General features: G+C 69.9%; 213 protein-coding genes, 1 tRNA gene and 1 riboswitch (2 of these 215 cut by a window edge). Of the genes, 108 read left to right on the top strand and 106 right to left on the bottom strand.

What is annotated here, in order from left to right; all coding sequences use genetic code 11:
• The 4 genes from glyA to FBY40_RS17660 all read left to right on the top strand — a co-directional run.
• Positions 1-1,105, top strand: partial view of a serine hydroxymethyltransferase gene (gene glyA, locus FBY40_RS06905; RefSeq protein ID WP_141937494.1) — the 3' portion only. The gene continues 170 nt to the left of window position 1, outside the view; 1,105 of the gene's 1,275 nt are visible here — the last part of the coding sequence; its start codon lies beyond the left edge, outside the window; its stop codon occupies positions 1,103-1,105.
• Between the two features lie 162 nt (positions 1,106-1,267).
• Positions 1,268-2,152 (top strand): bifunctional methylenetetrahydrofolate dehydrogenase/methenyltetrahydrofolate cyclohydrolase, encoded by an 885-nt coding sequence (locus FBY40_RS06910; RefSeq protein ID WP_141937496.1) that lies wholly within the window; start codon positions 1,268-1,270, stop codon positions 2,150-2,152.
• Positions 2,153-2,212: 60 nt separating this feature from the next.
• A complete protein-coding gene (locus tag FBY40_RS06915; RefSeq protein WP_141937498.1) occupies positions 2,213-2,515 on the top strand; it encodes a hypothetical protein in 303 nt (100 codons plus the stop codon).
• The gene (locus FBY40_RS17660) at positions 2,512-2,643 is read left to right on the top strand and encodes a hypothetical protein (RefSeq protein ID WP_268815533.1); all 132 of its coding nucleotides are present in this window, start codon (positions 2,512-2,514) and stop codon (positions 2,641-2,643) included. The genes FBY40_RS06915 and FBY40_RS17660 overlap by 4 nt, the downstream gene beginning before the upstream one ends.
• Positions 2,644-2,668: 25 nt before the next feature.
• On the opposite strand, the gene FBY40_RS06920 is transcribed toward FBY40_RS17660, so the two are convergent.
• From FBY40_RS06920 to FBY40_RS06940, 5 genes are all read right to left on the bottom strand, one after another.
• Positions 2,669-3,403, bottom strand: a complete 735-nt coding sequence (locus FBY40_RS06920; RefSeq protein WP_141937500.1) for an amino acid ABC transporter ATP-binding protein — start codon at positions 3,401-3,403, stop codon at positions 2,669-2,671.
• On the bottom strand, positions 3,400-4,251 hold the full coding sequence (locus FBY40_RS06925) for an amino acid ABC transporter permease (protein ID WP_235014655.1): 852 nt from the start codon (positions 4,249-4,251) through the stop codon (positions 3,400-3,402). Before FBY40_RS06925 ends, FBY40_RS06920 begins: the two co-directional genes overlap by 4 nt.
• 34 nt (positions 4,252-4,285) lie before the next feature.
• A complete protein-coding gene (locus FBY40_RS06930) occupies positions 4,286-5,158 on the bottom strand; it encodes an ABC transporter substrate-binding protein (RefSeq protein ID WP_141937502.1) in 873 nt (290 codons plus the stop codon).
• A 293-nt stretch (positions 5,159-5,451) separates the two neighbouring features.
• On the bottom strand, positions 5,452-6,003 hold the full coding sequence (locus FBY40_RS06935) for a hypothetical protein (RefSeq protein ID WP_141937504.1): 552 nt from the start codon (positions 6,001-6,003) through the stop codon (positions 5,452-5,454).
• A 39-nt stretch (positions 6,004-6,042) separates the two neighbouring features.
• On the bottom strand, positions 6,043-6,840 hold the full coding sequence (locus tag FBY40_RS06940) for a transglutaminase-like domain-containing protein (RefSeq protein WP_141937506.1): 798 nt from the start codon (positions 6,838-6,840) through the stop codon (positions 6,043-6,045).
• Between the two features lie 64 nt (positions 6,841-6,904).
• On the opposite strand from FBY40_RS06940, the gene FBY40_RS06945 reads away from it, so the two are divergent.
• Positions 6,905-7,666, top strand: coding sequence for an enoyl-CoA hydratase/isomerase family protein (locus FBY40_RS06945; RefSeq protein WP_141937508.1), 762 nt, complete (start codon positions 6,905-6,907; stop codon positions 7,664-7,666).
• Positions 7,667-7,696: 30 nt separating this feature from the next.
• Here FBY40_RS06945 and FBY40_RS06950 read toward each other — a convergent pair whose 3' ends face one another.
• Positions 7,697-8,404, bottom strand: coding sequence for an IclR family transcriptional regulator (locus FBY40_RS06950; RefSeq protein WP_141937510.1), 708 nt, complete (start codon positions 8,402-8,404; stop codon positions 7,697-7,699).
• Positions 8,405-8,565: 161 nt separating this feature from the next.
• On the opposite strand from FBY40_RS06950, the gene FBY40_RS06955 reads away from it, so the two are divergent.
• The 4 genes from FBY40_RS06955 (at position 8,566) to FBY40_RS06970 (ending at position 14,222) form a co-directional block, all read left to right on the top strand.
• On the top strand, positions 8,566-10,497 hold the full coding sequence (locus FBY40_RS06955) for an FAD-dependent monooxygenase (RefSeq protein WP_141937512.1): 1,932 nt from the start codon (positions 8,566-8,568) through the stop codon (positions 10,495-10,497).
• 117 nt (positions 10,498-10,614) lie between these two features.
• Entirely contained in the window at positions 10,615-12,087 is a 1,473-nt protein-coding gene (locus FBY40_RS06960) for an NAD-dependent succinate-semialdehyde dehydrogenase (protein WP_141937514.1), read from the top strand.
• A 69-nt stretch (positions 12,088-12,156) separates the two neighbouring features.
• Positions 12,157-13,083: a S1C family serine protease gene (locus FBY40_RS06965; protein ID WP_141937516.1), complete on the top strand. Its 927-nt coding sequence runs from the start codon at positions 12,157-12,159 to the stop codon at positions 13,081-13,083.
• A gap of 65 nt (positions 13,084-13,148) precedes the next feature.
• Positions 13,149-14,222, top strand: coding sequence for a winged helix DNA-binding domain-containing protein (locus FBY40_RS06970; protein ID WP_141937518.1), 1,074 nt, complete (start codon positions 13,149-13,151; stop codon positions 14,220-14,222).
• 12 nt (positions 14,223-14,234) lie between these two features.
• On the opposite strand, the gene FBY40_RS06975 is transcribed toward FBY40_RS06970, so the two are convergent.
• Positions 14,235-15,698 carry an XRE family transcriptional regulator gene (locus tag FBY40_RS06975; protein ID WP_141937520.1) on the bottom strand — a complete coding sequence of 488 codons (1,464 nt, stop codon included), beginning with the start codon at positions 15,696-15,698 and terminating at the stop codon, positions 14,235-14,237.
• Between the two features lie 116 nt (positions 15,699-15,814).
• On the opposite strand from FBY40_RS06975, the gene FBY40_RS06980 reads away from it, so the two are divergent.
• A complete protein-coding gene (locus FBY40_RS06980) occupies positions 15,815-17,692 on the top strand; it encodes a phosphoenolpyruvate carboxykinase (GTP) (protein WP_141937522.1) in 1,878 nt (625 codons plus the stop codon).
• A 7-nt stretch (positions 17,693-17,699) separates the two neighbouring features.
• Here FBY40_RS06980 and FBY40_RS06985 read toward each other — a convergent pair whose 3' ends face one another.
• Positions 17,700-19,646, bottom strand: a complete 1,947-nt coding sequence (locus tag FBY40_RS06985; protein WP_141937524.1) for an ABC transporter ATP-binding protein — start codon at positions 19,644-19,646, stop codon at positions 17,700-17,702.
• A gap of 372 nt (positions 19,647-20,018) precedes the next feature.
• Here FBY40_RS06985 and FBY40_RS06990 point away from each other — a divergent pair, with 372 nt between their 5' ends.
• Genes FBY40_RS06990 through FBY40_RS07000 form a run of 3 tightly spaced genes read left to right on the top strand, consistent with a single transcriptional unit; the run spans position 20,019 to position 22,659 of the window.
• Positions 20,019-20,960, top strand: coding sequence for an ABC transporter ATP-binding protein (locus tag FBY40_RS06990; RefSeq protein ID WP_141937526.1), 942 nt, complete (start codon positions 20,019-20,021; stop codon positions 20,958-20,960).
• Positions 20,957-21,835 carry an ABC transporter permease gene (locus FBY40_RS06995; RefSeq protein WP_235014658.1) on the top strand — a complete coding sequence of 293 codons (879 nt, stop codon included), beginning with the start codon at positions 20,957-20,959 and terminating at the stop codon, positions 21,833-21,835. The genes FBY40_RS06990 and FBY40_RS06995 overlap by 4 nt, the downstream gene beginning before the upstream one ends.
• Positions 21,832-22,659: an ABC transporter permease gene (locus tag FBY40_RS07000; RefSeq protein ID WP_141937528.1), complete on the top strand. Its 828-nt coding sequence runs from the start codon at positions 21,832-21,834 to the stop codon at positions 22,657-22,659. The genes FBY40_RS06995 and FBY40_RS07000 overlap by 4 nt, the downstream gene beginning before the upstream one ends.
• A 9-nt stretch (positions 22,660-22,668) precedes the next feature.
• Here the strand turns inward: FBY40_RS07000 and FBY40_RS07005 are convergent, their stop codons facing one another.
• The 7 genes from FBY40_RS07005 to FBY40_RS07035 form a co-directional block, all read right to left on the bottom strand.
• Entirely contained in the window at positions 22,669-24,156 is a 1,488-nt protein-coding gene (locus FBY40_RS07005) for an MFS transporter (protein WP_141937530.1), read from the bottom strand.
• A gap of 4 nt (positions 24,157-24,160) precedes the next feature.
• On the bottom strand, positions 24,161-24,511 hold the full coding sequence (locus tag FBY40_RS07010; protein ID WP_141937531.1) for a Fe-S protein: 351 nt from the start codon (positions 24,509-24,511) through the stop codon (positions 24,161-24,163).
• A gap of 104 nt (positions 24,512-24,615) precedes the next feature.
• Positions 24,616-25,092, bottom strand: a complete 477-nt coding sequence (gene ribH / locus FBY40_RS07015) for a 6,7-dimethyl-8-ribityllumazine synthase (RefSeq protein ID WP_141937533.1) — start codon at positions 25,090-25,092, stop codon at positions 24,616-24,618.
• On the bottom strand, positions 25,089-26,363 hold the full coding sequence (ribA, locus tag FBY40_RS07020; protein WP_141937535.1) for a GTP cyclohydrolase II: 1,275 nt from the start codon (positions 26,361-26,363) through the stop codon (positions 25,089-25,091). The genes ribH and ribA overlap by 4 nt, the downstream gene beginning before the upstream one ends.
• On the bottom strand, positions 26,360-27,004 hold the full coding sequence (locus tag FBY40_RS07025) for a riboflavin synthase (protein WP_141937537.1): 645 nt from the start codon (positions 27,002-27,004) through the stop codon (positions 26,360-26,362). The genes ribA and FBY40_RS07025 overlap by 4 nt, the downstream gene beginning before the upstream one ends.
• Complete coding sequence (ribD, locus tag FBY40_RS07030; RefSeq protein WP_141937539.1) at positions 27,004-28,050, bottom strand: bifunctional diaminohydroxyphosphoribosylaminopyrimidine deaminase/5-amino-6-(5-phosphoribosylamino)uracil reductase RibD; 1,047 nt, start codon at positions 28,048-28,050, stop codon at positions 27,004-27,006. The genes FBY40_RS07025 and ribD overlap by 1 nt, the downstream gene beginning before the upstream one ends.
• Before the next feature lie 69 nt (positions 28,051-28,119).
• Positions 28,120-28,279: riboswitch (FMN riboswitch) on the bottom strand.
• A 37-nt stretch (positions 28,280-28,316) separates the two neighbouring features.
• On the bottom strand, positions 28,317-29,336 hold the full coding sequence (locus FBY40_RS07035) for a sugar-binding transcriptional regulator (protein ID WP_141937541.1): 1,020 nt from the start codon (positions 29,334-29,336) through the stop codon (positions 28,317-28,319).
• Between the two features lie 115 nt (positions 29,337-29,451).
• On the opposite strand from FBY40_RS07035, the gene FBY40_RS07040 reads away from it, so the two are divergent.
• The 3 genes from FBY40_RS07040 (at position 29,452) to glpK (ending at position 33,643) form a co-directional block, all read left to right on the top strand.
• On the top strand, positions 29,452-31,185 hold the full coding sequence (locus FBY40_RS07040; RefSeq protein ID WP_141937543.1) for a glycerol-3-phosphate dehydrogenase/oxidase: 1,734 nt from the start codon (positions 29,452-29,454) through the stop codon (positions 31,183-31,185).
• Between the two features lie 112 nt (positions 31,186-31,297).
• The gene (locus FBY40_RS07045; RefSeq protein ID WP_160141370.1) at positions 31,298-32,056 is read left to right on the top strand and encodes an MIP/aquaporin family protein; all 759 of its coding nucleotides are present in this window, start codon (positions 31,298-31,300) and stop codon (positions 32,054-32,056) included.
• A gap of 72 nt (positions 32,057-32,128) precedes the next feature.
• Positions 32,129-33,643, top strand: a complete 1,515-nt coding sequence (gene glpK / locus FBY40_RS07050) for a glycerol kinase GlpK (protein WP_141937544.1) — start codon at positions 32,129-32,131, stop codon at positions 33,641-33,643.
• A 61-nt stretch (positions 33,644-33,704) separates the two neighbouring features.
• On the opposite strand, the gene FBY40_RS07055 is transcribed toward glpK, so the two are convergent.
• The 9 genes from FBY40_RS07055 to sdhC all read right to left on the bottom strand — a co-directional run bounded on the left by FBY40_RS07055 (position 33,705) and on the right by sdhC (position 42,415).
• Positions 33,705-34,595 (bottom strand): Fpg/Nei family DNA glycosylase, encoded by an 891-nt coding sequence (locus FBY40_RS07055; protein WP_141937546.1) that lies wholly within the window; start codon positions 34,593-34,595, stop codon positions 33,705-33,707.
• Positions 34,596-34,627: 32 nt separating this feature from the next.
• Positions 34,628-35,197 carry a GNAT family N-acetyltransferase gene (locus FBY40_RS07060; protein ID WP_141937547.1) on the bottom strand — a complete coding sequence of 190 codons (570 nt, stop codon included), beginning with the start codon at positions 35,195-35,197 and terminating at the stop codon, positions 34,628-34,630.
• Positions 35,198-35,609: 412 nt separating this feature from the next.
• A complete protein-coding gene (gene trpS, locus FBY40_RS07065) occupies positions 35,610-36,614 on the bottom strand; it encodes a tryptophan--tRNA ligase (protein WP_141937549.1) in 1,005 nt (334 codons plus the stop codon).
• Between the two features lie 67 nt (positions 36,615-36,681).
• Positions 36,682-37,539 carry an exodeoxyribonuclease III gene (locus FBY40_RS07070; RefSeq protein ID WP_235014660.1) on the bottom strand — a complete coding sequence of 286 codons (858 nt, stop codon included), beginning with the start codon at positions 37,537-37,539 and terminating at the stop codon, positions 36,682-36,684.
• Between the two features lie 50 nt (positions 37,540-37,589).
• Complete coding sequence (locus FBY40_RS07075; RefSeq protein WP_235014663.1) at positions 37,590-38,813, bottom strand: YihY/virulence factor BrkB family protein; 1,224 nt, start codon at positions 38,811-38,813, stop codon at positions 37,590-37,592.
• A gap of 57 nt (positions 38,814-38,870) precedes the next feature.
• A complete protein-coding gene (locus FBY40_RS07080) occupies positions 38,871-39,677 on the bottom strand; it encodes a succinate dehydrogenase iron-sulfur subunit (protein WP_235014665.1) in 807 nt (268 codons plus the stop codon).
• Positions 39,677-41,482 (bottom strand): succinate dehydrogenase flavoprotein subunit, encoded by a 1,806-nt coding sequence (sdhA, locus tag FBY40_RS07085; protein WP_141937550.1) that lies wholly within the window; start codon positions 41,480-41,482, stop codon positions 39,677-39,679. Before sdhA ends, FBY40_RS07080 begins: the two co-directional genes overlap by 1 nt.
• 49 nt (positions 41,483-41,531) lie before the next feature.
• Positions 41,532-41,984, bottom strand: a complete 453-nt coding sequence (locus FBY40_RS07090; protein WP_124292685.1) for a succinate dehydrogenase hydrophobic membrane anchor subunit — start codon at positions 41,982-41,984, stop codon at positions 41,532-41,534.
• Positions 41,984-42,415: a succinate dehydrogenase, cytochrome b556 subunit gene (gene sdhC / locus FBY40_RS07095; protein ID WP_141937552.1), complete on the bottom strand. Its 432-nt coding sequence runs from the start codon at positions 42,413-42,415 to the stop codon at positions 41,984-41,986. Before sdhC ends, FBY40_RS07090 begins: the two co-directional genes overlap by 1 nt.
• Before the next feature lie 239 nt (positions 42,416-42,654).
• Here sdhC and FBY40_RS07100 point away from each other — a divergent pair, with 239 nt between their 5' ends.
• From FBY40_RS07100 to FBY40_RS07135, 8 genes are all read left to right on the top strand, one after another.
• Positions 42,655-43,770: a mannose-1-phosphate guanylyltransferase gene (locus FBY40_RS07100; RefSeq protein ID WP_141937553.1), complete on the top strand. Its 1,116-nt coding sequence runs from the start codon at positions 42,655-42,657 to the stop codon at positions 43,768-43,770.
• A 180-nt stretch (positions 43,771-43,950) separates the two neighbouring features.
• The gene (locus FBY40_RS07105; protein WP_141937555.1) at positions 43,951-45,063 is read left to right on the top strand and encodes a BMP family lipoprotein; all 1,113 of its coding nucleotides are present in this window, start codon (positions 43,951-43,953) and stop codon (positions 45,061-45,063) included.
• Positions 45,064-45,143: 80 nt separating this feature from the next.
• A complete protein-coding gene (locus FBY40_RS07110) occupies positions 45,144-46,676 on the top strand; it encodes an ABC transporter ATP-binding protein (protein ID WP_141937556.1) in 1,533 nt (510 codons plus the stop codon).
• A complete protein-coding gene (locus FBY40_RS07115) occupies positions 46,673-48,037 on the top strand; it encodes an ABC transporter permease (RefSeq protein WP_141937558.1) in 1,365 nt (454 codons plus the stop codon). Before FBY40_RS07110 ends, FBY40_RS07115 begins: the two co-directional genes overlap by 4 nt.
• Positions 48,034-49,329, top strand: a complete 1,296-nt coding sequence (locus FBY40_RS07120; RefSeq protein ID WP_141937559.1) for an ABC transporter permease — start codon at positions 48,034-48,036, stop codon at positions 49,327-49,329. The genes FBY40_RS07115 and FBY40_RS07120 overlap by 4 nt, the downstream gene beginning before the upstream one ends.
• Positions 49,330-49,400: 71 nt before the next feature.
• Positions 49,401-49,814, top strand: coding sequence for a cytidine deaminase (locus tag FBY40_RS07125; RefSeq protein WP_235015067.1), 414 nt, complete (start codon positions 49,401-49,403; stop codon positions 49,812-49,814).
• Complete coding sequence (locus FBY40_RS07130) at positions 49,811-51,121, top strand: thymidine phosphorylase (RefSeq protein WP_141937562.1); 1,311 nt, start codon at positions 49,811-49,813, stop codon at positions 51,119-51,121. The genes FBY40_RS07125 and FBY40_RS07130 overlap by 4 nt, the downstream gene beginning before the upstream one ends.
• Before the next feature lie 33 nt (positions 51,122-51,154).
• On the top strand, positions 51,155-52,270 hold the full coding sequence (locus FBY40_RS07135; protein WP_141937563.1) for an adenosine deaminase: 1,116 nt from the start codon (positions 51,155-51,157) through the stop codon (positions 52,268-52,270).
• Here FBY40_RS07135 and FBY40_RS07140 read toward each other — a convergent pair.
• The 8 genes from FBY40_RS07140 to FBY40_RS07170 all read right to left on the bottom strand — a co-directional run bounded on the left by FBY40_RS07140 (position 52,156) and on the right by FBY40_RS07170 (position 60,020).
• Complete coding sequence (locus tag FBY40_RS07140) at positions 52,156-53,214, bottom strand: type IV toxin-antitoxin system AbiEi family antitoxin domain-containing protein (protein ID WP_160141371.1); 1,059 nt, start codon at positions 53,212-53,214, stop codon at positions 52,156-52,158. The two genes, FBY40_RS07135 and FBY40_RS07140, sit on opposite strands and share 115 nt — an antisense overlap.
• Positions 53,215-53,434: 220 nt before the next feature.
• Entirely contained in the window at positions 53,435-54,229 is a 795-nt protein-coding gene (locus FBY40_RS07145) for an alpha/beta hydrolase (protein WP_141937565.1), read from the bottom strand.
• 141 nt (positions 54,230-54,370) lie between these two features.
• Complete coding sequence (locus FBY40_RS07150) at positions 54,371-55,525, bottom strand: mannitol-1-phosphate 5-dehydrogenase (protein ID WP_141937566.1); 1,155 nt, start codon at positions 55,523-55,525, stop codon at positions 54,371-54,373.
• Positions 55,522-55,959 (bottom strand): PTS sugar transporter subunit IIA, encoded by a 438-nt coding sequence (locus FBY40_RS17540; protein WP_235014667.1) that lies wholly within the window; start codon positions 55,957-55,959, stop codon positions 55,522-55,524. The genes FBY40_RS07150 and FBY40_RS17540 overlap by 4 nt, the downstream gene beginning before the upstream one ends.
• A gap of 111 nt (positions 55,960-56,070) precedes the next feature.
• Positions 56,071-57,627 carry a PTS mannitol transporter subunit IICB gene (locus tag FBY40_RS07155; RefSeq protein WP_235014668.1) on the bottom strand — a complete coding sequence of 519 codons (1,557 nt, stop codon included), beginning with the start codon at positions 57,625-57,627 and terminating at the stop codon, positions 56,071-56,073.
• Entirely contained in the window at positions 57,624-59,336 is a 1,713-nt protein-coding gene (gene ptsP / locus FBY40_RS07160) for a phosphoenolpyruvate--protein phosphotransferase (protein ID WP_141940073.1), read from the bottom strand. Before ptsP ends, FBY40_RS07155 begins: the two co-directional genes overlap by 4 nt.
• Before the next feature lie 5 nt (positions 59,337-59,341).
• Positions 59,342-59,617: an HPr family phosphocarrier protein gene (locus FBY40_RS07165; protein ID WP_141937567.1), complete on the bottom strand. Its 276-nt coding sequence runs from the start codon at positions 59,615-59,617 to the stop codon at positions 59,342-59,344.
• A gap of 46 nt (positions 59,618-59,663) precedes the next feature.
• Positions 59,664-60,020, bottom strand: coding sequence for a PTS sugar transporter subunit IIB (locus FBY40_RS07170; protein WP_141937569.1), 357 nt, complete (start codon positions 60,018-60,020; stop codon positions 59,664-59,666).
• 170 nt (positions 60,021-60,190) lie between these two features.
• On the opposite strand from FBY40_RS07170, the gene FBY40_RS07175 reads away from it, so the two are divergent.
• Positions 60,191-62,122: a BglG family transcription antiterminator gene (locus tag FBY40_RS07175; protein ID WP_200829944.1), complete on the top strand. Its 1,932-nt coding sequence runs from the start codon at positions 60,191-60,193 to the stop codon at positions 62,120-62,122.
• A gap of 132 nt (positions 62,123-62,254) precedes the next feature.
• Here the strand turns inward: FBY40_RS07175 and FBY40_RS07180 are convergent, their stop codons facing one another.
• From FBY40_RS07180 to FBY40_RS07195, 4 genes are read right to left on the bottom strand one after another with little or no spacing between them, the layout of a single operon-like run.
• Positions 62,255-62,839 carry a GNAT family N-acetyltransferase gene (locus tag FBY40_RS07180; protein ID WP_141937570.1) on the bottom strand — a complete coding sequence of 195 codons (585 nt, stop codon included), beginning with the start codon at positions 62,837-62,839 and terminating at the stop codon, positions 62,255-62,257.
• 10 nt (positions 62,840-62,849) lie between these two features.
• Complete coding sequence (locus FBY40_RS07185) at positions 62,850-64,250, bottom strand: MFS transporter (RefSeq protein ID WP_141937572.1); 1,401 nt, start codon at positions 64,248-64,250, stop codon at positions 62,850-62,852.
• On the bottom strand, positions 64,247-65,983 hold the full coding sequence (locus FBY40_RS07190) for a phospho-sugar mutase (protein WP_235014671.1): 1,737 nt from the start codon (positions 65,981-65,983) through the stop codon (positions 64,247-64,249). Before FBY40_RS07190 ends, FBY40_RS07185 begins: the two co-directional genes overlap by 4 nt.
• Positions 65,980-66,813, bottom strand: coding sequence for a purine-nucleoside phosphorylase (locus tag FBY40_RS07195; protein WP_141937574.1), 834 nt, complete (start codon positions 66,811-66,813; stop codon positions 65,980-65,982). Before FBY40_RS07195 ends, FBY40_RS07190 begins: the two co-directional genes overlap by 4 nt.
• 81 nt (positions 66,814-66,894) lie before the next feature.
• On the opposite strand from FBY40_RS07195, the gene FBY40_RS07200 reads away from it, so the two are divergent.
• Positions 66,895-68,349, top strand: coding sequence for an NAD(P)H-quinone dehydrogenase (locus FBY40_RS07200; protein ID WP_141937576.1), 1,455 nt, complete (start codon positions 66,895-66,897; stop codon positions 68,347-68,349).
• Positions 68,350-68,437: 88 nt separating this feature from the next.
• On the top strand, positions 68,438-69,559 hold the full coding sequence (locus tag FBY40_RS07205; protein WP_200829945.1) for an alpha/beta hydrolase: 1,122 nt from the start codon (positions 68,438-68,440) through the stop codon (positions 69,557-69,559).
• A gap of 713 nt (positions 69,560-70,272) precedes the next feature.
• On the opposite strand, the gene FBY40_RS07210 is transcribed toward FBY40_RS07205, so the two are convergent.
• Positions 70,273-72,042, bottom strand: a complete 1,770-nt coding sequence (locus tag FBY40_RS07210) for an ATP-binding protein (RefSeq protein ID WP_141937578.1) — start codon at positions 72,040-72,042, stop codon at positions 70,273-70,275.
• A 93-nt stretch (positions 72,043-72,135) separates the two neighbouring features.
• Positions 72,136-72,786 (bottom strand): Maf family protein, encoded by a 651-nt coding sequence (locus tag FBY40_RS07215; RefSeq protein WP_141937580.1) that lies wholly within the window; start codon positions 72,784-72,786, stop codon positions 72,136-72,138.
• A gap of 51 nt (positions 72,787-72,837) precedes the next feature.
• On the opposite strand from FBY40_RS07215, the gene FBY40_RS07220 reads away from it, so the two are divergent.
• The 4 genes from FBY40_RS07220 to FBY40_RS07235 are packed head-to-tail and all read left to right on the top strand — an operon-like array spanning position 72,838 to position 77,121.
• Entirely contained in the window at positions 72,838-74,145 is a 1,308-nt protein-coding gene (locus tag FBY40_RS07220; protein ID WP_141937582.1) for a class I SAM-dependent RNA methyltransferase, read from the top strand.
• A gap of 9 nt (positions 74,146-74,154) precedes the next feature.
• The gene (locus tag FBY40_RS07225; protein ID WP_141937584.1) at positions 74,155-74,835 is read left to right on the top strand and encodes a response regulator transcription factor; all 681 of its coding nucleotides are present in this window, start codon (positions 74,155-74,157) and stop codon (positions 74,833-74,835) included.
• The gene (locus tag FBY40_RS07230) at positions 74,819-76,072 is read left to right on the top strand and encodes a sensor histidine kinase (protein WP_141937586.1); all 1,254 of its coding nucleotides are present in this window, start codon (positions 74,819-74,821) and stop codon (positions 76,070-76,072) included. Before FBY40_RS07225 ends, FBY40_RS07230 begins: the two co-directional genes overlap by 17 nt.
• Positions 76,069-77,121, top strand: coding sequence for a hypothetical protein (locus FBY40_RS07235; protein ID WP_141937588.1), 1,053 nt, complete (start codon positions 76,069-76,071; stop codon positions 77,119-77,121). The genes FBY40_RS07230 and FBY40_RS07235 overlap by 4 nt, the downstream gene beginning before the upstream one ends.
• Positions 77,122-77,382: 261 nt before the next feature.
• Here the strand turns inward: FBY40_RS07235 and FBY40_RS07240 are convergent, their stop codons facing one another.
• The 4 genes from FBY40_RS07240 to FBY40_RS17310 all read right to left on the bottom strand — a co-directional run bounded on the left by FBY40_RS07240 (position 77,383) and on the right by FBY40_RS17310 (position 80,292).
• A complete protein-coding gene (locus tag FBY40_RS07240; protein WP_235014673.1) occupies positions 77,383-77,643 on the bottom strand; it encodes an acyl-CoA carboxylase subunit epsilon in 261 nt (86 codons plus the stop codon).
• Positions 77,640-79,238: an acyl-CoA carboxylase subunit beta gene (locus tag FBY40_RS07245; RefSeq protein ID WP_141937590.1), complete on the bottom strand. Its 1,599-nt coding sequence runs from the start codon at positions 79,236-79,238 to the stop codon at positions 77,640-77,642. Before FBY40_RS07245 ends, FBY40_RS07240 begins: the two co-directional genes overlap by 4 nt.
• 212 nt (positions 79,239-79,450) lie before the next feature.
• The gene (locus FBY40_RS17305) at positions 79,451-79,660 is read right to left on the bottom strand and encodes a DUF559 domain-containing protein (protein ID WP_235014674.1); all 210 of its coding nucleotides are present in this window, start codon (positions 79,658-79,660) and stop codon (positions 79,451-79,453) included.
• 41 nt (positions 79,661-79,701) lie between these two features.
• The gene (locus FBY40_RS17310) at positions 79,702-80,292 is read right to left on the bottom strand and encodes a hypothetical protein (protein WP_160141373.1); all 591 of its coding nucleotides are present in this window, start codon (positions 80,290-80,292) and stop codon (positions 79,702-79,704) included.
• 314 nt (positions 80,293-80,606) lie between these two features.
• Here FBY40_RS17310 and FBY40_RS07255 point away from each other — a divergent pair, with 314 nt between their 5' ends.
• The 6 genes from FBY40_RS07255 to FBY40_RS07280 all read left to right on the top strand — a co-directional run bounded on the left by FBY40_RS07255 (position 80,607) and on the right by FBY40_RS07280 (position 86,622).
• Complete coding sequence (locus FBY40_RS07255; RefSeq protein WP_141937594.1) at positions 80,607-81,404, top strand: biotin--[acetyl-CoA-carboxylase] ligase; 798 nt, start codon at positions 80,607-80,609, stop codon at positions 81,402-81,404.
• A 75-nt stretch (positions 81,405-81,479) separates the two neighbouring features.
• Positions 81,480-82,064: a PH domain-containing protein gene (locus FBY40_RS07260; protein WP_141937595.1), complete on the top strand. Its 585-nt coding sequence runs from the start codon at positions 81,480-81,482 to the stop codon at positions 82,062-82,064.
• A 151-nt stretch (positions 82,065-82,215) separates the two neighbouring features.
• Positions 82,216-83,349, top strand: coding sequence for a 5-(carboxyamino)imidazole ribonucleotide synthase (locus tag FBY40_RS07265; protein WP_141937597.1), 1,134 nt, complete (start codon positions 82,216-82,218; stop codon positions 83,347-83,349).
• Positions 83,350-83,573: 224 nt separating this feature from the next.
• Positions 83,574-84,041: a 5-(carboxyamino)imidazole ribonucleotide mutase gene (gene purE / locus FBY40_RS07270; RefSeq protein WP_141940077.1), complete on the top strand. Its 468-nt coding sequence runs from the start codon at positions 83,574-83,576 to the stop codon at positions 84,039-84,041.
• Complete coding sequence (locus FBY40_RS07275; protein WP_141937599.1) at positions 84,038-85,489, top strand: LCP family protein; 1,452 nt, start codon at positions 84,038-84,040, stop codon at positions 85,487-85,489. The genes purE and FBY40_RS07275 overlap by 4 nt, the downstream gene beginning before the upstream one ends.
• The gene (locus FBY40_RS07280; protein ID WP_141937601.1) at positions 85,489-86,622 is read left to right on the top strand and encodes a glycosyltransferase; all 1,134 of its coding nucleotides are present in this window, start codon (positions 85,489-85,491) and stop codon (positions 86,620-86,622) included. Before FBY40_RS07275 ends, FBY40_RS07280 begins: the two co-directional genes overlap by 1 nt.
• 25 nt (positions 86,623-86,647) lie before the next feature.
• On the opposite strand, the gene FBY40_RS07285 is transcribed toward FBY40_RS07280, so the two are convergent.
• From FBY40_RS07285 to FBY40_RS07305, 5 genes are all read right to left on the bottom strand, one after another.
• Positions 86,648-88,048, bottom strand: a complete 1,401-nt coding sequence (locus tag FBY40_RS07285; RefSeq protein ID WP_141937603.1) for a hypothetical protein — start codon at positions 88,046-88,048, stop codon at positions 86,648-86,650.
• 55 nt (positions 88,049-88,103) lie between these two features.
• A complete protein-coding gene (locus FBY40_RS07290) occupies positions 88,104-88,823 on the bottom strand; it encodes an ABC transporter ATP-binding protein (protein WP_200829946.1) in 720 nt (239 codons plus the stop codon).
• A 10-nt stretch (positions 88,824-88,833) separates the two neighbouring features.
• Positions 88,834-89,700, bottom strand: coding sequence for an ABC transporter permease (locus FBY40_RS07295; protein WP_141937607.1), 867 nt, complete (start codon positions 89,698-89,700; stop codon positions 88,834-88,836).
• A gap of 87 nt (positions 89,701-89,787) precedes the next feature.
• A complete protein-coding gene (locus FBY40_RS07300) occupies positions 89,788-90,696 on the bottom strand; it encodes a glycosyltransferase (protein WP_141937609.1) in 909 nt (302 codons plus the stop codon).
• A 34-nt stretch (positions 90,697-90,730) separates the two neighbouring features.
• Positions 90,731-91,612 carry a glycosyltransferase family 2 protein gene (locus FBY40_RS07305; protein ID WP_160141374.1) on the bottom strand — a complete coding sequence of 294 codons (882 nt, stop codon included), beginning with the start codon at positions 91,610-91,612 and terminating at the stop codon, positions 90,731-90,733.
• A gap of 213 nt (positions 91,613-91,825) precedes the next feature.
• Between FBY40_RS07305 and FBY40_RS07310 the strand changes: the two genes are divergently transcribed.
• The 4 genes from FBY40_RS07310 (at position 91,826) to FBY40_RS07325 (ending at position 96,960) form a co-directional block, all read left to right on the top strand.
• Positions 91,826-93,784 carry a DUF6541 family protein gene (locus FBY40_RS07310; RefSeq protein WP_141937612.1) on the top strand — a complete coding sequence of 653 codons (1,959 nt, stop codon included), beginning with the start codon at positions 91,826-91,828 and terminating at the stop codon, positions 93,782-93,784.
• Positions 93,781-94,671, top strand: coding sequence for a glycosyltransferase family 2 protein (locus FBY40_RS07315; RefSeq protein WP_141937614.1), 891 nt, complete (start codon positions 93,781-93,783; stop codon positions 94,669-94,671). The genes FBY40_RS07310 and FBY40_RS07315 overlap by 4 nt, the downstream gene beginning before the upstream one ends.
• A 61-nt stretch (positions 94,672-94,732) precedes the next feature.
• Positions 94,733-95,869, top strand: coding sequence for an NAD-dependent epimerase/dehydratase family protein (locus FBY40_RS07320; RefSeq protein WP_141937616.1), 1,137 nt, complete (start codon positions 94,733-94,735; stop codon positions 95,867-95,869).
• Complete coding sequence (locus FBY40_RS07325) at positions 95,866-96,960, top strand: acyltransferase family protein (RefSeq protein ID WP_160141375.1); 1,095 nt, start codon at positions 95,866-95,868, stop codon at positions 96,958-96,960. Before FBY40_RS07320 ends, FBY40_RS07325 begins: the two co-directional genes overlap by 4 nt.
• Before the next feature lie 63 nt (positions 96,961-97,023).
• Here the strand turns inward: FBY40_RS07325 and FBY40_RS07330 are convergent, their stop codons facing one another.
• Positions 97,024-97,755 carry a glycosyltransferase gene (locus FBY40_RS07330; RefSeq protein ID WP_235014676.1) on the bottom strand — a complete coding sequence of 244 codons (732 nt, stop codon included), beginning with the start codon at positions 97,753-97,755 and terminating at the stop codon, positions 97,024-97,026.
• Between the two features lie 69 nt (positions 97,756-97,824).
• Between FBY40_RS07330 and FBY40_RS07335 the strand changes: the two genes are divergently transcribed.
• On the top strand, positions 97,825-99,069 hold the full coding sequence (locus FBY40_RS07335; RefSeq protein WP_160141376.1) for a polysaccharide biosynthesis protein: 1,245 nt from the start codon (positions 97,825-97,827) through the stop codon (positions 99,067-99,069).
• Here the strand turns inward: FBY40_RS07335 and FBY40_RS07340 are convergent.
• Genes FBY40_RS07340 through FBY40_RS07355 form a run of 4 tightly spaced genes read right to left on the bottom strand, consistent with a single transcriptional unit; the run spans position 99,041 to position 103,620 of the window.
• The gene (locus FBY40_RS07340; protein WP_141937623.1) at positions 99,041-99,982 is read right to left on the bottom strand and encodes a glycosyltransferase; all 942 of its coding nucleotides are present in this window, start codon (positions 99,980-99,982) and stop codon (positions 99,041-99,043) included. The two genes, FBY40_RS07335 and FBY40_RS07340, sit on opposite strands and share 29 nt — an antisense overlap.
• Entirely contained in the window at positions 99,979-100,371 is a 393-nt protein-coding gene (locus tag FBY40_RS07345) for a DUF2304 domain-containing protein (RefSeq protein WP_141937625.1), read from the bottom strand. Before FBY40_RS07345 ends, FBY40_RS07340 begins: the two co-directional genes overlap by 4 nt.
• Entirely contained in the window at positions 100,368-101,135 is a 768-nt protein-coding gene (locus FBY40_RS07350; protein ID WP_141937627.1) for a glycosyltransferase family 2 protein, read from the bottom strand. Before FBY40_RS07350 ends, FBY40_RS07345 begins: the two co-directional genes overlap by 4 nt.
• Before the next feature lie 52 nt (positions 101,136-101,187).
• A complete protein-coding gene (locus FBY40_RS07355) occupies positions 101,188-103,620 on the bottom strand; it encodes a hypothetical protein (RefSeq protein WP_141937629.1) in 2,433 nt (810 codons plus the stop codon).
• Positions 103,621-103,755: 135 nt separating this feature from the next.
• Here FBY40_RS07355 and rfbA point away from each other — a divergent pair, with 135 nt between their 5' ends.
• The 8 genes from rfbA (at position 103,756) to FBY40_RS07395 (ending at position 114,205) form a co-directional block, all read left to right on the top strand.
• Positions 103,756-104,625, top strand: a complete 870-nt coding sequence (gene rfbA / locus FBY40_RS07360; RefSeq protein ID WP_141937631.1) for a glucose-1-phosphate thymidylyltransferase RfbA — start codon at positions 103,756-103,758, stop codon at positions 104,623-104,625.
• Entirely contained in the window at positions 104,625-105,623 is a 999-nt protein-coding gene (rfbB, locus tag FBY40_RS07365) for a dTDP-glucose 4,6-dehydratase (protein ID WP_141937633.1), read from the top strand. The genes rfbA and rfbB overlap by 1 nt, the downstream gene beginning before the upstream one ends.
• Positions 105,623-107,041: a sugar nucleotide-binding protein gene (locus FBY40_RS07370; RefSeq protein ID WP_141937635.1), complete on the top strand. Its 1,419-nt coding sequence runs from the start codon at positions 105,623-105,625 to the stop codon at positions 107,039-107,041. Before rfbB ends, FBY40_RS07370 begins: the two co-directional genes overlap by 1 nt.
• Before the next feature lie 133 nt (positions 107,042-107,174).
• Complete coding sequence (gene glf, locus FBY40_RS07375) at positions 107,175-108,311, top strand: UDP-galactopyranose mutase (protein WP_141937637.1); 1,137 nt, start codon at positions 107,175-107,177, stop codon at positions 108,309-108,311.
• 4 nt (positions 108,312-108,315) lie between these two features.
• Positions 108,316-110,349, top strand: coding sequence for an acyltransferase family protein (locus FBY40_RS07380; protein WP_141937639.1), 2,034 nt, complete (start codon positions 108,316-108,318; stop codon positions 110,347-110,349).
• 145 nt (positions 110,350-110,494) lie between these two features.
• A complete protein-coding gene (locus FBY40_RS07385; protein WP_235014678.1) occupies positions 110,495-112,615 on the top strand; it encodes an acyltransferase family protein in 2,121 nt (706 codons plus the stop codon).
• 43 nt (positions 112,616-112,658) lie between these two features.
• Positions 112,659-113,468 carry an ABC transporter permease gene (locus FBY40_RS07390; protein ID WP_141937644.1) on the top strand — a complete coding sequence of 270 codons (810 nt, stop codon included), beginning with the start codon at positions 112,659-112,661 and terminating at the stop codon, positions 113,466-113,468.
• Positions 113,468-114,205, top strand: coding sequence for an ABC transporter ATP-binding protein (locus FBY40_RS07395; protein ID WP_141937646.1), 738 nt, complete (start codon positions 113,468-113,470; stop codon positions 114,203-114,205). Before FBY40_RS07390 ends, FBY40_RS07395 begins: the two co-directional genes overlap by 1 nt.
• Positions 114,206-114,279: 74 nt before the next feature.
• Here the strand turns inward: FBY40_RS07395 and FBY40_RS07400 are convergent, their stop codons facing one another.
• From FBY40_RS07400 to FBY40_RS07410, 3 genes are read right to left on the bottom strand one after another with little or no spacing between them, the layout of a single operon-like run.
• Positions 114,280-115,284 (bottom strand): glycosyltransferase, encoded by a 1,005-nt coding sequence (locus FBY40_RS07400; protein WP_141937648.1) that lies wholly within the window; start codon positions 115,282-115,284, stop codon positions 114,280-114,282.
• A gap of 50 nt (positions 115,285-115,334) precedes the next feature.
• Positions 115,335-116,660, bottom strand: coding sequence for an O-antigen ligase family protein (locus FBY40_RS07405; protein WP_235014679.1), 1,326 nt, complete (start codon positions 116,658-116,660; stop codon positions 115,335-115,337).
• Positions 116,657-118,201: an O-antigen ligase family protein gene (locus tag FBY40_RS07410; protein ID WP_141937651.1), complete on the bottom strand. Its 1,545-nt coding sequence runs from the start codon at positions 118,199-118,201 to the stop codon at positions 116,657-116,659. The genes FBY40_RS07405 and FBY40_RS07410 overlap by 4 nt, the downstream gene beginning before the upstream one ends.
• A 43-nt stretch (positions 118,202-118,244) precedes the next feature.
• Here FBY40_RS07410 and manA point away from each other — a divergent pair, with 43 nt between their 5' ends.
• From manA to FBY40_RS07430, 4 genes are all read left to right on the top strand, one after another.
• The gene (gene manA / locus FBY40_RS07415) at positions 118,245-119,399 is read left to right on the top strand and encodes a mannose-6-phosphate isomerase, class I (RefSeq protein WP_141937653.1); all 1,155 of its coding nucleotides are present in this window, start codon (positions 118,245-118,247) and stop codon (positions 119,397-119,399) included.
• A 181-nt stretch (positions 119,400-119,580) separates the two neighbouring features.
• Positions 119,581-119,904, top strand: a complete 324-nt coding sequence (locus FBY40_RS07420; RefSeq protein ID WP_124294400.1) for a WhiB family transcriptional regulator — start codon at positions 119,581-119,583, stop codon at positions 119,902-119,904.
• Between the two features lie 95 nt (positions 119,905-119,999).
• Positions 120,000-122,876 (top strand): glycosyltransferase, encoded by a 2,877-nt coding sequence (locus FBY40_RS07425; RefSeq protein ID WP_141937655.1) that lies wholly within the window; start codon positions 120,000-120,002, stop codon positions 122,874-122,876.
• Positions 122,873-124,315, top strand: coding sequence for a DUF5719 family protein (locus FBY40_RS07430; protein WP_141937657.1), 1,443 nt, complete (start codon positions 122,873-122,875; stop codon positions 124,313-124,315). Before FBY40_RS07425 ends, FBY40_RS07430 begins: the two co-directional genes overlap by 4 nt.
• Before the next feature lie 18 nt (positions 124,316-124,333).
• Here the strand turns inward: FBY40_RS07430 and FBY40_RS07435 are convergent, their stop codons facing one another.
• A complete protein-coding gene (locus tag FBY40_RS07435) occupies positions 124,334-124,771 on the bottom strand; it encodes a metallopeptidase family protein (RefSeq protein ID WP_200829947.1) in 438 nt (145 codons plus the stop codon).
• A 61-nt stretch (positions 124,772-124,832) separates the two neighbouring features.
• Between FBY40_RS07435 and FBY40_RS07440 the strand changes: the two genes are divergently transcribed.
• The gene (locus FBY40_RS07440) at positions 124,833-125,039 is read left to right on the top strand and encodes a DUF3499 family protein (RefSeq protein ID WP_124292740.1); all 207 of its coding nucleotides are present in this window, start codon (positions 124,833-124,835) and stop codon (positions 125,037-125,039) included.
• Between the two features lie 68 nt (positions 125,040-125,107).
• On the top strand, positions 125,108-126,619 hold the full coding sequence (gene ahcY / locus FBY40_RS07445) for an adenosylhomocysteinase (protein ID WP_141937659.1): 1,512 nt from the start codon (positions 125,108-125,110) through the stop codon (positions 126,617-126,619).
• 24 nt (positions 126,620-126,643) lie between these two features.
• Here the strand turns inward: ahcY and FBY40_RS07450 are convergent, their stop codons facing one another.
• Complete coding sequence (locus tag FBY40_RS07450; RefSeq protein ID WP_141937661.1) at positions 126,644-127,549, bottom strand: RDD family protein; 906 nt, start codon at positions 127,547-127,549, stop codon at positions 126,644-126,646.
• Between the two features lie 16 nt (positions 127,550-127,565).
• Between FBY40_RS07450 and FBY40_RS07455 the strand changes: the two genes are divergently transcribed.
• From FBY40_RS07455 to katG, 3 genes are all read left to right on the top strand, one after another.
• Positions 127,566-128,561: a stage II sporulation protein M gene (locus tag FBY40_RS07455; protein ID WP_141937662.1), complete on the top strand. Its 996-nt coding sequence runs from the start codon at positions 127,566-127,568 to the stop codon at positions 128,559-128,561.
• A 422-nt stretch (positions 128,562-128,983) separates the two neighbouring features.
• On the top strand, positions 128,984-129,466 hold the full coding sequence (locus tag FBY40_RS07460; RefSeq protein WP_141937664.1) for a Fur family transcriptional regulator: 483 nt from the start codon (positions 128,984-128,986) through the stop codon (positions 129,464-129,466).
• Between the two features lie 85 nt (positions 129,467-129,551).
• Positions 129,552-131,849, top strand: a complete 2,298-nt coding sequence (katG, locus tag FBY40_RS07465) for a catalase/peroxidase HPI (protein ID WP_141937666.1) — start codon at positions 129,552-129,554, stop codon at positions 131,847-131,849.
• A gap of 108 nt (positions 131,850-131,957) precedes the next feature.
• Here katG and aqpZ read toward each other — a convergent pair whose 3' ends face one another.
• The 6 genes from aqpZ to FBY40_RS07495 all read right to left on the bottom strand — a co-directional run bounded on the left by aqpZ (position 131,958) and on the right by FBY40_RS07495 (position 138,381).
• The gene (gene aqpZ, locus FBY40_RS07470) at positions 131,958-132,776 is read right to left on the bottom strand and encodes an aquaporin Z (RefSeq protein WP_141937669.1); all 819 of its coding nucleotides are present in this window, start codon (positions 132,774-132,776) and stop codon (positions 131,958-131,960) included.
• A gap of 116 nt (positions 132,777-132,892) precedes the next feature.
• Complete coding sequence (locus tag FBY40_RS07475; RefSeq protein WP_141937671.1) at positions 132,893-134,194, bottom strand: DUF58 domain-containing protein; 1,302 nt, start codon at positions 134,192-134,194, stop codon at positions 132,893-132,895.
• Between the two features lie 2 nt (positions 134,195-134,196).
• The gene (locus tag FBY40_RS07480; protein WP_141937673.1) at positions 134,197-135,210 is read right to left on the bottom strand and encodes an AAA family ATPase; all 1,014 of its coding nucleotides are present in this window, start codon (positions 135,208-135,210) and stop codon (positions 134,197-134,199) included.
• Positions 135,207-136,406 (bottom strand): DUF4350 domain-containing protein, encoded by a 1,200-nt coding sequence (locus FBY40_RS07485; RefSeq protein ID WP_141937675.1) that lies wholly within the window; start codon positions 136,404-136,406, stop codon positions 135,207-135,209. The genes FBY40_RS07480 and FBY40_RS07485 overlap by 4 nt, the downstream gene beginning before the upstream one ends.
• Positions 136,403-137,074, bottom strand: a complete 672-nt coding sequence (locus FBY40_RS07490) for a DUF4129 domain-containing protein (RefSeq protein WP_141937678.1) — start codon at positions 137,072-137,074, stop codon at positions 136,403-136,405. The genes FBY40_RS07485 and FBY40_RS07490 overlap by 4 nt, the downstream gene beginning before the upstream one ends.
• Entirely contained in the window at positions 137,071-138,381 is a 1,311-nt protein-coding gene (locus FBY40_RS07495; protein ID WP_141937681.1) for a glycerophosphoryl diester phosphodiesterase membrane domain-containing protein, read from the bottom strand. Before FBY40_RS07495 ends, FBY40_RS07490 begins: the two co-directional genes overlap by 4 nt.
• A gap of 203 nt (positions 138,382-138,584) precedes the next feature.
• Here FBY40_RS07495 and mtrA point away from each other — a divergent pair, with 203 nt between their 5' ends.
• From mtrA to hpf, 5 genes are all read left to right on the top strand, one after another.
• The gene (gene mtrA / locus FBY40_RS07500; protein WP_141937683.1) at positions 138,585-139,265 is read left to right on the top strand and encodes an MtrAB system response regulator MtrA; all 681 of its coding nucleotides are present in this window, start codon (positions 138,585-138,587) and stop codon (positions 139,263-139,265) included.
• 20 nt (positions 139,266-139,285) lie between these two features.
• Positions 139,286-141,058, top strand: a complete 1,773-nt coding sequence (gene mtrB / locus FBY40_RS07505; RefSeq protein ID WP_141937685.1) for an MtrAB system histidine kinase MtrB — start codon at positions 139,286-139,288, stop codon at positions 141,056-141,058.
• Positions 141,055-142,755, top strand: coding sequence for an LpqB family beta-propeller domain-containing protein (locus FBY40_RS07510; protein WP_235014681.1), 1,701 nt, complete (start codon positions 141,055-141,057; stop codon positions 142,753-142,755). Before mtrB ends, FBY40_RS07510 begins: the two co-directional genes overlap by 4 nt.
• An 88-nt stretch (positions 142,756-142,843) precedes the next feature.
• Positions 142,844-143,512 (top strand): ComF family protein, encoded by a 669-nt coding sequence (locus tag FBY40_RS07515; RefSeq protein WP_141937687.1) that lies wholly within the window; start codon positions 142,844-142,846, stop codon positions 143,510-143,512.
• 130 nt (positions 143,513-143,642) lie between these two features.
• Positions 143,643-144,302 (top strand): ribosome hibernation-promoting factor, HPF/YfiA family, encoded by a 660-nt coding sequence (hpf, locus tag FBY40_RS07520; RefSeq protein WP_141937689.1) that lies wholly within the window; start codon positions 143,643-143,645, stop codon positions 144,300-144,302.
• 78 nt (positions 144,303-144,380) lie between these two features.
• Here hpf and FBY40_RS07525 read toward each other — a convergent pair whose 3' ends face one another.
• Positions 144,381-145,730 (bottom strand): hypothetical protein, encoded by a 1,350-nt coding sequence (locus FBY40_RS07525; protein WP_141937691.1) that lies wholly within the window; start codon positions 145,728-145,730, stop codon positions 144,381-144,383.
• Between the two features lie 101 nt (positions 145,731-145,831).
• Positions 145,832-146,410: a PadR family transcriptional regulator gene (locus FBY40_RS07530; protein ID WP_141937694.1), complete on the bottom strand. Its 579-nt coding sequence runs from the start codon at positions 146,408-146,410 to the stop codon at positions 145,832-145,834.
• A gap of 140 nt (positions 146,411-146,550) precedes the next feature.
• Between FBY40_RS07530 and secA the strand changes: the two genes are divergently transcribed.
• Positions 146,551-149,370: a preprotein translocase subunit SecA gene (secA, locus tag FBY40_RS07535; protein WP_141937696.1), complete on the top strand. Its 2,820-nt coding sequence runs from the start codon at positions 146,551-146,553 to the stop codon at positions 149,368-149,370.
• An 81-nt stretch (positions 149,371-149,451) separates the two neighbouring features.
• A complete protein-coding gene (locus tag FBY40_RS07540; RefSeq protein ID WP_141937698.1) occupies positions 149,452-150,678 on the top strand; it encodes a pyridoxal phosphate-dependent aminotransferase in 1,227 nt (408 codons plus the stop codon).
• 16 nt (positions 150,679-150,694) lie between these two features.
• Here FBY40_RS07540 and FBY40_RS07545 read toward each other — a convergent pair whose 3' ends face one another.
• Positions 150,695-151,135 (bottom strand): Rv3235 family protein, encoded by a 441-nt coding sequence (locus FBY40_RS07545; RefSeq protein WP_124292759.1) that lies wholly within the window; start codon positions 151,133-151,135, stop codon positions 150,695-150,697.
• 129 nt (positions 151,136-151,264) lie between these two features.
• On the opposite strand from FBY40_RS07545, the gene FBY40_RS07550 reads away from it, so the two are divergent.
• On the top strand, positions 151,265-151,870 hold the full coding sequence (locus tag FBY40_RS07550; protein ID WP_141937700.1) for a hypothetical protein: 606 nt from the start codon (positions 151,265-151,267) through the stop codon (positions 151,868-151,870).
• 15 nt (positions 151,871-151,885) lie between these two features.
• Here the strand turns inward: FBY40_RS07550 and FBY40_RS07555 are convergent, their stop codons facing one another.
• Entirely contained in the window at positions 151,886-152,167 is a 282-nt protein-coding gene (locus tag FBY40_RS07555) for a helix-turn-helix domain-containing protein (RefSeq protein WP_200829948.1), read from the bottom strand.
• 116 nt (positions 152,168-152,283) lie between these two features.
• Here FBY40_RS07555 and FBY40_RS07560 point away from each other — a divergent pair, with 116 nt between their 5' ends.
• The 3 genes from FBY40_RS07560 to FBY40_RS07570 are packed head-to-tail and all read left to right on the top strand — an operon-like array spanning position 152,284 to position 155,858.
• Positions 152,284-152,922 carry a flagella basal body P-ring formation protein FlgA gene (locus FBY40_RS07560; RefSeq protein WP_141937702.1) on the top strand — a complete coding sequence of 213 codons (639 nt, stop codon included), beginning with the start codon at positions 152,284-152,286 and terminating at the stop codon, positions 152,920-152,922.
• The gene (locus tag FBY40_RS07565; RefSeq protein ID WP_141937704.1) at positions 152,919-154,313 is read left to right on the top strand and encodes an AAA family ATPase; all 1,395 of its coding nucleotides are present in this window, start codon (positions 152,919-152,921) and stop codon (positions 154,311-154,313) included. Before FBY40_RS07560 ends, FBY40_RS07565 begins: the two co-directional genes overlap by 4 nt.
• A gap of 57 nt (positions 154,314-154,370) precedes the next feature.
• Positions 154,371-155,858 (top strand): sensor histidine kinase, encoded by a 1,488-nt coding sequence (locus tag FBY40_RS07570; RefSeq protein WP_141937707.1) that lies wholly within the window; start codon positions 154,371-154,373, stop codon positions 155,856-155,858.
• Between the two features lie 492 nt (positions 155,859-156,350).
• Here FBY40_RS07570 and FBY40_RS07575 read toward each other — a convergent pair whose 3' ends face one another.
• A complete protein-coding gene (locus FBY40_RS07575; RefSeq protein ID WP_124292764.1) occupies positions 156,351-156,599 on the bottom strand; it encodes a WhiB family transcriptional regulator in 249 nt (82 codons plus the stop codon).
• Between the two features lie 209 nt (positions 156,600-156,808).
• Here FBY40_RS07575 and FBY40_RS07580 point away from each other — a divergent pair, with 209 nt between their 5' ends.
• Positions 156,809-157,216: a histidine kinase gene (locus FBY40_RS07580; protein ID WP_141937708.1), complete on the top strand. Its 408-nt coding sequence runs from the start codon at positions 156,809-156,811 to the stop codon at positions 157,214-157,216.
• A gap of 13 nt (positions 157,217-157,229) precedes the next feature.
• Here the strand turns inward: FBY40_RS07580 and bcp are convergent, their stop codons facing one another.
• Genes bcp through aroA form a run of 3 tightly spaced genes read right to left on the bottom strand, consistent with a single transcriptional unit; the run spans position 157,230 to position 160,139 of the window.
• A complete protein-coding gene (bcp, locus tag FBY40_RS07585; protein WP_141937711.1) occupies positions 157,230-157,700 on the bottom strand; it encodes a thioredoxin-dependent thiol peroxidase in 471 nt (156 codons plus the stop codon).
• A complete protein-coding gene (gene rsgA, locus FBY40_RS07590) occupies positions 157,697-158,788 on the bottom strand; it encodes a ribosome small subunit-dependent GTPase A (RefSeq protein WP_141937713.1) in 1,092 nt (363 codons plus the stop codon). Before rsgA ends, bcp begins: the two co-directional genes overlap by 4 nt.
• A gap of 7 nt (positions 158,789-158,795) precedes the next feature.
• Positions 158,796-160,139 (bottom strand): 3-phosphoshikimate 1-carboxyvinyltransferase, encoded by a 1,344-nt coding sequence (gene aroA / locus FBY40_RS07595; protein WP_141937715.1) that lies wholly within the window; start codon positions 160,137-160,139, stop codon positions 158,796-158,798.
• Between the two features lie 37 nt (positions 160,140-160,176).
• On the opposite strand from aroA, the gene FBY40_RS07600 reads away from it, so the two are divergent.
• Entirely contained in the window at positions 160,177-160,845 is a 669-nt protein-coding gene (locus FBY40_RS07600; RefSeq protein ID WP_124292769.1) for a sigma-70 family RNA polymerase sigma factor, read from the top strand.
• Positions 160,842-161,084: a zf-HC2 domain-containing protein gene (locus FBY40_RS07605; RefSeq protein WP_124292770.1), complete on the top strand. Its 243-nt coding sequence runs from the start codon at positions 160,842-160,844 to the stop codon at positions 161,082-161,084. Before FBY40_RS07600 ends, FBY40_RS07605 begins: the two co-directional genes overlap by 4 nt.
• A gap of 51 nt (positions 161,085-161,135) precedes the next feature.
• On the opposite strand, the gene FBY40_RS07610 is transcribed toward FBY40_RS07605, so the two are convergent.
• Positions 161,136-164,879, bottom strand: a complete 3,744-nt coding sequence (locus FBY40_RS07610; protein WP_141937717.1) for a multifunctional oxoglutarate decarboxylase/oxoglutarate dehydrogenase thiamine pyrophosphate-binding subunit/dihydrolipoyllysine-residue succinyltransferase subunit — start codon at positions 164,877-164,879, stop codon at positions 161,136-161,138.
• Positions 164,880-165,057: 178 nt separating this feature from the next.
• Here FBY40_RS07610 and FBY40_RS07615 point away from each other — a divergent pair, with 178 nt between their 5' ends.
• Positions 165,058-166,515: a GuaB1 family IMP dehydrogenase-related protein gene (locus FBY40_RS07615; RefSeq protein ID WP_141937719.1), complete on the top strand. Its 1,458-nt coding sequence runs from the start codon at positions 165,058-165,060 to the stop codon at positions 166,513-166,515.
• A gap of 22 nt (positions 166,516-166,537) precedes the next feature.
• Here FBY40_RS07615 and FBY40_RS07620 read toward each other — a convergent pair whose 3' ends face one another.
• The gene (locus FBY40_RS07620; RefSeq protein ID WP_141937722.1) at positions 166,538-168,028 is read right to left on the bottom strand and encodes an aldehyde dehydrogenase family protein; all 1,491 of its coding nucleotides are present in this window, start codon (positions 168,026-168,028) and stop codon (positions 166,538-166,540) included.
• 239 nt (positions 168,029-168,267) lie between these two features.
• Here FBY40_RS07620 and FBY40_RS07625 point away from each other — a divergent pair, with 239 nt between their 5' ends.
• The 6 genes from FBY40_RS07625 to FBY40_RS07650 all read left to right on the top strand — a co-directional run bounded on the left by FBY40_RS07625 (position 168,268) and on the right by FBY40_RS07650 (position 174,008).
• Positions 168,268-169,593, top strand: a complete 1,326-nt coding sequence (locus FBY40_RS07625; RefSeq protein WP_141937724.1) for a hemolysin family protein — start codon at positions 168,268-168,270, stop codon at positions 169,591-169,593.
• Entirely contained in the window at positions 169,590-170,639 is a 1,050-nt protein-coding gene (locus tag FBY40_RS07630; RefSeq protein ID WP_141937726.1) for a hemolysin family protein, read from the top strand. The genes FBY40_RS07625 and FBY40_RS07630 overlap by 4 nt, the downstream gene beginning before the upstream one ends.
• A gap of 42 nt (positions 170,640-170,681) precedes the next feature.
• Entirely contained in the window at positions 170,682-171,587 is a 906-nt protein-coding gene (locus FBY40_RS07635; protein WP_141937728.1) for an ADP-dependent NAD(P)H-hydrate dehydratase, read from the top strand.
• 61 nt (positions 171,588-171,648) lie between these two features.
• Positions 171,649-172,869 carry a glycosyltransferase 87 family protein gene (locus FBY40_RS07640; protein ID WP_141937730.1) on the top strand — a complete coding sequence of 407 codons (1,221 nt, stop codon included), beginning with the start codon at positions 171,649-171,651 and terminating at the stop codon, positions 172,867-172,869.
• A 21-nt stretch (positions 172,870-172,890) separates the two neighbouring features.
• Positions 172,891-173,217: a thiamine-binding protein gene (locus FBY40_RS07645; RefSeq protein ID WP_141937732.1), complete on the top strand. Its 327-nt coding sequence runs from the start codon at positions 172,891-172,893 to the stop codon at positions 173,215-173,217.
• Positions 173,214-174,008, top strand: coding sequence for an NUDIX domain-containing protein (locus tag FBY40_RS07650; RefSeq protein ID WP_141937734.1), 795 nt, complete (start codon positions 173,214-173,216; stop codon positions 174,006-174,008). The genes FBY40_RS07645 and FBY40_RS07650 overlap by 4 nt, the downstream gene beginning before the upstream one ends.
• Here the strand turns inward: FBY40_RS07650 and metX are convergent.
• On the bottom strand, positions 174,005-175,210 hold the full coding sequence (metX, locus tag FBY40_RS07655) for a homoserine O-acetyltransferase MetX (RefSeq protein ID WP_141937735.1): 1,206 nt from the start codon (positions 175,208-175,210) through the stop codon (positions 174,005-174,007). The two genes, FBY40_RS07650 and metX, sit on opposite strands and share 4 nt — an antisense overlap.
• Positions 175,211-175,287: 77 nt before the next feature.
• On the opposite strand from metX, the gene FBY40_RS07660 reads away from it, so the two are divergent.
• Together FBY40_RS07660 and FBY40_RS07665 are read left to right on the top strand one after the other, a co-directional pair.
• Entirely contained in the window at positions 175,288-176,484 is a 1,197-nt protein-coding gene (locus tag FBY40_RS07660; protein ID WP_141937737.1) for a sensor histidine kinase, read from the top strand.
• 18 nt (positions 176,485-176,502) lie between these two features.
• The gene (locus FBY40_RS07665) at positions 176,503-177,201 is read left to right on the top strand and encodes an SDR family NAD(P)-dependent oxidoreductase (protein ID WP_141937738.1); all 699 of its coding nucleotides are present in this window, start codon (positions 176,503-176,505) and stop codon (positions 177,199-177,201) included.
• A 307-nt stretch (positions 177,202-177,508) separates the two neighbouring features.
• Here the strand turns inward: FBY40_RS07665 and FBY40_RS07670 are convergent, their stop codons facing one another.
• The gene (locus tag FBY40_RS07670) at positions 177,509-178,831 is read right to left on the bottom strand and encodes a bifunctional o-acetylhomoserine/o-acetylserine sulfhydrylase (protein ID WP_141937740.1); all 1,323 of its coding nucleotides are present in this window, start codon (positions 178,829-178,831) and stop codon (positions 177,509-177,511) included.
• Between the two features lie 159 nt (positions 178,832-178,990).
• Between FBY40_RS07670 and FBY40_RS07675 the strand changes: the two genes are divergently transcribed.
• From FBY40_RS07675 to FBY40_RS07685, 3 genes are read left to right on the top strand one after another with little or no spacing between them, the layout of a single operon-like run.
• The gene (locus tag FBY40_RS07675) at positions 178,991-179,812 is read left to right on the top strand and encodes an SDR family oxidoreductase (protein ID WP_200829949.1); all 822 of its coding nucleotides are present in this window, start codon (positions 178,991-178,993) and stop codon (positions 179,810-179,812) included.
• Entirely contained in the window at positions 179,812-180,510 is a 699-nt protein-coding gene (locus FBY40_RS07680; protein WP_141937741.1) for a uracil-DNA glycosylase, read from the top strand. The genes FBY40_RS07675 and FBY40_RS07680 overlap by 1 nt, the downstream gene beginning before the upstream one ends.
• A gap of 9 nt (positions 180,511-180,519) precedes the next feature.
• Positions 180,520-181,134, top strand: coding sequence for a GNAT family N-acetyltransferase (locus FBY40_RS07685; RefSeq protein WP_141937743.1), 615 nt, complete (start codon positions 180,520-180,522; stop codon positions 181,132-181,134).
• A gap of 14 nt (positions 181,135-181,148) precedes the next feature.
• On the opposite strand, the gene FBY40_RS07690 is transcribed toward FBY40_RS07685, so the two are convergent.
• The 8 genes from FBY40_RS07690 to FBY40_RS07725 form a co-directional block, all read right to left on the bottom strand.
• On the bottom strand, positions 181,149-181,472 hold the full coding sequence (locus FBY40_RS07690) for a protealysin inhibitor emfourin (protein ID WP_141937744.1): 324 nt from the start codon (positions 181,470-181,472) through the stop codon (positions 181,149-181,151).
• 34 nt (positions 181,473-181,506) lie between these two features.
• Positions 181,507-182,559 carry a M4 family metallopeptidase gene (locus FBY40_RS07695; protein ID WP_141937746.1) on the bottom strand — a complete coding sequence of 351 codons (1,053 nt, stop codon included), beginning with the start codon at positions 182,557-182,559 and terminating at the stop codon, positions 181,507-181,509.
• Between the two features lie 10 nt (positions 182,560-182,569).
• Positions 182,570-183,394: an ABC transporter ATP-binding protein gene (locus FBY40_RS07700; RefSeq protein ID WP_141937748.1), complete on the bottom strand. Its 825-nt coding sequence runs from the start codon at positions 183,392-183,394 to the stop codon at positions 182,570-182,572.
• The gene (locus FBY40_RS07705) at positions 183,391-184,182 is read right to left on the bottom strand and encodes an ATP-binding cassette domain-containing protein (protein WP_141937751.1); all 792 of its coding nucleotides are present in this window, start codon (positions 184,180-184,182) and stop codon (positions 183,391-183,393) included. The genes FBY40_RS07700 and FBY40_RS07705 overlap by 4 nt, the downstream gene beginning before the upstream one ends.
• Positions 184,179-185,057, bottom strand: coding sequence for an ABC transporter permease (locus FBY40_RS07710; protein ID WP_141937752.1), 879 nt, complete (start codon positions 185,055-185,057; stop codon positions 184,179-184,181). Before FBY40_RS07710 ends, FBY40_RS07705 begins: the two co-directional genes overlap by 4 nt.
• Positions 185,054-186,004 carry an ABC transporter permease gene (locus tag FBY40_RS07715; RefSeq protein WP_141937754.1) on the bottom strand — a complete coding sequence of 317 codons (951 nt, stop codon included), beginning with the start codon at positions 186,002-186,004 and terminating at the stop codon, positions 185,054-185,056. The genes FBY40_RS07710 and FBY40_RS07715 overlap by 4 nt, the downstream gene beginning before the upstream one ends.
• Complete coding sequence (locus FBY40_RS07720) at positions 186,001-187,509, bottom strand: ABC transporter substrate-binding protein (RefSeq protein ID WP_124292792.1); 1,509 nt, start codon at positions 187,507-187,509, stop codon at positions 186,001-186,003. Before FBY40_RS07720 ends, FBY40_RS07715 begins: the two co-directional genes overlap by 4 nt.
• 133 nt (positions 187,510-187,642) lie before the next feature.
• Positions 187,643-188,605, bottom strand: a complete 963-nt coding sequence (locus tag FBY40_RS07725; protein WP_141937756.1) for an alpha/beta fold hydrolase — start codon at positions 188,603-188,605, stop codon at positions 187,643-187,645.
• 51 nt (positions 188,606-188,656) lie between these two features.
• On the opposite strand from FBY40_RS07725, the gene FBY40_RS07730 reads away from it, so the two are divergent.
• Genes FBY40_RS07730 through FBY40_RS07740 form a run of 3 tightly spaced genes read left to right on the top strand, consistent with a single transcriptional unit; the run spans position 188,657 to position 190,416 of the window.
• On the top strand, positions 188,657-189,142 hold the full coding sequence (locus FBY40_RS07730) for a carboxymuconolactone decarboxylase family protein (protein ID WP_124292794.1): 486 nt from the start codon (positions 188,657-188,659) through the stop codon (positions 189,140-189,142).
• Entirely contained in the window at positions 189,139-189,906 is a 768-nt protein-coding gene (locus FBY40_RS07735) for a tyrosine-protein phosphatase (protein WP_141937758.1), read from the top strand. The genes FBY40_RS07730 and FBY40_RS07735 overlap by 4 nt, the downstream gene beginning before the upstream one ends.
• A 33-nt stretch (positions 189,907-189,939) precedes the next feature.
• Positions 189,940-190,416, top strand: coding sequence for an SIP domain-containing protein (locus FBY40_RS07740; protein ID WP_141937760.1), 477 nt, complete (start codon positions 189,940-189,942; stop codon positions 190,414-190,416).
• On the opposite strand, the gene FBY40_RS07745 is transcribed toward FBY40_RS07740, so the two are convergent.
• The 4 genes from FBY40_RS07745 to FBY40_RS07760 all read right to left on the bottom strand — a co-directional run bounded on the left by FBY40_RS07745 (position 190,400) and on the right by FBY40_RS07760 (position 194,547).
• Positions 190,400-190,825 carry a Fe-S oxidoreductase gene (locus FBY40_RS07745; protein ID WP_200829950.1) on the bottom strand — a complete coding sequence of 142 codons (426 nt, stop codon included), beginning with the start codon at positions 190,823-190,825 and terminating at the stop codon, positions 190,400-190,402. The genes FBY40_RS07740 and FBY40_RS07745 overlap by 17 nt on opposite strands.
• Complete coding sequence (locus FBY40_RS07750) at positions 190,822-191,634, bottom strand: arginase family protein (protein ID WP_200829951.1); 813 nt, start codon at positions 191,632-191,634, stop codon at positions 190,822-190,824. The genes FBY40_RS07745 and FBY40_RS07750 overlap by 4 nt, the downstream gene beginning before the upstream one ends.
• Before the next feature lie 65 nt (positions 191,635-191,699).
• The gene (locus FBY40_RS07755) at positions 191,700-192,452 is read right to left on the bottom strand and encodes a PspA/IM30 family protein (RefSeq protein ID WP_141937762.1); all 753 of its coding nucleotides are present in this window, start codon (positions 192,450-192,452) and stop codon (positions 191,700-191,702) included.
• 91 nt (positions 192,453-192,543) lie between these two features.
• On the bottom strand, positions 192,544-194,547 hold the full coding sequence (locus FBY40_RS07760) for a TPM domain-containing protein (protein ID WP_141937764.1): 2,004 nt from the start codon (positions 194,545-194,547) through the stop codon (positions 192,544-192,546).
• Positions 194,548-194,687: 140 nt separating this feature from the next.
• Between FBY40_RS07760 and FBY40_RS07765 the strand changes: the two genes are divergently transcribed.
• The 7 genes from FBY40_RS07765 to FBY40_RS07795 all read left to right on the top strand — a co-directional run bounded on the left by FBY40_RS07765 (position 194,688) and on the right by FBY40_RS07795 (position 200,021).
• The gene (locus FBY40_RS07765; protein WP_141937766.1) at positions 194,688-195,530 is read left to right on the top strand and encodes a DUF3097 family protein; all 843 of its coding nucleotides are present in this window, start codon (positions 194,688-194,690) and stop codon (positions 195,528-195,530) included.
• Positions 195,531-195,550: 20 nt separating this feature from the next.
• Positions 195,551-196,285, top strand: a complete 735-nt coding sequence (gene trmB, locus FBY40_RS07770; RefSeq protein ID WP_141937768.1) for a tRNA (guanosine(46)-N7)-methyltransferase TrmB — start codon at positions 195,551-195,553, stop codon at positions 196,283-196,285.
• The gene (locus FBY40_RS07775; protein WP_124292801.1) at positions 196,285-197,190 is read left to right on the top strand and encodes a CPBP family intramembrane glutamic endopeptidase; all 906 of its coding nucleotides are present in this window, start codon (positions 196,285-196,287) and stop codon (positions 197,188-197,190) included. The genes trmB and FBY40_RS07775 overlap by 1 nt, the downstream gene beginning before the upstream one ends.
• A gap of 121 nt (positions 197,191-197,311) precedes the next feature.
• Positions 197,312-197,737: a DUF7144 family membrane protein gene (locus FBY40_RS07780; protein WP_235014685.1), complete on the top strand. Its 426-nt coding sequence runs from the start codon at positions 197,312-197,314 to the stop codon at positions 197,735-197,737.
• 44 nt (positions 197,738-197,781) lie between these two features.
• Positions 197,782-199,128: an APC family permease gene (locus tag FBY40_RS07785; RefSeq protein ID WP_141937770.1), complete on the top strand. Its 1,347-nt coding sequence runs from the start codon at positions 197,782-197,784 to the stop codon at positions 199,126-199,128.
• A gap of 111 nt (positions 199,129-199,239) precedes the next feature.
• On the top strand, positions 199,240-199,656 hold the full coding sequence (locus FBY40_RS07790) for a DUF6325 family protein (RefSeq protein WP_141937772.1): 417 nt from the start codon (positions 199,240-199,242) through the stop codon (positions 199,654-199,656).
• A gap of 53 nt (positions 199,657-199,709) precedes the next feature.
• Entirely contained in the window at positions 199,710-200,021 is a 312-nt protein-coding gene (locus tag FBY40_RS07795; RefSeq protein ID WP_235014688.1) for an SHOCT domain-containing protein, read from the top strand.
• A 48-nt stretch (positions 200,022-200,069) separates the two neighbouring features.
• Here FBY40_RS07795 and FBY40_RS07800 read toward each other — a convergent pair whose 3' ends face one another.
• Genes FBY40_RS07800 through FBY40_RS07815 form a run of 4 tightly spaced genes read right to left on the bottom strand, consistent with a single transcriptional unit; the run spans position 200,070 to position 204,686 of the window.
• Positions 200,070-201,341, bottom strand: a complete 1,272-nt coding sequence (locus tag FBY40_RS07800; RefSeq protein ID WP_141937775.1) for an N-formylglutamate amidohydrolase — start codon at positions 201,339-201,341, stop codon at positions 200,070-200,072.
• Positions 201,342-201,348: 7 nt separating this feature from the next.
• On the bottom strand, positions 201,349-202,740 hold the full coding sequence (locus tag FBY40_RS07805) for a M20/M25/M40 family metallo-hydrolase (RefSeq protein WP_235014691.1): 1,392 nt from the start codon (positions 202,738-202,740) through the stop codon (positions 201,349-201,351).
• Positions 202,741-202,799: 59 nt separating this feature from the next.
• Positions 202,800-204,269, bottom strand: coding sequence for an anaerobic C4-dicarboxylate transporter family protein (locus FBY40_RS07810; RefSeq protein WP_141937777.1), 1,470 nt, complete (start codon positions 204,267-204,269; stop codon positions 202,800-202,802).
• A gap of 21 nt (positions 204,270-204,290) precedes the next feature.
• A complete protein-coding gene (locus tag FBY40_RS07815; RefSeq protein WP_141937778.1) occupies positions 204,291-204,686 on the bottom strand; it encodes a hypothetical protein in 396 nt (131 codons plus the stop codon).
• A gap of 465 nt (positions 204,687-205,151) precedes the next feature.
• Between FBY40_RS07815 and FBY40_RS07820 the strand changes: the two genes are divergently transcribed.
• Positions 205,152-205,943: a hypothetical protein gene (locus tag FBY40_RS07820; RefSeq protein WP_141937779.1), complete on the top strand. Its 792-nt coding sequence runs from the start codon at positions 205,152-205,154 to the stop codon at positions 205,941-205,943.
• A gap of 497 nt (positions 205,944-206,440) precedes the next feature.
• Positions 206,441-206,911, top strand: a complete 471-nt coding sequence (locus tag FBY40_RS07825) for a hypothetical protein (RefSeq protein ID WP_141937781.1) — start codon at positions 206,441-206,443, stop codon at positions 206,909-206,911.
• A 101-nt stretch (positions 206,912-207,012) separates the two neighbouring features.
• Here FBY40_RS07825 and FBY40_RS07830 read toward each other — a convergent pair whose 3' ends face one another.
• The 5 genes from FBY40_RS07830 to FBY40_RS17315 are packed head-to-tail and all read right to left on the bottom strand — an operon-like array spanning position 207,013 to position 212,233.
• Complete coding sequence (locus FBY40_RS07830; RefSeq protein ID WP_141937782.1) at positions 207,013-207,747, bottom strand: hypothetical protein; 735 nt, start codon at positions 207,745-207,747, stop codon at positions 207,013-207,015.
• A 46-nt stretch (positions 207,748-207,793) separates the two neighbouring features.
• Positions 207,794-210,685, bottom strand: coding sequence for a phage tail tape measure protein (locus tag FBY40_RS07835; RefSeq protein ID WP_141937784.1), 2,892 nt, complete (start codon positions 210,683-210,685; stop codon positions 207,794-207,796).
• Positions 210,685-211,023, bottom strand: a complete 339-nt coding sequence (locus FBY40_RS07840; protein WP_141937785.1) for a hypothetical protein — start codon at positions 211,021-211,023, stop codon at positions 210,685-210,687. Before FBY40_RS07840 ends, FBY40_RS07835 begins: the two co-directional genes overlap by 1 nt.
• Positions 211,020-212,003, bottom strand: a complete 984-nt coding sequence (locus tag FBY40_RS07845; RefSeq protein WP_141937787.1) for a hypothetical protein — start codon at positions 212,001-212,003, stop codon at positions 211,020-211,022. Before FBY40_RS07845 ends, FBY40_RS07840 begins: the two co-directional genes overlap by 4 nt.
• Positions 212,003-212,233: a helix-turn-helix transcriptional regulator gene (locus FBY40_RS17315; RefSeq protein WP_160141377.1), complete on the bottom strand. Its 231-nt coding sequence runs from the start codon at positions 212,231-212,233 to the stop codon at positions 212,003-212,005. Before FBY40_RS17315 ends, FBY40_RS07845 begins: the two co-directional genes overlap by 1 nt.
• 104 nt (positions 212,234-212,337) lie before the next feature.
• Here FBY40_RS17315 and FBY40_RS07855 point away from each other — a divergent pair, with 104 nt between their 5' ends.
• Positions 212,338-212,838 (top strand): helix-turn-helix domain-containing protein, encoded by a 501-nt coding sequence (locus FBY40_RS07855; protein ID WP_141937790.1) that lies wholly within the window; start codon positions 212,338-212,340, stop codon positions 212,836-212,838.
• A 398-nt stretch (positions 212,839-213,236) separates the two neighbouring features.
• Positions 213,237-213,767: a helix-turn-helix domain-containing protein gene (locus FBY40_RS07860; RefSeq protein WP_160141378.1), complete on the top strand. Its 531-nt coding sequence runs from the start codon at positions 213,237-213,239 to the stop codon at positions 213,765-213,767.
• A 6-nt stretch (positions 213,768-213,773) separates the two neighbouring features.
• On the opposite strand, the gene FBY40_RS07865 is transcribed toward FBY40_RS07860, so the two are convergent.
• From FBY40_RS07865 to FBY40_RS07875, 3 genes are all read right to left on the bottom strand, one after another.
• Complete coding sequence (locus FBY40_RS07865) at positions 213,774-214,685, bottom strand: AbiTii domain-containing protein (RefSeq protein ID WP_141937792.1); 912 nt, start codon at positions 214,683-214,685, stop codon at positions 213,774-213,776.
• Between the two features lie 74 nt (positions 214,686-214,759).
• Positions 214,760-215,116, bottom strand: a complete 357-nt coding sequence (locus FBY40_RS07870) for a hypothetical protein (protein ID WP_141937794.1) — start codon at positions 215,114-215,116, stop codon at positions 214,760-214,762.
• On the bottom strand, positions 215,116-215,376 hold the full coding sequence (locus tag FBY40_RS07875) for a WhiB family transcriptional regulator (protein ID WP_141937795.1): 261 nt from the start codon (positions 215,374-215,376) through the stop codon (positions 215,116-215,118). Before FBY40_RS07875 ends, FBY40_RS07870 begins: the two co-directional genes overlap by 1 nt.
• A 127-nt stretch (positions 215,377-215,503) precedes the next feature.
• Between FBY40_RS07875 and FBY40_RS07880 the strand changes: the two genes are divergently transcribed.
• Complete coding sequence (locus FBY40_RS07880; protein ID WP_141937797.1) at positions 215,504-215,986, top strand: hypothetical protein; 483 nt, start codon at positions 215,504-215,506, stop codon at positions 215,984-215,986.
• A gap of 158 nt (positions 215,987-216,144) precedes the next feature.
• On the opposite strand, the gene FBY40_RS07885 is transcribed toward FBY40_RS07880, so the two are convergent.
• The 5 genes from FBY40_RS07885 to FBY40_RS07905 form a co-directional block, all read right to left on the bottom strand.
• Positions 216,145-216,387 (bottom strand): hypothetical protein, encoded by a 243-nt coding sequence (locus FBY40_RS07885; RefSeq protein ID WP_141937799.1) that lies wholly within the window; start codon positions 216,385-216,387, stop codon positions 216,145-216,147.
• Positions 216,387-216,665, bottom strand: coding sequence for a hypothetical protein (locus tag FBY40_RS07890; RefSeq protein WP_141937801.1), 279 nt, complete (start codon positions 216,663-216,665; stop codon positions 216,387-216,389). The genes FBY40_RS07885 and FBY40_RS07890 overlap by 1 nt, the downstream gene beginning before the upstream one ends.
• Positions 216,662-217,189, bottom strand: a complete 528-nt coding sequence (locus tag FBY40_RS07895) for a hypothetical protein (RefSeq protein WP_141937803.1) — start codon at positions 217,187-217,189, stop codon at positions 216,662-216,664. Before FBY40_RS07895 ends, FBY40_RS07890 begins: the two co-directional genes overlap by 4 nt.
• A gap of 73 nt (positions 217,190-217,262) precedes the next feature.
• Complete coding sequence (locus tag FBY40_RS07900) at positions 217,263-217,589, bottom strand: hypothetical protein (RefSeq protein WP_141937805.1); 327 nt, start codon at positions 217,587-217,589, stop codon at positions 217,263-217,265.
• Positions 217,586-217,819 (bottom strand): helix-turn-helix transcriptional regulator, encoded by a 234-nt coding sequence (locus tag FBY40_RS07905; protein ID WP_141937807.1) that lies wholly within the window; start codon positions 217,817-217,819, stop codon positions 217,586-217,588. The genes FBY40_RS07900 and FBY40_RS07905 overlap by 4 nt, the downstream gene beginning before the upstream one ends.
• Positions 217,820-217,920: 101 nt before the next feature.
• On the opposite strand from FBY40_RS07905, the gene FBY40_RS07910 reads away from it, so the two are divergent.
• The gene (locus tag FBY40_RS07910; RefSeq protein WP_141937809.1) at positions 217,921-218,727 is read left to right on the top strand and encodes a helix-turn-helix domain-containing protein; all 807 of its coding nucleotides are present in this window, start codon (positions 217,921-217,923) and stop codon (positions 218,725-218,727) included.
• Positions 218,720-219,844, top strand: coding sequence for a tyrosine-type recombinase/integrase (locus tag FBY40_RS07915; protein ID WP_141937811.1), 1,125 nt, complete (start codon positions 218,720-218,722; stop codon positions 219,842-219,844). The genes FBY40_RS07910 and FBY40_RS07915 overlap by 8 nt, the downstream gene beginning before the upstream one ends.
• 25 nt (positions 219,845-219,869) lie before the next feature.
• On the opposite strand, the gene FBY40_RS07920 is transcribed toward FBY40_RS07915, so the two are convergent.
• Both FBY40_RS07920 and FBY40_RS07925 read right to left on the bottom strand, forming a co-directional pair.
• Positions 219,870-219,945: transfer RNA gene (locus tag FBY40_RS07920), tRNA-Arg, on the bottom strand.
• Between the two features lie 43 nt (positions 219,946-219,988).
• The gene (locus FBY40_RS07925) at positions 219,989-220,810 is read right to left on the bottom strand and encodes an SGNH/GDSL hydrolase family protein (RefSeq protein WP_200829952.1); all 822 of its coding nucleotides are present in this window, start codon (positions 220,808-220,810) and stop codon (positions 219,989-219,991) included.
• Positions 220,811-220,879: 69 nt separating this feature from the next.
• Here FBY40_RS07925 and FBY40_RS07930 point away from each other — a divergent pair, with 69 nt between their 5' ends.
• The 6 genes from FBY40_RS07930 to thrC form a co-directional block, all read left to right on the top strand.
• On the top strand, positions 220,880-221,701 hold the full coding sequence (locus FBY40_RS07930; protein ID WP_141937814.1) for a transglutaminase-like domain-containing protein: 822 nt from the start codon (positions 220,880-220,882) through the stop codon (positions 221,699-221,701).
• Between the two features lie 48 nt (positions 221,702-221,749).
• Positions 221,750-223,417, top strand: a complete 1,668-nt coding sequence (gene argS, locus FBY40_RS07935; RefSeq protein ID WP_141937816.1) for an arginine--tRNA ligase — start codon at positions 221,750-221,752, stop codon at positions 223,415-223,417.
• 4 nt (positions 223,418-223,421) lie between these two features.
• On the top strand, positions 223,422-224,249 hold the full coding sequence (locus FBY40_RS07940; protein ID WP_141937818.1) for an LmeA family phospholipid-binding protein: 828 nt from the start codon (positions 223,422-223,424) through the stop codon (positions 224,247-224,249).
• Positions 224,250-224,453: 204 nt separating this feature from the next.
• Positions 224,454-225,854, top strand: coding sequence for a diaminopimelate decarboxylase (gene lysA, locus FBY40_RS07945; RefSeq protein ID WP_235014694.1), 1,401 nt, complete (start codon positions 224,454-224,456; stop codon positions 225,852-225,854).
• Positions 225,847-227,187 carry a homoserine dehydrogenase gene (locus FBY40_RS07950; protein ID WP_141937821.1) on the top strand — a complete coding sequence of 447 codons (1,341 nt, stop codon included), beginning with the start codon at positions 225,847-225,849 and terminating at the stop codon, positions 227,185-227,187. The genes lysA and FBY40_RS07950 overlap by 8 nt, the downstream gene beginning before the upstream one ends.
• A 1-nt stretch (position 227,188) precedes the next feature.
• Positions 227,189-228,228 carry the 5' portion of a threonine synthase gene (gene thrC / locus FBY40_RS07955; protein ID WP_141937823.1) on the top strand. Its footprint extends 49 nt past the window's final position, so the window shows 1,040 of its 1,089 coding nt (coding positions 1-1,040); it begins with the start codon at positions 227,189-227,191; its stop codon lies beyond the right edge, outside the window.

Raw genomic sequence — 228,228 nt, forward strand, 5'->3', positions numbered from 1 at the left:
CGCCGAGGGATACCCCGGCCGCCGCTACTACGGCGGCTGCGAGGTCGTCGACGTCGCTGAGGAGCTCGCGATCGAGCGCGCGAAGGCGCTGTTCGGCGCCGGGTTCGCCAACGTCCAGCCGCACTCGGGTGCCACGGCGAATGCCGCCGTGCTGCACGCGATCGCCCGCCCCGGTGATACGCTGCTCGGTCTCGCTCTCGACCAGGGCGGTCACCTCACGCACGGGATGAAGATCAACTTCTCCGGTCGGCTGTTCGACATCGTCGCCTACGGCGTCGACCCCGAGACCTCTCTGATCGACATGGACGAGGTGCGGCGCCTCGCCGTGGAGCACAAGCCGAAGGTCATCATCGCGGGCTGGTCGGCCTACCCTCGTCAGCTCGACTTCGCCCGGTTCCGTGAGATCGCCGATGAGGTGGGCGCCTACCTGTGGGTCGACATGGCCCACTTCGCCGGCCTCGTGGCGGCCGGCGTGCACCCCTCGCCCTTTCCGCACGCCCACGTCGTGTCTTCCACCGTCCACAAGACCATCGGCGGTCCGCGGTCGGGCATCATCCTCACCGACGATCCCGACCTGGCCAAGAAGATCAACACCGCCGTCTTCCCGGGTCAGCAGGGCGGGCCGCTCATGCACGTCATCGCCGCGAAGGCGACCGCGTTCAAGCTGGCGGCGACACCGGAGTTCCGGGAGCGTCAGGAGCGGACGCTCCGCGGAGCGAAGATCCTCGCCGACCGGCTCATGCGGCCCGATGTCGCCGCCGCCGGCGTGGCGGTGCGCTCGGGGGGAACCGACGTGCACCTCGTGCTCGTCGACCTGCGCGAGGCCGCGATCGACGGCAAGCAGGCCGAGGACCTCCTCCACGACATCCGGATCACCGTCAACCGCAATGCCGTGCCGAACGACCCGCGTCCGCCGATGGTGACCTCGGGTCTGCGGATCGGCACCCCCGCGCTCGCCACGCGCGGGTTCGGTGACGCCGAGTTCACCGAGGTGGCCGACGTCATCGCCCTCGCGCTCCAGCCGGGTGCCGACGTCGAGTCGCTCCGCGCGCGGGTCGCCGCGCTCGCCGACGCCTTCCCGCTCTACCCCGGTCTCGCTCAGTAACCCGCGCCGCCGGCTCCGCGCAATCCCACTCACCGGGCACCCGCCCCCCGCCGCCCCGCGCCTTCCCGCGAGAATGCATCTGGACGCCGAGGATGCGGGTAGACCCCGCCCTCTCGGCGCGCAGATGCACTCTCGCCGCAGGGACGCAGAAGGAGAGACGACATGACGGCTCACAAGCTCGACGGAAAGGCCGCCGCCGCGGCGATCCGCGCGGAATTGACCGAACGGGTCGCGGCGCTCAAAGCGCGCGGCGTCACGCCGGGCATCGCGACGGTGCTCGTCGGGGCCGACCCCGCCTCGCAGCTCTACGTGGGCATGAAGCACAAGCAGTCGGTCGGCATCGGGATGAACTCGATCCAGCGCGAACTGCCGGCGGATGCCACGCAGGAGGACGTCGAGGCCCTCATCGACGAGCTGAACGCCGATCCCGAGTGCCACGGCTACATCGTGCAGCTGCCGCTGCCGAAGCACCTCGACACCGACCGGGTCCTCGAGCGGATCGACCCGGCGAAGGACGCCGACGGCCTCCACCCGACCAACCTCGGCCGACTGGTTCTCAACGTCAACGCGCCGATCACGACGCCCCTGCCCTGCACTCCCCGCGGTGTGATCGAGCTCCTGCTGCGAAACGGCTACGACCTGCAGGGCAAGCACGTCGTGGTCGTCGGCCGCGGCGTGACCATCGGGCGATCGATCGGGCTGCTGCTCACCCGCCGCGAGATCAACGCTACGGTCACCCTCACCCACACCGGCACCCCCGACATCCCGTCCTTCCTCCGCCAGGCCGACGTCATCGTCGCCGCCGCAGGGGTCAAGCACCTCGTGCGCGCGGAGGACGTCAAGCCCGGCGCCGCCGTCCTCGACGTCGGGGTGACACGCGAGGACGACCCCGAGACGGGCGCCCAGCGCGTGTACGGCGACGTCCACCCGGATGTCGCCGGCGTCGCCGGCTGGCTCTCGCCGAATCCCGGCGGGGTCGGACCGATGACCGTCGCGCTGCTCATGACGAACGTCGTCGAGGCGGCCGAGCGCTCGCTCGAGGCCTGAGCCGCGGCAGCCGTCCCTCCTCATCGTCCCCGGCCTGTGGAGCCGGATTAGCGTAGGGGGATGGATGACACCGCGCGCCGCGCGATCGACCGGGCGCTCATGCCCCTCGTCGTGTCGACGGCGGCGTGGGGAGTGGTCGATGCGCACTGGCTTCCCGGTCCGGAGGGCACGCCGGTGGTGTGGCTGCGGACGCGTACCGAGATCGAGCGCGTCGCCCTCGAGGCCCAGCCGTGGGTGGAGGCGCAGGTCCGGGTGATCCTCACGAGACTGAGCGTGGACTATCCGCTCGTCGCCCGCACGCGCTTCGAGATCACGTCGCTCGAGCGGCAGGGGAACCTCTTCGGCGACGGGCTGCCCGCGTGACCGCCGACCTTCCCCGCTGCCCGACCTGCGGCGACCCGCTGCGGTACGAGATCCTCGACGACGAGCGCTTCCTCGTGGCGTGGTCCTGTGTGAACTGCGGCGTCGTCCGCACCACGGAACCGGTCTGACACGCGCGCAGCGCGCCAGGGCTCATCAGGTCGTGAAGCGCGACAGGAACCGTCGCGTCCGCTCCTCGCGGGGCGCGACGAGGACCTCGTCCGGCGGCCCTTCCTCGACCACCCGTCCCTCGTCGAGGAACAGCACCCGGTGAGCGACATCGCGGGCGAACGCCATCTCGTGGGTCGCCATGAGGATGGTCGCCCCCTCCTCGGCCAGTGACTTGACCAGCTCGAGGACCTCTCCGACCAGCTCCGGGTCGAGCGCCGAGGTGATCTCGTCGAGGAAGAGCACCTCGGGGTCGGTCACGACGGCGCGCACGATCGCCGCGCGCTGCTGCTGACCGCCCGACAGCCGGTCGGGATGCTCGCGCGCCTTGTCGGCCAACCCGATGCGCTCGAGAAGGGCCATCGCCTTCGCTTCGGCGTCGCGCCGCGGCATCCGGTGCACTTTCCGCGCGGCGAGCGTGACGTTGTCGATCACCGACAGGTGGGGGAAGAGGTTGTAATGCTGGAAGACCGCGCCGAACCGCGCGCGCACACTGTTCCCGTCGACGCGGGGGTCGGAGATGTCGTCGCCGCCCAGCCGGATGACGCCGTCGTCGATCGTCTCGAGGAGGTTCAGGCAGCGCAGCAGCGTCGACTTGCCCGACCCGCTTGCTCCGATGACGGCGACGACCTCGTGCGCCGAGAGGTCGAGCGCCACGCCGCGCAGGACCGAGCGGTCTCCGAACGATTTCCAGATGCCGTCTGCGTGCAGGAGCGCCGTCACAGGATCGATCCCATCTGCTCGCGCCGCTGCAGCCGCGCCGTCCACCAGTCCGCGAGGCGGATGGTGGGGATCGCCAGCAACACGAACAGCACGGCCGCGACGATGTACGGGGTGAAGTTGTACGCCAGCGATGTCTCGATCTGCGCGGCCCGAACCGCATCGACGGCACCGATGACCGAGACGAGCCCCACGTCCTTCTGCATCGCGACGAAGTCGTTCATGAGCGGGGGCGTCATCTTGCGCAGCGCCTGCGGCATCACCACGAGGCGAAGCGACTGGGCATAGCCCAGGCCCATCGCCCGCGCGGCCAGCCGCTGCGAGGGGTGCACGGCCTCGATGCCCGCGCGGATCACCTCGCTCACGTACGCCGAGTAGGTGATGGTGATCGCCGCGGTCCCGAGGATGACCGGGGGGATGCGCTCGTTCACGAGCCCCGGGATGCCGAAGCCCACGAGGTAGAGCACGATGATCAGCGGGATGCCGCGGAAGACGTCGGTGTAGCCGGCCGCGAGCGCCCGGAGGGGGAAGAACACCGCGCCGCGCAGGGTGCGAAGGAGCGCGATGACGGTCGCGCCGATCGCGACGGTGATCACCGAGAGTCCCAGCACCTGAAGGTTGAGCAGGAACCCCTCCCACACGCGGGGGAGTGAGGCGATGGCGGTCTCGGGGTTGAAGAACGATCGCTGGACCGACTCCCACCCGGGGGTGTTGACCACGGTGAGCCAGACCGCCACCGCGAAGACGACGGTGGAGATGACGGCGATCAGCACCGATCGGGTCGACTGGCGCGCGCGATAGGCGCGACGCTCCAGCTCGAGCGCGCTCGGCTGATGGATGTCGGCGCTCACCCTTCGACGCTAGCCGACCGCTTCGGGCCGGGCTTCACTCCAGCAGCGTGACGCCGGCACCCTCGCCCAGCCACTCCTGGGTGATGGCTTCGAGCGTGCCGTTCTCGCGCAGTGCGTCGACGGCGGCGGTGACGCGCTCGGTCAGCGGCGAGTCCTTCGCCAGCACCAGGCCCCACTCGTCGGGGATGCCGGCGGTGGGGAGCTCGCCCACGATGAACGAGTTGTCGATGTAGACGCCAGTGGCGTAGTACGCCGTCGGCGTGTCGAGGACGAGCCCGTCGATCTGCCCGGCCTCGAGGGCGGCCTTAGCGTCTTCGTTGGTGTTGTAGAGCTGCGCGGGGGTGTCGGGCTGGACGACCTCTTCGATCGTCTGCGCACTGGTCGACCCGACCATGGCGCCCAGCAGCAGACCCTTGGTGTCGGCGAGCGAGGTGACGCCTTCGGCGGCCTCGTTGCCCTCGATCGCGACGATCGCCTGGCTTGCGGCGTAGTACGGCGAGGAGAAGTCGACGTTCTCGGCGCGTTCGGGGGTGATGGAGTACTGCTGGATATTGACGTCGAAGTCCTTCGGCCCCGGCGCGATCGCGGCTTCGAACGTGGTGCGGACCCACTCGACATCCTCGGGGGCGAAGCCCAGCTCCTCCGCGACGGCGTAGGCGACTGCCGCCTCGAAACCCTCGCCCGAGGCCGGATCGTCATCGATGACGTACGGGTAGTACGCCGGCTCGCCCGTGGCGATCGTGAGTTTGCCGGGGGTGATGTACCCCTCGTCGGCCGGAGCCGACGACGCGTCGGAGCCGGCGTCGGTGTCGGTGTCGCCCGAGCCGGTGGCGCAGCCGGTGAGGGCGAGGGCGGCGACGGCGATGCCGGCCAGGGCCAGGTGCAGGCGGGAACGGGTTCGGGACATGGCTGCCTCCAGGTACGGGAAGGCGCAGCCCGCGTGCTGTCGCGGAGGCGCGCCCCTCCATCATCCAGCGAAAGAGCGGATGCTGCGCCGCCGCGCGTCGCTTTGTTACACGCTCTTCACGCACGGCCCGGTCGTTCCGGGGTGCGCACCCGCACGGGGGCTGGGGCGTCCCGGATTCCGCGCTCGCGCGGAGATCCTTCGTCGCGCGGATGCTGCGGGGTGATCCGGTCCGCAGGAGTGCGGATCTCCGCGCGGGCGCGACAGCGCAGCGACCCGAGGCTAAAAAGGGCGGGTCAGAGCTCGTCGAGCATGCGGCGCTGTTCCTCGGTCAGGCCGTCGCGGAGCTCCTTCCGCCCCTGCGCGGTGGCGCGGGTGTCGCCCACCGCGGGGCGCGGGCCCGTGGCATCCGCTGCCGCCGCCCTCGTGCCGGTGGCGCGGTCGTAGAGGGCGCCGGCGTGCGCCTCGACGCGGTCGTCGATGACGTCGTAGATCGCCCAGCCGATCATGAGCAGCACGGGAGGGAGGATCCACCCCCAGAACCATCCCCCGATCGACACGCCGCTCAGGAGCACGGTGGCGATCCACACGAGGAAGGCGATCGCGAAGGCGACGAAGAACTCCGCGACCTTCTCGCCCACCCGGGTCCGCCGGTCGGCGGAGCGCGCCGCCATCCCGCCGAACCACCGGGAGAGCAGGGGCTTGATCCAGATCACGATCGCGGTGAGCACGATGCCTGCCCACAGGGCCGCCCACCCGACGCGCGCGGGGGTGAGGAAGCCGATCATCAGCAGCACCGCGATGTTGAACACCAGCAGTGAGACGAGCCGCACGACCCAGGTCTTCATGGCTCCAGCGTGCCACGCCCGGTGCGCGGGGGCCACGGGTCAGCGCAGCGGCACGAGCTCGGTCAGGTCGTCGTCGGGCAGCACGTCGGCCACGGCGGTCACCGTCATGGTGTCGAGCGCGACGGCTCCGGAGATCGTGGTGAGGAAGGCGGTGTCGGCGGCGTCTCGGCCCGTGGCGATGCGCACGAGCGTGCTGCGAGGCGCGAGGGTCGTCGCGTCGACGACGTACCAGGCGCCGTCGATGTGCGCCTCGGCGACGGCGTGGAAGTCCATCGGATGAAGCCCCGGGGCGTACACCGAGACGAGCCGGGCCGGAACGTTCCGGGCCCGCAGCAGAGCGACGGTGAGGTGGGCGAAGTCGCGGCAGACGCCTTGGCGGGCGAGGAGCGTGCGCATCGCGCCGTCGGTCGGCAGGCTCGATCCGCTGACGTAGGCCAGACGTGTGCCGACCCAGGACGACACCGATGCGAGCAGCTCGGCCGGGTCGCTGATCCCGGCGAACTCGGCGGCCGCGGTGGGGAAGAGGGCGTCCGACTCGGCGTAGCGGCTCGGCCGCCGATAGCGCACGAGCTCCGCCTCGCTCGCGGTGGCGGGCTCGGCCCGGCCGGCGATCGTCGCCGAGTAGTCGAGCAGGAGGGCACCGGGACGCGTGACGACCCGGTGCAGGCGCGTGCCGTGCTCGTCTTCGAGCTCCGCCGCCTCGACCGGCTCGCCGTCGACGGTGACGCTCAGCTGCTCGCGCTCGCACGGCACGCCGGCGGCGACGGCGACGGAGAACACCAGCTCCGACGGTTCGGTGACCTCGAGCTCCAGGTTCGCGCCCACATCCCGCTTCATGCGTCCACTCTCGCGGGCGCGGGCGGCGCCCACAACCGCGCGGACGGTGTGGTACGGATGAGGGGTGATCACCCTCACCCTCGACGACGGCGTTGCGGAGATCGTCCTCGACGCTCCCGAACGACGAAACGCGCTCACCCTCGACGATCTGGCGGACCTGGATGCCGCCTACCGACGCGCCGCGGAGGCGGGCGCCCGCGCGCTCGTGCTGCGGGGCGAAGGCCGCGTGTTCTGCGCCGGCCGCGACATCTCCGGAGTCGACCCCGAGACCGACGACGTCACCGGCTACCTCGGGGCCGTCGAACGGCTGATGCGCCGCATGGCGGGGCATCCCGCCCCCACGTTCGCTGCCGTGCACGGCGCCGCGCTCGGGGTCGGGCTCGGCCTCGCGATCGCCACCGACGTCGTGTACGTCGGCGAGACGGCCAAGATCGGCTCGCCGTTCGCCCAGCTCGGGGCTCTGCTGGACTCCGGCGGTCACGCGCTGCTGTTCGATCGGCTCGGCGCTCATCGCGCGCTCGACCTCATCTACACGGGCGACCTGCTCAGCGGTGCCGAGGCCGTCGCGGCGGGACTGTTCAGTCGCGCCGTTCCCGACGCCGACCTGCTGTCGTTCACACGTGAGAAGGCCCGGACCGCGGCATCCGGTCCGACCCAGGCGTTCCTCGCGTCCAGGCGCCTCATCGGGTCGCTTCGCGATGAGCGACTGTGGGCGGTGGTCGCCGCGGAGACGGCCGGTCAGGAGGCGCTGCGCGCCACCGCCGACTACCGCGAGGGCTTCGCTGCGTTCCAGCAGAAGCGGCGACCCACCTTCCGCGGCGCCTGACCTGCCCCCGCCCGCCCCCGGGCGAGAGCCTCAGCCGCCGAGCGCGTTGCGGATCGCCTCGGCGGAGCGGACCAGGCGCGCCGCGATGACCGAGGACTCCGTTCCGCCGGCGACGTGAACGACAGCGATCGTCGCGGGCGGTCGGGACCGCAGCGTCAGCGGCACCGCGACGGCATGCACGCTCGGCAGCACCTCGTCGTGGCTCGTGGCGAAGCCGCGCGCGGCCGCCTCCCGTACCTCGGCGGCCACCGCGGCGGAAACGTTCGGCCAGGCACGCTCGGGGAGTTGCGCGAGAATCGCCTTGCCCGGCGCGCCGACGACGACCGGATGCCGCGTGCCCGGCCGCTGCGCCACGGCGGCGACGGAGTGGCGGGGCTCGACGCTGACGAGCGTGACGCACTCCTCATGGTCGAGGACGGCGAGGAAGCACGTCATCCCGAGGTCATTGGCCACTCCCGTGAGCTCGGGCAGAGCCTCGGCCTGCAGGTCGTGGGCGACACCGGCGGCGAGGGCCGCCATCCGCGCGCCCAGCGTCAGTCGTCCGGTGCGCTCCCGCACGACGAGTCCGTGCTGCTCGAGCGTGCGCACGAGGCGGTAGGCGACCGATCGATGCACCTCGAGGCGTTCGGCGACCTCGTCGATGGTGAGGGGCTCTCGGGCATCGGCGAGCGTTTCGAGGACCCGGATGCCACGACTGAGCGTCTGCGAGGCGGGCACGCTCGATGCAGCATCCGTCACGACTGCTCTCCTTCCGGGGCCGGTCCTTGCCGCATCCTCGCGTCGTCGTATACGATCCGTTCAATAGTAGAACGGCGTGTTCGAATATAGAACGTAACGTCTTCTTTCATCAGCGCACCGCCGCGCCGCGCCGCCCCGGACATCGGCGTCAAGGAGAATCCATGCAGTTCCACCACCACGGCTACGTCTCGGGCGATCCCCGCGTGCAGCCCGCCGCCGGCACCGGGATCGACCGGCCTGACGATCTCCCCGATGTCGTCGACGTGCTCATCGTCGGCTCGGGCCCTGCGGGCATGCTCCTGGCCGCGCAGATGTCGCAGTTCCCGACCCTCACCACGCGGCTCATCGAGCGGCGCGGCGGGCGTCTCCCGCTCGGTCAGGCCGACGGCATCCAGCCGCGGAGCGTCGAGACCTTCCAGGCCTTCGGGTTCGCCGAGCGCATCATCGCCGAGGCCTACAACATCGGCTGGATGAACTTCTGGGGCCCCGACCCCGCCGATCCGTCGCGGATCACCCGGACCGCGCGCACCGAGGACTACGGCTACAAGATCAGCGAGTTCCCGCACCTCATCGTCAACCAGGCGCGGGTGCTCGACTACTTCGCCGAGGCCGCGGCGCTCGGCCCGGCCCGCATCGCGCCCGACTACGGCGTGGAGTTCCTCGGCCTCACCGTTCACGACCCCGGCGCCGATCCCGACCACCCCGTCGAGGTGCGTGTTCGTCATGTCGCCGGCTCCCGTGCGGGGGAGGAGCGCGCGATCCGCGCCCGGTACGTCGTCGGCTGCGACGGTGCGCGCAGCCGCGTCCGCGAGGCGATCGGACGCACCCACGTCGGCAGCACCGCTCAGCACGCCTGGGGGGTGATGGATGTACTCGTCGATACCGACTTCCCCGACTGGCGCATCAAATGCGCGATCTCGGCGGAGGCGGGCAACATCCTCCACATTCCGCGCGAGGGCGGCTACCTCAGTCGCATGTACATCGACCTCGGAGAGGTCGCCGCCGATGACAACCACCGCGTCCGCGAGACGCCGGTCGAGGAGATCATCCGCCGCGCAAACGCGATCCTCCACCCGTACACGATCGAGGTGAAGCAGGTCGCGTGGCACAGCGTCTACGAGGTCGGTCACCGGGTCACCGACGGATTCGACGACGTCGCGGCGGGCGAGGCCCGAGACCCGCGCGTCTTCCTCACCGGCGACGCCTGCCACACCCACAGCGCGAAGGCCGGCCAGGGGATGAACGTCTCCATGCAGGACGGGTTCAACCTGGGCTGGAAGCTCGGCCACGTGCTCACCGGCCTCGCCCCGGCATCCCTCCTCCGGACGTACGACGCCGAGCGCAAGCCGGTAGCCCAGCAGCTCATCGACTTCGACCGGGAGTGGTCGTCGCTCATGGCTCGCAAACCCGCCGAGATCTCCGACCCACAGGAGCTCGCGACCTACTATCTGGGCACCGCCGAGTTCCCCTCGGGGTTCATGACCCGCTACGCGCCGTCTGCGATCGTGGCGGACGGCGCGCACCAGCCGCTGGCGGAGGGCTTCCCCGTGGGCATGCGCTTCAAGAGCTCCGAGGTGGTCAAGGTGGTCGACGGCAACGCCGTCCACCTCGGTCACCACGCCACGGCCGACGGGCGCTGGCGCATCTACGCCTTCGCTGATCGCCCGGCCGCGGGCGAGCCCTCGGCACTCGCCGAGTGGGCGGAGCGGGTCGACGCTCCCGGCGGTCCCGTCCGCCGGCTGACGCCCGACGGCGCCGACCTCGACGCCGTCTTCGACGTGAAGGTGATCTACCAGCAGAAGTTCGAAGACGTCGAGCTCGCCGCGGTGCCCGGGATCTTCCGGCCGCGCTCCGGCCCTCTCGGCCTCGTCGACGGCGAGAAGGTGTTCGCCGCGGCACCGAGCGCCTGGACGCGCACCGACATCTTCGACGAGCGTGGCCTCTCGCGCGATGGCGTCGTCGTGGTGGTGCGTCCCGACCAGTACGTCGCCGCCGTCCTGCCCCTCCACGCCGCCGCTGAGCTCGACGCCTTCCTCTCGGGCGCCTTCCTCCCGCAGCGCGAGGTCGCCGCGGCAGGTGTCACGGCACGCTGAGGCTTCCGCCCACCCCCACGCACACCGCGGCTGCGCCGACTGTACGCCGTGTATATCGGAGTGCGCGCCGACGGGCGGGCACAATGACCACGACCGCCCCCGATCCCGAGGAGTCCCATGACCGCCGACCGTGAAGCCGCCCTGCTCGCCGAGGTCCCCGAGGGGCTGTTCATCGGAGGGACCTGGCGGGAAGCCTCGGAGGGTCGGACGCTGCGCGTCTTCGATCCCGCCACCGGCGAAGCGGTCAAGACCATCGCCGACGCCTCGGTCGACGACGGCAAGGCCGCACTGGATGCCGCTGTCGCGGCGTTCCCGGAGTGGTCGCGCACCCCGGCGCGCGAGCGCGCCGAGCTGCTGCGTCGCACCTTCGACCTCGTGCAGGAGCGCAAGGAGGACCTGGCGCTTCTGATGACGATCGAGATGGGCAAGCCCCTCGCCGAGGCGCGCGGAGAGGTCGTCTACGGCGGGGAGTTCATCCGCTGGTTCAGCGAGGAGGCCGCGCACGTGCAGGGTCGCTACGGCGCGAACCCCGAGGGTACCGGGCGCATGATCGTCTCGCAGCACCCGGTAGGCCCCTGCTACCTCATCACCCCGTGGAACTTCCCCCTCGCGATGGCCACCCGCAAGATCGCCCCGGCGCTCGCCGCCGGCTGCACCGTGGTCATCAAGCCCGCCGAGCTCACGCCGCTGACGACACTGTTCTTCGTCAAGCTGCTCGAGGAGGCGGGGCTTCCGGCGGGTGTCGTGAACGTCCTCACCACGTCGAGCTCGGGGAAGGTCTCCGAGCCGATCATCCGAGACCCGCGCCTGCGCAAGCTCTCCTTCACCGGGTCGACGCCGGTGGGGCAGCGGCTGCTCGAACAGGCCGCGGAGGGCGTGCTCCGCACCTCGATGGAGCTCGGCGGCAATGCGCCCTTCGTCGTCTTCGACGATGCCGACCTCGACAAGGCGGTCGACGGCGCGATGGCGGCGAAGTTCCGCAACATCGGCCAGGCGTGCACCGCGGCGAACCGGTTCATCGTCCACCGCTCCGTCGCCGACGAGTTCGCCCGTCGCGTCACCGCGCGCGTGCAGGGCTTCCGCATCGGTCGCGGCACGGAAGAGGGCGTCACCATCGGCCCGCTCATCGATGACCGCGCGGTGGCCAAGGCCACAGCCCTCGTCGACGACGCCGTGAGCCGCGGTGCAGAGCTGCGCACCGGCGGCAAGGCCGTCGACGGTCCCGGCACGTTCTACGAGCCGACGGTGGTCTCTGATGTGCGGCCGGGAAGCGACATCCTCCGCGAGGAGATCTTCGGTCCGGTGCTCGCCATCATCCCGTTCGACGACGAGGACGATGCCGTCCGCATCGCCAACGACACCGAGTACGGCCTGGTCTCGTACGTCTACACCGAGAACCTCGCCCGCGGGCAGCGCATGATCGAGCGGCTCGAGACCGGCATGATGGGCCTGAACATGGGGGTCGTCTCCAACGCCGCGGCCCCGTTCGGCGGGTGGAAGTTCTCCGGCCTCGGCCGCGAGGGCGGCGCGGAGGGCATCCACGAGTACCTGCAGACGAAGTACACCCTCACCCCGAACCCGTTCGCCTGAGCGAGGAGGCGCGGTCAGCCCTGGGCGAACGACCGCGCCGGGTCATCCGTGGCGGCGCACACTGATCGCATGTCAGACGATGCCGCCCTCGACGCGTACTCCAGCGCCGTCATCCGGGTCGCCGAGGCGACCCTCCCGTCGGTCGCGGCGGTGGAGGTCCGCTCGCGCCGCGGCGCCGGCGCGGGCAGCGCCTCGGTGATCTCCGACGAGGGACTGCTCCTGACCAGCGCGCACGTGGTCGACGGGGCCGCGTCGGTGTCGGCGACCTTCGCCGATGGCACCGCGGTCGCCGCGGACATCCTCGGCAGCGACCCGCTGTCGGATCTCGCCGTGCTCCGGGCCCGGGGTGAGACCCCGCCGGCGCTTCCCCTCGGCGACGCCGCCGGGCTGCGGGTCGGTCAGCTGGTGGTCGCGCTCGGCAATCCGCGCGGACTCGCCGGCAGCGTGTCGGCGGGTATCGTCTCGGCCCTCGGCCGGTCGCTGCCGACCCGGTCCGGGCGCGTCATCGACGAGGTGATCCAGACCGATGCAGCATTGAACCCCGGCTCCAGCGGGGGCGTCCTCGCCGACAGCGCGGGGCGCATCGTGGGTGTCAACACCGCCGTCGCGGGCGTCGGGTTGGGCCTTGCGGTGCCGATCAACGCCACGACGCGCGAGATCATCGACGCGCTGGCGCGCTCAGGCCGATTCCGTCGCGCCTGGCTGGGGATCGCGGGCGCCCAGGTGACCCTCCCCGCCGACGTGGCGGCGCGGGCCGGAGCGACATCGGGGATGCAGGTCGCCGACGTCGTGGCGGGGAGCCCCGCGGCCCGCGCCGGCGCGCGCCGCGGCGACATCGTCCTCTCCCTCGACGGCAGTGCCGTGCGAAGCTCCACCCAACTGCAGCGCGCGATGGTCGAGGCGGCCATCGGTCGTCGCATGGAGCTGACGCTGTGGCGGAGCGGCGCGCTCGTCGACATCGTGGTCGAGCCGGAGGAACTCACCCCCGCATCGTGATCTCGGCGGACTGGGCGCACCCCCGACGCGCGGCGGGCGTCGGCGATCGGGGAGAGGATGTCCCCATGAGACGACCGCATGCCGGATCGGGGAGCGTCCTCACTCGACGACTGCGCTCGCATCGGCTCAGCGCGCCCGCCCCGACGCTCGAGGGCGCGGCCGACCACATGCTCGCGGTGCAGGCGCAGGACTTCGTCGGCGGACGATGGGCGCTCGCCGCCCGCACGCGTGGTGCTCCGTCGCTCTCCGACGTCGATGCGCTCTTCGACGGCGGCCGGCTGGTGCGCTCGTGGACGATGCGGGGGACGCTGCACATCGTCCCCGCAGCGGACCTCCCCTGGATCCTGGAGGCGACCCGGGCGCGGCAGGAGCGCCGTGCCGCCCCTGTGCTCCGGCGCGAGGGGGTCGACGGCGCCGTGCTGGTGCACGCCGAGCGGGCCGCGCGCCGATCGCTCGCGGCCGGCGAGCGGATGACCCGCGCCGACCTCTTCGCCGCGTGGGATGCCGCCGGCATCCCGACCACGGGGCAGCGCGGCTATCACCTTCTCTCCGCGCTCGCCGTGGCGGGTGTGCTGTGCCTGGGGCCGGTGCAACAGCGGCCGAGCCGTGCGGTGCGCGAGCAGACCGTCATCCTCGTCGATGACCTGAGGACGGATGCCGCGGCACCGGCCGATCCTCTCGTCGAGCTGATCGTCGGCTACATCCGCGGCCACGGGCCGGCTTCCGCGCGCGATGCGGCGTGGTGGTCGGGGCTGCCGCTCACGGCCGTCCGCTCGGCGCTCGCCGATGCCGGCGATCGCATCACCGTCTGGCGCGAGGGCGTCGAGCCGCTCTACATCGACTCCGCCGCTGCGCCCCGTGCGACGGCGCATCGCGACGCGCTGGCGCTCCCGCCCTTCGACGAGTACTACCTATCGTACGACGACCGCTCGGCCGCGTGCGCGCCGGAGCATCTCGACCGGGTCGGACCGTCGAAGAACGGGATGGTCCGCGCCGTGCTGATCGCCGACGGTCGGGTGGCGGGCACCTGGACGCCGGCCAGAGGGGCCGCCGGCATCGACCTGTTCGACGACGACAGCCTCTCCGTCGCGGACGCGCGCGCGGCGGTCGCTCGATTCAGCGCGTTCCGCGCGGGGTGAGCCGAAGGCGGACTACTCCGCCGGGGAGTGCCGCTCGAGGAAGGCGTACACCTCGGTGTCGTCGACTCCCGGGAACGCGCCGCGGGGGAGAGGGGAGAACATGTGCTGGTGCACCCGCGCGCTCGGCCAGGCCTTGCCGCTCCAGCGCGAGGCGACGTCAGCGGGCGGACGACGGCAGCACGATTCGTCGGGGCAGGTGGATGTCGCCCGCGTGGCCGTCTCGCGACCGCGGAACCATTTGGCGTCGTCGAAGGGCACGCCGACCGTGATGGAGAACTCCCCGTCTCTGGTCACGCCCGTCTGTGTCGAACACCAGAAGGTGCCCGCCGGGGTATCGGTGTACTGGTAATGCTCCGTGGTGCGGTTCTGCTCTTCGAACGCCGAGCGCGCCGACCACTGCCGGCACACGATCTGCCCTTCGACCGACCCCGTGACATCCATCGGCACTGGAAGGTCGTCGTTCTCGTACACGCGGGAGATCCCGCCGTTGCCGTCGACCCGCAGGAAGTGCAGTGGGATGCCGAGATGGTGGGTGAGGAGATTCGTCAGGCGCATCGCCGCGGCTTCGTGGGTCACCCCGAACGCGTCGCGGAAGTCTTCGACGGCGAGGTTCCGGTCCTTCTTCGCCTGCTGGAGGAAGGACACCGCGGCGGTTTCGGGCATGAGGCAGCACGCGGCGTAGTAGTTGATCTCCAGACGCTGCTGGAGGAAGTCGGCGTAGTCGGTGGGCCGCTCGTGCCCCAGCAGGCGGTGCGCCATCGCCTGCAGGGCCATGGAGCGCAGGCCGTGCCCGCCGGGGATCGAAGCGGGAGGCAGGTAGATGCGGCCGTGCTCGAGGTCGGTGACCGAGCGCGCCGAGTGCGGCAGATCGTTGACGTAGATCAGCTCGAAGCCGAGCTGCTCGGCCATGATGCTCACGGTGCGGTGGGTGAGGGCGCCGGAGACGTGGCCGGCCGCCTTCAGCTGCTTCTCGGCGAGGCGTTCGATGTCGGGGAGGTAGTTGTGGGCGTCGCGCATCCGCACCCGCAGCTCGGTGTTGGCGCGGCGGGCTTCCTCCGGCGTCGCGATCGCCTCGCGCTCGCGACGTTGCAGCTCGCGATGCAGGGCCAGGATCGATTCGAGCGTCTCATCGGTCATCGACTTCGTGACCTTGATGGGGGCGACCCCCAGCTGGCGGAAGACGGGACTCGTCTGCGCCCGCGCGAGCTCGATCTCCAGCGCCGCGCGGCGATTGGGCGGCTCGGTGGAGAGGAGGTCGGTGACCTCGACCCCGGTGGCCCCGGCGATCGCCTGCAGCAGCGACAGCTTCGGCTCCCGCTTGCCGTTTTCGATGAGGCTGAGCTGGCTGCCGGCGACGCCGACCTGCTCTCCGAGCTCGTCGAGCGTGAAACCGCGGGAGAGCCGGTGGTGTCGGATCCGGTGACCCAGCGTCGTGAGGTGCAGCGGTGTCGTCGAGGCCGCGGTGGGAAGCGCCATGATTTGAGGATAGCGAAAGAATCATGTTTTTTGCGCGGGAGTCGGCCTTAAACACGGTGTCACAAGCCGGGATAGTAGGGGAACACCAGGTTTCATGCCGAGCTGAGGGAGCTTCCATGGCTATCGCCGACATCTTCTCGCGCACCGCGTCTGCGCCGATCGACGCCGGTGACTCCCGTGCATACGGCGCCCGCCCGACGATCATCGGCGACGGGATGGCGGAGCTGGAGGCGTGGGTGGAAGAGATCGCCACGCTGACCCAGCCCGACCGCATCCACTGGGTCGACGGCTCGCGCGGCGAGAACGATGCGCTGCTGCGTCAGATGGTCGACGAGGGGAAGCTGATCAAGCTCAACCCCGAGTGGCGTCCGGGTTCCTACCTCGCCCGCTCGCACCCGAGCGACGTCGCCCGCACCGAGGCGCGCACCTTCATCGCCTCCGAGGTCGAAGAAGACGCCGGGCCCACCAACAACTGGGCCCCTCCCGCCGAGATCCGTGCGACGATCACGCCCCTGTTCGAAGGATCGATGCGCGGTCGCACGATGTACGTCGTACCCTTCTCGATGGGGCCGGTCGGCGGTCCGCTGTCGCACATCGGCGTGCAGGTGACCGACAGCGCTTACGCCGTGGCATCCATCGGGATCATGACCCGCGTGGGCACGCAGGTGCTCCGGGAGATCGCCGCCGGGAAGCCCTGGGTGAAGACCGTGCACTCGGTCGGTGCTCCTCTGCGCCCCGGCGAGCCCGACGTGGCGTGGCCGTGCAACGACGAGAAGTACATCGTGCACTTCCCCGACACCCTCGAGGTCTGGTCGTTCGGCTCGGGGTACGGCGGCAACGCGATCCTGGCGAAGAAGTGCTTCGCGCTGCGGATCGCCTCGGTGATCGGCCGGGACGAGGGCTGGCTCGCCGAGCACATGCTGCTCATCCGCGTCATCGACCCGGCCGGTCGGGCCTACCACGTCGCCGCGGCGTTCCCCTCGGCCTGCGGCAAGACGAACCTGGCCATGCTGCGTCCCACCATCCCCGGATGGCGCGTGGAGACCCTCGGCGACGACATCGCCTGGCTCCGTCCGGGCGAGGACGGACGCCTCTGGGCGATCAACCCCGAGGCGGGATTCTTCGGGGTGGCGCCCGGCACCGGCGAATCGACCAATGTGACCGCGGTCGAGACCCTGTGGGGCAACACCATCTTCACCAATGTCGCGCTCCGCCCCGACGGCGACGTCTGGTGGGAGGGTCTGACCGACACCCCGCCCGCCGAGCTCACCGACTGGGAGGGCAACCCGTGGACGCCCGAGAGCGGCCGACCCGCCGCCCACCCGAACTCGCGCTTCACCGTCGGTGCGGCCCAGTGCCCCCAGATCGCCGAGGACTGGGACGCCCCGCAGGGAGTGCCGCTGGATGCGATCCTCTTCGGCGGCCGACGGGCGACGAACGTCCCGCTCGTCGTCGAGGCCACCGACTGGACCCATGGCGTGTTCATGGGCGCGACGATCTCGTCGGAGCGCACCGCCGCCGCCGAGGGCACCGTCGGCGAGCTCCGCCGCGACCCGTTCGCGATGCTGCCGTTCTGCGGGTACAACATGGCCGACTATTTCGGGCACTGGCTGAAGGTCGGTCAGAAGCTCCGCTTCGACCGGGCTCCCCGCATCTTCCAGGTCAACTGGTTCCGGAAGGGCCCCGACGGACGCTTCCTGTGGCCCGGCTTCGGCGACAACGCCCGCGTCATCGACTGGATCATCCGCCGTATCGAAGGCGAGGTCCCCGCCGTCGACAGCCCGGTCGGGCGTCTGCCGCGCACCGAAGACCTCGACGTCGACGGCATCGACGTCTCGGCCGACGACCTCGAGCGTCTCTTCGCCATCGACCCGCAGTCGTGGCTCCAGGAGGCCGACCTCACCGACGAGTTCTTCCGCACTTTCGAGGGACGTATTCCCGCGGCGCTGTACGCCGAGCTCGCGGCGCTGCGCTACCGGCTCCAGCGGGCCTGACGCCGCGTCACACCAGGAGCTGGTGGCGGGCGAGGTCGCGGTACAGCGGCGTCGTCTCCACCAGCTCCCCGTGTGTGCCCTGGCCGACCACGCGGCCGTGGTCGAGCACGACGATGAGGTCGCTGTCGACGACGGTCGACAGCCGGTGGGCGATGACGATCAGCGTGCGTCCGGCCGCCACGGCGTCGATCGCGTCGCGCATCCGCTGCTCGTTCAGGCCGTCGAGCGAGGAGGTCGATTCGTCCAGCAGCAGGATCGGCGGTGCGGCCAGCAGGGCGCGGGCGATCGCCAGCCTCTGACGCTCGCCTCCCGAGAGCATCACGCCGTTCTCGCCGACCGGGGCCTCCAGGCCCAGGGGGCTGCGCTCGAGCACGTCACCGAGGTTGACCGCGCGGAGGACCCGCTCGCATTCTGCGTCCGAGGCCTCCGGCGCAGCCAGCCGCAGGTTCTCGGCGATCGTGCCGGCGAGGGTCGGGGCATCCTGCTCGACGTAGCCGAGCTGTGAGCGCAGTGCCGCCCGGTCGATCGTGCGGACATCCGCGCCGTCGAGGAGGATCGCGCCGCCGGTGGGATCGTAGAACCGCTCGATGAGCGCGAGGGTCGTGCTCTTGCCGGCGCCCGACGGGCCCACGAGGGCCACGCGCGCCCCGCGCGGGACCCGGAACGAGACGCCGCGCAGCACCTCGCCGTCGGGCGTCGCCTCCTGCGAAGGCGGTGATGCCCCCGCATCCGACTCATCGTCGTGGCGCACCACGTCGATCGTCGTGGTGTCGACGTGGGCCGATTCGAGCAGCGCCTTGGCCTCCTTCTCGGCCGTGCGCCGCGCGGCGATGACGTTCTCGGGGTACGAGAACCGCACGTCGACGAACTCGATGGCGGCCGGTTCGGCCCCATCGACCGCCGGGGTGGCGGCCACGCCCGCGGCCGTGCGGGCGTCCTCGGCGTCCTCGGTCGGGAGATCGAGCACCTCCTGGATGCGACCGAGGGCACCGAGCGCCTGGTTCACCGACGTGATCGCGCCGAAGAACGTGCCGAGCGGCCCGATGAGGAGGAAGAGGAAAATGACGAAGGTCACCAGGCTCGCGATCTCGATCGCTCCGGATGCGACGCGGAAGCCCCCGAACCCGAGGACGACCAGCAGCGAGACCTGCAGGGCGATGCCGGCGACAGGGACGACGAGCGCCGACACCTTCGCGATGCGGACCCCGACGTGGTAGACGTCGGTGGCCATCGCGCTGATCGCCGCGGTCTCGCGCTCGGTCGCGCCGGCGGCGCGGACGGTGCGGATCGACCCGATGGCGCGCTCCACACCCGACGCGAGCTCGCCCACCTTCTCCTGCTGCACCTGGGTGGCCCTGCGGATCCTGCCGCTGAGAAGGACCACGCCCACCACCGACACACCCAGGACCAGCACGATCGCCCCGAGCAGCACCGGATCGATGATGGCCATGCCGATGATGGCGCCGACGAAGATGAGCGAGTTGCCCACGGCGTCGGCGAGGCCCTGGGTGAGGACGGCGTAGAGGAGGGTGGTGTCGGTGCCGACGCGCGAGACCAGATCGCCGGTGCGGCGGGAGTCGAACTCGCTGATCGGCAGGTGGAGGATGCGCGAGATGAGCTTCCGGCGGCTGGAGTACACCACCGCGGTTCCGGTGCGCTGCAGCAGGTAATGCTGGTATCCGCCGATCAGCGACGCGGCGACGACGAGGGCGACGATGCCCCACACCAGCAGGCCGAGGGTCTCGCCCGCCTGCACCCGCTCGATCACCTGGCCGACGAGCACGGGCTGGCCGAGCGTGGCGACGGCGCCGATGATGCTGAGGACCGCCACCACCACGAGAACGCCCTTGTGCTCGAGGAGGAACGGGATCAGCTGCTTCAGGCTGGCGCGGGGGCCGTCCTGGTCGGCGCCACGACGGCCGCGGCGACGGGACGGGCGGGTGGTGTCAGACATGGGGATGCTCCGGGGGCTCAGGCTCAGCTACGACCGTACTTCGTGTGAGCTGCCGGTTCGCTCACTTCCAGCCCTCCGGCGGTCGCGACGCCGTGTTCCCCCTCGCCCCTGCCCCCTCGCCCCCTGCCCCCTCGCCCCCTCCCCCCTACGCTCTGCTCCCGCCCCTCCGCCAGCCCTCCTCCCTCCGACCGCCCTTCTCCCCTTCGTTCGTCATAGATGTACGCCGGGGAGCGTCCGCGGCGTACATCTGCGACGGATGAACGGTGATGGGTGATGGAGGGTGCAGGGAGGAGATGAGAGGGAGGGACGGATGCCGCGGAGCGGCCGGTCGCCGGCGACCGCCGTGTCGGGGGGCGCGGGTAGGGTGGTGCGGTGCCTGAGCCCGTGATCCGCGCCGAGAACCTCGTGAAGACGTATGCGTCGAAGGGGAAGCCCGATTTCGTCGCCGTCGACGGGCTGTCGTTCGAGGTCGCCCCGGGGGAATCGTTCGGGCTGCTCGGCCCGAACGGGGCCGGCAAGTCGACGACGATGAAGATGGTCGGCGCGGTCTCGACCCGCACCCGCGGCGAGCTGAGCATCCTGGGGCTCGACCCCGATCGCTTCGGCCCCGAGATCCGCTCCCGCCTCGGTGTCGTCCCCCAGCAGGACAACCTCGACGGTGAGCTGAACGCCCGCGAGAACCTCTACATCTACGGTCGCTACTTCGGCCTGCCGGGCAAGGTCTGCCACGAGAAGGCCGATGAGCTGCTGGCCTTCGCCCAGCTCGAAGACAAGGCCAAGAGCAAGGTCGAGCAGCTCTCGGGCGGCATGAAGCGGCGCCTCACGATCGCGCGCGGGCTCATCAACGACCCCCGGATCCTCCTCCTGGACGAGCCGACCACGGGCCTGGACCCGCAGGCCCGTCACGTGCTGTGGGACCGGCTGTTCCGTCTCAAGGAGCGCGGTACGACGCTCGTCCTCACCACGCACTACATGGACGAGGCCGAGCAGCTGTGCGACCGGCTCATCGTGGTCGACAAGGGGCGCATCATGGCCGAGGGGACGCCGGCCTCGCTCATCCGCGAGCACTCCAGCCGCGAAGTCCTCGAGGTGCGCTTCGGGTCCGATCGCAACGAGCAGGTCGCCCCGCAGCTGCAGGGTCTCGGCGACAGCGTCGAGGTCCTGCCCGACCGCATCCTCATCTACACCGACAACGGTGAACGTGCGCTCGAACGCGTCACCCAGCTCGGGTTCGAGCCGATCACCTCGCTGGTGCGCCGCTCCAGCCTCGAAGACGTCTTCCTCCGCCTGACCGGAAGGTCGCTGATCGAATGAGCGCGGATCCGATGAGCGGTCCGGCGACCGCGAAGATCGAGCAGCCGAGCCTGGATGAGCTGCGCGACGAGGCGATGGCGTGGGGGCGCAAACCGCGCGCGTACGGGTCGTGGTACGTCACCGAGCACATGGTGCGCGCGATGCGCGCCTACGGCTGGACGATCGTCGTCGGCGCGCTCGGGCAGCCGGTCGTGTACCTGCTGGGCCTCGGTCTCGGGCTCGCAGCGCTGATAGACCAGGATGTCGTCGACGGTGGTGTGTCGGTCCCGTACGTCGTCTTCGTCGCCCCCGCTCTGCTCATGACCGCCACGATCGCCGTGGCGAGCGAGGAGTTCACCTATCCGGTGATGGCCGGCTTCAAGTGGCGACGCTACTTCTACGGGTTCAACGCCTCGGCGCTGTCGTCGCCGCAGATCGCGCACGGCGTCATCCTCGGCGCCACGGCTCGCATGATCGTGGTCGCCGCGGCCTACTATCTGTTCCTCGTCCTCTTCCAAGCGATTCCGAACCCCGAGACCGGGTGGATCTCGATCTTCATCTCGATTCTCGCGGGGCTGGCGTTCGGCGTCCCGATCATGGCCTACGCCGGACGCGTCGAAGAGGACAAAGGGCAGTTCGCCCTCGTGCAGCGGTTCATCTTCATGCCGATGTTCCTCTTCTCGGGCACCTTCTACCCGCTGTCGGAACTCGGGGCTCTGCAGGTGATCGGCTGGATCTCCCCGCTCTGGCACGCCACCGAGCTCGGGCGCCTGGTCACGTACGGCCGACCCGAGAGCCTGCTCATGATCAGCGTCCACGTCCTCTATCTCCTCGCGCTCACCGTCGGCGCCGCGTTCCTCGCGCGCCGGATCTTCGTGCGGAGGCTCGCGAAATGACCGCCACCGTCGTCGCCCCCCAGACCCGCGCCGGCGGAGTCCGCGCCCTCTGGGCCGGCAATCCGCAGGCGGTCGTGCAGCGCGGACTCATCGCGGCCCGCTCGTCGAATTGGATCGTCGTGCTGTCGGGCTTCTTCGAGCCGGTCTTCTATCTGCTGTCGATGGGCGTCGGCCTGGGCGCGCTCATCGGAGATGTCACGACCGCCTCCGGCCTCGAGGTCTCCTACGCCGCATTCATCGCCCCCGCGCTCCTGGCGGTCTCGGCCATGAACGGCGCGGTCTACGACTCCACCTGGAACGTCTTCTTCAAGCTCAACTACGGCAAGCTCTACGAGGGGATGCTGTCGACCTCGCTCGGTCCGCTCGATGTGGCGCTCGGCGAGATCCTGTATGCGCTGCTTCGGGGACTCGTCTACGCCACCGGATTCATGGTGATCATGCAGGTCGTCGGCTTGAACCTGTCCTGGACGGCGATCCTGGCCCTTCCGGCGGTGCTCCTCATCGCCTTCGGCTTCGCCAGCCTCGGGATGGCGATCACGAGCTACATGAAGGCGTTCCAGCACATGGACTGGATCAACTTCGTCATGCTGCCGATGTTCCTCTTCTCCGCGACGTTCTACCCGCTGAGCGTGTACGACGGACAGCCGTGGATCATCGCCATCATCCAGGCGCTCCCGCTCTGGCACGGTGTGGAGCTCATCCGCGGCCTCACCCTCGGCGACCTGAACGCGGGCATGCTCTGGCATGTGCTCTACTTCGCGGTGATGATCACCGTCGGGCTCATCTTCACCACGAAGCGGCTGCGCGCGCTCTTCCTCGACTGACGCCCCGTGTCAGAGCGACCCGGTCGCGCCGACTCCCAGGTCCTCGTCGTAGTCGACGTTCTTCGTCTCGGGCGCGAGCGCGAGGGCGATGAAGGTCAGCACACCCATCGCCGACAGGTAGACGCCGACGAGCCACGGGTTTCCGTCGCCGAGCTGCCACAGCGCCACCGCGATGATCGGAGCGACGGCGGCGCCGAGGATCGACGAGACGTTGTAGGCGATCGCCGACCCCGAGTAGCGCACGTTCGTCGGGAACAGCTCGGGAAGGACGGCCCCCATCGGCCCGAAACTCCACCCCATGAGCATGAACCCGAAGATCAGGAAGGCCTGGGTCAGCGCCCCGGTGAACTTCGGGTCCGCCGAGGGCAGCAGGAAGATCGAGAACGACAGTCCGAACACGATGATGAGCCCGGTGACCCACATGAGCAGCGTCCGCCGTCCGATCGCGTCGGCGATCGGACCTGACAGCAGCGTGAAGATGCCGAAGAAGACCACGCCGATGATCTGCATGATCACGAAGTCGGTGTAGCCGAAACCGAGCCCCGGGTAGAACTGCGCGGCGAACGCGGCCTCGTCGAAGACTCGGCCCGACGACTCCGCCGCGGCCCGGGCGGCGGCGCTCGCGGCCTCGAGGTCGGCGGGCTTCGTGCCGTACGACAGGGTGAACTGCGTCATGAGGTAGAACAGCACGTACGTCGCCAGCATGATGAACGTGCCGAGGATCGCCTGGCGCCAGTGCCGGCGCAGGACCGTGCCGACGGGGAAGCGGCGGATGACGCCCTTCTGCTCGGCCTTGACGAAGGTGCTCGATTCCACCAGCCGCAGGCGCACCCACAGGCCGATGATCACCATCACCGCCGAGAACAGGAACGGCACGCGCCATCCCCACGCCAGGAAGGCGTCCGAGCGCAGCGCGGGGTCCTCGGGGTGAGGGAGGAGGAAGTAGATCGTCAGGAATACCGAGTTGGCGATGATGAAGCCGAGCGGTGCTCCCAGCTGCGGGAACGTGCCGTACCAGGCGCGTTTGCCCGCAGGCGCGTTCTCGGTCGCCACCAGCGCCGCGCCCGACCACTCGCCGCCGAGGGCGAAGCCCTGCGCGAGACGGAGGATCAGCAGCAGCAGCGCCGCCCACAGGCCGATGTCGTTGAAGGTGGGCAGGCACCCGATGAGGAACGTCGCGATGCCCATCGTGAGCAGGGATGCCACGAGCGTGGCCTTGCGACCGAAGCGGTCGCCGAAGTGCCCGAAGATGACCGCGCCGAGCGGGCGGGCGACCATCGCCGCACCGAAGACGCCGAACGAGGCCAGGAGCGACGTGGTGTCGTTGCCGGTGGGGAAGAACAGCAGCGGGAAGACCAGCACCGAGGCGGTGGCGTAGACGTAGAAGTCGTAGAACTCGATCGTCGTGCCGACCAGGCTCGCCGTGATGACGCGGGAGCGCGGATTGGCGGGAGCGGCGGGCGACGATGCGGCGGCGGAGTCGGTCGCCTGTGTCATCGCCTCACCACAGCACGGCGATGGCGGCGTTGGCGAAGGTGAGCACGCCGATCGACCAGAAGAGGGCCGGCGGCGTGGCATCCGTCTTGCGCTGGCGCGCACGCGCGATGCCGAGCACGGCGCCGATGGCGAGGAGGATGACGAGCTTCACGCCGATCTTGGCGTAGTTCAGCTCGATGCCCGCCGGCCAGGGAGCCGCCAGGATCAGGCCTGCCACACCGGCGATGAGCAGCCCCCAGTTCATCAGGGAGGTCGCCTGGCGGCGGCGTGAGACGGCCTCGACGACCCAGGCGCCGAAGATCACGGCGAATCCGACGAGGTGGATGAGCACGACGAGGTGGCGCAGGAATTCCATAGCTCAGAGGGTAGGGTGCGCACCCGCGCCCCGCCAGGAAGGCGCGCCTCAGCCCCTCCCTCTCCCTCCGTCTCCTCTCGCGCCGAGACGGAGAGGGAAGGGGATCAGCCGCGCAGGGCGCGGAGGACGAGCGCGGTGCGCAGGGCAGCGTCGGCTGCCTCGGCTCCCTTGTCCTCCTTCGATCCCTCCAGGCCGGCACGGTCGAGGCCCTGCTGCTCGTCGTCGAGGGTGAGCACGCCGAATCCGACGGGCTTGCCCGTGTCCAGCGCCACCCGCGTGAGTCCGTCGGTCGCGGCGGCCGAGACGTACTCGAAGTGCGGGGTGCCACCGCGGATGATCACCCCGAGGGCGACCACGGCGTCTGCACCGGCCTCGAGCGCCGCTTTCGCGGCGACCGGCAGCTCGAACGAGCCCGGCACGCGCACCAGGCGGTAATCGGCGCCGGAGGCGTCGAGCACGCGCTCGGCGCCGGCGATCAAGCCGTCGCTGATGGCTGCGTGCCAGGTGCCGGCGACGACCACGATCTGCAGGCCGGTCCCGTCGATCTCGTCGACCGCGATCGGTGCTCCCTTGCCGCTCACGCGACCCCCTCCTTCATGTGGGCGATGGCATCGGCCAGATCGCCCTCGTCGATGATGTGTCCCATGCGGTCGCGCTTCGTCGCCAGGTACTGGTGGTTGTTGGGGCCGACGCCGACGAGGAGCGGCACCTGCTCGACGATGTCCAGGCCGAACCCGCGCAGCTGCGCGACCTTGTCGGTGTTGTTGGTCAGCAGCCGTACCTTCTCGATGCCGAGGTCGGCGAGGATGCCCGCGGCGGCGGCGTAGTCGCGGGCATCGGCCGGCAGGCCGAGGGCGAGGTTCGCGTCGACGGTGTCGAGGCCGCGCTCCTGCAGGCTGTACGCGCGGAGCTTGTTGATGAGCCCGATTCCGCGACCCTCGTGGCCGCGCATGTAGATGACCACGCCTCCGTCGCGTTCGATGGCGTCCAGCGCCGCATCCAGCTGCGGACCGCACTCGCACTTCAGCGACCCGAAGGCCTCGCCGGTGAGGCACTCCGAGTGCACCCGCACGAGCGGAGCGGCATCGGTGAGCTCGCCGGAGATGACCGCGAGGTGGTCGGTGCCGGTGACCCGGTCCTTGTAGGCGCGGAAGCGGAACTCGCCGTGCGAGGTCGGCACCTTCGCCTCGGCGCGCAGGCTCACCCGGCGCCGCTGGGCGGCGTGTGCGGACACGTCGACGGGGTCGACCTCGTCGAGATGGGCGATGAGCTGCTCGATGGTGATGAGCGGAATACCGTCGCGGGCGGCGAGATCGATGAGCCCCGGCATCCGCATCATGGATCCGTCCTCGGCGACGACCTCGGCGATCGCGCCGACCGGCGGGAGGCCGGCGAGCTTCATCAGCTCCACGGCGGCCTCGGTGTGCCCGGCGCGCTCGCGCACGCCCCCGTCGACCGCGCGCAGCGGCAGGATGTGCCCGGGGCGGATGACCGAGCTCGGCGTCGACTCGACGTCGGCGAGCACGTTCAGGGTGTGCGCCCGGTCGCTCGCGCTGATGCCGGTGGACACCCGGTCGGCCGCGTCGACGCTCACGGTGTACGCGGTGCCGCGGGCGTCCTCGTTCACCTCGACCATCGGCGGCAGGTCGAGCCGGTCGGCCCAGTCGGCGGGCATCGGCGCGCAGACGAAGCCGCTCGACCAGCGCACCGTCCAGGCGACCCATTCGGGAGTCGCCAGCTGCGCGGACAGGATGATGTCACCCTCGTTCTCGCGGTTCTCATCGTCGACGACGATGACGGGCTTGCCCGCGCGCAGGGCGTCGAGGGCGTCGGAGAGGGGGGAAAGGCTCATCGGGAGCCTCCTTCTTTCGGGACGGCGGGCGCCGTCGGAGGGAATGCGAGCAGGCGCTGCACGTGCCGCGCCAGGATGTCGGTCTCGAGGTTGACGGCGTCGCCGGCCTCACGGGTGCCGAGGGTGGTGGCTTCGAGCGTCTCGGGGATGAGCGACACCTCGAACCACGGCTCGGCCGCCTCGGGTGCGCTCACGGCGCTGACGGTGAGCGAGACCCCGTCCACCGCGATCGAGCCCTTGTCGACGATGAGGGGGGCGAGGTGTGCGGGGAGGGCGATGCGGACGACCCGCCATTCGGCGCCCGGGCGCACCTCGACGACGGTGCCGGTGCCGTCGATGTGACCCTGCACGATGTGGCCGCCGAGGCGTCCGTGAGCGGCGGTCGCGCGCTCGAGGTTCACGGCGCGCCCGGCGGCGACGCCGGCGAGGGTCGACATGTCGAGGGTCTGACGCATCACATCGGCGGTGAACCAGTCCTCTCCGCGGTCGACGACGGTCAGGCACACGCCGCTGACGGCGATCGAGTCGCCGTGGCCGGCGTCCGATACGGCTTTGGGGGCGCGCACCGTCAGTCGCAGCCCGTCGCCGGACGGGGCGACGGCGGTGACGGCGCCGATCTCTTCGATGATTCCGGTGAACATCAGCTGTCCTTCACATTCGCGGGGGAGGGGGCCGTCGCCGGGCGCGCGACAAGCAGGATGTCTTCGCCGAGACGCTCGACGGAAGAGAGGGTGAGGCGGAGGGCATCGCCGATCGTCTCGACGCCGATGTCGTCGAGCGCCAGACGCGGACCGCCGAGCAGGGCGGGTGCGATGTAGGCGAGCACCTCGTCCACCAGTCCCGCGCGTACGAACGCCGAGGCGAGAGTCGGACCGCCCTCGACGAACACGCGCTGCACGCCCTCGCGGCGGAGGTCATCCAGGACCCGGGTGAGGTCGCGGGAGGAGAAGAACAGCGGTTCCCGAGGATGCCGCCGGACGGCCGCGCCGGACGGGGTCTGCCGCGCGCCGATCACCACGGGGCGCGGCTGGTGGGCGAGAAGCGCGCCGTCGGCATCACGCGCCGTCAACGACGGATCGTCAGCGAGCACGGTGCCGGTCCCGACGACGATCGCGTCGGCCATCGCTCGGCGCCGGTGGACGTCCTCGCGCGCGGCCGGGCCGGTGATCCACTGGCTGGTGCCGTCGGATGCCGCGGCGCGGCCGTCGAGGGACTGCGCCCACTTGACCGTGACGTGCGGGCGGCCGAGACGCTGCACGGTCAGCCAGGCGGACAGGAGCGCGCGGCCCTCGTCGCCGAGCACACCGGCCTCGACCTCCACGCCTGCCGCCCGCAGCGTGTCGGCGCCGCCGGCGGAGACGACGCCGGGATCGTCGACCGCGTAGAGGACGCGCGAGATTCCGGCGGCCAGGAGCGCCTGACTGCACGGCCCGGTGCGTCCCGTGTGATTGCACGGCTCGAGGGTCACCACGGCCGTGGCGCCCTCCGCCTCGCCGGGGGCGAGGCGGGACAGCGCATCGACCTCCGCGTGGGGGGTGCCTGCTCCGCGATGCCATCCGTCGGCCAGGATGCGGCCGTCGGGCGCCAGGATGACCGCTCCCACCTGCGGGTTGAACCCCGCGGGGCCGTTCAGCGCCAGCGTGAGAGCGCGGCGCATCGCATCGCGCTCGACGTCTCGCACCGTCATCCGACTTCCCTCGTCATCCCATCGACCCTTACGGGCACCGGGGCACGGGAAGGACAGGCGCAGGCGCCTGACGTGCTTCTCCCATCCGGACTCGCGAGGACCTTGCCTCGCATCACCGTCGGTCCCGGAATTCCACCGGATCAGGTCGGGCGACATCCTTTCGGATGTGACGCCGTCGCTCGCGGACTGTCACCGCCGGTTCGGATTCTCACCGACCCCGGAGCACGTTGCTGCTCTCGAGTGTAGTCAACGCGCTCTCCTCGGATTCATTCCCGCGCATGCGGGCGGGAGGGTCCGGCGTCGGGCGGTGTCGCGGCGAGTTCGCGCGCCGTGGACTCGTCGAGGATGACGTCGGTGATGAGACCGGCGCGCAGAGCGCCGCGAAGGCTCGGCACCTTCGCGCGACCGGCGACGATCCCGACGCGCCGGGGCGCGCGGCGCAGAACCGAGAAGTCCGGTCCCGTCGCACGTTCGTTCAGGGGGATGCCGTCGCTCGATCCGTCTGCGCGGTAGAACACGGTCGCGACGTCGCCCACGACGTGCTCACGGCTGAGGGCCCGGTAGTCCTCGGCGTCGAGGTATCCGCCCTGGTAGACGTGGCTCGGCACCTCGGCGAAGGGGGAGCCGACGCCGAAGACCGCGAGGTCGAGGCTCGCCTGCATCTCCAGCACCCGCCGGATCGAGCGCTCGCGCCAGAACGCCCGCTTGGTCGCCGGGTCGTCGAAGAAGGCCGGCACGGGGAACTGGTGGACCTGCGCCCCGAAGGCGTCGCCGAATCGGCTCAGCAGCTCGCTGGCGTACATGATGCCCGTCGTGCGCATGTTGCCGGCGCCGTTGAGCTGCACCACCTCGGTGTTGTGGGTCACGCGCCGCGGCAGGTGGCGGCTGACCGCGCCGATCGTGGAGCCCCACGCGATTCCGACGCTCTGGTTCGAGTCGACCCAGCTCGCCAGGGTCCGCGCGGCGGACAGCGCGACGCGGTCGAGGCGCTCGACGTCGCTGGCGCGGTCGGGCACCGGCACGATGTGAGCCGTCACCCCGAACCGATCACGGATGTCGGCCGCGAGGCGGGAGGGGCCCTCGAGGGGGGAGTGGATGACGATCTCGACCAGGCCGGTCTCGCGCGCCTGACTGAGCAGCCGCGACACGGATGACCGCGAAGTGCGCAGCTCCCGGGCGATGGCATCCATCGTGAGGTCCTGCATGTAATACAGCTGCGCGGCACGCAGAGCGTCGCGGGTCCGCTCGGGGAGGACGGTCTCCGAGATGTCGGCCGACTTCGGCATCATCCTCTCCTTTGCACATATGTGCAAGATGATTGCACTGACGTTCGGGCGGGGTCAGGATGTATTCATCCAGATGATGCGGTGTCGCGCAAGGGGCACCGTGAGAGGAGTCCCGATGAGCAGCCAGCCCGCCACATCAGAGCCCGCGTCGCAGCGCGCTGACGTTCGAGCCATCGCCGCGGACCCGACGGCCGACGTCGTCATCGTCGGCGGCGGCATCAACGGCATCGCGACCTTCCGAGATCTGGCGCTGCAGGGTGTGAAGGTGATCCTTGTCGAGCGGGACGACTTCGTCTCAGGAGCCTCGAGCGCGTCGTCGCACATGATCCACGGCGGCATCCGCTACCTCGAGAACGGCGAGTTCCGCCTCGTGCGCGAGTCGGTCGTCGAGCGCAACGCCCTCATCAAGACCGCGCCGCACTACGTGCGCCCCCTGCCCACGACGGTGCCGATCTTCTCCACCTTCTCGGGTCTGTTCTCCGCCCCCTTGCGTTTCCTCACCCACAAGCAGGGCAAGCCCTCCGAGCGGGGTGCGCTGCTGATCAAGGTGGGGCTGACGATCTACGACTTCTTCTCGCGAGACGGCGGTGCGGTGCCTCGCCACCGGTTCTACGGCCGCAAGCGTTCGCTCTCCGAGCTTCCTTCGCTCAACACCGATGTGAAGTACACCGCCACCTACTTCGACGCCAGCATGCACGACCCCGAGCGTCTCGCGCTCGACGTCCTCTACGACGGCCTGGCCGCCGGTCCCCACGCGCGGGCGGCGAACTATCTGTCGGCGGTCGGGATGTCGGCATCCGGTCTGCGCGTACGCGACGAGGTGACCGGCGAGGAGTTCGACCTCACCTCCGACGTCGTCGTCAACGCCTCCGGACCTTGGACCGACCTCACCAACGAGTCGCTCGGCCGTGACACCGCGTACATGGGTGGCACGAAGGGCTCGCACATCGTGCTGGACAACCCTGCGCTGCGTGAGGCGACCGGTGGACGTGAGATCTTCTTCGAGCATGAAGACGGGCGTATCGTCCTCATCTACCCGCTCAAGGGTCGCGTGATGATCGGCACCACCGACATCGACCACGACATGCGGACCCCCGCGGTGTGCACCGAGGAAGAGATCGACTACTTCTTCGACCTCGTCTCGCATGTCTTCCCCGACATCCCCGTCGACCGCTCCGAGATCGTCTACCGCTTCGCGGGCGTGCGACCCCTCCCGCGCCACGACGACACCCAGCCCGGCTTCGTCTCGCGCGACTACCGCGTCGAGCAGGCCACGGCGTCGGGGCGCCCGCAGACCACGGTGCTGAGCCTCGTCGGCGGCAAGTGGACGACGTTCCGCGCGCTCGGCGAGCAGCTCTCCGACCGCGTGCTCGGGATTCTCGGACGCCGCCGGACGCGCAGCACCGCAGGCCTCATGATCGGCGGCGCCGAAGGCTACCCCCGTACGCAGCGTGCCCGCGCGACGTGGGTCGAGAGTCACCGGGGTCACCTCGACGCCGCACGCACCGATCAGCTCCTCGAGCGTTACGGCACCCGCGCCGCCGCGCTCATCGAGGCCCTGCCCGAAGACGACCGGCCGCTGCGCACCCTGCCCGACTACAGCACCGGTGAGATCGCGTATCTCACGCGTACGGAGTACGTCGTGCACCTCATCGACGTGCTGCTGCGACGCACGAGCGTGGCGTTCGTGGGATCGGTCACCATGCCGGTCCTGCAGGAGCTCGCCGAGGTCGTCGGCGACACGCTCGGCTGGGACGCCGAGCAGCGTGGCGAAGAAGTCGCCGCCAGCGCCCGACTCCTTGCGGAGCGGCATGGTGTCGATCTGACGCAGGACGCCGTACTCTCATGATCGTCATGACCGACGCTCCGGCGCCGGTCATGTCGCCCCGGTCGCCGGGGGCGCGCTTGTCGGCGACCATCCCTGACGCGGCATTGGGGCCGCACGACGAAAGAAGGTCAATGTGGACAATCTGGGTATCGTCTTCATCTCGGAGGTGATCGGCACGATGCTGCTGACCCTCCTGGGCTGTGGCGTCGTCGCCAACGTCGCCCTGACGAAGACCAAGGGCTTCGCCGGCGGCTTCCTGCTGGTGAACTTCGGCTGGGGTCTCGCGGTCTTCGCCGGTGTGACCGTCGCCTACGTCTCGGGGGCGCACCTGAACCCCGCGGTGACGCTGGGCCTCGTCGCCAACGGCGCGACGGAGTTCGGTCAGGGTGTGCCGGTCGGCCCCCTCTCGATCCTCGTGTACATCGGCGCGCAGATGATCGGTGCCTTCATCGGTGCCGTGCTGGCCTGGGCGGCCTACAAGAAGCACTTCGACGCCGAGGAGGACGCGGCGACCAAGCTCGGCGTCTTCTCGACCGGCCCCGCCATCCGCACCTACGGCTGGAACCTCGTCACCGAGATCATCGGCACCTTCGTGCTGGTCTTCGTCGTCATCGGCTTCGGCCGCAACGGCGATCCCTCGGGTCTGGCTGCCCTCGGCGCCCTGCCCGTCGCACTGCTCGTTGTCGGCATCGGCGCCTCGCTCGGTGGTCCCACGGGCTACGCGATCAACCCTGCGCGTGACCTCGGCCCCCGCATCGCCCACGCGATCCTGCCGATCAAGAACAAGGGCGGCAGCGACTGGAGCTACGCGTGGGTGCCGATCGTCGGACCGATCATCGGTGGTGTCCTGGCCGGTTTCGCCGCGATCCCGCTCATGCCGATCCTGGGCTGAGTCCCGGCATCCGCGGCTCCGCCGCCCCTCCGCACGACGAACCATCCGAAACGAGACAAAGGAGTATCACGCATGGCCGACTACATCCTCGCGATCGACCAGGGCACCACGTCCACCCGGGCGATCATCTTCGACAAGTCCGGAAGCATCATCCAGAGCGGTCAGCTCGAGCACGAGCAGATCTTCCCGAGGGCCGGGTGGGTCGAGCACGACCCCATGGAGATCTGGCGGAACACCCGTGAGGTGATCGGCCAGGCGCTGTCGAAGGCCGACCTCACGCGTCACGACATCGCGGCGATCGGCATCACCAACCAGCGCGAGACCGCCGTGGTCTGGGACAAGAACACCGGTGAGCCCGTCTACAACGCCATCGTCTGGCAGGACACGCGCACGCAGGGCATCGTCGACAAGCTCGCCGCCGACGGCGGCACCGAGCGGTTCAAGTCGGTCGTGGGCCTGCCGCTGGCGACCTACTTCTCGGGGACGAAGATCGTCTGGATCCTCGACAACGTCGAGGGTGCACGCGAGCGCGCCGAGCGTGGCGACCTCCTGTTCGGGACGACCGACACCTGGGTGCTGTGGAATCTCACCGGCGGCGTCGACGGCGGTGTGCACGCCACCGATGTGACGAACGCCTCCCGGACGATGTTCATGGACCTCGAGACCCTGACGTGGCGGGAGGACATCCTCGACACGTTCGGAGTGCCGCTGTCGATGATGCCCGAGATCCGCAGCTCGTCCGAGGTCTACGGCCACGCCGAGAGCTCGAGCCTGCTGCGCGAGACCCCGATCGCCGGCATCCTCGGCGACCAGCAGGCCGCGACCTTCGGTCAGGCGGCGTTCGAGCAGGGGGAGGCGAAGAACACCTACGGCACGGGCAACTTCATCATCTTCAACACCGACACCGAGATCGTCCACTCGCAGAACGGTCTGCTGACCACCCTCGGCTACAAGCTCGGCGACGAGCCGGCCCACTACGCCCTGGAGGGTTCGATCGCCGTCACCGGTTCGCTCGTGCAGTGGCTCCGTGACAACCTCGGCATCATCTCCTCCGCGCCGGAGGTGGAGACCCTCGCGGCGAGCGTCGAGGACAACGGCGGGGCGTACTTCGTCCCCGCGTTCTCGGGTCTGTTCGCGCCGTACTGGCGTCCCGACGCACGCGGTGCGCTGGTGGGTCTCACCCGGTACGTCAACAAGGGGCACATCGCCCGCGCGGCGCTGGAGGCCACGGCCTTCCAGACCCGCGAGGTGATCGATGCGGTCAACGCCGACTCGGGGGTGCCGCTGACGGAGCTGAAGGTCGACGGCGGCATGATCGCCAACGACCTGCTGATGCAGTTCCAGGCCGACATCCTCGGCGTGCCCGTCGTCCGCCCCGTGGTCGCCGAGACCACGGCCCTCGGTGCCGCCTACGCGGCGGGGTTGGCCGTCGGGTTCTGGTCGGGCCTGGACGACCTGTCCAAGAACTGGCAGGAGGACCGCCGCTGGGAGCCGAAGATGGATGACGCCGAGCGCGACCGTCTGCTGCGCAACTGGAAGAAGGCCGTCACCAAGACCTTCGACTGGGTCGACGAAGACGTGTCGTGATGCGTGTGTGAACAACGGGGAGGTCGCTGCGGCGGCCTCCCCGTCTTCTTTCACGCCGGCGTCATTTGAGAAGCCGTGAGAGCCGCCGGTCGGCGAGGATCTTCCCGCCCGTCTGGCACGTGGGGCAGTACTCCAACGAGTTGTCGGCGAAGAAGACGCTGCGCACCTCGTCGCCGCAGACGGGGCATGCCTGCCCGCGACGGCCGTGCACCCGCATCCCCCGCCGCTTGGCATCCTTCAGATCGGCGGGTGGTTTTCCGGATGCCGCGGCCAACGCCTCCGCGAGGGTGTCCGTCATCGCCTGGTACAGCCGGTCGATCTCGACGTCGTCCAGGCCGGCGGCGAGGGCGTACGGCGACATCTTCGCGGCGTGCAGGATCTCGTCGGAGTAGGCGTTGCCGACACCCGCGATGATCGACTGGTCGCGCAGCACCCCCTTGATCTGGGTGCGACGTCCGGCGAGGAGCGCTGCGAAGGCGTCGCGGTCGAAGGCGGGGTCGAGCGGATCGGGTCCGAGCCGCGCGACGCCGGGAACCTCCTCCGGGTCTCGGACGACCGAGACGGCGAGCGACTTCTTCGTCCCGGCCTCGGTGAGGTCGAAGCCCGAGCCGTCGTCAAAGCCGACACGGAGGGCGATGGGGGTCTTCCCGGGGCGGATCACCGTCGACGGGAGGGCGTCGTACCACCGCAGCCAGCCGGCTTTGGCGAGGTGGAAGACGAGGTGGGGTGCTGCGGCGGTGCCGCTGTCCTCCCCCGTGGCGGCGGTGGCGATGTCGATGAACTTGCCGTGGCGCGCGACGCCGGTCACGGTGGCGCCGACCAGCGCGGTGATGGGCGGGTCGTAGGTCTTCAGGGCGGCGATGTTCGCGACGGTGGCGCGGGTGACGGTGTGATCGATCAGGCGGCCGCCAAGGAACTCGACCAGTCCCTGCACCTCGGGCATCTCCGGCATCCCCTCATCCTGGCACGCGGGGACGGCCTGAGTCAGGGGTGCAGCACCGGCCAGGGGACGGGAGAGCGGTCGTCGGTGCGGAGGATGCCCGCGACCCAGCCGTCGTCGCGTCCGCCCGGCCCGACGAGCGCCTGGCGGAGCAGCCCCTCGTAGCGGAACCCGACCGCGCGGGCCGCGGACGCCGAACCGACGTTGCCGGCGACCGCTCGCCATTCCACCCGAACGAGGTCGAGCCCCTGCGGGGCGAAGGCGAAGTCGAGCACGGCCGTCGCAGCCTCGGCCAGCAGGCCCTTGCCGCGGAAGGGCGCGGCCATCCAGAACCCGATCTCACCGCATCCTTCGGTCGCGCCCAGCCGGTGCATGCCGATCATGCCCGCCAGGGCTCCGTCGTGACGGATTGCCCAGTTGGTCGAGACGCCCTCCGCCCACTGCTTGGGCACGAGGTCGATGAACTTCTCGGCGTGCTCGCGGACGTATGGCCGGGGCACGGTGGTGTAGCGCTGGATGTCGGGGTCCTGACACGCGTGGTACACCGCGTCGGTATCGGCCCGGGTCGGCAGCGACAGCACCAGTCGGCGGGTGCGGAGGATGGCGGGCTGCATGTCGCCACCCTATGACCTCGCGCGGCGGCCGTTGCGCGGCGCGTGGCGAGGCGGGGACGGCGGGGGCGAGTGCGGCGGGCGGCGCATGCCCGATCGGGGTGGCGGATGTGGTCGCCCGATGGCGCCCGGTGCGACCATCTTCGCCACTTCGATCCCGCACGCCCGATCCGGGTGGCGCATGTGGTCGCGCCGCGGCGTCTGAGGCGACCATCTTCGACACCTCGTCCCGCACGCCCGATCGGGGTGGCGGATGTGGTCGCGCCGCGGCGTCTGAGGCGACCATCTTCGACACCTCGATCCCGCTTGCCGGATCGGGGTGGCGGATGTGGTCGCCCGATGGCGCCCGGTGCGACCATCTTCGCCACCGCGATGGCGGAGACGGCAGCGACCGAGGAACGGCGCCGGCGGCGCGTCAGGCGCGGCGGAGCAGCCCCACGCTGTCGTAGACCTTCGCCAGCGTGTCGTCGGCGACCTCGGCCGCGCGCGCGGCGTTGATGGCCAGCACACGGTCGAGCTCGGCGGGGTCGCTGAGCAGCTCCATCGCGCGGGCGCGCACCGGCTCGAACTCGGCGACGACGACCTCGGCGAGGCCCTTCTTGAAATCGCCGTACCCGCGGCCGGCGTACTCGTCCTCGATCGAGGCGATCTGGCGCCCGGTGAGGGCTGCGTAGATCACCAGCAGGTTCGACACACCGGGCTTGTTCTCCCGGTCGTAGCGCACCGTACCCTCGCTGTCGGTGACGGCGCGCATGATCTTCTTCGCGCTGACCGACGGATCTTCCAGCAGCCACAGCACGCCGGCCTCCGACTCGGCGGACTTCGACATCTTCGCCAGCGGGTTCTGCAGGTCGTAGATTCGGGCCGTCTCCTGCTGGATGACCGGCACCGGCACGCGGAAGACCTCGCTGTAGCGGCCGTTGAAGCGCTCGGCGAGATCGCGGGTGAGCTCGACGTGCTGCTTCTGGTCGTCGCCGACCGGCACGATGTCGGTCTGGTACAGCAGGATGTCGGCGGCCATCAGCACCGGGTAGGTGAAGAGGCCGACGGATGTCGCATCCGACCCGTACCGCTGCGTCTTGTCCTTGAACTGGGTCATGCGCCCGGCCTCACCGAATCCGGTGATGGTCGACAGGATCCAGGCGAGCTCGGCGTGCGCGGGCACGTGGGACTGCACGTACAGGGTCGACTTCGACGGCTCGATGCCGGCGGCGATGTACTGCGCCGCGGTGCGGCGGGTCTTCTCCCGGAGTTCGGCCGGATCGTTCGGCTGCGTCAGCGCGTGCAGATCGACCACGGAGAAGTACGCGTCGTAGGCCTCCTGGAGGTCCCGCCACTGCATGAGCGCCCCGATGTAGTTGCCGATCTGGAGGGAATCGGCAGAGGGCTGCATGCCGGAGTAGAGACGCGCTTTCTTCACCCGTCAATCCTAGGCGCCATGTCTCACCCGCCGTCGGCGGAGCGTCGAGCCACCCGCCGGCGATCGGTCAGAGACCGAGTGTGTAGTCCACGACGACCGGCGAGTGATCGCTCCACCGCGTATCCCACGACGGCGCGCGCACCACGCGGTAGTCGCTCGCCCGCTCCGCGAGCGCGGGCGTCGCGAGGTGGTAGTCGATCCGCCACCCTGCGTCGTTGTCGAAGGCCCGTCCGCGCATCGACCACCAGGTGTAGGGGCCGTCGACCTCGCCGGCGGCGCGGCGCCCGACGTCGACCCACCCGAGCCCGGTGCCCACCGAGCCGTCGTTGGCCGTGATCTCCTCGTCCGCGGGCCCGGTGAACCGGTCGAAGTAGGCGCGCTCCCGCGGCAGGAAGCCGGCCTTCTTCACGTTGCCCTTCCAATTGCGGATGTCGAGGGTGCGGTGTCCGACATTGAGGTCACCCATGATGAGGCTGAGGGGAGACGATGCGGCGAGCTGCGGCATCCGCACCTCCATGGCATCGAGGAAGGCCCACTTCGCTTCCTGACGCGGGGTGTCGGCCTCACCGCTGTGCACATAGGCGCTGACGACGGTGAGGCGCTCGCCGTCGATGTCGAGGTCTGCTTCGATCCACCGTCCGGCCCATTCCGTGCGATCGTCGTCCTCGGGGCCGAGTCCGCGGCGCACCTCGAGGGCGGGCACCTTCGTGGCGATCGCAACTCCGGCGCGGCCCTTGGCCACCGCCTCCTCGTTCACGATCTCCCAGTCGGGGAGCGCGGCCCCCAGCTCGGCGGCCGTCGCCCGCACCTCCTGCAGGGCGAGGACGTCGACGTCGGCGTCGGCCAACCACTCGGTCATCCCCTTGCGGACGGCGGCGCGGATGCCGTTGACGTTGACGGTGGCGATGCGAACCCGGCGAGACACGCCCGCCAGCCTAACCGGCGGCTCCGACATCGGGTCGGTGCGCGGCGGAGTCACTCCAGCAGCAGCGAGCGTCTGACCGGCGGCGGAGGGGACGCCTCCAGCGCGGCGAGATCCTCCTCGGCGCGTCGGAGCGTACGGGCCGCGTTCCACCGTCGGAACCACGGCGCCGTCGCCAGATCCTCCTGGGCGTCGCGCACCCTGACGCGCGCGGCGACGACGAGGGCCTCGTGCTCGTGGAGACGGCGTTCCTCTTCGCTCAGCTCGGCGAGCGCGACGTTCCGATCGGCCGCCGCCACGGCGATCCATGCACCCGCGACGAGGATCACGATGCTGTTCAGGCGGAACCAGAGCAGGAACCCGATGAAGACCGTGAAGGTCGTCAGCAGCGGATTCGACGGGGTGTAGCGCAGCAGCAGACCCGCGCCGATCTGCAGCACCACGATCGCCGCGCCACCGAGCATCGCCCCCGGCCAGATGCGCCGCCAGCCGAGCGCGGCGCCGGTGAGGAAGCGGATGAGCGCGGCGAGGGCGGCGGCGTTGATCGCGAAGGAGACGCTGAGCGAGAGCAGCCGGGTGAGCAGATCCGTCACCATGCTCAGCGCCGCCAGACCGAGGAGGTCGAACACCCCCTCCAACGCCCAGACCGCGAAACTGCTGAGGGAGGCCCCCGCGAGGAGGGCGACGCCGAAGATGACGGCGGCGACGAAGTCGCGGGCCTTCAACAGCACGTACGGTCGACGGTCGAAGGGCAACCCGAAGATGTCGCGCACCGCGCGGCGCGTGAAGGTGATGAATCCGATCGCCGTCCAGATGACCACCACGAGCGCGATCGCACCCGTGATCCCGAGGGCGCTCGCCGACTGGTTGGCCACGTCCTCCACCTGCTCGGGTGTGACCAGGCCGTTCTCACTGATGAGGTTCGGGATGTACTCGTTGATGATCTCGATCGCCCGCTGGATCGCAGCGCTCGACGCCCCGAGCCACAGCCCCACGATCGCGAAGGCGAGGTAGATGACGCCGAAGATCGCGAAGAGGGACTGGTAGCTCACACCGGCGGCGAGGAGGAAGCCGTTGTGCTGCAGGAAGTGGCGCCAGACGCGCACGGGGAACCACGCCAGCGTCCGTCGGGTGAGCTCCGTGGCTCGCGTGAGGGGAACGTCGAAACGCTCACGCAGCCGGCCCTCGGTGTCGGACCACCGTTGCGCGGCCGTCAACGTCAGCGACGACTCGGCATCCGGATCGGCGCGCTCTGCGTCATCCGCTCCTCTGGTCACAGGCCCACTGTATCGAGGGGCGCGCGGCGGAGTCCTCGCCGCTGCCCCGCCGCACGGTCAGCGCCCGCGCAGGACCGCCTGCTTGACCTCTGCGATGGCCTTGGTGACCTCGATGCCGCGAGGGCAGGCCTCGGTGCAGTTGAAGGTGGTGCGGCAGCGCCACACGCCCTCCTTGTCGTTCAGGATGTCCAGCCGCACATCACCGGCGTCGTCGCGCGAGTCGAAGATGAACCGGTGGGCATTGACGATCGCCGCGGGGCCGAAGTACTGGCCGTCGGTCCAGAACACCGGGCACGACGACGTGCACGCGGCGCAGAGGATGCACTTGGTGGTGTCGTCGAAGATCTCGCGGTTGGCGATCGACTGGATTCGCTCCTTGCCGGGCTCGGGCGTGGAGTTCGCGATGAGGAACGGCTTGATCTCGCGGTAGGACGCGAAGAACGGCTCCATGTCGACCACGAGGTCCTTCTCCAGCGGCAGGCCCTTGATGGCCTCGACGTAGATCGGCTGCGAGATGTCGAGGTCTTTGATGAGAGTCTTGCAGGCCAGGCGGTTGCGGCCGTTGATGCGCATCGCGTCGGACCCGCAGATGCCGTGGGCGCACGACCGGCGGAAGGTCAGCGAGCCGTCGACCTCCCACTTGATCTTGTGCAGGGCGTCGAGCACGCGGTCGGTGGAGTACAGCTCCACGTCGTAATCGACCCAGCGCGGCTCGTCGTCGACCTCGGGATCGAAGCGGCGGATGTTGAAGGTGACCAGGAACGACTGGATGCCGGTGTCTTCCGGCGCCTGCTCGACGCGGTCTTCTCCGTCCGCGACGCGATCGCCTGCGGCATCCGTCCGAGTGTCGAGAACCGTCGACATCAGTACTTCCTCTCCATCGGCTGGTAGCGGGTGATGACCACGGGTTTCCACCCGAGCGTGATGTGATCGTCGGCGTGGGACGAGGTGGGGTCGCCCGTGAGGTAGGCCATCGTGTGCTGCATGTAGTTCTCGTCGTCGCGCGTGGGGAAGTCGTCGCGCATGTGGCCGCCGCGGCTCTCCTTGCGGTTGCGCGCCGTGACGACGACCACCTCGGCGATGTCGAGGAGGAAGCCGAGCTCGACCGCCTCGAGCAGATCGGTGTTGAACCGCTTGCCCTTGTCGTCGACGTGGATGTTCTTGTAGCGCTCGCGCAGGTCGGCGATGACGTCGAGGACGTGGGCGAGCGATTCCTCGGTGCGGAACACCTGGGCGCCCTTGTCCATCTCCTCCTGCAGCTTCTTGCGCAGCACCGAGATGCGCTCGGTGCCGGCGTTGTTGCGCAGGCCCTCGATCATCTCGCGCACGCCGCGGGCGGGGTCGTCGGGGAGGGGGACGAAGTCGGCGGTCTGGGCGTACTCGACGGCGTAGCGGCCGGCGCGCTTGCCGAAGACGTTGATGTCGAGCAGGGAGTTCGTGCCCAGCCGGTTCGACCCGTGCACCGACACGCAGGCGCACTCGCCTGCGGCGTACAGGCCCGGCACGACGGTCTCGTTGTCGGCCAGCACCTCGGCCTTGATGTTGGTGGGGATGCCGCCCATGGCGTAGTGCGCCGTCGGCATCACCGGCACCGGCTCGACGACCGGGTCGACACCGAGGTAGGTGCGGGCGAACTCGGTGATGTCGGGGAGCTTCGTCTCGAGCACCTCGGCGCCCAGGTGCGTGCAGTCCAGCAGCACGTAGTCGCGGTTGGGGCCGGCGCCGCGGCCCTCGGCGACCTCCTGCTGCATGCAGCGGCTGATGATGTCGCGCGGAGCGAGGTCTTTGATCGTGGGGGCGTAGCGCTCCATGAAACGCTCGCCGCTGACGTTGCGGAGGATCGCTCCCTCGCCGCGCGCTCCCTCGGTGAGGAGGATGCCGAGACCGGCGAGACCGGTCGGATGGAACTGGAAGAACTCCATGTCCTCCAGCGGAAGGCCCTTGCGCCAGACGATCCCGACACCGTCACCGGTGAGGGTGTGGGCGTTGGAGGTCGTCTTGTAGATCTTGCCGAAACCGCCGGTGGCGAACACCACGGCCTTGGAATGGAAGACATGCAGCTCGCCGGTCGCGAGGTCGTAGGCGACGACGCCGGCGGTCTGGGTCTTGCCGTCGGCGTCCTTCACGGTGAGCAGGTCGAGGACGTAGAACTCGTTGAAGAAGTTGATGCCGAGCTTCACGCAGTTCTGGAACAGCGTCTGCAGGATCATGTGCCCGGTGCGGTCGGCGGCGTAGCAGGCGCGGCGCACGGGGGTCTTGCCGTGATCGGCGGTGTGACCGCCGAATCGGCGCTGGTCGATCTTGCCGTCGGGCGTGCGGTTGAAGGGCAGGCCCATGTTCTCGAGGTCGATGACGGCGTCGATGGCCTCCTTGGCCAAGATCTCGGCCGCGTCCTGGTCGACGAGGTAGTCGCCGCCCTTGACGGTGTCGAAGGTGTGCCACTCCCACGAGTCCTCTTCGACGTTGGCGAGGGCCGCGGCCATTCCGCCCTGAGCCGCGCCGGTGTGCGAGCGGGTGGGGTAGAGCTTGGAGATGACGGCGGTCTTCGCGCCCGAGCCCGCCTCGATCGCGGCTCGCATGCCCGCGCCGCCGGCACCGACGATGACGATGTCGAACTGGTGGTAGTGGACGCCGTCGCGAACGACGCTGTCGGAGGTCTGCGTGCTCACTGGAGGGTGTCTTCCGTTCTGGTGAGGGGGCCCTGGACCGCGACGCCGATCAGGCGCACAGCTCCTGCAGCCAGTCGGCGCTGGTGCTGCTCAGGCCCAGGCACGGGTCGAAGGTGAACACCACGAGGGTGCCGAGGAGGATGAGGAACGCCGCAGACGCCCAGAGGCCGTAGACGAGGACCTTGCGGGTGGTCTCGTTCGCGACGTAGTCGTTCACGATCGTGCGCATGCCGTTCGTGCCGTGGATGAGCGCGAGCCAGAGCATCGCGACATCCCACCACTGCCAGAACGGCGTGGCGAACTTTCCGGCGACGAAGGCGAAGTCGATGCCGCGGATGCCCTCGCCGACCATCAGGTTGACGAAGAGGTGCCCGAAGATGAGGACGATCAGCAGCACGCCCGAGGCGCGCATGTAGATCCAGCCCCACTTCTCGAGGTTGCCGCGGCGGCGCTGGGTGGCCGAGCGGGGGCTCCGGGGTGCGGCGAGCAGGTCGGTGGTCATCAGTTCCCTCCGAGCTCGGCGAAGACGTTGATCAAGTGACGCGGCGTGAAGGCGAGCATCGTGACGACCCAGAGGCCCAGGACGCCCCACCACAGCTGCCGCTGGTGGCGGGTGGCCCAGCTCCAGAAGTCCACGAGGATGATCCGCAGCCCGTTGTAGGCGTGGTAGGCGATCGCTCCGACGAGGGCCACCTCGCCGACGCCCATGACCGGGTTCTTGTAGGTGCCGATGACCGCGTCGTACGCCTCGGGGGAGACCCGGATGAGCGCGGTGTCGAGGATGTGCACGAGCAGGAAGAAGAAGATGGCCACACCGGTGATGCGGTGCAGCACCCATGACCACATGCCCTCGCGGCCGCGGTAGAGCGTTCCGCGTGGCACGGTCGAGGTGGTCTCCGAAACCGTCGGCGTGACGCGTGCTGGTGCTGACACGGTCGTCCTCCCTGGGTCGAACACGTTGCGGGGCGGGCATTGCCCCTCGCGGGACACAGGGCCCTCACGGCGTCACACGGGCGCACGCCAATCCTATGGCGGGAGGTCTTCGGGCGGCGATGAGGCGAACCTAACTGTCTCGATATCGAGACAAGGGATGCCGCGTCCGCGGCCTCCGGGCCGGCTCGCCGCGGGGCTGCGGGACCGGATCGGAAAGACGGGCCGGATACCCTGTCGCCATGCCTGAACCCATCGCCGACTTCTACGCCGTGATCCCCGCCGGCGGCATCGGCAGCCGGCTGTGGCCGCTGTCGCGGGCCGACGCCCCGAAGTTCCTCCACGATCTCACCGGGTCGGGGCAGACGCTGCTGCGCGACACCTGGGATCGGCTCGAGCCCCTGAGCGGACCCGACCGCATCGCGGTGGTCACAGGGCGCGCGCACCGCGCCGCCGTCGAGCGGGAGCTTCCGGGCATTCCCGACAGGAACGTCTTCCTCGAGTCCGAGCCGCGTGACTCCACGGCCGCGATCGGCCTCGCCGCCGCCATCCTCGTCCGCCGCGAGCCCGACGTGATCATCGGCTCGTTCGCCGCCGACCACGTCATCCGTCCTGCCCACCTGTTCGATTGGGGAGTCCGGCAGGCAATCGCCGTCGCGCGCGAGGGATACATCTGCACCCTCGGCATCCAGCCGACGGAGCCGTCGATCGGATTCGGCTACATCAAGAAGAGCTCCGAGCTCATCGTCGACGGGGCGCCGGAGGCAGCGCTCGTCGAGCGCTTCGTGGAGAAGCCCGACCTCGACACCGCGCGCGAGTACTTCGCCGACCGCTCCTACCTGTGGAACGCCGGCATGTTCATCTCCCGGGCCGATGTGCTTCTCGCCGCGATCGAGGAGAACCGTCCGGAGCTTCACGCGGGCCTGGTCGAACTCGCCGAGGCGTGGGACGACCGGGAGCGCCGGGGGCCCGTCGTCGACCGGGTGTGGCCGACGCTGGAGAAGATCGCCATCGACTACAGCGTTGCCGAGCCCGCAGCCGCGGCGGGGCGCCTGGCCGTCATCCCCGGTCACTTCGACTGGGACGACGTCGGCGACTTCGCCAGCCTCACCAAGCTCAACTCGCACGGACGCGGCAACGACCTCGCCATCCTCGGTGAGAACGCCCGGATCCTCGCCGACACCTCCAGTGGCATCGTCGTCTCGCAGACCCAGCGGATCATCAGCGTCATCGGCGTCAAGGACATCGTCATCGTCGACACCGACGACGCGCTGCTGGTCACCACCAGCGAGAACGCGCAGCGCGTGAAGGGCGTCGTCGACGCCCTGAAGCTGACCGGACGCGGCGACGTCCTCTGATTCCGCCAGGCGTCGCGCGCAGGGCGCCGGGGCGCGGCATCCGCTCTTTTGGTCACGCGCAGATTGCGTCTTTGTAACCTTTGGGTACGCCCGGCTCAGCACGTCTACCCGTGCGCTGTCACAGTAGGTAACTTTGTGCAGTCCCCGTGAAGGACGCGGGGCATCGATGTGGAGGCTGAGTTGACCATCTCACGCACCAAGAAGCTCGCTGGCGCTGCCGCCGCCGCGGGCCTGCTCGTGGCCCTGGCGGGCTGCGGCGCCGCACCCGAAGCAGCGCCGTCCGGAGAAGCATCCGGTGGGGGCGAGGCGACGTCCGACTTCAAGGCCTGCATGGTCTCCGACGCGGGCGGGTTCGACGACAAGTCGTTCAACCAGCTGGGCCTCGAGGGCCTGACCGCCGCGTCCGAGGAGCTCGGCTTCGAGATCGCGACGACCGAGTCGCAGTCCGAGAGCGACTACGCCGCCAACCTCGACAACCTCGCCGCCGAAGGCTGCAACTTCATCGTCTCCGTCGGCTTCCTCCTCTCGGCTCCCACCGTCGAGGCGGCTCTGGCCAACCCCGACATCGAGTACGCCATCATCGACGACTACGCCGACAACGACTTCGACGGCGAGACCGACGCCCCGAACATCAAGCCGCTCGTCTTCGACACCGCGCAGGCCGCGTTCCTCGCCGGCTACGCCTCGGCGTCGTACAGCGAGTCCGGCATCGTCGGCACCTTCGGTGGCGCCAAGATCCCGCCGGTGACCATCTTCATGGACGGCTTCCAGATGGGCGTGGAGTACTGGAACGAGCAGAAGGGCGAGGACGTCCAGGTCGTCGGCTGGGACATGGAGACCCAGGAGGGCCAGTTCACCGAGGAGTTCCTCGCGAACGACACCGCCAAGCAGGTCGCGCAGGGTCTGATCGACCAGGGCGCCGACGTCCTGTTGCCGGTCGGTGGACCGATCTACCAGTCGGCCGCTGAGGCGATCCGCGACTCGGGCGGCAACATCGCGCTGCTCGGTGTCGACGCCGACGTGTACGAGACCGACCCCAGCGTCGCCGAACTCCTGCTCGTGTCGGTCCTCAAGGGCATGGACGTCGCCGTGAGCGAAGCCGCGACCGAGGCAGCGAACGACGCGTTCGACCCGACCCCGTTCATCGGCACGCTCGAGAACGACGGCGTCGGCATCTCCTCGTTCCACGACTTCGAGTCGCTCGTCGACCCGGCGCTCGCGGACGAGCTGGAGGAGATCCGCGCGGGCATCATCGACGGGTCGATCGACGCCCGTTCGCCTGCATCGCCGTAACACCTCTTCGAAACACACCGGCGGCCGGACAGATGCGTGCATCTGTCCGGCCGCCTCACGACTCGATTAGATTGGCGGCTATGACGCTCGAACTTCGGGGCATCACCAAGCGGTTCGGCGCCCTCGTGGCGAACGACCACATCGACCTGGTGGTCAAGCCCGGAGAGATCCATTGCCTGCTCGGCGAGAACGGCGCCGGCAAGTCGACTCTCATGAATGTCCTCTACGGCCTCTACACCGCCGATGAAGGTGAGATCCTCCTCGACGACGAGGTGCAGCACTTCACCGGACCCGGCGACGCGATGGCGGCAGGAATCGGCATGGTGCACCAGCACTTCATGCTCATCCCCGTCTTCACCGTCGCCGAGAACGTCATGCTCGGCCACGAGGACACCCGGTTCGCCGGTGCCCTCGACCTCGACAAGGCCCGCGCCCACGTCCGCGAAGTGGCGGCACGGTTCGGCTTCCAGATCGACCCCGACGCGCTCGTCGGCGACCTGCCGGTCGGCGCGCAGCAGCGCGTGGAGATCATCAAGGCGCTCTCGCGCGACGCCAAGGTGCTCGTCTTCGACGAGCCGACCGCGGTGCTGACGCCGCAGGAGACCGACGAGCTCATGGCGATCATGCGTCAGCTTCGCGATGACGGCACGGCGATCGTCTTCATCACCCACAAGCTCCGTGAGGTCCGCGAGGTCGCCGACCGCATCACGGTCATGCGTCTCGGGAAGATCGTGGGGGAGGCCGAGCCCACCGCCACCAACGCCGATCTCGCGAACCTCATGGTCGGTCGCGCCGTCGAGCTCACCGTTCAGAAGGAGCCGGCCCGGCCCGCCCCCGGGGGAATCGTCGTCGACAACCTCCGCGTGCTCGACGAGCACGACCAGATCGTCGTCGACGGGGTCAGCTTCGAGGTGCGGCCCGGCGAGATCCTCGCGATCGCCGGGGTGCAGGGAAACGGTCAGACCGAGCTCACCGAGGCGATCATCGGCCTCCAGCGCAAGGTCACGGGCTCCATCCGCCTGAACGACCGCGAGCTCACCGGCAAGTCGGTCAAGCACATCATCGACGAAGGCGTCGGATTCATCCCCGAAGACCGCAAGGTGGAGGGCCTGGTGGGCGAGTTCAGCGTCGCCGACAACCTCATCCTCAACCGTTCCAGCGGCGCGCCCTTCTTCTCCGCGGCGACCCTTCGTCGCGGCGTGCTCCGCGCCTTCGCCGAGGAGCGGATCGCGGAGTTCGACATCCGCACCCAGGGCCCCGACCTCGCCGCCGGGAGGCTCTCGGGTGGGAACCAGCAGAAGGTGGTGCTCGCCCGCGAACTCAGTCGCGACCTGAGCCTCTTCGTCGCCTCGCAGCCGACACGCGGCATCGACGTCGGGTCGATCGAGTTCGTCCACAAGCGCATCGTCGCCACCCGCGACTCGGGGGTGCCCGTGATCGTGGTCTCCACCGAGCTCGACGAGGTCTCAGCCCTCGCCGACCGCATCGCGGTGATGTACCGCGGGAAGATCGTCGGCATCGTGCCCGGCGACGCCCCGCGTGAGACCCTCGGCCTGATGATGGCGGGCGAGCTGCCCGCCGAGGCCGTTCCCGCGCAGGGGGTGTCGGCATGAGCGGCCTTCCCCCCGAGGGGACGAACCTCGGTCCCGGCGTCGATCCCGGCATCACCCGCACCGCGCAGGGCGAACCGAGCGTGCAGACGCCGGTCGCCGAGATCCCGCCGCCCCCGCGGCAGAACCAGATCATCCGTGAGATCCTCCGCAGCAACGCGGTGGCGACGGTCCTGGCGATCGTGCTGGCGATGCTCATCGGAGGGGTGCTGGTCGCCTTCACCAACCCCGAGGTCCAGCGGACGTCGGGCTACTTCTTCGCTCGCCCCCAGGACACCCTCGTCGCCATCTGGGACGCGGTCGCGGGTGCGTACGCCGCGCTGTTCCGCGGCGCGATCTGGAATTACGAGGCGGAGACGTTCGTCCGCGCGATCAAGCCGATCACCGACACCCTGAACTTCGCCACGCCGCTGATCGCGGCGGGCCTGGGCGTGGGTCTGGCGTTCCGCGTCGGGCTGTTCAACATCGGCGCCCGCGGTCAGATGCTCATCGGCGTGACGACCGCCGCCTTCGTGGCCACCGGCATCAGCGCCCCGCTGTTCATCCACCTGCCGCTGACGATCGCGGCCGGCATCGTGGGCGGCATGATCTGGGGCGGCCTCGTGGGTCTGCTCAAAGCGCGCACCGGAGCGAACGAAGTGATCCTCACGATCATGCTCAACTTCGTGGCGTTCTACTTCCTCTCCTGGCTTCTGAACACCCCGGGTCTGCTGCAGCGTCCCGGCGGGTCGCAGCCGATCTCGTCGCCCACCCCGGCCTCGGCGCAGTTCCCGAGCCTGTTCGGTGCGCCGCTCACGGTGAACTGGGGATTCATCGTCGCGATCGGCGCGACGATCTTCGTCTGGTGGCTCGTCGAGCGGTCGAGCCTCGGCTTCCGGATGCGGGCGGTGGGAGAGAACCCGTTCGCCGCGCGCGCGGCCGGTATCAACGTCGAGCGGATCATCATCTACGCGATGGCCTTCGCCGGGGGACTGGCGGGGCTCGCCGGGGTCAATCAGATCTCGGGGACGATCACCAGCGGCTTCGGCAACGGCATCGATGCGGGCATCGGCTTCGACGCGATCACCGTCGCGCTGCTCGGTCGCAGCAGGGCGTGGGGCGTCTTCGCCGCCGGCATCCTGTTCGGAGCCCTGAAGGCCGGCAGCTTCACGATGCAGGTGTCCGAGGGGATTCCCGTCGACATCGTCGTGGTCGTCCAGGCGCTCATCGTGCTCTTCATCGCCGCACCGCCCCTGGTGAGGACGATCTTCTTCCTCCCGAAGGACCCCGGCGAGCTCTCGGCCGGCCGGCGCGCGCGCCGTGCCGCGAAGGCCGCCGCGAAGAACCCGTCCGCACCCGCACGCAAGGAGGAGGTGAGCGCATGAGCACTGCGACCGTGAACCCCGCCCCCGCCGAGGCCGACGAGGTCATCACCCGTCAGACCGTGCGCCAGCGGCGTTGGAAGCTCGCGATCTCCCTCGCCGTCGCCACCGTCCTCATCGGCATCATGGCCTTCGCCTTCCCGCGCGACGGCATCAGCACCTATCGCCTCGGCGACCGCACGTCGACGGTCGACCTCGGCGACATCGGTCTTCCGACCTTCGCCACCGTCGCGGTGTGCTTCGTGCTGCTGGTGATCATGACCGCGTACGCGGTGTGGGCCGCCTACACCTACCGGCGCCCCGGACTGTGGCTCCCGATCGTCTTCGCATTCGTGGCCGTGTTCGCCTTCCTCACCTGGTCGGCCGCCGATGGGCTGGTCCCCGTCACAGGTCTGCTCTTCGGGGCGGTCTCCCTGTCGGTGCCGCTGGTGTTCGGCGCGCTCGGCGGCGTCATCGGCGAGCGCGCGGGCGTGGTCAACGTCGCGATCGAGGCGCAGTTCCTCTTCGCGGCGTTCTCGTCGGCGATCGTCGCCTCGATCACCGGCTCGTTCCTCCTCGGGCTCGTCGCGGCGATGCTGGCGGGAGCGCTCGTGGCCTCGGTGCTCGCGGCGTTCTCGATCAAGTACCTCGTCGATCAGGTCATCGTCGGTGTGGTGCTGAACGTCCTCATCACGGGCCTCACGAGCTTCCTGCACGGGGCGCTTCTGACCCCGAACTCCGAGGCGCTGAACTCCCCGCCGCGCTTCCCGCGGTGGGCGATCCCGTTCCTCTCCGACATCCCGGTCATCGGGCCGGTCGTGTTCAACCAGACCCTGATCGTCTACATCATGTACATCGCCGTGCCGCTCGTGGCGTGGGGCCTGTACAAGACGCGCTGGGGTCTGCGCCTCCGCGCGGTGGGCGAACATCCGCAGGCCGCCGACACCGTCGGCATCCGGGTGAACCCGACCCGCTTCTGGAACGTCCTCCTCGCCGGTGCCGTTGCCGGCATCGGCGGGGCGTACTTCACGCTCGGCTCGGTGGGGTCCTTCGACAAGGAGATGACCGGGGGCCTCGGCTTCATCGCGCTGGCCGCCGTGATCTTCGGTGGCTGGGATCCGGTGAAGGCCTCGCTGGCGGCGCTGCTGTTCGGGTTCGCCACGAACCTGCGGACGCTCCTGACCAACCTGGGATCGCCGATCCCGTCGGAATTCATGGCGATGCTGCCGTACGTCGTGACGGTCCTGGCGGTGGTCGGCTTCGCCGGCCAGGTGCGCGGACCCGCGGCGGCGGGCAAGCCGTACATCAAGGGGTGAGTGTGGCACGACGATCCGGACGCGGCTGGGACGCGTCATCCGACGACCATGACGATCAGGTCCCGGTCGACATCGACTGGGACCACCTGAGAAGCGTCGCCAACGAGGCGGCAGCGCGGGCCTACGCCCCGTACTCGCGCTATCGCGTGGGCGCGGCGGCGCTCGTCTCCGACGGGCGCGTGGTGGCGGGATGCAACGTCGAGAACGCCTCGTACGGCGTCACCCTCTGCGCCGAATGCGGGCTGGTGTCAGAGCTTCACATGTCCGGCGGCGGCCAGCTCGTCGCCTTCCTGTGCGTCAACGGCGAGGGCGAGACGATCATGCCGTGCGGTCGCTGCCGGCAGCTGCTGTTCGAGCATGCGATCCCCGGGATGCTGCTGGAGACCGTCTCGGGCATCCGCACCATCGACGAGGTGCTGCCCGATGCCTTCGGCCCGCGCGATCTCGAGGCGCGGCCGAACCGCGAGTCGGAGTCGGCGCGATGAGCCGCGCCGGTGCACCCGAGCCCTTCGACGCCGTCGATGTCATCCGCGCCAAGCGCGACGGGGGCGCCGTTCCCGAAGATGCGCTGCGGTGGATGATCGATGCCTACACTCGCGGCTACGTCATGGACGCGCAGATGTCGGCGTTCACGATGGCGGTGCTGCTCAACGGCATGTCGCGGGATGAGATCCGCGTGATGACCGACGCGATGATCGCCTCCGGCGAGCGGATGAGCTTCGACGGGCTCGGCAAGACCACGGTCGACAAGCACTCCACGGGTGGAGTCGGCGACAAGATCACCCTTCCCCTCGCACCGCTGGTCGCGGCCTTCGGCGTGGCTGTCCCGCAGCTCTCCGGCCGCGGGCTCGGGCACACCGGCGGAACCCTCGACAAGCTGGAGTCGATCCCCGGATGGCGCGCGGCGCTGTCGAACGAGGAACTCCACGCGCAGCTGCGCGACGTCGGAGCGGTCATCTGCGCCGCGGGCTCGGGGCTGGCGCCGGCGGACAAGCGCCTCTATGCGCTGCGTGATGTCACCGGCACCGTCGAGGCGATCCCGCTCATCGCGTCGAGCATCATGTCCAAGAAGATCGCGGAGGGGACGGCCGCGCTGGTGCTGGACGTGAAGTTCGGCTCGGGCGCGTTCATGCAGGACATCGACCGCGCCCGCGAGCTGGCGCGCACGATGGTCGGGCTCGGCACCGATTCGGGGGTCGCCACCACGGCACTCCTCACCGACATGAACACGCCGCTGGGTCTTGCGATCGGCAACGCCAACGAGGTGCGCGAATCCGTCGAGGTGCTCGCCGGAGGGGGTCCCGCCGACGTCGTGGAACTGACCGTCGCGCTGGCGCGCGAGATGCTCGCCCTCGCCGGTCAGCCCGACGCCGATGTGGAGGCCGCACTGCAGGACGGTCGGGCGATGGACGTCTGGCGGGCGATGATCCGGGCCCAGGACGGCGATCCCGACGCGGCACTTCCCACGGCCCGCGAGACGCACACCGTCACCGCGCCGCGCGGGGGCATCGTCACCCGCATGGAGGCGCTGCCCTTCGGCATCGCCGCCTGGCGCTTGGGGGCGGGCCGCGCACGAGCCGAGGACGCCGTCATCCACGCGGCCGGCATCGACCTGCACGTCAAGCCCGGCGACGAGGTCGCCCCGGGCGCACCCGTCTTCACCCTCTCGGCCGACGACCCGGCGCGTTTCGCCCGGGCACTGGACGCCATCGAGGGGGCGTGGGACATTGGCGAAGACGCGCCTGCCGCGTCATCCCTCGTTCGCGAACGCATCACCGCCGACTCGATCTGATTCGCCGCCCGCACCAACCCCCGGAGGAACACGATGGCCATCGATCAGCACGGTGACGCCCAGCTGGAGGGTGTGTCTCTGCGGAGCCTGCCCAAGATCTCCCTGCACGACCACCTCGACGGCGGCCTGCGCCCCGCCACGATCGTGGAGCTCGCCGACGACGCCGACGTCGACCTGCCCGAGGACGACGCCGAGGCGCTGGGGGAGTGGTTCGCCGAGAAGAGCGACTCGGGGTCGCTGGTGGAGTACCTCAAGACCTTCGACGTCACCCTGTCGGTGCTGCAGACCCGCGAAGGCCTCACGCGGGTGGCGCGTGAGTTCGTCGAGGACCTCGCCGCCGACGGCGTGATCTACGGCGAGGTGCGGTGGGCGCCCGAGCAGCACCTGGGCGGCGGCCTCACCCTCGACGAGGTCGTGGAGGCGGTGCAGGACGGCATCGAGGAGGGCGAGGATCTCGCCGCCGACGCGGGGCGCGACATCCGTGTCGGACAGCTCATCACCGCCATGCGCCACACCGACCGGTCGCACGAGATCGCTCGGCTCGCGGTGGAGTGGCGGGGGCGCGGCGCCGTCGGGTTCGACATCGCCGGCCCCGAGGACGGCTTCCTCCCGTCGCGACACCGCAAGGCGTTCGACTACCTCGCCGGCCAGTTCTTCCCCGTCACCGTGCACGCCGGCGAGGCGGCGGGGCTCGAGTCGATCCGGTCGGCCCTCCTCGACGGACGCGCCCTGCGTCTTGGGCACGGTGTGCGCATCGCCGAAGACCTCGACATCGTGCAGCGGTCGGGCGAAGAGGTGCTCGTGGAGTTCGGCGACCTCGCGCGGTGGGTGCGTGACCGCGAGATCCCGCTCGAGCTGTCGCCGTCGTCGAACCTGCAGACCGGCGCGATCCAGCGGTGGGGCACCGACCTCGAAGACCACCCGTTCGACCTGCTCTACCAGCTGGGTTTCGCGGTGACGGTCAACGTCGACAACCGGCTCATGAGCCGCACATCGCTGACCCGCGAGCTCGCGCTCCTCGCTGAGGCCTTCGACTACGGGCTGGACGACCTCGAGGCGTTCCAGATGAACGCGGCCGCAGGCGCGTTCCTCCCCGTGGAGCAGCGCGAGGAGCTGATCGACCTCATCTCCGACGGCTTCGACCGCTGACGCGTGGGCGCGGCGTCCCCAACTCCTGCAGAAACGTCGATTTTGGCCCCGGATCCCGGATTTTCGGGTCGCCGACGGCGATGTGCAGGAGTCAGGGACGCGTTCCGCGCCCGGCCCGTGAGAATGACGGCCCTGAGGGCCGTCGCCGTGGCGTCGTAGGCGTAGAGAACGTCTTCGGCCAGCGGGCGGATCGTGGTGTAGCCGAGCGCAGCGGCGGCGAGGTCGCGGCGCCGATCACGTCGCTGAGCGTCCCACCCCTCGTGATGGGCTTTGCTGTCGCATTCGATGATGAGCCACCCGTCGACGACGAAGTCCACCCGCCCGACGCCGGAGATGTGGACCTGGACGTCGACCTCACACCCCAGCCCGCGCAAGATCAGGCGGACGAGCGTCTCGGGCCCCGATTCCATGCGGCGATCGAGGAGTCGTCGGAGGGCCCGATAGCGACGCGGGAGGCGGCTGAACACTTCGGCGATCTGATCTTCATCGACGAGACCGAGGTGCCACGCGCTGTCGAGGGTCGCGATCGCGTCCCGCGGGGATTGACACTTCACCGCCTGGGTCAGCGCGCCGATGAGGTCGGTGGTGAGGTTGTCGAAGAGCTCGCCGCCGCTCCGCCAGTGAGCGGTGAACTCGGGTCGACGGACCGGGATGCGGCTGGCCGTGCGGTCGAACTGGATGTGCAGCCCTGGGCGCTCGCGCACGAAGACGCCGAGGGTTGCGAGAAGAGAGACGCAATCGAGGCGACCTCCCGCGCGGCCGGCGTCGAGGACGTGCGGGTGCGAGCGCGGATCAGCGTACCGGCCCCTGCGAAGCCGGATGAGGCGTCCCTCCGAAACCAGCCGTCGGATCATCCGCTTGTGGAGCCCGCGCTTCTCGAGTCCCCGCGTGCTGAGGAAGGTCGCGGAAAGAACCTGCGACGGGGTGAGGTGAGGGTCGACCACACGTCCATTTCACGGCCGCGGGACGATCATGCGTTCTCTCGGAGGAGACCCGTGGACAAGGTGCGCGGTGCGCCGCGCTGTGGAGGACAGATGCAGGCAACCCGGCTCGTGTCTCCAACTCCTGCAGAATCGACCGCGAACGCCGAGGGAAGGGCAATCCGGGGCGCGCTGGTGACGTTGTGCAGGAGTTCGGGACGACCCGCCCCGGCGCGCGGGCGGGTCAGCGGGGGAGTGCGTCGACGAAGGGGGCGAGGAGGCCCGCGAGCTCGGACCGCATCTCGGGCAGCGTGATCGAGCCCTCGTTGTCGCCCGCCTGAGGGCCGTAGGCGCCGAAGGCGGCGTGATTGGCGCCCTCGATCTCGCTCAGCACCGCGTCGTCCGGCAGCAGCGGCCGCGCCTCGGCGATCTTCTCCGGGGTCGACAGCCCGTCGTCGCTGCCGGCGATGCTGATCACCGGCAGATCCGACCCCGAGATGTCGCCGGCGCAATACGACGCGAAGAGCGCCAGCGCGTCGGCGTCGCCGGCGAGCTGGCAGGCCCGCACCCCGCCGAGCGAATGGCCACCGACGATCCACTCATCAACCCCGGGCACGAGGTCGGTGAAGGTCGACAGCGGCCGCAGGTCGAAGAAAGCGAGGTTCAGCCAGGGCTTCGTGATGACGACTGTCACGCCGTCCTCGGCGACGACCTCGGCCATCGTCGCTGCGTACGCCGCGGCCTCGACCTTCGCGCCAGGGATGTAGACCAGCCCCACCTCGCCCGGCCCGTCGGCGGGTTCGAGGATGATCGCGGTCGAGGTGTCGGTGAAGGAAACGTCGGGGTTGCTCTGCACCTCGGCGAGCGGAGCGGCCTCGGCCTGCATCACCCCGACCTGGCTCCAGATGACGAGCCCGCCCACGGCGAGCAGAAGGAGGACGGCGAGCGATCCGAGCGTCCAGGCCAGCACACGCCGCCATCGGCGCCGCGGCCGAGACGAGGGCTGCCCGGCAGACCCTTCCGATGAGCTGGATGACACAACCCGAGCGTACCGCCGCCGATCCGCCAGTCTTCCGCTCCTGCTGCCGAGCCGTGGGCAGGACCCCGTGCCCCGGGTCCGGCGCGGCGCCGCGGCGCCGGCCCGGCCCCCGGCCCCGCGGCGCCGGCCCGGCCCCGCAGGTCAGCCCGCGAGCGCCGCCTGCCGGGCAGCGACCGCGTCGCGCACGCGCGCGTACAGCGGGTGCGCGGGCTCGAGCCCGGTCACCGCGGCGGTCACCGCGTCGGCTTCCTGCTCCCGCAGCATCGCCTGCAGTTCCACCGCCTGCGGATCCTCGGGGTCATCGAACGCGAGCGCCGCCCCCATCGCGGCGACGAGCGCGTCGACGGGCAGTCCGCGTTCGGCGGCCTCCGCGGCCGGCGCGACGAACCGCTCGTTGCGCGACAGCTTGCGCAGCGGCTGCCGCGCCACCCGGCGCACATGGTCGGGAAGCGCGGGGTTGGCGAACCGGGCGAGGATCGTCGCGCGGTATTCCGCCAGCTCCTCGGGGGAGAACTCGTGCTTGGCGATGAGCACCGCCGAGGTCTCCTCCAGCGCCGCCGCCACCGCCGAGGCGATCGAGGGTTCTGCCAGCGCCTCGGCGATCCGCTCGACCCCCGCCTGAGCGCCGAAATACGCCGTCGCGGCATGCCCGGTGTTCACGGTGAACAGCTTCCGCTCGATGTACGGGGCGAGATCGTCGACGAAGTGCGCACCCGGGATCGCGGGCGGGTCGTCACCGAACGGATGCCGCTCGATGGCCCACTCGAAGAACGGCTCGACCGTGACATCCACCCCCGCGCCTGCGGGCTGCTCGGGAACGATCCGGTCGACCGCGGTGTTGGCGAACACCGCGCGCTGCTCCAGCGCTCCCCACGCCTCACCCGCGGCCTCCACCATCTCCTCGCGCAGCAGGTCGGTGGCGTTGATCGCGTTCTCGCACGCCATGATCTGCAGCGGCGGCGAGGAGGGGTCGCGTAGCGCCAGTCCCGCGACCAGGTGCGGGGCGACGAAGCGCAGGATCGTCGGGCCGACCGCGGTGGTCACCACGTTCGCTCCCGCGACCTCCTCGATGACCTCGTCGGGGTGCTCGGCGCTGTTGATCGCCCGGAAGCCCGTGACGACGTGATCGCGCCCGCCCTCGCCGACCTCGTGCACCGTGTACTCCGACACGGCGTTGATGGCGTCGACGAGCGGCGCGGCGACGTCGGAGAACACCACGTCGTAGCCGCCCTCGTGCAGCAGCAGCCCGACGAAGCCCCGCCCGATGTTGCCGGCGCCGAAGTGGACGGCCTTCATTCCACGCCCGCCGACACGGCGTCGTACAGCTCCTGGGCGGTCGAGGTCGACTTCAGGCGAACGACGTCGTCCTCCTCGGAGAACAGCAGGGCGATCCGCGAGAGGATCTCGAGGTGCTCGTCGCCCTTGCCGGCGATGCCGATGACGAACGTGACCTGTTCGCCGCCCCAGTCGACGCCGCCGTCGTAGCGCACGACCGACAGGCCGGACTCGAGGATGGTGTCCTTCGTCTCGTTGGTGCCGTGCGGGATGGCCAGCTCGTTGCCCATGTAGGTCGAGACGGTCTGCTCGCGCTGCTGCATCGCGTCGAAGTAGGCGCCGGTGACGGCACCGACCGACTCGAGGATCTCGGCGGCTTCGCGCATCGCCTCCTCGCGCGTCGCGCTGCCGGAGTGGATGCGGACCTGTCCGGGGGTGAGAACCTCACGTGCCATGATTTCGCCTTTCGGTCGTGTCGTCGTGCGTCGTCGACGTCGGTGATGAAGACGGATGCCGGGAGCCGCGCGTCCACGCGTCGGCCCCCGGCATCCCGGTTCGGCAGATGCTTACGCACCATCCTTGTGCTGATCGCGCACCAATTCCACGACCTCGTCGTACCGCGGCGAGTTCATGAAGTTGTCCACCGACACGTGGATCGCGTCCGGCGTCTGGCGCCGCGCGCGGTCGGTGAGCTGGTTCTGCGTGATCACGAGGTCGGCGGAGTCGTCGAGCGCGGCGATGGCCTTGTTGACCACGGTCACGTCTTCGATGCCGGCCTTCTTGATCTTGTTGCGCAGGACGCTCGCGCCCATCGCCGACGATCCCATGCCGGCGTCGCAGGCGAACACGATGCTCTTCACTTCGCGCTCGGTCATGACCGCCGGCTCCACGCCGCCGCCGGCCTGGGTGGCCGCCCCGCCGCGCAGATTCGACAGCGCGTCGGAGGACTTCCCCTTGGCCGCCTCGGTCTGGGTGATCGCCGCACCGAAGGCGTCGTCGGTCGCCGCGAGGGCCTCGAGGTCGCGCTTGCGCGAAGCCCGGAGGATGACCGCGGCGATGAGGAACGTCACGCCCGCCGACAGGATGACCGAGAGGATGACGGCGAAGTAGGCGCCGTTCGCGGTCTGCAGCATCACCGCGATGATGCTTCCGGGAGCAGCCGGCGCCCGAAGCGCACCACCGAGCAGCATGTTGGTGGTGACACCGGTCATGCCGCCCGCGATGAGGGCCAGGATCACGGCCGGCTTCATCAGCGCGTAGGGGAAGTAGACCTCGTGGATGCCGCCGAAGAACTGGATGATCGCGGCGCCCGGGGCCGACGCGCGGGCGGCGCCGAGTCCGAAGATCGCGAACGCCAGCAGCAGGCCGAGGCCCGGGCCGGGGTTGGCCTCGAGGAGGAACAGGATCGACGAGCCCTGCTCGTCGGCCTGCTGGATGCCGAGCGGTGTCAGCACGCCGTGGTTGATGGCGTTGTTGAGGAAGAGCACCTTCGCCGGCTCGATGATGATGCTCGTCAGTGGCAGGAGGTTCGCCTCGACGAGGAAGTCCACCGCGTTGCTGAGCGTGGTCATCAGGCCGTTGACCAGCCACGCGATCGGGTAGAACCCGACGACGGCCATGACGAAGCCCCAGATGCCGGCCGAGAACATGTTCACGAGCATCTCGAAGCCGGCGCGGATCTTTCCGTCCCACAGGCTGTCGAGCCACTTCATGGTGTACGCCGCCAGCGGCGCCATGATCATCGCGCCGATGAACATGTGCACCTGGCCGAGCTGGTTGTCGGCGGGGAGGGTCGCGTTGATGTCGGCGATCAGCTTGTCCGACCCGGCGATGGCGCCCATCACCGCGATCGAGGCGACCACGCCACCGCGCACACCGTAGACGATGGTGCCGCCGGTGTAGGCGATGATGATCGGCAGCAGGTAGTGGATGAACGGACCGACGATGGTCGCGAGGTCGGCGTTGGGCGTCCAGCCCACCTCGATGAAGAACGCCGTGAAGATGCCCCAGGCGATCAGCGCCGGAATGTTCGGCATGATCATGCCGGACAGGAACGTTCCGAAGCGTTGAACGCCGACCCGCACCCCTCCGGGCTTGCGCGCCGGTGCAGACGTCGTTGTCATTGCTGTGTCTCCTTCGTTGTGGTCGCGGCCCCGCGTTCGGTGGCGAGGAGGGCCGCATCTCGGGCTGCCGCGGCGTCATCCGCGGCGAGGGAAGCCTCGGCGATCGCGCGTGCGTCGTCGAGGGTGTACTGCAGGAGGGTGGCGCGCACGTCCGCGAGGGCGCTCGGCGCCATCGACAGGCTCGTCGCCCCGAGCCCGACCAGCACGACGGCGAGCAGCGGGTCGGCTGCGGCTTCGCCGCAGATCCCCACGGGTTTGCCGTGCGTGCGTCCGGCGTCGCCCACCTCACGGATGAGGCGGAGGACCGACGGATGCCACGGGTCCTGGAACCCCGCGACGGACCCGAGCAGGCGGTCGGCGGCGAGGGTGTACTGGGTGAGGTCGTTCGTGCCGATCGAGGCGAAGTCGGCATGGGCGAGGATGCGGTCGGCGAGGAGCGCCGAGGAGGGCACCTCCACCATCACCCCCGCGGTGCGGATGCCGTACTCCTTCGCCAGCGCCGTGAAGTACGCCGTCTCCTCGACGGTGGCGACCATCGGCGCCATGACCCACAGATCGGCGGGGCCCTCGGGGGAGCGCCGCGTCGCGGCATCCGCCTCCGCCAGCGCCGTGAGCTGCTCGCGCAGGATGTCCTCGCTCGCGCGGAGCGCGCGCAAGCCGCGGAGCCCGAGCGCGGGATTCTCCTCGTGCGCATCGTTGAGGAACGGCAGGGGCTTGTCGGCCCCGGCGTCGAGCACGCGCACGACGACCTTCTTGCCGGGGAACGCCCGCAGCAGCTGTTCGTAGCTCTCGCGCTGCTGCTCGACCGTCGGCGCGGAGGAGGCGCTGAGGAAGAGGAACTCGGTGCGGAAGAGCCCCACGCCTTCGGCGCCGAGTGCCACGGCTTCGGCGGCGCCCTCGGGCTTGCCGAGGTTCGCCAGGAGCGGCACGGGGGTCCCGTCGGCCAGGGCGCCGTTGGTGATCGGCGCGGCCGCCGCATTCGCGCGGGCGTCGGCGCGCACGCGCGCCCGCTGGAGTTCGTCGTCGCTGGGGTCGGCGGTCACCACGCCGGCCGCGGCGTCGACGATCACGCTCTGCCCCTCGGTCAGTGCGGCGGCGCCGGCGGCGCCGACGACGGCGACGATCCCCTTCTCGCGGGCGAGGATGGCGGTGTGCGAGGTCGGTCCGCCCTCGGTGGTCACGAGGGCGAGCACCTGGTCGAGATCGAGCAGGGCGGTGTCGGCGGGGGCGAGGTCTTTGGCGACGAGGACGAACGGATGACCCGGCTCGGGCACCCCGGGGGCCGCTACGCCCCGCAGCCGCGCGATGACGCGCTGCGCGACGTCGTCGAGGTCGGCGGCGCGCTCGCCGAGGTAGCCGCCGACGGCGGTGAGCTGGTCGCGGAACGCGGCGAACGCCTCGAAGACCGCGCGTTCGCCGGTCTTGCCGTCGGCCAGTCGCGTGCCGATCTCGTCGGACAGCGTCGGGTCCTCGGCCATCATGGCCTGCGCCTCGAGAACGTCCTGCGCGGCGCCGCCGGCCTGCTCGGCGCGCTCTTCGAGTTCGCGGGCGACCGCCGCCACCGCCTCGTCGACGCGCGCCCGTTCGGCGGTCTCGCCGATCATGCTGGGCTCGTCGGCGGGGGCGGGCAGCGGCTCGGCCATGCGCGCCACCGGGCCCTGCGCGACGCCCAGCCCGATCCCGACGCCGCGGATCTCGGAACGTGTCACGGTGCTCACGCCGCGTCGTGGTCGGTGGTGAGCAGTTCGCTCAGCGCGTCGAGCACGTTCTCGGCGTTGTCGCCGTCGGCGGTGAGCGTGACGTAGTCGCCCTGGTCGACGCCGAGCGAGATCACGCCGAGGATGCTCGCGGCGTTCACCGGCTCGCCCGAGCCCTTGGCCACCGTGATCGGGATGCCGGCTTCCTTCGCCGCCTGCGCGAAGAGCTTTGCGGGGCGGGCGTGCAGCCCGTGCGACGATCCGATGCGCACCGTGCGGGTCAGGGGGGCCATGGTGATTCCTCTCCTCGGTTCTCAGTGGGGGCTGACTCGCGGGGAGTCAGGTGTGCGCGGGGTTCTCGGCCCCGGCATCGGTCGTGGTCTCCGGTGCCGCGACGGCGACCGCGCGACGCACGAGCTCCAACGTGCGGGTGCCGTCGAGGTCGGCGAAGACGTCGTCGGGCAGCAGCACCACCGTCGCCATCCGCGGGCCCGCCGCCTGTTCGATGTGCGGGAGCGCATCGGCGAGGTGCGGACCGACGAGGATCACGTCGGCAGCATCGAGGTCGATCGGGAGCGACTGCTCGGTCCCGGCGACGGCGGTCCAGGGCAGTCCCGCATCCTGTGCGGCGCGACGCACACGCTGCGCCACGAAGGTGCTGGACGCACCCGCTCCACACACGACAAGGATCCGCATTGATCCGCCCTCCTCGTGAGCGATTCTTGTGAAGTCGCTGAGGGCCGACAAGTCACGCATTCTTCCGCCCGGGCGGAAACCCAGGCCTGCCCCCGGGCTCTGCGGGCCGCGGCGTGGTTGACTGGTGCTCGATCCGGACCGCGGCACGGCGGCCCGGCGGAGGGGTGCCCGTGACCAGAGCCAGGCAGGATCGCCTGCTGACGCTTCTGCTGCGGGACGGCACCTGGGCGACGGCAGCGACCCTGGCCGATGCGCTCGGGGTCACCCCCCGCAGCATCCGCTCGTACGTCACCTCGGTGAACGCTCGCGTCGCCCCCGGGGTCGCGATCGAGTCGGGTCCGCTGGGCTACCGGGCGGGCCCGGAGGGTGCCGTCGCTCTGCGGGCAGGCGGGGGAACGGATGCCGGGACACCACGTGACCGGCTGCACACCGTCATCCGCGGCCTCCTCGACACCGACACCGGGATCGACCTGTTCGACACCGCGATGGAACTGCACGTCAGTCCGGCCACGCTCGAGGCCGACCTCGCGCGCGTCCGCGGCCTTCTCAGCGGAACCGAGCTGACCCTGGAGCGCTCGGCGTCCACGGCGCGACTGCGCGGCGGGGAGATGGCCCGGCGGCGCCTCCTCAGCAGACTTGCGCACGACGAGATGGATGCCGGTGCGTTCGACCTCGCGGCGCTCCGGCGGAGCCTTGCCGGCACCGCCGTCGACGCCGACGCGTTCGGCGCGTTCAAGTCCGACCTCGTCGCCGAGCTCGGCGGCCTCGGCTATTACGTCAACGAGCTCGGCATCGCCGACGTCGTCATGCACATCGCCATCGCCGCCGACCGGGTCGCCCACCGGCATCCGCTCTCTCACGACCCCGCGTCAGGCAGCGACGCCGGGGCCGACGTCGCGGCCGTGATCGAACGGCTCGTGCAGCAGCACTTCGGCGTGCGGCTGGGGGAGGGCGACGTCCAGCACCTCGCCGCGCTCGTGCTCACCCGTGTGATCGCGCCCGGCGGCGAGGCCGTGCAGGCGCGGGCGCGACCGGCGCTCGACCCGCAGGTGGAGACGGCGGTGCGCACGGCCGTCGGGCGCGCGGCGCGGGAGTTCCTCGTCGACATCGACGATGAGGACTTCATCACCCGGCTGGCGCTTCACGTTCAGAATCTCCGGCATCGTGCGCAGGACCAGGCGTGGTCGCGGAACCCTCTCACCCGGTCGCTCAAGTCGACGTATCCGATGATCTTCGAGCTGGCGGTCTACATCGCCGGCGAGCTCGACGCCGAGCTGGGCTTCCCGCTTCCCGACGACGAGATCGCCTACATCGCGATGCACGTCGGGGGCCGGCTCGAGCGGAGCCGCCAGAACGCTCAGCTGCTGACGGCCACGATCGTGTGCCCGGGATACTACGAGCTCCACGAGCTGCTGCGATCCAGCGTGGACCGCTCGCTCGGCCAGGCGATCGAGGTCGTCGGCGTCGAGACGCGCGTCGACCCCGACTGGGAGAACCTCGGCACCGACCTGGTGCTCACGACGATCGACGCGCCGGTGACGGGGGAGCGGATCGTCCGGATCCAGCCGTTCCTCACCGACGCCGACGTCGAGCGCGTGCAGGCCGCGGCGGGCCGGGTGCGGCGCGGGCGGCGTCTGGCGCGGCTGCGCACCGAGCTCGAGCGGTACTTTCCCGCCGACGCCTTCGTGCGCGGGCTCGACGTCGACGACACCGGCGAGGAGGGGGTCATCCGCCGCCTCGGCGGCATGCTCGTCGCCCGGGGTGTCATCGACGACGATTACGTCGAGCGGTCGATCCAGCGCGAGCGGATGTCGTCGACGGCATTCACCGACGCGCTGGCCGTGCCCCACGCGATCGGGATGACCGCGACACGCACCGCCATCGCGGTGGGCGTCGCCGAGGGGTCGATTCCGTGGGGTGACTCGCGGGTGCAGGTCGTCGCGATGGTGGCGTTCTCCGAGGGCGACCGCGAGGCCTTCCAGACGGTCTTCGAGCAGCTGGTCGAGGTCTTCTCCGAGCGCGAGAGCGTGTCGCGGATCGTCCGGCGGGGCACCGACTTCCCCGCCTTCCTCGACGAGCTCGTCGCCGTCATCGACGGCTAGCGTCGCTCGCGCGTTCCCAACTCCTGCAGAATCGCCGGGCGCCCGGCCTCGACGGCGCATCCGGCGGCGTCGACCCCGTTCTGCAGGAGTTGCGGACAGCCGGCGGAGCGGCCCGGCGCCGGGAGCCCGCGGTCAGCCGCGGCGCAGCCGCGCCTGCAGGCCCAGCCGCGCGGCCGGCCACTCATGGGGGAGGAGCGAGTACACCGCGGTGTCGCGCAGCGACCCGTCGGGGCCCAGACGGTGGTTGCGCAGGATCCCGTCGAGCTTCGCGCCGAGGCGCTCAATCGCTGCGCGCGACTGCCGGTTGTGGAAGTGGGTGCGGAACTCCACCGCGATCGCGTCGCACACCTCGAAGGCGTGCCCGAGCAGGAGCAGCTTCGCGGCCGTGTTCACCGCCGTGCGCTGCGCTGCCACGCCCAGCCAGGTGTAACCGATCTCCACGTGCCGATGGGCCTGATCGATGTTGCAGAAGGTCGTCATGCCGACGGCCACGCCGGTGTCGGCGCGCACGACCGCCCACGGGTTCATCTCGCCGCGCTCCCCCCACGCCCGCCGCTGCGCGATCTCGGCATCGACGTCGGCGGGGGACGGCACGGAGGTGTACCAGGCGTGCTCGAGCCCCTCGGGGGCCCGACGCAGGTCGACGGCGTGGTCAGCCGTCAAGGGCTCGAGCCGGACGTGAGCGTTTTCGAGGATGACGGGGTCGGTCAGCAGCACGCCCGTCAGCCTACGCGCGCTCGCCCCCCTCGCCGGCCCGGTCACCGTCGCGGTCGTCGGCCCCCGCTGTCTCGCCCATCGCGGCCTGGACCACCACCGCCCCGGTCGCCGGATCCGGTGCGCGCGACGCCGCCCGCGCGGCAACGATCGCCCGGCGCCCGGCCGGCACGGTGACCGCCAGCCCGATGACGATGAAGGTCAGGACACCGGCGGCCACCAGCAGGGTCTCGATCGGCACCCTGTCGGCGAGCGGTCCGAAGAACACCATCCCGATCGGCATCGCCACGGCCATAACGATCCCGACGAAGCCGAACACGCGGCCCTGCCGTTCGGGTTCGACGGTCTCCTGCAGGAGCGTCATCGACGGCGTCGAGAAGAACGGCACCGCCAGTCCGACCAGGAACATGAAGCCGAAGAACACCCACACGTTCGGCGACAGTCCGAGACCCACCGAGAGACCGCCGAACACCAGCGACGACACCACGATGAGACCGATCCGGCTACGCCGCGCGAAGAAGGTCGCGACCACGACGCCGCCCAGCGTCATCCCGATGCTGAAGGCGACCTCCAGCACCGCGAGATTGACGACGTTCTGCTGCTCACCCGCGTCGAACGAGCGCACCAGCATCAGCGGGGTCAGGTTCGACGGGGCGACGGTGAGGAGGAAGATGATGGCGAACACGATCAGCAGCCACCGCACGAACGCGTGGTGCGCGATGTACCGCACCCCGTCGACGAGGTCGGCGAAGTACGCCGTCGGTGCGCCCTCGGCCCGGCGCACCGCCCGCACCGGGATGAGAGCCAGGAGGCCGATCCCGATGACGGCGGTGACGACGTCGATGAAGAAGATCGGAACGAGGGATGCCGCGGTGCCGCCTGTCGCGGCGGACGCCCAGGCGTAGATCGCGCCGGCCGCAGCCGGGGCCAGTAGAGCCATCGCCGACTGGATCGACCCGTTCAGGCCGTTGATCCGCATCAGGTGGCGCGTCGGGGTGATCTGCGGGATGAGCGCCGAGACCGCCGGCATCTGGATTCCCGCGCCCGCCGAGCGGATCGCCAGGGCCAGGAAGACCAGCCACAGGTCGTCGTATCCGGTCAGCATGATCAGCGCGAGACCCAGCGTGGTGGCCGCGATGGCGGCATCGGCCCCCATGATCAGGAACTTGCGGTTGTGCCGGTCGGCCCACACTCCGCCGAAGATCGACACGATCGCCTGCGGCAGGAATCCGAAGACGGCGGCCAGGGTCATGATCAGCCCCGACTCGTAGGTGATCGTGAGATACCAGAAGACGGCGTACTGCACGAGCATCGAGCCGAGAAGGCTCGCGGTCTGGCCGCTGAGGAAGAAGACGACGTTCCGTAGCCAGCCCGGGGCGTCTGCGGTGTCGACCGGGGCCGCGTCGGAGCTCATCTCCCCTCGATCTGCGCGAGGAGGGCGCGCGCACCCGCGGCGATGGCCGTGACCTGTGCGGCGGCGTCGGCGGCCGATGATCCGCGCACGTCCAGGTAGAGCTTCAGCTTCGGCTCCGTCCCGCTCGGGCGCACGATGACCCGGGCGCCCTGGGCGAGCCACAGTCTCAGCACATCGCCGGGCGGCAGGTCGCCGACGCCCCGGCTGAGGTCTTCGAACCGCTCGACGGCGACCGTGCCGATCCGGGGCGGAGGGTCGGCGCGGAGCGCCGCCATCACCCGGTCGATCGCCGAGAGGTCATCGACCCGCACCGAGATCTGGTCGCTGGCGAAGAACCCGAAGGTCTCATCGAACTCGCGCAGCACGTCGGCCAGTGTGCGCCCCTCGGCGCGCGCGTCGGCGACGATGCCGAGCAGGGCGATCGCGGCCGAGATCCCGTCCTTGTCGCGCACCGTCTCGGGGTTGACGAGGTATCCGAGGGCCTCCTCGAAGCCGTAGACGATGCCGGGCGCGCGCGAGATCCACTTGAAACCCGTGAGCGTCGCGTGGAAGTCGAGGCCGTAGTGGTGGGCGACGGCTTCGAGCCCGGGGGAGGAGACGAGAGAGCACGCGAGGGATGCCGCGGGCCCGCGCCCTGCGTCGGCCGCCGCCGCATCGGCCACCGCCGCACGGGCGGCACGCCAACCGAGCAGCAGTCCGACCTGGTTGCCGGTGAGCCGCCGCCAGCCGCCCTCGGCGGCCGGGTCGGGCACGGCGACTGCGAGCCGATCGGCGTCGGGGTCGTTCGCCACGACCAGTTCCGCACCTGAGACGCGCGCGGTCTCGAAGGCCAGGTCCATCGCCCCGGGCTCTTCGGGGTTGGGGAAGGCCACGGTGGGGAAGCGCCCGTCGGGGGTGGTCTGCTGCTCGACGAGGATCGGCTCCGGGTAGCCCGCCGCAGCGACGATCTTCGACAGCGTCTCCCAGCCCACGCCGTGCATCGCGGTGTAGACCCAGCGCAGTCCGGCCGCAGCGGGCCCGGCCGGCGCGACCCGCGCGGTCGCGGCGACGTAGGCGTCGACGACGGCCTCGTCGGCGAGCTCCCAGGCATCCGACCGTGGCAGCTCGTCGACCCGCTGGGTGTCGGCCACGCGCTGGATCTCGGCGGCGATGAGCGCGTCGGCGGGCGCGACGATCTGCGACCCGCCGTGCACCCCTCCGAGGTACACCTTGTAGCCGTTGTCGTTCGGCGGGTTGTGGCTCGCCGTGACCATGACGCCCGCGTGGGCGCCGAGGTGGCGTACGGCGAAGGCGAGCACAGGAGTCGGGAGAAGTCGGGGGAGGACGGCCACGCGCAGTCCCATGCCCGCCATGATCTCGGCGGAGTCGCGCGCGAAGACGTCGGAATTCCGACGCCCGTCGTAACCGATCACGACGAGCGGGGCGCCGTCTCCGGCTCCCGTTCCGATCTCGCCGGCCCGCGCCAGCACATACGCCCCGAGCCCGGCCGCCGCCTGCGAGACCAGCACCCGGTTCATCCGATTGCTGCCCGCTCCCAGTTCACCGCGCAGGCCCGCGGTGCCGAAGGCCAGGCGCGCGGTGAAGCGGTCGTTCAGTTCGGCGGCCGCGGCCTCGTCTCCGGCCTCCGCGCGCGTGATCAGGTCATCGAGCTCGGCGCGGGTCTCGTCATCGGGATCCTGGTCGCGCCAGGCGCGCGCCAGCGCGATCTCGTCCGATCCCACCGGTGCGGTCACAGCTTCTCCACCACCCGGGCGAGGAGGGAGGAGATCACCGGCTCGGCGTCGCGTCCGGCCTCGAGGACCTCTTCGTGGCTGAGCGGCGTGGTCTGGATGCCCGCCGCGAGATTGGTGATGAGCGAGAACCCGAGGATCTCCATCCCGGCCTGACGTGCCGCGATCGCCTCGAGGGCGGTGGACATGCCGACGATGTCAGCGCCGATGCGCTCGGCCATCCGGACTTCTGCGGGGGTCTCGTAATGCGGCCCCCGGAACTGGCAGTACACGCCCTCGTCGAGTGTCGGGTCGACCGACCGTGCGATCTCGCGCAGGCGCGCGGAGTACAGGTCGGTGAGGTCGATGAAGGTCGCGCCTTCGAGCGGCGAGGCGGCCGTGAGGTTGATGTGGTCGCTGATGAGCACCGGCTGCCCCGGATGCCAGCTGCGGCGGATGCCGCCGGCGCCGTTGGTGAGGACCATGATCCGGGCGCCGGTCGCGGCGGCGGTCCGCACGCTGTGGACGACCCGGCGCACCCCGTGGCCCTCGTAGAAGTGCGTGCGCGCGCCGATGACGAGCACCCGGCGGCCGGCCGGGGTGAGGATGCTGCGGATCGTGCCCACGTGACCCTCCAGCGCCGGACGGCTGAAACCGGTCACCTCGGTGGCGGGGAAGGTCGCGACGGTCTCGCCGATCAGATCGGCGGCCTTGCCCCACCCGCTTCCGAGGGTGAGGGCGATGTCGTGGTGATCCACTCCCGTGAGGCGGGCGATGTCGTCGGCCGCCTGGGCGGCGACGGCGAACGGATCGGCGTTCGGGTCGTCGAGCGGATGGTCGCTGGGTCGATGCATGAGATCACGATACGGACCAGATCCGACACCCTGCCACCGCAGCGCCCGCGGGCGAGGGCCCGCGGCTGTTTGAATGGAGGTATGTCGTTGAGCTTCGAGCGGACCCAGACCGTGGCGATCCTGGGCGGCGGTCCCGGCGGGTACGAGGCGGCCCTGGCAGCCGCTCAGCTGGGCGCCGAGGTGACCCTCGTCGAGCGCGCCGGCGTCGGCGGGTCGGCCGTGATCACCGATGTCGTGCCCTCCAAGACGCTCATCGCCACGGCCGACGCCGCCGTGGCGATCTCGGAGGCGAGCGATCTGGGCGTGCAGCTGTTCGCCCGAGGCGAGGCGGGCAAGCCCCTCAAGCCCGAGATCGCGATCAACCTGGCCGCGGTGAACAAGCGGGTGCTCTCGCTCGCGCGCCAGCAGTCCGACGACATGCGGGCGTCGCTGGTCGAAGCCGGGGTGCGCATCATCTCCGGCCACGGACGCCTCGAGGGACGCAACGAGGTCATCGTCTCCACCGACATCGGCGGCACCGATTTCGATCGGGTGGAGGCAGACACCCTCGTCGTGTCGGTCGGCGCCTCGCCCCGTCAGCTCCCCAGTGCCAAGCCCGACGGGCAGCGCATCCTGACATGGACGCAGCTCTACGGCATGAACACCCTCCCCGCCCACCTCATCGTCGTGGGATCGGGGGTGACGGGGGCCGAGTTCGCCTCGGCGTACATGAACCTCGGAGCCCAGGTAACCCTCATCTCCAGCCGCGACCAGGTGCTCCCGGGGGAGGACGCCGACGCCGCGAGCGTTCTGGAGAAGGTGTTCAAGCGCGGCGGCATGACCGTGCTGTCGCGGTGCCGCGCGGAAAGCGTGGAGAACACCGGCGACGGCGTCCGGGTCACCCTCGGCGACGGCCGGGTGGTCGAGGGGAGCCACTGCCTCATGGCCGTCGGCGCCATCCCGAACACGGCGGGCATCGGCCTGGAGGAGGCCGGGGTGCAGATGACCGACTCCGGTCACATCCAGGTCAATCGGGTCGCACGCACGAGCGTGCCGAACATCTACGCGGCGGGCGACTGCACCACCTTCGTGCCGCTGGCGTCGGTCGCCTCGATGCAGGGCCGCACCGCCGTCTTCCACGCCCTCGGCGATGTGGTGATCCCGCTCGAGCAGCGCCGCATCACCTCGAACATCTTCACCGCTCCCGAGATCGCCACCATCGGCTTCCAGGAGAAGGATGTCACCTCCGGCGCCATCGACGGACAGGTGCTGAAGCTCCCCCTGTCGGCCAATCCGCGGGCGAAGATGATGGGTGTGCGCGACGGGTTCGTCAAGCTCATCGCCCGTCGCGGCAGCGGCACCGTCATCGGCGGGGTCATCGTCGCCCCGCGGGCGTCGGAGCTGATCTACCCGATCGCGATCGCCGTGGAGCGCCGCCTCACCGTCGATCAGGTCTCGCGGGTGTTCGCGGTCTACCCCTCGCTGTCGGGGAGCATCACCGACGCCGCGCGGGCCATGCACATCGTCGACCGCCCGATGGATGCCGCCCAGGTCTGACCCGCACGGCGGGACGCGGTCCCGTCCGCCCGGTCGTCGAACGAGCGCAGCGAGACGAAACGCCCCCGCGCGCCTCTAGACTGCCCCCGTGCCGATCAATCCCGCGGCGCGCTCGGCGCCCGGCGCCGACGCCGCCCCCGCAGCATCCCGCCCGATCGATCCCGCGCTGCTGACGATCCCCGACGGCGCGGTGGATGTCACCGTCGTCCGCGAGATCGACGGACTCAGCTACATCGACCCGGATGACCCGGCCATGCCCTCCTACCGGGTGATCGCCAACAACCGCCAGCCGGTGGCGCTGCGCGACATGATGATCCTCCCGGTCCGAACGGGCTACATCGGTCAGGACCGGATCAAGCCCGATCCCGCGCTGGTGCCTCCGACCGGCGCCGAGGCGGTGCCCGACGTCGACGTCGACACCGTGTACCTGCCCGTCCGCGACGGGGTCGCCTCCGCCCTGGTCTACCGCCCCCAGGGTGTCGCCCCCGATGACGCGCTCGGCGTCATCCTGTATGTCCACGGCGGCGGGTTCACCGTCGGCTCGGCCGCCGACACCGACTACATCACGCGGCGGTTGGCGAAGGACAATGGGGTGATCGTGGTCTCGGCCAACTACCGGCTGGCGCCGGAGTACCCCTTCCCCACCCCGCTGGACGACGTCGCCGACCTCTACGCGTGGCTGCGCACGGATGCGCACCGGCTCGGCGGTGACCCGGCATGGGTGGCGGTGGCGGGCGACTCGGCGGGGTCGAACTTCGCTGCCGCGCTGCCCCTCCTCGCGCGCGAGCGCGGACTCGCCGTCCCCGACGCGGTGCTGATGTACGGCGCCTTCGTCGATTTCGCCCAGGAGCGGTGGCCCTCGTTCCAGGCGCAGGCGCCGCGGGGGATCGTCTACGACAGCGCGTTCTTCGGGTTCATCCGGGGGGCCTACCTGCCGACGACGCCCTGGACCGACCCCCTCGCGAGCCCCATCTACGGCGACCTCGCCGGTTACCCTCCCACCTTCCTCGCCACCGGGACCCACGACCCGATCGTGGATTCGGCCAAGGCGTTCGCCCAGGCGCTCGCCGCCGAAGGCGTCGCCGTCGACGGCTACTTCCCGGAGGGGATGCCGCACGGGTTCTACTTCTTCCCCGGCGTCCAGGTGCCCGAGGGCGACGTGGCGTTCGAGCGCACGGCCGCCTTCCTCGCCCGCCTTCGCGCGGGATAGCGCGGCGCCACCCGTCGAAAAGTGCGGTTCGGGATGCCGCAGTGCAGCGTTTTTCGACGGTTCGCGGAGCGGCGAACGCTGCCCATTCGACGGGGCGGAGCGGGCCCTTCGCGACCGGTCGAAAAGTGCGGTTCGGGATGCGGTCGTGCAGCGTTTTTCGACGGGTAGTGGCCCGGTCGCGACAGAAGCTGGCGGGTCGCGGCGCGGCCGCGACGCGGCTCGACGAACCCGGAATCCGTCCCTGCAAACTCGACGAGTGGAGCGCTTGTTTCGCGACCCGTCAATAAGTGCGGTTCGGGATGCCGCCGGGCAGCGTTTTTCGACGGGTCGCGGAGCGGCCGCGACACAGCTCGACGAACCCGGAATCGGTCGCTGCAAACTCGACGACGCGAAGCGCTTGTTTCGCGACCCGTCAATAAGTGCGGTTCGGGATGCCGTCGTGCAGCGTTTTTTGACGGGTCGTGGCCCGGGCGCGACAGAAGTCGACGGGTCGCGGAGCGGCCGCGACACAGCTCGACGAACCCGGAATCGGTCGCTGCAAACTCGACGACGCGAAGCGCTCGTTTCGCGACCCGTCAAAAAGCGCCGTTCGGGATGACGCCGGGCAGCGTTTTTTGACGGGTCGTGGCCCGGGCGCGACAGAAGTTGACGGGTCGCGGAGGGGCCGAGGCACGGCGCGGACGCGCGACGCGCGCGCGCCCCGCGCGAGCGGGCTACGCGATCGTCAGGAGCTGGTGACCGGCCGCGACGGTCGTGCCGGGATCGGCGTTGATGGCGCCGACGGTGCCGTCCTTATGGGCCTGGATGGGCTGCTCCATCTTCATGGCCTCGAGCACCACGACGAGGTCGCCCTTGACGACCTGCTGCCCCTCCGCCACGGCGACCTTCACGATCGTCGCCTGCATCGGCGCCTTCACCGCGTCGCCCGAAGCGCCCGCGACGGCCGAGGCGGTGTGAGAGCGCCGCGAGGGCGGCACGGCTGCCGGACGACCGGCCGTGTGCGAGGCGGTGGTGGCGACCCGGTCGGGGAGGCTGACCTCGAGACGCTTTCCGGCGACCTCGACAACGACGGTGTGGCGGCCCTCGCCGGCGGCGGGAGCGTCGAGCTCGCCGTCCCACGGCGGGATGTCATTGTCGAACTCGGTCTCGATCCACCTGGTGTACACGCCGAACACGCCGTCCTCGGCGGTGAAGGCGGGGTCGCGGACGACCTTGCGGTGGAACGGCAGGACGGTGGGGAGTCCCGCCACCTCGAACTCGTCCAGCGCCCGCCGCGCGCGCTCGAGCGCCTCCGCGCGGTCGCGGCCGGTGACGATGATCTTCGCAAGCAGCGAGTCGAACGCCCCCGACACGCTGTCACCGGCGGTGACACCGGAGTCCAGCCGCAGGCCGGGACCGCCGAATGTCTTGAAGACGTGGATGGGCCCCGGCTGGGGGAGGAAGCCGCGCCCCGGGTCTTCGCCGTTGATGCGGAACTCGATCGAGTGGCCCACCGGCGCCGGGTCGCCGTAGCCGAGCTCTTCGCCCTCGGCGAGACGGAACTGCTCGCGCACGAGGTCGAGCCCGGTCACCTCCTCGGAAACGGGGTGCTCCACCTGGAGCCGGGTGTTGACCTCGAGGAAGGAGATGGTGCCGTCGGCACCGATCAGGAACTCGCATGTTCCCGCGCCGAGATAGCCCACCTCACGGAGGATGGCCTTGGAGGCGTCGTAGAGGATACGGTTCTGCTCTTCGGTGAGGAACGGTGCCGGTGCCTCTTCGACGAGCTTCTGGTGGCGGCGCTGGAGCGAGCAGTCGCGTGTGGAGACGACCACGACGTTGCCCGCGCTGTCGGCGAGACACTGGGTCTCGACGTGCCGGGGCTTGTCGAGGTACTTCTCCACGAAGCACTCGCCGCGGCCGAAGGCCGCGATCGCCTCGCGGGTCGCCGACTCGAACATCTCCGGCACCTCGTCGAGGGTGCGCGCGACCTTCAGACCCCGCCCGCCCCCGCCGTAGGCGGCCTTGATCGCGATGGGAAGCCCGACCGCCTCGGCGAAGGCCACGACCTCGTCCGCGCCCGCGACCGGCCCCGGGGTGCCGGGAGCCAGGGGGGCGCCGACCTTCTCCGCGACGGCGCGCGCGGTGACCTTGTCGCCCAGCGCCTCGATCGCCTCGGGCGAGGGGCCGATCCACACCAGGCCCGCGGCGATGACGGCCCGGGCGAAGTCGGCGTTCTCGGCGAGGAAGCCGTAGCCGGGGTGCACCGCGTCGGCGCCGGAGCGGCGGGCGATCGAGAGGATCTTCTCGATCGACAGGTACGTCTCGGCGCTCGTGGAGCCCTCGAGGGCGTACGCCTCGTCGGCGAGACGGGCGTGGAGGGCGTCGCGATCCTGGTCGGCGTAGACGGCGACCGACGCCTTCCCGGCGTCGCGGGCGGCACGGATGACGCGGACGGCGATCTCGCCGCGGTTCGCGATGAGCACCTTGGCGATTCGAGGCATGGAGGCCAGCCTACCCACGCGGATGCTCGGTCATTTGACTGGTTCGTACAAGAACCGGGAAGAAACGTGGGCGTCCAACCACAACTCGCCGCGTCAGTCGGACGTCCCCCAGAGCGAGGTCCAGGCGACGCCGTGGCGCGTGATCAGGCGTCGAAGGGTCGACAGCGACATCCCGACCACGGTCGACGGGTCGCCCTCGACCCGCTCGATGAAGGGTCCGCCCAGGCTGTCGACGGTGAAGGCGCCCGCGACCTGCAGCGGTTCCCCGGTGGCCACGTACGCGTCGATCTCGTCGTCGGTGACGTCGGCGGAGAAGCTCACCGACGCCTCGGCGACGGCGTGCTCCTCGTGCGCAGGCGCACCGGGGGCGATCCGGAACACGCTGTGCCCCGAGTGCAGCACGCCGGTGCGGCCGCGCATCGCGCGCCAGCGCGCGATCGCCACGTCGGGTTCGTAGGGCTTCCCGAGGATCTCGCCGTCGAGCTCGAACATCGAGTCGCCGCCGATCACCACACCGTCGAAGGCCGGATCCTCCGCGACCACGCGAGCCGCGACATCCGCCGCCTTCCGCCGCGCGAGCAGCAGGACGTGCTCCTGCGGACTGAGGGTGCGCCCTTCACCCGCCTCGACGGCCGCGATGACCTCTTCCTCGTCGACGTCGGGGGCGAGGGTCTCGGGCTTGATCCCGGCGCTGCGCAGCAACATGAGACGGGCGGGCGACGTCGAGGCGAGGAGCACACGCATGACACCCACGCTAGCGAGGGAGCGGCGCCGGTCGGTCATTAGGGTTGAGGGATGGATGTCGGTGACCTGCTCGATCTCCGCATCGACGACGTCGCCCACGGTGGCGTCTTCGTCGCCCGCCACGGCGCGGGAGACGGGGAGCGGGGTCGGGTCGTCTTCGTGCCCGACACCCTGCCCGGCGAGACGGTCCGTGCGCGGCTCGTCGACACCTCGAAGAAGGCGTTCTGGCGGGCCGAGGTCGTCGAGGTCACCGAGGCCTCACCCGACCGACGCCCCCACATCTGGCCGCAGGCCGACCTGACCACGCCCCCGGCCAACCGCCCTGGCGGCGCCGACTTCGGCCACATCGCCCTCGACGCGCAGCGTGCGCTGAAGAAGCGGGTGGTCCACGACGCGCTCCGCCGGATCGGAGGCGCGGAGCGAGAGGTCACGATGGCGCCGGCGGGCACCGCGGGTGGCGGAACGGAGACCCCGGATGCCACGCGCTGGCGCACCCGCGTCAGCCTCCACGTCGACGCCCGCGGCGCCGTGGGGCCCTACGCGGTGCGCAGTCACCGGGTGGTGGAGGTCACCGAGCTGCCGCTGGCGACGGCCGGGATCGAAGAGGCGGCGTCGTCGCTCGGACGCCTGCGACCGGGGCGGGTGGACCTCGTCCACCCCGCCGACGGGCGGGTGCGCGTCATCCCCCGCCCGGAGCGCACGCGCCGCAGCCCGGCCGGCCACGCCGATCCGGCCGCCCACGAGGTGATCACCGAACACGTGGGCGGGCACGCGTTCCGCGTCGACGCCGGCGGCTTCTGGCAGGTTCATCGCCTGGCCGCCGAGACCCTCACCGATGTCGTCACGGGCGCACTGCGCCGGTCGGGCGCCTTCGATCCCGACGCCCTGCACCTCGACCTCTACGGGGGTGTCGGTCTCTTCGCGGCGGCTCTGGGTGACCTCGGCGGCCCGCGCGTCCGGGCGATCAGCGTCGAGTCCGACCCCCGCGCCACCGGGCACGCCGCGCAGAACCTCGCCGCGTGGCCGGCCATGAGCGCCGAGACCGGTCGCGTCGACCGCTGGCTTCCCCGCTTCGCCGACGGGCTCGCGCGCGCCGACGCCGCGGCGCTGGCCCGCGGCACGATCCTCCTCGACCCGCCGCGCGCCGGCGCCGGGCGCGAGGTCGTCGACGCGGTCGCCGCGCTGACGCCCACCGCCGTGGTCTACGTCGCCTGCGACCCGGTCGCGCTCGCGCGCGACCTCCGCACCTTCCGCGACCACGGCTACGACACCGCCCTCATCGAGGCGATCGACCTGTTCCCCCACTCCCACCACGTCGAAGCGGTGGCGGTGCTCACCGGCGACGGGCGGCGTGGATAGAGTGCTGACATGACCCGCGTGGCCCTCATCGACGATCACGAGTCGGTGCGCCTCGGGCTGGAGGCCGCCTGCGCCCGCGTTGGCGCTCAGACCGTGGTGTTCTCGGGCAGTTCGGTCGCCGCATATCTCGACTGGCGGGCCTTCAGCGCCTCCGCGCCCGCCGATGTCGTGGTGCTCGACCTCACGCTCGGTGACGGGACCACGGTTTCCGAGAACGTGCGCCGGCTCGTCCGCGACGGATCGAGCGTCATCATCCACAGCGTCGCCGATCGGCCCGAGGCCGTGCGCGAAGCGCTGCTGGCGGGAGCAGCGGGGATCGTCAGCAAGTCGTCTCGTATCGACGACGTCACCGCCGCGATCGACACGGTGTCTCGCGGCGAGCCGCTGAACAACGTCGAGTGGGCGAGCGCCATCGAAGGCGATCGCGCCTTCGCCGACGCGCAGCTGTCCGCGCGCGAGCGCGATGTTCTGCGCCTGTACGCGGCGGGCCTGCCGTTGCGTGCGGTCGCGGAACGGCTGGGAGTGGCCTACTCCACGGCCAAGGAGAACATCACGCGTGTTCGAGTGAAGTACGTCGAGGTCGGGCGGCCGGCGCCCACCAAGCTCGACCTCATGCGCCGCGCGATCGAGGACGGCATCCTGACCCCACCGGCCGCGGACGGATCGGTCGGCCATGAGCGTCGGCGCTGAAGCGCAGCGCGCGGCGCCCCCCGAGGCCGTCGGGCGCATTCCGCAGGGACCGGAGAGCGCGGCATCCCTCGGCTCCTTCACGCGGCGCCGGGTCGAGCGCGTCCTCACCATCGCGATCGCGATCGGATGCCTCATCCTCGGCGCTCAGGCTTTCGTCACCGCTCTCGGGCCGAGTGACGAGGCTCCCGGGTGGCACGTGCCGCTGATGGTCCTCACCTTCGGGCCGCTGGCGGCCATGCTCATCGCCTGCGCGGTGGGGCGCGCCGTGCGGGTCTTCGCCGCACTGTTCTGCGTCTGCTACGTCGTCGCGCTGGCCCTCTGGCCGGCAGCCACCGTCGGTCAGCCGTCGGACCCCGCCACGCAGCCCTGGATCTGGTACCTCGTGAACGTCGCCACGGTCGCCTCGGTGGTGGTCGTGCCCTTCATGTGGCAGGTGGCGTGGACGCTGATGGTGCCGATGTTCTTCGGCTCAGTGCGGATCCTCCAGACCGATGCGGCGCCGCAGCTGTGGATCCCGCTGGTGCTGGATGTCTCGTTCGCCCTCATCCTCGGGATGATGCTCATCACCCTCGGCCGGGTGTTCCGGCGGATCGCGGCCGACGTCGACGACGCCCGCACGAAGGCCGTCGCCAGCTACGCCAGGGCCGCCGCGGCCAACGCTGCGGAGGAGGAGAGGGTCGCAGTGGCCGCCCTCATGCACGACAGCGTGCTGGCCGCGCTCATCGCCAGCGAGCGCGCCGACACCGAGCGCGAGCGCACCCTCGCTGTGGCGATGGCCCGTGAGGCGCTGACCCGCTTCGCCAACACCGAGCAGGGTGTGGAGGAAGGAAGCGACGAGCCCACCGACGCCCACGCGCTCGCCGACGCCGTCGAACGCGCCGCCGCGAACCTGGGAGCCGACCCTGCGCGCAGTCGCGACATCGAACCCGACACGCCGCCGTTGCCGGGCCGCGTCGCGCGCGCTCTCACCCTCGCCGCGACCCAGGCCGTTGCCAACGCCGTCGAGCACGCGCACGGTGAGGGGCTCGCCGTCCATGTGTCAGGGCGGGCCGACCGGATCGCCGTCGTCGTCTCGGACACCGGCCACGGTTTCGACCTGCACGCGATCCCCGACGACAGGCTGGGGATCCGAGCGTCCATCGTCGCCCGCGTCGCGGCCGTCGGCGGCATCGCCGCCGTCGAGCCGACGCCGCAGGGGACCACGGTGACCCTGGAATGGCGGCCGGTGACCGCATGATCAGTGTCCGCGGCATCCTTCTCGGCCTCGCCTTCGCCTTCACCGCCTACCTCGCGGCGCGGGGACTGTGGTGGACGGAGGACGTCCAGAACCCTTCGCTGGTGATCGCCGCGCTGCTGCTGTACCTGCCCACGACCTGGCTCTGCATCTTCTGGGAGCCCCGGCTCACCACCGACGACCCCGTCGACTCGTCCGTGACCGCCGGCGTGCGTGGACCGACGCGCCTGCCGGTGTGGATCTCGCTGCTCGCCATCGCGAACGCCGTCGTCGTGCCCGCCGCCATCTCGATGGGGGTCGCCGCCGACATCCGCACCGAGCCTTTCGCCACGTGGTATCTCGGTGGCATCGGGGCGCTGATGACGATCGTGATGGCGCGACGGCGACCTCTCTTCGCCTGGATCGGCACCGCCATCCTCGCGGCGCTGTCGGCATGGTGGATGGGCGGACTGAATGCCCTCGCACTGGGGCTCGTCGGGTCGGTGGTGTGGGTCGTCGTCGCTCAGCTGCTCATCCGCGGGCTCGATCGTGCGGCCCGTGACACCGCGCAGCTCGCCGAACTGCAGCGGGTGTCGTCGGCCTGGCAGGCCTCTCAGCTCACCCGCCAGCGGGAGCGCCGCATCCAGGTGCAGCGCGCCCTCGCGATCGCCGGTCCGCTCCTGACCCGCACCGTGTCGACCGGCGGCCGGCTCACACCCGAGGAGCGTCTGCAGGCACGCCTTGCCGAAGGCCGGCTCCGCGACGACATGCGGGGGCCGCGTCTGCTGGACGACGACGTGCGCACCGAGGTCGAACGCCTGCGGCGCCGGGGCGCTTCGGTGACGATGCTCGACGAGGGCGGCCTCGACGGCATCGACGAACGTTCGCTCGCGGTGATCCGCGCAGAACTGGCAGAGACGCTGCGCTCGGCCACGTCCGACCGGCTCTACATCCGCACGTCACCGCACACGCGCGTGGCGGTCACCGTGGTGGGGCGCTCGGGCTCGGAGAACGGCCTGTCCGACGAGGATGCCGTCGACCTCTGGCGTGAGATCGACCACCCCGGTCGGTGACCTCTCGGTTCGCCGCGCGCGGGTCTTCCTCCTGCCTCACCTGGGGCGGGAGAGGAGGCGAGGGGCGGCGAAGCCGCCCGCCCCTCGCCTGAGCGAACGGTTACCCGAAAACCGTTCGCGCAGCCAAACCGCTTGGACCGTCGAAGAGACGACGGGCGGTCGGGCCGAACGCAGAGCGTTCCAGCTCCTCCAGTATGCAAGCTCTGAAACGGTCTGTCTGTAGGTAGTTTGGGGGACAAATCGTCGATTTCGACGGTTTTTTCAGCCCGCGTACCGACCCCATCCGACGTCGCGGCGAAGGGGCTGGCGCAGCCCCCGCTGCGAGAGCGACCAGGCGCTCCGGGCGGGGCGGTCATCGGCGACGGCCTCGGCCGATTCGGCGGCGTACTCCTCGCTGACCACGGCGATGAGGGCGGCGAGTTCCTCCTCGGTCGGCGCACCGCGACGCACGTCGATCGCGACGGGCGGCAGGGCCTCACCGGACTCGCCCGCTCCGCCGCGGGGATCGCTCGCCGTGCTCACAGCGGGATGTTCCCGTGCTTCTTCGGGGGCAGGCTCGCCCGCTTCCCGCGGAGGGAGCGCAGCGCCTTTGCGACCGCGACCCGGGTCTGAGCCGGCTCGATGATCCCGTCGAGTTCACCGCGCTCGGCGGCGAGGAAAGGAGACGCGACGTTGTAGGTGTATTCGTTGGCGAGGCGGGTGCGGACCGCCGCGACATCCTCTCCCGCTTCCTCAGCGCGCTTGATCTCGCCGCGGTAGAGGATGTTCACCGCCCCCTGGCCGCCCATCACCGCGATCTCGGCGGTCGGCCAGGCGAGGTTGACGTCGGCGCCGAGCTGCTTGGAGCCCATCACAATGTAGGCGCCGCCGTAGGCCTTGCGCAGGATGACCGTGACCAGGGGGACCGTGGCCTCGGCGTAGGCGTACAGCAGCTTCGCACCGCGGCGGATGACGCCGGTCCACTCCTGATCGGTGCCGGGGAGGTACCCGGGCACGTCGACGAGGGTGAGGATCGGTACGGAGAACGCGTCGCAGAAGCGGACGAACCGGCTCGCCTTCTCGCCCGCGTCGATGTTGAGGGTCCCCGCCATCTGCGAGGGCTGATTGGCGATCACGCCCACCGTGCGCCCCTCGACCCGGCCGAAGCCGATCACGATGTTCGGGGCGAAGAGGGGTTGCACCTCGAGGAAGTCGCCGTCGTCGACCAGGTGGCCGATGACGCCGTGGATGTCGTAGGGCTGGTTCGCCGAGTCGGGGATGACGGCGTTGAGGCTCCGATCGGCGTCGGTCGTCTCGAACTCGAACGCCGTCTCGTAGACCGGCAGCTCCGACATGTTGTTGTCGGGGAGGAACCCCAGGAGCGTGCGGGCGTAGTCGATTGCGTCGTCCTCGTCCTCGGCGAGATAGTGCGCCACGCCGGACCGGGTGTTGTGGGTGTGCGCGCCGCCGAGCTCCTCCATCCCCACGTCTTCGCCGGTGACGGTCTTGATCACGTCGGGCCCGGTGACGAACATCTGGCTGGTCTTGTCGACCATGATGACGAAGTCGGTCAGGGCAGGGGAGTACACCGCGCCGCCGGCGGCGGGTCCCATGATGAGGGAGATCTGGGGGATGACGCCCGAGGCGGCGGTGTTCAGGCGGAAGATCTCGCCGTACTTGCCCAGGGCCACCACGCCCTCCTGGATGCGGGCGCCGCCGGAGTCGAGGATCCCGATGATCGGGATGCCGCCGCGGAGGGCGAACTCCATGATCTTGATGATCTTGTCACCGGCGACCTCGCCGAGCGAACCGCCGAAGGTGGAGAAGTCCTGCGCGTAGACCGCGACCGTCCGGCCGTGGATCGTGCCGGTTCCCGTGACGACCGAGTCGCCGTAGGGGCGGGACCGGTCCATGCCGAATGCGGTGGTGCGGTGGCGGACGTACTCGTCGAACTCGACGAACGAGCCGGTGTCGACCAGCAGCTCGATCCGTTCGCGGGCGGTGAGCTTGTGCTTGGCGTGTTGCTTCTGCTGCGCCGTCGCCTCGGCGTCGAGAACGGCCTCCTGATAGCGCGCCCGAAGGTCTGCGATCTTGCCGGCGGTCGTGTAGAGGTCGGGCTGATCGGTCACGGGTTCCACCCTATCGGCGGGCGCTCGCGAGCCCTTGGAGGGTTCGCACAAGCGGTTCGGGGTTCCGCTGTGCCCGGCGCACGCCTGCGCACCTGCGCACCTGCGCACCTGCGCACCGCGCTGCGCCCGCTCGCATCCGTCCGTCCCCTTCGCCGCGCGCGTACGATCGGCCCGCGCGAGTACCTTCCGGACGTTTCTGTACTCCGCCCGACCGATCGTCCTCACGCCAGCGCCCCGCGGGGCGCGAGGTGAAGGCCCTGAGCGAGTGCCCGCAGCACCTCGGCCTGGACCCGCGGCCAATGGTGCACGACATCGACGTAGTCGAAGCGGAAGACCGTGTACCCGAGGGAGCGCAGCAGCCGGTCGTGGCGAATGTCCTTTCGTCGCTGCGCCGCATCGGAGTGGTGCGCGAAGCCATCGATCTGGATCACCAGGCGATCCCCGATGAGACCGTCCACGGGTTGGCCGCCGATCACCACCTGCTGCAGACGCTCACGCCCACCCGGCGCATCCCCGCCACGAACCGCGTCTCGAGGCCCGAATCCGAGAGGGCACCCGCGGTGTCGGCCAACTGGCGCGCAACCGTGGTCCGCCAGGCGACCGCGCGGAGATGCGCGGAGGTGATGACGCCGCGCTGGAGGGCCGATTCCCACACGACGAGGGCGTCGGCGAAGGGAAGGCAGGCCGCCACCGCGGCCAGCACGTTTTCGATCGCGTCGACGAGTTCGCGCGCCGGTGCGAGAGCGACCGGCTGCGCACGGTGAAGGCGCACCACAGAGGACCCGCTGCTCGAATGAGGCGGGAGGCGGACGTGCGGGCGGGTCGTGCCCTCGGAGCGCCACAGGCCGAACGCATCCGTGGCGCTCACACAGGTCACGACGCCGCCGAGGGTCGCAGCATGGCGCAGGCGCAGATCGAGATCGGGAGCCGCCACCCAGGTGCGTCGCAGCAGTTCGAGGCCCTGCTCGGCCATCGCTCGGCGGAGGGCGTCCGGGCGCCATCCGTTCTCGAGAAGGGTGGCGCGGTGCAGGTATCCCTGAGCGGGAAGGATGATGCGTCGCATCCGGTCAGCATCGCGGCGGCGCGATGCGGGCGAGCGAGCCGCGCGGCAAACTGGGGATGACCCGGCGTCGGCGCCTCGTGTGCAGGAACGGATGCCGCGAGGGTGCCCTCTGCGCCTGCCTCGCGCGCGTACGATCGGCCCAGACGCGGACACCGCGCGGGGAAAAGTACTCCGCCCGGCCGATCGTCCTCGCGCAGAGAGGCCGCGGGGGTGAGCGGAGAGGAGCGAGGGTCGCGGGTCGCGAGGGTGAGACGCCGCGCCGCGCCGTGCGCAAGCCCCCCGCGTGCCGGACCGACCGCGCATAGGGTGAGGTCATGCCGATCCCCACCGACGGGTATCCCCGCGCCGCCGCCGTCAGCCCCCGCGTCCAGATCACCGAGTCCACCGACTCCACCAACGCCGACGTCCTCGTCGCCGCCGGCGCCGACCCGGCCGGCTGGCCGCACCTCTCGGTGCTCCTCACCACCGACCAGCGCGCGGGGCGCGGCCGCCTCGACCGCAGCTGGACCACCCCGCCCGGGACCGCCCTGGCGATGTCGGTCGTCGTCCGGGTGCCCGCACTCCCCGTCGCAGCGCGCGGGTGGATCCCGCTCGTCGCCGGCGCCGCGATGGCCCGCGCCGTCGGCGCCCAGCTGCGCGGCACGCCCCACTCGGCCACGCTCAAGTGGCCGAACGACGTCCTCATCGACGGCGGCAAGGTCTGCGGCATCCTCGCCGAGGTCGTCCCGGGCGATCCCGACACCGTCGTCGTCGGTGCCGGGGTGAACACGCGGATGACGCGGGCAGACCTCCCGGTCGACACCGCCGTCTCCTTCGCCGCCCTCGGCCTCACCTGCGACGACGACCGCCTCGTCGCCGACTTCCTCTCGGCGCTCGACGAGCAGCTCAGCGCGCTGGTCGCCGGGCGAGGGGATGCCGCGGCATCCGGCGTCTCCGGAGAGGTGAGCGCCCTGTGCTCGACCCTCGGTGCCGACGCCGCCGTGCAGCTGCCCGACGGCACCCGGCTCACCGGCCGTGCCGCGCGGCTGGACGCCGACGGACGGCTGGTCGTGGAGGACGCCACCGGCCTCGAGACCGCGGTCTCGGCCGGAGACGTCGTGCACGTGCGCTGATCCGATTCCGAGCGGGAGCAGCGCTCGCCGGGTGTGGTGCGCCCGAATGTCGGGCCCTGCCCCGACAATGGGTGCATGACGCACCCGACCAGCTTCGCCGGGCGTCCTGCCACTCCCGCACCGGGGGTGCCGACGCCCGAGCTGCGGATCGCCCGGGTGCGCTCGCATGCCAGAAGGCTCTTCTGGTCGGCGCTCATCCTCATCGCCGTCGCCGGCGCGGCCGGATTCTTCTGGGGCAACCTGCCGTCACCGTTCGAGAATTGGATGCTGCTGACCGCGGCGGCCGTCGTCGTGTTCCTCCTCGTGCTCCTGCCGTTCGTGGCCTGGTGGAGTCGCGTCTACACGATCACGACGCGAAGGGTCATCGAGCGTTCCGGCATCTTCGCCACACGTCGCCGCGATCTGTCGCATGTGCGGGGCTACACGATCCAGGTGCGTCGAGGCATTCTGCAGCGGATGTGGGGAGCGGGAACCCTCACCCTCTCCAACGGTGCCGACGAGCCGCTCCGGATGAAGAACATCCCCGGCGTCGTCCTCGTGCACGAGGTGCTCGTCGACCAGGTCGAGGTCAACCAGATCCTCGCGCATCGGGATGCGCAGTCCTCGGTGTCGGGGCCGTACCCGCCCGGACCGCCGCCACCTCTGCCGCAGCTCGGCTGAGGCGGTTCGCGCCTGTCGGAGGGACGGCGACGGGGCGGGAACGGTCGCCTGCGCCGGCCCCGCGTCTGCGTGAACTCGCCGACTGCGCGAAGATGGCCACGGCGCGAAAAGGCCACGGCGCGAAAGAAGCAGTCGAGCGGAAGGATGTCCCATGGCGTTGCGAGTCGGAGTCGTCGGGGGAGGGCAGCTGGCGCGGATGATGATCGCGCCGGCCGTCGAGCTGGGGGTCGAACTGCGGGTCCTGGCTGAGGACGACGGGATGGCCGCGGCGCTCGCCGCTACCGCGGTCGGCGACTACCGCGACGCCGACACCGTGCTGCGGTTCGCCCGCGACGTCGATGTCGTCACCTTCGACCACGAGCATGTGCCCCAGGACGTCCTCGGCGCCCTCGTCGATGCAGGTGTGGCCGTGCGCCCCGGGCCCCACGCGCTGCAGTTCGCCCAGGACAAGCTGCACATGCGCCGGCGCCTCGCCGAACTCGGCATGCCTCAGCCCGACTGGGCAGCCGTCAGCGATGCCGCCGGGGTCGGGGCCTTTCTCGCCGACCACGGCGGCCGTGCCGTGGTAAAGACTCCGCGGGGTGGATATGACGGCAAGGGCGTGCGCGTGGTGTCGTCTGAGCACGACGCCGACGACTGGTTCACAGCCCTCGCCGAAGACGGTCGCGGCGGCGAGCTCCTCATCGAAGAGCTTGTTCCCTTCACGCGCGAACTCGCCCAGCAGGTCGCTCGCCGCCCGTCGGGCGAGGTACGGGCGTACCCCCTCGTCGAGACGGTCCAGCGCGACGGCGTCTGCGCCGAGGTGCTGGCCCCCGCCCAGCGCACCGGTGAACGCGAGCAGCAGGTCACCAGCGAGGTCGCCGTCGGTATCGCAGAGGGGCTGGATGTGTCGGGGATGCTGGCGGTCGAACTCTTCGAGACCACCGACCGTGTGCTCGTGAACGAGCTCGCGATGCGCCCCCACAACAGCGGCCACTGGACACAGGACGGCGCGGTGACGAGCCAGTTCGAGCAGCACCTGCGCGCCGTGCTCGACCTCCCGCTCGGCGACCCCACTCCGAAGGCACCGTGGACCGTCATGATCAACATCCTCGGGGGTCCCGCCGAGGGCGGCCTCACCGAGCGATTCGGCGACGCGATGGCCCGCCACCCCGAGGCGAAGGTGCACACGTACGGCAAGGCGCCGCGACCCGGCCGCAAGGTGGGGCACGTCAACGTCTCGGGCGACGACCTCGACGACGTCGCCTACGCCGCGCGGGCGGCCGCGGCGGTGTTCCTGGACTGAGCAGCAACGGCGCTTGCGCGCCGACGGCGCCCTCAGGAACGGCGCGTGCGCGCCGACGGCACCCTGAGCACCGGCGCTGCGCGCCGTTGCGGGCTTCTTCCAGTTCGGCGCCCTAGCCTTATCGGGTGACTGGGTCTTTCGCGAGCGCTGAATCCGACGCGCGCACCGCTCCGCATCACGACTCCCCGCTGCACGCGGCCTCCGAGCCGCTGGTCGGCGTGGTCATGGGGTCCGACTCCGACTGGCGGGTCATGAGCGACGCCTCCCAGGTGCTCACCGACTTCGGCATCCCGCACGAGGTCGAGGTCGTCTCGGCCCACCGCACGCCCGACAAGCTCATGGCGTACGGGCGCGGGGCGCGGGCCCGCGGCATCCGTGTGATCATCGCCGGCGCCGGCGGCGCCGCGCACCTGCCGGGCATGCTCGCCTCGGTCACCGCTTTGCCCGTGGTCGGCGTGCCGGTTCAGCTGGCGACCCTCGACGGGCTCGACTCGCTGCTGAGCATCGTCCAGATGCCCGCCGGCATCCCCGTCGCGACCGTGTCCATCAACGGGGCCAAGAACGCCGGGCTCCTCGCCATCCGCATCATCGGGGCGGGCGACCCCCGTGTCGCCGAGCAGGTCGAGGCGTACGCCCGTGACCTCGAGGCGGCGGTGGAGGAGAAGAACCGCCGCTTGAAGGAGTCGCTGTGAGCGTGGCGACCCCGCCGCGGACGACCACGCGCGGATCATCCGGTGCGCGCGGCCGCGTGCTCGAGGAGCGCCCGCTGCGCTTCCCTGACGCCGGCTCGACCGCGATGATGACCACGCGCGGCTGGTGGCTGGTGGGACTCAACTTTCTGCTCCCGGGCTCGGCGCAGATCGTCGCCGGCAATCGCCGCCTCGGCCGGGTCGGCATCGCCGCGACCCTGGTGTCGTGGCTCCTGGCCGTCGGCGCCGTCCTCACCTCAGCCTTCGCGCAGACCCTTTTCCTCACCCTCGCGACCAACTGGTTCGTGCTGCTGCTCGTCCAGGGGATCCTCATCGCGTATGCCGCCCTGTGGATCGTGCTGACGATCGACACGCTGCGGCTGGTCCGGCTGGTCCGCACCGGACGAGCCGCCCGCTTCGGAATCGCCGCGTTCGCCGTCGCCCTGCTCGTCGTCGCCAGCGGCACCGTCGGCTACGCCGCGCAGGTCACCGGTACGGCGCGCGACACCCTCGGCGCGATCTTCGGTGTGAGTGGCCCTTCCGTTCCCCCGTCCGACGGGTACTACAACATCCTGCTCCTGGGTGCCGACAGCGGTGAGGGTCGCGATTCGATGCGGTTCGACAGCATCTCGGTCGTCTCGGTGAACGCCGACTCCGGTGCGACGACCATCACCGGCATCCCGCGCGACATGCCCCACTTCCCCTTCGCGCCGGGGCCCATGCAAGACCGCTATCCCGATGGCCACCAGGGATTCGCCGACCCCAGCTGCGGGTGGGGGAGCGGGATCAACCAGCTCCGCACCGAGGTCGAGGTCTGCCAGGACGGCAACGCCATTTACCCCGACGCCGTTGCGAACGGCTCGGCTCCCGGCATCGAGGCGACGAAGGATGCCGCCGAAGGCATACTCGGGATCGAGATCCCGTACTACGTCTTCATCGACATGCACGGGTTCGCCTCGCTCGTGGACGCCCTCGGCGGCGTCGAGATCGAGGTCGCCGAGCGTCTGCCCAAGGGAGGCGGGCCGGCCTACGAGGGCCAGCCCGCCGAAGAATGGGCGATCGGGTGGATCGAACCCGGTCTACAGCGCATGGACGGCGACACCGCCCAGTGGTACGCCCGGTCGCGGTACACCACGAGCGACTTCGACCGGATGCAGCGCCAGCGCATCCTGCAGCAGGCGATCCTCAACCAGTTCACGCCGCAGACGGTGCTGACCCGGTTCCAAGACATCGCCGCCGCCGGCGCCGACATCGTCGAGACCGACCTGCCGCAGTCGCTGCTGCCCTACCTCGCCGATCTGGCGCTGAAGGCGCAGGAGCAGCCGGTCACCACGATCGAGCTGATCCCCGAGTTCGGCATCGACGAGTACGACCCCGACTACGCCTACGTGCAAGAGCTCGTGCGCACCGCGCTGCATCCGCCCACCCCGACACCGACGCCGGAGGGCTGATGACCGCCACGCTCCGAGTCATGCTCGACCAGGTCGCGGTGCCGACCGACAACGACCTCGCCGAGGCATCCCGCGAACTCGCCCGCGCGCTCGTCGCCGGGGCTCCCTCGGGAACCGACGTCGAAGCGATCGTGCCGGCCCAGACGGATGCCACGGCGCTGCGTGCCGCCGTGCCCGGCCTTGCGGGGGTGCATCCTGCGGCGCTGCCGCGCCGCGAGCTGTCGGTGGCCGTGCAGCTGGGCGCGCCCACGGGCATCGGCGCGGGCATGATCCATTCACCGACGCTGCTCGCGCCGCTCGTGCGCCACGACCGGGTGCACAACCACGATCAGACGGTCGTCACCGTCTGGGACAGCCGGGCCTGGGATGCGCCGGGCGAGCTGCCTCGCGGTGCGCTGTCGTTCCAGCGGGCGATGATCAAGCGCGCCGCGAAGCACGCCGACGCCGTCGTCGTGCCGACCCATGCGCTCGCACGAAGGATCGCGGGAGTCGTGAACCTGGGGGAGCGGATCCGCGTCATTCCCGGCGCGGCGCCGCTCGGCTTCGCCGTGCCGAACGACGAGGTCGGCCGGCGGCGCGAACTCGACCTGCCCGAAGGATTCGTGCTGCTCGCCGGCTCGGCGTCACGGAGCTCGGACGGGCTCGCCGTCGGGCTGGCCGCGGTCGCACGATCGGGCGTGGACCTCCCTGTCGTGGTGATCGACGCGCCGGAGGGGGAGGAGCCAGCGATCGCCGATCTCGCCGAGGCGGCAGGGCTCCCCGAACGACGCCTTCACGTGCGCGGAGCGCTGGAGGCCTGGAACCGCGCCGCAGTCTTCGGTGCAGCGCTGGCGTTCCTCGCGCCGTCGCGGCGCGAGGCGTTTCCCTGGCGCGTCGTGGACGCGCTGACCCTCGGCGTGCCGGTGCTCGCCGCGGCATCCGATTCGCACACGGAGGTGGTCTCCGACGGCGGTCGGCTCGTCGACGAAGCGGACGACGCCGTTCTCGGCGACGCCCTCGGCGCCACCCTGGCGGAGACGCTCGGGTCGGTGTCGGCCGCCGAGCGGCTGGGCGTGCTCGCGGCAGACCGCGGACGGGCGTTCTCCTGGGCGGAAGCGGCCGACAAGGTGTGGCACCTGCACGCCGACCTCTGAGTGGCGCGCGGTGAGGTGGCCTGCGTTATCGGGTCCGCAGGCTCTCCTCGCGAACTTCCGCGCGAATCGTGTCAACGATGCGCTGTGAAGCGCCGGGCTCGCCGAACAGTCTCTCGACGTTGGCGCGCTGCGTCGGGGCGAGTGGATCGTCCCGTCCATTCAGCGCCTCAGCGGCCGCCCGTGCGCCAGCCACGTCGGACACGCGGTGCACGCCAGTCACGATCACCTCGCCGATGGCATTGAACGGGACGTGATCGGCGCGTTCAAAAAAAATCGTCGGCACGGTCAGCACTTGCGATTCTGTAATCATGCTGGGACCGTCGGTGACAAGAAGATCCGCCGCTGCCAGCAACGGGGCATACGGCTCGAGAGTGTAGGCAGTGTTCGGGAGTGCCTCCCACGCTTCGAGCCACGCTTCGAACTCGGCATCTGTGATTGGGCTGCCGGGCTGGCGGATAGTGCCCCGAAGTTGCGGGTGATGGGTGAACACAAAGTCCGTCGCGGACTCCTCGGCCGCCCACGCGAGCATTTCGTCCCGCATCTGGGGGAACATGCCGAAGTCGTTCCAGCCTTTAAGGATCGAGTGGTGCGCCGACCACAGAATCCGGCGGTGCCGTGTCCGCTCGTTGTGCAATGGCCACGACGGCACCGCCCCGCGAACAGCGTCCGCCTTGGGGTGCCCGACAGCGCGGAATTGGCGGCCACCAGTGAGTGTGTCGTGGCGCGCGATATCGAGGGCATCGTCGTTTGTGCAGAAGACCAGCCACGCTGCACGGTGCAGTCGTTGATCCACGGCGCTGTTGACAGGCGGATAGTCCCACGGAACGTTGTGCGTGGGATTCATCGTCTCGTAGGGAATGAGCGCGAGCCGCGTCCACGTGAGTTGGTCAGCTGAAAACGCAGGATCAACGTCGGCGTCCCATTGGCTCTGTCGGAACACGACGTCTGGGTCGAGCGCGAGGAGCATTTCTTCCGCCGACTCGTCGTCGCGCAGGCGAAGATGTGGGACGCGACGTTCGTCGAGGAACCGATGGACGCGTCCTTCGCTGCCCGGTGTCGACGCGCCAGCGTAATGGTGCGGGATGCTCACGACGACGGGATCGAAGTCGGAGGCGGTACGCATGGTGCCGATCACTTCGCCGATCGAATCCCATGCATCCACGTTGTGAACCAGAAAGACGACGCGAATGTGGTCGCGTTGCAGTGTGCCACGGCGCGCTGCTCGGCCGGCGAGGCGCTGCACCCGTTCGATCTCGCTGAGCAGACGCGCGAACTCCCCGCGGGCGCGTTCAGTCTCGTGGTGCAGAGCCTCCGTCGCGGCACGCAATTGGGCGACCTCTTCGCGGATAGCGACCACACCGTCGCTCATGTTACGGATGCGGGCGACGAAGTTTCGGGCCTTCGACGCAGGATTCCAAGAACTCATCCCCCGACATTATCGACCGCGGGGAGGGCACCGGCGATCGCGGCCCGGTATGTAGTCAGCTGCGCATGAGCGCGACGGCTTCCTTGCTGGGACCGTCGAAAGCGACCTTGCCTCCCTGCAGCAGGATGCCGCGCTCGCACAGGTTCGATACCATGTCGAGGTCGTGGCTCACGACGACAAGGGTCTTGCCGTGCGCATGCAGCTCGCGGATGCGGGCGAGGCACTTCTTCTGAAAGGGCTCGTCGCCGACGGAGAGGATCTCATCGATCAGCAGGACGTCGACCTCCGTGTGGATCGCGACCGAGAACGCCAGACGAAGGAACATGCCCGAGGAGTAGTGCTTCACCTCGGTGTCGATGAACTGCTCGATCTCGCTGAAGGCGACAATGTCGTCGAACTGATCTTCGGTCTCTTTCTTCGTCATGCCAAGGATCGCCGCGTTGAGGTAGATGTTCTCGCGGCCGGAAAGATCGGGATGGAAGCCTGCGCCGACCTCGATCAGCCCGGCGACTCGGCCGCGGGTGAGCACTCGGCCCCGGTCGGGACGGAGCACACCTGAGATCATCTTGAGAGTCGTTGACTTGCCCGACCCGTTGAAGCCGAGCAGAGCGACGGACTCGCCTGGCTGCACCGTGAAGCTCACGCCGTCCAGGGCGTGGAAGTCCGTCGTCAGCTGCTTGCGCCGCACCGCCGCCAGCACCGTTTCCTTGATCGAGTGCGTGTGGCGCAGCTTGAAATCTTTGTGGACCTGGTCGAGGACGATGCTCGGGGTCACCGCGGTCTGATCAGAGATCCTGGGCAAAGCGACCCTCCAGGCGACGAAACACGGACTGGCCGATGACGAGGAAAGCCAGCGACACGGCCAGAGCGATCACCGTATACATCCCCAGCTCGGGAATGAGGATCGCGTCGCTTGGATCGAGAGGGAACCAGATCCCGTAGTGGAAAAGCTCGACCGCGATGGTGATCGGGTTGAGTCGGTAGGCGACGAAAAGCCAATCAGGTAGCGCCTCGGCGACCATCTGCCACTGGTACATCACTGGTGACGCCCAGACGGCGCACATCACGATGATTTCGACGAAGCTCTGCGCATCGCGGAACGTGACGTTGACCGCGCCGAACAGCAGGCCGAGTCCAGTCGCGAGAACCGCCACGATGATGAGTCCCAGCAGGATCGCCCCGATCTGCAGCGCAGTGGGCGCCCAGCCGAAAAACAACGCGATCACGATGACCACGAGGATCTGGGGAAGTGTGTTGACCGCGGCGATCATCATGCTCGCGACCGGGAACATCTCGCGAGGCAGGTAGATCTTCTTAATGAGCGCAGCGTTGTCGACCAGTGAGCGGGTGCCGTTCGAGAACGCCTCATTGAAGAAGGTCACGACCGTGATGCCAGCCAAGAGGTAGATCGGGAAGTAGTCGACTCGATCGTTCAGACCGAGGAAGACGCCGATCGCGATGTAGAAGACGAAGAACTGGACGAGGGGCTTGACGTAGGACCACAGCCAGCCGAGGACCGATCCGCGGTAGCGGATCTGAACTTCTTTCCGAACGATCAGCGAGAGCAGGTGGCGGCGGCCGAAGACGTCCAGTAGGCCGCGGCTGCTCCCTGGCTCTGTGAGCAGGTCGACGTCGCTCGTTTCGCGGCGCATAGGCTCCCTCTGGGCCGTCGGGTTCTGCCGGTCAGGGCAGAGTCATTCTATTCGTGCGAACCCCGCACGCCGGGGCGGACGCGAGGACTACGCCGTCGCAGCGGGGACAACCCGCTCGGGTTGGGGGTTGAAGCGGATCGCCGCAAGCAGCCGGCCGGTGATGCGGCGGCGCAGGCGCCATGGAACACGACCGCGGCGCATGAGGATCTGCACGCGCGCGAAGAAGCGCACGTACGACAGAAGCGACTCGTGGTGGAGGTGGTACGACGCCTCATTGCGAGCGCCGTACGCGAACTTCCAGACGGTCTGGTCGTCCACCTTCGAGAAATCGCCCGAGATATTGGAAGGAGTGTCGTGCATCACCTTGCTGTCGAGAACGCAGACACCGGGACCGATGCCGACACTGGCCATGCGCGCGTACGCGGCGTCGTCGAACCAGATGAAGTACTCCCGGAGCGGTAGGCCGATCCGCTCGACGGTCTCGCGCGTGTAGAGCGCGGAGACGAACGAACACGTTTGCACGAGGAACGCCCGCTGGCCCTGGACCCACAGTCGGGCCCACTTCCAATCGGGTGCCGCGATGTTCATCTCAGCGAGCTCGTTGTGATCGAAGTACACCAGCGAGCACGCGAACGGGACGCCGCCGGGCATTGCCGCCATGGCAGCGGTGTGGCCGTCGACGAGATGCTCGAGAGACTCGGGCTCGGGGTAGCAGTCGTCGTCCATCAGCCAGAAGTAGTCGGCACCCAGCTCGTACGCTCGCTTCATTCCGGTGGCGAAGCCGCCGGCACCGCCGGTGTTCTCCTCGAGGCGCGTGATGTCGAGCGCGGGATCGTCCTGCGCCGCGAGAAACTCCTTGGTCCCGTCGGTCGACGCGTTGTCGACGAGCACGATCCACTCGGGTGGCGTCGTCTGCGCTCGGAGCTTGGCGAGGACGGTCTTGAGCTTTTCGAGTCGGTTGTAGGTCACGACCACTGCGGCGACGCGCTGGGACAACGTGGGAGCCTCTCTTGAGAGTGGAACGGGCGCGTCAGCGCCGGCGAGGACGACGGATTCGCAGCTTGTCGCCGACGCGCGAGAGCGCACGTCGGACCGTCTGCTGAAGGGAGTAGTGCCGGACGGTCTCCTCGATGTACTTCGACAGGTAGAGCAGCCCGCCGATGCCGTTTCGCTCGATGTAGTCCTGGAGCGCACGGTCGCGCACCATACGGTCGAACTGCATGTGGTCGAGGCTCTCGCCGAACACGCTGTTTGAGTGGGCGCCCGTGGCGTGGGGGCGCTGGTGCCAGAACGCGATCGGCTCCTCGCCGACGAACAGCACGCGTCCGTGCCGCACAAGGCGCAGGTTGAACTCCCAGTCGCCGACGGCTTTCAGCGCTGGGTCGTACCAGCCGATCTCGTCGTACACACTCCGGCGCACGAGCAGAGCGATCGGCACGACGCGGTTCGTCTGTAGCAGGTCGTACATCGTGACGATCTCGCCCGGGGGGACGAAAGGGGTGCGGCCGAGCTCGGTCACGCGATCGCCGTCGAGCCGTTCGAAGACGATCTCGGTCCGCGCGGCTCCGGCGACCGCTTCGGGGTCGGCGTCGAGCGCGCCGACCATGATCTCAAGGAAGTCCGGCGCCCAGGTGTCGTCGTCGTCGTGGACGATGACGAACTCGCCCCGGGAGCGCTGTGCGCCGAGGTTCGCGGCCGCCTCCATCGAGCCCGTGCCGCCCTCGACGTGGAGGACCTCCAGTCGGCCGTCGAAGCGTTCCTCGCGCTCGGCGACCAGCGCGTCGACAGGGGCTGGCGCGCCGCCGTCGTTCACGATGACCACGTGCCAGTCGCTCGACGTTTGGGCGAGCACGTCGTCCAGCGTGCGACGGAGAAGCTGGGGGCGATCCTTGGTGCGGATGACAATGCTCACGCGATCGCGACGATCGGACACTTCGATGACACCTCTGGATGGGATTCGTCGCGCCCGCTGCCGCCGGGCACGACACATGACTCTATCTGCTGGACCTCCGGGAACCTGAATGGTAGCGGTGACCCGCGCGGTGGGCATTGTGCTGGCAGCGAGTACAATTTGCCCGTCGGCCGCCGGCTGGGCCACGATAACTGCAGGGAGACGACAAGCCCCATGACCTGGTTCGATCTCGCCGTCGCCTCCACTACCGCAGCCGCGATCATTCTCCTGCCCGGACTCGGTCTCGCCGCCGTCCTGGGCCTGCGCGGCCTATGGGCGTGGGGCATGGCCGGCCCCTTCGGCGTATCCGTCGTCGTGCTGGCCTCGCTGGCCGCGCCGCTCGTCGGAATCCCGTGGGGCTTCGCCCCGGTCATCGTGGTGTTCGCCATCATCGCGGTGGGGCTCGTGCTCGCGCGCCTCGCCACCGGCGGTCTGCGTCGGCCGGTCATAGACCGCGCTCCGTCCCGCGGCTGGTGGACGCTGCTCTCACTGGCAATCGCCGCCCTGATCCTGACCGCGCACGTCTGCCAGGTCGTACAGGCGCCCGGCAACATCTCGCAGACCTTCGACAACATCTTCCACCTGAACGGGATCCGGTACGCCCTCGACACCGCGAACGCGTCGCCCCTGCACCTGGGCAGCATGACCTCGACCAGCGGCGGGGTGTGGTTCTACCCATCGGCATGGCACGCGTGGGGCTCCGTCGTCATGCAGCTGACCGGCGTTGACATCGCGGTTGCTTCGAACGCCCTCGTGGTCGTGTGTGCCGCGATCCTGTGGCCTGCCGGCGCCGTCCTGCTTGCGCGCACCGTCTTCGGGACATCGAGGTCGCTCGTCATTTCGGCGGGCGTCTTCGCCGCCGCGCTGCCGTCGATGCCCCTCTTGCCGATGACCTACGGGGTGCTGTACCCGTACCAGCTCGGGCTTTCCGTGATGCCCGGGGCCCTCGCAGCCGCTCTCGTGCTGCTGCGGGTGTGCTCACCGCTCGCCGATCGCACCGCCTGGGTGTGGGCCGTTGCCGTTCTGGGGGCGCTTCCGGGTGTCGTGATAGCGCATCCCGGCGCGTTCATGGCGTGGCTGGTCCTCGTCTCGGTCGCGGTACTGATCGCATTCGTCGGCTACGTGCGCACCCGCCCCGGGCGGCGACGCCTCGCCGCGGTATCCGTCGGCTTCGCGGTCTACGTGAGCGTCGCGTTCATCGCCTGGCGCGTGCTCCGCCCGCCGCTGGACGCCCGAAGCTGGCCGCCCACCGTCACGCTCGGTCAAGCGATCGGAGAGTCGGCCACGTTGTCGTACTGGCGCGGCGCCATCCCGGTGGTCGCGGTGGCCGCGCTCGTCGTTGGCCTCGTGGTGTGCCTGCGGCGACGGAACCCGGTCGACATCTGGGCGGTGGGGACGTTCGCTGCGGCATCGCTGTTGTACGTCGCGGCCGTCGGATTTCCCTGGCCGGATTTCCGCGACCTACTCACCGCGTCCTGGTACAACAACGCGCCCCGTCTTGCGGCGATCGTCCCGGTCGTGATCGTGCCACTTGCAGCCCTCGGGACCGCGGCCGTGTGGCGGCGCTTCTCGGCTCGAGTGTTCCGCACAGCCGAGCCGGACGCAGCAACCGGATCCCGCGTGTCGATGTGGGCAGCCGCCTCGCTCGTCCTGCTCATCGTCGCGACGCAGCTTGGCGCCGTCCGGCAGGCGATCGTCGAGGCATCTGCGACTTACGCGCTCACTGCGGAAGCCGCACTGCTCTCAGCGGACGAGATGACACTGCTGCGGCGCCTCGCCGACGATGTCCCGGAGGATGCCGTCATCGCGGGAAGTCCCTGGACCGGGACGGGACTGGCGTACGCGATCAGCGGACGGCAGGTGCTCATGCCGCACACGCTGATGGACATCGACGACGCGACCGCGATCATCAACGACGGACTGAACGCCGCCGACCGGCGCGCCGCGGTGTGCGGAGCCGTCCGCGATAAGGGCGTCGAGTACGTCCTTGACTTCGGCGATCGCGAGGTGCACGGCGCCGAGAACGAGTTCCCCGGCTTCGAACGCCTCGCGTCGTCGTCGGCGGTCGAAAAGCTCGATTCGGTAGGCGGAGCGGTGCTCTATCGCGTCACCGGCTGCGAGGTCGGCGGATGAGTGACCTCGAGATCGTCGTGCCGTTCTGGGGCGAGCCGGAGCTGCTCTACCTGACCGTCGAGTCGGTCCGCGCCCAGCGGTCTCCGCACTGGCGCCTCACCGTGATCGACGACTGCTACCCGGACGATTCTGTGGAGGGTTACTTCGCGCAGATCGAAGACGAGCGCATCACGTACGTGCGCAACGAGCGGAACCTGGGCATTACGGAGAACTACCGCGAGGCCATCCGCCGCTCGACCGGCGACTACATCGCCATCCTCGGTTGCGACGATCTTCTGCACCCTGACTATGTGGACGTCATCCGCCGCACGATCGCGGCGGTGCCAGGCGCGGACGTCATTCAGCCCGGGGTCGACGTGATCGACGAGCACGGCAGGCCCGTGCGACCGCTCGTCGACCGCGTGAAGCAACGCCTTCTGGCGCCGCACGGCACAGGCATCGCCGTCCTGCGGGGTGAAAGCATGGCGACGAGCCTGATCCGGGGCGACTGGCTCTACTGGCCGTCTCTGACATTCCGCACCGAGACTCTGCGGCGTATCGACTTCCGCGACGGGCTCCCGATCATCCAAGATCTGGCGCTCCTCATGGACATCGCGTTCGCCGGAGGCGGCCTCGCCTACAACCCGACGGTGTGCTTCTCGTACCGGCGCCACGGAGGCAGCGCCTCGCAGAAGTCGCTGCTGGATGGCCGGCGCTTCCGCGATGAGCGCACCTACTACGCTCAGGCACGCGACCTGGCCGAATCGAAGGGATGGCGGCGGACCGCGCTCGTCGCGCGCATGCGCGTGATGTCGCGGCTCCACGCCGTCACCGAGCTGCCCGCCGTTCTCCGGCGGGGCACACGAGCGGGGATACAATCGACTCTCGCGCACATCTTCGTGGTTTGACCGGGCGGTTCCCGTCGACCGACGTTCGCATCCGCATCCATTCGAGCAGGAGAAAGCACCCATGCCGGACCATGTGCTCATCACCGGCGGAGCGGGGTTCATAGGCTCCCGCCTGGCCCGGAGGTTCTTCGACGCGGGCCACACCGTCGCCGTTCTCGACGCGCTGATCGATCAGGTACACGGCCCCGACCCTGAGACAACGTCCCCGCTGCTGCGATCGCTCGATGGGATTGCGACCGTCAAGCGCGGAACCGTGACCTCCACCGCCGACCTGCGCGACGCGCTCACCGGAGCGACGATCGTCGTGCACCTCGCGGCCGAGACGGGCACCGGGCAGTCGATGTACGAGATCGACCGGTACGTCGATGCCAACGTCGGCGGCACCGCGAAACTGCTGGACCTCCTCACCAACGAGCCGCACAGCGTGCGCCGTATGGTGATCGCCTCTTCCCGCTCGATCTATGGCGAGGGTGCCTACGCCACCGAGGACGGCCGCACCGTGTATCCCGACCATCGGCGTGACGAGGACATGGCGGCGGGCGACTTCGACGTGCACATGCCGGGCGAAGGGCCGATCTCGATGATCCCCACGGCTGAGGACGCGAAGCTTCACCCGTCGTCGGTGTATGGGATCACGAAGCAGATGCAAGAGTCCCTCATCATGATGGTCGGACCGGCGATCGGTGTGGAGCCCGTGTCGCTGCGGTACCAGAACGTCTACGGCCCGGGCCAGTCCCTGAAAAACCCGTACACCGGGATTCTGTCGATCTTCTCAACCCTCATCCGGCAGGGAAAGGAGATCAACATCTTCGAGGACGGCCTGGAGAGTCGCGACTTCGTCTACATCGACGACGTCGTGGAGGCGACGTTCCGCGCCGCCACCGTGCCGCAGGCGGCCGGCGGCACCTTCAACGTCGGATCGGGAGTCGCAACCACCGTGATGGACGTCGTGGCGGCCCTCTTCGCCGCCTTCGGCACCAAAGTGCCGACTCGGGTCTCCGGCAACTACCGGCTCGGCGATATCCGTCACAACGTCGCCGACACCACCGCGCTGCGCGAGGTGCTCGAGTTCGAGCCGTCTACGAGCTTTGGTGACGGCGTCTCTCAATTCGTCGAGTGGGTGCTCAGCGAACCCGTCGAGGGGGATACGTACGAGCGGTCGCTCAAGGAGATGGCGTCCCGGAACCTCCTCAAGTGAGTTCGCGCGCCTTCGCAGGAGCCCCGTTCCCGTACCGCGACAACAGCCTCAACCTGTTCCGGCTCATCCTGGCGGCGCTGGTGCTGTTCGCGCACGCGTTCTACATCGTGGGCCGTGGCGACAGCCCGGGCTTCAACGGTGAGAATCTCGGCGGATGGGCCGTCGCGGGCTTCTTCGTCGTCAGCGGCTTCCTCATCACTCGCAGCCGGTTCCGCACCGGCGCAGGCGAATATCTGCTGCACCGTGTTGCGCGCATCTTCCCCGCTTTCCTGGTCTGCCTCGTCGTGACGGCGTTCGTCTTCGCCCCGCTCGCGCTGTGGATCTCGACCGGCTCCCTCTCCGGTTTCCTCCGGACGCCCGTAACGCCGCTGCAGTACGTGTGGGGAAACATCACGCTGTACATCGAGCACTACTCGATCGGCGAGACGCTGAGCACCGTGCCCTATCCCGACGCGTGGAACGGGTCGCTGTGGACGCTCTATTACGAGTTCCTCTGCTACATCGCGGTGTGGGTGCTCGGCGGCTTCGCGTTGTACCGACGCTCGCTCCTCGGTGCCGGACTCATCTGGGCCGTGTCCGTCGGGGTCCACGCGCTGACGGCAGCCGGCATCACGGGCGGGCTCGACGGCGACTTCGAGCTGTTCGCGCGGCTGTTCCCCTTCTTCATCGGCGGGTCTCTCATCTATCTCGTCATCGAGCGCTGGGGGCTCGTGCCGCTCGTCGGGTGGCTGTCGATCCCCGTCGCCGCCATGTCCATGGTCTTCGTCCCGAATTTCGGCGGACAGTTGGCGGCGCCGGCACTGGCGTACGGCATCCTGTTCCTCTCCACGGTGGTGTCACAGCCGGCGTGGATCGCTCGCAATGACGTGTCGTACGGGTTCTACATCTACGCGTGGCCGGTTCAGCAGCTCACGGTGCTCGTCGGCGGGGCCACGTGGGCGCTGCCGGTGTACATCGCCGTGACAGTCGTGGTGACGTTCAGCCTCGCCTGGCTCAGCTGGGTCGCGATCGAGCGTCCCGCGATGCTGAGGGTGCGAAACCGGAGATCGGGCGCGCGTCAAACGCTGCCGGGTGATATCCGACGCGCTTGACCCGATTCCGCTGAAGAGCAGGTCGCCTGCGGGCTGTGGGTGGGCGCAAGCGGCGGGCTGCAGTCAGCGCGAGCGCCTCCCTGCCTCGACGTACGCGCGCACGAGCATTCCACGGGCTTGAAGCGCTTGTGTGATCGCACGAGGCCGGCTCGACGAGGCGTTGGACTCGTGGATGCGGCGGCGCACCGTCGGCCCTGCGACGTGGCGCATGATCCCGAGGCGGTTCGCGAGGGTGGCGATCCACAGATCGTGCGACTCGGTGAGGAAGGGGGGGAACGGCAGGATCTGCGGGAGGACGTCGCGGCGGACGGCCATCGCGCAGCCGAAGTAGGGGGTGACGCCGGCGAGGATGCGCAGCTCGTTGCGAAGCCGATGTCCTGACGTTGACGGCTCGAGCCGCCACGGCCGGCCGGTGATGGGGGAGCGCAGTGGCTCACCCGAGTCCAACATAACGAGGTTCGACGCGGCGACGCCCGACGCCGACGCTGCCTCCTGCAGCACGTCCCGACGCCCGGGGATCCATTCGTCGTCCTGGTCTGCGAGCATGACGACTTCACCTTTCGCCTGCGACAGTGCGGCCTCGAAGGTGCGAACGTACCCACGGTTCACGATCTGACGGATGACGCGGATCCGCTCATCACCGATGGCCTCGATGAGCGTGACGGTGTCGTCGGAGCTCGCGTCATCGACGATCACGACCTCGTCGTCAGGATGCAGCTCGGCGAGGATGCTGCGTAGCTGGTGCTCCACGTACGCCGCGCCGTTGTACGTCGCCATGCACACGGAAACCGGCACGCGGTCAGTCACGATGTGTCGGCAGCCTTTCGCCGGGGAGCGTCTCGACGCGCGCCTAGACTTGGTTCAATGCGGTCGATCATGCTCAGGTTCGCGGGGTTCACCGGAGCGCCGATCCTCTCGGCGCTCGCACCGTTCATCATACTTCCCGTGGTCTCGCGCATCGTCGGCGACGAGGGCTGGGCCAACTTCGCGACCGGGCAGTCGATCGGCGCCCTTGGCATGGTCGGCGTCTTGTTCGGCTGGGCAGTCGTCGGTCCCGTAAGGGTCGCGCGCGCGGAGTCCGACCAGCAGCGGGGCCTCATCCTCCACGAGAGCATCCGGTCGCGCCTCATCACGGCCGCGATCGCTGTGCCGATCGCGGGGCTCGCAACTTACCTCGTGTGCACGTCTGCCTTCCGACTGGAGTCCGTCGCGGTGGCCGTGGTGACGACGATCGGCGGCTTCACGCCCGCATGGTTCTGCATCGGTCAGGGGAATCCCCGCGCCCTGATGATCTTCGATGCGCTTCCCAAAGTCGCGGCATCTGTCATCTCGCTGCCCATCCTCGCGTTCACCGGGCAGGTGCTCTGGTATCCCGCGTTGCTCCTCGCGGCGACCGTTCCGGCCTTCGTCATGCATGCGCGCCTCACCGCCCACGGCGACCTGATCGGCCGCCTCGAGCGCCGCGGGGTGCGCACGGTGCTTCGCGCACTCGTGCCGACGGCCGCGATCGACGCCGCAGGTAATGCCTACGGAGCCACTGCGGTTCCCATCGCCACCGCGGGACTGGAGCCCGTGGAAGCGAGTTCGTTCGCGTCAGCCGACCGTGCCTACCGCATCGCCACGATGGTGGTGATTGCGCTTGGCAACACGTTTCAGGCGTGGGTGCTGGATCCGTCCGCGACACTGCGCCATCGCCGCCACCTCGTCGCCCTGGTCGCGCATGTGGCGGTGGGCCTGCTCGGCGGTGCGGCCATCGCGCTACTCGGTCCCTGGGCGACGGGGATCTTTTTCGGCGAGGCCGTCGCCGCCGACCCGCTTCCCAGTGCGCTGTTCGGCGTCGCGTTCTTCTTCCTCTCCAGCGCGACTCCGCTGATCCGTAACATCCTCATCCCCGCCCATCGCTACGGCACGGTGTTCGGGGCGACCATCGCGGCGGCGGTCGTCGGCCTGGCGACGATGCTCACGGGGTCCTTCCTCGGCTCAGGGAACCTGATCGCGGCCGGTGTGGCCGCGTCCGAGGCCACCGCGTTCGCCGTCCTGCTCATCCCGGCGGTCGCCGTGTTGCGGGGGGAGTGGATGGTCACTCCGCCAACGGCGCTGCCCAAGTGATCGTCGCCGCGATGTCCTGGACGTCCGTCGGCATGCGCCCCATCCGGCCGCGGCGCGCGTCGTGCATCGCCGCCCGGTAGACCTGCCACAGCGCGCGGCGCGGTCGGGCGAGCACCCAGACGTTGGCGTAATGGATCGCCTCCAGGAACGTGTCGCGCGCGACCCACCCGATGTGGCCGCGCCACAGCGTTCCGTTCACGACGAGCCGGTTCCGCACGCGGTAGTAGTAGCGGAACGGGGTGCTGAGAGTCACGACTGGGGGGATGCCGGGAAGGCGCACGGGGCGGCCGAACACGAGCCGCGCGTAGCGGCGCCCGAGGCTGTGCTCCAGCCGCAGCCCGCGCGCCGCAACGGTCATGAACCCCGCTGAAGTCGAGCGCATCTCGAACTCGGTATCGACCAAGTCGATGAATAGGTCTTCGCGCATGAGGCCGACATCGGCGAGGAAGGCGGCGGCGAGCAGCATCCCGGACTGGATCGCGTGGCGTGCCTCGAGCGTGCCGTCGGCATGCTCCCGGCGCACCTGGCGCACGTCGGCGAAAAACTCGGGAACGACGGGGCCAACTCGGTGCCCGTGCGTGCGTGCGCTATCCGCGGCGGATTGCAGCGCGACGATGAAGCCGGCCGACACGACGGAGTCCTGATCGAATGTGACGATCTCGTCGGCGCCGTGTCGCAGCGCATGCCGGATGCCGCTGTTCAGGGCCGCGCCGATCCCGCTGTTCTCGGCCAGCCGGATCACGTGGGCGCCAGCCGAGCGGACCTCGTCGAGAACCGCGCCGTACCGCTCCGGGCTGCCATCGTCTACGACCACTACAGCCCCGACCTGGGGCTGTAGGGCGCGGTACGCGGTCAGGAGGCGAGCATCCGGGTGGAAAGAGGTGATGACCGCCCACGCCGACGGAGCAGTCATGGGGCCTTGCCGGAGGATGCTTCGTCGAGCCGGCGCTCGAGCTCATTCAGGCGAGCCTCGAACCGATCCGCCTCGGCGCGTGAGATCGCCGCCTCCTCGGCGACTCGACGGATCTCTTCCTCCGCCTGCGACAGTTCCCACGACAGATGCAACGCGACGCCGAGCAGGAGCACGATCGCGAGGGCGAACAACAGATTCGCCGGCACCTGGACGCCCAGGACGCTGGTCAGCCCCAGGAGCAGCTGCGGAAACAGGCCGAGGATGAGGACTGTCAGCCCGATCATCAGCCACAGCACCGCGTACTTCTCGCGGAGGCGGCGGGTGAGCAGCATCCACATCACGAGGACGATGATGAGGAGGGCGAGGATGATGCCGGCGGCGACGATCATGAGAGGGCTCCGTTCGCGGCCGCGGGCTCGGTGATCGACACACGGCGCGGACCAGGCTTGGCCCGGCGCAGGAGGGCGAGGCCGAGCGCGAACACCGACTTGAGCAGGTACACCGTCGACCCGACGGGGCCTTGGCTCGGCGTCCCGTGCATGCGCGGCCGCATCGCGACCGGGACCTGCGTCACGGTGAGGCCGGCATGGCAGGCCGCGACGAGGGAGTCCAGCGTGTCGCCCAGATACTCGGCAGGGTAGTAGGTGACGTACTGGTCGATGGCACGCGGCCCGGCGGCGCGGAACCCGCTGGTGACGTCGGTGAGTCGCGTCTTTGCGACGCGCGACACGACTTTGGCGAGCACGATCATGGCCCACCGCCGCGGACCGTGCACCTCGTAGTCGCCGACCTCCGCGAAGCGGGCGCCGATCGAGATGTCTGCGTGCTCCAGGCCTTGGAGAACCCGCGCGATGTCCTGCGGGTTGTGCTGACCGTCCGCATCCACCTGGATGGCGCGCTGGAAGCCATGGCGCTGTGCATAGGTGAGGCCGGTTCGCATTGCACCGCCGACTCCGAGGTTGAATGGCAGTGGGAGAACGATCGCGCCCGCAGCGCGGGCGACCTCAGCCGTCCCGTCTTGGGAGCCGTCGTCGACCACCGCCACCACATAAGACGGATCCGCCGCACGGATTTCGGCGACCGTCGTGCCCACGTTCATCGCCTCATTCCACGCCGGCACGATGATGAGCACGCTGTCGGCACGGTCCGTCATAGTCCCGCAATCTTAGCCGCTGCCGGTCCGGCTCCCTGCGAGAACCCGGCGATCAGGGGAGGGGGGCGCCAATCCGGAATGCCGCCCGGTCCTCGACCGGGAGCTGCTGGATCGGCGGGATCCGTCCGCCGCCGAGCGAGACCAACGTGTTGACGCTGGTGACGTGTCGGAGGTCTCCGGAGACGTATCGGTGAACCTCCGCAGCGCCTGTGAACTGGACGAACGAGCCGTCCGAGATCGTTGGCACACCGGTAATCGCGCTTCCGGTGGGGTACTGGCCCCACAGCGCGCCGGAGAGTGTCTGGATGGCAGGCATGCGATCCCCGCCGAGGTAGATCAGTGCGGCGTAGTCGGCGACGTGTCGCAGCTCGCCGTCGGCGACCTTGAAGACCTCGGGGTGGTCCGAGAAGCTCACGAAGGCGCTTTCGGCGAGGGCGGGTCGATCGCTGATCGGGTCGCCGTACGGGTATGTGCTCTTGAACTGCGCGGGGAGCGTCGTGATGGGCGGGATCCGACCGCCGCCCAGGCGTGTCAGCGTGGGGAGGTCGGTGATGTGGTGCAGGCTTCCCTCCGACCAGCGATACACCTCGCCGGAGCCAGCGAACTGCACGAACTCGCCCTCGATGAGGACGGGCCCGCCGATGCCCTGCCATGCCATGGTGTCGGCGGACCAGCGCAGCACGGTCAGCGGGCGGGAGCCGTTGAGCGACGTGAGCATGGCGTAGTCGCGCACGTGGCGAAGTGTCCCGTTCACGACAGCGTGGACGTCGGGCCCGTTTTTCGCTTGGACGAAGAGGGGGGCGGCCACGGCGGACCCCCGCGTGAACGCAGCGCACTCGGCTTCCGTGAGGTTCGTGCGCGAGAGCCCCGTTGTGTCGCCGCTGACCGGACGCAGCCTTCCGTCAGCTGCGACGAGATCCGCATCGCCGCAGCGAACGATCGGCCCGAGCGAGTCCGCCACGCGCGTGCTCCGCGCCAAGAGCGCATCCGCCACGACGGTGTACTTCACCGCGCCGAACTCGGCGGCGAGCGCGAAGCTCGGCACATGCACCACAGTGCCCGTGGGAGTCGTCAGCAGCACGTCTCCAGACGAGGCGCCGCGCACGAGGGTGTTGGGCATAAAGTACGTCGGACCGAGGGGGATCTTCGCGGCGGCTGCGGCATCCATGGTCGCGACGTACGAGTTCTGGCCGCGCGCGGCGTAGGTGTAAGCCGCGGGGTCGGCGAGATGGCGGCGCTGATTGTTCTCGAGCACGTAGGTCTCGGTCGTGCCGGACGGTCGGAAGAACCTGCCTACTTCCGCCCCAGTGGGAAAAGCGTCCAGTACGCGCGCTCCGAGGTTTGCAAACGACTCGAAGACGTAGCCGAATTGAGCCACCTGCTCGACCGACGTGAGGCGGTGCTTCGATCCGTCGAGGTCGATGAGGTACAGCGTTCCGGTGCGAGAGTCGTGGACGTACCGGGACACAACCTGTCCCGTCGCCAGGCTGTCCAGGTAGGTGGCGGACACGTCGCGCAGGCGACCGAACTTCGCTGAGAATGCAGTGAGGTCGTCCGGCGCGGCGATCGGGTGCTTCCGGCCGTCGGCGACCAGGTACGCGTGGTCGCGAGCGGGGCCCGTGACGAGTGTGGCAGCCGCGGCCTGCGTGCTGCCGAACCAGTCCGTGAAGCGCTGATAGAAGTTGCGGTTGCCGTACGTCGAACACCCATCGCCCTGTCCATAACCCGCGCGTAGTGATGCGGCGTTGGGCTGATAGGGCGTGTAGTAGTAGAGATTCGCCGTGGCCTGATTCTCGATGAAGACTGGAGAAGACCCGCACGAGGCGTTCGGGCTGTAACGAACATTCCAGGTCTTTCCCGGCGCGTAATAGGTGAAGTAACGACCCTCTGTGTAGATCTGGAACTGTCGCGCCGCACCATAGACCTGGTTGAAAAACCCGTAGTACCGGGTGTCGCACGCCGCGGTGTCGGGGCACCCCTGGCCCATGGCGATGGTGTATCGCCAATCCGATGGCCACGTGTGCGTCACGAGACCCTGTTCCTTCTCTAGAGTGACGATCAGGACCTGGGGATTCAGTCCACACGCCTGCGCCACCTTGGCGATGATGCGAGCCGCTGTCTCCGATGTCTCGCCACGATACTCACCGCAGTATCGGTCGGCGGCTCTCGTCGTGGTGGTCTGGCGGAAGTCCTTCAGGCACACGTACCCGGACTGGCAGGACTTCACCCTTTGCCGAAGGAAGGCGTCGATCTGCGACTCCGTCATCGTGGAGGAGTCGAAGAAGCGGTCGTCCGAGATGATGTTGCCGGGCCGGAACTGACTCAGGTCGGCTGCCGGCACGATCCGCGTCCCGGCGGCGTGGCTCGCCTCTTGCGCGTCATCCATGGCCACCGCGGGGGATGCGAACAGCAAACCCATCGCAAGCGACGCGGCGGTGAGGATCGCAAGCGGTCGGCCGAGCTTCCAGCCGTTGAGTCGAGTCACGTTCCACATTGTTGCGGAAGTTGCTCTTCATTACCACTGTGGTTTTTGGGACTGATGTGACACGCGGTGCTTTTGCAAAAGTCTCAGCCGCTCTCCTGATCGGGCCCTGTTCAGCGGCTGTGACACGATGGACGTGTGAAGGGCATCATCCTCGCCGGCGGCTCCGGCACGCGTCTGCATCCGATCACCCTGGGTGTGTCGAAGCAGCTGATCCCGGTGTACGACAAGCCGATGGTCTATTACCCGTTGTCGACCCTGATGTTGGCGGGGATCCGGGACATCCTCATCATCACCACTCCGCACGACGCACCATTCTTCGAGCGGCTCCTGGGTGACGGGTCGCAGTTCGGCGTCTCGCTGACCTTCGCCCAGCAGCCCTCGCCCGACGGGCTGGCTCAGGCGTTCACCATCGGAGCGGACTTCATCGCCGGCGACAAAGTCGCCCTCGTCCTTGGGGACAACCTGCTGTACGGCCCCGGACTGGGCACGCAGCTCAAGCGCTACACGGACATCGACGGCGGCGCCGTCTTCGCCTACTGGGTCGCCGAGCCCCAGGCCTACGGGGTGGTCGAGTTCGACGAGGACGGACGCGCAGTCTCACTGGAGGAGAAGCCGGCCCAGCCCAAGAGCAACTATGCGGTACCCGGACTCTACTTCTACGACAACGAGGTGGTCGGGATCTCCCGCGATCTGAAACCGAGTGCGCGCGGCGAGTACGAGATCACCGACATCAACCGCGCCTATCTCGAACGTGGTGCGCTGCAGGTGCAGGTGTTGCCGCGCGGTACCGCGTGGCTCGACACCGGCACCTTCGATCAGATGACGGATGCCGCCGACTACGTCCGCACGATTGAGCGGCGCACCGGCATGCGGATCGGTGTTCCCGAAGAGGTCGCCTGGCGGCAGGGCTTCCTTTCGGACGAGGAGCTGCGCACGCGCGCCGAGGGGCTCGTGAAATCCGGATACGGCACGTACCTGCTCGAGCTCCTGGAGAGAGGACGCTGATGACTCACCTGCTCGTTACCGGCGGAGCCGGATTCATCGGCTCCAATTTCGTGCACCACGTGCTCGAGCACACCGATCACCGCGTGACCGTGCTCGACAAGCTCACCTACGCCGGCAACCGCGCCTCTCTGGCGGGCCTTCCCGAGAATCGGCTGACCTTCGTCCAGGGCGACATCGCCGACGCCGAGTTGGTCGACACGCTCGTGGTCGGCGTGGACGCGATCATCCACTACGCCGCCGAGTCCCATAACGACAACTCGCTGCACGACCCGCGTCCGTTCCTGGACACAAACATCGTCGGGACCTACACGCTGCTCGAAGCAGCGCGTCGTCACGGCACGCGTTTCCACCACATCTCCACTGACGAGGTGTACGGCGATCTGGAGCTCGACGACCCGGCCCGCTTCACAGAGTCGACCCCGTACAACCCCTCCTCCCCCTACTCATCGACCAAGGCCGGCAGCGACCTGCTGGTGCGGGCATGGGTGCGCTCGTTCGGCGTGCAGGCGACCATCTCGAACTGCTCGAACAACTACGGTCCCTACCAGCACGTCGAGAAATTCATCCCGCGGCAGATCACGAACGTTCTGCGCGGTATCCGCCCCAAGCTCTACGGCCGCGGCGAGAACGTGCGCGACTGGATCCACGCAGACGACCATTCCTCCGCGGTGCTCACCGTCCTCGAGCGCGGCAGGATCGGGGAGACCTACCTCATCGGGGCCGACGGCGAGAAGGACAACAAGACCGTCGTCGAGCTCATCCTCACCCTCATGGGACAGCCCGCCGACGCTTACGACCACGTCACCGACCGTGCCGGTCACGATCTGCGCTACGCCATCGACTCCACCAAGCTCCGCACCGAGCTCGGCTGGCAGCCGCGCTACCAGGACTTCGAGGCGGGCCTTCGCGCCACCATCGACTGGTACCACGCAAACGAGGACTGGTGGGCACCGGCCAAGGACGGCGTAGAGGCCTTCTACGCATCGAAGGGGCAGTAGTGACCGAGTTCGGCAAGCAGCTGACCGCGATCGAAACTCCCATCCCGGGACTGGTCGTCTACGAACTCCCCGTCCACGGCGACTCCCGCGGTTGGTTCAAGGAGAACTGGCAGCGCGAGAAGATGACGACGCTGGGACTGCCCGACTTCGGACCGGTGCAGAACAACATCTCCTTCAACGACGCCGCGGGCACCACACGCGGCATCCACGCCGAACCGTGGGACAAGTGGGTCTCCGTCGCGACTGGACGCATCTTCGGCGCCTGGGTCGACCTGCGCGAAGGACCCACCTTCGGAGCCGTCTTCACCACTGAGCTCGACCCCTCCCGCGCGATCTTCGTCCCCCGTGGGGTAGGGAATTCGTATCAGACGCTCGAACCCGACACCGCCTACACCTACCTCGTCAATGACCACTGGTCGCCGAACGCGCCGTACTCGTTCCTGAACCTCGCCGACGAGACGGTCGCCATCGACTGGCCCATCCCGCTGACGGACGTGGAGATCTCGGCAAAGGACATCGCCCATCCGCGCCTCGCCGACGTGACGCCGATCGCGCCGCGCAAGATCCTCGTCGTCGGAGCCTCCGGCCAGCTCGGAACGGCTCTGCGCGAGGAGTTCGCCGGCGCCGGCCACGTCGAGTTCACCACGCGCGCCGACCTCGACCTGACAGACCCCGGCATCTCAACTGCGCGTCACTGGCGTGACTACGGCGCGGTCGTCAACGCCGCTGCATACACCGCCGTCGACCTCGCCGAGACCCCCGACGGCCGCCGCGACGCGTGGGCTGCGAACGTCACCGGCGTCGCCACGCTGGCGCGGCTCGCGACCGAGAACGGCCTCACCCTTGTGCACATCTCCAGCGACTACGTCTTCGACGGAACGCTCGACCGCCCCTACCGGGAGGACGATCCGATCTGCCCGCTCGGCGTCTACGGCCAGACCAAGGCCGCGGGCGACGCAATCGTGTCCACCGTGCCCCGCCACTACATCGTCCGCACCTCGTGGGTCATCGGCGAGGGGAAGAACTTCGTCCGCACCATGGCCTCGCTCGCCGAGCGCGGGATCGACCCCGCGGTCGTCGACGACCAGATCGGGCGGCTCACCTTCGCCGCCGACATCGCCCGCGGCATCCGTCACCTCCTCGACACGAAGGCCCCGGCCGGTACCTACAACATCACCTCGTCAGGGGACGTCATGTCGTGGGCGGACGTCGCCCGTGCCGTGTTCTCGTTCACGGGAAACGATCCGACGAGGGTGACCGGAGTGAGCACCGAGGACTACTTCGGCACGGCGACCGGTCCCGTCGCGCCGCGCCCACGGAACAGCGTCCTCGATCTCGCCCGGATCACCGGGACGGGTTTCGCGCCATCGGACGGTCGTGCGTCCCTCCTGGAGTACCTGAAGGCGGCTCGCGACTAGTCAGCGGCGCGACGGCCGCACATACGGCGGGCTCCTCAGGCGGCTTGGGTAGACTGTCCGCTCGTGCCCGGTGCCCCCGCCCGGCAGTGCGTGCCCGAACGGGCCTCCCGTCCCCACGAAAGCGTCCCCACGTATGGATCTTCTCATCGTCGGCTCCGGATTCTTCGGCCTCACGATCGCAGAACGCGCCGCGGCGGCTGGTCGCAAGGTCACGGTCATCGACCGCCGTCATCACATCGGCGGCAACGCCTACAGCGAGGACGAGCCGCAGACCGGCATCGAGGTCCACCGCTACGGTGCCCATCTCTTCCACACCTCCAACCCGGGCGTGTGGGAGTACGTTAACCGCTTCACCACTTTCACCGACTACGCGCACCGCGTCTACACCAACCATCGCGGTGTGGTCTATCCGCTGCCGATCAACCTGGGCACCATCAATCAGTTCTTCAGTGCGGCGTACTCGCCCGACCAGGCGCGGGCGCTCATCCACGAGCTCGCGGGCGAATTCGATGTCAAAGAGGCACGCAACCTCGAGGAGAAGGCCATCGCCCTCATCGGCCGGCCGCTCTACGAGGCGTTCATCCGCGACTACACCGCCAAGCAGTGGCAGACCGACCCGACGGAGCTCCCGGCGGAGATCATCAGCCGACTTCCGGTGCGATACACCTACGACAACCGGTACTTCAACGACACGTGGGAGGGCCTGCCGACCGACGGGTACACCTCGTGGTTGGAGCGCATGGCCGACCACCCGAACATCGAGGTGCGTCTGGACACCGACTTCTTCGACGAGTCGCAGCCGCTGCACAAGAAGGCTGTCGTCGGCCAGCTGCCGGTGGTCTATACCGGCCCGGTGGACCGCTACTTCGACTACGCAGAGGGCGCCCTCTCCTGGCGCACGCTGGACTTCGAGGAGACGGTGCTGGACGTGGGCGATTTCCAAGGCACCTCAGTGATGAACTACGCCGATGCCGACGTCCCCTACACGCGCATCCATGAGTTCAAGCACTTCCACCCCGAGCGTGCAGATCGCTACCCGACCGACAAGACCGTCATCATGCGAGAGTTCTCCCGATTCGCTACGCGTGATGATGAGCCCTATTACCCGGTCAACACCCCCGAAGACCGCGCCGGCGTCCTGGCCTATCGGGAGTTGGCCAAGGGTGAGAAGGACGTACTGTTCGGCGGCCGCCTCGGCACCTACCAGTACCTCGATATGCACATGGCAATCGGGTCGGCGCTGTCGATGTGGAACAACCAGCTCGCGTGATTCGATGACCGTTCTCGAGCGCAGCCCGACAGTGCTCTTGGAAGCACGCGCGCCGAAGAGCCCCTACCGGGCGGACATCGATGGGCTCCGCGCGCTGGCGATCGCATTGGTCGTGGCCTACCACGTCTGGTTCGGGAGAGTCTCAGGTGGCGTCGACGTCTTCCTGATGATCTCGGCGTTCTTCATGACGGCCTCGTTTGCTCGCCGCGCAGAGACGCGATCGACCGAACCCGTCCTCGCTTACTGGCTTCGCCGCTTCGCCCGCCTTCTTCCTGCTGCGGTGGTGACCATCGGCGGAATCCTCATCACGGCTTCCGTCGTGTTCCCTCCTTCCTCCTGGCCGGAGATCTGGAGCCAGAGCTGGGCCTCCCTGTTCTACTTCCAGAACTGGGAGCTCGTCGCCTCCGCCGCGGACTACTACGACAGGGAGACGCTCAGCCCGCTCCAGCATTTCTGGTCACTCTCGATCCAGGGGCAGGTGTTCCTCCTCTGGCCTCTGCTCATGGTCTTCGCCGTGGCGCTCGGGCGTGCCGTGTCGATGTCCGTGACGCGCGCGCTGAGCGTCTTGTTTGTCTCGGTGTTCATCGGGTCGCTCACCTACTCGATCTCCTTCACTGCGGCTGATCAGCAGGCGGCCTACTTCGACACCTTTGCGCGTCTGTGGGAGTTCGCCCTCGGATCCCTTCTCGCGCTCGTGGTTGCACGGCTCCGTCTCCCTCGGTGGCCCGCCGTGTTCATCGGTTGGCTCGGCATCATCGGGCTGGTGTTGTGCGGCGCGCTGCTGGATGTGCAGGGCGGCTTTCCCGGCTACCTCGCGCTCTGGCCGACGTTGAGCGCGGCCGCTGTGATCGTCGCGGGCACCGCAAGCCCCGCAGGAGGGCCCACGCGTTTGCTCTCCTCCTGGCCTCTCCGGCGACTGAGCGCGATCTCCTACGCCCTGTACTTGGTGCACTGGCCGATTCTGGTGACGTGGATCCTGGTTACCCAAGACGTCACGCTGGATCTCCTATCGGGAACCGCGGTTGTCGGGCTTTCTCTGGCGGTCGCCGTCGTCGTCACCTACGGCGTCGAGTGGCCGCTGCGGAGGTTGAACGGCGACGGCCTGTTGCGCTCCTCGCTCACGATTCTCGTTAGCGTTCTCCTCGTAACCGTGCCGCTCGTGACGTGGCAATCGGCGGAGGAGCGGCGCGTGGCCGCGCTTCCCGTGGGCGATCATCCCGGCGCCCGCGTCCTGATGCCTGGCGGGGCAAATCTCGAGGTCGACGAAGAGAGCATTGTCCCGGCGGGGTCAGCGGTGTCGACGGATTGGGTGACCCTCGATGGCGAGTGCACGGGAGACCGTCGCCCCAGCGAAGAGATCCTGGTCGAGACATGTCGGGAGCAGACGGTCGAGTGGCGATCCACCGGTACGGTGTTCGTCATCGGTGACTCGCACGCGCAGCAGTGGGCGGGCTCGCTGGTGCCGCTTGCAGACGAGAGAGACTGGAACGTCGTCGCGCTTCTCAAAGGCGGCTGCTCCTTCGCAGCAGGCGAGCCGGTCCTCGGCGATCGCTCCGAGTGTGAGCTCTGGCGCGAGGCGGCGCTCGACTACGCACTTGCCCATGAGCCGGACCTCGTCTTCATGATGGGGACCAAGACCGAGCCCGAGACCGATGCCGAGCGAGTTCTTCGTGGACTCGACGACTACGTTCAGCCGATCGTCGACAACGGTTCCGAGGTGGTCCTGGTCCGCGATAATCCACGCTTCTCACAGGACATGTTCGCGTGCGTGGAGCTGAACGGTCCGGACGCGGACGAGTGCCGACGAGACGCCCGGAGTGTCCTGGCGGAAGAGAACCCTGCAGAACGCCTCCACTCAGGTGGCGTGACCGTTGTCGACCTCACGCCCTACCTGTGCCCAGAGGGAGTCTGTCTGCCGGTGATCGGTGGCGTGGCGGTCTACATCGACCATGGTCACATCGGACAGACCTATGCCGAAACGATCGCTCCAGCGCTAGAGGAGACGATCCGTCCGGTGCTGGAGCGCTCCGGCATCTGAGTCGGCGCGCCGCCCATAAACTCGTCTCCGTGAACACAGCCGCCGTCGGCGCCGCGCGCTTGTCCCGACCCGATCTGTACTCCCTCCGGCTGCCGTCGGCCCACGACCTGTGCGCCCGCAAACGCCGGCGACAATGGCTGAGCGCGTGACGGCCGAGACCACGACGTCCGGAACCGCGCGGACCGCCGCGCGCCCCGCGTCCGAGCGGCGCTTCCGCAGCGACGTGCAGGCGCTGCGCGCTCTGGCGATCGGCGCCGTTGTGCTGAACCACCTGTGGCCCGGGGCGATCGGCGGCGGTTACGTCGGCGTGGACGTCTTCTTCGTGATATCCGGCTTTCTGATCACCAGTCACCTGCTCCGCGAGGTGACCGCGACCCGGCGCATCCGACTCGGTGCGTTCTACGCCCGCCGGATCCGGCGGCTCCTCCCCGCCGCACTTCTCGTCCTCGTCGTGTCGGCAGTACTGGTAGCTGCCTTCCTGCCTTACCCTCAATGGGAGCGGAGCGCCTTCGAAGTGGCAGCGAGTGCGCTGTACGTTGAGAACTGGTACCTCACCGCGATGGCCACGGACTACTCCGCGCTCAACGACAGCGCCACCGTGGCGCAGCACTACTGGTCGCTGTCGGTGGAGGAGCAGTTCTACTTCGTCTGGCCCGTCCTCGTCGTGGCTGCGGCGGCATTCGGGGTGCGATTCGTGCGCGGCTCGCGGCACGGGGTCGGCATCATGCTGGTCAGCGTCGGCATCACCTCGCTGGCAGCGAGCATCATCGTCACCGAGGTGTGGCCGGCTCAGGCCTACTTCGTCACCTACGGCCGGATGTGGGAGTTCGTCGCCGGCGGTCTCGTGGCACTCCTCGCGGGGAGGTGGCGCATGCCTCGTGCGCTCGCGGGCGCGATCTCCGCCGCTGGACTCGCGATGATCCTGATCGCGATTCTCCTGTACGGACCCGACACTGCTTTCCCGGGGTGGGCCGCCCTCCTCCCCGTCGCGGGAACCGCGGCGGTCATCGCTGCCGGCACCGGTCATCCGCGGCTCTGGCATACACCCCTGACGGCGAGCCGCCCCGTGCAGTGGGTGGGCGAGATCTCGTACTCGCTGTACCTGTGGCACTGGCCGCTGATCGTCGTGGCGCCCTTCGTGATACTCGGGGAGCTCAACGCCCTGGTGCGCCTGGGCATCCTTGCGGTGGCGCTCGTGCTGGCCTGGATCACGAAGGTGCTGGTCGAAGACCCCGGTCAGCGCTGGCGCTGGTGGACGGGCTCGGTGCGTCGCTCCGTGCTCGCCATGGCCGGAGGCGTCGCAGTCGGGGTGATCGTCTCGGCCGGCCTGCTGCTCGGTTTCCAGGCGCGTGCAGCGGCTGATGATCCGACGGCTCCGTTGCCCTTCGGGTCATGCGTCGGCCCCGCGGCGCTGGCACCGGAAATCGAATGCGACGACCCGTTCGGACCGGCGACGACATCGGTCGTGATGACCCGAGCGAACGAGTACTTCTACACGCCCTCGGAGTGTGAAGAGACCACCCGGGGTCCACTCTCGACGACCCAATGTGACTTCTCCGGCGGCGATCCCACGGCGCGGGTCTGGCTGGTCGGCGATTCCCATGCGCAGCAGTGGCAGGGTGCGGTGTTCGATCTTGCCCGCGAGCGCCGCTGGGACGTCACAGTCAGTTACCGCGGCGGGTGTCCGCCCGCGGATGTCGCGTTTATCGGATTTCGCATCCCGTGGTCTACGGTCGACATCGACCAGTGCCGACAGTGGGCCCGCGACGTATCGGACGAGATCGCGGCTGCGACACCGGACGCGGTCTTCACATCCATGGCTGCGCGCCTGCACCTCGTGGACGACGGCTCGGGCCGACCTGTGACGGACCAATTCGCGGATGGCCTGCAGCGCGATTGGGAGCGGTGGATCGACGCGGGCGTGCACGTCGTCGCTCTGGCGGATCCGCCCTTCAACGGCGAGGTGCGCAGTCCGGATTGCGTCGTCCTGAATCGGGACGCGCCGATTGAGTGTGCACGCCTGCGCGTCGATGCGCAGCCCGCCGATCCGGTGGCAATCGCGGGTGAGCGGATGGACAGCCCATCGCTGGACCTCGTCGACCTGACTGACCGCTTCTGCGACGCGACGCTCTGTTATGGGGTGATCGGCGGTATCCCGGTCTACTTTGACGCAGATCATCTCAACCTGCAGTACGTGCGGATGCTTGCCCCCGAAATCGCCGCAGTCATCGACGACGCCCCGTGGGTCGGCGGCGAGGCTCCTTGAGGCGCGGCGGAATCCATCCCGGATGCGCCCATAGACTCATTCCGTGACCACAGCGACCGTCGGTGCCCCCGGGTCCCCGCGTCGCTACCTCCACTCGCTGTGGCTGCTCTCGGCGCGCGACCTCAGGGTCCGGTACGCGACCAGCGCTCTCGGATACCTGTGGTCGGTCCTCGACCCGCTGGTGATGAGCCTCATCTACTGGTTCGTGTTCACGCAGGTCTTCCAGCGAACGGTCGGGCATGAGCCGTACATCGTCTTCCTCATCACCGCGCTCCTGCCGTGGGTCTGGTTCAACGCGGCCGTGTCGGACTTCACCCGTGCGTTCAATAAAGACGCGCGGCTGGTCCGGTCGACAGCTATCCCGCGCTCGATCTGGGTCAACCGCATCGTGCTCAGCAAGGGCGTCGAGTTCCTCTGCTCACTGCCGGTGCTCGTCGGATTCGTGGTCGTCGCAGCGTTCACCAGCGCTACGCCGGTCGAGATGAACTGGGGCCTTCTCCTCTTCCCCGTCGCCATCCTGCTGCAGACGATGCTCCTCGTCGGACTGGGCCTCATCGTTGCTCCGCTGTGCGTTCTCTACTCCGACCTCGAGCGCACGACGAAGCTCATCCTCCGCGTGCTCTTCTACGCCTCGCCGATCATCTACTCCGTCTCCGACCTGCCGGGGATCTTCCCCCAGCTCGCCGCGTTCAACCCGCTGTCGGGCATCTTCACGCTCTACCGGGTCGGTTTCTTCCCCGAGGTGTGGGACACCCTCTCGGTCGTCGTCGGGGTGACGATGAGCGTCGGCTTCCTCGTCCTGGGGCTCTTCGTGTTCCGCAGCCTCGAGCGCCCCGTGTTGAAGGAGCTGTGATGACGCACGCGATCGAGGTGGACGATCTCGGGGTCCGGTTCCGTCGGAACCGCCGTGGGCGGCGCAGCTTCAAGGACTTGTTCGCAGATTCCCATCGGCGCTCGCGGCCCGGCGAATTCTGGGCGCTGCGGGACGTCAGCTTCACCGTCGCGCCCGGAGAGTCGATCGGTGTGGTGGGCCGAAACGGACAGGGCAAGTCCACGCTCCTCAAGCTCGTCGCAGGCGTCCTTCTTCCCGACGAGGGGTCGGTGCGGGTGAACGGGGGAGTCGCTCCGCTGATCGAGATCACGGGCGGTTTCGTCGGTGACCTGACGGTTCGCGAGAACGTGCGCCTGACCTCTGGACTGCACGGGATGCCGCGGGCCGAGGTCTCGCGCCGCTTCGACGGCATCATCGACTTCGCCGAGCTCGACGACTTCGTCGACACCCCCTACAAGCACCTGAGCAACGGGATGAAGGTGCGCTTGGCCTTCAGCGTGGTCTCGCAGCTGGAGGAACCGATCCTGCTCGTCGACGAGGTGCTCGCGGTCGGCGACAGGGCGTTCCGGGAGAAGTGCTACACGCGGATCGACGAGCTCCTGGCCGACGGTCGGACGCTGTTCTTCGTCTCGCACAGCGAACGCGATCTTCGGCGTTTCTGTGAGCGGGGGCTCTATCTCGACAAAGGGCGGCTGTCGATGGATGCGTCGATCCACGAGGTGCTCGACCGGTACAACGCCGACTACAACGGTGGGTGACGCGTTTCGACTCGCTGCGCTCGCTCAACGACCGGGGTGCTGCGCTCGCTCAACGACCGGCGCGCTGCGCTCGGTCAGCGACCGGGGGCGGCGGGTGCGGACAGCGGCGGCATCGGCGACCACGAGCGGTCGTTCGCGATCTTCCGACCGTCGCGGAGCCCGCGGAACAGGTGCGAGGTGCCGCGCACCGTCCGCTCCACGAAGAGCAGCCGGATCAGCTCCTTGCCGAACGTGAGCGCCGTGCCGAGCCCGAAGAGCGTCGGGTTGTACACGCCGAGGGAGCGGTAGTAGCGCTTGATGTGGGCCCGGTTGCGCATGATGTAGTACCGGTAGGCGTTGCTCGAGGCGTTCATGTGGCGGATGCCCATGTCCCACTGCTTGATCTCGCGCGTCCGCCGCAGGACGAACTCGTCGACGATCACCGAGGTGGTCTTCCGCGATGCCAGCCACCCGTAGACCTGGTCGTCCCAGTAGATGAAGAAGCGGGGGTCGGGAAGGCCGATCTCGGTGACGATGTCGCGGTGGATGAACATCCCCTCGAAGCATCCCGAGTTCATCTCCTTGAATCCGGAAGCGTCGAAGCTCGCGGGAGCGAAGGGGATCGGGATGCCGAGCGGCTCGGCGATCCGGTACTGCCAATAGAACTCGCTGCCGTCGTAGTCGTATCGGCGGCCCTGGATGCTCTTGAATCGCGGCGCCCATCTGCCCATCTTCGCCAGGCCGTCGGGGATGACCTCGACGTCGTCGTCCATCAGCCAGATCCAGGTCGAGCCGAGGTCGTAGGCGACCCGCATCCCCTCGCTGAAGCCGCCGGATCCGCCGGTGTTGGTGTCCATTCGGCGGTACACGAGCTGGGTGCCGAGGCGCTCGCGGAACGATTCGACGACGTCGCCGGTGTCATCGGTCGATGCGTTGTCGACGATCACGACGTGGCCGGGCTTCGGGTCCATCCGCTCGATGCTCCCGAGGAGCCGGGAGAGGAGCCCGGACCGGTTGAAGGTCACGATGGCGATCGTCGCCGTCGCCGGGGAGAACTCTTCGGTCACGGTCTGTTCCGGGCGTGCGTCGGCGAGTGTCATGGCGCGAGGATTCTAACAGCGGCGCATCCGAACACAGGGTGAACGCCCCGCTACCGCGGCACGTCGAAGATCGGCAGCGCCGGGCCGACGTCGTCGGGGGTGCCCAGACGTTCGCGCCACGAGCGGGAATGTCCGGCGCGCACGGCGCACAGGACGAGCATGAGCCATCCGATCCCGAAGAGGGTGAAGCTCTCGAACAGCGAGTCGATCAGCAGCGCCACGAGGATCAAGGGCGTCCACGCGTAGATCACCGACCGGCGCTCGCTGGCGTCGAGCCACGCGCGCACGAGGGCGGTGGTGCAGAACGCGAGGAACAGCAGAAGTCCGACCCACCCGATCTGCAGCAGCACGTCGAGGTAGGCGTTGAGCCCCGTGGCGTGGTTCGTGCGCGTCAGGGCGTTGAGCGCGTTGAAGGGCCACTCGTCGACATCCCACGGCCCGTACCAGCCCTGCCCCTGGACGGGACGGAAGCGCATCAGGTCGACCATCCGGTTCCACAGTTCGACCCGGATGGAGAAATCCGTACCGGCGCCGAGAAACGTGACGATCGGCTGCCGGGCGACGTACCCGACGCCGATGCCGATGACGACGAGGGCGCCGAGCGCCCCCTGCACCGCCCCGCGGCGGGCGGGGGCGGTGTGGCGCACGAGTGCGAGCGCGGCGGTGGCAAGCCCCACCCCGACGGCCAGGACGAGCACGGTGGGGGAGTCGCTGAGCGCCGCCAGGGACCCCGCAAGGATGACGGAGTACAGCGACGTGCCGGGCCTGACCGACTGCGTGCGGTACTCGATGAGGAAGGTGATGAGGGCGAGTACCGCGACGAATCCGAGTACGTTGCGGGTGCCGAAGATGCCCTGGATAGGCCCGAGCTGGGCGATGTTTCCCTGGACGCCGAGGAAGCGGAACGGGGTGTCCAGAAGGATGCCGCTGAGGATCTCCACTCCGAGTGACACCGTCAGCAGCACACGGAGCACGTCGCCGAGAGCCCGGGCGGTCTGCAGGGTGTCGCGGACATGGCCCAGCGTGACGGCGAGGAACGCGATGGCGACGAAGGACAGCCACCCCCAGAACGATCCCGCCGGGTCGGAGCTCCAGAAGATGCTGACGAAGGCCCAGCCCGCGAGGAGCACGAGGGTGGTCGGAACGAGCCGGAGGAGGGAGATCTCCCCGCGGCGGACGAAGAGCATCGCGCCGCCGAGGAGGCAGAGAACGGTGAGGATCGTGACGTACGTCACGCGCCCGGTCATCCGCTCGATCAGGAACCCCGAGAACACCGCGCCGAGGACACAGAGGGAATAGGCCCGGGCGAACGCCGCCGAGTCGAGGAGATGCGACGCCCACCCGCGGTGCGGCGCGCCCGCCTCCGCTGCGGTCACGGTGCCGGCTTCGCGTCGGTGCCCGGTGCGGCGGTGCCGGGTGCACGCCTGCTCGCCGCGGAGTCGGTCACCGCATCGGTGGCCGGCGCGCCGGCGGGCGCCGCGACCCGCCCGCGGGGGCGGGGGTTGTCGGTGCGGAGGGTGTCGAGCATCAACTCACCGCGTTCGATGGCGAGCGAACGCTCTGTCGGGCCCACCCCGACGTGCGGGGTCTGCTTGATCTTTCCGCCGAGCATCACCAGGAACATCCAGCCCCACATGAGCAGCGGTGTGGACTCGGCGACCCCCTGCACGAGGAGGATCGCCCCTACGAGGGTCGGAAGGAGCGTGAGGGGGGAGTAGGGCCGGTCTGCGCGCAGGTCCCAACGCGGGCGGTCGACGGCGAAGAACCACGCCCGCCAGATGAAGGCCAGCAGCGCCGCGGCGAAGATGACCACGCCGATGATGCCGAGCTGAAGGTACACGTCGAGCCACATGTTGTGCGCCTGCATCACGGTCTCGCCGTGATCGACGATCCACCGGTCGAACAGCGGCTCCGACGGCAGCCAGGGGGTGGCGAAACCCCACCCGACGAGGGGACGCTCGTTCGCCCTCTCGAGCACCGCCTGCCAGATTCCCTGGCGGCCGGTGAGGTCGCTCTCGCGTCCGACGGCGCGGAACAGCGCATCGCGGAAGACCCACAGCGACACCGCGCCGCCGATCGCGATGACGGCGTAGGCGATGTACCAGCGTGTGCGCTCGCCGGGCCGGCGGGTGCGACGCATGAGCAGCACCGTGATGAGCACGATGAGGGCCAGCGCACCGGCGAGGAACGCCGTGGCCGACGCGGCCCGCACGTAGAGGAACGCGGCCAGCGCGATCCAGCCGATGAGCAGCACCCGACGCGGGGCGCGGGCGGCGAAGCGGATCGCGAAGACGATGATGCCGAGGAGGGCCACGGGGCCGAGGAGGTTGGCGTTGCCCATGAGGCCCTGGAGGCGTCCGCCGTCGAAGAGGTTGTCGCGCGACCAGTAGACGATGGGGTCGTAGTCGACATTCGGGTCGGGGAGGACGAAGCCGGGAAGAAGGGGTCCCTGCACGAAGAGCGACACCGCGAGTTCGAACAGCAGCGACAGCCCGAGCACCCACTTCAGCGCCGAGGCCACGGCGCGGACGATCTCGCGCCAGGTCAGCATCGCCCCCACGAACAGGCCCTGCAGGGTGGTGAGCGCAAGCAGGAGCCAGGTGAGGACGGTCGCGCCGATCCACGCCGACCACGCCACCGACAGTGCCGCCCAGGCGACGTACGCCACGGCGAACCACGGCAGTCGCCGCCACTGGAACGGCGGGCGGATGGCGAGCCACGCCGTGAGGGACAGCACGCCGGCCGAGATCATCAGCACTCCGGCGCCGGCATCGCCGAGCACGTGGACCCAGCCGACACCGGCGAGCATCGAGGCGAGGACGAAGATGCACCATGCGCGCAGGAGCAGGTGCCCTGTCTTCTCGCGCACGGGCGGGCCGGGGCGTGCCGCGACCGGATGCTTCGTGTGGACGGCCATGGTGCATTCAGGCTACCGGCGGCGGGCCTCCTAGGCTGGACCCATGCTGGTGCCGATCGCGAACGATCCCCGTGACTACGCCTGGGGATCGACCACCCTCCTGGCCGAGCTCGAAGGACGCGAGCCCTCGGGCCGCCCCGAGGCGGAGGTGTGGTTCGGCGACCACCCGGGCTCTCCGGCACGGGTCGTCGGGGGGCGGTCGTTGGATGAGTGGCTGGCCGAGGAGGGCCGCGCGGCCGGAGCCCCGGCGAGGCTTCCGTACCTGCTGAAGCTCCTCGCTGCGGCATCCGCCCTCTCGATCCAGGCGCATCCGACGATCGCGCAGGCACAGGAGGGGTTCGCGCGTGAAGATGAGGCGGGCATCCCGGTGGATGCCGCGCACCGCACCTACCGCGACCTGAACCACAAACCCGAGCTCATCGTCGCCGTCTCCGACGAGTTCGTCGCGATGGCAGGGCTCCGCGACGTCGCCGCGACCCGGCGGCTGCTGACGGCGCTGGGCGACGCCGCCGTTCCGCTGCAGGCCGCGCTCGCGGCATCCGATCCGTCGGAGGGTCTGCGCGAGGCGCTGACATGGGCGCTCTCCGGGGCGACCTCCGATGATCTCGACGCCCTGCTCGGGGCCGTGAAGGAGGCGCACTCGGAGGAGTTCGCCGCAGAGCTGGACAACGCCCGGCAGCTGATCGCCGATCACCCCGGTGATCCGGGCATCGTGGTGGCCCTGCTGATGAACCTCGTCACCCTTCGTCGGGGAGAGGGGCTGTTCGTCGATGCGGGCGTGCTGCACGCCTACGTGCGAGGCCTCGGCGTCGAGATCATGGCCGCGAGTGACAACGTGCTGCGCGGCGGCTTGACGCCCAAGCACATCGACGTCGACGAACTGCTCTCGATCGTCGACACCGCACCGGGCCCTGCCCGCGTGGTGCGGCCCCGCCCCGACGGCGAAGGGATCGGCCGCTACGACGTGCCGGTCGCCGACTTCGCGCTGAGCACGGCTGAGGTGCGGGGGAACGCCGTGGAGGTGCCGGTGTCGGGCACGGCGCTCGTTGTGGCCACCGAGGGCGACGTGACGGTTGCCGGCGGCAGCGGCGATGCGGTGCCTCTCCGGCCGGGTCGTGCGCTCCTCGTCGCCCCCGACGAGCGCGCCGTCGTGCTCCACGGCACCGGTCGTGTCTTCCTCGCGGAACCCGGCAGGTGAGACTTCTCTCATCTTCACCGGAATCATCAGGGGCGTGATGGAACCGCGACACGCCGACGGCGCGTCGTGAAGATTCACCCGCCGGTTGAGGGTTTACGATCTGCGACTTGACCACGGCGAACTACACGGGTGTAATTACTCGTACACGCAGCAGGGCGTGGGTGACAGGTGGGAGAACGAGATGGCGGCGCAATACCGTTCCGGCGTTCCCGACAATTGGTTCGTCGATCCGGTTCAGCTGGGGGTCCCGGGCGTTCGTCGCCCCGTCGTCGAAGACGAAGAGACCCAGCTCGGCTGGCAGACCGACGCGCTGTGCTCGCAGACCGATCCGGAGGCGTTCTTCCCCGAGAAGGGCGGCTCGACCCGTGATGCCAAGCGCATCTGCTCCTCGTGCGATGTTCGCACCGAATGCCTGGAGTACGCGCTGCAGAACGACGAGCGGTTCGGCATCTGGGGCGGATTGAGCGAGCGGGAGCGCCGCAAGCTCAAGCGGCGGGCCGGCTGACGACGACAACGAGGGGATGCTGCGGCGTCCCCTTCGTCGTCTTCGCGGCGCGTGCGCCCCGGCCCCGCCGGCTTCGCGCCTAGGCTGACCAGGTCATGCCCGCGAGAGTCCACGCCTTTCTCGTCGTGCGCCCCGACGGGCGGACGACGGCGGCCCCCCACCTGCGTCGCACGCTGGCGGCGCTGCGGCAGCAGTCCCGCCCCGTCGACGCGCTGACGATCGTGCTCTGCGGCGAGAGCGCCGGGCTGTCCGAGATCGCGGCGTCCTCCGGCGCCGAGTCGGTCATCACCGCCTCGGCCTCGACGGGGTTCGCTGCGGCCACGGCGCTGGCCTCTCGCCGGCTCGACGGCGACGCGGTGTGGCTTCTCGCTCAGGACACCGCGCCCGAGCCCGACGCGCTACGACAGCTCGTCGGCGCCCTGGAGCTCGCGCCGTCGGTGGCGCTCGTTGCTCCGAAGCTCGTGCGGTGGGATGACCGCAGCGAGATCGTCTCGCTCGGGGTTACGCTCACCCTGCTCGGCCGGACCGTCGGGCTCGCCGATGGCGAGCTCGATCAGGGCCAGCACGACGCCCGGCAGGATGTGCTGGGCGCCGACGTCCGCGGCCTCCTCGTTCGCGCCGACGCATGGCGGGCGCTCGAGGGCCTGGACCCCGGGCTCAGCGGTGCCGACGAAGGGCTCGACCTCGGCATCCGCGCCCGCCTCGCCGGCTCTCGCGTCTCGATCGTCCCGTCCGCGCTCATCGCCACAGAGGGCGATGGCGTCGCCGGCCTTCCCGCGCCGACCACGGCGCGCCGGCGCCGCCGTCGCGCGTTCGCGACGCGCGCCGCAGAGCTTCACCGGCGGCTCGTCTACGCCCACCCCGCCGCGGTCTTCGCCCTCTGGCTGACGATCCTCCCCATCGCGGTGTGGCGCACCGCGGCCCACCTCGTCACCAAACAGCCCGAACGGGTGCTCCCCGAGTGGTGGGCGGCGGTGGTCGCGCTCGTCCGCATCCCTCCCGTCATGCGCGCCCGCCGTCGCATCCGTCGCACTCGCCGGGCGTCCTGGCTGCAGTTGGCCGCCCTCCGCATCTCCCAGAGCGAGCTGCGGGAGCGCCTCGACGATGAGGCCGACGCCGAGGCGGCCACCGACGCGGGCGTCTTCGTCCGTCGAGACCTCCACTTCTTCACCGGCGGCGGGGCGTGGCTGGTGCTCGGTGCTCTGGTGGTGTCGGTCGCGGCCTTCACCGCCCTGCTCGCCTGGCCCGTGATGGGCGGCGGCGGTCTGCTGCCGCTGCGCACGACGCTGACCGAGCTCTGGGCAGACGCGGCCTTCGGCCGGCGTCAGCTCGGCCTCGACGTCGTCGGCCCGGCCGACCCGTTCGCCACGCTCCTTGCGATCATCGGGAGCCTGTGGCCGGGTGACCCATCCCGGGCTCTCGTGCTGCTGTGGGTCCTCGCCCTTCCTCTGGCGGCCGCAGGCGGCTGGTTCGCCGCCACCCGTGTCACCGAGCGCTCGGGCCTGCGCCTCCTCGGCGGCGCGCTGTGGGCGCTCGCCCCGGCGTTCCTGGCCGCCCTCACCGAGGGGCGCCCGGCGGCCGTCATCCTCCACCTCCTTCTGCCGTGGCTGTTCTACACCGGCGCCGTCGCCCACCGCTCGTGGGCCGCAGCCGGGGTCGCCTCGCTGCTCCTCGCGGCGGTGATCGCCTGCGCGCCCTCGCTCGCCCCGGCGTTCGTCGCGCTGTGGGTGCTGGCGTTGCTGCTGAGCATCGTCGCGCGCTCGGGGCGCGGGACCGCGCAGCTGGTCTGGACGCTCGTGCCGACCGTGGTCATGGCCGCACCGCTGGTGTGGTGGCAGGGGATGGCGGGGCAGTGGTGGGCGCTCGTGGCCGACCCGGGTCTGCCGTGGTCAGGTTCGCAGGTCGGTGCCGACGTGGTCGGCCGGAGCCTGCTGATCGCCGGTCTTCCCTCGCCCGACGCCGGGGGATGGGCGACGATGCTCGATGGAGTCTGGGTGTGGTGGGTGCCGCTCCTGGTCGCCCCGCTCGCGATCCTCGCGCTCCTGGCCCCGCTCACGCCGCGCTGGGCGACGGGGATCAGCCTGCTCGTCATCACCGCGCTCGGCATCGTCACCGCCTTCGTCGCGGTGGGCATCTCGGTCTCGGTGAGGGAAGGGGAGAGCGTGCCGCTGTGGCCGGGCCCCGGCCTGAGCCTCGCATGGATCGGCCTGGTCGGCGGGTCTCTCGTCGCCCTGGACTCCGGTTTCGCGCCGCGGATGCGCAGTGCGCGGGTCGCTGTCGCCTTCACCGCGGGCCTGGCCATCGCCGTCCTCGCCGTCCCGCAGCTCACCGCACTCGCTCGGGGTGCCTCGGAACTCACCAACGGACCCGACAGCACCCTCCCCGCCTTCATCGCCGCCGAGGGTGGCGATGACCCCGACGTCGGGACTCTCGTGCTCACCCCGCAGAACGGCGGCGGGATGGCTGCGGCGGTGGTCTGGGGTGAGAGCGAGACGCTCAGCGGGCAGAGCACCCTGGAGGCCACACGAGCCACCCCCACGTCCGCCGATTCGGCGGTCGCGACCCTGGCGGTCGACCTCATCTCCACGACCGGGGAGGGCTCGGTCGCCGAGCTCGCCGGTCGCGGGATCGGCTTCGTCGTGCTCGCGCCGGCCGCGATCCCCGAGTCGGACGCCGCTCGCGCGTTCCGGCTGGACGCCGTTCTCGCCCTCGACCAGCGGAACGGGCTGGACAACGCCGGCGCTACGCCGAAGGGCGAGCTGTGGCGCGTGACCGGCGAGGTCGCCGCGCGACCGGATCTGCCCGCGTCCGCCGCCGACCTCTCCCGCCTGATCCTGGGGGCGAACCTCGCCGTGCTCGCGATCGCGCTTCTGCTCGCCGTGCCGACGCGGGCATCGCGGCGTGCCGCGCGGCGGACCCCTCGCATCGTCGGCTTCGGCACGAGCGGGCCAGGCGCTTTGGAGGAGCGATGAGCGATCGCCGCAGATTCCGCTGGGCCGCCGCGAGTGCCCGGATGCTGGCTGGCACCCTGGCCGCGGCCGGATTCGTGGTCGGCATCGTGACCCTGTCGGCCGTGCCCTGGCCGACGGTCGAACGCGCACCACTCGCCCTCTCGGTCACCCCCGAACCCGACACCGTCACGCTGGCGTGCCCCGGTGGCCTGATCGCCCTCGGCCGCACCGCCGAGGAGGCCCTCGGGCTGAGTCAGGCGGCCGTCGCCGCGGTGACGAGCGGAGGGACGAGCGGAGGACGACCCGATGACGCCGTCGCGGCGCCTCGCATCCTCGAGACCGAGGTGCCCGAGGCCGTCGGGCCCGAGGCGTACACGGCCGAGCCGGCGGGTCGCGAAGCCGCAGCGCTCGCCGCCGCCGGAGCGGCGACCGTGTCGGATCCGGATCTCTCCGGGTTCGCTGCGTCGGCGTGTCGTCCGCCGCTCACGGAGTCGTGGCTCGTCGGCGGGTCGGGAACGACCGGGGCCGCCGACCTCGTCATCCTCACCAACCCCGGCTCGGTCCCCGCGACCGTCCAGCTCACGCTGTTCGGTGCGTCGGGGGAACAGCAGCCCGCCGGCGGCGCCGACATCGTGGTTCGTGCGGGCGCCCAGCGCATTGTGCCCCTCGCGGGTCTGCTCCTGGGCGAGCAGAGTCCGGTCATCCGGGTCACCGCCACCGGGGCCCCGATCCAGGCGTCACTGCAGACCAGCGTCACCCGCACCCTTCAGGCGGCGGGCATCGACCAGATCGGCCCGATCGTGGCGCCCTCGACCGAGCAGGTGATCGCCGGTGTGGCGGTGCCCGCCCCGACGCAGGGCGAAGCTGCCGGGGAGGGGGCCGAGACGATCGTGCGTGTCATGGCGCCCACCGCCGGCGCCGCCGGTCCGGTCTCGGCGACGGTCACCGCCACAGACGCCGCGACCGGGGCGAGCGTCGGAACGCCTGTCGTCGTGCCTCTCGAACCGGGTGTGCCGCTCGAAGCGGAGGTGGCCGGTCTCACCGAGGGCGAGTACGTGGTGCGCGTGGAGGCCGACGCGCCCGTGGTGGCTGCCGCGTGGCATACCAGCGGGTTCGTGCAGGGGAGCGACTTCGCCTGGTTCACCGCGGCCCCGCCCCTCGGCCAGACGTCCCTCATCGCAGCTCCTGCGGGCCCCGCGCCGGTGCTGACGCTCGCCAACAGCGGGGAAGAGCCGGCGACCGTCACCGTCTCCACGCTTGAGGGGGCCGTGATTCAGACCGTCGAGGTGCCCGCGGGCGGGTCGGCGGTCGTGCCGACCGAACCCCGCACCGTCTCGGTCATCGAGACCTCGGGCGGCGTGGTCCACGCCGGACTTTCGCTGTCCGGCGACAACGCTCTCGCCGGCTACCCGGTGTGGCCGTCGGATGCCGCGGCGCCGCCGACCGTCGTCTACCCCTGATCCGGCGTTCGGGCGCGCTCAGAGGAACCGGAAGCGCTCCGGACCGAGGTCCCACGGATCACGGTCGAGGTACTCGGCAGCGGCGCGAAACACGCAGCTCTCGATCATCATGCGGCGGTGCAGATCGTCGTTGCGGTGCAGATGGCCGAGGCGTTCGATGGGGATCCGGTAGAGGATGATGCGCTTGCGCTCGCGGGAGACGACCCAGCGGGGGATGCCGTCGGCGTCGGTCGCGGGAGGCATGTCGGCCATCTCGAAGCTCACCTCGCGCAGCTCGGGCCACGCGGAGCGGAGGAATTCGGCCACGGAGCCCACCGCCAGGTCGAACCTCTCCACCCGGGTGTCCAGCGGCGGGAGCGGCGGGCGCACGACGGGGCTGCGACCTTCGCGACCATGTCGTCCGTGACGGTCGGGGCGGGAGTACGCCTGCGCGCTTCGTGCTCGACGCCAGGCCATGCGTTCATCCTACGGCGCGGCATCCGGTCGCTGTCCGAGGTCGTGACTAGCGTGAAGGACGATGCGCGACAGACTCTGCTCCAAGGTCGGCTGCGCCCGTGAGGCGACGTCGACACTGACCTTCGATTACGGCGACCAGATGGCGGCCCTGGGGCCGCTCGGGCGGACCGGCGATCCCCATGCGCACGACCTCTGCGCGATCCACACCGAGCGAATGTCGGTCCCGAAGGGCTGGGTCGTCGTCCGGCACGAGACGCTGCGCGTCTGACGCCCCCCCGCGCGCAGCCTTGAGCTGCCGGCCGGCCGGGAGAAGCGACGGCGTGGGAGAATGGGCCAATGGCCACTCCCACCGTCGCCGCCGCTCCCGCGGCATCCGATTCCGCCGCCGCCACTGCCGACGCAGCCCACTCGACGGACTACTCCGTCGCCGACCTTTCGCTCGCACCGGCCGGACGCCACCAGATCCGCCTCGCCGAGAACGAGATGCCCGGCCTCATGGCGCTCCGAGAGGAATTCGGTCCGTCGCAGCCGCTGCGCGGGGCCCGCATCGCCGGATCGCTGCACATGACCGTGCAGACCGCGGTGCTGATCGAGACCCTCGTGGCTCTCGGCGCCCAGGTGCGCTGGGCCAGCTGCAACATCTTCTCCACCCAGGATGAGGCCGCCGCCGCGGTCGTCGTCGGCCCGACCGGCACGGTCGAGCACCCCGCCGGGGTGCCGGTGTTCGCGTGGAAGGGCGAGACGCTCGAGGAGTACTGGGCGTGCACCGACCGCATCTTCGACTGGTCGGCCGAGGGCGCAACGGGGCCGAACCTCATCCTCGACGACGGCGGCGACGCCACGCTCCTGGTGCACAAGGGCGTCGAGTTCGAGAAGGCCGGCGCCGTGCCCGATGCCGACGAGGGGGCTTCGGCGGAGTACCGGATCGTGCTCGAGACGCTTCGCCGGAGCCTCGCCCGCGATCCGCAGCGTTTCACCCGCATGGCCGCCGACCTCATCGGCGTCACTGAGGAGACGACCACGGGCGTGCATCGCCTCTACGAGCTCGCCGCCGCCGGGACGCTGCTGTTCCCCGCGATCAACGTCAACGACTCGGTGACGAAGTCGAAGTTCGACAACGTCTACGGCATCCGCCACTCGCTGCCCGACGGGCTGAACCGCGCCACCGACGTGCTCATCGGCGGCAAGGTCGCCTTCGTCGCGGGGTACGGGGATGTCGGCAAGGGCGCCGCCGAGGCGCTGCGCGGTCAGGGAGCCCGCGTGATCGTCGGCGAGATCGACCCGATCTGCGCGCTGCAGGCCGCGATGGACGGCTTCCAGGTGGCGCGGCTGGAGTCGGTGCTCGACCAGGTCGACATCGTGGTGACGGGCACCGGGAACACCGGCGTCGTCACCGTCGAGCACCTTCTGGGCATGAAGCACCTCGCCATCGTGGCGAACGTCGGCCACTTCGACGACGAGATCGACATGGCGGGCCTGGAGTCGCTCGCCGGCGCCGAGCGCGTCGAGATCAAGCCGCAGGTGCACGAGTGGCGCCTGCCGAACGGTCGGAGCGTGCTCGTCCTCAGCGAGGGACGCCTGATGAACCTGGGCAACGCCACGGGGCATCCCTCCTTCGTCATGAGCGCGTCGTTCACCAACCAGGTGCTCGCCCAGCTGGAGCTGTACACGCGCCGCGAGGAATACCCGACGGGTGTCTACGTGCTCCCCAAGGCGCTGGATGAGAAGGTCGCGCGCCTGCACCTCTCTGCGCTGGGCGTCGAGCTCACCGAGCTCTCACCCGCGCAGGCGGCCTACATCGGTGTGCCGGTGGAGGGCCCGTACAAGCTGGATCACTACCGGTACTGAGCCGACAGGGCGGATGACCCGGGGTCAGCGCTGCGGGAAGCCGCGCGGCGCCGCGGTCTCACCCGAGGTGAGGGCCTCCACTCGCCGCGCCTCCAGGGTGAGCGCGCGGTATTCGCGGTCGCGGCGGATGCTCGCCACCGCCCGCAGGAGGGTCTCGGGGTCGGTGGGCGGCAGCGGCGAGACGTGCGCGGCCACCTCGTTCGCGAGCGAGACCGCGACCCGGGCGCGGGCGGCCGGCTCGAGGTTGACGGCATTGCGGACGAACTGCGCGATGCGCCGGGCGAGCGGATCGGGCAGCCGCGCGACATCCGCGATCGTCGCCCAGCCCTCGAGCGCCGGCGGCATGCCCGGGGCCGGGGCGGGGAGGCGCGGAGTGCGGGTGCGCTCGGCGTAGGTGCCGGCGAGCAGATCCCCCAGTCGCTGCGAGCGCGGGGTGAAGGCGCCCACGATGGCGGCGAGGGCCCCCACGGTGAACCAGATCTCCAGGACGCCGACCAGGGCGCGGATGAACGCCTGCCGGAAGCCGGAGGCGCCGCCGTCGCTGCGGACGATGCGCCCGCCGACGGCGAGTTTGCCGACGCTGCGGCCTCGGGTGGCGGTCTCCACCACCGTGGGGAGGACGACGAGCACGAGCACGATGACCGCGATGGTGAGGATCGGGGTCACGACCGGGTCGAGGGCGCCGGAGGCGGTGAGCCAACCGGCGGCGATCGCGAACAGGATGAGGATCGCCGCCCCGATGAGGACGTCGATCAGCGTGCCGAGGGCGCGCAGGAAGAAGCCGATCGGCTGCACGTCGAGGGCGACGGCTTCGCCGGTGAGGATCTCGTCCTGGTCGATCTCCACGATCTGCGGACGGGCGGGCCCGGCGCTTCGGGGGTCCGTCGCGGCGCGCGGGGGAGACGTGGTCGCCGAGCCGTCGGAGGGCATGACTACAGTGAAACACATGGACCTCGACGCCCTCACCGCTGCGCGGCGGGAGGAGTGGGCGCGACTGGATGAGCTCAGCAGGCGCCGCCGCCTCACCGGGGTCGAGGTCGACGAACTCGTCGACCGGTATCGCGCGGCGTCGGCGGATCTCGCCGAGATCAAGACCACGGCGGGGCGTACCCCCGAGGGCGACCACGTCTCGACGATCCTCGCCCGCGCGCGGCTGCGGCTGACCGGCGGGCGCGAGAACCCGCTGCGACAGATCCCCCGATTCTTCCTGCTGCAACTGCCTGCGGCCCTGTACCGGCTGCGGTGGACGACGCTCGTGATCGCGCTGTCCTTCATCGCCGTCGGCGCGGTCGTGGCGTTCTGGATCTCCTCCGACCCCGCGCTCGTGGCGACCCTCGGGCCGCAGGCCCAGCTGGAGTACTACGCCGAAGAGCAGTTCACCTCGTACTACAGCGAGAACCCCGCCGCCGCCTTCGCCGGGACGGTGTGGACCAACAACGCATGGATCGCCGCCCAGTGCGTCATGTTCGGCATCACCGGGATCTGGCCCGTGATGGTGCTCGTGCAGAACGCCGTCGCCGTCGGCACGGCCGCAGCGATCATGCTCGCGTTCGACCGCGGCGACGTCTTCATCCTGTTCATCCTTCCCCACGGTCTGCTCGAGCTGACGTGCATCTTCGTCGCCGGAGCGGCGGGACTGCACATCTTCTGGGCCTGGGTGGCGCCGGGTCGCAGGCCGCGGGCCGAAGCGCTGGCCGCCGCGGGGCGCTCGCTGGCAACGGTGGCGATCGGCCTCGTGCTCGCCCTCGCGGTCGCGGGCGTCATCGAGGGCTTCGTCACGGCGCAGCCGTGGCCGTGGCCGGTCAAGATCGGCATCGGTGCGTTGGCGCTCGGTGCGTTCCTCGCCTACATGCTCATCGTCGGCCGCCGCGCCGAGCGACTCGGCGAGACCGGCGACATGACGGAGTTCGAGACCGGCACGCCCACCCTCGTCGCCGGCTGACCCCGCCCGGGCGCCGCGCGCGAGCGCGAAGGCGGCGCAGTTGGTGGCCTTGGGTGTCTGAATGTCGCGATGTGCGCCACTTCCGCGTCGGGCGGGGGAGCGAAGGTGGTGCAGATGGGGGCCTTGTGCGTGTCGAGGTCGCCGTGTGCGTCACTCCGATACGGGCGGATGCGACGGGGTGGCGGTATTGGTCGCGGCGCGGTCCGCGGAGCGACCATTTGTGCCACGTCGATGGCGTCAGGGTGAACGGCGTGGCGGTATTGGTCGTGGCTGGGGCGAATGCGCGACCATCGATGCCACCCCGATAGAGCCGGGTGATCGGGAAACGGGACGGAACTCGCGGCACCTCGACACCGTCACGCAACCCGCCCGACACCGCGTGTTCTTTTGATCGACTCAAAAGAAGTCAGTAGGGTGGGAGCGTGACTTCGCCCGCCGCACCGACCTCCGCCGACGCGCTCCGCGCGGCGGGACTGCGGGTCACCGACTCGCGGCGCGCGGTCCTCGAAGCGCTCACCCAGGCGCCGCACTCCAGCGCCGACGAGCTGTACCGTCGTGTTGCGCTGATCAACCCGCAGACGAACCTGCAGTCGGTGTACAACGCCCTGGCCGACTTCGTCGCTGCAGGGGTCGCGCGGCGCATCGAGCCGGCCGGTCACCCGGGGCTGTACGAGCGCCGCGTCGCCGACAACCATCATCACCTCGTCTGCACGTCGTGCGGCGCGGTCGCCGACGTCGACTGCGTCGTCGGCGAGGCCCCCTGCCTGCATCCGTCGTCGGCGCACGGTTTCACCGTGCACACCGCCGAGGTGACGTTCTGGGGCCTGTGCGCGGACTGCCGACCCCTCGGCACCACATCGGACACCGGCGTCCCCTCGCCCGTCCCCCCGACGACGCGGCGGTGACGCGACGGGCTTCGGCCCGGCATCCGCGCCCTGCCCCCCCCGCGCCGCCACGTCCATCATCCCCACCCCCTGAGGAAGGAAACACATGACGCATCACGACGACGTCACCACCGCCACCGACACCGCCACCGGCATCGGCGGCGAGACCGAGGTCGACCAGGCCGTCACGGTCACCGACGAGCCCGATCAGCAGGCCGGCGCATGCCCGGTGGTGCACACCGCGATGCCGCACCCCACCGCGGGCTCGGCGAACCGGGTGTGGTGGCCGAACCAGCTGAACGTGCGCATCCTGGCGAAGAACCCGACCGAGCGCGACCCGCTGGGTGCCGACTTCGACTACCGCGCCGCGTTCGAAGCCCTCGACCTGGCCGCCGTCAAGCGTGACATCGCCGAACTGCTCACCACCTCGCAGGACTGGTGGCCCGCCGACTTCGGCCACTACGGCCCGCTGATGATCCGCATGGCGTGGCACAGCGCCGGCACCTACCGCGTCACCGACGGCCGCGGCGGCGGCGGCGCCGGACAGCAGCGCTTCGCGCCCCTGAACAGCTGGCCCGACAACGTCAACCTCGACAAGGCGCGACGGCTTCTCTGGCCGGTGAAGAAGAAGTACGGCCAGAGCATCTCGTGGGCAGACCTCATGATCCTCGCCGGCAACGTCGCGCTCGAGGACATGGGCTTCCCGACCTTCGGGTTCGCCGGCGGCCGCGCCGATGTGTGGGAGCCCGACGACGACGTGTACTGGGGCGCCGAGACCGAGTGGATGGGCAGCGACAAGCGCTTCTCGGGCGAGGGACGCGAGCTCGACAAGCCGTTGGGCGCGACCCACATGGGGCTCATCTACGTCAACCCCGAAGGGCCCGAGGGAAACCCCGACCCGATCGCCGCTGCGCACGACATCCGTCAGACCTTCGCCCGCATGGCGATGAACGACGAGGAGACCGTCGCGCTCATCGCCGGCGGCCACACCTTCGGCAAGACCCACGGTGCTGCGCCGGACTCGGCGCTCTCCGACAACCCCGAAGCCGCTCCGCTGGAGGAGCAGGGACTCGGGTGGCGCAGCTCCCACGCCAGCGGCAAGGGTGATGACACCATCACCTCGGGTCTGGAGGTCACGTGGACCTACCACCCCACCCGCTGGGACAACGAGTTCTTCCACATCCTCTTCGCCTACGAGTGGGAGCTGATGAAGAGTCCGGCGGGCGCGCACCAGTGGCGTCCGAAGAACGGTGCCGGTGCCGACATGGTGCCGCTCGCCCACGACGGCTCGAAGCGGCGCGAACCGCGCATGCTCACCACCGACCTCGCGCTGCGCATGGACCCGGAGTACGAGAAGATCTCGCGCCGGTTCCTCGAGAGCCCCGAGGCCTTCGCCGACGCCTTCGCGCGCGCCTGGTTCAAGCTCACGCACCGCGACATGGGACCGCGTGACCGGTACCTGGGTGCCGAGGTGCCGGGCGAAGTGCTGCTGTGGCAGGACCCGGTTCCGGCGGTCGATCACGAGCTCATCGACGCTGCCGACGCGGCCGCCCTGAAGGCCGAGATCCTCGCCTCGGGCCTGACCGTCTCGCAGCTCGTCGGCACGACCTGGGCGGCGGCGTCGACCTTCCGCGGCAGCGACAAGCGCGGCGGTGTCAACGGCGCGCGCATCCGCCTGGCCCCGCAGAAGGACTGGGCGGTGAACAACCCCGCGCAGCTGGCGGAGGTGCTGCCCGTCCTCGAGGGCATCCAGCAGCGCTTCAACGGGGCGCGGACAGACGGCACGCGCGTCTCGCTCGCCGACCTGCTCGTCCTCGCCGGCAACGCCGGTGTGGAGAAGGCTGCGGCAGACGCCGGTGTCACCGTCGAGGTGCCCTTCCGGCCCGGGCGCACCGACGCCACTGAGGAGATGACCGATGCCGACTCGTTCGCGTGGCTCGAGCCCGTCGCCGACGGCTTCCGCAACTACTACGGGCCCGATGCGACGCTCCCGGCCGAGTACCACCTGCTCGACCGTGCCAATCTCCTCACGCTCACCGCACCCGAGATGACAGTGCTCGTCGGGGGCCTCCGGGTGCTCGGCGCGAACTGGGACGGCTCGGACCACGGCGTCTTCACCGACCGCCCCGGCGCCCTCACGAACGACTTCTTCGTGAACCTGCTCGACCTCGGGGTGACCTGGAAGCCGCTCGACCCGGGCTCGCACGCGTTCCAGGGCCGCCGTGACGGCAGCGGCGAGTCGGTCGGCATCGGCACCCGCGTCGACCTCGTGTTCGGCTCGAACTCCGAGCTGCGCGCGCTCGCCGAGGTGTACGCGAGCGACGACGCGACCGAGAAGTTCGTGCGCGACTTCGTCGCCGCCTGGACCAAGGTCACCGAGCTCGACCGGTTCGACCTCGTCTGACGGTCACGCCGGAGCATCCATCACGGGAAACGGGCCCGCTCTCCTCAGGGAGGGCGGGCCCGTCCTGGTCCAAGAGAGGTGTCGGAGAGCGGATGACGCGGGCCGGCGTCAGCGCGTCCGAGCCTCCTTTTGCGCCGGCGGCGCGGGCGTCTTCTCGAACAGCGCGCGGTGCAGGAATCCCGCGAGGAGACCTCCGACGATCGGGAACACGATGAAGACCCACAGCTGCAGGAACGGCTCGGCTCCGCCGTAGACGGCGGTCGCGATCGAGCGAGCGGGGTTGACGGAGGTGTTGTCGATCGGGATGGTCGCGAGGTGGATGAGGGTGAGGGTCAGCCCGATGGCGAGCCCGGCGAAGCCCGCGGTGCCGCGCTGCGGGTGGGTGACACCGAGGATCACGATGACGAAGATCGCGGTGAAGAGCACCTCGGCGATGATTGCGGCGCCGAGGCCGAAACCACCCGGAGAGAGCTCCCCGAAGCCGTTGCTGGCGAAACCGCCGTCCTGCGCCTGCGCGAGCCAGTCGCCGGGGCCGAACAGGCCGATGAGCACGATGAGCGTCGTGCCGACGAGTCCGCCGACGATCTGCGCGATGACGTAGGCGGGCACGTCGCGCCAGGCGAAGCGTCCGGCGGCGGCGAGTCCGAGCGTGACGGCGGGATTGAAGTGACCGCCCGAGATCGGACCGAAGGCGTAGATGCCGGCGATGAGGGTCAGACCGAATGCCAGAGAGACGCCGACGAATCCGATGCCGAGGGAGGTGCCGTTCTCACTCGCGCCGAAATCAGCGGAAAAAAGGGCCGCCGAGATGGCGCCGAAGACGAGGAGGAAGGTCCCGAGCGCTTCGGCCACCAGCTTGGTGCTCGTCGAGGGCACGGCATCGCGCGCTGCGGGGTCGTGTCCGGCCGTGGGTGGTGCGTCCGACATGTCGGATTCCTTTCGTCGCGCCGAGCGTAGCGTCGCGCGGGGGCGCCCCGTGTCCGCACACGCGGCTCACGCGTGGGCTCGCCTCCCCGTCAGAGGTGTGCCGCATGCGCGGCCGGTCACAGCCGCCCGGCCGCCTTCAGGGCGAGGTACCGGTCGGCGACGGCAGGCGGAAGATCGTCGGGCGAGGCGGCGATCGATTCGGCGCCGGCGCGACGGACCGCGGCGGCGACGCGTTCGGCGTCCCGCGCCGCTCGCGCGTACGCGGCCTGCCGGTAGAGCTCGTCGGCATCGGGCCGCGGATCGGCGGGCACGGGGTCGTCGGTGACCGAGGCCACGACGACGCGGGTGCGAGCGGTCACCGCCGGGAGCGACCCGAGGAACCCGCGAGCGGCCTCGGGGGCGTCCTGGGCGGTCAGCAGCACCACGAGCGAGGGGCGGGAGGTGAGGCGGCGCACCTGCGCGATCGCCGCGTCCCAGTCGGTGTCGATCAGCTGCGGGTCCACGGGAGCCATCGCGTCCACGAGGGCGGGAAGGAGCCCGGGGCCGTCGACCCCGGTCACCCGGGCACGCACGAGGCGATCGAACATCACGAGGTGCACGTGGTCGCCCGCCCGCGAGGCAAGGGCCGAGAGCAGGAGGGCCGCCTCCATCGCGGCATCCATCCGCACCCCGTCGCCGACCCGCGCGGCCGCGGTCCGGCCGGTGTCGATGATGATGACCACGTGCCGGTCGCGCTCGGGTCGCCAGGTGCGGAGCATCGTCGTTCCGGCGCGGGCGGTCGCCCGCCAGTCGATGGAGCGCACGTCGTCGCCGCGGACGTACTCGCGCAGGCTGTCGAACTCGGTGCCCTGCCCCCGGACCTGGACGCTGGTGTTGCCGTCGAGTTCGCGCAGCCGTGCCAGGCGCGAGGGGAGGTGACGCCGGGAAGTGAAGGGCGGAAGGACCCGCAGCGCCCCCGGCGCGTCGAGGCGCCGCTGCCGGCCGGCGAGCCCCAGCGGACCGGCGCTGCGCACCACGAGGAACTCCGTGCGCAGCTCGCCGCGCCGGCGGGGGAGGAGCGGCACCCGCACCAGGCGGGACTCGCCGGGCGGGATGTCGACGGCGGCGCGCTCGAGCGGCGCCCCGGCCGTGGGCTGCCAGGCATCGCGCACCCGCCCCCGCAGGGTCCGGACGCCCGTGTTGCGAACTGTCACGCCGGTCTCGACCTGCTGTCCGAGGAGGCTCCGCCGAGGAATCTCGCGGACGACGTCGAGTTGACGCGGATCGGGCGCCGCCGCGGCATCCGTCAGCGCCAGCGCGATCGAGAGCAGGGCCCACCCCGCCATCGCCAGCCACGCGTCGACACCGGCGATCGAGAGCAGCACGACCGGCACCACGCCGAGTCCGACGAAGAGGGGGAGCCGCCCGGTGACGTACACGCTCAGACCGGCACGCGCGTCTGCTGCACCACCGCGGTGAGCACGGCGTCGACCGACACGCCCTCGAGCTCGGCGTCCGGGCGCAGCCGGATCCGGTGCCGCCAGGTGGGCACGAGCAGCGTCTGCACGTGGTCGGGGGTGATCGCGGGGTAGCCGCCGAGCCAGGCCCAGGCCTTCGCCGCCGCGAGGAGCGCGGTGGTCGCCCGGGGGCTCACCCCCAGCTGCACCGACGGGCTCTGGCGGGTCGCCTGGGCGAGGTCGACGACGTACCCGAGCACATCGTCGGTGACCGTCACCCGAGCGGCGGCGTGCTGAGCTGCGACGATCTCCGCGGGGTCGATGACCCGCCGGAGGCCCGCGGCGCCGAGGTCGCGCGGGTCGAACCCCTCTGCATGGCGGCGGAGCACCGCAAGCTCCGCCTCGCGCGGCGGCAGGTCGACGATCAGCTTCAGCAGGAACCGGTCGAGCTGGGCCTCGGGGAGGGTGTAGGTGCCCTCCTGCTCGATCGGGTTCTGCGTCGCGGCGACGAGGAACGGCGACGGCAGGGGCCGGGTCACGCCGTCGGAGGAGACCTGGCGCTCCTCCATCGCCTCCAGCAGCGCCGCCTGGGTCTTGGGCGGGGTGCGGTTGATCTCGTCGGCGAGCACGATGTTGCTGAACACCGGGCCGGGGCGGAACTCGAACTCGCCGGTGCGCGCGTCGTAGACGAGCGACCCCGACACGTCGCCGGGCATCAGGTCGGGGGTGAACTGGATGCGCTTGGTGTCCAGGCCCAGGGCCGTGCTGAACGAGCGCACCAGGAGGGTCTTGGCGACCCCGGGCACGCCCTCCAGCAGCACGTGACCGCGGGCGAGGAGGGCGATGAGAAGGCCGGTGACCGTGCCGTCCTGGCCGATCACGGCCTTCCCGACCTCGCTGCGCACCCGGTGCATCGCGTCGCGGAGCGCGGCATCGTCGAGCGTGGGTGCGGCGGCGGGAGCGCCCCCGGGGGCGGGGGCGGACGGCTGATCGGTCATGGGCGGTTCCTTTCGGGACGGACGGCGTCGCGGAGGGCGGCTTCGAGTTCGCGCAGGCGCGCGGCGACGACGGCGAGCTGGGCGTCGTCGGTCGGGACATCGTCGAGGAGGATGCCGCGGACGACGCGCCGATCGGCGGAGAGCCGGTCGGCCGTGGCATCGGAGATCTCATCGGCCGCGGCGTTCGGGCCGAGGCCGACGAGCCGGGCCATGCGGCGCAGGGCCGCGATGCGCAGATCATCGGCGGCGTGCGCGGCATCGCGGGTCTGGGCGTACAGGCGCGCGCGGCCCTCGGCGGTCTCCGCCGCGCGGACCGTGACCGGGAGGCGCTCGCGCACGAGCGGTCCGAACCGGCGGCCGCGCCAGATCGCTGCGGCCGCGGCGGCGAGAAGCAGCAGGGCGATCGCGGGGCTCACCCAGCGGGGAGTGGACTCGCCGAGCGAGGGGTCGGTGTTATCCAGGTCGGTGTCGCCGAGCATGGGGTCGTACCAGACGACGAGCGGATGCCGCGCGAGCAGGTTGATGCCGAGGGCGGCGTTGCCGTCCTGCGCCAGCACCTCGTTGACGAGCACCGCGGCCCCGTCGAGGGCGGCGACGCGCCGACCGTCGAGCTCGGCGACGATCAGGCCCGCCGCGCCGTCACCGGTGAGGTAACAGGCTTCGGCGCCGTCTCCCGCCTCGAAGACCGCGCCCGGGGCGACCGGGCCCGACCGCTCGGCCCCAGCGACGCCGCACTGCGGATCGAGCAGTGTGTCGGCGCGTCCGCCGACGGTGGTTCCGGGGAGGAAGAGGCGCAGGGTCCGCGACCGCGGCTCGATGAGGACGATGTCGTCGGCCGGTGCGGCGAGGTCGGCGAGTCCGTCGTCCGACAGCGCCGGCGTGTCCGGGAGCACGAGGGTCACCCCGTCCGCGGCGCCGTCGAGCGCGCGGGTCGCGTCAGCTCGGGTGCGGGCGACCTCGACCGCGACCCCCTGGTCGCGAAGCACCTCGACCAGCGCCCGCGTTCCGGTGGGTCCGGCCGACTCGGCGTCCAGAGCGTCGCGCTGTGCCCATTCGCCGAGCCCCGAGAGCAGGGCTCCGACAGCGCCGACGACGAGCAGGGCGACGGCGAGCACGATCCAACCGCCGACCCGTCGTCGCCGCGGCGCGGCCGGTCCGGCGACGCCGGTGTCGGTGGGGGACGCAGCGGCGGTCATCCGCTCATCCCGACACGGGCGGAGGCGGCCGGGCGAGCGGCGATCAGCTGCTCGTCGAGGCGGCGGAGACCTTCGTAGTCGTCGCGAGAGCCCGGTCGACGCAGGTAACGGACGTCGTCGAATGCGGACGCGCCCGCCTCGAGATCCGCTGCGGCGGCCGGGAAGACACGTCCGGCCGACCGTGCGAACGCGTGCACCGTGGCGCCGGGCGGCGTGCTGACGACCCCGCGCTCGGCGAGGCCGCGCGCGAGCGCGCGGAAGCGCAGGATGAGGGCCTCGTCCCACTTCCCGGCGTCGGCTGCGGATGCCGCGGCGCGGCGCAGGTCGTCGGCGGTGCGTTCGTCGGATTCGCCGAAGAGGGTCGCGACCGGTGCCGCCGCACGACGACGCGCGCGGGGAAGACCCCACACCAGGACGGCGACGATGATCAGGGCCGCCACGGCGACCGCCGCGATGAGGGCGAAAGCCGACCCGAGGCCGCCGGAGACGTCGGTGGAGAACAGTCCGCCGAGGAACTCTCCGATGGCGCGGGCGATGCGGTCGAAGGCCGTCGGCTCCGCCTCGGCGTAGATCGGATTCGACAGCTCCTGCTCCGCCCACTCCCGCGCCTCGTCGCCGTCAGGGGTGACCGCTGTCGCGACGAGCGTCCGCGCGACGCCGGAGATCACGGTGCGTCGCGGTCGCCGGTGTCGCCGCCGAGCCTGTCACCGGGCGCTGCCCAGCTCGTCGGCGGCGCGGCGGGCGGCGTCGGGGGAACGGGGGGATGAGCCGGCGGCGGGGCGTATCCGGGCGGCGGGCCGTAGCCCTGGGGCGCGGGCGGGCCCTGAGGCGCGGGCGGCGTTCCGTAGCCCTGCGGGGCGGGATACCCCGGCGGCGGGCCGTAGCCCTGCGGAGCGGGGTATGCGGGGTAGGCCTGCGCGGACGGTCGCGGCGCGATCGAACGGCCGACGTGCAGGCGGTAGGGGTCGGGAAGGTCGGTCCGTCCGGCGTCGCGCTGCTCGACATAGCTCTGCAGGTCGAGGTCGAGGCCCTCTCGACGCATGCGGCAGTCGATGTAGACCAGCGCCGAAGCGGTGGACTGCACCACAACGGCCACCGCCTGGATGAGCAGGGTCACGACCTGGGTCAGGACCAGTCCGAAGATGAGGGCGACGATGGCACCCGGCTCGGGATCGCCGGTGGGGGAGATGATCGTGGTGACGCCGCTCGTGAGGAGGCTGAACGGCACGCTCACCAGCTGCGCGAGCACCGAGAAGGTCAGCGAGACGAGCACCAGCACGCCGAGCCCCACCCAGAACCGGCCTCGGATGAGGACCCACGACCGCACGATGGCGCCGCGGATCGTGGCGTGCTCGAGGATGATCGCCGCGGGCGCGAGCATCAGCTTCGTCGACAGCCAGAGCACCAGCGGGATCGCGGCGAGCACCGCCAGCACGCTCAGGACGATGGCGACGGGGAGCACCGCGAAGCCGATGGCGACGAGAACGAGCACGACGAGGGTCACCGCGACGATGCCGGCCGCCGCGAGCAGGAACGCGTACCCGATCAGTCGCCAGACCACGGGCTTGAGCTGGGCCCAGATCGCACCCAGGGTGGGTTTCTCGGCGACGGCTCCCCGAGCGACCTCCGTGACGACCACGCCCTGGACGATGACGCCGACGGCGCCGGCGAGCAGACCCAGCACGATCCCGGCGACCACGACCAGGGCGATCGACCCGGCGAGCACCGTGTCGAACTCCTCCGACCCCGGCCGCAGGGTGTCCAGGCGTGAGAACGCGCCGATGGCGATGGCGCCGATGGCGACGATCACCACGATGTAGGTCACGGCCTGGATGCCCAGGGCGAATCCGAGCAGCACCTTCGGGTTGTGCCTCAGCGCCGTGAACGACCTGCCGAGGATCGTGCCGAAGGTCAGCGGGTGCAGTGGGATGATGCCGGGCCGGGATGCCGGCGTCCACGCCGGATACGACGTCACGGGGCGGTCCTCCTCGCGTCTGCGGCCATGCGGTCGCGGTCGCGCCGCACCGGTTCCATCGTGTCATATCGGCGCGCAGCGGCCGCCGGACTCCCTGCTGATCCTCGGTGCGCCTCCAGGCGCCGTCGACTAGTGTGGCTCAGAGCGTTCGACACCCGTGGCGTCTCACCGAGCCCGACCGGACCCGAAGGACGAAAGACCCGATGACATCACGGATCCTGGTTGTCGACGACGACACCGCTCTGGCAGAGATGATCGGGATCGTGCTGCGCACGGAGGGTTTCGAGACCGCGTTCTGCGCCGACGGTGCTCGCGCGGTCGACGCGTGGCGCGAGGAGCGGCCCGACCTCGTGCTGCTGGACCTGATGCTTCCCGGCATGGACGGCATCGAGGTGTGCACCCGGATCCGGGCGGAATCCGGCATCCCGATCATCATGCTCACCGCGCGCACCGACACCGCCGACGTCGTGCGAGGACTCGAATCGGGAGCCGACGACTACATCGTCAAGCCGTTCAATCCCAAAGAGCTCGTCGCCCGCATCCGCACCCGGCTGCGCCCGGCGTCGCAGACGACCCCCGATGTGCTGCGCATCGGCGACCTCACCGTCGACGTCTCGGCGCACGAGGTGCGGCGCGGCGAGGAACCGATCGCGCTCACCCCCCTGGAGTTCGAGCTGCTCGTGGCCCTCGCCTCCAAGCCCCAGCAGGTGTTCTCGCGCGAGATGCTGCTCGAGCAGGTGTGGGGCTACCACTACAAGGCCGACACGCGTCTGGTCAACGTCCACGTGCAGCGCCTCCGCGCCAAGGTCGAGCGCGACCCCGACAACCCGCGGATCGTGACCACCGTCCGCGGCGTCGGCTATCGCGCAGGCGCCGTTGCGTGACGGTCTGACATGAGGGCCCCATGACGACCGGCTCGGGTCCCCGCACGGTGACGAGCTCGGCGCCCACGGTCGGGACGAGCACCGGGTCCACCGCGATCGGCCGCCGCATCGCGCAGTGGCGGGACTGGCGCTCGTGGCCCGACCGGCTCACGAACCTCTGGCGCCGCTCCCTGAGGTTCCGCACCGTCCTCATCACCCTCGCCCTCACGGCGCTGACGATCCTCATCGCCTGTGTGTGGATGGCCCTTGCGATCCAGCACGACCTCTTCACCGCCGGACGCGATCAGGCGATGAACGGGGCACTGCGGGCGACGCAGTCGGCGCAGGAAAGGCTGGATTCGGCCGAACCCGGGAATGATCCCGTGCAGCTGCAGCTGCTGATGACGACGCTCAGCACAGATCTCGCCCAGCAGTCCGGAAGCGACCGCATCGCGATCTTCCGCATCGATCGGGACTCCCGCATCGCGCCGCAGGACCTCGTCACTCCCGGCCTGCCGGAGGATGTGCTCAGTGAGGGGCTGCGCCAGAAGGTGCGCGCCGACGGTGACGTGCAGCAGTGGCTTCAGTCCGTCGCTCTCCAGGCCGAGAACGGAGGCACCGTTCCCGGCATCGTGGTGGGCCAGCAGCTGTCGTTCCCCGTCGTCGGCGCGTACGAGGTCTACATCGCCTACGACCTCGCCGGTGAGTCGCAGATCCTCGCGTTCATCCAGGGAACCCTCTGGGTGGTCGGGGTGGGCCTGGTCATCCTCATCGGGCTCATCGCGTGGTTCGTCCTCCGCTCGGTCACCACCCCCATCGGGGAGGCGGCCGAGACCAGCGCCAAGCTCGCCCGCGGAGAGCTCAACGTGCGCCTGCCCGTGCGGGGACAGGATGAGCTGGCGACCCTCGGCCAGTCCTTCAACGCGATGGCCGACAGCATCGAGTCGCAGATCAAGGAGCTCGCCGAGCTCTCCCTCGTCCAGCAGCGCTTCGTTTCCGACGTCTCGCACGAGCTGCGGACGCCGTTGACCACCATCCGGCTCGCCGCGGACATGATCAACGACCAGCGCGACTCGTTCGACCCCGCCACCGCGCGTGCCGCCGAGCTGCTGAACGCGCAGGTGCAGCGTTTCGAGACCCTCCTCACCGACCTGCTGGAGATCAGCCGCTATGACGCCGGGTCGATCCAGTTGGAGCTCGAGCCCACGAGTCTCGCGCACCTCGCGGGCGACGTCATCGAGTCGATGAGTCAGCTCGCCGAGCAGCACGGATCGGATGTGCGGCTGGTGGCGCCCGGGGGATACTCCCCGGTCGACATGGATCCCCGGCGGGTGCGGCGGATCGTCCGCAACCTTCTCGGCAACGCCATCGAGCACGGCGAGGGGCGTCCGATCGTCGTCACCGTCGACAGCGACCAGCAGGCCGTGGCGCTCGGGGTCCGCGACTTCGGTCTCGGGATGCGACCCGAGGAGGTCGAGCACGTGTTCGACCGGTTCTGGCGTGCCGACCCGTCCCGCAAGCGCACGATCGGCGGCACAGGTCTGGGCCTGTCGATCTCGCTCGGAGACGCACGCCTCCACGGCGGAGAGCTCGCGGTCTGGTCGGAGCTCGGCCGGGGATCGCACTTCGTCCTGACCCTGCCCCGCCTGGCGCACGGTCTCCAGGGCGCCTCGCCCATCGCCGTCGTCCCGGGGGAGGACAACACGGCGCCACTGGACGCGCTCGGGCTCACCCAGCCGATCCAGGTGCTGTCCGAGAGCGCCGCCGGCGCGGCATCCCCCGGTGATGGCCACCGGTCGCAGGGGGCATCGTGACATTCTCAGCGAGAGCCGTCCGCGCCCTGCGCGCCCTGGCCGTCATGGTCGTCACCGTCCTGGCGCTCACCGCCTGCGCGGGGCTTCCTCTCACCGGAACGGTGCAGGGCGGGCGTTCTGTGGGGGAGCAGCTTCCGGGGCCCGACTTCCTGCGTCTTCCCGACCGGCCGCAGCCGGGTGCGACACCGGAGGAGATCGTCGACGGATTCCTCCGCGCCGGGGCCGGTCCGGTCAGCGACTGGGCCCGGGCGCGTGAGTTCCTCGCCCCCTCGCTTCAGGACACGTGGGATCCGACGGCCGGGGTCATCATCGAACCCACCGGAACGACCCGCACCCCCGTGGCGATCGGTGAGAACGCCGTCGAGGTGGCGGTCGCTCCGACCGCGACCGTGGACGCGACCGGGGTCTACGAGCCGGCGACCGGCGGCACCCTGCCGCTGCGGTTCGAACTGCTCCAGCAGGAGGACGGCGAGTGGCGGATCAGCCAGGCTCCCGACGGCATCGTGCTGGACCGCGATTCGTTCGTCACGGCATTCGACCGGTACACGCTCGCGTTCTTCGACCCGACGTGGGAGTACCTCGTCCCCGACGAGCGGTGGTTCCCGACGACGAACGCCCCCACGCGCATCGCCGCGGCCCTCGTGGAGGGTTCGCCGGTGGAGTGGCTGGCAGGTTCGGTGGTCTCGGCCTTCCCCGACAGCGTGGCGCTCAGTCCCACCGCGGTCCCGGTCTCGCTGGGCGAGGCGCAGGTGAGTCTGAACGAGGCGGCGCTGACGGTCGAGCAGCTCACCCTCGACCGGATGCAGACCCAGCTCGATGAGAGCCTGGCCTCGGCCGGGGTGACCCGGGTGCAGATGCGGGTGGGGTCCTCCGACGTCGATGCGGGAACGGTCGCGGTCCGCTCCACCCGCGTAGCGGCCCAGCCGCTCGTGGTCACCGCCGACGGATTCGGATTCCTCACGGGCGACGAGCTCGACCCGGTGCCGGGGCTCTCCGACGCCCTGGAGCAGGCCGCTCCGGTGGACGCGCTGCAGCTGTCGCCCGACCGGGTCTTCGCGGCCGCGCGCTTCGCCGAGGACGGGTCGACGGGTCGCGTCGACGCCGACGGAGATGTGCAGGTCTTCGATCAGCGTCCCGGCCTGGTCGCCCCGACGATCGACCCGTTCGGCTACGTCTGGACCGTGCCCGAGGCGACTCCGTCGGCGATGCGGGCGTGGGTGCCGAGCGGGCCCATCGAGATCGCGAACGCCTGGCCGGGCGCCGCCACGATCTCGGCGATGGCCCTGTCACGAGACGGGACGCGCCTGGCCGCAGCCGTGACCGTCGGCGGGCGCACGACGCTGAGCATCGCCGGCGTGATCAGGGACGGCGACGGCGTGCCCAGCGGCCTCGGCGACCCGGTCGTGCTCGGCGATCTCGAAGGCCCCGTGACATCGGTGGCGTGGCTCGACGAGTCCGCGGTGGCCGCCCTCGTCGACGCCGGCACCGAGGCGCGCCTGCGGGAGCAGGTCGTGGGCGGCGAGGGTACGGAGTCCGCAGCGCCCGTCGGGGCCGATACCCTCGCGGGTGGCAACTCCGCGTCGACGCTGCGGGTCCACACCGATGAGGGCGGGCTGTTCATCCGCCGCGGCGCGAACTGGACGCAGACGGCGGAAGGCATCGCGGTCCTCGCGACCCAGCAGGGGTCGCCGCGCTGACTCCTCCCCAGGCACGCGCGAAGCGACGTTGTCCACCGATCGCCCGCGGTCGGTCAGGGTCGGCGCGCGGACGCGCGAAGCTGGCGGCATGCCGCTGCTGTCCACCGTGTCCGCGTCGCTCGCGGACGTGCTCGCCCTCCTCCTCCCGGTCGAGTGCGCCGGGTGCGACGCCGAGGATCAGGTGCTCTGCGGGGAGTGCCGCGGTGCGCTCGCCCCGCGGCCGATGAGTCGCCTGCTGGACGACGAGATCTGGGCCTACAGTGCCCTGGCCTTCGAGGGGGTTCCCGCCCGCGTCATCCGCCGCCTCAAGGAGGACGGCCGCACCGGGCTCGCCAGACCGCTCGGAAGGGCGCTGCGCGCCGCGGTGCTCGCCGCGGGTGCGGCCGGGGACGCCGTTGTCGTTCCCGTGCCGTCGTCGCGCGCGGCGCTGCGTCGCCGCGGTTTCGCGGTGGCGCCGCTCCTGGTCCGTCGCGCCGGCTTCCGGCCCGTCGCGCTGCTCGCGCCCGCGCGCGTGACCGCCGATCAGCGGGGGCTCGACCGCGACGCCCGGGCGCGCAACGTGGCGGGGAGCCTGCGCGTGCGCCCGCGGCCCGCAGAGCTCGTCCGCGACCGCCCGATCGTCATCGTCGATGACGTCCTCACCACCGGAGCGACCCTGCTCGAGGCTGCTCGGACGCTCCGATCGGCGGGCCTCGTCGTGGTCGCCGCCGCCACGGTCGCGGCGACCCCCCGGCGCTCATCCGCAACTCACAGGTGATCGGGTGGTCGTCGTGCGTGACACGTGTGTGCCCCGGCACTACGTTGGGGGACACACGCACACTGCCGTGTATACAGAGGCGACTGGTGGTCCGCCCTTGTCCGGGCGGACCGGATCAAGGAGGTCTGACATGGAGAGCAGCATCGTCGGCGTAGGAGTCGGTATCACCGATCGGTTCCGCTCGGTCGTCGAGGAGAAGGCGCCCCGGATCGAACACCTCGCGCCGCGAGCCCAGCGTCTGGACGTCAAGGTCACTCATCGCACGTACCGCAACGGCCACGTGGAGGACCACACGGTGGAACTCACCGTCACGGGGAAAGGCCCGATCGTGCGGGCGGAGGCGACCGACGCCGACAAGTTCACCGCCCTCGACCTCGCGGTCGACAAGCTCTGCGAGCAGCTGCGCCGCGCGAAGGACAAGCGGGTCGATGCGCGCAATCACCCGCGCGGCCCGAAGTTCGAGAAGGGCACCGGATCACTCGAGGGAATCGACGTCGAACCCGCATCCGTCGACGTGCTCCGCGCCGTCGCCACCGGCGAGGTGCCGATCGTCAACGGCGAGGCGGAGGAGGAGGACTACACCCCCGTCGTCATCCGCACGAAGGAGTTCGGGGCGGAGTGGATGACGGTCGAAGATGCCGTGGACCGGATGGAACTCGTCGGACACGACTTCTTCCTCTTCATCGACGTCCGCACCGACCGTCCGAGCGTCGTCTACCGCCGCAAGGGCTGGGACTACGGCGTGATCTCGCTGTCCACACAGGCGCAGCCGGCGGAGCTGGTCTCCTGACCCCCTGACGAAAGAACGGATGCCCCGGGCGAAGATCAGCCCGGGGCATCCGCTTGTCCGGCGTCCTTCAGGACGCCATCAGTCCATGAAACCGTCGAGCAGGCTGCCGATCACAAGGCCTCCGAGGATGCCGCCCATCAGGCCGCTCCCGCCGCTGTTGCCGCGTCCGCCTCCCCACCCTCCGCCCCACTGGTCCGGGCCGTTCTGAGGGCGGGACGAGTCGATGTCGCGCTGCGCGAGCTGCAGGGCTTCGCTGGCGAGGTGCGCGACGCGTCGAGACATCGTCATGGCCTGCTCTCGGTGATCCTCGTCGATGTCGATCGCCGCCGATGCGGAGGTTCCGAGGTAGCGGTCGAGGTCGACGCGGATCCGCTCGGCCTCGGCGATCCGGGTGCGGGCGTCCGCGCCGATCCATCCGCGGTGGCCGGCGATGACGTCTCGAGCCACGGCGAGCTGCCGGTCGGCGTCGTCGATCGAGTGCCGCACGTGAGCGATGTCGGGGATCGGCCGCGCCGCACGTTCGCGCGCTTTGGCGACGGCATCGTCGAGGGCGATGTTCGCCGCGCGCAGGCGCGTCAGCTGCGCGAACGGGTCGGTGTTCACGCCGGCGGCGGGAAGGGCGGCCAACGCCGCCTGGAGCTCGCCCATCGCCTGGGCCACACCCGCGGTCTGCGGTGCGGTGCGGGCGGCGATGAGGTCGCCGCGCGAGTCCTCCACGACGGCGGCGAGGGTCGATTCCGCGCGGAGCGCCTCGACTTCGAACGTCTCGACGGCGTCGATGAGCGTCTCTGCGCGGCGCACCGCCTCGGTGCAGGCCTCGAGGGCCAGGTTGGCCTGCTCGCGCTGCCCGGCCTCGCGACGACGCTCGGCGATGCCGGCGCTGTGCTCGGCGAATCCGAGGAGCTGCTCGGCCTCCGCCGGATTGGCTTCGATCTGGTGGAGGGCTTCGGCGGAGTAACGGGCCCCGAGTCGGGTCACGGTCTCCCGGGCCTGGGGGAGGCGTCCGCGCAGTCGTTCGGCGTCGCGGCGGACGCCGGCGATGATCTCGGGCGCTCGGCGGGCGCGGGCGATCGGCTCGGCGAGGGCCTCGGTGCGGTCATCCAGCAGCTCCTCGGCCCACTCGCACAGCTGCACGATCCGGGCGTTGCGGGTGCGCAGCTCCTCGGGGGTGTCGGGGATCTCGTCGTGGTTGAGCTGGTGGAGGTGGAACGCCTCGCTCATGTGCGTGCGCACCGACTCCAGCGCTTCGCGCAGATCGGCGGTGGGACCGGCGCCGAGCTCGGCCTCGGCGAAGGCGAGTTCGTCGGTGGTGACACGGATGCGCTCATCGGTGGCGACGAGGGAGGACTGCGCCCGACGGGCGAGGTCGGCGTCCTGCGCCGCGAGTTCTTCGCGTTCCTTCTTGCGACTGCCCCAGAATCCGGCCATGAACCGATCCTACGGTTCCCGTTCGGGCAGGCCGCTGGAGAACGGCTGGAGAACAGCGCGGTGACGGGGAGGCTTCGCCCACGGCGTAACCGATCCCGGGGTCACGGTCGCGGAGGGCGCCCTCGACGAGGCCTCTGGGTCTCCAGGGCCACCGCGAGCGAATGATCGGGATGCCGCGCCAGCACCGCCGCCGCATGATCGAGCCAGCGCATCTCGGCCTCCAGCGCGTCACGTCGGGCGGCGAGGACCAGACTGCGGCCGAGGGTGCCAGCCCGCTCGGCGGCGCTCAGCTCCTCGTGCACCCGCGTCAGCTCCGCGGCCGAGGACCGACGCTGCGTCGTCAGCACACCGTCGACATCGACGCCCGGGAGGCTCGCGGCCAGCGCGACTTTCGCCGCGACATCCTCTCTTCCGGCGCGCGTGCGCGCGGCGGCGGCGCCGAACCACTCTGCCACGGCATCGGATCCCGCCGGGGTGATGCTCCAGTAGATGTGGCCCTGGGCGTCGGGTTCTCCCCGCATCACGAGTCCGTCGCGCTCGAGCCGCTCGAGGGTCCGGTAGATCTGGCCGACGTTCAGCGGCTGATCCGCGCCGGTGCGCCGTTCGTGTTCGGCGCGCAGCTGGTAGCCGTAGCAGGGGCCCTGGTCGAGGATCGCAAGCAGACTCTGCGGTGCCGACATCCGTCTCTCGCTTTCGCTGCAGGTGCGGCTCGAGTATATGCATACCCGGCAACATCTCCGCCGCTGCGGCTTTCGCCCAGCCCACGCCAAGGTCACGGGTGGATAACATGGGGAGGTTCGCCCGACAGTATGGAGATTTCGTGGCCAATCCTCTCGAGAAACTGCTCCGCGCCGGCGAGGGCCGGATCCTGCGGCAGCTGCAGCGGATCGTGAAGGCGGTGAACGCCCTCGAAGAGGACTACGCGCAGCTCACCGACGAGGAGCTGCGCGGCGAGACCGCCGAACTGCGCGCCCGTCACGAGGCCGGCGAGACGCTGGACCAGCTGCTGCCCGAGGCCTTCGCCGCCGTGCGCGAAGCGGCCAAGCGCACGCTCGGTCAGCGCCACTACGACGTGCAGATCATGGGCGGCGCCGCCCTGCACCTCGGCAACATCGCCGAGATGAAGACCGGTGAGGGCAAGACGCTCGTGGCGACACTGCCCGCGTACCTCAATGCGATCGCCGGCAAGGGCGTCCACGTCATCACCGTCAACGACTTCCTCGCCAGCTACCAGTCCGAGCTCATGGGCCGCATCTTCCGTGCCCTGGGAATGACGACCGGCACGATCGTCTCGGGCCAGAACCCGCAGGTGCGCCGCGAGCAGTACAACGCCGACATCACCTACGGCACGAACAACGAGTTCGGCTTCGACTACCTGCGCGACAACATGGCGTGGCGCAAGGAAGACCTCGTCCAGCGCGGCCACTTCTTCGCCATCGTCGACGAGGTCGACTCGATCCTCATCGACGAGGCGCGCACCCCGCTCATCATCTCGGGGCCGTCCTCGGGCGAGGCGAATCGCTGGTTCACCGAGTTCGCCAAGATCGCACGGACGCTCGAGCCCGGCGTCGACTACGAGATCGACGAGAAGAAGCGCACCGTCGGTGTGCTCGAGCCCGGCATCGAGAAGGTCGAGGACTACCTCGGCATCGACAACCTCTACGAATCGGCGAACACTCCGCTGATCTCGTTCCTGAACAACTCCATCAAGGCGCTGGCGCTGTTCAAGCGCGACTCGGATTACGTCGTCATGAACGACGAGGTCATGATCGTCGACGAGCACACCGGACGCATCCTCGTGGGGCGCCGCTACAACGAGGGCATCCACCAGGCGATCGAGGCCAAGGAAGGCGTGCCGGTCAAAGCGGAGAACCAGACCCTCGCCACGGTGACGCTGCAGAACTACTTCCGCCTCTACGACAAGCTCTCGGGCATGACCGGCACCGCCGAGACCGAGGCCGCGGAGTTCATGTCGACCTACAAGCTCGGCGTCGTCCCCATCCCCACGAACAAGCCGATGGTCCGCAAGGACCAGTCCGACCTCGTCTACAAGAACGAGGAGGCGAAGTTCGCGCAGGTCGTCGAGGACATCGTCGAGCGTCACGCCAAGGGCCAGCCGGTGCTGGTCGGAACCGTCAGCGTCGAGAAGAGCGAATACCTCTCCCGACTTCTGGCCAAGAAGGGCGTCAAGCACGAAGTGCTCAACGCCAAGAACCACGCCCGTGAGGCCGAGATCGTCGCCCGCGCCGGGCGCCTGGGCGCCGTCACCGTCGCGACGAACATGGCCGGCCGCGGTACCGACATCATGCTCGGCGGGAACGCGGAGTTCCTCGCCGTTCAGGAGATGAAGGCCAAGGGCCTGGACTCGCTCGAGACCCCCGATGAGTACGAGGCGGAGTGGGACGGCGTCTACGAGGCCGTGCGCGACCGCGTCTCCGAAGAGGCGGCGAAGGTCGTCGAGACCGGTGGCCTCTACGTGCTCGGCACCGAGCGTCACGAGTCCCGCCGCATCGACAACCAGCTGCGAGGTCGGTCGGGCCGCCAGGGCGACCCCGGCGAGAGCCGCTTCTACCTCTCGCTCACCGACGACCTCATGCGACTCTTCCAGTCGGGGGCGGCCGAGGCGATCATGGCACGGACCAACTTCCCCGATGACGTCGCGATCGAGTCGGGCATGGTCTCCCGTGCGATCAAGAGCGCGCAGTCGCAGGTCGAGGCGCGAAACGCCGAGATCCGCAAGAACGTGCTCAAGTACGACGACGTGCTGAACCGGCAGCGCGAGGCGATCTACGCCGACCGCCGTCACATCCTGCAGGGCGACGACATCGCCGACCGGGTGCAGCACTTCATCGAGGACGCGATCAACGCCGTCATCGACGACCACACGTCGTCGGGTCACACCGAGAGCTGGGACTTCGACGCCCTGTGGACCGAGCTGAAAACCCTCTACCCCGTGAGCGTCACGATCGACGAGGTCGTCGCCGAGGCCGGCAACAAGGGCCGCATCACGCCTGAGGTGCTCAAGCGCGAGCTGCTCTCCGACGCCAAGATCGCCTACGACAACCGCGAGGAGTCGCTCGGATCCCCGGCGATGCGTGAGCTCGAGCGCCGCGTCGTGCTGCAGGTGCTCGACCGCCGGTGGCGCGACCACCTCTACGAGATGGACTACCTCAAGGACGGCATCGGCCTGCGCGCGATGGCCCAGCGCGACCCGCTGATCGAGTATCAGCGCGAGGGTTACCAGATGTTCCAGGCGATGATGGGCCAGATCAAGGAGGAGTCGGTCGGCTACCTCTACAACCTGGACGTCGAGGTGCGGCGTGCCGGCGAGGGCGACCAGCCCGCCGAGGTCGAGGCCAAGGGCCTGGGCGCGGTGCCCGTCGAGGGTGAGCGGCTGCAGTACTCCGCGGCCAATGACGCCGGTGAGGTCGAGGTGCGGAACGACCGCGGTCAGGTCCAGCAGGCTGCGACCAACCGCATCCGCCAGGCTGCGGCAGCGGCGACCGCCGTGGCCGAGCCGCCTCAGGCCGAAGCGCCCCGCGGCGCCTTCGGGCAGCGGACCGGGGCCGAGGGCGGCGGCGGACAGAGCGCCGCCCCGCAGAATCGTGCGGAGCGTCGCGCGGCGGGCAAGAAGCGCTGAGGTCCGAGCCGGTCCACGGGCAGGCGATTGGACGGCTGCGGCCGTCGGTGACGGCTGATCCGCCGCCGCTATCCTGAACCGATGACGCTCCTTCGCCCGCTCGACCAATCGCGCAAGCTCCGCGACGTTCTCTACGAGATCCGCGGTCAGGCACTGGTGGAGGCTCAGCGGCTGGAGGCCGAGGGTCACAATATCCTGAAGCTGAACACCGGCAACCCCGCGGCGTTCGGGTTCGAGGCGCCCTATCAGATCGTCCGCGACATGATCGATGCGGTGCCGCACGCCCATGGGTACAGCGACAGCCGCGGCATCATGTCCGCGCGGCTCGCGGTGGTGTACCGGTACGAGCAGACGCCCGGGTTCCCGCAGGTCGACCCCGACGACGTCTACCTCGGCAACGGTGTGTCCGAGCTCATCACGATGACCATGCAGTCGCTCCTCGACGAGGGCGACGAGGTGCTCATCCCCGCGCCCGACTATCCGCTGTGGACCGCGATGACGAGCCTCGGCGGTGGAACGCCGGTGCACTATCGCTGCGACGAGTCAGCGGGGTGGCAACCCGACCTCGAAGACATCCGCTCGAAGATCACCGAGCGCACGAAGGCGATCGTCGTGATCAACCCCAACAACCCCACCGGGGCGGTGTACACCCGCGAGGTGCTCGAGGGGATCGCCGACATCGCCCGGGAGCACTCGCTGCTCCTCCTTTCCGACGAGATCTACGACCGCATCGTCTTCGACGACGCCGAGCACATCCCCATGGCGGTCGTCGCCCCCGATCTGCTGTGCCTCACCTTCAATGGGCTGAGCAAGACCTACCGGGTCGCGGGTTACCGATCAGGGTGGCTCGTGATCACCGGGCCGAAGGATCACGCCGCGGGTTTCCTCGAGGGCATCACCCTGCTCGCCTCGACCAGGCTCTGCCCCAACGTCCCCGCGCAGCACGCCGTGCAGGCTGCGCTCTCGGGCATCCAGTCGATCGACGCGCTCATCGCGCCGACCGGTCGGCTGCATGAACAGCGGGACGCGGCCTGGGAGGGGCTGGAGGCCATTCCCGGTGTGACCTGCGTTCGGCCGGCCGGTGCGCTCTACGCCTTCCCGCGCTTCGATCCCGAGGTGTACGAGATCCGCGACGACGCCAAGCTCGTCTACGACTTCCTCGTCGCCGAGCACGTGCTCCTCGTGCAGGGCACGGGCTTCAACTGGCCGACGCCCGACCACGTGCGCATCGTCACGCTGCCCGAGGCGCGGGTGCTCAGCGAGGCGATCGAGCGGCTCGGCAACTTCCTCGCGTCGTACCGCCAGTAGGCGCGAAGCCTGCGGGTCAGAGCAGGGCGAGCGAGGTCGTGCGCCAGCGACCGTCCATGCCCTCCAGGCGCACCGCCACGGCCCGGGTGCGGGCCGGGCCCGCGACCACCACGACGCCTTCGATGATCCCGTCGGCGGGGGAGGAGTGCCGGATGCTGAGGATCTGGTGCACCGGCCGCTTGGCCGGCACCCCGCGAGCGCTCCGGGCGCGGGCGGCGAGGTTGGCCCGCGTGAGGAGCTTGCGGTACGCGTCCTCCGTCAGCCAGCGGGCGAGCTGCTCCACCTCGCGCACCCCGGCGAACACCTCGAGGACGCCGCGGGTGAGGTTCTCGATGAAGACCTGCGGATCGGGGAGCGCCTCGGTCGAGGTGCGCTGTGGTGCGAAGTACTCCGAAAGCTCTCGCGCACCCGTGGGTGGTTTGGGCGCACGGGCCGGTGCCGGCGGCGTCGGTGCCATCTCTCGCCAATCTCGTCAGGACATCGGTTGCCGAAAAGTAGAACACACGGGCAACTCCCAGAAAGAGCCGGGAAAGCCCCTGGGGATAAGTTCTCATCGACTCCTCACGTTCTGCTCTACTCTCTCGGGGTGCGATGGGACCGCTTCTTCGACGACCTCGAAGACCAGCTCGCCTCCGAATGGGAGGCCGAGCGCGCGGCCCTCGACACCGAGGCCGAGCGGCTGCGGCTGTCCCGCCTCGAGATGCGTCAGCGTCTCACCGCGCTTCAGGCATCGGCGTCGGAGGTTGCTGCCTCGTGGGAGCTGAGCGACGGGTCCACCCTGAGCGCGGACCTCGTCGGCGTCGGCGCCGACTGGGTGGCGTTGAGCGAGACAGGTCGGCGGGCGGGGATCATCCTCGTGCCGCTCGTGGCGATCGTCGGGATCCGGATGAGTCAGCCCGACCTTCTCCGCACTGCTCGCGCCGAACCCGTCGCCTCCTCGAGCCTGGCCGGTCGGATGACGTTCGGCTTCGTCATCCGTGACCTCGTGCGACGCCGCGCAGCGGTGGCGCTGCAGCTGTCATCCGGACGAGGCATGACGGGGACGATCGACCGGGCCGGAGCCGACCACTTCGACATTGCCCTCCACGACCCCGGTTCGCCTCGGCGGTCCACGGAGGTCACGGGGTACCGGATCGTGCCCTTCTCCGCGCTGGCATGGCTCCGAGCCGAGGAGGGGGTCAGCGTCCTCTGACGCCTCCGGGCGCCCTCAGTCGGGGTTGCGGACGAAGCCGGTGCCCCACAGCTCCGGGAAGCTGGCTTCCTGGGACTGATGCCAGAGGGCGATCCGCCGAGCCTCTTCGGCCTGATCGTCGAGGTAGTCGGTGACGCTCTTCTCCTCCACGCGCCAGCGGGCGGGGGATCCGACCCGCGCACCGCGGAGTCGGCGCTCATGTACGAGCGCGATCACCTCATCCACCGAGACGCCCAGCACTTCGGCGACCTGGGCGGGCGCCAGCATGCGCACGTCGGCGGACGGGGATTCGGGCATGGCCCCCATTATCGTCGCGGGCCTGCGCGGGCCGAGGAGCCCGCGCGGCGCTGTGGATAAAACCCGGCTGTGGATAACGTGGCGGCCCGTTCCTCGGCCTGAGCGAACATGGCCTCATGACCGCTGTGGACACCGGCCGCCGCCATCGCGCCTTCTGGGCTGACGCACGCTTCCTCCTCGGCATCCTCCTGATCGTCGCCTCCGTGGCCGGCGTCTGGTTCGTCGTCTCGGCGGCGCGGCAGACGGTACCCGTCTTCGTCGCCGCGCGCACGATCGTCTCGGGCGAGGTGGTCTCGACCGACGACGTGCGGCTCGAAGAGGTGGCTCTCGGCGCGCTCGAGGGGTCGTACCTCGACCCGACGTCCTGGGAAGGCTCGCTCGACGAGGGGGTGGTGGCCACCCGCACCATCGCCTCCGACGAACTGGTGCCGCGCAGCGCGGTCGAGTCCGCAGACGCGGTGCGCACCACGACGGTCGTCCTCCGCAGCTCCGTCGACGTCCCGGCGGCGGTCGAGGCGGGATCGGTGGTGGAGGTGTGGGCGGCTCCGCTCATCGAACCGGGCACCTACGACGTGCCGCGGATCCTCGTCGCCGATGCCACGGTGGTCTCGGTGACACGCGACGATTCGATGATCGGCGGAGGCGCCGCCGCCCTGGAGATCGTCATCCCGCGAGCAGATGTCGCCGTCGTGCTCGAGGCGATGTCCGACGAGTCGGCCCTCTCGGTCGTTCCCGCCGTCGGAGGCGCACGATGAAGGTGCTCGTCGCCGTCGACGAACCGCGCGGTGCGGACCTCGCCGACCAGCTCGCGGCCGAGGGCCTCGACGTGGTCGCGGTCGTCGCCGCCGATGCGCTGGCCCTCGCCGGGGAGGATGCCGCCTACGGCAGCGACGCCCGCATCACCGCGGTGGCGCTCCGCGAGGTGGAGGCGGTCATCCTGCAGGCCGATCGCCGGACCATGACCGCCGCCGCGGTGGCGCTCTGCGATCGTCAGGGCGTCCGCATCGTGGCGCTGTGCGCGCAGGACGCCGACCGGCCCCTCGTCGACGCGTACGGGGTCTCGTCGATCCTGACGCTGACCGACCCCGGCTGGCGGATCGCCGAGGCGATCACCATGGCCGGCCTGGCACGCGGCAGCGCCTCTGCCTCGGCCGCCGTCGACGAACCGGGCGCCGAGCCCGGGCGCCCGGCGCCCCGTGTCATCGCCGTGTGGGGTCCCGCCGGGTCGCCGGGTCGATCCACGGTCGCGGTCGAGCTCGCGCTCGAACTCGCCCGCGGCGGACGACGCGTCGCCCTCGTGGATGCCGACGCGCACGCCCCCGCGCTCGCTCTCGCCCTGGGTCTCGCCGACGAAGGACCCGGCTTCGCCGCCGCCTGTCGTCACGCGGGGCGCGGCGAGCTGACCACCGCCGAACTCGAACGCATCAGCACCCCGCTGAGTCAGACCGGCGTGCGCGTTCTCACCGGCATCAACCGCCCGTCGCGGTGGCCCGAGCTCTCGCACGCCCGCGTCGCGGCCGCGCTGGAGGCCTGCCGCAGCTGGGTGGAGTTCACCGTCGTCGACGTCTCTTCGTCGCTCGAGCGCGACGAAGAGATCGTCAGCGACCTCGACGGACCGCGCCGCAACGCCGCGACGCTCGCGGCGCTCGACGTCGCCGACCACGTCGTCGCGGTCGCGGCGGCAGACCCCGTCGGCATCGCCCGGTTCCTTCGCGGCTACACCGAACTGCGCGCGACCGTCGGGCCGACTCCCGTCGCCGTGCTCGCCAACCGCCTTCGGCCGGGACCCCTCGGCATCGACGCGCGGGGGCAGGTGCGCCGCACCCTCGACCGGTTCGCCGGGATTCGCGACGTGTGGTTCGTCCCCCACGACGCCCGCTCCGCCGATGCAGCCCTGCTCACCGCGCGGCCCATCGCCGAGGTCGCGCCGCGCTCGCCGTTCGCGGCGGCGATCCGACGATTCGTGGGCGAGGCCCTCGCGCCGCCGGCTCCCGGCGTCTCGCGGCGCGCGCAGCGCGAGCGGCGCGTCCGCCCGGCGCGCGCCAAGCGTGAGCGCACCGGGCGGGGGGACGAGCGGGCATCCGAGCGGTGGCCTGACCACCGGGCGCAGCGCCGCGGAACGGTCGTCGTCTCGAAAGCGCGCTGAGCCCCCGCATCCGTCCCCGCACCGGACTGCACCCCCACCGCGCCTAGGCTGGGAGCCGTGTCGACGCTCAGTGATCTCGTGTACGCGCAGGGCCGCTCCCGGTCGGAGGAGGTCGAGTGGCTCCACCGTCTCGCAGGTGACGGGCAGCTCCTGGCGGACCTGGCGTTCGCCGACATCGTGATCTGGGTGCCCACCGCCGACGATTCGTTCGTCGCGGTGGCGCACACGAGGCCGAGCGGGGCGGCGACACTGTTCTACCGCGACATCGTCAGCGACCGGGTCCGCCCCCAGTGGGCGACCCAGGTGCGCGACGCGTTCGTCTCGGGCCGCATCGTCGACTCGGCCTCCCCGGACTGGTTCGAAGAGACGCCCACCCGCGTGCGGGCCGTGCCGATCGTCCGTCGGAGCGGAGAGACGGTCGAGACGGTCGGCGTGCTCACCCGCCACACCAACCTCGGCGAGACACGCACACCGTCCAGGCAGCAGATCACCTTCAACGACTGCGCCGACGATATGTTCGGCATGATCGCCTCGGGCGAGTTCCCCGACCTGTCGACGCCCACCGCGCCGCGCCGGGGCGCGCCCCGCGCGTCGGACGGGCTCATCCGCATCGACCCCGCGGGCGTCGTCACCTTCGCCAGTCCCAACGCACTCTCGGCCTTCAACCGGATGGGCTTCGACGACGAGCTCGAGGGCGAGTCGCTGGTGGAGGTCACCACCCGCATCCTCACCACGCGACGCGAGTTCGACGAGTCGCTGCCCCTGGTGGTCACCGGACGAGCGCCGTGGCGCGCCGACATCGAGGCGCAGGGGGTCACGGTGTCGCTGCGGACCATCCCGCTCCGCGATCGCGGCACGCGCATCGGCGCGATCGTGCTGTGCCGCGACGTCACCGAGCTCCGCCATCAGGAGCAGGAGCTCATCACCAAGGACGCCACGATCCGCGAGATCCATCACCGCGTCAAGAACAACCTGCAGACGGTGGCCTCCCTCCTGCGGATCCAGGCGCGGCGCTCGCACTCCGATGAGGCGCGCGAGGCGCTCACGCAGGCCATGCGCCGCGTCTCGGCCATCGCCGTCGTCCACGACACCCTGTCGGAGGGGCTCACCCAGAGCGTGGACTTCGACGACGTGTTCGCGCGCGTGCTGAAGCTCGTCGCCGAGGTCGCCGCCGCCGCACCCAGCACCCGCGCGCGCACGCGCTCCATCGGTCGCTTCGGCACCCTGCCGAGCGCGTACGCGACCCCGCTCGCCCTCGCGCTGACCGAACTGGTCACCAACGCGGTCGAGCACGGACTGGCCGGACAGGAGGGCGACGTGGAGATCCTCGCCGACCGGACCGACGAGCGGCTCGAAGTGCGGGTCCGCGACAACGGCGTGGGTCTGCCCGAGGGTCTGGTCGGGCGCGGGCTCGGTACGCAGATCGTGCGCACGCTTATTCAGGGCGAGCTCGGGGGCACGATCGACTGGCACACGCTGGTCGGCAGCGGCACCGAGGTCACGATCGAGATCCCCCTGCGCTACATCGAGCGGATACAGGGCTGAGTCGTCGCGAGCATTCCGTGACCCGTCACGGAATAGCCTTTCCCGGCGCGAACAGCCGCGCTATTTGACGGTTCGCGGGGAGTGGACTCCTCAGGCGGGTCGCGGACATGCCGCGACCCGTCAAGATATACCCTTTCCCGGCGCGAACAGCCGCACTATTTGACGGTTCGCGGGGAGTGGACTCCTCAGGCGGGTCGCGGACATGCCGCGACCCGTCACGGAATAACCTTTCCCGCCGCGAGCAGGCGCATTTCTTGACGGTTCGCGGGGAGTGGACTCCTCAGGCGGGTCGCGGACATGCCGCGATCCGTCGCGGAATAGCCTTTCCCGGCGCGTACAGGAGCGTTTTTTGACGGGTCGCCGGGAACTCAGTCCTCGGACGGGTCGTGGGGAACTCAGTCCGCGGACGAGTCGTGGGGAACGGACTCTTCGGACGGGTCCGGGGAAGGGACGGGTCGGCCCCCGGACGAACCCGGCCGCGGCGGGCGGGCGTCAGCTCGCGCGACGGGCGCGTGCGGCGCGACGCTTCAGGGCGCGACGCTCATCCTCGGACAGGCCGCCCCAGACGCCCGAGTCCTGGCCGCTTTCGAGGGCGTACTGCAGACACGTCTCGGTGACGGTGCACCGGGCGCAGACCGACTTCGCCTTCTCGATCTGGTCGACGGCAGGCCCGGTGTTCCCGACGGGGAAGAACAGCTCGGGGTCGACGGTGAGGCAGGCGGCCTTGTCGCGCCAATCCATGGTGGTGCTCCTTGATGCAGAATGGTGGGGGAAATGGTATGTCCCGGAATCGGGGCCGATACCCTGTGGGAGTGCGAGCGGATGCTCGCCCCACGTCGCTGTGGGAGCACACGGCTTGTTCAATGCTCCCATAGCACATGAAGGGAATCAAGAGTCGACGTCTCGGTTTCGGCCAGGTTTCCTTCCGCCCCCCGGAACGAGAGAGGTTCATGCGCGACATCATCGCCCACCGGATCGCCGGTTTCCTGTTGGCTCTCGAGGGCATCGGGCTGCTGATCCTCGTCGGCTGGCAGGTGGTCGCGCTGGTGGGCGGCGACACCGGGATCCTGACGACCGCGCTGGCCCTCCTCGTCCTCACCGTCGCCGGTGCGGCGATCGTCCTCGCCTTCGCCGCGGCCACATGGCGCCGCGTGTCGTGGGGGCGATCGGGAGGGATCGTCACGCAGCTGCTGATCCTCGCCGTCGCGCTGGGGGCGGCGACGGGCGCCTACGCGCAGCCGTTCTCGGCGCTGCTGCTGGCGGTGCCGGCCGTGGTGGTCCTCGTCACCCTCATCTGGGCGACGCGCACCTCGGCGCCCCGAGAAGCCCCCGACGAGGACGCGGGCCCCGAGGCCTGATCCGAGGGCGAGCTCAGGCGGCGAGGCCCAGGATGCTCCGCACCCGGGCGACGTGGCCGGTGGCCTTGACGTTGTAGAGGGCGTGCGCGATGCGGCCGTCGGCGTCGATCACGAAGGTCGAGCGGATGACGCCCTGGACCGTCTTGCCGTAGTTCGTCTTCTCGCCCCACGCGCCATAGGCGTCGTGCACCGCGTGATCGGGATCGCTCAGGAGCGGGTAGGTCAGGCCGTCGCGCTCGCGGAACTTCTGCAGCGTCGCCGCGTCGTCGCGCGAGATGCCGAGCACGGCGTAGCCGGCGGCCTGGAGCGGGGCGAGCGAGTCGCGGAAGTCGCATGCCTCGGTCGTGCACCCGGGCGTCATGGCGGCGGGGTAGAAGAAGAGCACCACACCGGTGCCGCGGAAGTCGGCGAGCGAGACCGGCGTGGAGTCCTGGTCGTCGAGGGTGAAGTCGGGGGCGAGGTCTCCAGGTTCCAGACGCGTCATGACTCCAGCCTAGGGCGAACGGGATGCCGCGTCGCGGCCCGATCGCCACGGTCGGCGAAGGTCGACAGAAGCCGCTGGAGCGAGTCGAGCCGCGCAGGTCCGGTCGGACCCAGCCGTCCCTCCGCGGCTGCCTCGACGAGGGCGCAGTCCGGCGCGTCGGGCAGGTGCGTGCATCCCCGGGGGCAGTCCTCGGCGACCTCGGCCAGCTCGGTGAAGGCGCGCAGGATGTTCGCGGGATCGACGTGACCGAGACCGAAGGAGCGGACGCCGGGGGTGTCGATCACCCACCCCGAACCCGACGCCCCGCGGTAGCGCAGCGACACCGTCGAACTGGAGGTGTGGCGCCCACGGCCGGTGACCTCGTTGACATGTCCGGTGGCTCGGCGAGCGTCGGGGACGAGCGCGTTCACGAGGGTCGACTTGCCGACGCCGGAGTGCCCCACGAACACCGTGGCGTGCCCCGCGAGTGATGCGCCGATGCGCTCGACCGGCATCTCACCGCGCGCGCTGGTGAACACGTCGAGGTCGAGTCCCTCGAAGTGGCTGAGGAACTCGGCGGGGTCGGCGAGGTCGGTCTTGGTCACGACGAGCAGCGGGCGGATTCCGGCATCCAGCGCAGCGACGAGGTACCGGTCGACCAGCCGTTCGCGCGGCTCGGGATCCGCCGCCGCGACGACGATGAGCATCTGGTCGGCGTTGGCCACGATGACCCGCTCGACCTGATCGGTGTCGTCGGCACTGCGGCGAAGGAGCGAGGAGCGCTCTTCGATGCCGACGATCCGGGCGAGGGTGCCCTCGTCGCCGGAGGTGTCGCCCACGAGCCGCGCGCGGTCGCCCGTGACGATGGCGACCTTCCGCAGCTCGCGCGCCCGCATCGCGATGATCTCGTGCTCGTCGTCGCCGTCCTCGTCGACGAGGACGGCGTACCGACCCCGGTCGACACCGAGCACGCGACCGATCTGCGCGTCGGCGTGCGCCGGGCGGCGCTTGGTCCGTGGACGATTGGCCTTCGGATTCGGCCGGACGCGCACATCGGCCTCGTCGAAGTCGAGGTCGTCGTCATCGTCGGTGTCGTCCAGCCAGCTCACGGCGGGGTCATCCCTCGGCGGCTGCGCCCGAGGCGCCGGAGAGCATCCTCTGCCAGAGTTGCGGGAACTGGGGCATGGTCTTCGCGGTCGTGCCGATGTCGTCCACCGCCACCCCCTCCACCCGCAGGCCGATGAGGGCACCGGTGGTGGCGAGGCGGTGGTCGTGGTGGGCGCGCCAGAGGCCGCCCCGCAGCGGCCGGGGAACGATGCGGATGCCGTCGGCGAGTTCGTGCGCCTCGCCGCCCAGAGCGCGGAGGTTGTCCACGAGCGCCGCGATGCGGTCGGTCTCGTGCCCGCGGATGTGCCCGATGCCGTACAGGGTCGTCGGCGCGTCGGCGAAGGCGGCGAGGGCGAACAGGGTCGGGGTCAGCTCGCCCGCGGCGGAGAGGTCGAGGTCGACGCCCGCGATGGCGTCGCCGGCGGTGACGGTCAGAGCGCCGCCTCGGCGCACCACGCGCGCACCCATGAGGGCCAGGATGTCGCTGAGCATGGCCCCGGGCTGGGTGGAGTGCAGCGGCCAGCCGGTGACCGACACCGATCCGCCCGCGATCATGGCCGCGGCCAGGAACGGGGCGGCGTTGGAGAGATCGGGTTCGATCGCGACATCCTTCGCCCGGATCGGCCCCGCGGGCACGACCCACTCGCCGGGCGCCGGGCGCTCGACGTGGACGCCCCTGCGGGCGAGGGCCTCGACGGTCATGTCGATATGCGGGATGCTCGGGAGCCGGCCGCCCAAGTGGATGAGGTGCAGGCCCACGTCGAAGCGCGGAGCGGCCAGGAGCAGTCCCGAGACGAACTGGCTGGACGCGCTGGCGTCCATCGTCACCTCGCCGCCGCGGACGTGCCCGCGACCCCGTACGAGGAAGGGGAGCGACCAGTGGCCGCCGTCGTCGATGTCCACGCCGACGTCTCTGAGCGCGCGAATCATCGCGCCCATGGGGCGGTGGAGCGCCGTCTCGTGGGCGGTGACCTCGACATCGTTGTCGGCGAAGCCGGCGACGGGGCTGATGAACCGCATCACGGTGCCGGCCTGACCGCAGTCCACCGCGCCGCCCCCGTGCAGGGGCCAGGTGGGGGTGATGAGCAGGTCATCGCCGAAGTCGCCGTCGCCGGGTTCGGTCTCGGCGGTGACGCCGAGCGCCCGCAGGGCGTCGATCATCCGCGCCGAGTCGTCGCTGTGCAGCGGGGCGGTCAGCCGGCTGGGACCGTCGGCGAGGGCGGCGAGGACGAGTTCGCGGTTGGTCAGCGATTTCGACCCCGGCACCGTGACGACGGCACGCAACGGAGCCTCCGCAGTCGGGGCAGCCCACGCGCGGACGTCGGAGTCGGGGGAATACCCGGGCGGTGTCATCGGGTTCTACCCTAACGAACCACCGAGAGGAGCCGGGATGATCGCCACGCTCGAACGGCCTGATGCACAGGCTGTCGAGGAGGTCGCCGCCGTAGACTGGCGCGTGATGTCTGACCAGCCAGCCTCCGTCGAGGACACGCGTACGCAGTTCGAGCAGCAGGCGCTGCCGTTCATGGACCAGCTGTACGCCGCCGCGATGCGGATGACGCGCAACCCCGCCGACGCCGCCGACCTCGTCCAGGAGACGTTCGTGAAGGCGTTCGCGTCGTGGAAGAGCTTCACCCAGGGCACGAACCTGAAGGCGTGGCTGTACCGGATCCTCACCAACACCTACATCAACACGTACCGGAAGAAGCAGCGCGAGCCCTTCCAGGGGGCGATCGACGAGCTGGAGGATTGGCAGCTCGGCGGAGCCGAATCCACGACGGCGATCAGCACGCGCTCGGCCGAGGCCGAGGCGATCGACCACATGCCGGCGTCGGTGGTGAAGGACGCCCTGCAGGCGATCCCCGAGGACTTCCGGTTGGCGGTGTACCTCGCCGATGTCGAGGGCTTCGCCTATCAGGAGATCGCCGACATCATGAAAACCCCCATCGGCACGGTCATGAGCCGTCTGCACCGAGGCAGACGGATGCTGCGTGACCTGCTGGCCGATTACGCGAAGGAGCGCGGCATCGACACCGCCGCGACGGGAGCAAAGAAATGACGGACTGCGGCTGCGAGAAGGCACGGCGCGACCTCGAGGAGTACCTCCGCAACGAGGTGTGCAAGACCGAGCACAACGACATCACCGAGCACCTGGACAACTGCCCCGGATGCCGCGACGAGGCGTTGGTCGCCCGTACGCTGACCGAGGTCGTGGCCCGGGCATGCAAGGAGACGGCGCCCGAAGAGCTGCGCGACCAGATCCTCGCCCGGCTGCGCGCCGTCCAGGCCACGCACTGACCGCGCGTCGACCCGGCCCACCGTCGGCGACGGCGGCCGGGTCGAGCCGCGTCAGAAGCTCAGCGCCGCCCGCATGATCTCGGCCTGCTCGGCCGCATGCACCTTCGGCGACCCGGTCGCCGTCGAGGCCATGGCGGGGCGCGAGATCAGCTCGATGTCGCGGCCGTCGAGGTGCTTGCTCAGCTCGAGGGCGATGAACGGCCAGGCGCCCTGATTCTCGGGCTCGTCCTGCACCCACACGAGGTCGGCGCCGGGGTAGTTGGCCAGCACGCGGTGCAGCGCCTCGACGGGGGAGGGATAGAACTGCTCCAGACGCACCAGGGCGATGCGCGGGTCGGGCTTCTTGTCGAGCTCGGCGCGCAGGTCCCAGTGGAGCTTGCCCGAGTGCAGCAGCACCCGCTCCACCTTCGACGCCTCGATGCCACGGTCGTCGTCGAGCACCGGCTCGAAGCGACCGGTGAGGAAGTCCTCGACCTTGCTGGTGGCTCCGCGCAGGCGCAGCATCGCCTTGGGCGTGAAGACGATGAGCGGCCGACGGGGACGCGCGTACGCCTGGCGACGCAGCAGGTGGAAGTACGACGCCGGGGTCGACGGGCGAGCGACGATCATGTTGTCCTGCGCGCACATCTGCAGGTACCGCTCGATCCGCGCGGAGGAGTGGTCGGGCCCCTGGCCCTCGTACCCGTGGGGGAGGAGGAGGGTGACGCTGGACTGCTGACCCCACTTCTGCTCGGCGGAGGAGATGAATTCGTCGATGACCGACTGGGCGCCGTTGGCGAAGTCGCCGAACTGCGCCTCCCAGAGCACCAGCGCGTCCGTGCGCTCGACCGAGTAGCCGTATTCGAAGGCCATCGCCGCGTATTCGCTGAGCAGGGAGTCGTAGACCCAGAAGCGACCCTGATTGTCGGCGAGGTTGGCGAGGGGGATCCACTCCTGGCCGTTCTGACGGTCGTGCAGAACGGAGTGGCGCTGCACGAACGTGCCGCGGCGCGAGTCCTGTCCTGCCAGACGCACCGACGTGCCCTCGACCAGCAGCGAGCCGAAGGCGAGGAGTTCGGCGAAGCCCCAGTCGATATTGCCGTTGCGGCTCATGTCCAGGCGCTTGTCCAGCAGTTGCTGGAGCTTGCCGTGCACCGTGAAGCCCTCGGGCTTGTTGACGAAGGCGTCGCCGATGAGGTGCACCATGTCGCGCGAGACACCCGTGGTGTCGAGCTCGCCCGCGGGCGTGGCGCCCGCGTCGTCGGCATCCGGACCGACGGTGGGTGAGGACCCGGTCTCGGCCGCGTGGGTCTCGGCGAAGGCGATCTCGAGACGGTTCTGGAAGTCGCGCTTGGCCTGCTCGTACTCTTCCTCGGTGATGTCGCCGCGACCGACGAGCGCCTCGGTGTAGAGGCGTCGCACCGAGCGCTTGGCTTCGATGAGGTTCGTCATCAGGGGCTGCGTCATCGAGGGGTCGTCGCCCTCGTTGTGGCCTCGGCGGCGGTAGCAGACGAGATCGATCACGACGTCGCGGTGGAACTTCTCGCGGTAGGCGAAGGCCAGCTGCGCCACGCGGACGACGGCCTCGGGGTCGTCCCCGTTGACGTGGAAGATCGGTGCCTGGATGGTCTTGGCGACATCGGTCGCGTACACCGAGGTGCGCGCGTCGGTGGGCATCGTGGTGAAGCCGACCTGGTTGTTGACCACGATGTGCACGGTGCCGCCCGTGCGGTACCCGCGCAGCTGCGACATCTGGAGGGTCTCGACGACCACACCCTGACCGGCGAAGGCCGCGTCCCCGTGGATGAGCACCGGCAGCCAGGAGAACGTGCCGACGGGCTTGCGGTCCTGCCGGGCGCGCACGATGCCCTCGAGCACCCCGTCGACGGTCTCGAGGTGGGAGGGGTTGGCCGCGAGGTAGACCGGCAGTTCACTGCCGTCGTCGGCGACGAAGGTGCCCTCGGTGCCGAGGTGGTACTTCACGTCGCCCGAGCCGCGCTTGGCGCCCACGGCGACCGAGCCCTCGAACTCGCGGAATACCTGTCCGTAGGTCTTGCCGCCGATGTTGGTGAGGACGTTCAGGCGGCCACGGTGGGCCATGCCGATCGCCGCGCCGTCCAGGCCCGCTTGCGCGGCGCCCTGCAGCACCTCGTCCAGCAGCGGGATGAGGGACTCGCCGCCCTCGAGGCTGAACCGCTTCTGGCCGACGTACTTCGTCTGCAGGAACGTCTCGAAGGCCTCGGCCTGGTTCAGCTTCGACAGGATGCGCAGCTGCTCGTCGTGGCCGGGCTTGGTGTACTTGACCTCGACGTTCTGCTGGAACCACAGCCGCTGCGCGGGGTCCTGGATGTGCATGTACTCCAGGCCGATGGTGCGGCAGTACGAGTCGCGCAGCACACCGAGGATCTCGCGGAGCTTCATGAGGCGCTTGCCGCCGAAACCGCCCGTGACGAACTCGCGGTCGAGGTCCCAGAACGTGAGGCCGTGCTGCTCGATCTCGAGATCGGGGTGGGTGCGCTGGACGTACTCGAGCGGGTCGATGTCGGCCATGAGGTGGCCGCGCACGCGGAAAGAGTTGATGAGCTCCTGCACGCGAGCGGTCTTGTCGACGCGCTCGGCGACGTCGACGTTGATGTCGCTGGCCCAGTGGATGGGGGCGTAGGGGATGCGCAGAGCGGCGAAGATGTCGTCGTAGAAGTCGCGCTTGCCGATGAGCAGCTCGTGGATGATCTTCAGGAACTCGCCCGAGCCGGCACCCTGGATGACGCGGTGGTCGTAGGTGCTGGTGAGGGTGATCGTCTTGCCGATCGCCATCTCGTTGAGCGTCTTCTCGCTCGCGCCCTGGAACTCGGCGGGGTAGTCCAGCGCGCCCGCGCCGACGATGCAGCCCTGCCCCTTCATCAGGCGCGGGACCGAATGGACGGTGCCGATGCCGCCGGGGTTGGTCAAGGAGATCGTGGTGCCCTGGAAATCGGCCGCGGTGAGCTTGTTGCCCCGGGCGCGGGTGACCAGGTCCTCGTACGAGGCGAGGTACTCGCCGAAGGTGAGCGTCTCGGCCCGCTTGATGCTCGGCACCAGGAGCGAGCGTGTGCCATCGGGCTTGGGGAGGTCGATCGCGATGCCGAGGTTGATGTGCGCGGGGGCCACCACGGAGGGCTTGCCGTCCACCTCCGCGTAGAAGACGTTCTGGCTGGGGAACGCCTTGAGCGCCTGGATCATGGCCCAGCCGATGAGGTGGGTGAAGCTCACCTTGCCGCCGCGGGTGCGCGACATGTGGTTGTTGATGACGATGCGGTTGTCGATCATCAGCTTCGCCGGCACGGTGCGCACGCTCGTCGCGGTGGGCACGGTCAGCGACTGGTCCATGTTCGCCGCGAGGGTCTTCGTCATTCCCTTGAGGACGGTGACCTTGTCCTCGTCGGCCTGCTCCGGTGCGGCCGATGGGGTGACCTTGGGGGCCTGCGCCGGGATCGGCTGCGGGGCCGCCGGCTTCGCCGTGGTGCGGGCGACCGGCTGGGCGCCGATCACGGGCACCGGTGCGGTGATCGGGTGGGCCTCGTTCGCCGGAGCGGAGTGGGGGGATGCTGCGGGCGCGGCGTCTGTCGCGGGCGGCGCGTCCGACGCGGCGGCGCCGGCGTCATCCGCGGTCTCACCGTCCACCTCGACCGGGTGATAGGCCTCGAGGATCGGCCACCACTCCTTGTCGACGGAGTTCTTGTCGACCTTGTACTGCTCGTACAGTTCGTCGACCAGCCATTCGTTGGCCCCGAACTCTCCCTCGCTCGACACCCCGACGCCGGTCACCTGGCTCGACACGCTCGATCGCCCGCTTTCATCGCCGAAATTCGTCCGTCGTACAGGTCTCGGTACGGCCCGCACGCACGATTGTTAAGACTAACCCAGTCTGTCGAGGCCGTTTCCGGGTGGAGCCCCGCTCAGTGGGCCAAGAATCGCCGCTCTTTACGCGACAGTAAAGGTCTCTAGGATCGGTGCAATGGAGTTCTACGGCGAGAAACCGCAGGTCGACCTCACCTATTCGGACGTGTTCCTGGTTCCACGCCACTCGGCGATCACGAGCCGCCTCGACGTCGACCTCGCCCCGGCCGACGGCACACCGGCGACCCTGCCGCTGGTGTCCGCGAACATGAACTCCGTGACCGGGGCGCGGCTGGCGGCCACGCTCGCGCGACGGGGCGGACTGGGAGTCCTGCCGCAGGATCTGCCGCTGCAGGAGCTCGACGCGGCGATCCGCTGGGTCAAGGCGCAGCCGGTGCCGTGGGACACGCCGCTCGTGCTGCCCTCGTCGGCGACCGTCGCCGACGCCGCCCGGCTCCTGCCGGCCACCGAGGGACACGGCATCGTCGTCAGCGACGCACCCGCCGGCCGCGTGCACATCGACGACGTGCTCGGCGTGGTGCCCGCCCGCAGGCTGGGGTCGGCGCTGCCCGATGCGCGCCTGGGCGACCTCGCCCGCGGACATGCGGCGTCGATCGACGCGGACGACGTCGACGACGCACGTCATGCTTTCGATCTCATCGTCGACGCGGACGCCGAGACGGTCTGCGTGCTGCACCACGGCTTCGTCGTCGGCACCCTGTCGCGCCGCAGTGCGTTGCGCACCACGCTCTACCGGCCTGCGGTCGACGCGTCGGGGCGTCTCGCTGTCGCCGCGGCGGTGGGTATCAACGGCGATGTGGCCGCCAAGGCCCGCGCGCTCGTGGCGGCCGGTGTCGACGTCCTCGTCGTCGACACCGCGCACGGGCACCAGGACGGCATGCTCCGGGCCCTCCGCGCGGTGTCGGCCGAGGACCTCGGCGTGCCCGTCGTCGCGGGCAACATCGTCACTGCGGACGGGGTCGCAGACCTCATCGACGCGGGTGCGACGATCCTGAAGGTCGGCGTCGGCCCCGGTGCGATGTGCACCACCCGAATGATGACGGCGGTCGGTCGCCCGCAGTTCTCGGCCGTCCTCGAGACCGCCGAGGCGGCGCGGGCCCGCGGAGCGCACGTGTGGGCCGACGGCGGGGTGCGCTACCCGCGCGACGTCGCTCTCGCGCTCGCGGCCGGGGCGGCCTCGGTCATGATCGGCTCCTGGTTCGCGGGCACCATCGAGGCCCCGGGGGAGCTCCTGCGGGATGATGCGGGCCGGGCGTATAAGGAGTCGTGGGGCATGGCATCGACCAAAGCGGTGCAGGAGCGCTTCGGGCGGCTCGATCCCTACGAACGGGCACGCAAGGAACTCTTCGCCGAGGGGATCTCGTCATCGAAGATCTACCTCGACCCCCTCCGCCCGGGCCTGGAAGACCTCCTCGACATGATCACCTCGGGCGTGCGATCGTCCTTCACCTACGCGGGAGCGCACACCGTGGCTCAGTTCCACGAGCGCGCCCGCGTGGGCCTGCAGTCCGCCGCCGGTTACGAGGAGGGCAAGGCGCTCCCCGTCAGCTGGTGATGCGGCCGGCGGGCGAGGCTGCTCACAGCGGGTACTGACCCGGCTCCCGCCGGATCGTGATCCAGCGGGTCTCGGTGAACGCGTCGATGTTCGCCTGCGCGCCGCCGTGACGCGATCCGGTGCCCGAGGCGCCGACGCCGCCGAACGGAGCGTTGGCCTCGTCGTTCACGGTCTGATCGTTCACGTGCACGATCCCCGAGGGGATGCGCTGCGCCATCTCCCACCCGGCCATCGCGTCGGCGGTCACGATGCCCAGCGACAGCCCGTACTCGGTGTCGGAGGCGAGAGCGACAGCCTCCTCGTCGGTCGCGAACGACACCACTGACGCGACCGGACCGAAGACCTCGTCGCAGTAGGCGGCGGCGTCCTTGGGCGGATTCGCGAGCACCGTCGGGCGGTAGAAGAGGTCGTCGTAGGTGCCGCCTGCGGCCAGGGTCGCTCCCTGCGCGACGGCGTCCTGGACGAGCGTGTGCACGCGGTCGCGCTGGACCTCGTCGATGAGGGGGCCCAAGTGCACCTGCCCCGCCGCGGGGTCGCCGACGACCATCGACTCGGCCTTGGCCGCGAGCTTCTCCACATAGGCGTCAAACAGCGACTCGTGCACGATGTGCCGGCCCACGGTCATGCAGATCTGACCCTGGTGGAGGAAGGCCCCCCAGGTGGCGAGGTTGACCGCTTTGTCGACATCGGCGTCCTCGCGGATCACGAAGGCGGAGTTGCCGCCGAGCTCGAGGTGCGCGCGGGTGAGATGGCGTCCGGCGAGTTCGCCCACCGCGCGGCCGGCGCGCGTGGAGCCGGTGAACGCCACGACCCGCACGCGCGGGTCGGCGACCATCGCCTCGCCCACCTCGGCGCCGCCGGGCACCAGCTGCAGCAGTCCCTTCGGAAGGCCCGCCTCCTCGAAGATGCGCACCATGCTGACCCCGCCGGTGATGACGGTGCGGGGGTCGGGCTTGAGCAGCACGGCGTTGCCGAGAGCGAGTGCGGGGGCGACGGCGCGGATGCCGAGGATCAGCGGCACATTGAAGGGCGAGATGACCCCGACCACCCCGACCGGAACCTGCTGCGCCAGGGACAGTCGAGGCTCCTCGCTGGCGAGGATCGACCCGAGCGGCGCCGAGGGGAGGGACGCCGCCTCGTAGCACTCCGCTGCCGTCACGTGCAGGGCGAAGCCGGCGAGAGGCGGGATCGCGCCGACCTCGCGGACGTTCCAGCCCATGATCTCCTCGGTGTGCTGCTCCCACAGCTGCGCGGCCTTGCGAAGGACGCCGGCTCGCACCGGATGCGGCGTCGCGGCCCACTCGCGCTGCGCGCGTGCGGCGCCCTCGGCTGCTCTCGCGACATCGGCGGGGCCCGCCATCCCGACCATCGCGAGCGTCTCGCCGGTCGCGGGCTCGACCGAGGCGATCTGTCCTCCCTCGCCCGGCACCCAGGCGCCGTCGATGTGGATGAGCCCCGCGAAGACGTCGGGGTCGATCAGGGTGGTGGTGGCGGAATCGGTGACGGTCGACATCGTTGTTCCTTCGTCGGTTCGTGGACGGCGTCCACAGATGGATTCGCGTGAATGCGTCGGGGGGAAGGATACGACGATCACGGTGTGCGCGGCAGGCGGGTTCCCACTCACCGGTACCCCGATCCGCCACCGCGGCGGCACGCGTCCTGCCGTAGACTTCTCGGCGAAATGGACGACCCTCCCAGTTGTAGACCCTGGCCCCACCGCCCTGCCCCCACGCTGATCGGGGGTGACGCGTGATGGATTACGTCATGTTGGGCGTGGGGCTCCTGCTGACCGTCGGCACCGGGCTGTTCGTCGCGAGCGAGTTCGCGCTGGTCAACCTCGACCGTGCCGATCTCGAGGCCCGCCGGGAGGCCGGGGAGTCGCGGCTGTCGCTGACCATCAGCGCGCTGCGCATCACCTCGACGCACCTCTCCAGCGCCCAGCTGGGCATCACCCTGACGACGCTGCTGACCGGTTACACGATGGAGCCCGCCATCTCCAACCTGCTGCGTCCGGTTCTGATCGGCTGGGGATGGCCCGAGGGTGTGGTCGTGGCGTTGTCCTCGATCATCGGCGTCTCGATCGCCACGGTGTTCTCGATGATCATCGGCGAGCTGGTCCCGAAGAACTTCGCGTTGGCCGTCCCGCGCCAGACCGCCAAGCTCGTGATGCCCTTCCAAGTGGCCTTCACCACCGTCTTCCGCCCCGCCATCCGGCTCCTCAACGGCAGCGCCAATGCGGTGCTGCGCGCCCTCGGCATCGAGCCCAAGGAGGAGCTGTCGGGCGCGCGGACGGCCGAAGAGCTGTCGAGTCTCGTCCGTCGTTCGGCGAGCGCGGGGGTTCTGGAGAAGGACACCGCGAGCCTGCTGGACCGCAGTCTGAACTTCGCCCGGCTCACCGCGGCCGACGTGATGACGCCCCGGCCCAGCATCCATGCCCTGTCGTCCTCCGAGAATGCGGACGATGTCATCCAGCTCGCCCGTCGGACGGGTCACTCACGCTTTCCCGTCACGGGGGAGTCGATGGACGACATCACCGGCATCGTGCACCTGAAGGCCGCCATCGGGGTGCCGCGGGAGCGACGTGCCGACGTGCCGGCGGCGGCACTGGCGAGCGAGGTCCTGCGCGTGCCCGAGGCGGTGCACCTCGACGCCCTCGTCTCGGAGCTGCGGGCTCGGGGCTATCAGATGGCGGTCGTCGTCGACGAGTACGGCGGCACCGCGGGCGTGGTCACCCTCGAAGACCTCGTGGAGGAGATCGTCGGCGAGGTGCTCGACGAGCACGACCGCCGCCGCGCCGGCATTGTGCGGGGGAGCGGATACGTGAGCTTCCCGGGCGAACTGCGCCCTGACGAGGTGCGCGACCGCACCGGCATCCGCATCCCCGAGGGAGACGTGTACGACACCGTGGGCGGATTCATCATGAGCGTCCTCGAGCGCATCCCCGCCGTCGGCGACACCGTGAGCATCGAGGACGGCGACCTGGAGGTGCAGCGGATGGACGGCCGCCGCGTCGACCGGGTGCGCTTCACCCCGGCGGTCGTTGCCGCCCACACCGAGGCGGGGGGTGAGGGCCGATGAGCGATTGGGCCGGAATCGCCTGGCTGGTCGTGCTGCTCCTCGGCAACGCGTTCTTCGTGGGCGCCGAGTTCGCCGTGATCTCGGCGCGGCGCTCGCAGATCGAGCCGCTGGCCGAGAAGGGCGTGCGGGCTGCTCGCACCGCTCTGTACGCCATGGAGCACGCGACCCTGATGCTGGCGACATCGCAGCTGGGCATCACCATCTGTTCGCTGTTGATCCTGAACGTCTCCGAACCCGCCATCCACCACCTGCTCGAAGAGCCGCTGGCGCTCACGGGACTGCCCGAGGGGCTCGTCGATGCGATCGCCTTCGCCATCGCGCTGGTGCTGGTGTCGTACCTCCACGTCGTTTTCGGGGAGATGGTGCCGAAGAACCTCGCCTTCTCGGTGCCCGATCGCGCGGTGCTCATGCTCGCCGCCCCGTTGGTGTGGGTGTCCAAGGTCTTCCACCCGGTGATCTTCACGCTCAACTGGATCGCCAACCACATCGTGCGGCTGTTCCGGGTGGAGCCGAAGGACGAGGCCGCCTCGACGTTCACGCTCGAGGAGGTCGCCACGATCGTCAACCAGTCGCGCATCGAGGGCGTGCTGGACGACGCGGCGGGAACGGTCGCGGCGGTGATGGAGTTTACCGACAAGAAGGCGAAGGACATCGCCGTGCCGCTGGCCGACCTCGTGACCCTTCCCGAGACCACCACGCCCGGCGACATCGAGCGGGCCGTCGCCCGGCACGGCTTCTCGCGGTACGTCATCGTCGGCGCCGACGGCGCCCCCGTGGGCTACGTGCACCTCAAGGACATCCTTCGGGTGGCCGAGGGCCCGGATGCCGCGGTGGACACCCCGATCCCGGCCAAACGCATCCACCACATGGTGCCGGTGCAGGAGACCACCGACCTCGAGGACGCCCTCGCGCTCATGCGCCGCGACGGCCGCCACCTCGCTCAGGTGCGGGATCAGGGCGGCACCATCACCGCGGTCCTCTTCCTCGAGGACGTCATCGAAGAGCTCGTCGGCGAGGTGCAGGACGCGACGCGGCGCCGTCGCTGAGAGCCCGGGGCGGGTGACCCGACGCCTGAGTAGGGTGACGGCATGAGCACCTGGGATCTGCCCGCCACCGCGGCCGAGCTGCACGCCCCCACCGACACCGACGACAAGTACCGGCGGGGCGTCGTCGGGATCCGCACGGGCTCGGACCAGTACCCCGGTGCCGCGGTGCTGGGCGTCGAAGCGGCGTGGCGGACGGGTGTCGGCATGGTCCGCTACCTCGGCCCCGACCGGCCCACCGCGCTCGTTCTGCACCGCCGGCCCGAGACGGTCACCTCGAGCGGACGGGTGCAGGCCTGGCTGATCGGGTCGGGAACGGATGCCGCGACGAGGCCCCGCGGCGAGGTGTCGGCGTTGCGCGACATCCTCTCCCGACCCGAACCGGTCGTCCTCGACGCCGGCGCCCTCGACCTCGTCGCCGACGGCGCACGCGAGGGCGGCGTGCGGGTGCTGACCCCGCACGACCGGGAGCACGACAGGCTGCGGGAGGCGTTCGGGCTCGCCCCCCTCGGGCCCGACGCCGGAGACCGGCGCGTCGATGGCGCCGTCGAGACCGCGCGCCGCACCGGCGCGGTCGTGGTGCTCAAGGGCGCGCGCACGATCGTGGCCGAGCCCGAGGGGTGGCACGTCCTGGTCGCGCAGGAGGGCACCTCCTGGCTCGCGACCGCCGGAACCGGCGACGTGCTCGCCGGGGTCCTCGGGGCGGTCGTAGCCGGGGCTGCGGCCCGCGAGGAGCGGGCGGGGAGCGCCGGCGACGGCGCGGGAGCCGCGGAGCCGGGCCTCGTCCCGTGGGCCCGGCGCGCCGCGGCCGCGGTGTGGCTGCACCAGCGCGCGGGGGCGCGGGCCGCCGAGTGGGCGGCCGGGGGTGCGGGGCGGCGTGGCGGCCCCGTCACGGCGCTCGATGTGGCCGGCGCCCTGCCCGCGGTGGTCGCCGAAGCGCTCGCCGGCTGAGCCGGGCGGGCAGCCTCCCGACAGACAGAGGAACGCGGGCACCGCGCCTTAGGATGGGCGCGTGTCGAAGCGGGCGGTGCTCTGGGTCGCGTTCGTGCTGGTGCACGTCGCGGTGGCGGTGCTCGGCTTCCTCCAGCCCAATCAGCCCATGGGCGACGTGTACATGGTCTACGAGCCGTGGGCGAATCGTGCGGCGGCGGGCGACGGAGTGGTCGGGATCACCGAGACCTGGGTCTACCCCGCCCTGGCCCTTCTCCCCCTCCTCCTCACCCACGTGCTCGCGCCGCTGTGGGGCTCGTACATCGTCGCGTGGGCGGTGGTCGTCACCGCCGTGGATGCTGCGGCCTTCGCGCTCCTCGTCGGGCGCGGCCGCTCGCAGGGCCGGACGGTGGCGGCCTGGTTCTGGCTGGTGTTCATCCTGGCGCTTGGTCCGGTGGGAATGTACCGCCTGGACGCGATCACCGTGCCCCTCGCCGTGGCCGGCTGCCTCTGGCTGCTGACCAGACCCTGGCTCGCGGCGCTGCTCCTGGCCGCGGCGACCTGGATCAAGGTGTGGCCCGCGGCGCTCCTCCTGGCCGCCGTCATCGCCGTGCGCCGTCGCCTCGCGCTCGTCGGCGGTGCCGCGGCGCTCTCGGCGATCGTGATCGGGGTCGTCGTCGCCGTCGGCGGCGCCGGGCACCTGTTCGGCTTCGTCTTCGATCAGACGGAGCGGGGTCTGCAGGTCGAGGCGCCGGTCAGCGCCTTCTGGCTGTGGCGGGCGCTGGCGGGCTTCGGCGACTCCCGGGTGTTCTACGACGACGAGATCCTGACCTGGCAGGTGACCGGTCCAGGTGCTGCCGCCGTGAGCGATGCGATGACCGCCGTGATGGTGGCGGCGGTCGTTGTGGTGACGACGATCGGGGCGCTGCGCGTTCGCCGTGGCATCCCGTTCCTGCGGGTCTTCCCGGCTCTTGCGCTCAGTCTCGTGCTGGTCTTCATCGTGACCAACAAGGTCGGTTCGCCCCAGTACCTCACGTGGATCATCGCGCCCCTCGTCGTCGGGCTCGTTCTCGACCGCGACCGCTGGTGGTCGCCGGCCTGCCTGGCCCTCGTGAGCGCCGCCCTCACTCAGCTCATCTACCCGCTCTGGTACGACCGTCTGCTCGGTGGCGACCCGATCGCCGTCGGCGCGCTGACGCTGCGCAATGTCCTGCTCGTGGGGCTGCTGGCGTGGAGTGTCGCACTGCTCGTGCGAACGCCCCGGCGCGTGCCGGCCCCCGCGGTCGTCGACGCCCTGGCCTGATCCATCCACCGAAAGGACCCCATGCTCGTCGCCTTCTCCGTCGCCCCGAGCGGCACCGGCCGCTCGGACGGCTCCGTCCACGACGCCGTCGCCGCCGCCGTCCGTGTGGTGCGCAGCTCTGGGCTGCCGCACCGCACCACGTCGATGTTCACCGAGGTCGAGGGGGAGTGGGACGAGGTGATGGATGTCGTCAAGCGAGCCACCGAGGCGGTCCTGCCCTTCGGCTCGCGGGTGTCGCTCGTGCTCAAGGCCGATATCCGTCCGGGGCGCACGGGCGAGATCGACGCCAAGATCGACCGCCTCGAGCGCGCGATCGGCGAGGGATCCGACCCGCACGCCGAGGCGTGACCGGGTCGGCGACCGACGAGCCGGGAGCGTCGTCGTCCGCTGCCGCCGACCGGCTGGCGCGGGTGCTCGCCGACGCGGCGGGGCAGTCGCGACCGCGCACGGAGCGCGACGCGGGCGACCCCGACGTCCCTGTCGCCGGAACCGCGGTCCTGCTGCGCGACACGGCCCGCGGCGTGGAGGTGCTCATGCTCGAGCGCCCCGGACGGGGATCCTTCGCCGGGGCGTGGGTGTTCCCCGGCGGCAAGGTGGAACCCGGTGACGCCGGTGGTGCGGGAGCGGATGACGAGGAGGCCACGGCTCGACGGGCCGCCACGCGCGAGACCCGTGAGGAAGTGGGCCTCGAACTGGCAGGTGAGGCGCTGGCCACCGTGTCCCTGTGGGACCCGCCCCCGGGCCTGCCGCTGCGAATCCGCACGTGGTTCTTCCTCGCCGGTCTCCGGGGCGAGGCGGCCGGCGAGGTCGACGGTCTCGTCCTCGCCGAAGGGGAGGTCACACGCGCCGAGTGGCTGCGTCCGGGCGAGGCGCTCGCCGCCCACGGACGAGGGGAGCTCGTCCTGTATCCGCCCACCTGGGTGACCCTCCACGACCTCGCTGATGCCGAAAGCGCGGAGCAGGCGATGCGGAGAACCCGGCGGACGGGGGTGCGTCGCTTCGACACCGTGGCCCGGCGGGGACCCGAGGGTCCGGTCCTGCTCTGGGAGGGGGATGCGGAGTTCCACGCGCCCGGTCCGGGCGTCGCCCGGCATCGGCTGGAGATCGGGAGTCTCCCGTGGCGGTATCTGCGTCGCTAGGTGGCGAGCAGGCGTTCCAGGTGTAGCCCGACCGGCGCGGTCTCGATGAGGAACCCGTCATGGCCGAAGTCGCTGACGAGCCCCACGGCGCGGTCGCCGTCGATGTTGCGGCGGAGTCCGCGTGCGATGCGGTGCTGCCCGTCGACGGGGAAGAGGCGGTCGCTGTCGATCCCGAGCACGAGGGCGCGGGCCGTCACCCGCTCCAGGGCGCTTTCGACCCCGCCGCGGTCGCGGCCGATGTCATGCGAGTTCATCGCCTCGACGAGGGTGAGGTAGGTGTTGGCGTCGAAGCGACGCGTGAACTTGTTGCCGTGGAAGTCGAGGTAGCTCTCCACAGCGAAGCGTCCGCCGTGGCCGAGGGGGCTGACCCCCGACTGCCATGACCGCTGGAAGCGCTGATTCAACTCCGTCGGCGAGCGGTAGTTCAAAAGCGCCATCCGTCGTGCCAGCGCGAGCCCCCGGTGCGGACCGTCGCCGTCACCGGCGTCGTAGTACTCCCCGCCCTGGAAGCGCGGATCGATCCGGATCGCCTCGAGCTGAACCGAGTTCAAGGCCACCTGATCGGCGGTCGTCACCGGCGGCGCCGACAGCACCGCCATCCGTTCCACCCGCTCCGGGTGCGAGACCCCCCACTCCAGCGCGTGCATGCCGCCCATGGAGCCGCCGATCACCGCCGCCCAGACGTCGATCCCGAGCGCGTCGGCGAGCCGCACCTGGGCTGCGACCTGGTCGCGGACGGTGAGATAGGGGAACCGGGATGCCCACTCGTAGCCGTCGGGCGCGATGCTCGCAGGTCCCGTCGAGCCCTGGCATCCGCCCAGCATGTTCGGCGCGACCACGAACCAGCGGTCGGTGTCGACGGGCCTGCCGGGGCCGACGATGTCGTCCCACCAGCCGTCGGTGGGGTGCCCCGGGCCGGCCTCGCCGGTGACGTGGCTGTCGCCGGTGAGGGCGTGGAGGATCAGCACGGCATTGTCGCGGGCCGGTGTGAGCTCACCCCACGTCTCGAAGGCGATGCGGATGCCGGGGAGCTCCGTTCCGCCCTCCGTGCGGAATGCGCCGAAGGCGGCGAACTGGCGGTCGCCCGCGGGGTCGCCGTCGCGCCACGCGCCGGTCACGGGCGGGCGGCCGAGAAGCAGGCGCGCGTCGGCCTCCGTCACCGGTGCGCTCGGCACCGTGTCTTCGGAGGTCTGCCAGTCCATGCCTGCCATTCTCGCCGCTGGTCGCGGTGGCCAGCGCTGTGTTACGACCCCGGCTAGTGTGGGGCGGGGGGACGGACGTGAACACAGCTCAGGACGCGACGCGCCGCGAGATCATCGCGCAGTACGGCGTCGTCGGCGAGCCCCCCGAGCCCGACCTCGAGGGTCTGGTGCAGCTGGCCGCGACCATCTCGGGCGTGCCGACCGCGGTGATCAACATCATCGACGATCGGCACCAGCATCAGATCGCCACCGTGGGGATCTCGCCCTCCGTGTGCGCACGGGAGGACTCGATGTGCGCGGTCGTCTTCGAGGGTGCGCATCGGGTGGTCGTCAGCGACGCCCGTCGCGACGAGCGGTTCGCGACGAATCCCTTCGTCACCGGAGACATCGCGCGCATCAGGTTCTACGCCTCGAGCCCGCTGGTGACGCCGGGGGGAGTCGCCATCGGCACGCTGTGCGTCTTCGACGACGACCCCGGCCTGCTCACCGAGGAACAGGGCCGCGCGCTCGACGTCCTCGCCCATCAGGTGGTCGACGTGCTGGAGCTGCGCAGACTCGCGCGCGAGCTCAAGCGATCCAACGAGGCGCTCGAGGGTTTCGCCCGCCAGGTCAGTCATGACCTGCGCAATCCCCTCACCGCGATCAGCGGTTTCCTCGAACTCGCCGTCGACAGTCCTGAGCTCGCCGACGCGCCGGTCGCGGCCCGCGCGATCGAGCGGGCGGAGGCCGCGGCGCACCGCATGTCCGGGATGCTGGACGATCTTCTCGCCTTCGCGCGTGTGGGCGGCGTACCGCCCGCCACGGCGAGGGTCGATGTCGGCGAGCTGCTGGAGGAGATCCAGGACGATCTGCACTCGGCCCTCAGCGAGAGCGGTGCCCGCATCGATGTCACCGCCTCGGCCGAGATGGAAGGCGACCGCACCATGCTTCGCGTGCTGGTGGAGAACCTCGTGGCCAACGCCGTGAAGTTCTCACAGGCCGCCGGCGGAAGACCTCACGTCGACGTCCGCGTGGAGCGAACGTCATCCGGCATCCGGCTGATCGTCGACGACGACGGTCCCGGCATCCCCGAAGATGACAGGGAACGGGTCTTCGGGCTGATGGAACGAGGTCAGAACGCCCTCGCACCGGGACTGGGGATCGGACTGGCCACCTGCCGCCGCATCGCTGAAGCGCACGGCGGGCGGATCGGAATCAGCGATTCCCCGCTCGGTGGCGCGCGCGTGTGGGTGGTCCTGCCCGGATCCGACCGATTCGAGCCCGCCGCCGTCTGAGCACAGGATGATGGGAGCATGGCGCGCTTCCTTCTCATCGCCGCTTCGAGCGGCATCGGCCAGGCCACCGCGGAGATCCTCCGAAGCAGTGGGCACGAGGTCGTCACGACCGCACGCGGCGACGACGTCATCACTCCCGACCACGTCGTCGACGCCACCGACTTCGCTGCCGTCGACGAGGTGTTCGCCGCGGCGGGGGAGCTCGACGGGGTCGCCTGCTTCGCCGGGTCGCTGCTGCTCAAGCCCGCGCATCTGACGACGGCCGAGGAGTACCACGAGGTGGTCGCCGCGTCGCTCACGACCGCCTTCGCGACGGTGCGGGGTGCGGGGAAGCACCTCAAGCGCGGGGGATCGGTCGTGCTCGTGTCATCCGCTGCGGCTCTGCACGGAACGGCGAATCACGAGGCCATCGCCGCCGCGAAATCAGGGGTGGTCGGGCTGGCTCTGTCGGCCGCAGCGACGTACGCGTCGCGTAACCTGCGGGTGAACGCGGTGGCTCCGGGTCTCACCGAGACCTCGCTGACCGCGTCGCTGACCGAGACCGACGGGGCGCGCAAGGTGTCGGAGGCGATGCACGCCCTCGGGCGGCTGGGCAAGCCCGACGATGTCGCGCGAGCGGTGGCCTTCCTCCTCGACCCCGCGAACGACTGGATCACCGGGCAGGTGCTGGCCGTCGACGGAGGCCTCGCCCGGGTCCGCCCGCGCATGAAGGTCTGACGCGCGGCGTGCGGACGCGCGCGCACTCGCGCGCACTGCGCGGTCCCCGGCGCGCGGGCCCAGGTCGCACCGCGGAGATCTGCGCTCGTGCGGGCGTATGGGCCGGATCGGTCTGCGGGAGGGTGGATCTCCGCGGGAGCGAGGAAGGCTGGTCCGAAAGAGGAGACGGATGCCGCGGGGCGGCGTCGTGCTCGATGGGGCGCCGCGCGATCCGTGCCTCGATGGGGCCGCTTCGCGATCCGCGACCGCACGCAGAGCGCCCCGCGGGCTCTGTTCGAGCTCGCAGGGCGCTTCGATGTCGCCTGTGTCAGGCGCGGGCGGCCTCTGAGACCCGGCGCGCAGCGGCGAGGGCCTGCTCGAGGTCGGCCTTGAGGTCATCGACGTTCTCGATCCCCACCGACAGGCGCACGAGCCCCGGGGTCACCCCGGCGGTGAGCTGCTGCTCGGGAGTGAGCTGCGAGTGGGTGGTCGAGGCGGGGTGGATGACGAGCGAGCGCACGTCGCCGATGTTGGCGAGGTGGCTGAACAGCGTCAGCGAGTTCACGAACTCACGGCCCGCATCCACACCGCCCTTCAGCTCGAAGGACAGCACCGCGCCCACACCCTTCGGGGCGTAGCGGTTCGCAGCGGCGTACCAGGGCGAGGTCGGAAGACCCGAATAGTTCACCGACGCGACGTCGGACTGGTTCTCCAGCCACTCGGCGATCTCTTGCGCGTTCTGCACGTGACGCTCGATGCGCAGCGACAGCGTCTCGATGCCCTGCAGGAGCAGCCAGGCGCTGTTCGGCGAGATGGAGGATCCGAGGTCGCGCAGCAGCTGCACACGGGCCTTGATGATGTAGGCGAGACCGTCGCCCACGGCCGCGGTGTAGCTCGCTCCGTGGTACGACGGGTCGGGCTCGGTGAACCCGGGGAAGCGGTCGACGTTCTTCGACCACTCGAACGATCCGCCGTCGACGATCACGCCGCCGATCACGGTGCCGTGGCCGCCGAGGAACTTCGTCGCCGAGTGCAGCACGATGTCGGCGCCGTGCTCGAACGGACGGATGAGGTAGGGCGTGGCGATCGTGTTGTCGACGATGAGCGGGACTCCCGCCTCGTGCGCGACGTCGGCGACGGTGCGGATGTCGAGGACGTTGATCTTGGGGTTGCCGATCGTCTCGGCGAAGAACGCCTTGGTGTTCGGTCGCACCGCGCGGCGCCACTCGTCGGCGTCATCCTGGTTCTCGACGAAGGTGACCTCGATGCCGAGCTTGGCCAGGGTGTACTTGAACAGGTTGTAGGTGCCGCCGTAGATCGAGCTGGAGGACACGAAGTGGTCGCCCGCCTGCGCGAGGTTGAGGATCGCGAAGGTCTCGGCCGCTTGCCCGCTGGAGACCAGCAGTGCGCCGGTGCCGCCCTCCAGCGCCGCGATGCGCTGCTCGACGACATCCTGCGTGGGGTTCTGGATGCGGGTGTAGATGTTTCCGAACTCGGCCAGCGCGAAGAGGTTGGCGGCGTGATCGGTGTTGTCGAACACGTACGACGTGGTCTGGTAGATGGGCGTGGCGCGGGCCTTCGTCACCGGGTCGGGCTGCGCGCCCGAGTGGATCTGCTTGGTCTCGAAACGCCAGTTCTCGGGTGCGGACATGGGCTGCTCCTACCGGTCGATGGGTGCCGCGGCGGGTTCCGCGACCTCTTCGAGCGTACGGAAGGCCCCCCTCGTCGACAACGCGAGGGAAATGTGACGTAATGCGGGCCGGCGCGGGCCGTGCGCCCCGCGCCGGGTGCGCCTTGTAGCGTGAGGAGTATGACCGATGCCACGACGACGGATGCCGCACATCGACCGACCGCCAGACGCGCGGTGGTCACCGGAGCGAGCTCGGGGATCGGCGAGGCGACGGCGCGGAAGCTTCGGGCACTCGGCTGGGACGTGGTCGCCGTGGCCCGACGTGCCGAGCGCCTCGCCGCACTGGAGAACGAGATCGGCGCCGTCGCCTTCGCCGCCGACCTCACTGCCGCCGCCGATGTCGAGGCGCTCGCCGAGTGGCTGGCGGAGACGGGGCCGGTCGACGCGCTCGTCAACATCGCCGGGGGCGCGCGCGGCACCGATCGTGTCGAGGACGGCGACCCCGACGACTGGCAGTGGATGTTCGAGGTCAATGTGCTCGCCACGCAGCGCCTCACCGCCGCTCTGCTGCCGCTGCTGCGCCGCACGGCGGCCGACCGGGCATCCCACGCCGATGTGGTCTTCGTCACCTCGACCGCTGCGCAGATCGCCTACGCCGGCGGTGCCGGATACAACGCCGCGAAGGCGGGACAGTCGATGATCGCGCACGCGCTGCGCCTCGAGGTCAACGGCGAGCCCCTCCGGGTCATCGAGATCGCGCCGGGCATGGTGCAGACCGAGGAGTTCACGCTCAATCGCCTCGGCGGTGATCGCGCTGCGGCCGACCGGGTGTACGAGGACGTCCAGGCGCCGCTCACCGCCGATGACGTCGCGGACGTCATCGGGTATGCACTGTCGGCGCCGGGGCACGTCAACCTCGACCTCGTCACGATGCGACCGGTCGCGCAGTCGGCGCAGCACCTGCTGGCCCGCGGGCCGCTGCACGTGCGCACCGCCGGCTGATGGGGCGTTCGCTTGACGAACTGGCCGACGCGGGTCTGCTGGATGCCGGGTGGGCGGCAGCGCTCGCGCCCGTGGCCTCTGACATCGCCGCCCTCGGCGAGCGGCTGAGAGCCGAGACCGCCACGGGCGGCCAGTACCTCCCCGCCGGTGAGCGTGTGCTGCGCGCTTTCTCCCGTCCGCTCGACGAGGTGAAGGTGCTGATCGTGGGGCAGGACCCCTACCCGACGCCGGGTCATCCGATCGGCCTGTCGTTCGCCGTCGATCCGCGCGTGCGGCCCCTGCCGCGGAGCCTGGCGAACATCTACCGCGAACTGCGCGACGACCTCGGTATCGAGCCCGTCACCCACGGCGACCTGTCGGCGTGGAGCGACCAGGGCGTCATGCTGCTGAACAGGGTGCTCACCGTCCGCCCCGGTGAACCCGGCTCTCACCGCGGCTGGGGCTGGGAACGCGTCACCGAGCACGCCATCCGCGTGCTCGCAGCCCGTGATCGCCCTCTCGTCGCGATCCTCTGGGGGAGGGATGCCGCGACCCTGCGTCCGCTCCTCGGCGACACCGCCGCCATCACCTCGGCGCATCCGTCGCCCCTCTCGGCCAGCCGCGGATTCTTCGGGTCGCGGCCGTTCTCGCGCGCGAACGAGATGCTCGCCGCGCAGGGCGCTTCGACCGTCGACTGGCGTCTGCCCTCCGCCGCGTAGGCTGTCGCCATGCTGGAGGAGGAGTACGAGACGGCGAGGCGCCGCCTTCCCCGTCATCTTCGTCGCCGGCCCGAGCCGGAGCGGCCGTTCTCGTTCGAGATCCGCCCGGTCGCCGACGGTGACATCCCCGACATCCGCGAGATCTACAACTACTACGTCACCAACTCCGTGGTGACCTTCGATGAAAAGAAGTGGACCGTCGGGCAGTGGCGGGACAAGGTCGCCTACCTGAAGAAGCTCGGTCTGCCCTTCCTCGTCGCCGAATCGCCCTCCGGTCAGGTGCTCGGGTACGCCTACGTGCAGCCGATGTCGAGCAAGTCCGCCTATCGGTACTCGGTGGAGAACTCTATCTACCTCGGGCAGGCAGCGACCGGGAAGGGACTCGGGCGCGCGCTCCTCGAGGCGCTCATCGCGGCATGCGAGCAGGCGGGCATCCGGGAGATGGTGGCTGTCATCAGCGACAGGGGCGCCGAGGCCTCGATCGCCCTCCACGAGAAGCTCGGGTTCGCCGAGGTCGGACGCATGGGCCGGGTCGGCTTCAAGTTCGGCCGGTGGCTCGGGACGGTGTACCTGCAGAAGTCCCTGAAGCCGGTGAAGAAGCGGCGGGCACTCTTCGGTCGGTGATCAGCCGGGGGTGATCAGCCGGGGCGACCGTGCTCGCGCACGCGCTCCACGAGGGTCTGCCACGGTCCTTCCAGATCCGCATCGCCGAATTCGGCCTCACGGTCGGCGCCGTGCGAGGTCGCATGCACCCGCCAGCGGAATCGATCGGCCCCGCGCGTCGGGCGCGGTGCCACGTCCCAGGGGCAGGCGTCGATGAGGGGAAGCCAGGACGATGCGTCGTCGCCCTCGACCTCGGCACGCCATCGACGGGGGATTCCGGTGACACCGCCGGTGCGCTCCACCAGGACCACGACGATCGCCTTCCTGCCGGGACCGGTCCCGTCCGTCTGATCGCTCATCCCCGTCCACGATGCTCTCTCGGGGCCGAAGCGCCTACCCGGCGAGGTCGACCCCGACACCCGCCCAGGCGGCGCGAACGGCCGCTGCTTCTTTGGATGATCCACCGTACTCCGACTGGGCGGCGGCCACCGTCGCGGCGGCGAAGTCGGAGAAGTCCGCGGTGGGGGAGAGGGCGCCCGAGGTCAGGGCGAGGTACCACACGCGCCCCGCCCGCTCCCACGCGTATCCGCCGAGCGCCGTGGCGACGAGGTGGAACGCCCGGTTGGGGATGCCGGAGTTGATGTGCACGCCGCCATTGTCATCGGCGGTCACGACGTAGTCGTCCATGTGCCCCGGTTGCGGGTCGCGGCCGAGGATGTCGTCGTCGTACGCGGTCCCCGGCACCGCCAACGATCGCAGAGCCCGCCCCTGCACCGCGGGGGTGAAGATCCCCTCGCCGATGAGCCAGCTGGCCTCGTCGGCGGTCTGGCCGAGATGCTGCTGCTCGACGAGCACGCCGAACACGTCGGCCAGCGATTCGTTCAGCGCGCCGGACTGGTCCTGGTACTCCAGGCCTCCGGCGGCCTCGATGACCCCGTGCGCGAGCTCGTGGGCGATGACGGTGAGCGAGCCGGTGAAGCCGGTGAACACCTCGCCGTCACCGTCGCCGAAGACCATGCGCTCGCCGTTCCAGAAAGCGTTGTCGTAGTCGCGGCCGTAGTGCACGGTCGCCAGGAGCGGGCCGCCCCGGCCATCGATGCCGTTGCGGGCGAAGGCGTCCCAGAACGCGTCGAAGGTGATGCCGAGCCCGGCGAAGGCCTCGTCGACGGCGGCGTCGCCGGTGGCCGGGTCGTCCTCGCCGCGCACACGACGACCGGGGAGCACCTCGCGCCGCTCCGCGTCGGAGATCGTGCGATCGGGCGCGGGCGTGGTCTCGGCGGTGATCGTGCCGTCGTCGCCGATGGACAGGCGGAGCCTGCTCCGGGTGATGCGGTAGGGCGGGGTGGCCTGCAGGGTCGCGCGCGCCGCGGCGGCCGCGTGGGCGAAGGTCGCCTCGTTCACGGAGGCGATCCGGGCGAGGAGATAGGGAGGGATGATCGCGCGCATGGCGACCACGCTAACCCTCACCTCCGACGCCGGGGCGGGTCGCCGGAGGATCGATCATGGGCACCGACGCCAGGAGGCGACGCGTGTAGGCCACCTGCGGTTGCTGCAGCACCTTCTCGGTGGGCCCCTCCTCGACGATGCGGCCGTCCTTCATCACGACCACCTCATCGCAGATGCTCTGCACGACGCCGATGTCGTGAGAGACCATCACGAGCGTGAGGTCCTCCTGTCGGCGGAGATCGGCCAGCAGGGTGAGGATCTGCGCGCGGACGGTGACATCGAGCGCCGAGAGCGGCTCGTCGCCGACGAGCAGGCGCGGGCGGTGCACGAGTGCCCGGGCCAGAGCGATCCGCTGGCGCTGGCCGCCGGAGAACTCGTGCGGGAACCGCTCGGTCATCTCGGCCTCCAGCCCGACCTGCTCCAGCACCTCGCGCACGCGTGCCCGCCGATCGCCCTCGATCCCGAGGGCCCAGAGGGGTTCTCCGACGATGCGCCCCACGCTCATCCGCGGGTCGAGCGAGGCATAGGGATCCTGGAACACCACGCCGGTCAGCCGCCGGAGCCAGTGCAGCGAGCGCGCGGACGCCGTGGCGTCGATGGCGCGCCCGTCGACCTCGACGGTGCCCGAGGTGGGGGCATCGAGCCCGAGGAGGATCCGCACGAGAGTGGATTTCCCCGACCCCGACTCGCCGATGATGCCCAGCGCACTCCCGGCGCTGACGTCGACGTCGGCGTCCTCGAGAGCGGTCGTGTACGTCCGCCGCTCGAACAGGGTCTTCTTCGGCAGCGCGTGACGGCGGGTGAGGCGTCGGGCGCTCAGCAGGATGTCGCTCACGGCGTCATCCCCTCGGGACGCCAGAGCGTGGCGGTGGCGTCGCGGAGGAGACCGCGCGTGACGGGCGAGGCGGGGTTGCGCAGGATCGTGGCCACCGGGCCCGCCTCCACGATCCGTCCGTTCTCGAGGACCACCGCGTCAGTGGCGACCTGAGACAGCACGGCGAGGTCGTGGGTGATGAAGATCAGCGACATCCCGTCGTCCGAGACGAGGGTGCGCAGTAGTTCGAGGATCTCGGCCTGGATCGTGACGTCCAGTGCCGTGGTGGGCTCATCGGCGATGAGCAGGCGGGGTCGGCAGGCGAGGGCCATCGCGATCGCGACCCGCTGGCGCTGCCCGCCGGAGAGCTGGTGCGGGTAGCGCCCCACGATGCGTTCGGGCTCGGGAAGGGCCACGCGCGCCGCTTCGGTGACGGCCCGTGCCGCGGCATCCTTTCGGGTCATCCGCTCGTGGATGCGCACCGCCTCGGCGATCTGCCGGCCGACCGTGCGGATCGGGTTCAGCGCCGTCCGCGGTTCCTGGAAGACGATGCCGATCTCGTCGCCGCGGAGTTCGGCGAGCTCGCGATCGCGGAGACCGATGAGTTCGCGGCCGTTCCAGCGCACGCTCCCCGACGCCGTCGCGCCGTCGGGGAGGAGCCCGAGGACCGCAAGTGCCGTGAGCGACTTGCCCGACCCCGACTCGCCGATCAGCCCCACCCGGGCACCGCTCGGCACCTCGAACGAGATGCCGTCGACGACGCGTCGGCCGTCGATCTCGACGACGAGGTCTTCCACCGACAGGCTCATGCGACCACCTCGGGCACATGCGTCCGTGCACGGCGGGCGGAACCTCCACGGCGGGAGAGGGTCGGGTCGGTGGCGTCGCGGATCCCGTCGCCCAGCAGATTCAGCCCGAGCACCGTGAGGGTGATCGCGAGCCCCGGCCAGAGCACGGAGAGCGGGTAGACGGTCAGGTACTGCTGAAGCTCCGCCAGCAGCAGCCCCCACGACGGCTCGGTAGGGGGTGCGCCGAAGCCCAGGTACGACAGACCCGCCTCGGCGAGGACGGCGACGGCCATGCCCCACGACAGCTGGACGATGAACACCGGCGCGACGTTCGGCAGCAGATGGCGCACGAGGTTCTGCGCGGGGGTGAGGCCCGAGGCCCGACCGGCGAGGACGAAGTCGCTCTGCAGCACCCGCCGGAGCTCCGGCCGGGTGACCCGGGCGATGTTCACCCCGAATCCGATGCCCACCGCCCAGATCACCACCCACAGCGACCCGCCCCAGACCGCCGAGATCATCATCGCGATGAGGAGCACGGGGAAGGCGATGAGGATGTCGACGGTGACGGCGACCGTTTCGCGCAGCCAGCGGCGGGTGAGGGCGCCGAGGGCGGCGAGGGCGAGACCGATGACGGTGGCGACCAGGCCCGCGCCGACCGCGACGACGACCGTCGTCCGCGAGCCGGCGATGAGGAGGCTGAGGATGTCGCGGCCCGTGCCGTCGGTACCGAGAAGGTGCGGCCAGCCGGGTGGTGCCCAGCGGTTCGGGATGTCGACCTGCTGCGGATCGAAGGGCGTCCACACGAGCGAGACCGCTGCGGTGACGAGGATCACCGCGACGACGATGAGGCCGAAGCGGCCGGTCGAGAGGGCCCACAGTCGTCGGAAGGCGCTCATGAGGCCTCCCGCTGTCGCGGATCGAGAAGGCGGTGGACGATGTCGACGAGGAAGCCGACGAGGAGCACGAAACCGGTGAGGATCAGCAGCTCGCCCTGCACCATCGGGAGGTCTCGGCGGTCGACGTCTTCCACCAGCATCCGTCCGATCCCGGGCAGGCTGAACAGCTGCTCGATGATGACCGCGCCGACGACGATCCCGGCCACCTGGAGCCCGAGCACCGAGATGACCGACAGGCCGACGTTGGGGAGGCCGTGTCGGATGAGCGCGGCGTTACGGGTGAGACCCTTCGCCGCCGCGGTGCGGACGTAATCCTGCCCGATCGCCTGCAGCGTGGCGCTCCGCACGAAGCGCAGCAGCATCGCGCCCTCGATGATGCCGATGGTGAGCGCGGGGAGGATGAGGGCTCGGAGCGCGTCGGCAGGCTGACTCCAGCCGCCCCGGGGAAAGCCCTGGGCGGGGAGCCAGCCGAGCCATACCGCGAAGACCACGACGAGCATCATCCCCGCCCACACCACGGGCACCGCGGCGAGGGCCTGGGCCCCGACGCTCAGCGTCGTACCGTCGGCCCGCCCGCGGCGCAGGGCCGACACGACCCCGAGCGGGATGCTGACCGCGAGGGCGAAGAGGAGGGACAGGATGCCGAGCGGCACCGTCACGCGGGCCTTCTCGGCGAGCTCGGTGGTGACGCCGGTGCCGGTGTAGAGCGAGGTGCCGAGATCGCCGCGGAACACCCCGCCGATCCAGTCCGCGTACTGCGCCCACAGCGGCGCGTTGAGCCCGAGGCTCTCTCGGATGGCGGCGACCTGCTCGGGGGTGCCGTTCGTGCCGGCGATCTGCTGTGCGACGTCGCCGGGGAGCACCCGCAGGGTGAGGAAGATGAGCGCACTGGCTACGAACAGCCCCAGCAGCAGCAGGGCTCCCCGGGTCAGCGCGTACCGGATCACTCGCTCTTGGTCAGCTCTGAGAGATCGAGGCGGGCGTTGACGTTGTCAGCCGGCATCCCGTCGATCCCGGTGGCCACGGCGCTGACCCCTGCCCAGTTGTAGAGCCAGTCGGCGGCGGCATCCTCGGCGACGATACGCGCGGCCTCGGCGAGGAGGGCGTCGGCCTCCGCCTCATCCGTGGCACGCAGCGACTGCTCGTAAAGATCCTGCACTTCGGGGTTGTCGTAGGTGAAGTAGTAGTCGGGGTTCGCCCAGTTCTCGAAGTCGCGGGGCTCGGCGTGGTTGACGTAGCTGAGCTCGTAGTCCTTGTTCGTGTACACGTCGTTGACCCACACGCCGAAGTCGACCGCGTCGACCTCGAGGGTGATGCCGACCTCGTTGAGGTTCGACACCAAGATCTGCGGGATCGTCGTGCCGTAGAACGAGGGGATGGTGAGGGTCAGCTCGAGGTCGTCGACTCCCGCTTCCTCCAGCAGCGCGCGCGCTGCCTCGGGGTCGTACGGCGCCGTGTCGCTGAGGTCCTCGTAGCCGGGGTCGGGCTCGGGGATGGGGCCGTACAGGGTCTGGCCGGCACCGACCGCCTCGACGATGGCGTCGTGATCGATCGCCTGACGGATCGCCTGGCGCACCCGCTGGTCGTCGAGGGGCGCCGCCGTGCTGTTCATCGCCAGCACGCTCTTGTCGGTGGCGGTGCCGAGAACGACGGTCCAGTCGCCGTTCTGCTCGATCTGCTCGGTGAGGTTCGGATCGAACCCGGTGAGCACGTCCACTTCGCCCGCGGCCGCGGCGTTCACCGCGGCTTGGTCCTCGGCGATGTACTGGAAGACCACTTCGCCGACGCCCGCGGCGTCGCCCCAGTAGGCGTCGTTGCGGGTGAGGGTGATGCTCGCCCCCTGCTGCCACTCCTCGAGGACGAACGGCCCGGTGCCGTTGGCCGCCGTCTGGTAGTCGACGGTGTCGCCCTCCTTGAGGATGATCCCGGCGCGGCCGGTGAGGTTCCACAGCAGGCTCGAGTCGGGCTGCGCGAGCGTGAGAGTGACGGTCTGCCCGTCGGCGGTGATCGACGACACGTTCGCCAGACGGGCGGAATCGGCCCACTCGGGGGTGTCCTTGCGGGTCTGCAGCGACCACACCACATCCTGCGCGGTCAGCTCCTGCCCGTCGTGGAAGGTGACGCCCTCCTCGAGGGTGAAGGTGTACGTCAGCCCGTCGTCCGAGACCTCCCAGTCGCTGGCGAGCGCCGGGACGATTTCCTGGTCGGTGGTCCGCGACACCAGGCCCTGGTAGACGTTGTCGATGAGCACCTGGTCGAGGGCCGCGCCGGTGGTCTGGCGGATGTCGAGGTTGCCGGGCTCGAGCACGAGGCGGATCGCGACCGAGGCATCGGGGTTCGGCTCGCCTGTCGCGCCCGTCGGACCCGGGTCGGCGGTGGAGGTGCATCCGGCGAGCACGAGGGCGGACGCGGCGAAGAGTGCGGTGGCGGCGAGGGCCGTGCGGCGAAGCATGTGATTCCTTTCGGGACGGCACCCGGGGGAGGGGGATGCCGGCAGGCTCGCCCGAGCGAGCCGTGGTGCGGATACAGCCTAGGGAACCGCCGGGAACCCTGCCGAACCCGCTACCCGGAACGCAACAGAAGCGTTAATCCTTCCCGGCGGCCCGTCGGACTTCGGCGGCCAGGGCGACGGGGGCGTCCTCCTGCAGATTGTGGCCGCCGGCGAGAGTGAGGACGGATGCCGCGGGCACCCGCTCGCGGAAGACCTCGGCGTCGGCGTCGGTGACGTAGCCACGCTCGCCCCGGATCAGCTGGAGCGGAGCGCGGACGGCGGCGAGGTCTTCCCATCCCGCCTCACCGAGCACGGCAGCCACGGCATCGCTCCCCGCGCCCGCGTCGGCGTCGGTGGCGGGCCGGTCGCCCCCGTCGGAGGCGGCGGCCGCGATGTGGGCGAAGTGGTGCTTCCACTCCACCCGCCCGTCGGCGCGGATGCGCGAGTTGAAGTACACCCCCCGCGCCGCCTTCTCGCGCGTACCGCCGCCGAGTCCGAATGCCATGGCCTTCTCGACGAGCTCGTCGCGGTCGGCCCAATCCGTGGGTCCGGCGAAGAACCGGCGGATCTGTGCGGCCCCGGCGTTCGGATCGAGGCCCGGGGTGATGTCGATCACGACGAGGCGCTCGACGAGGTCGGGGCGAGTGGCGGCGACGGCAGCGGCGGTGAGACCCCCGAGGGACTGTCCGACCAGCACCTGCGGACGATCGGTCCAGGCGGTCATCGCCGTGGCGACGTCGGGTGCCAGCATCCGTCCGACATAGGCGGCGTCGGCGCGCCACGACGAATCGCCGTGTCCGGGCAGGTCGATCGCGAGGGCCGGAAGACCGAGGGCGATGACGGTGGTGTCCCAGGTGTGGGCGTTCAGCCCCGCACCGTGGAGGAAGGTCACCACGGCGCGGTCACCGGGGGAATCGAACCACCACCGCAGTCCGCTGACGACCCGACCGTCGGGAAGGTCGATCCGACGGCGCTCACCGTGGGGGAGCGGGCCCGGCAGACCGGCGTCGGCCGCCTGGGCGGGGAGGAATGAGAACTCATCGGCGGGTTCGGTCACGCGGCCATTCTGCCTCAGGCCCGCTCGCGGCCGCGCGGGTAGGCTGACGCCATGACCGCGGAACAGCGCGTACACCTGGCGAAGTCGGCTCCCCCCGCCTACAGCTCGCTCGCGGGCCTGGCGAAGCAGGTCGGGGCGATCGCGGCCGAGGCCGGCATCGATGACCGCCTCAAGGAGATCGTGCAGATCCACGTGTCCCAGCTCAACGGCTGCGCCTACTGCGTGCGCGTGCACGTGGAGAAGGGGGTGAAGGCGGGGCTCGACGCCGACGTCGTCGCGCAGATCGCCACGTGGCGTGACTCGGGCGTCTTCTCCGAGCGCGAGCGGGCCGGGCTCGAGCTGGCCGAGGCCTTCACCTTCATCCACGACGACGGGATCCCCGACGACGTCTACGACCGTGTCGGGGGTGTCCTGAGCGAGGCCGAGTACGTCGCCCTCAGCTGGATCCTCATCTCCATCAACGCCTTCAACCGCCTCGCCATCGCCGGGCGGTACCCGGTTGCGTCGCGGGAGACCAGCGCGGCGACCTCGCGATGACCTCGGACGCCCCGCACGTCCCCGGCAGCGTCAACCTCCGCGACACCGGGGGGCTCCCGGCCGGTCGCGGCACGACGCGATCCGGCGTCCTCTTCCGGTCGGGGAATCTCGCCCAGCTCCACGACGACGGTGTGGCGGCGCTCGGTCGCCTGGGCATCCGGACCATCGTCGACCTCCGCGCCGACGACGAGGTCGCCCACGCCCCGAGCCGCGTGGGTTCGCTCGGGGTCACCACGGCCCATGTGCCGCTCTTCCTCGGCTCGGTGACCTCGTTCTTCACCCAGGACATGAGCCTGTCCGACATGTACCGCTCGCTCGCCGAGGAATCGGGTGAGCAGATCGTGACCGCGATCCGCGCCATCCTCGGTGATCCCCCCGCCCTGGTCCACTGCACGGTGGGGAAGGATCGCACGGGGGTCACCGTCGCCATCGCGCTCGCCGCGGCGGGCGTCGACCGCGAGGCGATCATCGCCGACTACGCCCGCACCGAGGGCCTGCTGCCCGAGTGGCGCAACCGCGACATCGTGGCGCGGCTGAAGCAGCGGCATCCCGAAGCCGTTCATCTGGAGGAACTGGCCACCCGCTCCCCGGCGCCGGTGATGCGCGCGTTCCTCGCCGACCTGGATGAGCGCTACGGGTCGGTGGCCGGTTTCCTCGTCGCGCACGGGCTCGGCGAGGACGAGGTACGGCGGCTCCGCGAGGTTCTCGTGGAGGAGGCGAGGGGTGCCTCCGAGAAAGACCTCGCATCGAACGACTCAGGTTAGGCAACCCTTCCTCCGCGGTATAGTGAGAGGGCCATGTCGAAGATCGCCCCGTCGCCCACCGAGCACAACACCGCTGCCTGCCGCTCATCGCGGCACACGCGCGTGCAGCACGTGATCGCCGCCGACGAAGCGTCACTCGTCGAGCTCGAGACGCTGCTGGCGACCCTCCCGCTGTGCTCGACCGGACGGGTGTTCATCGAGATCCCCGACGACGCCGCCCGCAGGGACATCGCTGTTCCGCCGCGGATGGTGCTCACCTGGCTCGATCGCTCGCGCCGCAGCGGCGCACCCGGCACGGGGCGCGGCTGCGCCTCGGGCGAGGCTCTGTCCCGCGCGGTGATCGCATGGGCCGACGAGATGCTCTGCGACGACGGCGACGCCACGCGCATCCATCTGCTGGGCGGCTACCTCGGGACCGTCGACATCGTCGAACACCTCACCGGGGTGCGCGGGATCGACCCCTCGCACATCCACACGCCGGCTCGCTACGGTCTCAGCTCCGCGCGCTGACGCGCCCTGGCCGGCGGGGAAGATATCGGCCGTCCTCCAGGCCCGCCTCGACCTCGAAGCGGTTGCGCAGAGGATCACGCCCCGCCAGCAGGTACAGCACGGGCATGAGGAATCCGTAGCGGCGCCATTGGCGCTTGTGCACCGCCTCGTGTCGGAGGAGCCGGTCGTCGATCGAGCCCGTGCCGGTGAGGAAGCAGTCCCCGACGCACACTCCGCCTCGCGCGAAGGTCCACCTCGGCATGCCGCGGAAGACGAGCAGACCGCCCCGGCGCTCGACCCTGCCCGTGCTCCACAGCGCGCCCCACACGCGGCCGAGGGTGCACCCGTAGAGGTACCCGAGGTAGCTGACCGGCGAGTCGAGAAGCAGGGCCGGGATGAACCGGTCGGGGTCGGCGGGGTCGTCGCTCACGCCAACGCCCCAACGATGCGCAGGATCGTGCCGAGATCGTCGACGGCGACCTCGGGTTCGGTCGGGGAGAACTCGGTGAGCGTCGCTCCGGCGAGGGGGAGGCGGGCTCGCACGGCGCGGATCGTGCCGACGACCTGCTCCACCGTGGCTCCGAAGGGCACCGGATGACTCACCCCGCTGATCAACCCGGGGTCGAGCACGTCGAGGTCGACGTGGATGTACACGCGACTGGCCCCGGTCGCAGCCACCGCCTCTGCCACGGCATCGGAATCGGCGAGGGCTTCGGCGCCGAGAAGGGTGATACCGGATGCCGGAGCGAAGTCCTCCTCCTCGGGATCGAATTCGCGGGTCCCCGCCAGCAGGACCCGTTCGGCGGGAAGCGGGGGATCCAGGGCGAGCCCCGACGGGGCGTCGCCGAGGAGAGCACGCACGACCATGCCGTGGAACGCCCCGCTCGGCGACGTCGACGGCGTCTGCAGATCGGCATGCGCATCGAGCCACAGGACGGCGACATCGGAAGTGTCGAGCGCGGCGAGGGAGGGAAGGGCTACACCGCAGTCGCCGCCGACCACGACCGCCGGCCCGTCGCCGTCGGCGACCGCGCGCGAGACCAGCTCGGCGATGCGTCTGAGGGAGCTGAACCTGCGCACTCCCGAGCCGAGGTCCTCACCAGCCTCGGTGGGGACGTCGAGGATGGTCGTGGCGGCGCGGGGGAGATCGCCGGCGATCGCCAGTGCCCCGTCGATGAGACGCATCGCCCGCGACGACGACGACCCCTGCCACTGCGGGACGACGATGAACCGTGCCACGTCGGCTCCTTCCGTGAGAACGGCGACGGGGGTGGGCGATCGTGCGCCCACCCCCGTCGATGCGATCAGACCGCGTCGGGGCTGGCGGGCAGCGCCTGGGGCGTCGGGCCCCCGGTCTTCAGCGCGGCCAGGCGCGCCTCGACCTCGGTGAGCTCACCGACGTCCTCCAGCGCGTTGAACTGGGCGTCCAGGCTCGAGGCGGCGAGTTCCTGCTTGCCCTGGGCCAGGGCCTCCTGGCGGCGCACCTTGTCCTCGAACCGCCCGAGCTCGCTGGTGGGGTCGAGAACGTCGATGGAGCGGACCGCGTCGTGCACCTTGGTCTGGGCTTCGGCGACCTTCGCGCGCGACAGCAGCTCGGAGCGCTTGGACTTCAGCTGATCCAGCTTCTGCTTCATTCCGTTCAGGCCGTCCTTGAGCTTGTCGACGACCTCGGTCTGGGTGGCGATGGTGGGGGCGATCGCCCGCGCCTCGTTCTCCTCGCTGATCTGGCGCTGCAGCGCGATCTTGGCGAGGTTGTCGAACTTGTCGGCGTCGACGATGTTGCCCTGGGCGCGCAGCTCGTCGGCCTTGCGGCTGGCCGCGAGCGCCTTGTTGCCCCACTCGGCAGCCGCCTGCACGTCCTCCTGGTGGTCGCGCTCGAGCAGGCGCAGGTTGCCGATCGTCTCGGCGATCGCCGACTCGGCATCGGCGATGGAGTTGGTGTAGTCGCGCACCAGCTGATCGAGCATCTTCTGCGGATCCTCGGCCTGGTCGATGAGGGCGTTGATGTTCGCTCGGACGAGCGTGGAGATGCGACCGAAGATGGACTGCTTGGCCATCATGTTTCCTTCCTGTCGGTACGTGGGGTGAGCCGGAGCTCGGGGTCGAACGATGTGCGTGCCGGTGATGGTTGCGGACATGGGCGGCGGATCAGAAGCGGCCACCTCCGCGGCGCCCGCGTGTGCCGCTCCCTCCGAAGCTACCGGTGCGGAATCCGCCGCCGCCCGAACGGCGTCCGCCGAACGAGGCGGAGCCGCCGGAGCGCCACGAGGAACCGCCCCCTCCGCCGCGCAGGGAGTTGACGACGATACCGCCGAGGATGGCCCCGAGGATGTCGCTGCCGCCGCCACCGGTTCGGCCACCGCCGAACATGCCGTCGCTGTTGTATCCGCCGCCGTCGAAGGCGCCGACGTCGCGCTGGGCGGTGGCCAGGGCCTCGTCGGCGAGCGCCTGGGCGCGCTGAGCCTCGGCTAGTGCGGCGCGCGGATCGGAGGTCTGGAGCTGCTCGGCGCGGACGGCGGCGGCGCCGGCCTCGGCGAGCCGGGTGCGTGCGTTCGCGCCCACCGCCCCTCGCCGCGTCATGATGTAGTCCTCCGCCGCCGCGACCCGGGCGCGGGCGCGGGTGAGGGTGCGGGAGAGCGACTCGGTGAGCCGATGCTGCTCGGCCTGCGCGTCGCGGATGCCCGCTACCAGCGCGTCGAGCTGCTGATCCGCGGCCTGCAGCCGCTGCAGCGTCGCGAGCGGGTCACGGGGGCTCGCCGACAATTCGTCGCGGGCGAGCCCGGTGACCTGCCGTGTGGCCGCGACGGCGGCGGCGACCTGGCCGTCGGGGTCGGGCAGTGCCCCCGATGCAGCCGTCTCACGCTCGAGCTCGGCGATGAGATCGGATGCCGCCGTCTCGGCGTCACGCAGATCGGTGGCCAGTTTCTCCACCGCGTTCTCGAGCACCTCGGCCTGGTCGACGGCCTCTTCGGCAGCGCGGATCCCGACGGCGGCCTCGCCGCCATCGCCGCCATCCAGGGCGGTCCTCGCCTCGGCCAGCTGCTGCTCGGCGAACCCGAGACGCTGACGCGCCTGGTCGACGTTGTCAGCGACGGCGCTCAGGGCGGTGTCGCGGTAGATCGCGAGCAGCTGCGTCATCCGCTCCTCCGCGTCGCTGAGCCGGGCGATCGCATGCTCTCGCTCGCCCGCGACACGGGCGAGGGCCTCGGGCGCGGTGCGCTCGAGCTCGCGCAGCGCATCGAAGTCGGCGGCCTTCTCGTCGAGCCCGGCGTTGGCGGCCTGGCAAAGCTGGAGGATGCGCTCGTTCCACTCCCGGCGCTCCGCGTCGGTGTCGGCGATCTCGTCGTCGAGGCGCTGCTTGAGCGTGAAGGCCTCGGCGAGCTGCGCCTTGGCCGTGTCGAGGGCGGCGACGAAACCGGCGGTGGCGTCGTCGCCGAACTGCGCGCGGGCGAAGCCGAGCTCCTGTTCGCTGGTGCGGACGGCGTCGTCGGTGTCGACCAGCGCCGAGGCGGCCTGCCGTTCGAGGTCGGCCAGGGGCACCTGCGGAGCCTCGGCCGACGCGGGGTGCGCGCCGGCGCCGGCACCGACGGCCCGGCGGCGGCGCACGACGAGCCAGATGACGGCGACGGCGGCGATCCCCACGAGAACGAGGACGAAGATCCACCCCGCTCCGGCACCGGAGGTGGTGGCGGACTCGAAACCGGCGACCGTCGTGGTCACCGCACCCACCCAGTCCCCGTCGCGGAGGAAGGGGCGGATCTCTCCTTCGATGGCGGTCAGCTCGTCGGCCGACACCGGGCCCGCGCTGTCGGCGGAGATGTAGTACTCCCGCCCATCGGTCGACACCGCGAGAACGTACTGGTCCACGCCGAGCCCGTTCCGCGAGGCCACCTCGTCGGCCCACTGCTGACTGTCGGCGGGGTTGGTGAACTCCGAGACGAAGACCGCGTAGAGGTCGATGCCGGTCTGGTCGTACAGCTCGGCGAGCTGATCCTGCACGGCCGACTCCTCGGCCTGGTCGAGCACATCGGACTCGTCGACCACGTACCCGGCGCCCAGCTCCACCGGGTCGGTCGCCGAAGCGGCGGGTCCGACCGCCACGAGGATCATCGTCAGCGCCGCCGTGACCGCCGCCGCCCATCGCGCACGCATGGATCAGCCTCCCACCGTGAGTCTATGCAGGGGGGCTGACCACGCGGTAGGGAAACGTCCAGGCTCGCGCGAGTCGCGGGTCGCTGCGCCTCGCGGCGACACCTCACGGATAGGGTCTTCGCGGCCGCGGAGGGGAACAGATGGACGATCGATACGGTGGCGACGTGCTGTCGGCGGGGTGGCGCGAGCGCGGCCGTCCGGTGGTGGCGCGCGTCGGCGCGGAGCGCGACCTCGTCGTCGAAGTCGCCGACGACGGGTTCTGCGGCGCCGTCACCGGCGTCACCGGGGGACTGGTCGAACTCGAGGACCGCCTCGGTCGGCGACGGGTGTTCCCGCTCGGGCCCGGATTCATCATCGACGGAGCCGACGTGATCCTCGACCCCCCGCGTCCGGCGGCGTCGGCACCTAGACGCACGGCATCGGGATCGTTCGCGGTCGCCGACGCGCGGGCGCGGACGGCCCGGGCGAGCCGCATCCTCGTCGAGGGACGACACGATGCCGAACTGGTCGAGAAGGTCTGGGGCGACGATCTGCGCGTCGAGGGGGTCGTGGTCGAGTATCTGGAAGGAGTCGACCATCTCGCCGATGTCCTCGACGCCGACCCGCCCCGTTCCGACCGCCGCTACGGCGTGCTCGTCGACCACCTCGTGCCGGGCTCGAAGGAGTCGCGGCTGGCGGCCGCGGTCGAGGCGTCCCGCCACGGGCCGTTCCTGCGGATCGTGGGGCATCCCTTCGTCGACGTCTGGCAGTGCGTCACGCCCCGGGCGATGGGGATTACCGCGTGGCCCGAGGTGCCGCGGGGCATCGAGTTCAAGGTCGGCGTCTGCCGGGCGCTCGGCTGGCCTGCGCGGGATCAGGCCGACATCGCCCGCGCCTGGCAGCGCATCCTCGGACGCGTGAGCTCGTACCGCGACCTCGAACCGGCGCTTCTCGGGCGTGTGGAGGAGCTCATCGATTTCGTGACCGAACCCGGCACCGCGTGAGGGGTCGGTAGCCTGGGGGCATGCCCGAAGCCACCGACGTCCGCGTCTTTCGTGAGCGGCCGGTGTCGTTCGTCCGGCGGAGCGGCCGGATGTCCGAGGCCCAGGAACGCGCCTGGGCGGAGTTGTCGGCGCACTACGCGCTGGAGATCCCGCGCGGCGAGGCCGCCACGAGCGTGCGGCCGGGTGCCGCGATCGATCCCGCACGGGTGTTCGGCCGTCACGCGCCTCTCGTCGTCGAGATCGGGTCGGGTCAGGGGCACGCGATCGTCCACGCCGCGGCATCCCGTCCCGACAGCGACTTTCTCGCCGTCGAGGTCTTCAAGGCGGGCCTTGCCCGAACGATGCTCGACGCCGACCGGGCGGGCGCGCGGAACCTCCGCCTGGCCGAGGCCAACGCGCCCGAGGTGCTGGAGCATCTTCTGCCCGCCGGCTCGGTGGACGAGCTGTGGATCTTCTTCCCCGACCCGTGGCACAAGAAGCGGCACACCAAGCGCCGATTGATCGACGCGGATTTCGCCCCGTTGGTCCGGCAGGCGCTCCGCCCCGGCGGCGTCGTGCGACTGGCCACCGACTGGGAGGACTACGCGCAGCAGATGCGCCTCGTGTTCGATGAGGCGCAGGGATTCACGCGCGATTTCGCAGGGGAGTGGGCCGAGCGTCACCCCGGGCGGGTGCTCACCGCGTTCGAGCGCAAGGGCGAGCGAGCGGGGCGCGCGATCCGCGACCTCGCCTACCGCACCGCCGGTGGGCGCTGATGCCCGCGCTTCCCGAGGTCGCGACCCTCCACCGCCCGGCGCTGTCGGCCAAACTCGCCCCGGCGATCCTGGTGTGCCTGGCCGCTCCGGCGTTCTTCGTCCTCCTGCTGCCCTGGCTCGGGTGGACCCTTCTGGCCGCGGGTCTGCTCGCAGCGTTCCTGGTCGAGCGATCCGACGCCCGCCGTGCGATGACCTCGGGCACGGCGGCGGAGGGCTTCGAGGGGCGTCGGCCCCCCGGCATCCTTCGCGACCTGTCTCTCATCGCCGCCGGTCTGCTCATCGTCAGCGCCATCCCGCTCAAGGCCGAGCTCGACAACATCGCCATGCTGCGGTTCACGGTGGCCCTCGGCGGGGCGGTTCTGGTGCCCTACCTGATCTCGCGATTCGTGTATCGCGACTACGCCATCCGCTTCCCGTGGCGAGGCGGTGGCCGGTGGACCTCGCTGCAGTGGGGCTGGCTCGTAGGCGTGCTGGTGCTCGGCTGGCTGATCCTGCCGTTCTACTTCATCACGTCGGGGGTCTACCAGAACTGGCCGGTCGTGGACACCCCCGACCTCATCGCGCGACTGTTCGTCGGCGTGGGCGCGGTGGGCATCTGGGACGAGCTGTTCTTCATCTGCACGTGCTTCGCCCTGCTCCGCCGCCACTTCCCCGACGTGCAGGCCAATGTGCTGCAGGCGATCGTCTTCGTGTCGTTCCTCTGGGAACTCGGCTACCGCGCGTGGGGTCCGGTGCTGACCATCCCCTTCGCGCTCCTTCAGGGCTACATCTTCATGCGCACGCGGTCACTCGCCTACGTCGTCACGGTGCATCTGCTCTTCGACGCCGTGGTGTTCGCCGTGCTCGTGCACGCCCACAACCCGGGGCTTCTCGACGGGCTGTTCTTCGTTCCGAGCCCCGGCTGAGCCCCACCGGGGAGGCCGTCCTCCTCAGGACCTTGGTCCCTGCCTCGTCCGCGGCGCCGCCCTAGCGTCGGGGTAGCGCCCGCGGCACAGGGGCCGAGTCGCCGAGGCTGGAGGAAACGACATGAGTACTGTCAGAACGACGGGCATGGACACCGCCGAGACCACCGGATGGGCAGGGTGGGTCGTCTTCGCCGGGGTGATCCTTCTCGTCAGCGGAGTCTTCAGCGGCGTACAGGGCCTCGTCGCGCTCGTAGGTCCCGACACGTATTACGTGATGACCAACGGATCGCTGTGGCTGATGGACGTCGCCGGCTGGGGCTGGTGGAACCTCATCGTCGGGGCGCTCCTGGTGCTGACCGCTGTGGCGCTGTTCGCCGGGCAGACGTGGGCGCGGGTCATCGCCGTCATCCTCGCCGGGCTGAGCGCCGTGGGCCAGCTCATGCTGATCCCGGCTCAACCCTGGTGGTCGTTGATCGTCATCGCCATCGATGTCGTCATCATCTACGCGCTGACCGTGCACGGCCGCGAGCTGCGCACCGGCGTGTGAGACGCCGCGGCCGCGGCCCCACAGGGGGAGGGGGCCGTGTGCCCATGACCGACCAGCCCGCGCCGCCGACCGGCGCCGCCAAGAAGCCGATGACCGTTCTGCAAGCGGCCTTCATCGGGGTGGGCGCGATGGTCGGAGCGGGAATCTTCGCCCTCCTCGGCGCCGCGGGGGCGGTGGCAGGATCGGCCGTCTGGCTGTCGTTCCTCATCGCCGGGGCCATCGCCGCGTTGCAGGGATACTCCTTCGCCAAGCTCGGTGCAGCGTATCCGTCGTCGGGTGGCATGCTCGCCTACCTCGCAAAGGGGTTCGGGGAAGGCCACGTGACGGGCATCGTCGCCTGGCTGTTCTACATCACCGGGGGGATCGTCGCCGCGATGGTCGCGACCTCCTTCGGCGGCTACGCCAGCAGCGTGGTCGCCGGCGGCGACCCGTTCTGGGCCACCGTGCTCGCCATCGCGCTGGTCCTCGTCATGACACTGCTGAACATCATCGGAGCCCGCGCAGTCGCGCGTGTGCAATCGGTCATCGTCAACATCGTCCTCGGCATCCTGGCCCTCTTCGCGATCGTCACGATCGCCAACTGGGACCCGGCTCTGTTAGACCCCGCGGGCTACCCCGGGGTGCGAGAGATCATCGCGAGCGTCGCGCTGACCTTCTTCGCCTTCCTCGGCTTCGGCGTCATCACGTTCACCGCGAAGGACCTGAAGGACCCGTCCCGGCAGCTGCCGCGCGCCATGTACATCGCGCTGGGCATCGCCACCGCCGTCTATGTCGGTGTATCGCTCGGTGTCTTCGGCACCCTCACCGCAGAGGAGGTCGTGGCCTACGGCTCGACGGCGCTCGCCGAAGCCGCTCGGCCCACCCTGGGCGACGCCGGCTACGTCCTGATGGTGGTCACAGCGCTCTTCTCGACGGCGGGAGCGGTCAACGCCAGTTTCTACCCGGCGGCGGGTATGACCCGTCACCTCGCGCAAGTCCACCAGTTCCCTCCCGTGTTCGGCACGCAGATCGCTCGCAGAGCCCCCGTCGGCCTCGTCGTGCTCGCGCTGGTCACCATCCTGATGATCGTGCTGCTCGACCTCAACAGCATCGCCTCGCTCGGCAGCGCGGTGGCGCTCCTGGTGTTCTCTGCGGTCACGGTGTCGCACTTCCGGACGTACCGGGAGACCGGGGCGAGCCTCGTCGTGCTGATCATCGCGCTGATCGCGACGCTGGGAACCTTCGTCGTGTTCGCTTCCACGACGCTCGTCAGCGAACCGAAGACGGCGATCGCGCTCATGGTCGTCCTGCTCGCCGCCCTCTTGCTGGACCTCGTCTGGAAGCGCGTTCGAGGCGGCCGTGAAGCGCGGGAGAGAGAGCTGCGCTCGACGGACGGGCCCTCGCCGGCCTGATGCCGCCGATCCGCTCTGCCATGGGACTTTCTACCCGGGACGGGGCCGGTTCCGTTCGTAGCGTTTATCGGGTTCGCCGTCGCTGCCGTCGGCGGGGAAAGAGAGATGGACATGACAACCTTCGACTATGGTCCGATCGAGTTCTACGCGATTGCCTTCGACGGTGATCGCCCGGGCCCGGCAGTGCTCCAGGCGATCGACGATCTCGTCGCCACGGGCACGGTGAACCTCCTCGACCTCGTGTTCGCCCGTCGCTCTCCGGAGGGCGAGATCGAGATGTTGGAGCTGAGTGACACCGTCGACGACGGTGCGCCCGCTCTCGACCTTGCGGGCCTGGCCGGCCACGACGACGTCCAGTACATGGCGGACGCCCTCGAGCCGGGCACGTCCGCGGCGATCCTCGTCATCGAACAGCTGTGGGCGAAGTCGTTCGCCGCCGCTCTGTACGACGCCGGCGGCGCCGTCATCGCGCGGGAGGGAATCCCTGCGCCCGTCGTGAACGCGTTCTTATCCGAGTACGCGGACTGAGAGAGGAAAAAGACATGCCCTTAGGACGACGAGGCCGACCGGGCCTCATCGGGATGGCCGCCCGAACAGCCGTCGTGGCCGGCACCGCCACCGCCGTGTCGGGCCGCGTGCAGCGGCGCCAGCAGGAGAAGTACGCCGACCAGTCGCAGCAGCAGGCTGACGAGGCAGCTCAGCAGCAGGCGGCGATGGATCAAGCGGCCGCGGAGGCCGTCGCCAACGCGCAAGCCGCCCAGGCGTCGGCCGCACCGCCGCCCGCGGCCGGAGACGACGTGATCGCCCGACTTGATCAGCTGGCGCAGCTGCATACCCGGGGAGTCCTTTCGGACGATGAGTTCACGGCCGCGAAGGCGAAGCTGCTGAGCTGATGGGGGTTTGGGGTTGGGGGGCTTCGCACGCCCCCGGCCCCGCATCGGTCAACGGAATCGCGGAGGTGTGTAGGCGGAGACCGGCGGGAGATCGTAGTCCCAGCGGCGGAGGATGTCGTATGCACGCGTGAGCCGGAGGGCGAGATCCGTGATGTGCGTCGTGTCGCTCGGTGGCCAATCCGCTCCGGCACGGCGGATGTGCGCGGTGTTCTCCTCGCCGAGGAGAGTCTCACGCAGGAACTCCGCCTGGTAGGCGCCCGTGCGAATCCGCACTGACCTCTCTTGACTGCGATGGCGGACGATTCCCTGCGGCTCGAGCGCGCGCAGCAGGCGACCGACGGCCTGGCATTCGAAGGCGCCGAGGTAGGGCGCGTTGAGCGCGAGGTCCTCCTGGACGCGGTCGGGGGGTACGTCGAAGGCCAGAGCGAGCGCCTGCTGCAGACTCCGGAACTGGCTGCCGTCGATGATCGGCACATCGCTGAGCGGCAGCGGGCTGCCGTCGAGTAGTGGCCGAGGCTCACCCCGCGCGTCGCCGCGGTTCCCTAGCGACACGATTCGGGGGAGCCAGTCGCCTCGGGGTTTGTCCTGGTCGACGGCGCCCTCGGGACCCACGGTTGCGTTCATGGTGTCGTGGACGCACTGGACATGCAGCATCCGCGCGCTGTTGAGGTCGGCGACGGTCGAATGGTCGATGTCCAGCTCATGCAACGCCACGCATTTGGCCTCGAAGACCATGGAGATGACGTCGTCGCGGATGCGGGCATAGGGGCGGGCGCCGCGTTCACCCAGATCGCCGATGACCCCCATCAGACGTCGCCAGTGCTCGTCATCGCGCGGGCGCCGCAGAAACGGGACTCCGCTGAAGGAGACCGGCCGGATCGCGTCCACGCCGTTGAACGAGACACTTCCCCCCTCGGCCTGGGCGTCACGGCGCTCGTAGAACTCTCGGAGACCGCTCTCGGGCTCTGCGGGCCAATCGCGGTTCGGATCGAACAGCATCCGGTGGTGCGGGAACTCTATGTAGACCACGCGTGGGTCGACCTCGACCCATCGTCTGCACAGAGCGCTCGTGGTCACGTCCGAGAAGTCGTGCTGCTGGCGCTCGGTGAGGCCGGCTTCGATGAAGGGCGCCAGCTCCCGCGGGCACGCAGCGGTCGCGTGGGGGCCGGTGAGGATCAGGTCGATGCCGCCGGCGATCTGCTCGAAGGGCACCGTCCCCTTTCCGCGGTAGAACACGATGTCGTCGAAGCCGAACGTCGTGCCCTCGGGGATCCAGACGAGCCCGCCGGGCTCGTCCTGAACGAATCTGCCGGCGTTCATCGCGGAATCATGCGCGCGACGTGCGCGCAGGGTCCTGCGAGCCCAGGCGCTCCAAGAGGAGTGCTTGAGTCACGATGAGCCGTTCAATCTCGGTGGGATCCACGCTCTCATCCGAAGAATGGATGCGGGAGCCCGCGACGTCCTCCGGGCCCCACAGCACGAACTCCGCCCCCGGCACCGCATGCTGGAGCGTGCGAAGCAGCGGGATCGACCCGCCGCTCCCCGCCTCGCCGACAGGCGTGCCGAACGCCGTCTCCATCGCCCAGCGGGCAGCGGCGTAACCGGGCCCGTCTGTGTCGCATCGGAACGGCGGCGCCTCCTTGGTGCGCTGAACGTCGATCTGCGCGCCCCAGGGTGCGTGCGTTTCGAGATGGCGAACGAGGGCATCCAGCTCTTGGATCGGATCGGAGCCGGGCACGATCCGCATCGAGACCTTCGCGCGCGCCTCGGGGATCAGTACGTTCGACGAGCCCGCGATGCTGGTCATATCGATTCCGATCGCGTTGATCGATGGGCGGGTCCACAGCCGGTCGCCGATCGGACCGGTTCCGGTCAGGCGCACTCCGGGGAGAAGGTCCGCGCTCGAGCGGAAGTCGTCCTCGTGGAGATTCTCGCCGGCCCACGTTCCGCTCGAGACGCCGTCGACGACGACGTCGCCGTCCTCGTCGTGGAGCGTGGCCAACAGGCGCGCGAGTGCCATCATGGCGTCCGGTGCCGCGCCGCCGAAGACACCCGAGTGAAGAGGATGCTCGAGCGTCCGGACGGTGACGACGCACGCCACGTCCCCGCGCAGCGCCGTGGTGAAGACGGGTTCTCCCACGCGGAGATTGCCCATGTCGCAGATGACGAAGAGATCGCATGCGAACAGTTCCGGGTGCGCCTCGACGAAGGCCTCGAGATTGCTCTCGGTCTCCTCCATCCCCTCCAGGATCAGCTTGACGGTGCAGGGAGGCTGACCGTCGAAGACCCGCAGCGTGCCCAGGTGCGTGACGAGTCCGCTCTTGTCGTCGGACGCGCCTCGCCCGAAGATGCGGCCCTCGGCTGTCGTCGTCGCGGTCCACGGGTCGCTTGTCCAGCCTTGCTCCGTGGGAGCGGGCTGGACGTCGTAATGCGCATACAGGACCACCGTGGGCGATCCTTCCGGCCCCGCGATCTCGCCGTAGATGGGGGGATACCCCGTCGGCACGTCCATGAGTCGCGCGTTGCGAAACCCCGCGTCGCGGAACATCTGCAGGGTGACCTCGCCCATACGCCGGACCGGTTCCTCCGGGTAGCCGGGGAAGGCGATGGAGGGGATCGTGACGAGCGTCTTCAGGTCGGCGAGAACGCCCGGCATGAGCTCGGCGGCCTTCTGTGCGATGTCAGCGGTCTCCAGCTGCATCCGGGTGTGCGGTGCCATCTCTTCTCCGATTCTGTAGGTGCTCAGCCGCATGACCACCGCCGAGCCGACGTGTCCGCTCAGCGGAAGAAGATCGCCCCGATCAGGCTGCCGACGAGGATGGTGACCACCGACAGCACCAGCATGGGAACGAAGAAGCTGTGGTCGACCAGCTTCGTCCCGAGCTTGGTCGTTCCCGACAGGTCGAAGTTCGCGGCGGCGATCTGTGTCCCGTTCGCGGGCAGCGTGTATACGCCGCCCAGAGCGCCCGCCCACATGCCGGTCACGATTCCCGGTGCGAGGCCTGCGGCAAGACCGATGGGAACGATGGTCCGCGTCGCGGTGGACTGGCTCGTCGTCAGCGCCGCCACGAGGAAGACGGCAAGAGCGAAGATGAACACCCAGTTGTTGACCCAACCGCCGATGGTGTCGACGATGACTTCCTCATGCGCCGAAATGAACGTTGCGGTCAGCCAGGCGATCCCGAAGAGCGCGATGGCTGAGATCATCCCGGCTTTGAAGACCGACATGTCCGGAACGGTCTTCACGTCGGGCCGGCCGATGAAGAGGATGAGCACGCCGACGACGAACATCACCATGACGATCGTCGTGGTCATGTCGATGGGTACCGGGTCGCCGCCCTCGACCGGGAACGACGGACGAAGGACCGGGAAGAGTCCCAGCAGCACAATTGCCAGGACCCCCGCGAAGAAGGTCAATGCGGAATTCCGGCCCCGCGCGGTGTAAGTCGGTTGGGGTATCGATGTTGCGCCACCACCTGCGGTCCCTGCCGGCTCGCCGGTCTTCACTGAGCCACGCGTACCCGATGAGCCCGCGCCGCCACCACCGCTCGATGATGCGGCGACGGCGGTCGTCGCCTTCTCACCTTCGCTTCTCCAGTGGGCCAGCTCACCGGCGGCGATCTTGGCTTGCACCTGCGGGTCGTCGTCGAGGTCTTTGCCGAGCCGGTTGACCACCAGCGAGGTGACCACGATGCCCACGAGGCAGGCGGGCAGGGTGATGGCGAGGATCTGGGTGAGCCCGAGGTTGTACGGGGCCACCTCCGTCAGGGTGACCATGGCAGCCATGGCGGCGGATACCGGCGATGCTGCGAGCGCGATGCCGGACTGCACCACGGTCAGCGTGAGCGGTCGGGATGGGCGGATGCCGTTCTTGTAGGACACGTCGTAGATGACCGGCAGCAGCGGGTAGATGATGTTGCTGGTGCCGGCGCCCACCGAGAATGCGAATGCGGTCAGCGGGGCGATCAGGGTGATCTGCTTCGGATGCCGCTGAATGACCCGTGCCGCGACCGCGACCATCCAGTCGATGCCTCCCGCGGCCTGCATCATCGCGGCGGCGGTGACCACCGCGAGAATGATCGCCAAGGCCGCCGACGGCGGAGATCCCGGCGCCTCGCGGAAGACGAACACCAGGAGGAAGGTGCCCACCCCGCCCCAGAGGCCGACGCCGACGCCACCCGCCCGCGTGCCCATGATGATGCATCCGAGTACCACGAGGGCCTCGAGCACGAACACCAGAATGTCCATTTGCCTCTCCTGCCTTGTCTGTCATCCCGCGGTCGGGCACTGCGACTCGGCGATGTTCTGGACGCCGGCCCAGGCATCCCGCACGCCCTGGATGGACTGCTCGATGAGGGGTGATGCGGTCTCTCGAGCATCCGCGCCGGCATCCACCGCCGCCTGTCGCACGGCATCGACGCTCTCCCGCAGCCGGGTCACCGCATCGTCGAGCCGCCCCTCGGTGACGGCCTGGAACTGATCGAGTTCGTCGCTCACCTCAGCGGCGGCAGCGCGGATCTGCTCGGCCTTCGTCGACACCGGATCCGTCGCACGCAGTTCCTCGACCGAGGCGACGACATCGTCGTACTGTGCGCAGAGGTCTTGGGTGGCGAGGTCGGCGCAGCCGCCCAGCAGCGGCGCAGCAAGCACAGTCAGTCCGAGCATCACCGCAACACGACCTGTCCCGCGATGAGTCGTCTTCGGTGGGGACATCGCGTGCTCCTTCGGTGCGGTCGGGTGCACGTTATTCCCGTCCGGCGCGACCGGGCCGGGTCTTTGGTCCCGTCCGGCTCCGTTGCGCGCCAAGGCCGCCGCGCGAAGGTGGCTGATATGGTCGGGCGCGCCGCTGCGGGCGGCCATGCATGCCGCACGAACAGCGCGCGCCATGCCGCGATCACCCGGTGAAGAAGGGGTGCCCCCGACAGGAATCGAACCTGCGACCTTTGGTACCGGAAACCTCGTTCACTGCTACAGGATCGCGAGCGAAGAGCGACAGAGGCACGTCTTTTCAGTCATTGACGGCCTTCTTAGGTTTCTGGGGTCTGCCCTGACCTCACTCATTTGTTGTCAGGATGTTGTCGCCGCCGCGTTGAAGCGAGCCAGTGTCGCACCACCTCCTAGACTCGCATCGTGGGCGACGAGAGCGACAGCATTCTGAAGCGGACACTGGCGGCTCCCCCCGTTCTGGAGGCGGTAGCCGGGATTGAATTCCACCCCCGGGGTATGGACGTCGTGAGGCTGGTCCAGGAATCAGCTCGGTGGAGCCGTCAGTACCCAATCGCGTCAGCACAGGGCGCACTCCCGAGCACGCGACCCCAGGGCCAGGGCCAGCCTGGTGCGGAGTTTGAGATGCAGATGTTCCACACCGCACCTCCGACCCGGTTGTGGACGGCGTCCCCGGATCATCATTGGCTTGTGCAGACCCAGGATGACCGGCTGTTGCTCAACTGGCGTCGGCTGGACGGGGAAGGGCTCTACCCTGGCTACGACGCCACGATCAGGCCCGGTCTCGAAGCGCTCATCACACAGTTAGAGCGCCCGGGCGGCGACCTGATTCCACTCGTCGCCGAGTACTCGTACATCAACAGGATCGACGGGACAGTACCCGGACTCCATGAGACCTACTCCGTCTTCCGGAAGCCCACCAGGCCGCTGCCGGGAAGCGTCGTCGGCGAGCGATACGAGGTAGTGACCAACGTGCCGGTCGACACAGGATTCGCTGAACTGACCGTGTCGATCCTGCCGGGAGGGACCGGGCCGGCATCAACGACACTCACAGTGTCCACAAAGGTGTTCGTGGGCTCGACCTTGCCGGAGAGCCGCATACTCGAAATGGTGGATAACGCCCACAATGTGTCAAAGGAAGCGTTCTTCGCGATAGTGTCCGATGACGCGACGAGCAAGTGGGGGGCTTCGGAGTGATGTTGAGCGCGACTCTCTCGAGAGATGACATTGGGGCGCAGCTGGACGAACACGCGCACGGGCGTCCGTCCTTCTCGTTCATGGAAGACGTTGCGCCGATCGACAGGTCTCGTGCCGCGTTGTTGTCCTACGCGCATCGGCAGCTAGTCTCGCTGGCTCGGCGACAGGGCGCGACGGCCACGAGTGTCCGCCGATACTCCTCGGTCCTGCGGCTCTTGGGCGCGCTCGTGACCGACGGGACACCTACTCCCCAGGTAGCGGATAACGGTGAAGGCGGAATTTCGGTCGAGTGGCTCGTCAACGGCAATTCGCTTCTTCTGGATTATGAAGACGAAACCGAGATCCTGCTGTCCGCTCGCAGTTCAGAAGGAGAACGCGTCCTATGCGAGACCATCACGGGTTGGTGGTCGAAAAGCGACGCTCCCGTTGTAGCCGCACGGGAATTCCTGCGGCGCGTGGCTCCCGCTGTCCAGAATCCTCTTCCCTTGCGCTGAGTCTTGACGGAGTTCACAAGCCTCACGGTCACGATCGACCGCGAGGTTCACATGCACGAAGAGATCCTGCGAAGGTTCAACGACCAAGATCCGTCCCACTACGACACAGTCGTGAGGGACGAGGGCGACGGCACACGGAAACTCAAAGGTGGCGCGCTCAGGTGGGACGACGACGGATGCTCCGTGTACAGATCGCGCATTCTCCTGATTTTGGGGCTGCCGAAAGACTGCATCGCAACTGACGCCCACCCCGCGGTCGCCAGGACAAGTCGGGCATTGATCGAGTCGTTCACATCGGGCCTTGCTGACACGGCGGTCAGACCGGAGTTTGCAGTCGTCGCCGACCCGCTCGAGCCTGGCGAGCCTTACGATCCCGCCCACACGCTCATCCAGCCGATGGCCGAGTACCCGTCGAAAACCAAGCGTCGAACGGCCGCCAACGATCTAGCCCGGTCCGCATTCTCGCTGCTCTAGGCTCCTTCGCGGGTTTGTCGCCGAGGGGCCGCCTCGCGAGAAGATGAGCGCGAGGCGGCCCGTGGCGGCTCCCGTGTGCCTCAGGAGCGTCTGGATCGCCGTCAGGCGGCGACAGGTGCCGCGTCCGCCTCGGCGACGTGAGAGGCGATCCCGGCGGCCATCATGTCGGCGGCCCCCGTGTCGACCAGGCTCTGCGCGGCGTCGAGGTACGGTGCCGCGGCGGCGAACTTCACGTCGGCGGTGTTCGCGGCGGTCAGAAGCTCGGCGAGGCGCTCGTCGGGGGTGATCTGCGCGATCCGGTCGTACACCGCTCGCTGCATCCACGAAGTCACCGCGGCCGGCACAGCGTCCGGGGCGAGGGCAGCTCCCACGCGTTCCTGGAACGTGGGCGGACGGTAGCCGCTGGCGGCGACCCAGGAGGGACCGAACTCAGCGATCGCGAGGGCGGTGTCCATGTCAGCCGTCTTCAGGATGTCGCGGAGTTCCATGCCGGCGTCGAGCTGCCGCTCCACCTGCCGCCACTTCTGCTCCGACCGGATGAGAGCCGCCGGGTCGTCGGCGACGCGTACGTTCTCCCTGGCAGTGTCGATGAGGTACCGACGGGAGTTCTCGAGGGAGCGGCGCAGGTTCTCCACGTCGGTCTGGGCGGCAGCGCGGAACTCGCGTGCCATCTCCTGCTGCAGCCTCGCCAAGGCATCCTTCGTCAGGTTCGGGTCACGGTGCTGCCGTGCACGGGTCAGCGCGTCGCTGATTTCTCGTGCGGAGCTGATGGCTCGCTCCTTCGCCTGGGCGAGGTCGCGGGCAGACAAGCGAACGCTTTCGATGAAGATGGGCATGGGGTTTCTCCTTCGGGGTGGTGCTCGCATTCGGCGAGCGTTGGGGTCAGATGGTCGAGTGTCGGCCCCGGGCGACCCGGGCTTGCGCGGCGTCGTGGGCGCGGATGCGGCTGTCCGCGGCTCCTGCCATCTCGGCGAGGAAGTACTCCGGGGAGAACGGGGACTGCACGTAGATCGCCGGAGCCGGGCTGGACGCGGCGGGGGAGCCGTCCGCGAACCGTGCTGCGCCCGCGGGAATGTAGACGCCGCCGAGGATCGCTGCGGTCTCAGCCATGATCGCCTCGGACCGTGCCCTCTTCGACGGTGCGTGCGGGATGTACGACTCCCCGCCGGTCTCCGGCTCCGCCCAGACCCGCCAGTCCCCGGCGCGCGCAATCTGTGCGACGTGATGCTCGACCCCGCCGCCGGCGAAGTACTTCACCACGCCGCCGTCCGCCTGTTGCAGCGCGCCGCGGCCACCACCGCCGCCTGTGTTGATCACGTCGAGGTAGACGTTGAACCGGCGATCCTTGTTGCGGCGCATGAACGCCTCGACGCTGTCCTGCGCCTGGGCGGTCTCTGCAGTGATCGCGACGGCTCTCTCGTCCGGGAGCCCGAACACCTTGTCTGCGAGCTTCTGCACCTCGTCGGCGTTGAACCCGGCCGCTCGGGCTGACTCCTCGAACGCCTGCCGCTGAGCGGCGAGCGTTCCGTAGTACTTGTCGGAAGCGTCCTTCGCGCTCATCGTCCGCTGATCAAGCTCGAACTGCTTCAGGGCCGCGTCCTGAGCGTTGCTGGCCACATCGGCGAGCATCGCCGCGTTCGCGGAGCCGGCGACAGTGGCCTCGTCCAGTGAGAGGCTGAAGCCGTCGAGCGTGCCGTTCGTCTGCTGGAACTCGTCTCGCTGACGCTGAACCTCGCCCGAGATCCCTGCGAGGGCTTCCTGGTAGCGGGCGTTGGAGGTGATCGCGTCCTGCCCCACCCCATTCGCCTCGTTGATCTCGTCGATCAGCTCCGAGAGCTGCGAGGACAGCTCTTCAGCGCCGGAAGCTGCTTCCAGGTAGGCGTCGGCGGCGGACTCTGTCTCCTCGACCCCTTCCGAGGTGATCTCGTTCTTCTGCTCAGTGATGCGCGCGCCGTCCTTCTCGGCCTGCTGGAGCGCCTCGATGCCGGCGAGCGCGCGGGTGGACGCCGAAGACACTTCGAAGAGCGAGAGCCCGTGCTCATCGGCGAGGCGCTGAGCGGCTTCCATGTCGCCCTGCCCGGCCTTCATCACGTCGGACAGCTCCGCCAGGGCATCCTTGTTCCCCTGTGCGGCGTCGGCGAGTGTGTCGAGGCTGATCCCGAACTTCTCGGCGGCGTCAGCAGCGGACCCGCGCGACACCCACAGCCATGACTCCTCCGCGGTGAGCTGCTCAGCGACGAACGACCGCGCGGCTCCCTCGCCCTGCTCGAGAGCGTCGGCGTACGCCTCTGCCCGCTGACGGGCTTCCGCCTGCCGCTGCGCGAGGAGTCCGACGACGGTAATCACGCCGGCGAGAGCGAGCCCGACCGCACCACCGATCGCGGCCGTCCGCGTCATGCTGATCTCCGCGGTCTTGAACTGTGCGCCCAGCTCGATCAGCTTGGCCCTGAGCCCGACGGTCGCTCCGGAGGCCAGCAGCAGAGCGCCAGTGAAGACACCGACGACGAGAGTGGTCGTCTGGACCCCCTCCGGGAGCTCCCCGTACCAGTCGACGAGGAGGGTGATGGCCTGCACCATGTCGCGGAGGACGTCGTTCGCGCTTGACCCTGTCTTGATCAGGGCGGTGTCGAGCGCGCCGCCGAGCTTCTCGATGTCACCCGCCAGGTTGTCCTGTCGAATCGCGGCCTGCTCCGCCGCATAGCCGGTGTCGTCGACCGCCGCGGTCCACTCGTCGACAGCCTTCGCACCACCCTCGTACAGCAGAGTCGCGGCGTTCAGAGACTCGTTGCCGAAGATCCGACCCAGTGCCGCGAGGCGCTCCTGCTCGCTGAGTCCGCCGAGGCGGCTGCGCAGCTGCTCCGCGATGCCGGACAGCGACAGCATGTTCCCCTGCGCGTCGAACACGGTGATCCCATACCGCTCGAGCTCGGTGTTGGCCGCCGCTGAGGGTGCCTGGAGCGATGCGAGCACGCCGCGGAGTGCTGTTCCCGCCTTCTCGCCGATGACGCCCTGCGTGGCGAAGTAAGCGATCGTGCCGGCCGTCTCTTCGATCGAGAGACCTACCGAGCCGGCGAGGGGGCCCACGTAGGAGAGCGCGAGCGAGAGGTCGTCGACGGACCCCTGCGCCTTGCCTGCCCCGGCGGCGAGGATGTCCGCGACGCGGGCGGCCTGCTCCGCGGGAAGCCGGAACTGGGTGAGCGTCGTCGCCATGATCTCTGCGGACCGGGCGACGGCGAGCTGCCCGGCCGCCGCCAGTGACAGGGCCCCGTTGAGTGACCCGTTGACGATCTGGGAGACCGACTGTCCCGCCTTCGCGAGTTCCTCCTGAGCGGCGGCTGCCTCGGTCGCGCTGTACGCCGTGTCTGCTCCAGCCTCGAGCGCGGCGTCGCCGAGAGCTCGCTGCTCTTCCGCTGTCGCCATCGTCGCGGCGCGCACGTTCGACATGCCCTGGTCGAACTCAGCGAACTTCGCCACAGAGAGCCCCACCATGGCGGTGACCGCGAGGCCCCCCGCGATGAGGGCGAGGCTGAGGCCCTTCGCGGTCTGGATCTGCGCCTCCGTCGCCTGAGCCTGCTTCTTCTGGTCCTCCGCGGCCTTCCGAGATCGGCCGCCGAGGTCATCTGTCGCCTTCCCCTGCCCAGCGAGAGCGGTCGAGGCGGACTTGGACGATCCCTCGACCTTCTTCACTGCTTGATCGGCCTGGGCCATGTCCCGCTGGAACATCTGCGCCCCGGCGGTCTGGATCTTGAAGATCAGCGCTCCGACGTCGAACATCAGGACTCCTTTCCGGGGTGGTTGATGCCGAGGACCCTGCAGGCGAGCGCGAGCCGGTTCAGGTGCTTGAGGTGAGTCGGGATCGACCACGTCGGCACTTCGACGGCGATGCACATGGCGTACGTGGAGATGGCGGCGAGGATGACGTGGCGCGCGTACCCGGGGTGTTCGGCGTGGGTGGCGTGGAAGCGGAGCAGCTCCGATGTGCCGTCGGGAGTCTCGCGGAACGCTTTCGCAAGATGGAATGTGTCAGCGTCGGTGGTGGCTGCGTCGACGGCGACGAGTCCGTCGAGCTGTCGAGCGAAGTTCTCGACTTCTTGGTCGATGTGGTCGGTCATGAGGCGACTTCCAATGTTTGGAGGGCTGTCGGGTATCGGTGTTCCGGGCAGTAGACGCACGTGCCGTCCGGAAGCCAGCGATGCCCGGCGGCTTCGCATCCGCCCTTGGCCCTTTCCTGCGCCTCGATCCGAGCTACAACGGCGAGGTTCTCCTCGCCCCGAGTCGGCTTTCGGGCGGCGAAGCGGCCTGCAACGACACGACCAGCAGCGGCAGTGGTCAATGCCCGCTCCGTTGGTGCCATGAGCGCGTTCCACTCGGCCTCGGTCGGGATGGGGGCGACGGGCGGGTCATCCGTCCACCGCTCGCCCTTCAGCCACACACACAGCGCCGGGACGAACTGTCGCTCGGTGGTGGCTGCGTAGGCCTGGCCAAATCGGATGACGTCCGCTGTGAGAGTTGCGAGGTCGCGGGACTTGGCAGCTCGGATGAACGCATCGAGCGACCGCTTGCGCTCGACCTTCTTCGGCCACTGCGAATAGGCCCGATCGAACTGCGACTCGATCTCGCGCGCCGAAGGCGGGGGAGTTAGTTCTTCGTGATGATCTTCTGGCAGATGGTGTTCTGAAGTACTGGTGTTCTTAGTGGCGGATTCACCGACGTCGGAAAAACCGTCGTCGGCTGAACCGTCGTCGGTAAATCCACCGGTGTCGGATTTCCCGACAGCGGTGGATATTCCGACAGCGGCCGGATCGTTGATCTCGTACTCGATCTCGTTGAACCGACCGTGAGCGCCCTGCGTCTGCCGGCGGACCAGGTACCCGCACTCAGCGAGCTCGAGCACTGCCCCTCGGATCGCATCGCGCCCTTCCGGGCCGGCCTTCTGCAGCCCTGCGATCGTCACGTGCCATCCGGCCCGATGGGTCATCAGCTCGGCAAGCAGTCCACGCGCACGACGCGACAGACGTTCGTCACGGAGCCACGCATTCGGGATCTGCGTGAAGTCCCGCTCGAAAGCCATCGTCGTGCGCGTGATGCCCATCAGGCAGCCTCGAGGACGTGCTTCAGATCGGCGAGGGCACGGGCGTAGCGGATGCGGAACTCACCTCGGGGGCGGCGCTTGCCGGTCTCCCACATATTGATCGTCACCCGGTTCACGCCGACCTCGGCGGCCAGCCGACCGACGCCAATACCCGCGGCCTCGCGGATGCGTCGAGCCTCCGCGGGGGTGGGTAGCGCCTTCAGCAGCTGGGCTTCCTCGATGAGAGTCACGGTCCCGTCCTTCCTGTTGTTTCCAGGCTGGCGGGGCGCTACTGTCGTGTCAACGCAAAGAGTGCGGGTGTAACTCAAACCGATGACATGAGAGCGGCAGATCCATGAGGATCGAAAAAATTGTGGGGCAGAACGTTGCGCGACTACGAGCAGCGAAGGGCTGGAGCCAGCCCCAGTTCGGCGAGGAAATCGGCTCCTTGCTGAAGTCCAAGCCGTGGACACGGCAGGCGGTCTCGAACGCGGAGAAGGGCCAGCGCGCGTTCACCGTCGCTGACCTCGTCGCCCTCGCCTGTGTGCTGGAGACATCACCGGCGGCGCTGCTCACGTTGCCGCCGACGCTGTCGACGGTGCAGGTTGGGGACGCGGAGATCAGGCGCGACTACCTCGAGAACCCGACCTGGAGTCACGAGTCCACATCGGAGGCGCTCGCGAGCGTGGTCGACGTGGTGCGTGTGATCGAGGATGGCCTGAACGCGCTGCGAGACCTGACTGACCCTCTCCTCGAGAAGGCCGGCGACCTGACCACGGCGGGAGTCGTCTTGCAGGGCCGTATCCGACTTGAGGAGGCGGGCGCAGCTCGGCCCGGCGACTACGGATGGGCATGAGGAGAGCACAAAATGGCTGAGACACCACGCCGAACAGTCCGGCCCGAAGATGAACCACCGCGGACGCTCGCGGAATTGCTTGACATCGCGGGTGCAATTCCGGGCATGCCGTTCCTCGGCGAGGGCGTCCCCAGCCTGTACACCGAGGGAGCGATCTCCCACGCGGAGGCGAGGCTCTTGGAGCACCACGCGAGGCGCAGCGCCGCCGGTCAGAAGCGGGCTCTCGCTCAGCCCCGTCAGGCCACGGATGAGCAGCTCGCGAAAGCTCGTAGCGACCTCGACGACGTGCTCGAGCGTCTCCATCAGAAGTACCCGCACCTCAATAGCGCGCAGGCTCGCCGAGCGCCCGAGTCCACACCACCGGTTGCAGGGCCGGCCACGCCACGAGGAGGCGAATGATGCCCGCAATCACCCCTGAGATCCGCGATCGGATCGTTGCCCTCTTCGACGAGGGGCGGCACCGCAATGAGATCGCGCGCGAGCTCGGAGTCTCAGGTCCCACTGTCACCCGCGTCTGCCGTGACGCCGGCCGTGAGTTCGACCGGGCGAACGACATCCTCGAGCTGCGAGCTGCGAAGGTCGATCTCGACGACATGCGGGAGCGTGTCGCGAAGAAGATGCTGATCGTCGCCGACGACACGCTCAGCGACCTCGACGCACCCCACCTCGTGTACAACTTCGGCGGGAAGGAGAACACCTACGCGGAGCATCTCCTCGACGAGGCACCTCTCGCTGCCAAGCTCGACGCGCTTCGCGGAGCGAGCCTTGCTGTCGACAAAGCGACCCGCATTGTCGAAAGAGCTCCCACCGGTGCTGGGGAAGCGCTCGGGATTTTGGACACGCTCGCCGCTGGATTCGAGCTTGCCGCTCAGCAGATCCGCGCAGAGGAGTCGGAACCCCGGGCGGGGAGCACCGACGACGGGACCTGAGGCGCCTCACCAGCCGAGGAATTGTCCCGCGAGCGCGATGAGGCCAGTCGCCGCCATGTCGGACGTCACCCCGGCCGCCAGCGCGACGCTGCCGGACTTGATAGCGCCACCCAGCCGTTCTAGCTTCGACCGCTTTTCGGTGTCACTACCGTCACTTGTGATCACGGCGACAGCCTCGCCGATGGCTTTCTGGTCCGTCAGCAGGCGGGAAATCGCCCCGGTAAGGCCGACGATGTCACCCTTCGCGACCACAGCCGTCTGAGTGATTCCTGTTCCCTGTGCGACGTTCGCACCGTCGCCGTAGATGTGATTGATGTTCACTGTCAGGGCACGATGGATATCCGGGTCTTCTCTAGTAGGACCGCCCACCTCTCCCGCGTGCGGGTCCACCGCCTGCAAGTCCAGGGCAAGCTCCAGCGCCTGGGTCCGGATGCTCTCCGCGATCCCTCGAAGCATCGCGGGCGTGACAACCTTCCGTGCGGAATAGACCCCCATCATGACGAAGCGCGGAACCTTCTGCTGCTCGACGAGGCTGTTGTAGCGCGAAAGAGCGTAGCCATTCCACGGCTCGCCGAGCTGCTCCTCCTTCGCTGCTAACACCTCGAGTTCCGGAAGGGCCTGCCGAAACGAGAACCTGAACAACGGCAATAGGTCATCCGGCACGCCGGCGGGCGACAAGGTGCTCTCAGCAGACGAGCCGTATGGCCCTGACCATCTCGCCTGAACGACCGCATCGAACGGTCCACGGTAAACGGGCAAAGGGGCTTCCGAATCGTAACCGTCGAGTTCAGCGCGCACCCATGTTCGAAGGTCTGACGCACCAACCCGAGCGGCCAAAGTTTGCACCTTTCGGAGCAAGTTGGTAGTCGTCATCTCATCAGATGATGCGCCGTCGATGATGTCGTCAAGAAGCCCCATGCTCGCAGTATCCCTCGCCGATATCGGCTCTTCTGCTCTCACGCGCGCGTAAGCGTGACCGGGAGCCGCGGGCTCTAGGGGCTGGGGTACCGGCCGTTGTGGTGCCGGTCGAGGTTGTAGAGGGCGTAGGAGGCTCTGCGCAGCCGGCTGGTGTCGGTGCCATCGGGGCGATTCGGTGCGTCGAGGAAAGCCTCCCATAGGGTTCGGGCTCGTCTCGCTCGGCTGACCGCCTGGTCGATCTGCCGGGCGGCGCTGGCAGAGGCGGTGCGTTCGGCGTCGCGGAAGCAGATTCCCTCTTGGCGGGCGATCTTTGACACCGTTCCACCGGAGACGCCGTGAGCTCGAGCGATGGCGTTCCTGCCGAGGCCGACGCGGATATCGGCGGCGATGCGGTGCCGGATTTGAGGGTCGAGCGGGGTGGTCGCTGGCATTAAGCCGCCTTCTCGCCGCTGCGGTTCTTGGGGCCGTAGTAGCGTCCGGCCCAGAATCCGACGCGGGGGCGGGCGGCGTCGGCGTACGCGGCGCAGAGGAGTCGCAGGTCGCAGGCCGTGCAGATCGGTTTGAGTGCGGCGATGTCGTCGCGGGTGAGGCGATCGGCTGTGAACGCGTCGATCCCCTTGCATCCTGGCGTGCGCTCCACCATGCCCTCGAGGAGTCGCTCGTGCGCCTTGTCTGCCCTCTGCGCCGTCATCTCGCTCCCAGTGATCGACGTTTCCCAATCAGTCGCAGAGTAGCCGGGTTTGTGTGCCGTGCCGTGGTGGTGTCGGCATGTCGCCGTACCTTGATCACCCCGGGAACTATGCGAAGGAGACCGCACCATGCAGCTGCACGAGATCTGGAAAGAGATCATCGAGTCCCACGAGGGCTACTGGAACTACATCCCGAGGGGGCCCCTGTTCAACTACAACCTGGGCACCTCGAACGGGGCCGCGTGGGTTGCCGGGTACCACGATGCGCGCGCGGTGCTCCTACACGACGTGGACATCGCGCTCGAGTTCGGGATGGACTCGAACATCTGGCAGGAACGGGAGCCCGCGAAGCCTGAGTGGGCACCGTTCGCGGATCGCGAGGTCTTCTTCGTGTGGTGCGACATCATGTACCGCGGTTCCCTCGTTGACCGGGTTGAGCTCGCCTCGGTCGACGGCGGGCGAGCCACTCTGCCCTTCCCGGAGAAGCGCGACGGGGAGTGGATCGTGATGGACCGGCCGTACCACCTCGCCCGCGTCATCGACGACATCCAGGGTGGACGGGAATTCGAGGAGTACTTCGAGCGGAGCGGCATCCGCAAGTGGCCCGCGTGACACGCGAGCAGGCCCTCGATCGGAGAGCTCGCTGACAAGTTCTCGCGACCACGGGTGGCGTAGCGATGGATCGCGCGGGAGCGGGCCTTACGGCGACGGATAACTCACTAAGAGCCCCGCCCCCGGGTGTGTTGAGGGGCGGGACTCTCCTGGTCTAATCACACGTCGCGAGACATGAGCAGCTCGTCGACATCCGGTCGGCGTTTCAGACCTGCCCGTGTCCCGGCGGCATCGGCTTGGTGTGCAGCAGCCGTGAGCGCCGCCGCGAGCGCGCGCGCCTCGCCCGGAAGCATCCCCGCGGAAGGCCCTGACATCGTCACCGTGACCCCCGCCACCCCGCAGACGTCCGCCTGTTCGACGACGATCGGGCCGCCCGCGAACCGTGCTTCGAGGACGGCCATCAGTCGCCCGCGTCTTCTCGTGCCGAGGGTCGGTCCGGGTAGAGGATGCGTAGCTCCTCTGCCAGGCGCATGAGGGTGAACCGGAAGATGTGGCGGATGTGCCGCTCACCCGCTTTTCCGTCGTCGGTCGTCATGTCAGCGAGCACGGCGTCGAGGAAGTCGGGGTCGTTGGCGTGCCCCCAGACGACCTCGAAGTATCGCTCGGCGCACGCTCCGAAGATCTCGCGCTCGATCGCGTGGCGTTCTTCGTCGGTGAACTCGGGACCCGGCGTACTCACGCTGCCACCGTCGCAGTGCTCGCGCTCACGGCATCGAGGGCAGTTCTCGTCAGCTGATTGAGCAGTCGGCTCCGATCCTCATCGTCGCGGCTGAATGCGCCGGCCAGGTCGCCGAGGTCGGCAAGGGTCCAGGACGAGTGCCCGTTGAGCCGGTGCAGCAACTTCGCTCTGGTCATGCCCGCAGCGTCGGCGGCCACGTTGATCGTCCACTCCCGGTCGCCGAGCAGCGCCTGCACCTCGGCGGTGATCGCGGCGTCGGCCGGATGCGCCGCCTTGGTCGCGCTGGCGGCCGCGCGCTCGAGTGACTCGGCCATGCGGATGAGGAAGCGGATCTCCTCGACGAACCGCTTCGTCTCCTGGATGGTGAGGTCACTGACGCCGACGGCATCGACCGGAGCGATCCGCCAGGGTCCGCCGTCGGTGCGGGTGATGCAGTGCAGTTCGTCGCTGCGCACCGTTGACGGGTAGCTGTAGGTCTCGATCCCGTTGTCGTGGGTGTGGGTGGTGGGGGATAGGGTGATCATAACGGTTGCCTTTCGGGGTAGCTCAGCCCTCGTGACTCGTGCCGGAGTCGCGGGGGCTTCTTCTGTGTGGGGGTCAGGCGAGGCACCAGACGCTCGCCCTGTTGCCGAGCTTGGAGAAGCCGAACGCGTCGGCCTCGCGGACCTTGCCGGCGACGACGAGCTCGCGTCGGCGTGTGCGGATCGACTGCGGGGTGACAGTCGGCACCGCGGGGTGGGCGCCCGCCCTGGCGTTGTAGCGGTCGACGATCTCGTCGTCGGTCTGGGGGCCGTACTCGGCCAGGATCGACATGATGACGGCCTGAACGCGACTGGTGCGGGCGTCGGTCTGAAGGGCTGCCGCCTCCAGCGATGTCCCGGAATCCAGGGCGAGTGCCCGGGTGCGGGCGGCGAGGGCCTTCACGATGCCTCCGCCGCGGTGCCCTGGCGCGCGCTTGCCTCGATCCAGTCGATGATGTCGGCGCGGCGGTACAGCACCTTGCGAGGGGTTGGCTTCCGATAGCGGGGGCCTTCGCCGTGGAATCGCATCTGAGCAAGGTGCGTCCGGCTGAAGCCGAACTCCCGCTCGACGTCGGCCGGCGTCAGGTAGGGGCTCGTCCGAGCCTCGGGCGATGGTGCGGTTGGTGCGGTCATAGGTCTCTCCGTCTCAAGTAGTCGAAAATTCGATGTACGGATATCTGACCATCTGAAATCACAGCGTGTCAAGTAGTCGGCTTTTCGATTACCATCAGCACGTGTCGATACCTGCTGATCACCCCCTGCGTGACGTGCTCCCTCTCGCGGCCGCCTTCGGCCGGGGAGTCCGCAAGATCCGCACCGATCACGGACTGACGCTCGACAGGGTCGCGACCACCGCGACGCTGTTCGGCCTCAAGTGGTCGACCGCTCGTGTCGTCGAATTCGAGAACGGCAAGATCCCCATCACCCTCCCGACGTTGATGCGGGTGGGGACCGCGCTCACAGCCCTCACGGAGAAGCCGGTGACGCTGTCGGACATGCTCGGCTGGGACCGGTGGCTCGAGTTGCCCGGCGGGGGAGTGATCCATTCCGATGCGTTCCGGCAGGCGTTCGCTGGCGGGCCGGTCGATCTCCGTCAAGGTGACGACGTCGAGTTCGCGCGAGATGACGCCACGGACGCGTCGGCGCTGATCGAAGGTGTGCCACCCGGGATCACTGCCCGTCAGCTGAAGTGGATGCACGAGTACGCAGGTTTGGCCGACGAGCGCGCGGCGAAGACGCTCGGGCTGTCCCTCGATGAGTTCCTCGCCTTCGCGTTCCCCGTCGTCGGGATGGCGCTCAGCCAAGCGACACATGCCGGCGGCTCAGAGTCACCGCAACAGCGCGGCCACCGCACGCGACGCCTGACGCGTCTGGTCGGCGAGTTCGTGGAGCTGTACAGGTCCGGCGATCCACGAGTCGTCGGCATCATGTCCCGGCTTGCCGACCTGTGGAGATCAGAGGACCCCGATGCCAAGGCGGCGGTGCGGGCGAGCATCGACGAGGTCGTCGACGAACTGAGCGACGGGCGTCGGGATGGGTAGCGTCCATCCGTACACGACCGCGGCCGGCAAGAAGCTGTACCGGATCTCCTACCGCCGCCCGGATCACTCACAGACGACCGAGCGAGGATTTCGCACCAAGCGCGACGCCGAACTGCGGCTCGCCGAGCTCGAGGTCTCGAAGGCGCGTGGCGAGTACGTCAACCCGGCCACCGCAGCCGTCACGGTCCGGACCCTCGGCGAGGAGTGGCTTGAGAGTCGCCGCGGTGTGCTCAAGCCGTCATCGTTCCGACCGTTGGAGTCGGCCTGGCGGAAGCACGTCGAGCCGAAGTGGGGGAGTCGCTCGATCGGGGGCATCCGCCACTCCGAAGTGCAGGCGTGGGTATCGAGCATTGAAGGAGGGTCGACAACGGTCCGCCGGTGTCAAGGAGTCCTCGCCGGCATCCTTGACAACGCCGTCAGCGATCGCCGCCTCACACGCAACGTCGCCCGCAACATCGATTTGCCAGCCCGGAAGCGCAATGCACGCAGGCACTATCTGACCCACGGTCAAGTGCAGGCCCTCGCGGACCACGCCAGACACCCCACATTGGTGCTCTTCCTGGCCTACACGGGCCTGCGTTGGGGAGAGGCGACAGCGCTCCGGGTCCGGCATATTGACGCGCTCAGACGGCGTGTGACGGTCGAAGAGAACGCGGTCCTCGTGTCCGCACGCGTGCACGTGGGGTCGCCGAAGACGCACCGCTCGCGATCCGTTCCTTATCCCGAGTTCCTCGCGCTGCCGCTCGCGCAGCTCGCCGAGGGGAAGACGCGCGACCAGCTGCTATTCGGCGACGGCGAGAGCCACGTGAAGCTACCGGCGTCCCGGAACGGCTGGTTCACGGTGGCCGTGCGTGCGGCGCAAGCCGATGATGAGAGCTTCCCCAGAGTCACGCCACACGACCTGCGTCATACCGCTGCGAGCCTCGCTGTGCAGGCCGGAGCGCACGTGAAGGCCGTGCAGCGAATGCTCGGACATTCGTCCGCCGCGATGACGCTAGACGTCTACGCCGACCTCTTCGACGACGACCTCGACGCCGTCGCAACGGCCCTCGATGAGGCCAAGCGCGCGGCGAATGTTGTCACGTCGTTGTCAAAGGAAAGGGACCGCGGGGCCTGAATGACCCGCGATCCCTTGTCCCGATTGGTGCCCCCGACAGGAATCGAACCTGCGACCTTTGGTACCGGAAACCAACGCTCTATCCCCTGAGCTACGGAGGCGTACCGGTCGAGATTACCACCCGGGAGAGGGCCTCCCCGACGGTCAGGGAGCGACGACGTCCTCGTCCACCGGCGCGTCGGCGACGACGTCTGCGCCCTCGCCGAGCATGCGCACGGCGTCGGCGACGCGGTCGGCGAGATAGGCGTGGCCCTCGGTGGAGGGGTGATCGCGACCGATTCCGGTGTCGATCACCGCGTCGTAGTTGGCCTCGCCGATCCACTCCTCGTCGATGGGGGAGACGTACCACCAGCCGCGTTCGGCCGCGAGGGCGGCGAGATCATCGTCGATCTGCGCGGTCGCCGTCTCCACCGGCAGCACCTGGGGTGCCGGGCCGAGGATCACCACCGTGGCGTCGGGGTAGGTCGCCGAGAGCGCATCCCACACCGCCGTGACGGCCTCGCGGTATCCGGCCGGGTAGAGGCGGCGGTCGTTGATCGATCCCTGCAGGATCACGAGGTCGGGATCCAGCGACGGGTCCAACGCCGCCACGCGCTCGCCGAACGAACCCCCGTCGAGCCCGGGCTTGAGGTACCCGCTGCCGCGCACTCCGTCCACGACGACCTCGGCGCCCAGGCGATCGGCCAGCTGGTAGGCGTAGCCGAGGGACGGGTCGCTGGCGGCCGAGCCGAAGGTCCACGAGTCACCGAAGACCAGGATGCGGGGGTCGTCGGGGAGGACCAGGGGAGCGGGCTGCACGACCGCATCCTCGGGTGCGGCGACGGCCACGGGCGGGGCCGGCGGCGGCGTCAGCCAGGCTCGGATGCCGGCGACGGCGGCCACGGCGCCGACGGCGACGGCGAGCGCGAGCACGGCCGCGATCAGGCGGCCGCGCGACGACAGCCGAGGGGCGAGGACACGGGGCACACGGGAAGGGTAAATCACTCGGGCCCGGGTACCGAATCCGGCTCACCCGGAGCGTGCGAGGATACTCCGGTGCCGCGTGTCGTGACCGCTGAAATGGACCTGGAGATCTGGTCTCCCGTCGACCTGATCCTCCAGGTCGCGGCGACCCGTCACACCCCTCTGGCGGAGGAGTCGCTGACACTCCGGCAAGGCGACCGGGAGTACACGCCCGCCGAGATCGTCGACCAGAACGGCAGCCGCCTCCATCGGATCACCGGCGAGGCCGGACTGCTCGAGCTGCGCTACCGCGCGGTGGTCACCGGCCCCGCGGCCGCGACCGAACCGCGCGACCTCGAGACCATCACCTATCTCCGTCCGAGCCGCTACTGCCAGTCGGATGAGGTGTTCGCCCAGGCGCGTCGCCAGTTCCGGGGCCTCGAGGGCGCCGAGCTGCTGACGGCGGTCGAGGACTTCGTCGCTTCGAGCACGACCTATGCGCCGGGCCTGAGTCAGGGCACCGACAGTGCGGTCACGACGCTGATGACCGGGCAGGGCGTCTGCCGCGACTACGCGCACGTGGTCATCGCGCTGCTGCGGGCGATGGATGTGCCGGCGCGCTACACCGCCTGCTACGCCCCGGGGCTCGAGCCCATGGACTTCCACGCGGTCGCCGAGGCGTACCTCGACGGGGCCTGGTACGTCATCGACGCCACGCGCCTGGCCGACCGGCGCTCGCTCGTGCGCATCGCCACGGGGCGCGATGCCGCCGACTGCGCGTTCCTCAGCTATCACGGTGGCGCCGTGGGTCTACAGCATCTGCGGGTGGATGCCGCGTGGATGACGGGGGCCGCTGCCGACCCGGACCTCCCCGGCGGCGTGGACGATCATCGCGCGCTCGTGCGGATCGGCTGACCTGCGTCATCCGGCGGGCATACCCGCCACATCTAGACTGGTCGGGCTATGAATCCCGACATGCTCTCCGCCGCCCTTCTCGACGTCATCGCCCCGCTCGCCGAGGCCCGACGCCCGGGCGCGAGCGAGGGCCTGACGGCTGCCGACCTGGTGCTGGAGCGGCCGAAGAACCGCGACCACGGCGACTGGGCCTCCAACGCCGCGCTGAAGCTGTCGAAGGCGGTCGGGGCGAACCCCCGCGAGTTCGCGGGCGAGATCGCCGAGCGCCTCCGCGCGGTCGACGGGATCGCCGAGGTCGAGGTCGCGGGGCCCGGCTTCATCAACATCCGACTGGATGCCGCCGCCGCCGGCGCCCTGGCGAAGCAGATCGTCGATGCGGGGGAGGCCTACGGCACCAACGACTCCCAGCGCGGCAACACCATCAACCTGGAGTTCGTCAGCGCCAACCCGACCGGCCCGATGCACATCGGGCACACGCGGTGGGCGGCGCTCGGCGACTCGATGGCCCGGCTGCTGCAGGCCAGCGGTGCGACCCTCGCCCGTGAGTTCTACGTCAACGACGCCGGCGCCCAGATGGAGCGGTTCGGTCGCTCGGTGCTGGCCGCGGTCAAGGGTGAACCGACACCCGAGGACGGCTATCCCGGCTCGTACATCGACGATCTGGCCCGGCGGGTGCTCGCCGACGAGCCCGAGCTGCTCTCCCTCCCCGACGACGAGCAGCTCGCTCTCGCCCGCGACCGCGCCTACGAGCTCCAGCTCGGCGACCTGCGGACCTCGCTGGAGAAGTTCAACGTGTACTTCGACGTGTTCTTCAGCGAGCGCACCCTCCATGCTCCGGGCCCGGACGGGGCGCCGAGCCTCGTCGACCAGGCGGTGGATCGGCTGCGCGCCCAGGGGCACGTGTTCGATGACGAGGGCGCGGTCTGGGTGCGCACCACCGACTTCGGCGACGACAAAGACCGGGTGATCCGGCGCTCGAACGGCGAGTACACCTACTTCGCCGCCGATGCGGCCTACTACCTGAACAAGGGTGACCGCGGGTTCGCGCACAAGATCTACCTCCTCGGAGCGGATCACCACGGGTACGTGCACCGGCTCAAGGCGCTGGCCGGCGCGGCGGGCGACGACCCCGAGAAGGACATCGAGGTGCTGATCGGCCAGCTCGTCTCGGTCAACGGCGCACGGCTGTCCAAGCGCGCGGGCAACATCATCGAGCTCGACGACCTCCGGGACTGGATCGGCACCGACGCGCTGCGTTACTCCCTGGCGCGCTACCCCGCCGACTCCCCGCTGACGCTCGATCCCGAGATCCTGCGCAAGCGCACGAACGACAACCCCGTCTTCTACGTCCAGTACGCCCACGCCCGCACCCACAACGTCTCGCGCAACGCTGCGGACTCGGGGGTGGACCGGTCGGAGTTCGCACCCGAGCTGCTCACCCACGAGACGGAGTCGGCGCTGCTCGGAGCCCTCCAGGAATTCCCCCGCGTCGTCGCATTCGCCGCCGAGGTGCGCGAGCCGCACCGCGTCGCGCGCTACCTCGAAGAGCTCGCCGGGATCTACCACCGCTGGTACGACAACTGCCGCGTCATCCCCCTGGGGGATCAGCCCATCGAGGCGGTGCACCGCACCCGCCTGTGGGTGAACGACGCCACCGGCCAGGTGCTGCGCAACGGCCTGACGCTCCTGGGCGTCTCGGCACCCGAGCGGATGTAGCACGGTGAACCCGGGGGACACCCAACCGACGCAGCCGCTCCCCGAGTGGGCGATCGCCACCGCACCTCCCCCGCGCCGGCGTCGCCGGGTCTGGCCGTGGCTGCTGGCCTTCTTCGTGGTGGCGGGTCTGGCGGTCGTGGCGTGGTCCGTGGGCGAGGCTGTCGCACGCGACCTGGTCGTCCGCACCGTCCGCGAGCAGGTGATCACCAATCTCGCGCTCCCGGCCGATCAGCAGATCGACGTCGAGGTCGCCGGCGCCGTCCTCCCGCAGCTGATCCGCGGGAGTCTCGACGACCTCGCCATCTCGTCGGACGACGTCACGATCGGGCCGCTCACCGGCGACATCGATGTCCGCGTCCAGGGCGTTCCGATCCGGGGGGATGCCGACCTGGAGGCCGGGTCGGGATCGGTCACCCTCGACGCGGCACAGCTGCAGGCTCTCCTCGGCAGCCTCGAGGGCTTCCCCGACGGTGCCGAGGTCGCGCTCGACGCTCCGAACGTGCGCCTGACCACCGCATTCCCGGTGTTCGGGGTCGAGGTGCCCGTCACGATCGCCGTCGTCCCGTCGGCGGTGGAGGGCGACCTCGCCCTCACCCCCTCCGCGGTGTCGGTGGCGGGGGCGGAGCTCACGGCCAACGGCGTGCGAGACCAGTTCGGCGGGCTCGCCGACGGCGTGCTCCAGACCTGGACCGTCTGCATCGCCGGAGACCTTCCGGCGGGGATCACCCTGACCGACCTCGTCGTCGAGGGCGACCGGCTGACCGGATCGTTCGATGTCGACCCCGCCATCGTCCGCGATGTCTCGCTGCAGGAGAACGGCGCGTGCGCATGACGGGTCTGACGAGGCCGCACGTCACGCGACCGGAGAGCGGTGGGGCTCTGCCCTAGACTGCAAGGACTGCCCGACGCGTGAGTCCTCCGGTCGAGGCAGCCCGTCACACCGGCGATCCCGGTCGACGTCGCGCCGAAGCATCCACTGATTGGTCTCCCACCCGTGTCCGCCGCCCCATCGCCCGGCTCGTCTCCCTCTCGAGTCGTGCCCGTCGATCCGAACGCCCTCGCCGCCGGCGTGTGGCCCGGGCGCGCCCACCGCGACGATGACGGAGAGCTCGTGCTGGGCGGAGTCGCGGCGACCGCGCTGGCGGAGCGGTTCGGCACCCCGCTGTACGTGATGGACGAGTCCGAGGTACGTGAGCACGCCCGGCGCGTGCGCGACGCCTTCGAGGGCGCGGCCGCCGCGCACGGCACGACAGTGCGCATCTACTACGCGGGAAAGGCGTTCCTGTCGACCGAGATCGTGCGCTGGGTGACCGCGGAGGGCCTGGGCGTCGACGTCGCCAGCGGCGGGGAACTGGCCATCGCGATCGCGGGCGGAGCGGATGCCGCGGCTGTGGGTTTCCACGGCAACAACAAGAGCGTCGCCGAGCTCGAGAGAGCGATCGACCTGGGCGTGGGCTCCATCGTCGTGGACAGCCACATCGAGATCGAGCGGCTGGCTGCTCTGACCGCGCGCGCCGACGCGCCGCGCACCGGTCCTCAGACCGTGTTCGTGCGCGTCAACAGCGGAGTGCACGCCGAGACCCACTCGTTCCTCGCCACCGCGCACGAGGACCAGAAATTCGGCTTCGCCCTGCACGACGCTCCCGCCGCGGTCGCGCGGATCCGCGAGATCCCCGGTCTCCGGCTCGGGGGGCTGCACTCCCACATCGGCTCGCAGATCTTCGGCGTCGCGGGGTTCCGAGAGGCCGCCTCGCGTCTCATCGACCTGCACGCGGCGCTGCTCGAGGGGGGCGAGGTCCCCGCCCTCAACCTCGGCGGCGGGTTTGGCATCGCCTACACCGAGGCCGACGAACCGACCGACATCGCAGACCTCGCCGCGGCGATCGTCGGTGCGGTCGCCGAGGAGTGCGCGGCCCGCGGCATCCCCGTTCCCCGCCTCGCATTCGAGCCCGGACGCTCCATCGTGGGCCAGGCGGGGGTGACCCTGTACGAAGTCGGCACGGTCAAGCCCGTGCACCTCGAGTCGGGGGTCGACCGGCTCTATGTCAGCGTCGACGGCGGGATGAGCGACAACGCCCGCACCGCCCTCTACGGCGCGCAGTACTCCGCCCGGATCGCGTCGCGCATCAGCACCGCCGACCCCGCGCTCAGCCGGGTCGTGGGCAAGCACTGCGAGGCCGGCGACATCGTGGTCGACCTCGAATACCTGCCGGGCGACGTGGCCCCCGGCGACCTGCTCGCCGTCCCCGCGACCGGCGCCTACTGCTACTCGCTCGCGAGCAACTACAACGCCGTACCCCGGCCCCCGGTCGTCGCCGTGCGCGACGGCCAGGCCCGGCTCATCGTCCGCGGCGAGACCGTGGACGACCTCCTCGCCCGAGACGTCGGCGCCGCGGTGCGGCCGGCCGACGCATCATCGAAGGGACCCCATGCCTGACTACCGTCGCCTGCGCGTGGCGCTCCTGGGAGCCGGCGCCGTCGGCTCGCAGGTCGCCGCCCTGCTGCGTCTGCACAGCGCCGAGCTCGCCGATCGGGCCGGTGCCAGCCTCGAGCTCGCCGGCATCGTGGTGCGCAACCTCGACGCGCCGCGCGAGACCGACCTGCCCAAGGAGCTGTTCACCACCGACGCCGAGAGCCTCATCGTCGGCGCCGACATCGTGATCGAGCTCATGGGCGGGATCGAGCCGGCACGCACCTACCTGCTGCAGGCGATCAACTCCGGCGCCGACGTCGTCACGGCCAACAAGGCGCTCCTCGCCACCCACGGCCCCGAGATCTTCGACGCCGCCGACCAGGTCGGAGCGCAGGTGTACTACGAAGCGGCCGCGGCGGGCGCGATCCCGATCATCCGGCCGCTGCGCGACTCGCTCGCCGGCGACCGCGTGCAGCGCATCATGGGCATCGTCAACGGCACGACCAACTACATCCTCGACCGCATGGACACCGAGGGAGCAGAGTTCGCCGACGTGCTCGCCGACGCGCAGCGTCTCGGGTACGCCGAGGCCGACCCGACGGCGGATGTGGAGGGCTACGACGCCGCCCAGAAGGCCGCGATCCTGGCGAGCCTGGCTTTCCACACCTCGGTACCGCTGGAGTCGGTGCACCGCGAGGGCATCACCGGCATCGACAAGGCGATGATGGATGCCGCGCGGCACGCCGGCCTCGTGATCAAGCTTCTCGCGGTCTGCGAGCGGCTGCGCGACGCCGGCGATGCGGAGTCGATCTCGGTCCGGGTGTACCCCGCGCTCATCGACCGCACCCACCCCCTCGCCAGCGTCCACGGCGCCAACAACGCCGTGTTCGTCCAGGCCGAGGCCGCGGGCAACCTCATGTTCTACGGCGCGGGTGCCGGTGGCGTGCAGACCGCCTCAGCCGTGCTCGGCGACGTCGTGTCTGCTGCTCGCCGTCACATCGCCGGCGGTGTCGGCGTGGGGGAGTCCACCCGGGCCAACCTCGCCGTCGTGCCGATCGGCCGGGTCACCACGCGCTACCAGATCACCCTCGAAGTCGACGACCAGCCGGGGGTGCTCGCCACGGTGGCGGGGATCCTGTCGGAGGGGCGTGTGTCGATCGCGACCGTCGAGCAGACGGTCGCCGGTGAGCCCGTCCCGGGCGGTGGCACCGCGCCCCAGACCCCTGAGAACACCGCGCGCCTGGTCATCGGCACGCACAAAGCCAAGGAGCAGGACCTGAGCGAGACCGTGGCACGACTGGCCGGCAGCGGCGTCGTCGAGCGGGTCGTCTCGGTGCTGCGAGTGGAAGGAGAGTGACATGGCGCACGTCTGGCGGGGAGTCCTCCGCGAATACGCCGATCGACTGGGAGTGACCGACGACTCCACCGTGGTCACGCTGGGGGAGGGCGGCACGCCCCTTCTTCCGGCCCCGGCCCTGTCCCGGCGCACGGGTGCCGACGTCTGGGTGAAGTTCGAGGGGATGAACCCCACCGGGTCGTTCAAGGACCGCGGCATGACCGTTGCGCTCTCGCGCGCCGTCGAGCACGGCGCCAAGGCGGTCATCTGCGCCTCGACGGGCAACACCTCGGCCTCGGCGGCCGCCTACGCCGCGCACGCCGGCATCACCGCGGCCGTCCTCGTGCCCGAGGGCAAGATCGCCATGGGCAAGCTCAGCCAGGCCGTCGCGCACCAGGGCCGCCTGATCCAGATCCGCGGCAATTTCGACGACTGCCTCGAGATCGCGCGCGAGCTCGCCGACAACTACCCGGTGCACCTGGTGAACTCGGTCAACCCCGACCGCATCGAGGGTCAGAAGACGGCGGCCTACGAGGTCGTCGAGGTGCTCGGCGACGCACCGGACTTCCACTTCATCCCGGTCGGCAACGCCGGCAACTACACCGCCTACTCGCGCGGCTATCGGGAAGAGGTCGAACGCGGCGTCGCCACCCGGGTGCCCCGGATGTTCGGTTTCCAGGCGGCCGGCAGTGCGCCGCTGGTCACGGGCGCGGTCGTGCGTCACCCCGAGACGATCGCCAGCGCCATCCGGATCGGAAACCCCGCGTCGTGGCAGTTCGCCCTCGAGGAGCGTGAGGCCACCGACGGCTACTTCGGCGCCATCGACGACGAGCGCATCCTCGCCGCGCAGAAGCTCCTCTCGGGCGAGGTCGGCATCTTCGTCGAGCCCGCTTCGGCGATCAGCGTCGCGGGACTCCTCGATCGCGCCGAGGCCGGGGTCATCCCCGCGGGGTCCCGCGTGGTGCTCACCGTCACCGGGCACGGGCTGAAGGACCCGCAGTGGGCGCTGCGCAACGCCGACGGCTCGCAGGTGGAGCCGACGGTGGTCGATGCCGCGACCAC

Origin of the sequence: Microbacterium sp. SLBN-154 (genome assembly GCF_006715565.1) — a bacterium.
In the GTDB taxonomy this organism is placed as follows: Bacteria; Actinomycetota; Actinomycetes; order Actinomycetales; family Microbacteriaceae; genus Microbacterium.

Coding starts and splice junctions, on each gene's coding strand:
- FBY40_RS06910 (WP_141937496.1), top strand. CDS start 1,268: ATGACGGCTCACAAGCTCGACGGAAAGGCCGCCGCCGCGGCGATCCGC.
- FBY40_RS06915 (WP_141937498.1), top strand. CDS start 2,213: ATGGATGACACCGCGCGCCGCGCGATCGACCGGGCGCTCATGCCCCTC.
- FBY40_RS06930 (WP_141937502.1), bottom strand. CDS start 5,158: ATGTCCCGAACCCGTTCCCGCCTGCACCTGGCCCTGGCCGGCATCGCC.
- FBY40_RS06935 (WP_141937504.1), bottom strand. CDS start 6,003: ATGAAGACCTGGGTCGTGCGGCTCGTCTCACTGCTGGTGTTCAACATC.
- FBY40_RS06940 (WP_141937506.1), bottom strand. CDS start 6,840: ATGAAGCGGGATGTGGGCGCGAACCTGGAGCTCGAGGTCACCGAACCG.
- FBY40_RS06955 (WP_141937512.1), top strand. CDS start 8,566: ATGCAGTTCCACCACCACGGCTACGTCTCGGGCGATCCCCGCGTGCAG.
- FBY40_RS06960 (WP_141937514.1), top strand. CDS start 10,615: ATGACCGCCGACCGTGAAGCCGCCCTGCTCGCCGAGGTCCCCGAGGGG.
- FBY40_RS06965 (WP_141937516.1), top strand. CDS start 12,157: ATGTCAGACGATGCCGCCCTCGACGCGTACTCCAGCGCCGTCATCCGG.
- FBY40_RS06970 (WP_141937518.1), top strand. CDS start 13,149: ATGAGACGACCGCATGCCGGATCGGGGAGCGTCCTCACTCGACGACTG.
- FBY40_RS06975 (WP_141937520.1), bottom strand. CDS start 15,698: ATGGCGCTTCCCACCGCGGCCTCGACGACACCGCTGCACCTCACGACG.
- FBY40_RS06980 (WP_141937522.1), top strand. CDS start 15,815: ATGGCTATCGCCGACATCTTCTCGCGCACCGCGTCTGCGCCGATCGAC.
- FBY40_RS06985 (WP_141937524.1), bottom strand. CDS start 19,646: ATGTCTGACACCACCCGCCCGTCCCGTCGCCGCGGCCGTCGTGGCGCC.
- FBY40_RS06995 (WP_235014658.1), top strand. CDS start 20,957: ATGAGCGCGGATCCGATGAGCGGTCCGGCGACCGCGAAGATCGAGCAG.
- FBY40_RS07000 (WP_141937528.1), top strand. CDS start 21,832: ATGACCGCCACCGTCGTCGCCCCCCAGACCCGCGCCGGCGGAGTCCGC.
- FBY40_RS07005 (WP_141937530.1), bottom strand. CDS start 24,156: ATGACACAGGCGACCGACTCCGCCGCCGCATCGTCGCCCGCCGCTCCC.
- FBY40_RS07010 (WP_141937531.1), bottom strand. CDS start 24,511: ATGGAATTCCTGCGCCACCTCGTCGTGCTCATCCACCTCGTCGGATTC.
- ribA (WP_141937535.1), bottom strand. CDS start 26,363: ATGAGCCTTTCCCCCCTCTCCGACGCCCTCGACGCCCTGCGCGCGGGC.
- FBY40_RS07025 (WP_141937537.1), bottom strand. CDS start 27,004: ATGTTCACCGGAATCATCGAAGAGATCGGCGCCGTCACCGCCGTCGCC.
- ribD (WP_141937539.1), bottom strand. CDS start 28,050: ATGACGGTGCGAGACGTCGAGCGCGATGCGATGCGCCGCGCTCTCACG.
- FBY40_RS07035 (WP_141937541.1), bottom strand. CDS start 29,336: ATGCCGAAGTCGGCCGACATCTCGGAGACCGTCCTCCCCGAGCGGACC.
- FBY40_RS07040 (WP_141937543.1), top strand. CDS start 29,452: ATGAGCAGCCAGCCCGCCACATCAGAGCCCGCGTCGCAGCGCGCTGAC.
- glpK (WP_141937544.1), top strand. CDS start 32,129: ATGGCCGACTACATCCTCGCGATCGACCAGGGCACCACGTCCACCCGG.
- FBY40_RS07055 (WP_141937546.1), bottom strand. CDS start 34,595: ATGCCGGAGATGCCCGAGGTGCAGGGACTGGTCGAGTTCCTTGGCGGC.
- FBY40_RS07060 (WP_141937547.1), bottom strand. CDS start 35,197: ATGCAGCCCGCCATCCTCCGCACCCGCCGACTGGTGCTGTCGCTGCCG.
- FBY40_RS07080 (WP_235014665.1), bottom strand. CDS start 39,677: ATGTCGACGGTTCTCGACACTCGGACGGATGCCGCAGGCGATCGCGTC.
- FBY40_RS07090 (WP_124292685.1), bottom strand. CDS start 41,984: ATGACCACCGACCTGCTCGCCGCACCCCGGAGCCCCCGCTCGGCCACC.
- FBY40_RS07100 (WP_141937553.1), top strand. CDS start 42,655: ATGCCTGAACCCATCGCCGACTTCTACGCCGTGATCCCCGCCGGCGGC.
- FBY40_RS07110 (WP_141937556.1), top strand. CDS start 45,144: ATGACGCTCGAACTTCGGGGCATCACCAAGCGGTTCGGCGCCCTCGTG.
- FBY40_RS07115 (WP_141937558.1), top strand. CDS start 46,673: ATGAGCGGCCTTCCCCCCGAGGGGACGAACCTCGGTCCCGGCGTCGAT.
- FBY40_RS07120 (WP_141937559.1), top strand. CDS start 48,034: ATGAGCACTGCGACCGTGAACCCCGCCCCCGCCGAGGCCGACGAGGTC.
- FBY40_RS07130 (WP_141937562.1), top strand. CDS start 49,811: ATGAGCCGCGCCGGTGCACCCGAGCCCTTCGACGCCGTCGATGTCATC.
- FBY40_RS07135 (WP_141937563.1), top strand. CDS start 51,155: ATGGCCATCGATCAGCACGGTGACGCCCAGCTGGAGGGTGTGTCTCTG.
- FBY40_RS07150 (WP_141937566.1), bottom strand. CDS start 55,525: ATGAAGGCCGTCCACTTCGGCGCCGGCAACATCGGGCGGGGCTTCGTC.
- FBY40_RS17540 (WP_235014667.1), bottom strand. CDS start 55,959: ATGGCACGTGAGGTTCTCACCCCCGGACAGGTCCGCATCCACTCCGGC.
- FBY40_RS07155 (WP_235014668.1), bottom strand. CDS start 57,627: ATGACAACGACGTCTGCACCGGCGCGCAAGCCCGGAGGGGTGCGGGTC.
- FBY40_RS07165 (WP_141937567.1), bottom strand. CDS start 59,617: ATGGCCCCCCTGACCCGCACGGTGCGCATCGGATCGTCGCACGGGCTG.
- FBY40_RS07170 (WP_141937569.1), bottom strand. CDS start 60,020: ATGCGGATCCTTGTCGTGTGTGGAGCGGGTGCGTCCAGCACCTTCGTG.
- FBY40_RS07185 (WP_141937572.1), bottom strand. CDS start 64,250: ATGAGCTCCGACGCGGCCCCGGTCGACACCGCAGACGCCCCGGGCTGG.
- FBY40_RS07195 (WP_141937574.1), bottom strand. CDS start 66,813: ATGCATCGACCCAGCGACCATCCGCTCGACGACCCGAACGCCGATCCG.
- FBY40_RS07200 (WP_141937576.1), top strand. CDS start 66,895: ATGTCGTTGAGCTTCGAGCGGACCCAGACCGTGGCGATCCTGGGCGGC.
- FBY40_RS07210 (WP_141937578.1), bottom strand. CDS start 72,042: ATGCCTCGAATCGCCAAGGTGCTCATCGCGAACCGCGGCGAGATCGCC.
- FBY40_RS07215 (WP_141937580.1), bottom strand. CDS start 72,786: ATGCGTGTGCTCCTCGCCTCGACGTCGCCCGCCCGTCTCATGTTGCTG.
- FBY40_RS07220 (WP_141937582.1), top strand. CDS start 72,838: ATGGATGTCGGTGACCTGCTCGATCTCCGCATCGACGACGTCGCCCAC.
- FBY40_RS07225 (WP_141937584.1), top strand. CDS start 74,155: ATGACCCGCGTGGCCCTCATCGACGATCACGAGTCGGTGCGCCTCGGG.
- FBY40_RS07230 (WP_141937586.1), top strand. CDS start 74,819: ATGAGCGTCGGCGCTGAAGCGCAGCGCGCGGCGCCCCCCGAGGCCGTC.
- FBY40_RS07235 (WP_141937588.1), top strand. CDS start 76,069: ATGATCAGTGTCCGCGGCATCCTTCTCGGCCTCGCCTTCGCCTTCACC.
- FBY40_RS17310 (WP_160141373.1), bottom strand. CDS start 80,292: ATGCGACGCATCATCCTTCCCGCTCAGGGATACCTGCACCGCGCCACC.
- FBY40_RS07255 (WP_141937594.1), top strand. CDS start 80,607: ATGCCGATCCCCACCGACGGGTATCCCCGCGCCGCCGCCGTCAGCCCC.
- FBY40_RS07260 (WP_141937595.1), top strand. CDS start 81,480: ATGACGCACCCGACCAGCTTCGCCGGGCGTCCTGCCACTCCCGCACCG.
- FBY40_RS07265 (WP_141937597.1), top strand. CDS start 82,216: ATGGCGTTGCGAGTCGGAGTCGTCGGGGGAGGGCAGCTGGCGCGGATG.
- purE (WP_141940077.1), top strand. CDS start 83,574: ATGGGGTCCGACTCCGACTGGCGGGTCATGAGCGACGCCTCCCAGGTG.
- FBY40_RS07280 (WP_141937601.1), top strand. CDS start 85,489: ATGACCGCCACGCTCCGAGTCATGCTCGACCAGGTCGCGGTGCCGACC.
- FBY40_RS07285 (WP_141937603.1), bottom strand. CDS start 88,048: ATGAGTTCTTGGAATCCTGCGTCGAAGGCCCGAAACTTCGTCGCCCGC.
- FBY40_RS07295 (WP_141937607.1), bottom strand. CDS start 89,700: ATGCGCCGCGAAACGAGCGACGTCGACCTGCTCACAGAGCCAGGGAGC.
- FBY40_RS07310 (WP_141937612.1), top strand. CDS start 91,826: ATGACCTGGTTCGATCTCGCCGTCGCCTCCACTACCGCAGCCGCGATC.
- FBY40_RS07315 (WP_141937614.1), top strand. CDS start 93,781: ATGAGTGACCTCGAGATCGTCGTGCCGTTCTGGGGCGAGCCGGAGCTG.
- FBY40_RS07320 (WP_141937616.1), top strand. CDS start 94,733: ATGCCGGACCATGTGCTCATCACCGGCGGAGCGGGGTTCATAGGCTCC.
- FBY40_RS07335 (WP_160141376.1), top strand. CDS start 97,825: ATGCGGTCGATCATGCTCAGGTTCGCGGGGTTCACCGGAGCGCCGATC.
- FBY40_RS07340 (WP_141937623.1), bottom strand. CDS start 99,982: ATGACTGCTCCGTCGGCGTGGGCGGTCATCACCTCTTTCCACCCGGAT.
- FBY40_RS07345 (WP_141937625.1), bottom strand. CDS start 100,371: ATGATCGTCGCCGCCGGCATCATCCTCGCCCTCCTCATCATCGTCCTC.
- FBY40_RS07350 (WP_141937627.1), bottom strand. CDS start 101,135: ATGACGGACCGTGCCGACAGCGTGCTCATCATCGTGCCGGCGTGGAAT.
- rfbB (WP_141937633.1), top strand. CDS start 104,625: ATGACTCACCTGCTCGTTACCGGCGGAGCCGGATTCATCGGCTCCAAT.
- glf (WP_141937637.1), top strand. CDS start 107,175: ATGGATCTTCTCATCGTCGGCTCCGGATTCTTCGGCCTCACGATCGCA.
- FBY40_RS07380 (WP_141937639.1), top strand. CDS start 108,316: ATGACCGTTCTCGAGCGCAGCCCGACAGTGCTCTTGGAAGCACGCGCG.
- FBY40_RS07395 (WP_141937646.1), top strand. CDS start 113,468: ATGACGCACGCGATCGAGGTGGACGATCTCGGGGTCCGGTTCCGTCGG.
- FBY40_RS07400 (WP_141937648.1), bottom strand. CDS start 115,284: ATGACACTCGCCGACGCACGCCCGGAACAGACCGTGACCGAAGAGTTC.
- FBY40_RS07410 (WP_141937651.1), bottom strand. CDS start 118,201: ATGGCCGTCCACACGAAGCATCCGGTCGCGGCACGCCCCGGCCCGCCC.
- manA (WP_141937653.1), top strand. CDS start 118,245: ATGCTGGTGCCGATCGCGAACGATCCCCGTGACTACGCCTGGGGATCG.
- FBY40_RS07420 (WP_124294400.1), top strand. CDS start 119,581: ATGGCGGCGCAATACCGTTCCGGCGTTCCCGACAATTGGTTCGTCGAT.
- FBY40_RS07425 (WP_141937655.1), top strand. CDS start 120,000: ATGCCCGCGAGAGTCCACGCCTTTCTCGTCGTGCGCCCCGACGGGCGG.
- FBY40_RS07430 (WP_141937657.1), top strand. CDS start 122,873: ATGAGCGATCGCCGCAGATTCCGCTGGGCCGCCGCGAGTGCCCGGATG.
- FBY40_RS07435 (WP_200829947.1), bottom strand. CDS start 124,771: ATGGCCTGGCGTCGAGCACGAAGCGCGCAGGCGTACTCCCGCCCCGAC.
- FBY40_RS07440 (WP_124292740.1), top strand. CDS start 124,833: ATGCGCGACAGACTCTGCTCCAAGGTCGGCTGCGCCCGTGAGGCGACG.
- ahcY (WP_141937659.1), top strand. CDS start 125,108: ATGGCCACTCCCACCGTCGCCGCCGCTCCCGCGGCATCCGATTCCGCC.
- FBY40_RS07450 (WP_141937661.1), bottom strand. CDS start 127,549: ATGCCCTCCGACGGCTCGGCGACCACGTCTCCCCCGCGCGCCGCGACG.
- FBY40_RS07455 (WP_141937662.1), top strand. CDS start 127,566: ATGGACCTCGACGCCCTCACCGCTGCGCGGCGGGAGGAGTGGGCGCGA.
- katG (WP_141937666.1), top strand. CDS start 129,552: ATGACGCATCACGACGACGTCACCACCGCCACCGACACCGCCACCGGC.
- aqpZ (WP_141937669.1), bottom strand. CDS start 132,776: ATGTCGGACGCACCACCCACGGCCGGACACGACCCCGCAGCGCGCGAT.
- FBY40_RS07480 (WP_141937673.1), bottom strand. CDS start 135,210: ATGACCGATCAGCCGTCCGCCCCCGCCCCCGGGGGCGCTCCCGCCGCC.
- FBY40_RS07485 (WP_141937675.1), bottom strand. CDS start 136,406: ATGACCGCCGCTGCGTCCCCCACCGACACCGGCGTCGCCGGACCGGCC.
- mtrA (WP_141937683.1), top strand. CDS start 138,585: ATGACATCACGGATCCTGGTTGTCGACGACGACACCGCTCTGGCAGAG.
- mtrB (WP_141937685.1), top strand. CDS start 139,286: ATGACGACCGGCTCGGGTCCCCGCACGGTGACGAGCTCGGCGCCCACG.
- FBY40_RS07515 (WP_141937687.1), top strand. CDS start 142,844: ATGCCGCTGCTGTCCACCGTGTCCGCGTCGCTCGCGGACGTGCTCGCC.
- hpf (WP_141937689.1), top strand. CDS start 143,643: ATGGAGAGCAGCATCGTCGGCGTAGGAGTCGGTATCACCGATCGGTTC.
- FBY40_RS07525 (WP_141937691.1), bottom strand. CDS start 145,730: ATGGCCGGATTCTGGGGCAGTCGCAAGAAGGAACGCGAAGAACTCGCG.
- FBY40_RS07530 (WP_141937694.1), bottom strand. CDS start 146,410: ATGTCGGCACCGCAGAGTCTGCTTGCGATCCTCGACCAGGGCCCCTGC.
- FBY40_RS07540 (WP_141937698.1), top strand. CDS start 149,452: ATGACGCTCCTTCGCCCGCTCGACCAATCGCGCAAGCTCCGCGACGTT.
- FBY40_RS07545 (WP_124292759.1), bottom strand. CDS start 151,135: ATGGCACCGACGCCGCCGGCACCGGCCCGTGCGCCCAAACCACCCACG.
- FBY40_RS07555 (WP_200829948.1), bottom strand. CDS start 152,167: ATGCCCGAATCCCCGTCCGCCGACGTGCGCATGCTGGCGCCCGCCCAG.
- FBY40_RS07560 (WP_141937702.1), top strand. CDS start 152,284: ATGACCGCTGTGGACACCGGCCGCCGCCATCGCGCCTTCTGGGCTGAC.
- FBY40_RS07565 (WP_141937704.1), top strand. CDS start 152,919: ATGAAGGTGCTCGTCGCCGTCGACGAACCGCGCGGTGCGGACCTCGCC.
- FBY40_RS07575 (WP_124292764.1), bottom strand. CDS start 156,599: ATGGATTGGCGCGACAAGGCCGCCTGCCTCACCGTCGACCCCGAGCTG.
- FBY40_RS07580 (WP_141937708.1), top strand. CDS start 156,809: ATGCGCGACATCATCGCCCACCGGATCGCCGGTTTCCTGTTGGCTCTC.
- bcp (WP_141937711.1), bottom strand. CDS start 157,700: ATGACGCGTCTGGAACCTGGAGACCTCGCCCCCGACTTCACCCTCGAC.
- aroA (WP_141937715.1), bottom strand. CDS start 160,139: ATGACACCGCCCGGGTATTCCCCCGACTCCGACGTCCGCGCGTGGGCT.
- FBY40_RS07600 (WP_124292769.1), top strand. CDS start 160,177: ATGATCGCCACGCTCGAACGGCCTGATGCACAGGCTGTCGAGGAGGTC.
- FBY40_RS07605 (WP_124292770.1), top strand. CDS start 160,842: ATGACGGACTGCGGCTGCGAGAAGGCACGGCGCGACCTCGAGGAGTAC.
- FBY40_RS07615 (WP_141937719.1), top strand. CDS start 165,058: ATGGAGTTCTACGGCGAGAAACCGCAGGTCGACCTCACCTATTCGGAC.
- FBY40_RS07620 (WP_141937722.1), bottom strand. CDS start 168,028: ATGTCGACCGTCACCGATTCCGCCACCACCACCCTGATCGACCCCGAC.
- FBY40_RS07625 (WP_141937724.1), top strand. CDS start 168,268: ATGGATTACGTCATGTTGGGCGTGGGGCTCCTGCTGACCGTCGGCACC.
- FBY40_RS07630 (WP_141937726.1), top strand. CDS start 169,590: ATGAGCGATTGGGCCGGAATCGCCTGGCTGGTCGTGCTGCTCCTCGGC.
- FBY40_RS07635 (WP_141937728.1), top strand. CDS start 170,682: ATGAGCACCTGGGATCTGCCCGCCACCGCGGCCGAGCTGCACGCCCCC.
- FBY40_RS07645 (WP_141937732.1), top strand. CDS start 172,891: ATGCTCGTCGCCTTCTCCGTCGCCCCGAGCGGCACCGGCCGCTCGGAC.
- metX (WP_141937735.1), bottom strand. CDS start 175,210: ATGGACTGGCAGACCTCCGAAGACACGGTGCCGAGCGCACCGGTGACG.
- FBY40_RS07665 (WP_141937738.1), top strand. CDS start 176,503: ATGGCGCGCTTCCTTCTCATCGCCGCTTCGAGCGGCATCGGCCAGGCC.
- FBY40_RS07670 (WP_141937740.1), bottom strand. CDS start 178,831: ATGTCCGCACCCGAGAACTGGCGTTTCGAGACCAAGCAGATCCACTCG.
- FBY40_RS07675 (WP_200829949.1), top strand. CDS start 178,991: ATGACCGATGCCACGACGACGGATGCCGCACATCGACCGACCGCCAGA.
- FBY40_RS07680 (WP_141937741.1), top strand. CDS start 179,812: ATGGGGCGTTCGCTTGACGAACTGGCCGACGCGGGTCTGCTGGATGCC.
- FBY40_RS07685 (WP_141937743.1), top strand. CDS start 180,520: ATGCTGGAGGAGGAGTACGAGACGGCGAGGCGCCGCCTTCCCCGTCAT.
- FBY40_RS07690 (WP_141937744.1), bottom strand. CDS start 181,472: ATGAGCGATCAGACGGACGGGACCGGTCCCGGCAGGAAGGCGATCGTC.
- FBY40_RS07695 (WP_141937746.1), bottom strand. CDS start 182,559: ATGCGCGCGATCATCCCTCCCTATCTCCTCGCCCGGATCGCCTCCGTG.
- FBY40_RS07705 (WP_141937751.1), bottom strand. CDS start 184,182: ATGAGCCTGTCGGTGGAAGACCTCGTCGTCGAGATCGACGGCCGACGC.
- FBY40_RS07710 (WP_141937752.1), bottom strand. CDS start 185,057: ATGAGCGCCTTCCGACGACTGTGGGCCCTCTCGACCGGCCGCTTCGGC.
- FBY40_RS07720 (WP_124292792.1), bottom strand. CDS start 187,509: ATGCTTCGCCGCACGGCCCTCGCCGCCACCGCACTCTTCGCCGCGTCC.
- FBY40_RS07730 (WP_124292794.1), top strand. CDS start 188,657: ATGACCGCGGAACAGCGCGTACACCTGGCGAAGTCGGCTCCCCCCGCC.
- FBY40_RS07735 (WP_141937758.1), top strand. CDS start 189,139: ATGACCTCGGACGCCCCGCACGTCCCCGGCAGCGTCAACCTCCGCGAC.
- FBY40_RS07740 (WP_141937760.1), top strand. CDS start 189,940: ATGTCGAAGATCGCCCCGTCGCCCACCGAGCACAACACCGCTGCCTGC.
- FBY40_RS07755 (WP_141937762.1), bottom strand. CDS start 192,452: ATGGCCAAGCAGTCCATCTTCGGTCGCATCTCCACGCTCGTCCGAGCG.
- FBY40_RS07760 (WP_141937764.1), bottom strand. CDS start 194,547: ATGCGTGCGCGATGGGCGGCGGCGGTCACGGCGGCGCTGACGATGATC.
- FBY40_RS07765 (WP_141937766.1), top strand. CDS start 194,688: ATGGACGATCGATACGGTGGCGACGTGCTGTCGGCGGGGTGGCGCGAG.
- trmB (WP_141937768.1), top strand. CDS start 195,551: ATGCCCGAAGCCACCGACGTCCGCGTCTTTCGTGAGCGGCCGGTGTCG.
- FBY40_RS07775 (WP_124292801.1), top strand. CDS start 196,285: ATGCCCGCGCTTCCCGAGGTCGCGACCCTCCACCGCCCGGCGCTGTCG.
- FBY40_RS07780 (WP_235014685.1), top strand. CDS start 197,312: ATGAGTACTGTCAGAACGACGGGCATGGACACCGCCGAGACCACCGGA.
- FBY40_RS07785 (WP_141937770.1), top strand. CDS start 197,782: ATGACCGACCAGCCCGCGCCGCCGACCGGCGCCGCCAAGAAGCCGATG.
- FBY40_RS07790 (WP_141937772.1), top strand. CDS start 199,240: ATGACAACCTTCGACTATGGTCCGATCGAGTTCTACGCGATTGCCTTC.
- FBY40_RS07795 (WP_235014688.1), top strand. CDS start 199,710: ATGGCCGCCCGAACAGCCGTCGTGGCCGGCACCGCCACCGCCGTGTCG.
- FBY40_RS07800 (WP_141937775.1), bottom strand. CDS start 201,341: ATGAACGCCGGCAGATTCGTTCAGGACGAGCCCGGCGGGCTCGTCTGG.
- FBY40_RS07805 (WP_235014691.1), bottom strand. CDS start 202,740: ATGGCACCGCACACCCGGATGCAGCTGGAGACCGCTGACATCGCACAG.
- FBY40_RS07810 (WP_141937777.1), bottom strand. CDS start 204,269: ATGGACATTCTGGTGTTCGTGCTCGAGGCCCTCGTGGTACTCGGATGC.
- FBY40_RS07815 (WP_141937778.1), bottom strand. CDS start 204,686: ATGCTCGGACTGACTGTGCTTGCTGCGCCGCTGCTGGGCGGCTGCGCC.
- FBY40_RS07830 (WP_141937782.1), bottom strand. CDS start 207,747: ATGCCCATCTTCATCGAAAGCGTTCGCTTGTCTGCCCGCGACCTCGCC.
- FBY40_RS07835 (WP_141937784.1), bottom strand. CDS start 210,685: ATGTTCGACGTCGGAGCGCTGATCTTCAAGATCCAGACCGCCGGGGCG.
- FBY40_RS07840 (WP_141937785.1), bottom strand. CDS start 211,023: ATGACCGACCACATCGACCAAGAAGTCGAGAACTTCGCTCGACAGCTC.
- FBY40_RS07845 (WP_141937787.1), bottom strand. CDS start 212,003: ATGGGCATCACGCGCACGACGATGGCTTTCGAGCGGGACTTCACGCAG.
- FBY40_RS07855 (WP_141937790.1), top strand. CDS start 212,338: ATGAGGATCGAAAAAATTGTGGGGCAGAACGTTGCGCGACTACGAGCA.
- FBY40_RS07860 (WP_160141378.1), top strand. CDS start 213,237: ATGCCCGCAATCACCCCTGAGATCCGCGATCGGATCGTTGCCCTCTTC.
- FBY40_RS07865 (WP_141937792.1), bottom strand. CDS start 214,685: ATGGGGCTTCTTGACGACATCATCGACGGCGCATCATCTGATGAGATG.
- FBY40_RS07870 (WP_141937794.1), bottom strand. CDS start 215,116: ATGCCAGCGACCACCCCGCTCGACCCTCAAATCCGGCACCGCATCGCC.
- FBY40_RS07875 (WP_141937795.1), bottom strand. CDS start 215,376: ATGACGGCGCAGAGGGCAGACAAGGCGCACGAGCGACTCCTCGAGGGC.
- FBY40_RS07880 (WP_141937797.1), top strand. CDS start 215,504: ATGCAGCTGCACGAGATCTGGAAAGAGATCATCGAGTCCCACGAGGGC.
- FBY40_RS07885 (WP_141937799.1), bottom strand. CDS start 216,387: ATGGCCGTCCTCGAAGCACGGTTCGCGGGCGGCCCGATCGTCGTCGAA.
- FBY40_RS07895 (WP_141937803.1), bottom strand. CDS start 217,189: ATGATCACCCTATCCCCCACCACCCACACCCACGACAACGGGATCGAG.
- FBY40_RS07905 (WP_141937807.1), bottom strand. CDS start 217,819: ATGACCGCACCAACCGCACCATCGCCCGAGGCTCGGACGAGCCCCTAC.
- FBY40_RS07915 (WP_141937811.1), top strand. CDS start 218,720: ATGGGTAGCGTCCATCCGTACACGACCGCGGCCGGCAAGAAGCTGTAC.
- argS (WP_141937816.1), top strand. CDS start 221,750: ATGAATCCCGACATGCTCTCCGCCGCCCTTCTCGACGTCATCGCCCCG.
- FBY40_RS07950 (WP_141937821.1), top strand. CDS start 225,847: ATGCCTGACTACCGTCGCCTGCGCGTGGCGCTCCTGGGAGCCGGCGCC.